This window comes from Bradyrhizobium sp. F1.13.3 (genome assembly GCF_040548265.1).
Taxonomy (GTDB): domain Bacteria; phylum Pseudomonadota; class Alphaproteobacteria; order Rhizobiales; family Xanthobacteraceae; genus Bradyrhizobium.
This window is the reverse complement of the sequence record NZ_JBEPRI010000008.1, coordinates 1-230,686: the sequence shown is the minus strand read 5'-3', so window position 1 is coordinate 230,686 and position 230,686 is coordinate 1. Positions and strand designations below refer to the sequence as shown.

General features: G+C 59.2%; 184 protein-coding genes and 10 pseudogenes (1 of these 194 cut by a window edge). 96 read left to right on the top strand and 98 right to left on the bottom strand.

Annotated features, from left to right (window positions below):
• Together ABIB66_RS22795 and ABIB66_RS22790 are read left to right on the top strand one after the other, a co-directional pair.
• Window positions 1-233: the 3' portion of a sugar kinase gene (locus tag ABIB66_RS22795; protein WP_129276074.1), read on the top strand. The gene continues 727 nt to the left of window position 1, outside the view; the window shows 233 of its 960 coding nt (coding positions 728-960); its start codon lies beyond the left edge, outside the window; the stop codon is at window positions 231-233.
• Complete coding sequence (locus ABIB66_RS22790) at window positions 230-1,267, top strand: tagatose 1,6-diphosphate aldolase (protein WP_129276073.1); 1,038 nt, start codon at window positions 230-232, stop codon at window positions 1,265-1,267. Before ABIB66_RS22795 ends, ABIB66_RS22790 begins: the two co-directional genes overlap by 4 nt.
• Before the next feature lie 234 nt (window positions 1,268-1,501).
• On the opposite strand, the gene ABIB66_RS22785 is transcribed toward ABIB66_RS22790, so the two are convergent.
• From ABIB66_RS22785 to ABIB66_RS22760, 6 genes are all read right to left on the bottom strand, one after another.
• Entirely contained in the window at window positions 1,502-2,215 is a 714-nt protein-coding gene (locus ABIB66_RS22785; protein WP_354255753.1) for a class II aldolase/adducin family protein, read from the bottom strand.
• Window positions 2,212-3,630, bottom strand: a complete 1,419-nt coding sequence (locus ABIB66_RS22780) for a carbohydrate kinase (RefSeq protein WP_354255750.1) — start codon at window positions 3,628-3,630, stop codon at window positions 2,212-2,214. The genes ABIB66_RS22785 and ABIB66_RS22780 overlap by 4 nt, the downstream gene beginning before the upstream one ends.
• A gap of 6 nt (window positions 3,631-3,636) precedes the next feature.
• Window positions 3,637-4,644 (bottom strand): ABC transporter permease, encoded by a 1,008-nt coding sequence (locus tag ABIB66_RS22775; RefSeq protein WP_502917394.1) that lies wholly within the window; start codon window positions 4,642-4,644, stop codon window positions 3,637-3,639.
• Window positions 4,641-5,645 carry an ABC transporter permease gene (locus ABIB66_RS22770; RefSeq protein ID WP_354208826.1) on the bottom strand — a complete coding sequence of 335 codons (1,005 nt, stop codon included), beginning with the start codon at window positions 5,643-5,645 and terminating at the stop codon, window positions 4,641-4,643. Before ABIB66_RS22770 ends, ABIB66_RS22775 begins: the two co-directional genes overlap by 4 nt.
• Complete coding sequence (locus ABIB66_RS22765) at window positions 5,638-7,122, bottom strand: sugar ABC transporter ATP-binding protein (protein WP_354208825.1); 1,485 nt, start codon at window positions 7,120-7,122, stop codon at window positions 5,638-5,640. Before ABIB66_RS22765 ends, ABIB66_RS22770 begins: the two co-directional genes overlap by 8 nt.
• Before the next feature lie 103 nt (window positions 7,123-7,225).
• The gene (locus ABIB66_RS22760) at window positions 7,226-8,227 is read right to left on the bottom strand and encodes an autoinducer 2 ABC transporter substrate-binding protein (protein ID WP_354255747.1); all 1,002 of its coding nucleotides are present in this window, start codon (window positions 8,225-8,227) and stop codon (window positions 7,226-7,228) included.
• 1,636 nt (window positions 8,228-9,863) lie between these two features.
• On the opposite strand from ABIB66_RS22760, the gene ABIB66_RS22755 reads away from it, so the two are divergent.
• Window positions 9,864-11,471 carry a flavin-containing monooxygenase gene (locus ABIB66_RS22755; RefSeq protein ID WP_354208823.1) on the top strand — a complete coding sequence of 536 codons (1,608 nt, stop codon included), beginning with the start codon at window positions 9,864-9,866 and terminating at the stop codon, window positions 11,469-11,471.
• Window positions 11,472-11,881: 410 nt separating this feature from the next.
• On the opposite strand, the gene ABIB66_RS22750 is transcribed toward ABIB66_RS22755, so the two are convergent.
• Both ABIB66_RS22750 and ABIB66_RS22745 read right to left on the bottom strand, forming a co-directional pair.
• A complete protein-coding gene (locus tag ABIB66_RS22750; RefSeq protein WP_354255829.1) occupies window positions 11,882-12,853 on the bottom strand; it encodes an MBL fold metallo-hydrolase in 972 nt (323 codons plus the stop codon).
• A 90-nt stretch (window positions 12,854-12,943) separates the two neighbouring features.
• Entirely contained in the window at window positions 12,944-13,429 is a 486-nt protein-coding gene (locus tag ABIB66_RS22745; protein WP_354208822.1) for a DUF2939 domain-containing protein, read from the bottom strand.
• A gap of 342 nt (window positions 13,430-13,771) precedes the next feature.
• On the opposite strand from ABIB66_RS22745, the gene clpB reads away from it, so the two are divergent.
• From clpB to ABIB66_RS22695, 10 genes are all read left to right on the top strand, one after another.
• Window positions 13,772-16,411 (top strand): ATP-dependent chaperone ClpB, encoded by a 2,640-nt coding sequence (gene clpB / locus ABIB66_RS22740; RefSeq protein ID WP_354255744.1) that lies wholly within the window; start codon window positions 13,772-13,774, stop codon window positions 16,409-16,411.
• Between the two features lie 135 nt (window positions 16,412-16,546).
• Entirely contained in the window at window positions 16,547-16,855 is a 309-nt protein-coding gene (locus ABIB66_RS22735) for a UBP-type zinc finger domain-containing protein (RefSeq protein WP_354208820.1), read from the top strand.
• Window positions 16,856-17,009: 154 nt separating this feature from the next.
• The gene (locus tag ABIB66_RS22730) at window positions 17,010-18,584 is read left to right on the top strand and encodes an aldehyde dehydrogenase family protein (protein ID WP_354255741.1); all 1,575 of its coding nucleotides are present in this window, start codon (window positions 17,010-17,012) and stop codon (window positions 18,582-18,584) included.
• 12 nt (window positions 18,585-18,596) lie between these two features.
• Window positions 18,597-20,345 carry an FAD-dependent oxidoreductase gene (locus tag ABIB66_RS22725; protein ID WP_354208818.1) on the top strand — a complete coding sequence of 583 codons (1,749 nt, stop codon included), beginning with the start codon at window positions 18,597-18,599 and terminating at the stop codon, window positions 20,343-20,345.
• 86 nt (window positions 20,346-20,431) lie between these two features.
• The gene (locus ABIB66_RS22720; RefSeq protein ID WP_354208817.1) at window positions 20,432-20,917 is read left to right on the top strand and encodes a DUF1931 family protein; all 486 of its coding nucleotides are present in this window, start codon (window positions 20,432-20,434) and stop codon (window positions 20,915-20,917) included.
• A gap of 56 nt (window positions 20,918-20,973) precedes the next feature.
• Window positions 20,974-21,819, top strand: a complete 846-nt coding sequence (locus ABIB66_RS22715) for an aldo/keto reductase (protein WP_502917398.1) — start codon at window positions 20,974-20,976, stop codon at window positions 21,817-21,819.
• Window positions 21,820-21,837: 18 nt separating this feature from the next.
• Window positions 21,838-22,299 carry a thioredoxin TrxC gene (gene trxC / locus ABIB66_RS22710; protein ID WP_354255738.1) on the top strand — a complete coding sequence of 154 codons (462 nt, stop codon included), beginning with the start codon at window positions 21,838-21,840 and terminating at the stop codon, window positions 22,297-22,299.
• Between the two features lie 313 nt (window positions 22,300-22,612).
• A complete protein-coding gene (locus ABIB66_RS22705; RefSeq protein ID WP_354208815.1) occupies window positions 22,613-22,804 on the top strand; it encodes a hypothetical protein in 192 nt (63 codons plus the stop codon).
• A 636-nt stretch (window positions 22,805-23,440) separates the two neighbouring features.
• On the top strand, window positions 23,441-23,671 hold the full coding sequence (locus ABIB66_RS22700) for a DUF6894 family protein (RefSeq protein ID WP_354208814.1): 231 nt from the start codon (window positions 23,441-23,443) through the stop codon (window positions 23,669-23,671).
• 111 nt (window positions 23,672-23,782) lie between these two features.
• Window positions 23,783-24,175 (top strand): BLUF domain-containing protein, encoded by a 393-nt coding sequence (locus tag ABIB66_RS22695; RefSeq protein ID WP_354255735.1) that lies wholly within the window; start codon window positions 23,783-23,785, stop codon window positions 24,173-24,175.
• Window positions 24,176-24,941: 766 nt separating this feature from the next.
• On the opposite strand, the gene ABIB66_RS22690 is transcribed toward ABIB66_RS22695, so the two are convergent.
• Both ABIB66_RS22690 and ABIB66_RS22685 read right to left on the bottom strand, forming a co-directional pair.
• Window positions 24,942-25,589: an MEDS domain-containing protein gene (locus tag ABIB66_RS22690; RefSeq protein WP_354208812.1), complete on the bottom strand. Its 648-nt coding sequence runs from the start codon at window positions 25,587-25,589 to the stop codon at window positions 24,942-24,944.
• 17 nt (window positions 25,590-25,606) lie between these two features.
• Complete coding sequence (locus tag ABIB66_RS22685) at window positions 25,607-26,185, bottom strand: GAF domain-containing protein (protein ID WP_354208811.1); 579 nt, start codon at window positions 26,183-26,185, stop codon at window positions 25,607-25,609.
• A gap of 697 nt (window positions 26,186-26,882) precedes the next feature.
• Here ABIB66_RS22685 and ABIB66_RS22680 point away from each other — a divergent pair.
• Together ABIB66_RS22680 and ABIB66_RS22675 are read left to right on the top strand one after the other, a co-directional pair.
• The gene (locus tag ABIB66_RS22680; protein WP_354208810.1) at window positions 26,883-28,163 is read left to right on the top strand and encodes a PAS domain-containing sensor histidine kinase; all 1,281 of its coding nucleotides are present in this window, start codon (window positions 26,883-26,885) and stop codon (window positions 28,161-28,163) included.
• On the top strand, window positions 28,148-28,780 hold the full coding sequence (locus ABIB66_RS22675) for a response regulator transcription factor (RefSeq protein ID WP_354208809.1): 633 nt from the start codon (window positions 28,148-28,150) through the stop codon (window positions 28,778-28,780). Before ABIB66_RS22680 ends, ABIB66_RS22675 begins: the two co-directional genes overlap by 16 nt.
• A 62-nt stretch (window positions 28,781-28,842) precedes the next feature.
• Here ABIB66_RS22675 and ABIB66_RS22670 read toward each other — a convergent pair whose 3' ends face one another.
• The 10 genes from ABIB66_RS22670 to ABIB66_RS22625 all read right to left on the bottom strand — a co-directional run bounded on the left by ABIB66_RS22670 (window position 28,843) and on the right by ABIB66_RS22625 (window position 37,602).
• Window positions 28,843-30,054, bottom strand: a complete 1,212-nt coding sequence (locus ABIB66_RS22670; RefSeq protein ID WP_354255732.1) for an alkene reductase — start codon at window positions 30,052-30,054, stop codon at window positions 28,843-28,845.
• A gap of 324 nt (window positions 30,055-30,378) precedes the next feature.
• Window positions 30,379-31,119: a DUF6894 family protein gene (locus ABIB66_RS22665; RefSeq protein WP_354208807.1), complete on the bottom strand. Its 741-nt coding sequence runs from the start codon at window positions 31,117-31,119 to the stop codon at window positions 30,379-30,381.
• A gap of 72 nt (window positions 31,120-31,191) precedes the next feature.
• Window positions 31,192-31,470 (bottom strand): chaperone modulator CbpM, encoded by a 279-nt coding sequence (locus ABIB66_RS22660; protein WP_354208806.1) that lies wholly within the window; start codon window positions 31,468-31,470, stop codon window positions 31,192-31,194.
• 2 nt (window positions 31,471-31,472) lie between these two features.
• The gene (locus ABIB66_RS22655; protein WP_354208804.1) at window positions 31,473-32,384 is read right to left on the bottom strand and encodes a DnaJ C-terminal domain-containing protein; all 912 of its coding nucleotides are present in this window, start codon (window positions 32,382-32,384) and stop codon (window positions 31,473-31,475) included.
• Window positions 32,385-32,429: 45 nt separating this feature from the next.
• A complete protein-coding gene (locus ABIB66_RS22650) occupies window positions 32,430-32,972 on the bottom strand; it encodes a nucleotide exchange factor GrpE (RefSeq protein ID WP_354208803.1) in 543 nt (180 codons plus the stop codon).
• Window positions 32,973-33,011: 39 nt separating this feature from the next.
• Window positions 33,012-34,925 carry a molecular chaperone DnaK gene (gene dnaK / locus ABIB66_RS22645; protein WP_354255729.1) on the bottom strand — a complete coding sequence of 638 codons (1,914 nt, stop codon included), beginning with the start codon at window positions 34,923-34,925 and terminating at the stop codon, window positions 33,012-33,014.
• A gap of 131 nt (window positions 34,926-35,056) precedes the next feature.
• Complete coding sequence (locus ABIB66_RS22640; protein ID WP_354208802.1) at window positions 35,057-35,536, bottom strand: Hsp20/alpha crystallin family protein; 480 nt, start codon at window positions 35,534-35,536, stop codon at window positions 35,057-35,059.
• 37 nt (window positions 35,537-35,573) lie between these two features.
• Window positions 35,574-36,227, bottom strand: a complete 654-nt coding sequence (locus tag ABIB66_RS22635; protein ID WP_354208801.1) for a BON domain-containing protein — start codon at window positions 36,225-36,227, stop codon at window positions 35,574-35,576.
• A gap of 232 nt (window positions 36,228-36,459) precedes the next feature.
• Window positions 36,460-37,119: a GlsB/YeaQ/YmgE family stress response membrane protein gene (locus tag ABIB66_RS22630; protein WP_354208800.1), complete on the bottom strand. Its 660-nt coding sequence runs from the start codon at window positions 37,117-37,119 to the stop codon at window positions 36,460-36,462.
• A gap of 12 nt (window positions 37,120-37,131) precedes the next feature.
• Window positions 37,132-37,602, bottom strand: a complete 471-nt coding sequence (locus ABIB66_RS22625; RefSeq protein ID WP_354208799.1) for a PRC-barrel domain-containing protein — start codon at window positions 37,600-37,602, stop codon at window positions 37,132-37,134.
• Between the two features lie 609 nt (window positions 37,603-38,211).
• On the opposite strand from ABIB66_RS22625, the gene ABIB66_RS22620 reads away from it, so the two are divergent.
• The 4 genes from ABIB66_RS22620 (at window position 38,212) to ABIB66_RS22605 (ending at window position 42,262) form a co-directional block, all read left to right on the top strand.
• Window positions 38,212-38,907, top strand: coding sequence for a helix-turn-helix domain-containing protein (locus ABIB66_RS22620; RefSeq protein WP_354255726.1), 696 nt, complete (start codon window positions 38,212-38,214; stop codon window positions 38,905-38,907).
• 98 nt (window positions 38,908-39,005) lie between these two features.
• A complete protein-coding gene (locus ABIB66_RS22615; protein ID WP_354208797.1) occupies window positions 39,006-40,628 on the top strand; it encodes an alpha-amylase family protein in 1,623 nt (540 codons plus the stop codon).
• 92 nt (window positions 40,629-40,720) lie between these two features.
• Entirely contained in the window at window positions 40,721-41,746 is a 1,026-nt protein-coding gene (locus ABIB66_RS22610; RefSeq protein ID WP_354208796.1) for a glycosyltransferase family 4 protein, read from the top strand.
• Between the two features lie 285 nt (window positions 41,747-42,031).
• Window positions 42,032-42,262 carry a hypothetical protein gene (locus tag ABIB66_RS22605; RefSeq protein WP_354208795.1) on the top strand — a complete coding sequence of 77 codons (231 nt, stop codon included), beginning with the start codon at window positions 42,032-42,034 and terminating at the stop codon, window positions 42,260-42,262.
• A gap of 100 nt (window positions 42,263-42,362) precedes the next feature.
• On the opposite strand, the pseudogene ABIB66_RS22600 reads toward ABIB66_RS22605, so the two are convergent.
• Window positions 42,363-42,479 (bottom strand): annotated as a pseudogene (locus ABIB66_RS22600) (ribonuclease); the annotation flags it as partial.
• Between the two features lie 325 nt (window positions 42,480-42,804).
• On the opposite strand from ABIB66_RS22600, the gene ABIB66_RS22595 reads away from it, so the two are divergent.
• Entirely contained in the window at window positions 42,805-42,987 is a 183-nt protein-coding gene (locus ABIB66_RS22595) for a hypothetical protein (protein WP_354208794.1), read from the top strand.
• Between the two features lie 79 nt (window positions 42,988-43,066).
• On the opposite strand, the gene ABIB66_RS22590 is transcribed toward ABIB66_RS22595, so the two are convergent.
• Both ABIB66_RS22590 and ABIB66_RS22585 read right to left on the bottom strand, forming a co-directional pair.
• Window positions 43,067-44,077, bottom strand: a complete 1,011-nt coding sequence (locus ABIB66_RS22590; protein ID WP_354255723.1) for a hypothetical protein — start codon at window positions 44,075-44,077, stop codon at window positions 43,067-43,069.
• A 328-nt stretch (window positions 44,078-44,405) separates the two neighbouring features.
• A complete protein-coding gene (locus tag ABIB66_RS22585; RefSeq protein ID WP_354208792.1) occupies window positions 44,406-45,017 on the bottom strand; it encodes an HdeD family acid-resistance protein in 612 nt (203 codons plus the stop codon).
• A 704-nt stretch (window positions 45,018-45,721) separates the two neighbouring features.
• Between ABIB66_RS22585 and ABIB66_RS22580 the strand changes: the two genes are divergently transcribed.
• The 3 genes from ABIB66_RS22580 to ABIB66_RS22570 all read left to right on the top strand — a co-directional run bounded on the left by ABIB66_RS22580 (window position 45,722) and on the right by ABIB66_RS22570 (window position 47,920).
• Window positions 45,722-45,874 (top strand): hypothetical protein, encoded by a 153-nt coding sequence (locus ABIB66_RS22580; RefSeq protein ID WP_354208791.1) that lies wholly within the window; start codon window positions 45,722-45,724, stop codon window positions 45,872-45,874.
• A gap of 195 nt (window positions 45,875-46,069) precedes the next feature.
• Window positions 46,070-47,326: a glutathione-independent formaldehyde dehydrogenase gene (locus tag ABIB66_RS22575; protein ID WP_354255720.1), complete on the top strand. Its 1,257-nt coding sequence runs from the start codon at window positions 46,070-46,072 to the stop codon at window positions 47,324-47,326.
• A gap of 30 nt (window positions 47,327-47,356) precedes the next feature.
• A complete protein-coding gene (locus tag ABIB66_RS22570; protein WP_354208790.1) occupies window positions 47,357-47,920 on the top strand; it encodes a type 1 glutamine amidotransferase domain-containing protein in 564 nt (187 codons plus the stop codon).
• Between the two features lie 245 nt (window positions 47,921-48,165).
• Here ABIB66_RS22570 and ABIB66_RS22565 read toward each other — a convergent pair whose 3' ends face one another.
• Both ABIB66_RS22565 and ABIB66_RS22560 read right to left on the bottom strand, forming a co-directional pair.
• Window positions 48,166-49,950: a methyl-accepting chemotaxis protein gene (locus ABIB66_RS22565; RefSeq protein ID WP_354208789.1), complete on the bottom strand. Its 1,785-nt coding sequence runs from the start codon at window positions 49,948-49,950 to the stop codon at window positions 48,166-48,168.
• Window positions 49,951-50,428: 478 nt separating this feature from the next.
• Window positions 50,429-51,397, bottom strand: coding sequence for an AraC-like ligand-binding domain-containing protein (locus ABIB66_RS22560; protein WP_354208788.1), 969 nt, complete (start codon window positions 51,395-51,397; stop codon window positions 50,429-50,431).
• Between the two features lie 587 nt (window positions 51,398-51,984).
• On the opposite strand from ABIB66_RS22560, the gene ABIB66_RS22555 reads away from it, so the two are divergent.
• The gene (locus tag ABIB66_RS22555) at window positions 51,985-52,584 is read left to right on the top strand and encodes a TetR-like C-terminal domain-containing protein (protein ID WP_354208787.1); all 600 of its coding nucleotides are present in this window, start codon (window positions 51,985-51,987) and stop codon (window positions 52,582-52,584) included.
• Between the two features lie 376 nt (window positions 52,585-52,960).
• Here the strand turns inward: ABIB66_RS22555 and ABIB66_RS22550 are convergent, their stop codons facing one another.
• Entirely contained in the window at window positions 52,961-53,566 is a 606-nt protein-coding gene (locus ABIB66_RS22550) for a response regulator transcription factor (RefSeq protein WP_354208786.1), read from the bottom strand.
• Window positions 53,567-53,810: 244 nt separating this feature from the next.
• Between ABIB66_RS22550 and ABIB66_RS22545 the strand changes: the two genes are divergently transcribed.
• The 4 genes from ABIB66_RS22545 to ABIB66_RS43630 all read left to right on the top strand — a co-directional run bounded on the left by ABIB66_RS22545 (window position 53,811) and on the right by ABIB66_RS43630 (window position 55,960).
• Window positions 53,811-54,086 (top strand): helix-turn-helix transcriptional regulator, encoded by a 276-nt coding sequence (locus ABIB66_RS22545; RefSeq protein ID WP_354208785.1) that lies wholly within the window; start codon window positions 53,811-53,813, stop codon window positions 54,084-54,086.
• 394 nt (window positions 54,087-54,480) lie between these two features.
• On the top strand, window positions 54,481-54,693 hold the full coding sequence (locus ABIB66_RS22540; protein ID WP_354208784.1) for a DUF2934 domain-containing protein: 213 nt from the start codon (window positions 54,481-54,483) through the stop codon (window positions 54,691-54,693).
• A gap of 729 nt (window positions 54,694-55,422) precedes the next feature.
• On the top strand, window positions 55,423-55,737 hold the full coding sequence (locus tag ABIB66_RS22535) for a response regulator (RefSeq protein ID WP_354208783.1): 315 nt from the start codon (window positions 55,423-55,425) through the stop codon (window positions 55,735-55,737).
• 55 nt (window positions 55,738-55,792) lie between these two features.
• Window positions 55,793-55,960, top strand: a complete 168-nt coding sequence (locus tag ABIB66_RS43630; RefSeq protein WP_502917393.1) for a hypothetical protein — start codon at window positions 55,793-55,795, stop codon at window positions 55,958-55,960.
• Window positions 55,961-56,398: 438 nt separating this feature from the next.
• Here the strand turns inward: ABIB66_RS43630 and ABIB66_RS22525 are convergent, their stop codons facing one another.
• Entirely contained in the window at window positions 56,399-56,662 is a 264-nt protein-coding gene (locus tag ABIB66_RS22525) for a hypothetical protein (protein ID WP_354208782.1), read from the bottom strand.
• Between the two features lie 155 nt (window positions 56,663-56,817).
• Here ABIB66_RS22525 and ABIB66_RS22520 point away from each other — a divergent pair, with 155 nt between their 5' ends.
• The 3 genes from ABIB66_RS22520 (at window position 56,818) to ABIB66_RS22510 (ending at window position 58,630) form a co-directional block, all read left to right on the top strand.
• Window positions 56,818-57,039, top strand: coding sequence for a hypothetical protein (locus tag ABIB66_RS22520; protein WP_354208781.1), 222 nt, complete (start codon window positions 56,818-56,820; stop codon window positions 57,037-57,039).
• A gap of 2 nt (window positions 57,040-57,041) precedes the next feature.
• Window positions 57,042-57,266: a hypothetical protein gene (locus ABIB66_RS22515; RefSeq protein WP_354208780.1), complete on the top strand. Its 225-nt coding sequence runs from the start codon at window positions 57,042-57,044 to the stop codon at window positions 57,264-57,266.
• A gap of 1,199 nt (window positions 57,267-58,465) precedes the next feature.
• Window positions 58,466-58,630 carry a hypothetical protein gene (locus ABIB66_RS22510; protein ID WP_354208779.1) on the top strand — a complete coding sequence of 55 codons (165 nt, stop codon included), beginning with the start codon at window positions 58,466-58,468 and terminating at the stop codon, window positions 58,628-58,630.
• Window positions 58,631-59,272: 642 nt separating this feature from the next.
• Here ABIB66_RS22510 and ABIB66_RS22505 read toward each other — a convergent pair.
• Window positions 59,273-59,554 (bottom strand): hypothetical protein, encoded by a 282-nt coding sequence (locus ABIB66_RS22505; RefSeq protein ID WP_354208778.1) that lies wholly within the window; start codon window positions 59,552-59,554, stop codon window positions 59,273-59,275.
• Window positions 59,555-59,818: 264 nt separating this feature from the next.
• Here ABIB66_RS22505 and ABIB66_RS22500 point away from each other — a divergent pair.
• A pseudogene (locus ABIB66_RS22500) lies at window positions 59,819-60,103 on the top strand (hypothetical protein); the annotation flags it as partial.
• A gap of 65 nt (window positions 60,104-60,168) precedes the next feature.
• Here ABIB66_RS22500 and ABIB66_RS22495 read toward each other — a convergent pair.
• From ABIB66_RS22495 to ABIB66_RS22480, 4 genes are all read right to left on the bottom strand, one after another.
• On the bottom strand, window positions 60,169-60,408 hold the full coding sequence (locus ABIB66_RS22495) for a hypothetical protein (protein WP_354255715.1): 240 nt from the start codon (window positions 60,406-60,408) through the stop codon (window positions 60,169-60,171).
• A gap of 581 nt (window positions 60,409-60,989) precedes the next feature.
• Window positions 60,990-61,286 (bottom strand): hypothetical protein, encoded by a 297-nt coding sequence (locus tag ABIB66_RS22490; protein ID WP_354208945.1) that lies wholly within the window; start codon window positions 61,284-61,286, stop codon window positions 60,990-60,992.
• 1 nt (window position 61,287) lies between these two features.
• Window positions 61,288-61,518, bottom strand: coding sequence for a hypothetical protein (locus tag ABIB66_RS22485; RefSeq protein WP_354208777.1), 231 nt, complete (start codon window positions 61,516-61,518; stop codon window positions 61,288-61,290).
• A gap of 388 nt (window positions 61,519-61,906) precedes the next feature.
• Window positions 61,907-62,263 carry a hypothetical protein gene (locus ABIB66_RS22480; protein ID WP_354208776.1) on the bottom strand — a complete coding sequence of 119 codons (357 nt, stop codon included), beginning with the start codon at window positions 62,261-62,263 and terminating at the stop codon, window positions 61,907-61,909.
• 549 nt (window positions 62,264-62,812) lie between these two features.
• Between ABIB66_RS22480 and ABIB66_RS22475 the strand changes: the two genes are divergently transcribed.
• On the top strand, window positions 62,813-63,181 hold the full coding sequence (locus tag ABIB66_RS22475) for a hypothetical protein (protein WP_354208775.1): 369 nt from the start codon (window positions 62,813-62,815) through the stop codon (window positions 63,179-63,181).
• Between the two features lie 287 nt (window positions 63,182-63,468).
• Here the strand turns inward: ABIB66_RS22475 and ABIB66_RS22470 are convergent, their stop codons facing one another.
• The 8 genes from ABIB66_RS22470 to ABIB66_RS22435 all read right to left on the bottom strand — a co-directional run bounded on the left by ABIB66_RS22470 (window position 63,469) and on the right by ABIB66_RS22435 (window position 71,750).
• Complete coding sequence (locus tag ABIB66_RS22470; protein WP_354208774.1) at window positions 63,469-64,611, bottom strand: ABC transporter substrate-binding protein; 1,143 nt, start codon at window positions 64,609-64,611, stop codon at window positions 63,469-63,471.
• 24 nt (window positions 64,612-64,635) lie between these two features.
• Window positions 64,636-65,613: a branched-chain amino acid ABC transporter permease gene (locus ABIB66_RS22465; RefSeq protein WP_354208773.1), complete on the bottom strand. Its 978-nt coding sequence runs from the start codon at window positions 65,611-65,613 to the stop codon at window positions 64,636-64,638.
• Complete coding sequence (locus ABIB66_RS22460) at window positions 65,610-66,464, bottom strand: branched-chain amino acid ABC transporter permease (protein WP_007604765.1); 855 nt, start codon at window positions 66,462-66,464, stop codon at window positions 65,610-65,612. The genes ABIB66_RS22465 and ABIB66_RS22460 overlap by 4 nt, the downstream gene beginning before the upstream one ends.
• The gene (locus ABIB66_RS22455) at window positions 66,461-67,201 is read right to left on the bottom strand and encodes an ABC transporter ATP-binding protein (RefSeq protein WP_007604766.1); all 741 of its coding nucleotides are present in this window, start codon (window positions 67,199-67,201) and stop codon (window positions 66,461-66,463) included. The genes ABIB66_RS22460 and ABIB66_RS22455 overlap by 4 nt, the downstream gene beginning before the upstream one ends.
• The gene (locus tag ABIB66_RS22450; protein WP_354255711.1) at window positions 67,198-67,953 is read right to left on the bottom strand and encodes an ABC transporter ATP-binding protein; all 756 of its coding nucleotides are present in this window, start codon (window positions 67,951-67,953) and stop codon (window positions 67,198-67,200) included. The genes ABIB66_RS22455 and ABIB66_RS22450 overlap by 4 nt, the downstream gene beginning before the upstream one ends.
• Before the next feature lie 555 nt (window positions 67,954-68,508).
• The gene (locus ABIB66_RS22445; protein ID WP_354255707.1) at window positions 68,509-69,123 is read right to left on the bottom strand and encodes a LabA-like NYN domain-containing protein; all 615 of its coding nucleotides are present in this window, start codon (window positions 69,121-69,123) and stop codon (window positions 68,509-68,511) included.
• Window positions 69,124-69,518: 395 nt separating this feature from the next.
• A complete protein-coding gene (locus ABIB66_RS22440) occupies window positions 69,519-70,607 on the bottom strand; it encodes a helix-turn-helix transcriptional regulator (protein WP_354208769.1) in 1,089 nt (362 codons plus the stop codon).
• A gap of 924 nt (window positions 70,608-71,531) precedes the next feature.
• The gene (locus ABIB66_RS22435; protein ID WP_354208767.1) at window positions 71,532-71,750 is read right to left on the bottom strand and encodes a hypothetical protein; all 219 of its coding nucleotides are present in this window, start codon (window positions 71,748-71,750) and stop codon (window positions 71,532-71,534) included.
• Between the two features lie 68 nt (window positions 71,751-71,818).
• Between ABIB66_RS22435 and groEL the strand changes: the two are divergent.
• Window positions 71,819-72,037 (top strand): annotated as a pseudogene (groEL, locus tag ABIB66_RS43625) (chaperonin GroEL); the annotation flags it as partial.
• A gap of 578 nt (window positions 72,038-72,615) precedes the next feature.
• Here the strand turns inward: groEL and ABIB66_RS22430 are convergent.
• The 6 genes from ABIB66_RS22430 to ABIB66_RS22405 form a co-directional block, all read right to left on the bottom strand.
• Window positions 72,616-73,182, bottom strand: coding sequence for a hypothetical protein (locus ABIB66_RS22430; protein ID WP_354208766.1), 567 nt, complete (start codon window positions 73,180-73,182; stop codon window positions 72,616-72,618).
• Between the two features lie 525 nt (window positions 73,183-73,707).
• On the bottom strand, window positions 73,708-74,244 hold the full coding sequence (locus tag ABIB66_RS22425; RefSeq protein ID WP_354208765.1) for a hypothetical protein: 537 nt from the start codon (window positions 74,242-74,244) through the stop codon (window positions 73,708-73,710).
• Window positions 74,245-74,689: 445 nt separating this feature from the next.
• Window positions 74,690-76,192 carry an adenylate/guanylate cyclase domain-containing protein gene (locus ABIB66_RS22420; protein ID WP_354208764.1) on the bottom strand — a complete coding sequence of 501 codons (1,503 nt, stop codon included), beginning with the start codon at window positions 76,190-76,192 and terminating at the stop codon, window positions 74,690-74,692.
• 1,339 nt (window positions 76,193-77,531) lie between these two features.
• Window positions 77,532-79,712, bottom strand: coding sequence for a S8 family serine peptidase (locus ABIB66_RS22415; protein ID WP_354255704.1), 2,181 nt, complete (start codon window positions 79,710-79,712; stop codon window positions 77,532-77,534).
• A gap of 62 nt (window positions 79,713-79,774) precedes the next feature.
• Window positions 79,775-81,736, bottom strand: coding sequence for a diguanylate cyclase domain-containing protein (locus ABIB66_RS22410; RefSeq protein WP_354208762.1), 1,962 nt, complete (start codon window positions 81,734-81,736; stop codon window positions 79,775-79,777).
• 592 nt (window positions 81,737-82,328) lie between these two features.
• Complete coding sequence (locus tag ABIB66_RS22405; protein ID WP_354208761.1) at window positions 82,329-85,646, bottom strand: ATP-binding protein; 3,318 nt, start codon at window positions 85,644-85,646, stop codon at window positions 82,329-82,331.
• A gap of 599 nt (window positions 85,647-86,245) precedes the next feature.
• On the opposite strand from ABIB66_RS22405, the gene ABIB66_RS22400 reads away from it, so the two are divergent.
• The gene (locus tag ABIB66_RS22400) at window positions 86,246-87,841 is read left to right on the top strand and encodes an extracellular catalytic domain type 2 short-chain-length polyhydroxyalkanoate depolymerase (RefSeq protein ID WP_354208760.1); all 1,596 of its coding nucleotides are present in this window, start codon (window positions 86,246-86,248) and stop codon (window positions 87,839-87,841) included.
• A gap of 54 nt (window positions 87,842-87,895) precedes the next feature.
• On the opposite strand, the gene ABIB66_RS22395 is transcribed toward ABIB66_RS22400, so the two are convergent.
• The 3 genes and pseudogenes from ABIB66_RS22395 to ABIB66_RS22385 form a co-directional block, all read right to left on the bottom strand.
• Complete coding sequence (locus ABIB66_RS22395; protein ID WP_354255701.1) at window positions 87,896-94,813, bottom strand: SDR family NAD(P)-dependent oxidoreductase; 6,918 nt, start codon at window positions 94,811-94,813, stop codon at window positions 87,896-87,898.
• Window positions 94,814-94,895: 82 nt separating this feature from the next.
• Window positions 94,896-95,294 (bottom strand): hypothetical protein, encoded by a 399-nt coding sequence (locus ABIB66_RS22390; RefSeq protein ID WP_354208758.1) that lies wholly within the window; start codon window positions 95,292-95,294, stop codon window positions 94,896-94,898.
• Window positions 95,295-96,514: 1,220 nt separating this feature from the next.
• A pseudogene (locus tag ABIB66_RS22385) lies at window positions 96,515-96,652 on the bottom strand (transcriptional regulator); the annotation flags it as partial.
• Between the two features lie 514 nt (window positions 96,653-97,166).
• On the opposite strand from ABIB66_RS22385, the gene ABIB66_RS22380 reads away from it, so the two are divergent.
• Window positions 97,167-98,894: a cache domain-containing protein gene (locus ABIB66_RS22380; protein WP_354255698.1), complete on the top strand. Its 1,728-nt coding sequence runs from the start codon at window positions 97,167-97,169 to the stop codon at window positions 98,892-98,894.
• Window positions 98,895-99,063: 169 nt separating this feature from the next.
• Complete coding sequence (locus ABIB66_RS22375; protein ID WP_354255696.1) at window positions 99,064-100,017, top strand: ABC transporter substrate-binding protein; 954 nt, start codon at window positions 99,064-99,066, stop codon at window positions 100,015-100,017.
• 285 nt (window positions 100,018-100,302) lie between these two features.
• Here the strand turns inward: ABIB66_RS22375 and ABIB66_RS22370 are convergent.
• The 4 genes and pseudogenes from ABIB66_RS22370 to ABIB66_RS22355 all read right to left on the bottom strand — a co-directional run.
• Window positions 100,303-100,646: pseudogene (locus tag ABIB66_RS22370) on the bottom strand (methyltransferase domain-containing protein); the annotation flags it as partial.
• A gap of 1,169 nt (window positions 100,647-101,815) precedes the next feature.
• Window positions 101,816-102,028, bottom strand: coding sequence for a hypothetical protein (locus tag ABIB66_RS22365; RefSeq protein WP_275173764.1), 213 nt, complete (start codon window positions 102,026-102,028; stop codon window positions 101,816-101,818).
• Between the two features lie 3,701 nt (window positions 102,029-105,729).
• A complete protein-coding gene (locus ABIB66_RS22360) occupies window positions 105,730-105,939 on the bottom strand; it encodes a hypothetical protein (protein ID WP_275173765.1) in 210 nt (69 codons plus the stop codon).
• Between the two features lie 214 nt (window positions 105,940-106,153).
• Window positions 106,154-106,507: pseudogene (locus tag ABIB66_RS22355) on the bottom strand (SOS response-associated peptidase); the annotation flags it as partial.
• A 612-nt stretch (window positions 106,508-107,119) separates the two neighbouring features.
• On the opposite strand from ABIB66_RS22355, the gene ABIB66_RS22350 reads away from it, so the two are divergent.
• From ABIB66_RS22350 to ABIB66_RS22340, 3 genes are all read left to right on the top strand, one after another.
• Window positions 107,120-107,335, top strand: a complete 216-nt coding sequence (locus tag ABIB66_RS22350) for a hypothetical protein (RefSeq protein ID WP_354255693.1) — start codon at window positions 107,120-107,122, stop codon at window positions 107,333-107,335.
• Complete coding sequence (locus tag ABIB66_RS22345; RefSeq protein ID WP_354255690.1) at window positions 107,335-107,631, top strand: NUDIX domain-containing protein; 297 nt, start codon at window positions 107,335-107,337, stop codon at window positions 107,629-107,631. Before ABIB66_RS22350 ends, ABIB66_RS22345 begins: the two co-directional genes overlap by 1 nt.
• 124 nt (window positions 107,632-107,755) lie before the next feature.
• Window positions 107,756-108,217 carry an arsenate-mycothiol transferase ArsC gene (locus ABIB66_RS22340; RefSeq protein WP_275173769.1) on the top strand — a complete coding sequence of 154 codons (462 nt, stop codon included), beginning with the start codon at window positions 107,756-107,758 and terminating at the stop codon, window positions 108,215-108,217.
• Between the two features lie 380 nt (window positions 108,218-108,597).
• On the opposite strand, the gene ABIB66_RS22335 is transcribed toward ABIB66_RS22340, so the two are convergent.
• Window positions 108,598-108,756, bottom strand: coding sequence for a hypothetical protein (locus tag ABIB66_RS22335; protein WP_275173770.1), 159 nt, complete (start codon window positions 108,754-108,756; stop codon window positions 108,598-108,600).
• A gap of 181 nt (window positions 108,757-108,937) precedes the next feature.
• On the opposite strand from ABIB66_RS22335, the gene ABIB66_RS43620 reads away from it, so the two are divergent.
• Window positions 108,938-109,468 carry a hypothetical protein gene (locus ABIB66_RS43620; RefSeq protein ID WP_502918334.1) on the top strand — a complete coding sequence of 177 codons (531 nt, stop codon included), beginning with the start codon at window positions 108,938-108,940 and terminating at the stop codon, window positions 109,466-109,468.
• A gap of 191 nt (window positions 109,469-109,659) precedes the next feature.
• Here ABIB66_RS43620 and ABIB66_RS43615 read toward each other — a convergent pair whose 3' ends face one another.
• The 6 genes from ABIB66_RS43615 to ABIB66_RS22310 form a co-directional block, all read right to left on the bottom strand.
• Entirely contained in the window at window positions 109,660-109,947 is a 288-nt protein-coding gene (locus ABIB66_RS43615; RefSeq protein WP_473306187.1) for a DUF7662 domain-containing protein, read from the bottom strand.
• Between the two features lie 135 nt (window positions 109,948-110,082).
• Complete coding sequence (locus ABIB66_RS22330; protein WP_354255686.1) at window positions 110,083-110,379, bottom strand: hypothetical protein; 297 nt, start codon at window positions 110,377-110,379, stop codon at window positions 110,083-110,085.
• A gap of 483 nt (window positions 110,380-110,862) precedes the next feature.
• Window positions 110,863-111,459 (bottom strand): DsrE family protein, encoded by a 597-nt coding sequence (locus tag ABIB66_RS22325; RefSeq protein WP_354255683.1) that lies wholly within the window; start codon window positions 111,457-111,459, stop codon window positions 110,863-110,865.
• A 34-nt stretch (window positions 111,460-111,493) separates the two neighbouring features.
• Window positions 111,494-112,054 carry a hypothetical protein gene (locus ABIB66_RS22320; protein ID WP_354255680.1) on the bottom strand — a complete coding sequence of 187 codons (561 nt, stop codon included), beginning with the start codon at window positions 112,052-112,054 and terminating at the stop codon, window positions 111,494-111,496.
• Complete coding sequence (locus tag ABIB66_RS22315) at window positions 112,051-113,070, bottom strand: TAXI family TRAP transporter solute-binding subunit (protein WP_354255677.1); 1,020 nt, start codon at window positions 113,068-113,070, stop codon at window positions 112,051-112,053. Before ABIB66_RS22315 ends, ABIB66_RS22320 begins: the two co-directional genes overlap by 4 nt.
• 125 nt (window positions 113,071-113,195) lie before the next feature.
• Window positions 113,196-114,701 carry a coiled-coil domain-containing protein gene (locus ABIB66_RS22310; RefSeq protein WP_354255674.1) on the bottom strand — a complete coding sequence of 502 codons (1,506 nt, stop codon included), beginning with the start codon at window positions 114,699-114,701 and terminating at the stop codon, window positions 113,196-113,198.
• A gap of 3,074 nt (window positions 114,702-117,775) precedes the next feature.
• Here ABIB66_RS22310 and ABIB66_RS22300 point away from each other — a divergent pair.
• The 3 genes from ABIB66_RS22300 to ABIB66_RS22290 all read left to right on the top strand — a co-directional run bounded on the left by ABIB66_RS22300 (window position 117,776) and on the right by ABIB66_RS22290 (window position 120,407).
• Window positions 117,776-118,021: a hypothetical protein gene (locus tag ABIB66_RS22300; RefSeq protein ID WP_354255671.1), complete on the top strand. Its 246-nt coding sequence runs from the start codon at window positions 117,776-117,778 to the stop codon at window positions 118,019-118,021.
• A 201-nt stretch (window positions 118,022-118,222) separates the two neighbouring features.
• On the top strand, window positions 118,223-119,341 hold the full coding sequence (locus ABIB66_RS22295) for a serine/threonine protein kinase (protein WP_354255668.1): 1,119 nt from the start codon (window positions 118,223-118,225) through the stop codon (window positions 119,339-119,341).
• Between the two features lie 46 nt (window positions 119,342-119,387).
• Window positions 119,388-120,407 carry a nucleotidyltransferase family protein gene (locus ABIB66_RS22290; RefSeq protein WP_354255665.1) on the top strand — a complete coding sequence of 340 codons (1,020 nt, stop codon included), beginning with the start codon at window positions 119,388-119,390 and terminating at the stop codon, window positions 120,405-120,407.
• Between the two features lie 75 nt (window positions 120,408-120,482).
• Here the strand turns inward: ABIB66_RS22290 and ABIB66_RS22285 are convergent, their stop codons facing one another.
• Entirely contained in the window at window positions 120,483-120,866 is a 384-nt protein-coding gene (locus ABIB66_RS22285; RefSeq protein ID WP_275173779.1) for an H-NS histone family protein, read from the bottom strand.
• A 618-nt stretch (window positions 120,867-121,484) separates the two neighbouring features.
• Here ABIB66_RS22285 and ABIB66_RS22280 point away from each other — a divergent pair.
• Window positions 121,485-121,853, top strand: coding sequence for an H-NS histone family protein (locus tag ABIB66_RS22280; protein ID WP_354255661.1), 369 nt, complete (start codon window positions 121,485-121,487; stop codon window positions 121,851-121,853).
• A 68-nt stretch (window positions 121,854-121,921) separates the two neighbouring features.
• Here ABIB66_RS22280 and ABIB66_RS22275 read toward each other — a convergent pair whose 3' ends face one another.
• The 3 genes from ABIB66_RS22275 to ABIB66_RS22265 all read right to left on the bottom strand — a co-directional run bounded on the left by ABIB66_RS22275 (window position 121,922) and on the right by ABIB66_RS22265 (window position 127,863).
• Window positions 121,922-123,391, bottom strand: coding sequence for an exopolysaccharide biosynthesis polyprenyl glycosylphosphotransferase (locus ABIB66_RS22275; RefSeq protein ID WP_354255657.1), 1,470 nt, complete (start codon window positions 123,389-123,391; stop codon window positions 121,922-121,924).
• Between the two features lie 106 nt (window positions 123,392-123,497).
• Window positions 123,498-125,501 carry a hypothetical protein gene (locus ABIB66_RS22270; protein ID WP_354255654.1) on the bottom strand — a complete coding sequence of 668 codons (2,004 nt, stop codon included), beginning with the start codon at window positions 125,499-125,501 and terminating at the stop codon, window positions 123,498-123,500.
• A 67-nt stretch (window positions 125,502-125,568) separates the two neighbouring features.
• Window positions 125,569-127,863, bottom strand: a complete 2,295-nt coding sequence (locus ABIB66_RS22265) for an AAA family ATPase (protein ID WP_354255651.1) — start codon at window positions 127,861-127,863, stop codon at window positions 125,569-125,571.
• A gap of 378 nt (window positions 127,864-128,241) precedes the next feature.
• Between ABIB66_RS22265 and rfbC the strand changes: the two genes are divergently transcribed.
• The 9 genes from rfbC (at window position 128,242) to ABIB66_RS22220 (ending at window position 143,828) form a co-directional block, all read left to right on the top strand.
• Window positions 128,242-128,799 (top strand): dTDP-4-dehydrorhamnose 3,5-epimerase, encoded by a 558-nt coding sequence (rfbC, locus tag ABIB66_RS22260; RefSeq protein WP_354255648.1) that lies wholly within the window; start codon window positions 128,242-128,244, stop codon window positions 128,797-128,799.
• A 14-nt stretch (window positions 128,800-128,813) separates the two neighbouring features.
• Complete coding sequence (gene rfbB / locus ABIB66_RS22255; RefSeq protein ID WP_354255645.1) at window positions 128,814-129,872, top strand: dTDP-glucose 4,6-dehydratase; 1,059 nt, start codon at window positions 128,814-128,816, stop codon at window positions 129,870-129,872.
• A gap of 7 nt (window positions 129,873-129,879) precedes the next feature.
• Complete coding sequence (gene rfbD / locus ABIB66_RS22250) at window positions 129,880-130,869, top strand: dTDP-4-dehydrorhamnose reductase (RefSeq protein WP_275173785.1); 990 nt, start codon at window positions 129,880-129,882, stop codon at window positions 130,867-130,869.
• Window positions 130,778-131,650: a glucose-1-phosphate thymidylyltransferase RfbA gene (rfbA, locus tag ABIB66_RS22245; RefSeq protein WP_275173786.1), complete on the top strand. Its 873-nt coding sequence runs from the start codon at window positions 130,778-130,780 to the stop codon at window positions 131,648-131,650. The genes rfbD and rfbA overlap by 92 nt, the downstream gene beginning before the upstream one ends.
• 121 nt (window positions 131,651-131,771) lie before the next feature.
• Window positions 131,772-138,683: a DUF4082 domain-containing protein gene (locus ABIB66_RS22240; RefSeq protein ID WP_354255640.1), complete on the top strand. Its 6,912-nt coding sequence runs from the start codon at window positions 131,772-131,774 to the stop codon at window positions 138,681-138,683.
• Between the two features lie 10 nt (window positions 138,684-138,693).
• Window positions 138,694-139,017: a hypothetical protein gene (locus tag ABIB66_RS22235; protein ID WP_275173788.1), complete on the top strand. Its 324-nt coding sequence runs from the start codon at window positions 138,694-138,696 to the stop codon at window positions 139,015-139,017.
• The gene (locus tag ABIB66_RS22230) at window positions 138,995-141,208 is read left to right on the top strand and encodes a peptidase domain-containing ABC transporter (RefSeq protein WP_502918333.1); all 2,214 of its coding nucleotides are present in this window, start codon (window positions 138,995-138,997) and stop codon (window positions 141,206-141,208) included. The genes ABIB66_RS22235 and ABIB66_RS22230 overlap by 23 nt, the downstream gene beginning before the upstream one ends.
• A gap of 107 nt (window positions 141,209-141,315) precedes the next feature.
• Window positions 141,316-142,632 carry an HlyD family type I secretion periplasmic adaptor subunit gene (locus tag ABIB66_RS22225; RefSeq protein ID WP_275173790.1) on the top strand — a complete coding sequence of 439 codons (1,317 nt, stop codon included), beginning with the start codon at window positions 141,316-141,318 and terminating at the stop codon, window positions 142,630-142,632.
• A gap of 17 nt (window positions 142,633-142,649) precedes the next feature.
• Window positions 142,650-143,828 (top strand): hypothetical protein, encoded by a 1,179-nt coding sequence (locus ABIB66_RS22220; protein ID WP_275173791.1) that lies wholly within the window; start codon window positions 142,650-142,652, stop codon window positions 143,826-143,828.
• 16 nt (window positions 143,829-143,844) lie between these two features.
• Here ABIB66_RS22220 and ABIB66_RS22215 read toward each other — a convergent pair whose 3' ends face one another.
• On the bottom strand, window positions 143,845-144,732 hold the full coding sequence (locus ABIB66_RS22215; RefSeq protein ID WP_275173792.1) for a glycosyltransferase family 2 protein: 888 nt from the start codon (window positions 144,730-144,732) through the stop codon (window positions 143,845-143,847).
• 192 nt (window positions 144,733-144,924) lie between these two features.
• Between ABIB66_RS22215 and ABIB66_RS22210 the strand changes: the two genes are divergently transcribed.
• From ABIB66_RS22210 to ABIB66_RS22155, 12 genes are all read left to right on the top strand, one after another.
• The gene (locus ABIB66_RS22210; protein ID WP_354255634.1) at window positions 144,925-145,719 is read left to right on the top strand and encodes a WecB/TagA/CpsF family glycosyltransferase; all 795 of its coding nucleotides are present in this window, start codon (window positions 144,925-144,927) and stop codon (window positions 145,717-145,719) included.
• A 3-nt stretch (window positions 145,720-145,722) separates the two neighbouring features.
• Window positions 145,723-146,847 (top strand): non-hydrolyzing UDP-N-acetylglucosamine 2-epimerase, encoded by a 1,125-nt coding sequence (gene wecB / locus ABIB66_RS22205; RefSeq protein ID WP_275173794.1) that lies wholly within the window; start codon window positions 145,723-145,725, stop codon window positions 146,845-146,847.
• The gene (gene wecC / locus ABIB66_RS22200) at window positions 146,840-148,102 is read left to right on the top strand and encodes a UDP-N-acetyl-D-mannosamine dehydrogenase (RefSeq protein WP_275173795.1); all 1,263 of its coding nucleotides are present in this window, start codon (window positions 146,840-146,842) and stop codon (window positions 148,100-148,102) included. Before wecB ends, wecC begins: the two co-directional genes overlap by 8 nt.
• A gap of 39 nt (window positions 148,103-148,141) precedes the next feature.
• Window positions 148,142-149,206 carry a Gfo/Idh/MocA family protein gene (locus ABIB66_RS22195; RefSeq protein ID WP_275173796.1) on the top strand — a complete coding sequence of 355 codons (1,065 nt, stop codon included), beginning with the start codon at window positions 148,142-148,144 and terminating at the stop codon, window positions 149,204-149,206.
• A 51-nt stretch (window positions 149,207-149,257) separates the two neighbouring features.
• A complete protein-coding gene (locus tag ABIB66_RS22190; RefSeq protein WP_354255629.1) occupies window positions 149,258-150,733 on the top strand; it encodes an oligosaccharide flippase family protein in 1,476 nt (491 codons plus the stop codon).
• A gap of 34 nt (window positions 150,734-150,767) precedes the next feature.
• Window positions 150,768-151,286: an acyltransferase gene (locus ABIB66_RS22185; protein ID WP_275173798.1), complete on the top strand. Its 519-nt coding sequence runs from the start codon at window positions 150,768-150,770 to the stop codon at window positions 151,284-151,286.
• A gap of 98 nt (window positions 151,287-151,384) precedes the next feature.
• Window positions 151,385-152,563: a DegT/DnrJ/EryC1/StrS family aminotransferase gene (locus tag ABIB66_RS22180; RefSeq protein WP_354255625.1), complete on the top strand. Its 1,179-nt coding sequence runs from the start codon at window positions 151,385-151,387 to the stop codon at window positions 152,561-152,563.
• Window positions 152,560-153,561 (top strand): NAD-dependent epimerase/dehydratase family protein, encoded by a 1,002-nt coding sequence (locus ABIB66_RS22175; protein ID WP_354255622.1) that lies wholly within the window; start codon window positions 152,560-152,562, stop codon window positions 153,559-153,561. The genes ABIB66_RS22180 and ABIB66_RS22175 overlap by 4 nt, the downstream gene beginning before the upstream one ends.
• Window positions 153,501-154,697, top strand: coding sequence for a DegT/DnrJ/EryC1/StrS family aminotransferase (locus ABIB66_RS22170; RefSeq protein ID WP_275173801.1), 1,197 nt, complete (start codon window positions 153,501-153,503; stop codon window positions 154,695-154,697). Before ABIB66_RS22175 ends, ABIB66_RS22170 begins: the two co-directional genes overlap by 61 nt.
• Before the next feature lie 97 nt (window positions 154,698-154,794).
• On the top strand, window positions 154,795-156,165 hold the full coding sequence (locus ABIB66_RS22165; RefSeq protein ID WP_354255618.1) for a class I SAM-dependent methyltransferase: 1,371 nt from the start codon (window positions 154,795-154,797) through the stop codon (window positions 156,163-156,165).
• Window positions 156,162-156,893, top strand: coding sequence for a class I SAM-dependent methyltransferase (locus ABIB66_RS22160; RefSeq protein ID WP_354255615.1), 732 nt, complete (start codon window positions 156,162-156,164; stop codon window positions 156,891-156,893). Before ABIB66_RS22165 ends, ABIB66_RS22160 begins: the two co-directional genes overlap by 4 nt.
• Window positions 156,890-157,876, top strand: coding sequence for a glycosyltransferase family 2 protein (locus ABIB66_RS22155; RefSeq protein WP_275173804.1), 987 nt, complete (start codon window positions 156,890-156,892; stop codon window positions 157,874-157,876). Before ABIB66_RS22160 ends, ABIB66_RS22155 begins: the two co-directional genes overlap by 4 nt.
• Window positions 157,877-157,995: 119 nt before the next feature.
• Here ABIB66_RS22155 and ABIB66_RS22150 read toward each other — a convergent pair whose 3' ends face one another.
• From ABIB66_RS22150 to ABIB66_RS22140, 3 genes are all read right to left on the bottom strand, one after another.
• Window positions 157,996-159,372 (bottom strand): O-antigen ligase family protein, encoded by a 1,377-nt coding sequence (locus ABIB66_RS22150; protein WP_275173805.1) that lies wholly within the window; start codon window positions 159,370-159,372, stop codon window positions 157,996-157,998.
• A complete protein-coding gene (locus ABIB66_RS22145; protein ID WP_354255610.1) occupies window positions 159,350-160,468 on the bottom strand; it encodes a glycosyltransferase in 1,119 nt (372 codons plus the stop codon). Before ABIB66_RS22145 ends, ABIB66_RS22150 begins: the two co-directional genes overlap by 23 nt.
• Window positions 160,469-160,960: 492 nt before the next feature.
• The gene (locus tag ABIB66_RS22140) at window positions 160,961-161,992 is read right to left on the bottom strand and encodes a glycosyltransferase (protein ID WP_354255607.1); all 1,032 of its coding nucleotides are present in this window, start codon (window positions 161,990-161,992) and stop codon (window positions 160,961-160,963) included.
• A gap of 206 nt (window positions 161,993-162,198) precedes the next feature.
• On the opposite strand from ABIB66_RS22140, the gene ABIB66_RS22135 reads away from it, so the two are divergent.
• The 6 genes from ABIB66_RS22135 to ABIB66_RS22110 all read left to right on the top strand — a co-directional run bounded on the left by ABIB66_RS22135 (window position 162,199) and on the right by ABIB66_RS22110 (window position 172,317).
• Window positions 162,199-162,870, top strand: a complete 672-nt coding sequence (locus ABIB66_RS22135) for a methyltransferase domain-containing protein (RefSeq protein ID WP_275173838.1) — start codon at window positions 162,199-162,201, stop codon at window positions 162,868-162,870.
• A gap of 106 nt (window positions 162,871-162,976) precedes the next feature.
• The gene (locus ABIB66_RS22130; RefSeq protein WP_275173811.1) at window positions 162,977-164,095 is read left to right on the top strand and encodes a hypothetical protein; all 1,119 of its coding nucleotides are present in this window, start codon (window positions 162,977-162,979) and stop codon (window positions 164,093-164,095) included.
• 638 nt (window positions 164,096-164,733) lie between these two features.
• On the top strand, window positions 164,734-167,505 hold the full coding sequence (locus ABIB66_RS22125; protein WP_354255604.1) for an Ig-like domain-containing protein: 2,772 nt from the start codon (window positions 164,734-164,736) through the stop codon (window positions 167,503-167,505).
• Window positions 167,506-167,829: 324 nt separating this feature from the next.
• On the top strand, window positions 167,830-169,533 hold the full coding sequence (locus ABIB66_RS22120) for a type I secretion system permease/ATPase (RefSeq protein ID WP_275173814.1): 1,704 nt from the start codon (window positions 167,830-167,832) through the stop codon (window positions 169,531-169,533).
• Window positions 169,530-170,843, top strand: a complete 1,314-nt coding sequence (locus ABIB66_RS22115) for an HlyD family type I secretion periplasmic adaptor subunit (protein WP_354255826.1) — start codon at window positions 169,530-169,532, stop codon at window positions 170,841-170,843. The genes ABIB66_RS22120 and ABIB66_RS22115 overlap by 4 nt, the downstream gene beginning before the upstream one ends.
• A gap of 859 nt (window positions 170,844-171,702) precedes the next feature.
• Window positions 171,703-172,317, top strand: coding sequence for a transglutaminase-like cysteine peptidase (locus tag ABIB66_RS22110; protein WP_275173817.1), 615 nt, complete (start codon window positions 171,703-171,705; stop codon window positions 172,315-172,317).
• A gap of 149 nt (window positions 172,318-172,466) precedes the next feature.
• On the opposite strand, the gene ABIB66_RS22105 is transcribed toward ABIB66_RS22110, so the two are convergent.
• From ABIB66_RS22105 to ABIB66_RS22095, 3 genes are all read right to left on the bottom strand, one after another.
• A complete protein-coding gene (locus ABIB66_RS22105; RefSeq protein WP_354255599.1) occupies window positions 172,467-177,104 on the bottom strand; it encodes a DUF4082 domain-containing protein in 4,638 nt (1,545 codons plus the stop codon).
• Window positions 177,105-177,397: 293 nt separating this feature from the next.
• The gene (locus ABIB66_RS22100; RefSeq protein WP_275173821.1) at window positions 177,398-177,640 is read right to left on the bottom strand and encodes an acyl carrier protein; all 243 of its coding nucleotides are present in this window, start codon (window positions 177,638-177,640) and stop codon (window positions 177,398-177,400) included.
• Window positions 177,627-179,456, bottom strand: coding sequence for an HAD-IIIC family phosphatase (locus ABIB66_RS22095; RefSeq protein WP_354255594.1), 1,830 nt, complete (start codon window positions 179,454-179,456; stop codon window positions 177,627-177,629). Before ABIB66_RS22095 ends, ABIB66_RS22100 begins: the two co-directional genes overlap by 14 nt.
• A gap of 180 nt (window positions 179,457-179,636) precedes the next feature.
• Between ABIB66_RS22095 and ABIB66_RS22090 the strand changes: the two genes are divergently transcribed.
• Window positions 179,637-180,260, top strand: a complete 624-nt coding sequence (locus tag ABIB66_RS22090) for a GNAT family N-acetyltransferase (RefSeq protein ID WP_275173825.1) — start codon at window positions 179,637-179,639, stop codon at window positions 180,258-180,260.
• A 282-nt stretch (window positions 180,261-180,542) separates the two neighbouring features.
• Window positions 180,543-180,962, top strand: coding sequence for a VOC family protein (locus tag ABIB66_RS22085; protein ID WP_354255591.1), 420 nt, complete (start codon window positions 180,543-180,545; stop codon window positions 180,960-180,962).
• Here ABIB66_RS22085 and ABIB66_RS22080 read toward each other — a convergent pair.
• A complete protein-coding gene (locus ABIB66_RS22080; protein WP_354255588.1) occupies window positions 180,922-182,022 on the bottom strand; it encodes a hypothetical protein in 1,101 nt (366 codons plus the stop codon). The two genes, ABIB66_RS22085 and ABIB66_RS22080, sit on opposite strands and share 41 nt — an antisense overlap.
• A 332-nt stretch (window positions 182,023-182,354) precedes the next feature.
• Here ABIB66_RS22080 and ABIB66_RS22075 point away from each other — a divergent pair, with 332 nt between their 5' ends.
• Window positions 182,355-182,576: a hypothetical protein gene (locus ABIB66_RS22075; RefSeq protein ID WP_275173830.1), complete on the top strand. Its 222-nt coding sequence runs from the start codon at window positions 182,355-182,357 to the stop codon at window positions 182,574-182,576.
• Between the two features lie 61 nt (window positions 182,577-182,637).
• Here ABIB66_RS22075 and ABIB66_RS22070 read toward each other — a convergent pair whose 3' ends face one another.
• Complete coding sequence (locus ABIB66_RS22070; RefSeq protein WP_275173832.1) at window positions 182,638-182,979, bottom strand: H-NS histone family protein; 342 nt, start codon at window positions 182,977-182,979, stop codon at window positions 182,638-182,640.
• A gap of 597 nt (window positions 182,980-183,576) precedes the next feature.
• The gene (locus tag ABIB66_RS22065; protein WP_354255583.1) at window positions 183,577-183,966 is read right to left on the bottom strand and encodes a hypothetical protein; all 390 of its coding nucleotides are present in this window, start codon (window positions 183,964-183,966) and stop codon (window positions 183,577-183,579) included.
• Here ABIB66_RS22065 and ABIB66_RS22060 point away from each other — a divergent pair.
• Window positions 183,944-184,690: a LuxR C-terminal-related transcriptional regulator gene (locus ABIB66_RS22060; RefSeq protein WP_354255580.1), complete on the top strand. Its 747-nt coding sequence runs from the start codon at window positions 183,944-183,946 to the stop codon at window positions 184,688-184,690. The two genes, ABIB66_RS22065 and ABIB66_RS22060, sit on opposite strands and share 23 nt — an antisense overlap.
• Window positions 184,691-184,702: 12 nt before the next feature.
• Here ABIB66_RS22060 and ABIB66_RS22055 read toward each other — a convergent pair whose 3' ends face one another.
• Window positions 184,703-184,984 (bottom strand): hypothetical protein, encoded by a 282-nt coding sequence (locus ABIB66_RS22055; protein ID WP_502918332.1) that lies wholly within the window; start codon window positions 184,982-184,984, stop codon window positions 184,703-184,705.
• Between the two features lie 319 nt (window positions 184,985-185,303).
• Between ABIB66_RS22055 and ABIB66_RS43610 the strand changes: the two are divergent.
• Window positions 185,304-185,558: pseudogene (locus ABIB66_RS43610) on the top strand (hypothetical protein); the annotation flags it as partial.
• Window positions 185,559-186,368: 810 nt separating this feature from the next.
• Complete coding sequence (locus ABIB66_RS22050) at window positions 186,369-186,848, top strand: phasin family protein (RefSeq protein WP_354255577.1); 480 nt, start codon at window positions 186,369-186,371, stop codon at window positions 186,846-186,848.
• 278 nt (window positions 186,849-187,126) lie between these two features.
• On the opposite strand, the gene ABIB66_RS22045 is transcribed toward ABIB66_RS22050, so the two are convergent.
• From ABIB66_RS22045 to ABIB66_RS43605, 13 genes are all read right to left on the bottom strand, one after another.
• A complete protein-coding gene (locus tag ABIB66_RS22045) occupies window positions 187,127-187,918 on the bottom strand; it encodes a Crp/Fnr family transcriptional regulator (protein WP_354255574.1) in 792 nt (263 codons plus the stop codon).
• A gap of 1,325 nt (window positions 187,919-189,243) precedes the next feature.
• Window positions 189,244-190,959 carry an alpha/beta hydrolase gene (locus tag ABIB66_RS22040; protein WP_354255571.1) on the bottom strand — a complete coding sequence of 572 codons (1,716 nt, stop codon included), beginning with the start codon at window positions 190,957-190,959 and terminating at the stop codon, window positions 189,244-189,246.
• A gap of 129 nt (window positions 190,960-191,088) precedes the next feature.
• A complete protein-coding gene (locus ABIB66_RS22035) occupies window positions 191,089-192,453 on the bottom strand; it encodes a metal-dependent hydrolase family protein (RefSeq protein WP_502918331.1) in 1,365 nt (454 codons plus the stop codon).
• 158 nt (window positions 192,454-192,611) lie between these two features.
• Window positions 192,612-195,764 carry an efflux RND transporter permease subunit gene (locus tag ABIB66_RS22030; protein WP_354255568.1) on the bottom strand — a complete coding sequence of 1,051 codons (3,153 nt, stop codon included), beginning with the start codon at window positions 195,762-195,764 and terminating at the stop codon, window positions 192,612-192,614.
• Window positions 195,761-197,005: an efflux RND transporter periplasmic adaptor subunit gene (locus tag ABIB66_RS22025; protein WP_354208704.1), complete on the bottom strand. Its 1,245-nt coding sequence runs from the start codon at window positions 197,003-197,005 to the stop codon at window positions 195,761-195,763. The genes ABIB66_RS22030 and ABIB66_RS22025 overlap by 4 nt, the downstream gene beginning before the upstream one ends.
• 54 nt (window positions 197,006-197,059) lie before the next feature.
• On the bottom strand, window positions 197,060-197,302 hold the full coding sequence (locus ABIB66_RS22020; protein WP_354255565.1) for an Asp23/Gls24 family envelope stress response protein: 243 nt from the start codon (window positions 197,300-197,302) through the stop codon (window positions 197,060-197,062).
• A 380-nt stretch (window positions 197,303-197,682) separates the two neighbouring features.
• Window positions 197,683-198,240 (bottom strand): HdeD family acid-resistance protein, encoded by a 558-nt coding sequence (locus ABIB66_RS22015; protein ID WP_354255562.1) that lies wholly within the window; start codon window positions 198,238-198,240, stop codon window positions 197,683-197,685.
• A 150-nt stretch (window positions 198,241-198,390) separates the two neighbouring features.
• Window positions 198,391-198,876 (bottom strand): DUF992 domain-containing protein, encoded by a 486-nt coding sequence (locus tag ABIB66_RS22010; RefSeq protein WP_275173349.1) that lies wholly within the window; start codon window positions 198,874-198,876, stop codon window positions 198,391-198,393.
• A complete protein-coding gene (locus ABIB66_RS22005) occupies window positions 198,877-199,476 on the bottom strand; it encodes a hypothetical protein (protein WP_354208701.1) in 600 nt (199 codons plus the stop codon). It abuts the gene before it with no gap.
• Between the two features lie 11 nt (window positions 199,477-199,487).
• Window positions 199,488-200,612: an AI-2E family transporter gene (locus ABIB66_RS22000; RefSeq protein WP_354255559.1), complete on the bottom strand. Its 1,125-nt coding sequence runs from the start codon at window positions 200,610-200,612 to the stop codon at window positions 199,488-199,490.
• 31 nt (window positions 200,613-200,643) lie between these two features.
• Window positions 200,644-200,883, bottom strand: coding sequence for a hypothetical protein (locus ABIB66_RS21995; protein ID WP_354208698.1), 240 nt, complete (start codon window positions 200,881-200,883; stop codon window positions 200,644-200,646).
• 30 nt (window positions 200,884-200,913) lie between these two features.
• Window positions 200,914-202,353, bottom strand: a complete 1,440-nt coding sequence (locus ABIB66_RS21990) for a basic amino acid/polyamine antiporter (protein WP_354208697.1) — start codon at window positions 202,351-202,353, stop codon at window positions 200,914-200,916.
• A 152-nt stretch (window positions 202,354-202,505) separates the two neighbouring features.
• Window positions 202,506-202,730, bottom strand: a complete 225-nt coding sequence (locus ABIB66_RS43605) for a DUF6894 family protein (protein WP_502917396.1) — start codon at window positions 202,728-202,730, stop codon at window positions 202,506-202,508.
• Between the two features lie 250 nt (window positions 202,731-202,980).
• Between ABIB66_RS43605 and ABIB66_RS21985 the strand changes: the two genes are divergently transcribed.
• Window positions 202,981-203,694: a Bax inhibitor-1/YccA family protein gene (locus ABIB66_RS21985; RefSeq protein ID WP_354255555.1), complete on the top strand. Its 714-nt coding sequence runs from the start codon at window positions 202,981-202,983 to the stop codon at window positions 203,692-203,694.
• A gap of 6 nt (window positions 203,695-203,700) precedes the next feature.
• Here the strand turns inward: ABIB66_RS21985 and ABIB66_RS21980 are convergent, their stop codons facing one another.
• The gene (locus tag ABIB66_RS21980) at window positions 203,701-204,204 is read right to left on the bottom strand and encodes a DUF1269 domain-containing protein (protein WP_007601211.1); all 504 of its coding nucleotides are present in this window, start codon (window positions 204,202-204,204) and stop codon (window positions 203,701-203,703) included.
• Window positions 204,205-204,695: 491 nt separating this feature from the next.
• Here ABIB66_RS21980 and ABIB66_RS21975 point away from each other — a divergent pair, with 491 nt between their 5' ends.
• The 6 genes from ABIB66_RS21975 to ABIB66_RS21950 all read left to right on the top strand — a co-directional run bounded on the left by ABIB66_RS21975 (window position 204,696) and on the right by ABIB66_RS21950 (window position 211,777).
• The gene (locus ABIB66_RS21975) at window positions 204,696-206,129 is read left to right on the top strand and encodes a basic amino acid/polyamine antiporter (RefSeq protein WP_354255552.1); all 1,434 of its coding nucleotides are present in this window, start codon (window positions 204,696-204,698) and stop codon (window positions 206,127-206,129) included.
• 25 nt (window positions 206,130-206,154) lie between these two features.
• The gene (gene arcA / locus ABIB66_RS21970) at window positions 206,155-207,417 is read left to right on the top strand and encodes an arginine deiminase (RefSeq protein ID WP_354208694.1); all 1,263 of its coding nucleotides are present in this window, start codon (window positions 206,155-206,157) and stop codon (window positions 207,415-207,417) included.
• A gap of 202 nt (window positions 207,418-207,619) precedes the next feature.
• Entirely contained in the window at window positions 207,620-208,432 is an 813-nt protein-coding gene (locus tag ABIB66_RS21965) for an outer membrane beta-barrel protein (protein ID WP_354208693.1), read from the top strand.
• Between the two features lie 667 nt (window positions 208,433-209,099).
• Window positions 209,100-210,293: a sensor histidine kinase gene (locus ABIB66_RS21960; protein ID WP_354255549.1), complete on the top strand. Its 1,194-nt coding sequence runs from the start codon at window positions 209,100-209,102 to the stop codon at window positions 210,291-210,293.
• Between the two features lie 65 nt (window positions 210,294-210,358).
• Window positions 210,359-210,985: a response regulator gene (locus ABIB66_RS21955; RefSeq protein ID WP_275173333.1), complete on the top strand. Its 627-nt coding sequence runs from the start codon at window positions 210,359-210,361 to the stop codon at window positions 210,983-210,985.
• 156 nt (window positions 210,986-211,141) lie between these two features.
• Entirely contained in the window at window positions 211,142-211,777 is a 636-nt protein-coding gene (locus ABIB66_RS21950) for a response regulator (RefSeq protein ID WP_354208690.1), read from the top strand.
• A gap of 184 nt (window positions 211,778-211,961) precedes the next feature.
• Here the strand turns inward: ABIB66_RS21950 and ABIB66_RS21945 are convergent, their stop codons facing one another.
• Window positions 211,962-212,183: a hypothetical protein gene (locus tag ABIB66_RS21945; protein WP_354208689.1), complete on the bottom strand. Its 222-nt coding sequence runs from the start codon at window positions 212,181-212,183 to the stop codon at window positions 211,962-211,964.
• A gap of 122 nt (window positions 212,184-212,305) precedes the next feature.
• A complete protein-coding gene (locus ABIB66_RS21940) occupies window positions 212,306-212,515 on the bottom strand; it encodes a hypothetical protein (RefSeq protein ID WP_354208688.1) in 210 nt (69 codons plus the stop codon).
• Between the two features lie 195 nt (window positions 212,516-212,710).
• Here ABIB66_RS21940 and ABIB66_RS43600 point away from each other — a divergent pair.
• Window positions 212,711-212,909: pseudogene (locus ABIB66_RS43600) on the top strand (IS66 family transposase); the annotation flags it as partial.
• A 20-nt stretch (window positions 212,910-212,929) separates the two neighbouring features.
• The gene (locus ABIB66_RS21930) at window positions 212,930-213,226 is read left to right on the top strand and encodes a DUF992 domain-containing protein (protein ID WP_354208931.1); all 297 of its coding nucleotides are present in this window, start codon (window positions 212,930-212,932) and stop codon (window positions 213,224-213,226) included.
• Between the two features lie 488 nt (window positions 213,227-213,714).
• Here the strand turns inward: ABIB66_RS21930 and ABIB66_RS21925 are convergent, their stop codons facing one another.
• Window positions 213,715-215,577, bottom strand: a complete 1,863-nt coding sequence (locus ABIB66_RS21925) for a sensor histidine kinase (protein WP_354255543.1) — start codon at window positions 215,575-215,577, stop codon at window positions 213,715-213,717.
• 414 nt (window positions 215,578-215,991) lie between these two features.
• Between ABIB66_RS21925 and ABIB66_RS21915 the strand changes: the two genes are divergently transcribed.
• A complete protein-coding gene (locus ABIB66_RS21915) occupies window positions 215,992-217,047 on the top strand; it encodes a ferritin-like domain-containing protein (protein ID WP_502917389.1) in 1,056 nt (351 codons plus the stop codon).
• 81 nt (window positions 217,048-217,128) lie between these two features.
• On the opposite strand, the pseudogene ABIB66_RS43595 reads toward ABIB66_RS21915, so the two are convergent.
• A pseudogene (locus ABIB66_RS43595) lies at window positions 217,129-217,215 on the bottom strand (integrase); the annotation flags it as partial.
• A gap of 471 nt (window positions 217,216-217,686) precedes the next feature.
• Here ABIB66_RS43595 and ABIB66_RS21910 point away from each other — a divergent pair.
• Genes ABIB66_RS21910 through fabI form a run of 4 tightly spaced genes read left to right on the top strand, consistent with a single transcriptional unit; the run spans window position 217,687 to window position 222,903 of the window.
• Entirely contained in the window at window positions 217,687-219,912 is a 2,226-nt protein-coding gene (locus ABIB66_RS21910; RefSeq protein WP_354208686.1) for a DUF3141 domain-containing protein, read from the top strand.
• A gap of 23 nt (window positions 219,913-219,935) precedes the next feature.
• Complete coding sequence (locus ABIB66_RS21905) at window positions 219,936-220,898, top strand: phosphate acetyltransferase (RefSeq protein WP_354208685.1); 963 nt, start codon at window positions 219,936-219,938, stop codon at window positions 220,896-220,898.
• Window positions 220,899-220,903: 5 nt separating this feature from the next.
• Window positions 220,904-222,118 carry an acetate/propionate family kinase gene (locus ABIB66_RS21900; RefSeq protein WP_354208684.1) on the top strand — a complete coding sequence of 405 codons (1,215 nt, stop codon included), beginning with the start codon at window positions 220,904-220,906 and terminating at the stop codon, window positions 222,116-222,118.
• Window positions 222,115-222,903 (top strand): enoyl-ACP reductase FabI, encoded by a 789-nt coding sequence (fabI, locus tag ABIB66_RS21895; RefSeq protein WP_275173316.1) that lies wholly within the window; start codon window positions 222,115-222,117, stop codon window positions 222,901-222,903. The genes ABIB66_RS21900 and fabI overlap by 4 nt, the downstream gene beginning before the upstream one ends.
• Window positions 222,904-222,921: 18 nt before the next feature.
• On the opposite strand, the gene ABIB66_RS21890 is transcribed toward fabI, so the two are convergent.
• From ABIB66_RS21890 to ABIB66_RS21870, 5 genes are all read right to left on the bottom strand, one after another.
• Window positions 222,922-223,380: a MaoC family dehydratase gene (locus tag ABIB66_RS21890; protein ID WP_354208683.1), complete on the bottom strand. Its 459-nt coding sequence runs from the start codon at window positions 223,378-223,380 to the stop codon at window positions 222,922-222,924.
• An 11-nt stretch (window positions 223,381-223,391) separates the two neighbouring features.
• Window positions 223,392-224,042, bottom strand: coding sequence for a 3-oxoacid CoA-transferase subunit B (locus tag ABIB66_RS21885; RefSeq protein ID WP_354208682.1), 651 nt, complete (start codon window positions 224,040-224,042; stop codon window positions 223,392-223,394).
• A gap of 4 nt (window positions 224,043-224,046) precedes the next feature.
• The gene (locus ABIB66_RS21880) at window positions 224,047-224,694 is read right to left on the bottom strand and encodes a CoA transferase subunit A (protein ID WP_354065449.1); all 648 of its coding nucleotides are present in this window, start codon (window positions 224,692-224,694) and stop codon (window positions 224,047-224,049) included.
• Between the two features lie 90 nt (window positions 224,695-224,784).
• The gene (locus ABIB66_RS21875) at window positions 224,785-225,378 is read right to left on the bottom strand and encodes a hypothetical protein (protein WP_354255540.1); all 594 of its coding nucleotides are present in this window, start codon (window positions 225,376-225,378) and stop codon (window positions 224,785-224,787) included.
• Window positions 225,375-226,307 carry an alpha/beta fold hydrolase gene (locus tag ABIB66_RS21870; protein ID WP_354255820.1) on the bottom strand — a complete coding sequence of 311 codons (933 nt, stop codon included), beginning with the start codon at window positions 226,305-226,307 and terminating at the stop codon, window positions 225,375-225,377. Before ABIB66_RS21870 ends, ABIB66_RS21875 begins: the two co-directional genes overlap by 4 nt.
• A 135-nt stretch (window positions 226,308-226,442) precedes the next feature.
• On the opposite strand from ABIB66_RS21870, the gene ABIB66_RS21865 reads away from it, so the two are divergent.
• The 4 genes and pseudogenes from ABIB66_RS21865 to ABIB66_RS21850 form a co-directional block, all read left to right on the top strand.
• Entirely contained in the window at window positions 226,443-228,950 is a 2,508-nt protein-coding gene (locus ABIB66_RS21865) for an alpha/beta hydrolase (protein WP_354208680.1), read from the top strand.
• A 9-nt stretch (window positions 228,951-228,959) separates the two neighbouring features.
• Window positions 228,960-229,823: an alpha/beta fold hydrolase gene (locus tag ABIB66_RS21860; protein ID WP_354065456.1), complete on the top strand. Its 864-nt coding sequence runs from the start codon at window positions 228,960-228,962 to the stop codon at window positions 229,821-229,823.
• A 17-nt stretch (window positions 229,824-229,840) separates the two neighbouring features.
• On the top strand, window positions 229,841-230,191 hold the full coding sequence (locus ABIB66_RS21855) for a phasin (RefSeq protein ID WP_354208679.1): 351 nt from the start codon (window positions 229,841-229,843) through the stop codon (window positions 230,189-230,191).
• 40 nt (window positions 230,192-230,231) lie between these two features.
• Window positions 230,232-230,441: pseudogene (locus tag ABIB66_RS21850) on the top strand (LuxR C-terminal-related transcriptional regulator); the annotation flags it as partial.
• Between the last annotated feature and the right edge of the window lie 245 nt (window positions 230,442-230,686).

The window sequence follows — 230,686 nt, the reverse complement described above, 5'->3', positions numbered from 1 at the left end:
AGAACGGCCAGCTGCAGCGGCAGGTCGCCTACGCCGTCGAGGTCGTCGACACCACAGGCGCGGGCGATGTTTTTCACGGGGCCTACGCGTTGGCGATCGGCGCCGGCCTGGACGTGCGCGCCGCCGTGGCTTTTTCGGCAGCGACGGCCGCCATGAAATGCCGCCACGCTGGCGGCCGCAACGGAATCCCCGACATCAACGAGTGTCTTGCATTCATGAGGACGAAGCCATGAGAACGATTGGAAAGAACCGCGGCCTGGCGCGGCTTGCTGACGCGGACGGCCATTTTCGAATGGTCGCGCTGGACCAGCGGCCGCCCTTGTTCGATGCCATCGCGAAAGCAAAAGGCATCACGCGGGACCAGGTCGAGTATTCCGACGTCACGGCGGCCAAGCGTCTTCTGGTCGAGAATCTCGCGCCGCACTGCAGCTCGATGCTGTTCGACCCGAACTTTGCCGTGCCCGCCGCGATCGATCTGCTGCCGCCGCGCTGCGGCCTGATCATGACTCTGGAAGAGCACCGCGTCGAGGAGACCGCGGGCGGTCGCAAGTCGCGGGCCATCACCAACTGGAGTGTGGAGAAGATCCGCGCCATGGGCGGTGACGCGGTCAAGGTGCTGGCCTGGTACCGGCCAGACGCCGATGCCGCGGTGAACGAACACCAGAAGAAGTTCGTGCGCGAGATCGGCGAGGACTGCGCCCGCCACGACATTCCCTATGTTCTCGAGCTGCTGGTTTATCCGTTCCTGGGCAGCGTTGATCACACCGCTGATTACGTGGAATCGCCGGGCAAACTTCCCGGTCTGGTCATCGACAGCGTGCGCGAGTTTGCCAAGCCCGAATATGGCGTCGATCTCCTCAAGCTGGAGAGCCCGGTCGCGGCCAACGGCCTGCCGGCCAGTGACGGCAGCGGGGCAGCCAGAGCCGCGCAGATGGAGTTCGATGCAATCGGCGATATCTGCCGCGAGCGCAACATTCCTTGGGTGCTGCTGTCGGGCGGCGCTGCGCCGGCGAAATTCGAACGCGTGCTCGACTACTCTTATGCTGCAGGGGCGAGCGGCTTCCTGGCGGGCCGCACGATCTGGCTCGACGCCGTTCTAAAGAATTTTCCGGATCGCGCCGCGGTGTCTGCAAGTCTGCGCAACGACGGTCTCCACGTGCTCGAACGGCTCAGCCAGCTGACCACGGCCAAGGGCACGGCCTGGAAACCGCGCTATCCTGTGTTCACTGATATCAAGCAGGAGGGCGACTTCGCGCGCGCCTACTGAGCACGCCTATCGAGAAAGCATGTGAGGTCTTGAAAGAGGATGGATAAGAAATGCTCAGACGGTCGGATGCGGACTGATAAGGTTTGGTCGCAAAGCTTATCAGTCTGACGTGATCTTCGCTTCCGCCAGTCGACCGGCAGCCATTATCAGCCGAACGCCGGTCCCCGACCATAGCCTAGCCCGTCCCTCGTACATGGTTGAGTTTCCAAGCAAAGAACTTGGTCGCAGCCACCATCAATGTGCTGCCCGTTTCGACCCCGGTAATGCGCGCGGAACATCGCCGACGTCGTCAAGGTCAGGCGCCTGGCCGTATCCCATGCGTTTCATCTGCTCATGTACCTGCGCCATGTCAGCGTCGCTGAGGCGCGGCGGCTCGCCGATGGCCAAGGCATGGACATACATCTTCGCCAGCGTCTCCACTTCCACGGCGAGCCAAAGAGCCTTTTCGAACGTCTGGGCGGCCACGAGCAAGCCGTGATGGCCAAGCAGGCAGGCGTTGCGATCTTCGAGTGCCTTGAGAGCGTAGTCTGATAGTGCCTGCGTGCCGAAACAAGCATATGGCGCACAACGGACATCGTTGCCACCTGCAACTGCGACCATATAGTGGAAGCAGGGGATGCCGCGCTCGTGAACGGCGAGAGTTGTGCTGAAGGTCGAATGCGTATGGAGCACGACGTTGACGTCCTCGCGTGCTCGCAGAATATCGCGGTGAAAGCGCCATTCGGATGAAGGCCGATGGTTGCCCTGGTAATTCGCGGCAAAATCCATCGCAACAATATCTTCTGGCTGCATCCGATCATAGGGCAGGCTGGTAGGCGTGATCAGCATTCCGCTTGGAATCCGGTGCGAAAGGTTGCCGGATGTGCCTTGATTGAGACCGTTTCGATTCATCTCCCTGCAGGTGTCGACAATGCCTTGGCGGAGATCGGTATGATTACGGTCTGTCATAAAGCGGGCTCCGAGAAAGCGATCCAGGACTGGTAGGCGGCGGAAAGGCCGCGCGGGTCGACCCCATCGCTGCTGAGTGATGTGACGGCTTCAAGTACCACGCTCGAAACCGGCAGAGTACGCGAGAATCGCCGCCACAGCAGCGCGGCGCCAAGCGCCGTTCCGTGCGGGGATTGACTCACCCAGACGCTCTGTGAATGTCGCAAGGTTGCAAGGCAGCGGGCGAACGGCAGGTTTGCCGCAAAGCCACCATCGATGACGATGCATTTTGAGCTCTCAAGCGCATCGAGACAGCGGCTTGCGCTGAATGCTGCGTAGAGCACCGCCAACGCCTGCCATTCGGCGGGCGTTTCGGGGGGCGGTCCGGTGACCCGTCCGCGGCCAGCTGCGCCCGGAAACAATCCATCATCGCTGATGAAGGAGGGGAGCGCCAGGGTTGCCTTCGACAGCAGGGCCGACAATGCGGCAAGGACGGCTGCATCAGAAGCACGATGTTCCCCGCGGATCAGGTCGTATTCGCGACCAGTTGCGATCAATGTCGAAGGTGCATTCTCGCCATCGACATCGATATTGAGCACCATCGCGCGCGCGCGATCGAGTTTGTCCAAGGAGAGGCCGCGCTGAAATCCGATCATCCAGGTGCCGGTCGATAGGATCGAGGCATCGGCCATGCCGGCGGCCTTGTAGCGAAACAAGTTGGCATTGGAATCATGCACGCCGCAGAGGATTTCGGTCGATTGCGCCAGGCCGGTGCGCCTCGCTACGGACTCCGAAACCATCCCTAGCACCGCGCCGGCAGCGACGCTTACGGGCAGCAGATGGCTCCAACCGCGCTTGCGCATAAGAGAGGAAGGCTGATGGAGGACGAGGTCCCAGATATGGCTCTGAGCCGCGAGCTGCGAGATTTCACCGGCCGCACGTCCGCCAAGCCGCAAGGCGAAAAACTGCGCAGTGGTCAAATAGGTGTTCGCGCGGGCGAATTCGAGGGGATACGCGCTTTCCTGCCAAAGCAGCTGCTTTCCGAGCCGCATCGCGCCTCCGATTCCGCAAAACACCTCATCGTAACCGGGCGCGATCCGGGCATAGGCTTCATCGATTTCGGGCGGACAGACGGCATCGTAGTCCATCATCGGCAGCACTGGCGCATCGCCATCGACGAGAACCGCGCCGCATCCATGCGCAGCCACGATCACGGCGCCAATGGTATAGCGTTGAGACACGATGGCAAGGGTAGCGAGAAACCATTCCTCTACCCCGGCAAGATCACAGGCGAGGTAGGGGCCCTGAGTCATCGGCACGTTCGGAATCGTATGTGTTTCGAGGGGCCAACCGTCGTCACTCGCCACCAACAGCTTGAGACTGGTCTTGCCAATGTCGAGAACCGCGATAGTGGTCGAGACGATCGAACTCATCATCACTGGCTACCGCGGCGCTTTGCCGGCGAAATGAGGAACCGCCGCAACGGCAATCAAGATTCCACCCCAGATCGCCAGCGTGAGGAATTGGCTGAGGTTCAACAAGTTGAATCCCGAGGAGATAACCTGAAGGATGACCAGTGCAAGCAATAGTCCGGCAACCTTGCCAAAACCACCAAACGGATCGATGCCGCCGAGGACGGCCGCAAGAATGGTGACGAGCAGATAGCTCTCGCCGTATGCCGCGTTGGCCGAGTTGAAACGCGCCAACATGACCACCGCTGCCACGCCCGCGAGCAGGCTGGAAAACACATAGAGTTTGAGGAGGACAGCGCGGGTATTGATGCCGGAGTAGCGGGTCGCCTTCTCGTTCGAGCCGATCATGTAAACCTTGGCTCCGAACGGTGTCGCGTTCAGCATGAGCGCGACGGGCAAGGCGCAGAACGCAAGTACGATCAGAGCAAAGGGTACCCCGAAAACCGTTCCGTTGCCGATAAACACAATCGGCTCCGGGAATCCGGAGATGACGTTACCGCGCGACAGGCCGATCGCGAGGCCCTTGCAGAGCGTCATCGTGCCGAGCGTGGCCAGGATCGGCGAAACGCCAAGATAGGCGATGACAAAACCATTGAGGAGGCCGACCAATGCAGCCACTGCAAATCCTGCAGCGATCGCAAACACCTGAATGCCGACCCAGGCAAGGCCCTGACTCCCCGGGATGTAGCGCGTCAGCAGGAACGCGATGGTCAGTCCGGACAGATTGGCGGTCGCGATGATGGAAAGGTTGAGGCCACCAGATAGCAACGCCAGCATCATCGCGAGCGAGAGGATGCCAAGTTCGGGCATCTGGAAAGCCATGGATTGCAGCGTGTTGACCGAGAAGAACCGGTCGCCGATCGCGATCGCGAACACGACCCAGAGCGCGAACAACAGCAGGATGAGGGTGGCGACCGTGCCGCTGCCGGCGAGGCCGACGATGCGCCGGCGAAGTGAGAGGGCGGGTACATTGCTCATCGGGATGCGCTCTGGCTTCGCCGCTCGCGCTGCGACCAGGCGGTCGCAGAGACCGAAATGAGAATAACCAAGCCGACGAAGAACGGCGACCAGTAAGACGAAACGCCCAGCAAAATGATTCCATTTTGGAGTACCGCGAGCAGTGTCAAGCCCAGAAACGTGCCGAAGACGCTGCCGACGCCGCCCATCAGGCTGGCGCCGCCGAGCACGACGGCAGCGACCACATCCAGTTCCTTGCCCACCAGCACCGTCGGGGCAACGGACTGCGCGAGTTGTGCCTGAATCAGGGACGCGATTCCGGCCATGACACCCATGTAGCAATAGACCAGTATATTGAGGCCGAAAACGTGGAAGCCGAGCCGCTGTGCGGCGTCGGTATTGCCTCCCATGGCATAGATTTGCCGGCCGATATTGGTTCGGTTAAGCAGGAGCCAGGTGACGAGAAATGCGAGCGCGAGCGCGAGGATCTGCAAGTTGACACCGTACGAGCTATCCTTGCCCCATTCGAACTCGAACCAGAATATTCCGGTCGCAAACCAGTCGGGCAACGAATAGATGTATTTGCCGCCGGTGAAGAAGATCAGAAGTCCATAGAAGATGTTCAGCGTCGCGATCGAAACGATGATCGATGGTATTCGAAGTTTCTGGATGAAAAACGCGTTGAGGGCACCGAGCGCACCGCCAATTCCAATCGCGATGGCGAAGACGCCGATCCAGTTCGCCCCGTAAGCATTGGCAAGCGAAAGTGTGACATATTGCGCCACTGACGCGGTCGCGGTGAATGAGATGTCGATTCCGCCGGCGATCAGCACGACCAGCAGCCCGAGCGCCAGGATGCCGACGAATGCATAGGAGGTCAGCAGATCAAACAGATTCTGCATGGTCAGGAATTGGGCGTTCGCGAAGCCCAAGCTGGCGCAGAGTCCGAGAATGACTATCAGCAGCCAGAACTCATGGCTGCGACGAAACCTGCCGAATGATGCGATGTGCGATTCACGCATTGACGGCCTGCCGAAGCGCATCTTCGGAAGTGGCTGCGGCAGGCACGTCGGTTGTCAAACGACCTTCCCGCATCACCAGCACGCGATGACTATGATAAAGGACCTCGGGAATTTCGTCTGATATCATCAGCACCGCAACGCCGTCGCGGGCCAGCCGACAGATGATTTCATAAATGCCGTCCTTGGCGCTGATGTCGACGCCCACCGTGGGGCTATCGAGGATGAGCACCCGCGGATTGGTCGCCATCCATTTGGCGAGCACGACCCGCTGCTGATTGCCCCCGGAGAGCGTCTTCACCGGGTTGGCCGGATTGGCGACCTTGATCCCGAGTTCAGCAACCCACCGAGCGACATGGGTCTGCCGCGCGCGTGCGGCAATCAAGCCGAACGCGCCCGCCAGACGATCCAGCACCGTAAGCGTGACGTTCGCCGTGACGGACTGATTCAGGATGAGACCAAGCGTAAGCCTATCCTCGGATACGTAGGCGATCCCTCGATCGATCGCCTCTGCATTTGTACGCAGCGCGATCGGCCGTCCGTCAAGTGCGATGGTGCCGCGATCGGGCGGCTTCATGCCGAACAGGGATAGCGCCAATTCGGTTCGCCCTGAGCCGAGCAGGCCGGTGAGACCCACCACTTCCCCTGCGCGCAACTGCAAGCTTACATCCTCATATTCACCCTGCCGGCCCAGGCCCTTTACTTCCAGCACGACCGGGCCAGTGGCAAGCTCAGGCGCCTGTACCTGATACTCGAAGGACTTACCCGTCATCAGGTGGCTGAGTTTCCGCCCGTCGATTACGTCTGCAGCAAAGGTACCGACTTTGGCGCCATCCCGCAGTACCGTTACGCGTTCGGCGATTTCAAGCACCTCGTCGAGACGGTGACTGACGAAAACGACGCAGATGCCAGCACGCTTCAGCTCGCTTACGAGCGCGATCAGGGCGTTCACCTCGTGGCGAGTCAACGATGCCGTCGGCTCATCCATAATCAGGAGTTTGGCATCCGCAGCCAAGGCGCGGCAGATCGCGACCAACTGGCGTCCGGCAATGCTGAGCTCAGACACTTTCGCGTCCGGGCCGAACTCAACGCCGATCTTTGCCATTGTGGCCTTAGCGGTGGCGCGCATTGAGGCCCAGTTCACCGAATGGAGACCGCCAAGATGGTGCGCCATCGCGATATTCTCGACGACGGTGAGGTTGGGGAATAGCGAAAGATCCTGGTAGATGACCTGAATGCCGCAATGCGTGGAGTAGACCGGGTTTAGTTTGGGAAATTCCTTGCCGGAAATTACGATCCGGCCGCCGGGCTCCGCTGTCTCTACGCCCGAAATGATCTTGATCAGGGTCGACTTGCCGGAGCCGTTTTCACCCACCAGGCAGTGCACCTCGCCGACTTCCAGAGTGAGATCGACGCCGCGGAGCGCGTGCACGCCGCCGAAGCGCTTCGATATGCCGGACATCTCCAGGAAAGTCGCCAAAGGTTCGCCTGCAATGGAGTCGTGCGATCACTCGAGTTGTACCGCATTCCCGACCGGAAGGGCCGGGAATGCAGCGCGATGACGCGACTAAACCGGTGCCGGGCTAGAGCCCTCCGGCGATCAGACCGTCGATGGTTTCCTTATTGATGCGCATGATCTTGTCCACCTTGATCTGCTTTCCTGCCACGTCGACGGCTGCCTTGCCAAGGCCGGGTACATCGACGCCATCCGTGATCGGCTTGCCATCGAGCACGAGTTTGGCCACCGCGACCATCGCGTAACCCGCATCGGTAGGATTCCACAGAAAACCTTCGCGGATCGTATCATCCGCGATAAGCGACTTCGCCTGGCTTGGCAGCACGGTGCCGACAACGGCGATCTTCTTGCCGAGACGTTGCTGGCGCACAGCATTTCCGGCTCCGATTGGTCCGTTCGAACCAAAGCCGAGAATACCACGCAGGTTGGGATAGGCCTTGATCACGTCAAGCGTCGTGCGCTGGCTGGTGTCGATCTCGTCGGCGCCAGGGAAGCGGTCGGCGACCAGCTTCATTTTTGGAAAATTCTTCTGCTGGTAGGCAATCGCGGCATCGGCCCATTTGTTGTGAAGTGGCGTCGTAAGAGTCCCGACATAGACCACATAATCACCTTCGCCGCCCATGTCCTTGGCGAGACGTTCCATCTGCACCTCGCCGAAGCGAACGGAGTCGATCAATTCCACATTCCAGTCACGGCCTTCCTGTTCCGGACCCTCATGCGTGATGACCTTGATTCCGGCGGCCTGGGCGCGCTTCAGCACGGGCTCGCAGACTTTTACATCAAGCGGCACCAAGCCGATCACGTTGACCTTCTTGGCAATCAGATCCTCAAGGAGCTTTACTTGCTGTGCCGGATCGACGTTCGCCGGGCCAACCATAGTCGCATTAATGCTGAAATCCTTCGCACCCTTCTGGATTCCCTTTTCAAGTGCGTTGAACCACGGAATTCCCGCGATCTTCACGACCGTGACCATTTCCTTTTGGGCTTGCGCCAAGGCAAAGCCCGGAATACCGGCACCGGCCAACGCGGCCGTGCCGCCGATCAGCTTGAGCGTCTGGCGTCTGTCCATTGTTCCCTCCCAGGAAATTATCTTGGATTCCGCACCCTTGACCGGACAGTCGCTGGGTGGGGCCGTCGACCCTGTTCTTGCTGGAGGCAGAAAGTCATTGCCTGTCCAACCGCAGGGCCTTGAAGCAGATTAGAGACTGGCGCTCCAGAACGTGTCAAGCAAGTGACATGCTCGCCAGCCACCATCGCAGTGCGATACCTGGTCTGGTCTTCAAGCTGCTGAATGAGCTGCAGCGATCGATCAGCATTCCTACAGCCATCACGTCAGCGAAGGAACGCCCACGCCATCCCGCCGGACGAAAGCAAACAGTCCCGGCCCTGGCTTCAGAACCCACCAGGTCGGCCGCGCACAGCGATTCACACTTTTCTCTGATCTCTGAGTGTCATTTTTTCGTCACCGTGTGGGTGCGCCCGCGAAGGCCGGCTACGGCCAGCTTCGCCGTTGCACAATCCCTTGCCGGCCACGACTATCTCACTGTCATTCTTACGCTTTTAGCTTCCCGTAAACGTCATCGTCCGACCGTGCGTTCACATCATTTTTCGCGCTCGGGCGCCTGCCCTCCGCTTGTCAGCATCGCGGGTCGCATGCCATCCTAACCCCGCGCGCGCAGGGGAAGGGCAATTCCCTCCATTGGCTATGCGCCGCGTTAGGGCGACGTCCATGACGCTTGTTCAGATAAGGTCAAGAAAGCACTGCCGCGAAGAAGACTTCAACATGACGCAGCATTTCGAATCCGCTGTTTGCGGATACTCCGATTGAGTTCTGCTGAGAACATCGCGGCTCGCATTGGAGAAGGCCTCGCACCTTTTCGGTCACTTTGCGGTCAGCCAATGAGCTTGCTGACGCGGCAGGGTGCAGCAGACAAAGCTGTCCGAAAGCTGGTCGGTGCCGAATTGGTACCTTACGACGACAAGACAGGCGGACGGTTCACCAATTTATGAGCGACCTCGATCGATTGCTACGTGTGCCGAAAGTTCAGCTATTTCGGCCGCCGACGGTTAATTGGAGTCCCCTGATCTCGAGCTTTGAGCTGCGCGGGATAGGTACCTAGCGGTCCCGCGAGTTGGCTCGGGAGCCTGCCCGGGAGCCTTTCTATCTCTCTTCGGACAAACGCAGCGATGTTTCCCACCAAGAGCTTTGTCCGCTTCATTTTGGTGTCAAATGCGGCTGCAGGCCGGTTACGAGATTGAGCGGCACCCTTACAGTCTCTCCCGCTAATCATCCTGGAATACGCCGCGTCTACTTGCGAGCACACGCCGGGTTGCCGCGCCCACAAGATGACGCATGTCTGCGGCCAAAGTCCTGGTCGCTCCAATTAGACATCGACCGGAATTGACTCTAGCGGCCGCTGCAATTCCTCTCATGGTACGTCGAAACGGCGGGTCCGAGAAATGGGGTCCCCGCAAATCGACGTTGATTGCTTCTGGACCGGTCCGGTCTTTGATCGAGTGCATTGCAGATTTGAAGGCGACGCCCGGCAGTGAGCTGCATTGAGCAGAGAAGGCGAGCTTGAGCGCACTGACCGGGGCGGTTATATTAGTCCAATTCACTTTGACGCAGCGCACTTTCACCCTTACGGCGCTGGCGGTATACCGAGCCTTATGTTTGTGGGGCGGCGTAATGAGCGAGTGCGGCAATGTCGAATGAACCGGTTGAGCTAGACGCGCTGGTTGTTGGTGCGGGCTTTGCGGGCCTCTACCAGCTGTTTCGGCTTCGGGATAACCTTGGCTTGAAAGTCAAGGCCGTAGAAGCGGCCCAGGGTGTTGGGGGTACGTGGTTCTGGAATCGCTACCCTGGAGCTCGGTGCGACTCTGAAAGCCATGTCTATTGGTATACGTTTTCCCTGGATTTGATGCGGCAATGGGAGTGGTCCGAACGCTATCCGGGCCAAGCAGAAATTCTGCGTTATCTGAATTTCGTTGCCGACAAGCTCGACCTGAAACGCGACATTCAATTTGGTACCCGGGTTGCGTCGGCGCATTACGACGAAGCGACGAATCGCTGGCACATCCGTGCAGAAACGGGCGAGACCTTCATCGCGAAGTTTCTCATTACCGCGGTCGGCTGCCTCTCCACTGCCAACGTGCCCGACATTTTGGGACTGAAGACCTTCAAGGGTGAGTGGTACCATACAGGGCAGTGGCCGCACGAAGGCGTCGAGTTTGCGGGCAAGCGAGTGGGGATGATCGGCACCGGATCGACCGCCATCCAGGCGGCGCCGGTGATCGCCGATCAAGCCAAGCATCTGACCGTATTCCAGCGTACCGCGAACTATTCAGTACCAGCACGCAACGTCCCATTGACGGCGGACTTCAAGCAATATGTCAAAAACAGCGCCAGCGAAATACGCGCGACCACGCATCAAACCTACAATGGCATGGGCTTCAAGGTTTCGGAACGCAAAGCGGTCGACACGCCGCCAGAGGAGCGCGAGAGAATTTACGACGAGGCCTGGGAGCGTGGCGGGCTGCAGTTCCGCGCATCCTTTGAGGACATGCTTGTTTCTAAGGAAGCAAACGACACCGCTGCCGACTTCATAAAAAGGAAGATCCGTTCGATTGTGAAGGATCCGCAGACCGCGGCGGTCCTCGCTGACATTGATCATCCGTATGCGGCCAAGCGCCCGCCGATCGATACCGACTATTTTGAGACCTACAATCGGCCGAATGTCACGCTCGTGGACGTCAAAGCTGCGCCAATCCGGCAGATCTCCGAGATTGGAATTCGCACGGATCAGGCCGAGTACCCTCTAGACGTCATAGTTTTTGCGACAGGGTTCGATGCGTTGACGGGACCGCTGCTCAAGATGGATATCCGCGGGCGGGGCGGGATCGCACTCAAGGATGTCTGGGAGGCAGGACCACGCAATTATCTAGGTTTGCAGGTCGCTGGTTTTCCAAACCTCTTCACCATCACGGGGCCCGGCAGTCCATCGGTTCTGTGCAACATGCCCGTAGCCATAGAGCAACATGTCGACTGGATCACTGATTGCATCGCTCATATGCGGACTAACGGGCTGGAGCGGATCGAGGCACGGGCCGACGCCGTCGAGAAATGGGTAAGCGAAGTCAACGAGGCGGCTGCCCGAACACTACTACCGCAGGCAAAGCATTCCTGGTACCTCGGGGCGAATATTCCAGGCAAGCCGCAGGTGTTCATGCCATATGCGGGCGGCTTGGTCCGTTATCGCGAGATCTGTCAGAAGGTCGTCACCCGCGGCTACGAAGGTTTCGCTCTGTCATAGTCGTTTGCAATGAGTTCGGCTCGTCGTCCTCGGCGATGGTCCGGTCGTTAACCTGAATCGTGCCTAGCGGAGCTGCAAGCACCTATCCTTCCGAGGCCACCGCCCCTCACGGCCGAAGCGCGCCCCAGAAAGCCGCCAGCTGCAGGTGGAAAATCCTACAAGATTGACGCCCAAGCCGGTGTTCTCCTAAGTCGGGATGTGCGGAGCACAAGCCTGCGCAGGTTGAGCTCCAGCATGTCTGCGAGGACCATTATCGTGCGTCGTGATTTTGACTAACACGTCCGAGTCTGACTCGAAGGCCACATCGCAGTCCGACACCGTTCTCGTCAGAGACAAGGCGCAAAAATGCCCCGTCAAGTCCGGGGCTAGAGTTTGCTTTGGAGGTCGTCTCTTTTGTCTGCGCTCGGAGTTCAGAGATTCAAGCTCATCGCTTCCGGGTAATAGTGGAAGCCCTCCGATGTCTTGGCGATATGGCCGTAACCTGGCCAAGCAAAATGATAGGACATCACAGGAATCTTATTTGCAGCAATCATATCCAGCAATTTGACCCGGCTTTCAGCTGCCTGCTGCGGATTGGTGTCGTACGAGAACTGCATCCGTGGTTTTTCAAGCAGCAGTATCGGATGGTGAGTAAGATCACCGAGGAAGGCGAACGATTTCCCTGCCGACGAGTCCATGAAGATTGTGTGACCTACGGTGTGGCCAGGAGCTGCCATGGCCTGCACGTCGGGAAGGAATTCCTGACCGTCCTTGAAGAACACAAGGCGATCTCGTACCGGCAGTAAGTTCTTGCGTGCATGAACGACAAAGTCCTTCAATGGACTGCCAAGCTTGCCTTCATCGGTCCAGAAATCGAAATCGCTCTGAGCTATGTAGTACTGTGCGTTGGGGAATAATGGCTTACCGTCCCCGTCCACAATGCCGCCGATATGATCGATGTGCGCGTGTGATAAGACCACGGCGTCGATGTCGGCTGGTTTAATGCCAGCCTCTGCCATACTCTTCTGCTGACGGCCGGTGGTCGGTCCGAAGGCCTTGGACGTTCCCATGCCAGTGTCGAATAGAACTAGCCTGTCACCCATATTCACGATTGGCGAATTCTGCTCCAGCACCACATTTTCCGGTGAGAGGAAATTGTCGCTCAGCATCTTCTTCACTTCTTCATCAGGCACGCCGATGAAGGTCCCTTTCGGAGGACCGAGTGGCAGCGGACCGTCAGAAACGACCGTCACTTCGGCGTCTCCGAGACCGAAGCGATAGAAATAACCTGGCTGCGACCCAAGCTTGGGTGCTCGCGCAAAAGCGTTACTGCCCAGCACGGTCGATGCGCCTAATCCTGCGCCGAGGGCGAGCAAGGAGCGCCGCGATAAGCGTCGGCTCAGCGCGTCGGTAGCCGGTCCACTATGCTGAACAAGACCTTTGGCGGCAACGTGATGCCGGATAGCTTCCAGCTCGCCCCTTCATAATGCAGGCTAACACTCCCGGCGTCCTGATTTGCTCCGAGCCTCACCGCAAACTCGACCGGCTTCACTGGCGTTATGCGTCCCGCGAGAACAAAGATGTTCGAAACGTCGAGTTCGGCAAACGAAGACATCGTCCCAAATGTAATGTTTTCTGCCGCGTTGCGGACGGTGCCGCTCCTCAACAGGACGGACAAATTTTCCGGTGTCATGAGCTTGACCGCGAGATCGTCGGCGATTGTCGCACGCGACTGCGTTAACTGCCATTCGTTCGAACGGCCGCACCGGCCGCTTTTGGCCAATTCGGTCGAGATAGGCGGACACAACCTGATCGACCACCGAATGGCGGATGCGCGGAAGATTCGTTCGGGCCACCACCTGAGCGGCGTCTCCGCTTCGCAACGCTGAAACCAGCTCCAAGACAGAAACGAAGGCTGACCCGGCATAAGTAAGGAGGCAGATCAGGAACGCCGCCACGATGCCAACGAGCCACCTCATCGAGCGGCAATCGTGGTGGAAGGGCATTGTTCCAAGATGCGATCGGCAAGGGCCACTGACGCTTCTTGCGCCGCTGTCAGCCGAGAAGTTCGGCTGCAGGTGAGACGCGCCGTCCGAGCAGTTGGCTGGCGCGGACAGACAGGGCACCGCTCAAGCGCAGCGATATGCAGTAGGTTTCAGCATCGACGACGAAAACCGCTTGGCGAGTTGACGAATGTCAGTGCGAGCTTTCAGAAACGCAAAGAGCATGCCGCGTCCGTGCCTTGCGGACAATCCACTAACGGCGGGCCGTTTCGTTGATCGCACTCCGGGGCGGAGCGGCATTGCCGAGGGAAGACGATGATGAATATTGAACGGTACACCGAGCGCTCGCGCGGTTTCATTCAATCCGCGCAGTCGCTAGCGATGCGCGAAGGTCATCAGCAGTTTTCCACGCTGCAGCTGCTGAAGGTCCTGCTGGACGACGGCGAGGGCCTTGCTGGCGGCCTGATCGACCGCGCCGGCGGCAATTCCCGTGCAGTCCTGAAGGCGACCGAGGACGCTCTGAACCACCTGCCAAAGGTCTCCGGCGGCGGTGCCGGGCAGGTTTATCTTGCCCCCGAACTCGCGCGAGCCTTCGACGCCGCTGAGAACGCAGCCGAGAAGGCAGGCGACAGCTTTGTCACGGTTGAGCGTCTCCTGCTTGGCCTCGCTATGGACAAGAACAGCGAGGCCGGCCAATTACTAGCCATGGGCGGCGTTAGCGCGCAGAAGCTAAATGCTGCGATCGAATCCCTGCGAAAGGGCCGCACCGCGGATTCCGCGACCGCCGAGAACGCGTATGACGCGCTGAAGAAATATGCCCGCGACCTGACCCAGGCGGCGCGCGATGGCAAGCTCGACCCGGTCATCGGCCGCGACGAGGAGATCCGCCGCACGATCCAGGTGCTGTCGCGCCGGACCAAGAACAATCCCGTCCTGATCGGCGAGCCCGGTGTCGGCAAGACCGCCATCGCCGAAGGGCTCGCGCTGCGTATCGTCAATGGTGACGTGCCGGAGAGCCTGCACGACAAGAAGCTGCTCGCGCTCGACCTCGGCGCGCTTATTGCGGGTGCAAAATACCGCGGCGAGTTCGAGGAGCGGCTGAAGGCCGTGCTTCAGGAGGTGACCGCAAGCGGGGGCACCTTCATCCTGTTCATCGACGAGATGCACACGCTGATCGGCGCCGGCAAGGCCGACGGCGCAATGGACGCCTCCAACCTGCTCAAGCCCGCGCTCGCGCGCGGCGAGCTGCACTGCATAGGCGCCACTACGCTCGATGAGTACCAGAAGCACGTCGAGAAGGATGCCGCGCTGGCGCGGCGGTTCCAGCCGATCTTCGTCAGTGAGCCCTCGGTCGAGGATACGATCTCGATCTTGCGCGGGCTGAAGGACAAGTACGAGCAGCACCATGGCGTGCGGATCACCGATTCCGCGCTGGTGGCCGCCACGACCCTGTCCAACCGCTACATCACCAACCGTTTCCTGCCGGACAAGGCCATCGACCTTATGGACGAGGCCGCGGCGCGGCTGAAGATGCAGGTCGATTCCAAGCCGGAGGAGCTGGATTCCCTGGATCGAGAAATTGTCCGCCTGAAGATCGAGCAGGAAGCCCTGAAGAGGGAAAGCGATCCGGGCTCCAAGACTCGGCTGCAGTCGCTGGAGAGGGAGCTCGCCGATCTCGAGGAGAAGTCGGCGGCGCTGACGGCGCGCTGGAGCGCCGAGAAGAGCAAGCTCGTGAACGCCCAGAAACTGAAGGCCGAGCTCGACGGCCTGCGGGTCGAGCTCGCCAACGCCCAGCGGCGCGGCGAATTCCAGAAGGCCGGCGAGCTGGCCTATGGCCGGATCCCGCAACTCGAGAAGCAGCTTGCTGAGATCGAGGCCAAGGAGAACTCCGGCGAGATGGTGGAGGAGGCGGTCACCGCCAACCATGTTGCGCAGGTGGTCTCGCGCTGGACTGGCGTGCCCGTGGATAAGATGCTGGAGGGCGAGAAGGAGAAGCTTCTGAAGATGGAGGAGCAGCTTGGACAGCGCGTGGTCGGTCAGGCCGAAGCGGTGCATGCGGTCGCGACCGCCGTGCGCCGCTCGCGCGCAGGGCTGCAGGACCCTAACCGGCCGATGGGCTCGTTCATGTTCCTGGGGCCGACCGGCGTCGGAAAGACCGAGCTGACCAAGGCGCTCGCCGAGTACCTCTTCAACGATGAGACCGCGATGGTCCGCCTCGATATGTCCGAATACATGGAGAAGCATTCGGTCTCGCGGCTGATCGGCGCACCTCCGGGCTATGTCGGCTATGACGAGGGCGGAGCGCTCACCGAAGCGGTGCGGCGCCGGCCCTACCAGGTGGTGCTGTTCGACGAGATCGAGAAGGCGCATCCCGACGTCTTCAACGTGCTGTTGCAGGTGCTCGACGACGGCCGCCTCACCGACGGCCAGGGCCGAACCGTCGACTTCCGCAATACGCTGATCATCATGACCTCGAACCTCGGTTCGGAGTTCTTGGTGAACCAACCGGAGGGCGAGGACACCTCGGCGGTGCGCGAGCAGGTGATGGGAATGGTGCGGGCGCACTTCAGGCCAGAGTTCTTGAACCGCGTCGATGAGATCATCCTGTTCCACCGCCTGCAGCGCAGTGAGATGGGACGGATCGTCGAGATCCAGTTCGCCAGGCTTCAAAGGCTGCTGGACGATCGCAAGATCACGCTCACGCTCGATGCGGACGCGAGGGATTGGCTCGCCGCCAAGGGCTGGGATCCCGCTTACGGCGCGCGGCCGCTGAAGCGGGTGATTCAAAAGTATCTGCAGGACCCCCTGGCCGAGATGATCCTCGCAGGCGAGGTGAAGGACGGCGACAAGGTCGCGATCTCGGCAGAAGGCAATGTCCTGACATTCAACGGCAAGGCGCCGCAGACGGCGGAAATAGCGCAGTTCAACGCGCCATCTCCGAAACGGAGATTGCACTGAATGGCCTGCCTGGACGCCGGTGCAATGCGCTGCACCTGGGAATATCAGACACAACTGCAGGACCAGGACAACGCTCGGCAACGGAGCAGGAATTGAGATCGGGCAGAACGCAATTGGCGGATTTAGCAGGATAACATGGCACAGCGTTGCAGGCACTTGGCAGGTATTCACGACGTAGTTCCCAGTTCTCTCGGTTGTGAGGAATGCCTGCAACTGGGCGATCCATGGCTGCACCTGCGCGTCTGCCGAACTTGCGGTCATGTCGGTTGCTGTGATCAGTCGCCGAATCGACACGCGACGAAGCATTTTCATGCAACCGGTCACCCGATCATCGAAGCCTATGATCCGCCCGAAGGCTGGGGCTGGTGTTATGTCGATGAACTGATGTTTGACTTGTCGGATCGGCCCACACCGCAACTAGGTCCGATCCCAAGGTTTTATTGATGCCCTGCACGATCAGAGGCTCTAAGGCGTGGGGGAACCCTTCAATGCAGTCGATGAGATGCTTTCCCGCGTTTGCGTTGACGGCTGTCAAGGTGAAGGGTCGCTCGAGACGTCATCGTCAGCTGCGAAAGCCAACCTGCCAAAGGAGATGGACATGGTCGCGCGCAGTGCCAACCGTAGTTCCGACCGAGCCGAAGCCATAGTACGGGATGGCACCAAAGTTCAAACGAGAGATCCGCAACCTTATGACAAGTTTGATCTGCTGCCGATCGCCGGGAATTGGCGTCACGGGCAAGCAGAGCACAGGCTAGTCGATAGGAATCCGTTTACCGGCGATGTCCTCCTCGAAATCAAGCAGGCTGACCGTCGCGATCTCGATGCGGCGTTTGCAGCGGCTGCCAAGGCTCAGGTGGAGTGGGCCGTCTCAGCACCGGCGGCGCGGGCGCAAGTATTTCGCCGCGCGGCTGACGTGATGGAAGCACGCCGTGGCGAAATCGTCGATTGGCTGATCAAGGAATCCGGCAGCACGCGACTGAAGGCGAACCTAGAGTGGGAAGTGACACACACCGTCATGCTGTGGGCGACTTCGGTGCCCCATGCCGTCGAAAGCCGCTACATTCCGTCCGACATTCCGGGCAAGGAAAATCAGGTGCGGCGCAAGCCGGTCGGAGTTGTCGGGGCGATCAGTCCTTGGAACTGGCCGCTCCATCTAAGCAATCGCACAATCGCACCGGCGCTCGCAGTAGGAAATGCCGTTGTGGTGAAACCCGCGAGTGATACGCCGGCAACAGGCGGATTGCTGTTGGCGAAAATCTTCGAGGAGGCCGGCCTGCCGGCGGGGCTTCTGAGCGTCGTTGTCGGCTCTGGCAGCGAAATCGGCGACGCTTTCGTCAGTCATCCCGTTCCACGAGTTATTTCGTTCACCGGCTCGACGCCGGTCGGCCGCGGGATCGCGGAACTCGCGGCGAAGGCGCCGATCATCAAGCGCGTTGATCTGGAGCTCGGCGGCAATGCTCCCTTCGTTGTGCTCGCGGACGCCGATTTAGATCAGGCCGTTGAGGCCGCAGTGTTCGGCAAGTTTCTGCACCAGGGCCAGATCTGCATCGCTATAAACCGCATCATTGTCGAGGAGCCGGTCTATCGCACGTTCGTTGATCGCTTTACGGAGCGGGTGGCGCGATTGAAAACAGGCGATCCCCACGATGGCGATACGATGATTGGTCCGATCATCAACAGCTCACAACTTGATAAGCTGATGGCACGCGTTCGCCGCGCGAGCGACGACGGCTGCAAACAATTGCTTGGAGGCGAGCCGGAGGGACTCGTGTTGCCACCCCATGTCCTCGTGAACGTCACTAACCAGATGGAACTTGCAGCAGAAGAAATATTCGGCCCAGTGGCGCCGATCCTCCGGGTCGGCAGCGCCGAAGAAGCCTTGGCCGTGGCCAATGAAACGAGTTTTGGACTAAGCGGCGCCGTATTCACGCGCGACATGCACCGGGGCGTGCACTTTGCCCAGCGAATGCAGGTCGGTATGGCCCATGTCAATGATCACCCCGTCATCGACTTGCCGACCTGTCCGTTTGGCGGAGAGAAGAATTCCGGCATTGGCCGATTCAATGGATCTTGGGCGATCGAGGCTTTCACGACGGACCAATGGGTGACCGCACAGCACGCGCCGCGCGGCTATCCCTGGAGCGCTTCCGCCGTGCAGGGGCCATGGTCATGAAAGGCGCATAGGATGGACGACCTATCCAACACGGCTGCCGCCGGTCTCCAGACGAGCGGCAACGATATGCTTGAGTCCCGCCACGAGCACATGTTTCCCAAGTTCGCGCCGAACGAGATCGACCGCATGCGCCGCTTCGGCGAGATCAAACACTATGGTGTCAATCAATATCTATTCCGGACGGGTGAGAGGCCGGCGGGCATGTTCGTGATGATTGCCGGTCGGGTATGCATCGAAGCTCGCAACCGACCTGAACGGACCGAGAAGATTTTGGAATTGGGTGCAGGCGAAATCATCGCCGAAGTCGCCCAACTCTCCGGTGGACCCGCCTTGGTCGATGCGCGTGCAACCGAGCCCGTTGAAGCGCTGCTTGTTCTGCCGGCGAGACTTCGCGCTTTGCTGATCGCCGATGTTCAACTCGGCGAGCGCATCATGCGCGCCCTGATTTTGCGACGGGTGTTCCTCATAGAAGCCGGCACCGGCGGCCCTTGTCTCGTCGGGCATGACGGCCATCCCGGCATGGTGCGTCTCCTGGAATTCTTGGCGCGCAACGCCTATCCGCACCAGGTGCTCGATCCCACAAAGGACCCGGATGCACAGGCATTCTTGAAGCACTATCCTTGCAGGTCGGAAGAACTGCCGCTGGTCGTTTGTCCGACTGGGGAAATCCTGAAAAATCCGAGTGAAGCTGACTTGGGGCGTGCCCTGGGAATGGTCCCTCCGGATCTCGAGGGGCGCCGATACGACCTAGTAATTGCCGGTGCTGGCCCAGGAGGACTTGCAGCCGCCGTGTATGCGGCATCTGAAGGTTTGTCGGTCGGCGTCTTCGACGCACGGGCGTTCGGTGGGCAGGCCGGTGCCAGCAGCTGTATCGAAAACTATCTGGGATTCCCGACGGGAATTTCAGGCCAGGCACTGGCTGGGCGTGCCTATGTGCAGGCACAGAAGTTCGGCGTGGAGATGATCATCCCCGAGACGGTCACGAACCTTCGTTGTGAGCACTATCCATTCGCGATCGAACTCTCCGACGGTCGGAGCGTCACCGCGCTGAGCGTTGTGATCGCGAGTGGCGCGCGCTATCGCAGGCCGAATATACGCAACTTGGAGCATTTCGAGGGACGGGGAGTGTGGTACTGGGCCTCCCCGATCGAGGCTCGTCTATGCCGAAACGAGGAGGTGGCGCTGGTCGGCGGAGGCAACTCTGCAGGGCAGGCGGCGGTGTTTCTCAGCCGCTATGCCAAGAAGGTATGGATGCTCGTGAGGGGACCCAGCCTGGCTGCGAGCATGTCGCAATATTTGATCGACCGGATCGCCGCGACAGAGAATATCGAGCTGCTCACCTGCACGGAAATCGTCGGGCTGTCAGGTGGCGAGCAGGGCCAACTCGAACGAGTCCGCTGGCGCGACAGGACCGGCGCGGAAGTTGAGAAAACGATCCGCAACGTCTTCATGTTTATCGGTGCAGCGCCCGCAACAGAGTGGCTGAGCGGTTGTAACGTCAGCCGCGATAGCAAGGGGTTTGTGCGAACCGGCACGAATATCCCTCCTGACGATCTTCTATCGGCTGACGGCTCGAGCGTGCCATCGCTCGAAACCAACGTGGCTGGCGTGTTTGCGGTGGGTGATGTCCGTTTCGGATCCGTCAAGCGCGTAGGCGCGGCGATCGGAGAGGGAGCAACCGTCGTGCAACAGATTCACGGGTTTCTCGAGACGGCGCGAAACAGCCGAAGCGAACAGCCGGTGCAGGCCGCCGCGGAATGATAAGAGCTGCAAGCGGTTGGTGAATGAGATCCTCCGCATATGACGCCTGTCAATGCGACTGGCGGCGAAAATGGTAGAGGTGCCCGATGATCGCGCAACTTCCCCCCGACAAGATGCCGCCGCCGCGCCCAGAGGGCGTGCGCCAGTTCCAGCGGCTGTTTCGCGAGGCGGCTGGTCTCGACTTGGACAAGGCTGACCTCAAGCGCTGCGAGGAGTTCATCGACCACAGAATTCATCGGCTGCTACTGCGCGCCGAGGCTGACGCCAAAGCTGGCGGCGAGGTCGTGATCGAGCCATGGAATATCCCGATTACTGCGGGTCTCCAGGAGTGCATCGAGCAATTCAGGAAAACGGATGAAACGATAGAATTAGCGCCGATTCTCGACCGTCTAGCTCATCGGCCACCGCTGCAGTTCAGCTATAACGACGAGACCGAAGCCATGCTGCCGGACCTTGCCGGGGGACTTGGGGTCGCGCTCGCCCGCGCATTGAAGATCGTCGAGCCCGATTTGAAAAACCCGCAGACCAAGGAGTGGGAACTAGCCTCGCGGCTCTTCGAACTGCTGCTGTAGTTTGTCGCCCGGCCATCCATGAAAACGTGAAAGCCAATGGAGCGCCCCTTATGACTGTGATGGAGACCACCCGGACAATCGTACTTCCCTCAGGTGAGCAGATTCCGAGGCTCGGCCAGGGGACTTGGCACATGGCAGAGAATCCGCTGCATCAATCGAAGGAGGTCAATGCACTGCGTCTCGGCATCGATCTCGGCATGACCCTGATCGACACGGCCGAAATGTATGCCGACGGTGGTGCCGAACGTGTCGTCGGCGAGGCGATCAAGGGACGGCGTGACGAAATCTTTTTGGTGAGCAAGGTGCTACCTCAGAACGCCACGCGGCACGGCACAGTGGAGGCCTGTGAGCGTAGTCTCGCTCGGCTCGGGGTGGATGAGATTGACCTCTATCTGCTGCATTGGCGGGGGTCTGTCCCGCTGGAAGAGACCGTCGATGCCTTCGAATCCCTCGTGGGCGCGGGCAAGATCCGGAACTGGGGCGTCAGCAATTTCGACGTCGGGGATATCCGGGAGCTCGTCGATGTGCCCAATGGGGCAAACGTCGCGACCGATCAGGTTCTCTACAATCTCGCGCGCCGCGGCATCGAGTACGATCTCATGCCTTTGTGCCAGCGCAGCGGCCTGCCGGTCATGGCCTATTCACCGATCGAGCAGGGTCGCGTATTGCATCACATTACCCTCAAGAGGATTGCGGCGCGCCTCGGCGCGACACCTGCACAAGTGGCGCTGGCCTGGGTGCTGCGCCAGGAGGGCGTATGTGTGATACCGCAGTCGGGCAAGCCGGAGCATGTGCGCGAGAACCGTGATGCGCTCGACATTCGGCTCAAACCTCAGGATCTGGCTGAACTCGATGAAGCCTTTCCGCCACCGGATCGCAAGCAACCTCTGGCATCTCATTGATAGAGGAGACATTGAGCCATGAGCGACGAGGTCCGCCACATCGTTTGCCCGCATTGCACCAGCACCAACCGCATTCCGGCCCGGAGGGATGCGCGTCAGGCGAAATGCGGGCACTGTCGACAGCACCTCTTTACTGGACATCCGACGCCGGTTTCCGCCCGTAGCTTTGCCACTCATATCCAGCGCAACGATATTCCGGTTGTGGTCGATTTTTGGGCGGCGTGGTGCGGACCTTGCAAAGCGATGGCGCCGGTTTTTGAGCGCGCCGCAGGCGAGTTCGAACCCGAGCTTCGCTTCCTCAAGGTTGACACCGAGGCGGAAGCGGAGCTGTCGGCTCGTTACAACATTCAAAGCATTCCGACCCTGATGCTATTCCATCGAGGCAAGGTCGTCGCTCAACGGGCTGGCGCCGTGGGCGCTGAGGCGTTGCGCCACTGGTTGCATCAGCATGCGCCTTCGGCCGCGCCTGCACCCTCATGAATTGCAGAACAGGATATCTTGCGCCGGCTGACCGGCCCCGAGAATTGGGCATGGTACCGGTCCGCCAAGGCCCTGCAGCGCTGGAAGCAGTAGGCCCGCCTGCAGTGGCGACCTCTTTCGTTACAACTCACTTGAGGTTTACTGCTGGCCCCAGGGGAAGACCGGTGCCGCTCTTAGTCAATCAGCTTGTCGGTGGACCAGAAGCCGCGATCTCGCGCCCTCAAGGGTTCACTTTGACCCGCAGCTGACGATTGAACGCTAGTTCAGAGGAACGGGCTTCTCGTTCGTGCATTTCAAGCGAAAGGAGCGAAAAATGACTGAGAACGATAATCGGCCCAAAGACAAGGGCGAAAGCGCCAGCCCTAACACTAAGGGTAATGCACCGCAGGAACAGGGCGGTGACCAAAGCCGGAAGGCTCAAGAGTGGGGTGGCGGCAACAAGGCTAGTAAGGGGCCCATCACGAAAAGTGACAAGCAAAACGAGAATTCCAGCGCCAAGAGCTGAAAAATTGGACGGAGCACGCGCCACTACTTAGCCCGGAAAGAAAACCGGGAACATGACGCGTGCGCAGCGGTCATCGCGCGCAAGGTGCCGAAAAGGTAAGGGCCGAGCGCCGGTTGAGCCGATCCTATCACCTGGTCTCAACGCGACTTAGCTAACCTATTCGATACTCGCCAAAGCATCGCTAAGGCAGGAGGCGCAACTAGGATGGCTCAGCAACCCGTACTCACCCGGAACACTTCGAGATAGTTGGCATGCTATCAGCCACAAATGACAGAAAACTTCAACCCCAAGAAGGACCTCCACCCTTTTTGCCCTCGGTGTGGCTCCTCTCTCAACCTGGTGCAGCATATTCTCGACTCAACCAGCGGCCGCTTGGTCCGCTTGTACTTGTGCACATGCGGTGAGCGCGCTTGGCGAGCCGAGCACCCGGCTAGCATTGCAGATTGATCAGACAATGCGCGCCACGTCAGCGGAGATGGTAGTGCGCCCGTGTTCCCCGGTGCACAGGGAGTACGGAAGCCGCTTGGGGCCCCGGCACTTCAGCGTCGGAGTGTTCCAGCTTTCCCCCACAAAGTTCACTTTTGAACCAAGTCGCTCTGCCGTCTGTTGACACATAAATGGAGAAAGGAGGCCCCGATGCCTCGTTACTACTTTCATCAGCATGTGCGCGGAAAAAAGACTGAAGACCAGCGTGGGGAACTATTCCCGACAAACGCAGCAGCATGTCACCGTGCCGCGGAGCGTATGCCGGCCGGCCTGAAAAGAGCTGCGGAGCGTTCGCGCAACACCTATGTGACCACCGAAGTAACCGACGGCAGTCGGATACTGTTCGTGGTGAGAGGAACAGTCATTGTTGAACAGCGGTAAAGTTGCCTCGGCGCTGTGCTGACTGTCGTTTTTGCACTCTTGTTGATTATCGCGAAATAACACTGCCGCAATTGGCGTCTTCTTTCGTGCGGTACGGATAGAAACGTATAGATGTTTGCAACGTGGCTCTATGTCAGTTCCAGTTCGCTCGGTCAGAATGCTGACACCGAGATCGCCAACATTCGAAGTATCGCGGAAGCTCGAAATCCTGGACTTGGGCTGACTGGTGTTTTGCTGTTTTCCGGTCGCCACTTTGCTCAGTTCCTTGAAGGCGCAGAGGCTAACCTCGATATCATGAAGGCTTCGATTTGTAGCGATGATAGGCACACAGGTCTTGTGACGTTGCAGGCAGACCCCTTCGACAAAAGAAGGTATGGGCGTTGGGCATTGGCTTATTCGGGTTGGGCCACCCATATCGACAGGATCCTTGCCGACGCTCTGCGCAAAAACGACGGGCAAAAACTATTGCGCTACATGGACGAGTTTGTAGCAACGCGTCACTGACGCTGCTCCTATCAAAATTGATACGCGCGTCTGAAGCTAATCATCTGAGGCGTTTTCTGATCCGGGAAGGAGATGTCAAACCTCGTGATTGCCACATAGATCGCAACCCCGACCTGCGCCGTTCGTATAACGATACTCTCTTTTTGTCTGCTCTTACCGGTCCGATCGAGAGCCGTGCCATGCACGAGCCAATGGGAAACGGTCTCGATGCGCGCTGTACGGGTTTCCGACGCCGTAGGGCGTCGTTGTCGATAGCAGGCAGCATTCCGCAGGCGGCAGTGGCCAGGGTGGCTGCGCACTCGAAATCGCCGCGATAGAAATGGTCTATGGCTGCGTGTATTTGGCGCATCGAAGCGTATCTGACAGAGGTCTGGATGAATGGCAGGTTGACTATTTTGAACTCCTCGTCTCGGTCGCTATCCAACCGAGCTCACGCGGCGGCCGCAATTCGCTGTTAAGGAGGTTCGAAATATCTCGTCGCTGCATCGGATCGCCGCAAGTGCCGCCTGTTCGGCTGGCATGGTTCTGTCGCTTGCGAAGCAGGCGCAGCATTTTTGCGCATTCTGGACAAGGATATGATTCAAAGCTTCTGCCCATCGGTACTCTCGCCCCTCCAACAATCGATCTTTTCTACAATTTCCGAGATTGCGACCATGATGCTCGTCAATGGATTGGGAAGAAATTGCCGAGAGAGGCATTGCTGGCGGCGCAGGCCCGATAGCGAGGCGAGCGGAAGGGGAGCTTCGCCGCGGCGGAAGTGCATGCGTTATCCACGATACGGCTGGGACGGCGACGTTCGCTCTGTCACCTCGCGAAGGAAATCCTCGGGCTTGGTGAAGAACGTGTTTTCCACGAGAACGCCTCCAATCACCATGACGGGATGCGTGCGCAGAATGTCGATGGCCAGGGCGGTGTTCAGGAGATTGACATCGTAGGTGCAAATGACCACATCATCGAAGTTCGGCAGGACGCTATTGAGCCGTATTTCATATTCGACCCAATCGTTCCCACTTTTCCAATCGTCCACAGCGGTTTCGGCGTGTGCGATCATGCGCGTAAGCGGGAATCCGAGCGCAGCCCCGTTCTCGAGGGATTGCTGGATGAGATTGAGCATGTCTTCCTTGCTGAAACGACCTGTCCGCAAATACGTGTCTTGCGGCAGCGCGATCTCGAGCTGATGCGATTGTCGCGCTGCATCAACGTCGATGCCGGCGCTCCGAAGTCGTGTCACGTGATTGTCGACATGCCGTTCGGGTAGGACGTGGAAAGCGCGCTGTCCGCAATCCAGGCCGTCGCAGATGAACGGCAGAAGCGTCTTGTATTCGTCATTGGCCGAGCTGAAAAAGGCGCAAACATGCCGGTGTTCGCGAAGAATGGAGCCGGCGAACGGGATCGGTGCTGCAGGAGAGCGCATAATCGGCCCTTACTTCCTTAAACGTGCAAGTGCCCGCTGGTTCCGGTGTCACGGTCTGGAAAGAGTGTTGTGGGGCTTTCCTTGAGACACTCGGCAAAGCGGGTAGCCACCCGTTCCATAGGGGTGGGGTCGTAGTCAGCATCCCGCAGAGGCTCGCGAAAATGTACGGTGAGCACGCCCCAGAGCAGGCCGTCGTCAACGATTATGGGCGTCGAATGCGCCGCTGCGACGCCTGCTCGCTGTAGCGCTCCCAGCTCGCTCGTGCCAACAAACAGGTAGCTGGCGGCAATATTTCCCACAATCGTGCGCATGCGCTGCTTCAGCGTTGCAGCACAAGTAGAGTTCGTATCGCGGCGAACGATTTGAAACAAACTAAGAGCTTGATCGGGAAATCCGTAACTGGCAACGACCCTGAGGCAGTCCTCAATGCTATTGTACTGATGTACGGTGCCGAAATCTGCTTGGGCAGCCCCGATAGCGATCCTCAGAATTTCGTGCAGCGCTTCGGCGCAGCATTCTGCGCGGGCCAGTGGATTGATGCCATCTTGAATGTTGTTGCCGGGCCTCGCCTCGGAACCGGGCTCGCGATTTTGCATCGGGACCATCCTTCGCCGCATGACGCCATAAAGCAAACAGGGTTAGGATGAAACTTGGTAGAGGCCACCGTCCATTACGTAGTTTTGCTTAATTGAAATCAGCTTCTTGTAGGCACTGGTCCTGACGTAAGTAGTTGGGAGCTGTGCTGGTGTATCGATGAAGCATCGGGAACCGGCCTATCGGTTCAATCGCCGCGCCGGGAATAGGAGATTCAAGCGCTCGACATTTTCGGTGGCTGTCAGCACACGGGATCGGAGCACTAGTCTAATGCCCTGGGTGGAAGAGCTTTCAGATCCCGGCGAACTCCGGCGCTGCATCAGAGACTTAGTGGCACTATCGACACTGCCTGCCCTTTGGAGGGAGTACTCCGCGAAAGAAATAGCCAACAGTGTAGCTCTCGCGCTCCAATCGATTTTATCTGCCGACTTCGTACATGTCACTATCTCTCTCGGACAGGACGAGGAGCCGATCACGGCAACGCACGGGCCGCGCGGACAAATGCCGCGGGAAGTCACTGAGGCGATTCGGCTCGAGATCACGCCTGAATGGTTTGAAGGTGCTGGGCGGCCTCAAATAATATCCGATCCGCTTGGCCGGGGTAGTGCGCACATCGCATCGGCCGCGATCGGGTTGGGTCAATCGATACTTGTGGCCGGGTCGTCTGATCCAGTGTTTCCGAGAGAGGCCGATCGACTTATGCTCAGCATCGCTGCAAGTAATGTCGCAATAGCGTTGCAGCGTCGGGAGGCAGAGGCGGACGAACGACGTTTTGTAGCACTCGTCGAGCGATCACCTGACTTCGTTGCCTTTTCGGACCTGAATGGCAGGTTGCAGTTCGTCAATTTGGCCGGCCGCCAGCTGGTGGGAATTGAGCCGACAGACGACATTTCAGATTTGCACGTCGTCGACTTCGTTAGCTCCAGCGATGAGCAGCGTCTGCTGAATCAATGTTGGCCGGCCGCTTTGACAGATAGACGCTGGATGGGTGAACTTAACTTATGTAATTTCAAGACGCAGGAAAAAATTCCATTCTTAGTTGATATTTTCAGGATCGACGACCCTCGGGGCCACGGGCCTATGAACGTTGCCACGGTCAGCCGCGATCTGAGAAGGCAAAAACAAGCCGAACGCGAACTGCGACGTTTGAACGAGTCACTCGAACGAAGCGTGGAGCTCCGTACCGCCGAGCTGTTGGCGGAGATCGCAGAACGAGAGCGAGCGGATGAACGCTCGCGTGAACTGCAGTCAGCTCTCTCGCACGCGGGCCGGCTAAGTGTTGCCGGCGAAATGGCTGCCGCTCTGGCGCATGAGCTGAACCAGCCGCTCACGGCGGTTGCGAATTCTGCCAACGCCGCTCTGCGTCTTCTTGCGCGATCCGGGCCGACGCGGGCAGAGCCGTTGCACGAGATACTGGATGATGTTGCCGGGCAGGCATTACGCGCCGGCCAAATACTTCGCCGTCTTCGCGACTTTGTCGCTCGCGGGAAGAGCGAACAGAAGATCGAGGACCTCGAGACGCTAGTTCGGGAAGCGAACGCATTTGCGCGTACCGGCTTCGAAAGTTTGCAGGTTTCGGTAAGTCTGTCTTTCGATCCCCGAGCATCGCATATTCACGCAAATCGAATTCAGATCCAGCAGGTCCTGGTAAATTTGATCCGCAATTCGCTCGAAGAAGTCGCGAGCGTACCGCAAGCCAAAATTGATGTCGTGACACGACAAATCGACAACGAGGAGATCGAGATCTTAGTGGCGGACAATGGGCGCGGCGTGGTGCTGCATGTAATCGGCAATCTGTTTCAACCTTTTGTCTCGACGCGACACGATGGTATGGGGTTAGGCCTCGCCATCTGCCGTTCAATTGTGGAATCGCACGGTGGGAAGCTTTGGTACGAGCCAGATCCCCGTGGCGGCGCCATGTTTCGATTCACTCTCCCATCCGCAGAGCCAGACGGAATAGGACCATGCCGAATGACGTAGTGTACATCGTCGATGACGATGCAGCCGTTCGCCGATCGCTTGAACGCCTGCTTGAGTCGGCTGGCTTTGTTACACGTTCGTTTGAGGCGCCGATCGAGTTTCTGGATGCAGCTCCCAATCTTGCGAGTGGCTGTGTCCTGCTGGATGTAAGCATGGCCGTCATGAGCGGTCTCGAAGTGCAGGCGGCACTCGACAGAATGGGCTGCACGATTCCTGTTGTCGTTATGACGGGCCAAGGTGACGTGCCGACGGCGGTTCGGGCGATGAAGGGCGGTGCGGTGGATTTCCTTGAGAAGCCGTTCGATGATGAAGTGCTGCTCGAAGCGATTGAACGTGCGCTGGCGCGGCCCGGTCGTCCACACCAGGCTCGTGAGGCGTCAGAGGCGTGGAACCGGATTGCGGTCCTTAGCCAACGAGAGCGCCAGGTTCTCAATGCAATTGCAAGCGGACAACCGAACAAGATAATCGCCTTTAGGCTTGGCATCAGTATCAGAACGGTAGAGGTCCATCGGGCGCGAATGTTGCATAGATTGGGAGTGCGTCAGGTTGCAGAAGCTGTGCGGCTATTGGTACTGGCTGGCTCGACGCCGCAGGGCTTGCTTCGACAATCCCGTTAGGGAATGCCTGTCAGAATGCCGCGAGGCCGATCAATATTCTCGCGCGGACCGGCCCTGCTGCATCATCGCCAACGCTGGTCGACACAGGCCTTCGCCTTTTCGCCGCGGTCCTGTTCCAGTGAGGGATAATCCGTGTAACCTTTCTCACCGCCACCATAGTATGTCGTAGGGTCGTCCACGTTCAGCGGTGCATCTGCGCGCAGCCGTTCGGGCAGGTCAGGATTGGCGATAAACTTGCGGCCGAAGGCGATCAAGTCGGCCTGGCTATCGCGTAGCCATTGCTCGGCGGTATCGGCGTTGAAGCCTCCTGCAACGATGAGCGTTCCCTGATATTTGTTCCGGATCAGTCGGGCCATGTTGAGGGCGTACGGTTCCGGCTTTTCGCCATTCTGCATCTGCTCAAGCGCCGGATTGACGATGTGCAGATAGGCCAAACCATAGCCGGAGAGCTGCTCGGCGAGGTGACCGAACGTCAATTCCGGTGTGTCGTCGCTGATGTCGTTCATCTTGCCGAGAGGTGAGAGCCGGACGCCGATCCTGTCCGCCCCGAAAATGGGAATCAGGGCTTCCGTGATTTCAAGCAGAAGCCGCGCCCGATGTTGGACTGATCCGCCATAAGCGTCGCTGCGGCGGTTGGTGCTGCTCTCGATGAACTGATCGATCAGGTAGCCGTTGGCCGCATGAATCTCGATGCCGTCGAAGTCGGCGGCTTCCGCATTTCTCGCCGCTCGCTCGTACTGTTTGATAAGGTATGGCATCTCCTCAAAGGTCAGCGCGCGTGGACGCACAAATGGAACGAGTTCTCCCTCGCTACGCTCGTTTTCGATGAAGGCATTGCCCGCGGGCGTGATCGCCGAGGGTGCTACGGGGAGCATGTTGTCCGGCTGCAGAGCCGGATGTGAAATGCGACCTACGTGCCAAAGTTGGTTGAAGATCAGTCCATCAGCCTTGTGAACAGCCTTCGTGACCTGCCGCCAGGCTTCGACCTGTTCGCGGCTATGGATACCCGGCGTCCAGGCATAGCCCTGACCTTGCATCGAGATCTGGGTGGCCTCGCTTATAATTAGGGCGGCTGACGCGCGCTGCGCATAATAGCAGGCCGCGAGCTGGGACGGCACATTGCCAGGGTGTCGTGCTCTCGAACGGGTCAATGGCGCCATGACCACTCGATGGGGCAGGCTGAACGGCCCAAACCGGCATGGTTGGAAGAGGAGGTTCGTGTCCCCGTTCTGGACCGCGTCGAGCACGCGGCTGTGCGCTGTAGTGCTGACCATATTGCCTCACTGGAGCAGTTAAGTGCCCGAAGATCTGTGGATCTCTGGACCGCAATATAACGACGGATCGCTAGATCGCGCTGACAATCGTCAATGCTCTGACCCTGGAGAATAGAGGTGCGGTCGCGCAGGCGACAGAGGCACCGACGTGGATGAGGCCGGCCTGAGATGGCAACATGGTTTGCCCGCGCCCCGACGATTGGGAAGAATGGCCGGCAACTGTGCAGGAAGGTGTCACAGGTGCGAGATCCAATCTTGCAAGGCTGCCAGCGCGGTCAGCTTTTGGTAAGTGTTTCCCGGTTTTCTTCGAATGCGATGCTCGGCTTATGGTCGAGAGTCAATTGGTACCCGCGTGATCGTTCGTCCCCATTCATCGGTGACAACGACAGAAAAGCCAGACCAGCCGCCATCCTGCGCGAGCTCACGAGCAATGGTCAGTCCACATTCCGCGGCATGGGCGGGCGAGAGGAGAACGCTACCGCATTCGTCGGGATATTTCGCTCCGTTTTCAATATGAAAGAAGAATCGGCCTCCATCCGCGGGTTTCGTCATTTGCGGCTCGCCGAGTTGCTCTCTCCCATTCAGGCGATCGAGATGGCAGCGCGCTGCATACCTCAGGGGTTCTGTGATCGTGGCGATCAGTGGTTCAACATCTTGAGGAAAAGGACGTCCGATCTGCTGGTGAACTCCGATAATGACGGAATGACTTGCAGTGTCCGAGAGGCGCGTCCCCAGGATGTCCCGAACGCCGCAGCTCAGCACAAACTCGTTGTACCACTCGCTTCTCCGCAAGTGTGCCTCTGGAAGACACGTTGAGAGCGTGGTCCAGCGTGCATCGAGCAGTGGCGAGTATGGATCAAGCGCGGCGTAGTGGTCGACGTACCGGGGCTTGAACTCGGCACTGAGACCGCAAAAGACGGCTTCGTCGATCGTGCCCGTCGTTTTGTTCGTGACAATCAGCGCCGCACCAGCCACGCCCGCCTCATCCATCAGTATTTGAAGCGATTTCGGCCAGGCATCCCGTGACATCGCTGCATCGTGAAGAGTTGAGAGAAGTGACTGCATGATCACGTAGCCTTTTAACAGATTTGCGATGCGAACGCGCAAGCTTATGTTAGCCGATCGATCGGAAACGCATCAATTGGAGCGATCGGAGGCTGTGATCCGCATCGCCTGGATGTCTCGCAGCAGGCAGCGCAGCCCATATATTTGATCCAGCAGATACAGGACCAGCGCGATACCTTCGTCATTGACACCCAGGTCGCCCTTGAGATCCTGGATGAGACGCGCACGAGCAAGATCCTGCTCGGAAAACTGATGCCCTGGTCGATGCGTTACCAGCCATTCCGCATTCACCCAGGCTTCAATCGTGGAGGAATCGAGGTGAGATCGATCGGCGAATTCCTGAAGCTGCATTGTCACACTCGCATCGACTGTCTTGGGCTATCAGCAGGCTGCCACCCACTCACAAACCGTTCGAGATCCGGGTCCGTTTTTTTCGGCAGAACCAGTTTCAGCGTGACGTACTGGTCCCCCCTGCCACCATCGGCGCGCGGAACGCCGCGTCCCTTGATTCGAAGAACCCGGCCCGAGCTCGACCATTTTGGCACAGAGACCGCGACAGCGCCGCTCACCGTAGGCACCTTGAGTTTCGCGCCCAGCACGCCTTCTTTCAGTGAGATTGGCAGGTCCAGGTGGATGTCGTCGCCTTTGCGAACGAAGTAGGGGTGTGGCAGGACGCTGATCTCGATCAGGGCGTCGCCTGGCGGACTGTCTCCGGCTCCCCGACGACCCTTCCCCTTCAGCCGCAGAATCTGGCCGTCGCTGGTGCCGGGAGGGATGTTGACCTCGAACGTAGTCCCGTCGGGCAAGACAATGGATTGCTTGCCGCCGTTGACGGCATCGAGAAAGTTGAGTTCAAGATGGTATCGGACGTCAGCCCCGCGTCCGCGCCGGGTGGTGCGGCCGGCACGTCCAAAGATCTCGGAGAGAATATCATCGCTGCCGGCGAAGTCACTGAAATCGGCAAAGCCGGCCCCGCTGGTGTAGCCCGACCCGCCTTCCCGATCGGCGAAATCCCGGTAGTATTGCCTGGGCTGCTGCTCGGCACCGGATGCGTCGATCTCGCCGCGGTCGAAGCGGGCGCGCTTGTCCGGATCGTTCAGCAGATTGTAGGCGGCAGAGAGTTCCTTGAATTTGTCTTCTGCGGTCTTGTTGCCGGGATTGAGATCAGGATGCAGCTTCTTCGCGAGCCGCCGGTAGGCCTTTTGAATGTCAGCCTGTGTCGCGTCTCTCTTGACGCCCAGCGTTGCATATGGGTCTGCAGCCAACACCAACTCCTGTTATGCGTCGGCCGGCCCGAGCGGGCCGCCATTTCATTGTTGCGGGGGTGACGGCGATTGTGATTTAGGCCGTTTGGCTACAATGACCCGGGCCGGTCGCAAGAGACGGTCGTGAAGCATGTAGCCATTCTCCAAAACGTCCGCGACGTTCCCGGGAGACTGATCGGACCGATCGGTTTCCATCACTGCTTCGTGCTTCATCGGGTCGAATGGCCGATTCAGAGCCTCGATTTCTTCGACACCGAAGCGCTTCAGGATCTGTGTCAGGACACGATTGGTTGCGACGACTCCAGCCAGCAGGCCGTCGTCGTCTTTTGCTCCCAGGTCCGGCGAACCAGCGTCGATGGCTCGCCGCAGATTATCCGCCACTTGTAGCAGTTCGCGGGCAAAGTCGGCGATCGCATATTGCCGGGCGTCTTGGACCCGACGCTCGGCGATGCGCCTCGTGTTCTCGGCGTCCGCAAGGGCGCGCATCAGGCGATCGCGCTCGGCGGTGGTCTCCTGGGGCTGGTCGTTTTCCTGGTGCTCACCCGGGGAAAGCTCGCCGAGCCCATCATCCATGGTCTTCGTAGCCATGTCGTGCTCCATCTGTCGCGTTCGGCCGCACTGGAAGGCTCAAGAAGCCTTCCGATCGCCGGGGTCGACTTCTTCGAATTCCGCGTCGACGACGTCCTCGCCGCTGCCAGACGATCCGGCCTGTCCGCCGCCGGCAGCGCCGCCTTGGGACGTCGCGCGATTCAAGGCTTCGCCGATCTTGGATGCCGACTGCTGCAACCGCTGGGTCGCCTGCTGGATCGCTGTCACGTCCTCGGCGCTCATCCTTTTCTTGGCCTCGGCAATCGCCTGCTCAATCTCCCTCCTGACATCGGCAGGTAACTTTCCTTCGGAATCCTTCAGGGCCTTCTCGGTGCTGTAGATCACCGCGTCGGCCTGGTTGCGGGCTTCGATGAGTTCCTTGCGTCGCCTGTCTTCATCGGCGTGGGCTTCGGCCTCCCTGACCATCCTCTGGATGTCTGCTTCGGTCAGGCCGCCGGACGCTTGGATCCTGATACTCTGCTCCTTACCACTAGCTTTGTCCTTGGCCGATACGTTGACTATGCCGTTGGCATCAATATCGAAGGTCACCTCGATCTGCGGCACGCCTCGCGGTGCCGGCGGGATTCCGACCAGGTCGAACTGTCCAAGCAACTTGTTATCCGCTGCCATTTCGCGTTCACCCTGGAAGACCCGGATCGTGACCGCGGTTTGGTTGTCCTCCGCTGTCGAGAACACCTGGCTCTTCTTGGTCGGTATCGTAGTATTGCGGTCGATCAGCTTCGTCATGACGCCGCCAAGGGTCTCGATGCCCAATGACAAGGGTGTCACGTCTAGGAGCAGGACGTCCTTGACGTCGCCTTGAAGAACGCCGGCCTGGATCGCGGCACCGACTGCGACCACTTCATCCGGATTGACGCCCTTGTGAGGTTCGCGACCGAACAGCTTCTGCACGGTCTCTTGAACTTTTGGCATGCGGGTCTGGCCGCCGACCAGCACGACTTCGTCAATGTCCGATGGCTGCAGGCCCGCATCCTTCAACGCCGCCTTGCAGGGATCGATGGTGCGCTGGATCAGATCGTCGACGAGCGCTTCAAGCTTGGCGCGCGATAGCTTGATATTGAGATGTTTCGGTCCGGCTTGATCCGCGGTGATGAAGGGCAGATTGACGTCAGTCTGGGTGGCGCTGGAGAGTTCGATCTTGGCCTTCTCTGCGGCATCCTTGAGCCGTTGCAGGGCAAGGCGATCTTTGCGGAGGTCGATGCCGTTTTCCTTGCGAAACTCGTCCGCCAGATAGTCGATAATCCGCTTGTCGAAATCCTCTCCACCGAGAAAGGTGTCGCCGTTGGTTGCCTTGACCTCGAACACGCCGTCACCAACCTCTAGGATCGAGACATCGAACGTGCCACCACCGAGGTCATAGACCACGATCTTGCCGCTGCCTTTCTTGTCAAGGCCGTAGGCTAGGGCGGCCGCAGTCGGCTCGTTGATGATGCGCAGGACTTCCAGCCCTGCGATCCGGCCGGCGTCCTTGGTTGCCTGGCGCTGCGCGTCGTTGAAATAGGCGGGCACGGTGATGACGGCCTGTGTGACGGCGCCGCCAAGAGTGGTCTCCGCGGTTTCCTTCATCTTGGTGAGGATGAAAGCGCTGATCTGGCTCGGACTGTACTTCTTACCCCGGGCGTCGACCCAGGCGTCGCCATTGTCGCCGGGCACGATGTGGTACGGCACCATGGTCTTGTCCTTCGCCGTGATCGGGTCGTCGTAACGGCGGCCGATCAGGCGCTTGATGGCATAGATCGTGTTCTCGGGGTTGGTGATACTTTGCCGCTTGGCCGGCTGCCCGACCAGGACTTCGCCATCGTCCGTGAAAGCGACCATGGACGGCGTGGTACGCCCACCTTCGGCATTCTCAATGACCCTGGCTTTGCTGCCTTCCATTACGGCAACGCAAGAGTTGGTGGTTCCGAGATCTATGCCGATTGCTTTTGCCATGATCTGATTCCTTCGGATTCGAATGCGGCGGACGGCTGCACCGTCCTGGATGTTTGGGGATGGGAGGCGAGACGCTTCGAACCTGGGCTGTGAGGAGAGAACAGGGCTCTGGCGTCTCGCCACGCCGACGGTCAAGCAGCTTCCTTGACCTCGATCTTCTTCGTTTCGGGCTTTGCGGGCTTTGGAATCGTGATCTTCAGGACGCCGTTGGCCATCGTCGCTTGGACGGAGGACGGGTCGATGCCTGGCGGCAGCTGCAGCACGCGAAGGAACACTCCGTAGCTGCGTTCGCTGTGCTGGACATTCTTGTCATTCTTGCCGCCGTCCGTGCCCTGCTCCACCTTCTTCTCGCCGCGAATGGTAAGCGTGTCATCCTCGAGCGAAATGTCGACGTCCTTGCGCTCGAGCCCCGGCATTTCGGCGGTGACTTCGATCGCTTTGTCTGTTTCCGCGATTTCGATGTTCGGCACGAGCTGCTGTGCGTTGGGGCCTAAGCCCTGTGAAAACTCGCTGAACAGGCGGTCGATTTCCCGGTGCAGACCGAACAGGCCGAAGTCGGGCCGCATCAGCATTCCTGCATCACGAGACGGGACGAGTGAACGTAACCTCATTTTGACTTCTCCTTCTGAGTTTGAGATGCGACCATATCTAGGAGCTTACGACGATGCGATCGTCGACACTGCTCACGCCGGGCGCCGACCAGGCGACGCGCTCGGCTTCCTCGCGTTCGATCCAGGAGCGGACCGTGCCCTTGAGAATCACTTCGCTTCCGTTCGCCTCGACCTCGATCCGATTGGCGTCGACTTCGGCATTTCGTTTGAACGCGTCTTGGATGTTCTGCTTGAGCTCGGAGGGCTCGACGTTCGGCTCGACCATGATCACGTTGAGTACGCCCTTGATACCTTTGACCTTTCGAACCGCATTTTCAGCTAGGGTTCTTTGATCTTGCCGTTCGGCGGAGCCTTCGAGCGTGATCCAGCCGTCTCTGACGATCGCCTTGATCTTGTCGTGACAGATCGGAAGCTCCGACTTGAGCGCGGTGACCGCGTCGCGTGCGATAGCGGGATCGGGGCGCTGATCGATCGATGGCAGCCGAACCTCGATGTCATTGGCTATGGCGCGAACGCCGGCTACGCGCTTGGCCGCGGATTCGGCCTCAAGTCGATCGGGGTAGCTGTGTGTGAAGCCTGCAAGCGCCACAACACCGTCCTTGACCGAGACGGCAACGTCGTCGGCCTCGAGGTCTGGATTCCATTTCAGCTCGTCGCGGACATCGCGTTCGATCTCAGTGTCTGACTTCACGACTGGCTCCTGGCATATACGAATGGCATTATCGGCGCGGCTCGGTCTTCGCTGGTAGGGGCAATTTACGTGTGACGACCAAGCGAGCCATGACGACCGTCAACTTCCGTCTGGAGTTTCTCGCTTGAGCTTGTGCAGCCGAACGGGGCGAAGATCGCGAAAAATGATCTTTGTGGGCGTAGTGAGAACAGCTGGGTCAAATGGCGCGGGCGCGGCATGTCTCGTGGTCTGATCACGGCTGTCCGAGGCGTTCGTCACCCAGCCAGGGATCCGGCCGAAGTGAGTGGAGCGGCAGATCTTCCGGTCGCTTTTCCAGATCGATTTCATGAACGTGCACGGCTTGCCCGCCATGCCGCATCAGAGTCTCCTGGGCCTGAGCTTCCCTCTCAGGCGTGCGAACCCGAACCCAGATAAAGAGGCCGTTCCATTCTGCAACCGGTTCCAAGCCTCTGACTTGCTCGCGGCGCAGCAGTCTGTATATGGGCACGATGACGACGGCGCCCGTGACGATCCCGATAAGAATTGACCACATCGCGACCGCCAGAGCGTCATACCCTTTGAGCATTAGGAAAAGAGCGGAGCCAACCGCTGCGATGCAACCGAGAACGCTGCTGGCGACGGCTTCAGCGCCAAGCAAATCGTCGTCGCCAAAAAGGGGCTGTCTCGGCGTGGTCGGGACGTCGGCTAGATCGGCCGGAGGAATCACGGCGTAGTTCAGCCGTCGTTGCACCTCGTCGGGAGATGCGCTGACGTCGATGTCGGAGCGATCGAATCCCGACAGAAGAAGATCCTGGGCCGCGTCATGGAGCGCACGTCGCGAGTGAAAGACACCTGTCACTTCGCGGGTACGCCTCCGGTCCAGGATCGTCTCGGTTGGTCCTGACATCGCCATAGGATGCGACCGTCAAGAGGATCGGTAATGGAATTCCGATAGCTTCTTGAGCTCTTCCTTGGATGCGCCAGGAAGAGTGACCTTGCTGCCGGTGTCATCGATGACGAAGCTATCAAACGGGACGGCAACCAGATGGGCGCCTACGCCGAGAAAGCCGCCGACCTGCAGAATCGCGAAGTCGAGTTGTTTCTTATCTTTGGCGGCAATGACGTCGTCTATGCTTCCGATCTTCTCATTCTTGTCGTTCATGACCGTGCTGCCGATCACCTTGCTCATGCGATAACCCTGGGCGACGACGCTTACGTCAACCTTGACGAGAGCTACACCAGCTTGGGGCAGGGCGGGATCGATGCTGAGGACGGCCAGTATTCCGGCAAGTGCCGCCAGGCTCGAATATCGCCACCATTTCGCATCGTTCCGCCGGCACGGCTTGGCTGCGCTGATGCTGATTTTCGAAAGGGGATGGGGGATGGTTGCTTCCATGTCTCACTCCTGTGACTGACAGTGGCTTAGCGAGTACGCCCGCTGAACCAGGGGGGCACTGACCATTGTCAATTTGCAGATCGCTTAATCGACGCGTTGGCTCAATCGCGTTTGCGCAGTCGTCATGCCCCATTTGCGGCAGCCTGCACGGGGATCGATGCTGCGTGTTACGCGAGCTCACAGGGGGCCGGGATCTAAGCGACAGTCGGCCGAGCCACGGGACAGCGGTCATTCGTATTCGCCGTATTCGGCCGTGAGGGTGACGAAGACCATTATCCCGAGGAGTTCTACGCGATGTCGGTGAATTTGCCTCTTCCCAACGAGGAGAGCGTGAGTTCTTGATCAAGATTAGCGTGCACTGCGAAATCGAGGCAAATCTCCCCACAGAAGCATGTCTGCCTCGCGCACGAGCGATGAAATGCCCTTGTCGTAGTGCGAGCATTGTCGTCATTGGCTGCCCCTCAAGCTTCCATGCAGTGGGCTTAAGCGCCGTTACGTGTTTTTACGTACGAAGATTTCCCACGTTTACGGGTTGTGTTGCTGAGAGTTGATTGCCTGCGAGCGGATCGTTCTAACTGCAGAAGTGCGCTGAAGAAGAAGGACAGTGAAATGAAGCCGATAAGCCACCCAGCGGACTATTATCGAAGGATGCTCGCCACACAGCCGCACGCGCTGAAGCGGCTCGATGGGTCGGCGGCAATCGTTAAATTGAACCGCGACCAGCAGGTTCCTGAAGAAGACGGCACCGCGGGCCATTGGTACTACGTCATTGCCGGTTCCGTGCGGTGGTCGACGGTCCGCACCGATGGACGCCGGCAGATCCTGGACCTGATGCTGGTGGGAGATTTCTTCTTTGTCGGGAGCAGCCAGAGAGAGGAAGCGATTGAGGCCATTTCGGAAGAGACCGTGCTCGCGGGCTATTCCGGAGCGCGGCTTGAGAATCTCGGCGAGCGCGATCGCCAGTTCGCACGAGAATTGAAGGAGATCACCTTTCAATCGATAGAACGAACCCGACAGCAACTCGTCGTCCTCGGGGGGGTCACGACGGCGGACAAGGTGAGTGCGTTCCTGCTGCTGCTCGAGAAGCGCTATGGAGGGCAGCGGGGAGACATACGGCTTCCGCTCACGCGATATGATCTCGCCGAGTACCTCGCGGTGTCGGTGGAGACCGTGTGTCGTGCTTTTTCAGATCTGCAGCAGCGCGGTATCATTACTCTGATCGGAATTCGAACCGTTCGAATTGTGGATCGCGATGCACTGGAGCGCCAACTCGGTCGAAAGTACCCCAATACGATCGCTGCGTAATTGCGCTTCAACAATCAGGCAGCAGCCGGGCAAAGCATTGCTTTCGGCTGCGTCTGAAGTCGCCTGAGAAGGTCTCTGTAGACAAGGCAGGGCTGCCGATGCTCGACCTCTGGTACAAGAACGCCGCCATCTACAGCTTGAATGTGGCTACCTATAAAGATGGTGACGGAGACGGTGTCGGCGATTTCAAGGGGTTAGTAGCGCAGCTCGACCATATTGCCCAGTTGGGAGTGAATTGCCTGTGGTTGCTTCCATTCTATCCAAGTCCAGGGCTCGATCATGGCTACGATGTGACGGACTACTACAATGTCGCGCCCGCACTTGGAACGCTCGGCGACTTCGTCGAATTCAGTCATCAAGCACGTCTGCGCGGAATGAGATTGATCATCGATCTCCCAATCAACCATACTTCTGAGCAGCATCCGTGGTTCCAGCAGGCTCGCGCTGATCCTCAGTCGATATTTCGCGAGTACTATGTCTGGTCAGACACCGAACCGGAGGACAGCGCGGAAGGCGTCGTATTTCCGGGCGTGCAACTGAGTGTATGGAGCTACGATCTCTGCGCCCGAGCCTGGTATTATCACCGCTTCTACCAACACCAACCCGATCTGAACATTGCATCTTCCGCCGTTCGCGAAGAAATCTTCAAAATCGTTGGCTTTTGGCTTGAACTTGGCGTGTCGGGATTTCGTATTGACGCCGCCCCCTTCGTTGTGGAGGAGATCCGCCCGGACCGTCCGCCAACGCGCCGATACGAGTTCTTTGGAGAGCTCCGTGACTTCTTATCATGGCGCAAAGGTGATGCTGTATTGCTGGCGGAAGCTAATGTTGTGCCTTCCGAACTCGATCATTACTTCGGCAGCGGATCGCGCATCCACCTTCTATTCGCGTTTCTTCTAAATCAGCACCTGTTTCTTGCGCTGGCGCGCGGAAATGCCAAGCCACTGCAGAGGTGTCTGGCCGCGCTACCTCAGTTGCCACCATTCGCTCAATGGGCTCAGTTCTTGCGCAATCACGACGAGCTTGACCTGGGGCGTTTAACACCTGAAGAGCGTGAAGAAGTCTATGCTGCCTTCGCTCCGTCCCGAAAAATGCAACTTTACGGGCGCGGGATTCGTCGTCGTCTCGCCTGCATCCTTGGCAATGATCGCCGACTGATCGAACTCGCATACAGCCTGCTATTCAGTCTCCCTGGCACACCGGTCATCTATTACGGAGATGAACTGGGAATGGGCGACGATCTCGCGCTTCCGGAGCGATGGCCGGTGCGAACTTGCATGCAATGGACCGATGATGAAACGGGCGGCTTCTCTGCTCGCCCCGCAGCCGGATTGCGTTACGACATGGTCCAAGACGCCGAGTACGCGCCGTTCAAAGTCAACGCCGCCGCCCAACAGCGAGATCCGGAGTCTCTTTTTAACTGGCTGCGGCGGCTCGTCGAATTACGCAAGTCTTGCACGGAAGTCGGATGGGGCGACTTGAGTTTGCCGGAAACGAATCATCTCTCCGTTCTGGTTCAGAGGTTCGAGTGGGAAGGTCAATCGGTTCTGACATTGCACAATCTGTCCCCAGCTGAGTGCCAAGCGCAAGTCGATGGTTTCTCGGCGGTGCACAAGCTGACCGATTTGTTCGGCAATCGCGTGTACTCCTCGGAGACCTGCGAGGGCTCGATGATAGAACTGGACGGCTACGGATATCGTTGGTTTCGTATCGTCCAATGAGCATACCCGGCTGACAGAAACGATCCTCAGTCGGGTTTTCACTGAAGTTCGCCGGCCTGCCGCGGCACGCGAGCGCCGTTTGGGAGTGACTGATGAAGATAGCTCAAATTGCTCCGCTGGCCGAAAGCGTCCCGCCGAAGCTCTATGGTGGAACAGAGAGAGTGGTAGCTTGGCTCGTGGATGCACTCGTCGAACTCGGGCAGGACGTCACCCTTTTTGCGAGCGGAGATTCCGGGACCCGAGCTAAGCTTTTTCCGGTATGGCCAAAAGCACTTCGCCTCGGTCGGCCACGCTCAGACCCGAACGCCGCTTTGGCTGCTCAACTGGAAGCAGTATCCGATTGCGCCAATCAGTTCGACGTGATTCACGCTCACATCGACTGGCTACATCTGCCCATCCTCAAGCGAGCAGGCGTGGCGTTCGTCACAACGATGCACGGTCGACTGGACCTGCCGGGATTGCCGGCCGTGACCAGCAAGTTTCCAGAAGCTTGCTTCGTATCTATCTCGGATAATCAGCGTATCCCGCTCCCAAGCGCAAACTGGTGTGGAACGGTTTATCACGGTCTGCCCATCGATCAGTTCCGCGCGTCATTCGCTGCCGGATCGTACTTGGCGTTTCTCGGGCGCTTGACCGCCGAAAAGGGACCCGAAGATGCTATTCGCATCGCGCTCGCCGCCAGGATGCCGCTTCGGATTGCTGCCAAGATCCCTCGCGCCGAAAGCGGGTATTTCAGAGAGAAGATAGAGCCTCAGATTGACGGCAAACAAATCCAGCTCGTCGGCGAGGTAGATGACGATTCAAAACAGCCGTTTCTTGCAGGAGCCGCTGCTTTGCTCTTTCCAATCAAGTGGCCCGAGCCGTTTGGGTTGGTGATGATTGAGGCCATGGCATGCGGAACGCCAGTCATCGCCTACCGGTCCGGTTCGGTGCCCGAGATTATCGAAGAAGGCGTGACAGGCTTCATCGTCCAAAACGAGGACGAAGCAATTGAGGCTGTGACGCGGCTTGAGCAAATCGATCGCGGGCGCGTCCGCGCGCGCTTCGAAGAGCGCTTCACGGCGGAGCGGATGGCACGGGATTACTTGCACCGCTATCGCGCCCTCTTGGCCAGGTAGAGCTTGACATTCTATGTATCGCTTTTGGGTCAACGGCTCTGTGATCTACACCAAGATCGGTCGGATCGGCGCTCCTGAGTATTGCATCCGAGAGTGGTTGAATGAAGCAGGGATCTTTCTTCGTTGGTGGGATACCTTGACCATATATTCATCGGCCACCGGATTCAGCGACGTCTATCTCCAGTCAAGCATTTTGCAAAAGCTATACAACGAGGGCGCGAACGGTTTCTGGCCCTGCTGGGGCATGCCCGGTGGGCCGAAGAAAGTGAATCCAATGGAGGCACAATGCCGCTCAGCGAAACAGCATGCGAGATCCTCGAATTGTTTCGTGAAACACACCGAAAACCCGGTGCCCGAATGACTATCGCAACTCTTGATGCACACTTCGGGACCGATCTCAGCATTGCGGTGGCCGTTTCCGAGTTAAGGCAGCTTGGATACGTCAGCGTTCCGGACGCGCGGACAGTCGAACTGACGGATGTAGGTTTCGCCGCACTGCAACGGGGCGCTGCATGAACTGATTGTCTGGCCTTGTGCGACACATCGTGAACGCATTTCTCGGCATGGCCGCAGCCGGACGGCTGCATGATGAGCAACACCACCCTTTATGATCGCGTGCCGCGCCGGCGGTGTCGGCGACCCGAGCCCCGCGCGCCGATCCTAGTCTAGTTGGGGGGCCCGTGGTCGTGTCGCGGGTGGTCTGGTGTTCCATCTTGGCATCGATCTCGGCGCCAAACTCGGCGAACCGAGTTGATCCGCACCATTCAGGACGCCGCAGAGTAATGATCGACCTGCTGGGAACTATCGTTGATTTTCAGCGAGTATTCATCGGGTCCGTTCTATCGAGAGAGATGGTGGTTTCCGGGGTGATCCCGGGTGCACCGGGAGTACCGAGGCCACTGGGACTCCGGCGCTCGGCGTCGGAGTTTCCCGGCTTATCCCCAAGGTTCACTTTTGCACCAAGCCCCTCTACCGTTCGTTGACTCTTGAACGGAGAAGGAAGGCCTCAATGCCACGTTACTTCTTTCATCAGCATGTGCGCGGCCAAGAGACTGAAGATGCGCGTGGAAAACTATTCCCGACCGATCGGGCAGCATGTCACCGAGCCACGCCAGTGGATGCCGGCCGGCCTAAAAAGAGCTGCGGAGCGTTCCCGCAACACCTATGTCGCCACCGAAGTAACTGACGGCAACCGGACCCTGTTCGTGGTGAGGGGAACAGTCATTGTCGAGCGGTGGTAAGGGCGCATCGGCGACAGCGAACGTTCCCGGCGGCACCGCCGCACCGCGCAGCTAACGGCCGCATAGCGCGGTCAGGCGATCAGGGCAGCAACGGCGCCGCCGTCGTACCAAGATGCACGGCAGCGGCTCGCACGCACGCTCCATGCCTACGGCGCCGATCTGCAAACGACAGCGCATCGATCGACGGTCGCAGCTTGTAGCCTGCGGCGGCCAGCCGCGCGCAGAGCTGCTGCACAGACGCTCCTGTCGTATCGTCAAACAGTGGATCAAGGCCGATCACCTCGTTCAATTCGTCAATCAGCCGCAATCCTTCGCTGCGAAGAAGGACCGCGGGCGCTCGGTTGCTCGCATCATCGATCAGCAGTTCGAAGATGAGCGCGAGGTCCATCATCGCCCCAAGGGTCGCCGGCCATCCGGCGCCCACCGACGCCGACCTGAAGTAGATCAAGGAAGGGTGCGAAGCATGGCTCTGGAGTACGGAGGCGCACCAGTCGCGCCCACCATAGAGAACGCGCCTGATCTCCTCGGGTGAGTCGAGGTCCGCGTAACGTTCCAGCAGTCCTAGCGCAGACGGCGGCTCGCCTGCGGCCGTCGTGAGCTTCAAAATCCCGGAGTCGCGGCGAGATATGCCCTCCTGCACCTCGAGCAAGTAAGTCACCGCCATCGTGAGGACCGACAGGCCCGAGAAGCCGCCAAAAACCAAGGCCCAGCGCGCGGGTCTGTGCGCCTCGATGCCGCTCAAGCCGACGGTACAGAGGGCGCTTCCGACGATGAACAGCGCCTGCTGGAAATCAGGAGACGGAGAGAACCAGTCGCTCAAAGCATGCGCCACCAGTCCGAAGCCCAGCAGTAACAGGCCCATCCAGATGAGAAAGGACCCCATCAGGATCGCGGGTGCGAAACTGGTCGAAACCGCCTTTTCGCCGCGATGTGCCCACTTCCAGATCGGGACCGCCACCACGAGGAGCCTACGCGCAACGCGCAAGGCGCCTCTGCTCTCGCCAGGGACCACTACCGTGTCGAACACGTCGCGCAGAGTAAGGACGACCAGAACGACACCCGCGACAATCTCGATCGTTCGCGCGATCATGACGAGACTCCCTCAGAGGCGAGCGAGCCCCAGGTGAACACGTCAGGTCTCTTTGCGAGTCACGAGCACCGCGGCGCAGATGACCAGCACGGCCATCAGAAAGGTTCCGGCGGACATAGTCCGCCTGCCGTTCTCATATCGGACCAGAGGCATCGGCTCACTTCCGATTGTCGAGCATGAACTCCGCAGTGTTGTCGTCGTTCCGACGCTTTGGACCGTTCCTGGCGAGATCACTCGCCACGAGCGGCGGTACCCTACGGCTGGCTAAGTCCGTTCCTGGCCCCACCTGCGAAGATGCGCTGCCGTCTGACGGCGGTCCGCTCGTCGCTCACGTCACCACGGTGGAGGTGCCTGTCTGCTCGTTCTGGCGGGCGCGCAACTTGAAAGACAGAGCGACCAGCGCGATACCAAAGACCATCGCGTAAGCTCCCATCCACCACGTAAGCACCACTGCCCCGATCAGCGGCATAGCGACCAACAGCGCGCCATAAGCGAGGGACAACAGCCCACCCAAAACCATCCACCAGCGGCCATGATCAAGCTTGAGGCGAAAGCCAGCAGTCATCATCAGCGCGCCTGAGACGATCGCCCAGAATGCGACCATGAAGACGAAGGCAACCACCGTCAGGCCCGGCCAGATAAAGGCGGCAACGCCGACAGCGATATTGAGAAGACCTTCGAATATCAATAGTCCCCATTCATCCTTTCGTCGCATCGCACGAACAGCGGAAATGATTCCTGCTAAGCCGTCGACCAACATGTAGGCCGAGAACAACAACACCAGCGAGAGCATGGTGGGACCCGGGAAGAGAAAAGCGAGCAACCCGAAGACAATTCCGAAGATGCCCCGCAGCAGGAACAGCCACCAATTCTTGGCAAGCATTGCGGAGGCAGAGTCGATGTTAAAGTCAGCATTGCTGTTGAAGGTCGTGCTGGTCATGTCTAGCTCCAAAATAGCCGTCGGTTTCCAGGTCCGGCCATAGTAGCGATCTGCCGCGACCACGTGCCTTGACAGCTATCAAGCTTTGCTCGCTGCGACACTATTCGAATGGCGGAGCCCATACGTAGTATTCCTAATTCGCAATACCGCCTCTTCGCGAGCAGTATGATGAGCGGCGCCGAGCCTATGTGCCGAGACTAAGGAGCGTATAAAGTGCCCAAAGAGCGACCATCAATGGGGTTGAACCGGAGAAGTCCGAAGATGACATTCAACGCGATCTGTTGGGGCCGCGCGGCGTTCCCGGAGCGCCCGACCCCGCCAAGATGACACCGCAGCGCGCCAAGAAGACGCCGCTCTACAATTTGGACCCAGGACACCCTTCGTAGAGGCGGGCGGATTCTTGCACACGTGCCGTGGGCTTGGCAGGTTTTCTATCTTTGACCATAAGCGTTCGCAGATTCTCGTCGGCGACGCCTGATCTCTCATTCGCGTGGAAACAGAAAGGACCGCGCAGTTGTATGCTGGCGGTCCAAGGTCAAGGGAGGACGCCCGGGAAGGGCAGCGATGGTGGGACACATCGCGCTTTGTTTATCGCAAGAAGCAAGGGGCGCGTGCATTGATGATCATCAATTAGATCGTAAAAAAAATAGAGAGTGTGGCGCCATGAGCGCCGGACGTCTGCTGGCAGCGGTCGTCGAGAGGCAGTGGTCCAGACCGTGATCGCGCTGCTTAGAAAGGATTTCATGAGAGAGAAACAAAACGATGCCTTGCATACGCTGGCATTTGCGACAGTTATCCTCGCCCTGCGTGTGGTGTATTGTCTGGAAGACGGCACCGATCGCCGACGAAAGAATTAGCCGAGAGACAATAGGCGCGTCGGCGCTGCGGCCGGACCTCGTTCATGCCTGCGGCTTAGTCGCTCATCGAGATCGGAAGGCAAATAAAACAGCCCGCAAGATTGATGTTTGCCAAGGTGCCGTTCTTCTGGGTCACCTATCTTTGTGAAGAAAGAGTGGCGCCACTTTTTTCAGCGATCATCTGAGGAGCAAGCCATGGCCGCAACCAACCGTGCAGTCACTTTTCTGGGGCCCTACAAACTGGAGGTCCAGGACAGAGGATATCCGAAGCTCGCGGACCCCAAAGGGAGGAAGATCGAACATGCTGTCATTTTGAAGCTGATCACGACGAATATCTGCGGCAGCGATTTGCATATCTATCACGGCCGCTTCGCCGCACCTTCGGGAATGCAATTGGGTCATGAGAATACGGGCGAGGTGGTCGAGGTGGGCTCGCATGTCGAGCGCATCAAGGTTGGCGATATCGTCTCCGTGCCGTTCAACGTTGCCTGTGGCACGTGCCGGAACTGCAAGGAACGCCATACCGATGTTTGTCTCAACGCCAATGAGGAGCTCGGATATTGCGGAGCGTATGGCTTCAATCTCGGGGGATGGCAGGGCGGCCAAGCCGAATACATGATGGTGCCCTGGGCAGACTTCCAGCTCTTGAAATTCCCTGACGGGGAGCAGGCGATCGAGAAGATCAGGGATCTAACGCTGCTATCGGACATCCTGCCCACCGGTTATCACGGTTGTGTCGAGGCACGCGTCGGCACCGGTTCAACGGTTTACATTGCCGGCGCCGGTCCGGTCGGACGTTGCGCAGCGGCCAGCGCGCACTTGCTCGGTGCCTCCTGTATCATCGTCGGCGACCACAACAAGGCGCGGCGCGATCTGGTAAAGAAGGCCGGCTACGAGGTCGTCGATCCCTCGAGCGCCACGCCCATTCCGGATCAGATCGAGAAAGTCCTCGGCAATGGCTCGCGCTGGGTGGATGCCGCTGTAGATTGCGTCGGTCTGGAATGCCACGGCTATGGGCCGGACGGTAGCGGCAAGAACGAGGAGGAGGCCGTCCTCAACACCTTGATGGAGGTGATCAAGCCCGCGGGCGCCATGGGCATTCCCGGCGTCTATACCAATCTCGATCCCGGTGCACCGAACGAACTCAACAAGAAGGGCTTCATGGCGTTGGGGTTTCCCGCGGCTTGGGTCAAATCGCCATCCTTCACCGCCGGTCAGTGCCCGGTCATGCATTACAATCGCGAGCTGATGATGGCTATCCTTTGGGACCGGCTGCCCTACCTCACGGGGCTCCTGAACACCGAAGTGATACCGCTCGAGAGAGCAGTGGAAGCCTATCAGAGCTTCCATGATGGATCGGCCAAGAAATACGTGATCGATCCACACAACACCACCAAGCTTGCGTCGTCGAGCGGGACTGGTGAGCGCATGCATACGCGAGCGTCTGCTTGACTTCTGCAATTTCAACAAGGGAGACGAACCATGGCCGGACCACTTCAAAGCCGGAAGATTGCCATTCTTGTCACCGACGGGTTCGAGTATGTCGAACTGGTCAAGCCGCGGAAAGCGCTTGATGACGCGGGCGCCAAGACCAGTCTCGTTTCGCCGAAGCCGGATCGCGTTCGCGGCTGGAACTTCACCGATTGGGGCGATGAGCTGTCCGTCGACGTGCAGCTCGATCGCGCCAATTCAGCGGATTTCGACGCATTGCTGCTGCCAGGCGGCGTCATCAATCCGGATTACTTGCGGATGCAGCCCAAGGCGGTCGCCTTTGTGAAAAGCTTTTTCGATGCAGGCAAACCCGTGGCTGCAATCTGTCACGGTCCATGGACCATCATCAATGCCGGTGCCGCGCGCGGCCGGCGCATGACATCCTGGCCGTCGCTCGAAATCGACCTTCGAAACGCCGGTGCGCAGTGGGTGGACGAGGAGGCGGTGACCGATCAAGGTCTGGTGACCAGCCGAAAGCCTGACGACATCCCGGCTTTCAACCGCGCAATGATCGATCTGTTCAGTCGGGCTCGACAGCCTGCCGCGGCTGATTGAAGCGGAAGCCCCATCTGGCCAGTCCAATCTACCAGCGCGAGATGCTAGCCGGTTCTAAAGCGTCATTCGGCCTGCAATAATTTGCAAGCCGATCGACACCAAGTCGCGGCGATGTCGGTAGCACTCAACGGGGCGGGCGGCGCTGGGCAGATTCGATTGCTGGCGGGGGAGGAGCACGGCCGGACCGTTTATTGGCGGCCTTGAAGGAGCGAGAACCCTTGGCCGCGGAGACCTGCCCGTTTGATTCAAGCCGCCCGAACCTCCGCAAGGAATTTTGCGACCTCGCTTTGCAACCGAGTGCCTTCGGCAGCCAGCGATTGGGCCGCAGTCAAAACCTGCGAGGAGGCTGCGCCGGTTTCCTGCGCTCCGGAATTGACCCGAACGATACTGCCGGCGACTTGGCGTGTGCCCTCTGATGCCCGCTGCACGTTGCGAGCGATTTCGCCGGTCGCGGCGCCCTGCTCCTCCACCGCGGCGGCAATCGTCGTGGCGATTTCCGACATCTGCGATATGGTACCGCCGATCTGTTTAATCGCGACAACAGACGCCCCGGTGGCGCTCTGGATCGAGGCGATCTGGTCGCCGATCTCGCCGGTGGCCTTGGCGGTCTGCGCGGCAAGCTCCTTTACCTCCTGAGCGACCACCGCAAATCCTCTGCCAGCTTCTCCTGCACGGGCTGCCTCGATAGTCGCATTCAGCGCGAGTAAATTGGTCTGCTCGGCAATCGTGGTGATCAACTTGAGGACATCTCCGATGCGGTTCGCGCCCTCGGAAAGGGCATTGATACGGTCGTCAGTGGCGCGAGCCTGCTCGACCGCGGATGATGCAATCCTGGTGGACTCCTGCATCTGGCGTCCGATCTCGCCGATGGACGCAGTGAGTTCGTCTGTGGCCGAGGCGACCGACTGTACGTTCTCGGAAGCCTTTTCGGATGCCACCGACACCACCCCGGCCTGCTCCTGAGTATGATTGGCCGTCTCCGTGAGTGTCCTCGCAGTGGCCTCCAACTCGGTGGAAGCAGCACTTACAGTACCAACGATGTCTCGCATGGTCTGTTCGAATTGCTTGACAAGAGCATCAAGGTGCTGCGCCCGCCGATCCTTTGCACTCCGCCCAGCCAGTTCCACCTCTTGCAACTCCCGCGCGCGCCTCAATCCGTTGCGGAATTCAGCCATCGAACGTGCGATCTCGCCGATTTCATCGCTGCGGTCCGTCTCCTGCACCTCCACATCGAAGTTTCCGGACCCGATAGCCCTGGTGGTCGTCTGGAAGGTGGATAGGCTGCGGACGACGTAGCGGTAAATGTACCCGCAGAGGCACAAAACCATCGTGACCAGCGTCGCAAGCGCGAGCAGGCAGACCGTGCGCCAGAAGGAGGCGCGTGAAGATGCTTCGTCGATCCGGGACTGGGTCCGCCGGTCCAGCATCACGAAGAAGCGGTCGATCGGTACCATAATCTGCGACTTGAATTCGTGATACTGCTTGGAATGAAGCAGATCGATCGCGCGGCCCCGATCCGGGGCAGAAAGCGGCTTGCCTGCCTTGTCCTTACCTTCGACAAGGTTCATCGCCTCGACCTCCAGGCTGACAAGACCGTCTGAGCGTTTTTGAGCTTCCTCCAGTTCCTTGAATTCGGCGTCGGTGAAGCCTTGCTGCTTCATGAGACCGAGTAGCGGGACCGTCGCGTCGTCGGGGCGCGGTTTGAGGTCTCCACCCGCGACGAAATCCCAGTATATTCGGTGATAAGCTTGCGGTCGCGGCTTCTCGCCATTCCGGATACTGAGTATGTCCATATACTGCTGCTTGTATGACGGGTCCCCGGTAACGGCGTAAGTTCGTCCAAGGCGTGTCAGGTCATCCGAACTTTGGCGGAGCTCATCGGCGAGCAGATAGGACCGATACCGGTTTTGATACGCCTCAGCCTGCTCCCCCGAGGCGCTCCGCGATTCTATCATCGCCCACCCCGTTGCTAGGCCGGCAGCCACAGCAAGGCTGCTCAGAACTGCGAAAGTCATCTTGATCGTTGGCATGGCCGTTCTCCCCGAATAACCTGAACGGAGATTTGGGGTTGCTCAGTTTATGCCTAGTAAAATTTGGCGCACGTAGTTTTACTCGCCAGCAAGTGCTTCGTCCGTTGACACTCGATGCACGGCCTGCGCTTGCGTTCCAAGACGGCGACGCGCTGAGCATTCTATGAAGAAGCTTTTGGGACGGTCGAGACATTCGGGCTTCTGAGGCCGCCAAATACTTGCCGAGTGTCTTCTTTGCGATGCCAAACGAAAGTCTTCTGTCAAACTCCGAGACATGCCCTCGAAGGGCGAAGATCGGGAAACAAAGGATCGTCCTGAGCTGAAAAAATCCGTACGGATCGTGCGGGGGCCACAACTGGTCGCGACGTTCGAGCATCAGGCCGCTGGGCGCTGGCCACTGAGTATGATACGTCGACAGTCTGCTGCTGCATGAGGAACAATGGTTTTCCTCAGCTGACCGGATTACTGGACCGCTAGGTTAGCGATCGGTCGCTTGTGCTTTTCGGTGAGATAGCTGATAGTCGCTGGGCGACATTCCGTAGGCTTTTTTGAAGCATCTGCCGAAATGCGTCAGGTCGGAGAAGCCCCAGCCGAACGCGACCTCGCTCACGCTGCGGCGCGATTGAACCGGGTTTTCGAGCGCCTGTCGACACCTTTCAAGCCGCTCTCTCAGAATGAGGCGCCCTATAGAAGTGTCCTGCGATGCGAGAATGTTGTTAGCGTGTCGGACACTGAGCCCCACGGCATTTGCGACGGACTGAACGTCCAATGCAGGATCGGCCAACCTCACTTTAATCGCTGCGCGGATCTGCAGGATTGCCATGGCCCTCGTTGAGGAAACGCGCAACGTAGTGCTCTCGACGGCTTTAGCGAGGGAAAGAGCAATCAGATCAAGCATGCAATTTGTGATCAACTCGCCGCAAACGGGACGCGTCTCTCCGGCAAGAGCCGGCAGCGCTGCGATGAAAGATGAGGTGAGCCTGTCCTCCGCTGTGCCTTGAATCAGTAGTGCGACCATGCCGCGGATCTTTCCTAAGCGTGCCTCCAACTCACGGCGAGGAATCTTTAGAACCAATGTTTTTGAGCCCTCGGAGAAGTTTGCGGAATAGGGAAGGGCGGGGTCGAGAATGGTCATGTGCCCGGGATGGAGAGTGATCTGCCGCCCTTCTTGTTCAACGTTCACAAAACCGCTCGTCTCTCTGCAGAAGAGCACTTGCTCAGCGTATTTCCGCGAGCAATGCGCCTGCCCGTGTTCCACCGCGAGTGGAGAGTTTTGGAAGGCGACAAGATCCAGCCCTCCCAACGACCCAACCTCGATCTTCGCTTCAAAAGACGTCCGAGAGGCAGGGGAAGACTCGTGCTCGACGATCTCTTTGCACGCCACGCTGTGCCAATAGTCGAAGCGATCACGAGGATGAACGTCTCTCGTCGTGAAGATAGTTCGCAATTCACTCTTCCTTAACGGTACGGCAGTCGAACAGATGTTCCAAATCCGCCGAGCAAAGCCGAGCCTGGACGGGTAGTTTCGTGGACTGCACCAAGAGCCTCGTATTGCAGGCTCTCGCGTGAAAGGAAAGAGATCTCGCGCGAAACCGTGAAAGTACGGAAGGACGAACATCGAAGTCGAGGGGTTCCGATGCACAACCAACCAGCTCAGCGGCAGCTAAAAACCACATCTTCCTTGCCGGCGAAGCAGCAATTACTTGTCAGAGGCGATTCCTTGAGATCGGTGACTATCGGGTTCCCGGCTCAGGCAAAACACGAACCAAAGAGAGTGCATTTCGATCCGCCACTACGTGCTCGACTTGTCGGCGCGGATCAAGGCCGGAGCACTGAATGCGAAGTCACGACGGTTTGGGACGCCGGCGCGCAGTTGCGTGTGAAGGTTCCGCCGCCCGCCCAATTCGTGCTGCAGTTCGCATGGGCTCCAACTGCCGTTGCGCGGTTGTGCAGGCGCACACGCTGCAACGGCGAGGAGGTGTGGGTCGAATACGTCAAGCAGCGCCCTTGCTGTTCCATGAAGGATGACCAGCGATGAACACAGACATCAACGTTGCGCACTTGTTCTCAAGCCCGTGGGAGCGAAAGCTCGCAAACGACATTGTCGCCGAGCTCGAACGCTGCTCAGGTGAGAAGCGGTCCAGCATCGACGAGATGCGCCGGTTCCTGGCTATCAAAGGTTATCGCGATTTGCTCGGCCGATTGCAGGCTGCGTGCGAAGGCAAGCGATCTTTCGAGGCGTTGAGGGCGGCAGCACACGCGATGCGATGGTATGCGCTCGAGCGCCCGGCAATGTCCGCTGCAACGTTTCGGACTCCCGCGACAGATACTGCTGAATGGCGGGAGGCACTGGAGAGCTTGCGGATGTTTATGACTAAAATTCTGTCCGAGTGCGGATTGCGCGGCACGGCCGCAGACGATGCTCTGCGAATCCTCCGCAGCCTGGTTCGCGGATTCGTCCTGCATGAAGTCATGGACTCGTTCTTCGACACACCTTCCTACGACGAGTGTTACGAGAGCGCGATCGAGATGTTCATAGCCGGTCTGCCAATACTTGCCCGCACGAATCTGAAGGTCGCGAACAGCGAGGGTGGAACGGGTAGCAGAGATTGCGCGGTCTCGTCGCAGAAGTAAGGCAGGCCTCAATCTGTTACCACCGGTCCTGCGGCTGGATGCGCGGCTCTGAAGCGGGAACCTCCTTGGAGGCTGGACGCGCCGAAAGCAATGGGCTGCGCCTGCGGCGCAGGGGGCCTCGAGGATGCAAGCGATAGGAACGATCGCAAGAACAAGTGATCTGAAATTTCGACAGAGGAACAGACGACCTTTCGCGGCAAACAAGCACAAACGCAATTTGCGGCGCTGCTTGCGCTGAAATTCGTGACAGATGGCCGTGCTGGTGACTTGCATCGCGTCTTCTAAGAAAGCGCGCGCAAGCACGAAGTTAGTGGTGGGGACGTTTGGCAGATCGGAGAGGGTTTGCGCGGTGACACGCGCGAGACGGCATTCGATCTCACTGCCTTGCGGACATGTCAGCCGGTGAGAGTACGAGGCGCACAAGCTCGGCCGAGTTTTTCGCTCCCAATTTTCGCATGAGACACACGCGGTGGCCCTCCACTGTCCGGGGGCTGAGGCCAAGTCGGCGTGCGATTTCTTTGGTGGAATAGCCGCTTGCGACTTCCACGAGCACATCGCGCTCGCGGGCGGTCAGCGGTGCCCGGCCGGGGAAATGGCATGTGACGACCGGTCCATCGTGCGCTGAATACCGCCGCTCGGCATCGTTTAAGGCCGCGTTCACCCGCGCGATCAAATCTGGTCCGCGAAAGGGTTTCTCGACGAAGTCGCTCGCACCCTGCTTGAGCGCCTGGACTGCCGTCGCGACGTCAGCCTTCCCTGAGATTATTAGCACAGGGGCAGCGCAGCCGTTGCGTCGCAGTTCCTTCAATACCTCTATGCCGGAACTTGCCGGCAATACCTGATCAAGCAGAATGCATCTAGGGGCACGCTGACGCACGAGGGTAAGTAAGGTTTGCACATCCGCGCAACAAATCACTTCGAACCCGGCGCTAGATAGGATAACCGAGATTGTTTGCCGTATACCGGCCTCGTCGTCGAGCACGAGGATGCGCCCGCCTGTCGGTAGGACAGGCGCGGTCATAGGTCTGCGCGTAAGAGCAATAGGGGACTAGCTTTGGCTCGGGGCACTGCGTCGGAGTTCCGTCATTCGCGGTTTCTTCCTTCGGAAATGCAGCTTGTGCAGGCCTTGAACTTCCGCCTAGTGAAAGCACGGTAGGCCTAATGCGAGCGGGTCGCTCGGCCAAACCGGCACTAAATCTCGGCTGTACCGGTCTGGTTGGGACCAGTTGCGCCAGTTCAGCATCGGAGCCGCTCCCCTAAGGGGTATCCCAGACAAGTCGTTCTGGCTTGATACCGAAGCGCTCCTCCGATCGTTCAACCGTCTTTGCTGCAAAACCCTGCTGCGCGAGAACGAGGCCGCTGAGGTTCTGCGTTTGAGCGAACGCACGCTCGAGCGTTGGCGCTCGCGTGGCGAAGGTCCCAAGGCCAAGAAGATCGGCGCGCGCCGCGTTGCCTACCCGCCCCCATCAAGGTTCGGAAGAAGCGGCCGAAGGCGCGGTTGAAGAAGCCTACGGCGGCGGCCCAAATGGCGGCTCGCCGAGAGCGCGCGCTCGGTCTGGCGGTCCTCGCCGTGCAGCGTCTCCGCCGCCCGTCCTATCTCGATTGAGCGGCCTCTTGGCAAGCTTGCAGGGTGCTGTCGAGCAGCTGTCCGATCCCCAATCGGACGCCGCTACTAGGCTTGCTGCTTGGGTTTCCCTTGGCGCCGTCCGGCCATCGTCTGAGGACTTCGCCATGCTCCGCTTGATCTTGCTGGTGCTATTGCCGCAAATGGGCGGCCTTCTGATCATGGTCGGCCGACAGAGCGCGAGCTAGATAGCCGCTGAACGGAACCGCGTTCGCTTGAAATCTTGTTAACCGCCTACCGCCAGGATGCCGCTCCGAAATCGGAGGAGCACCATGTCTGATCTGGAACAAAAGATTCGCGAGCGCGCCTACCAGCTGTGGATTGAAAACGGCTGTGAGCACGGTAAAGCCGAGATGCATTGGCTCGCCGCTCAGCGGGAGGTTCTCGCGGCTGCACTCGGAGGCGTCGCTCGTGTATCCAATGCCGGGACTAGCAAGTTGAAGACCAAGGCGAGCGCTCCACGGAAAAAGCGGCGAGCTGCCTAGCGCGCATCGCGTCTTTTAGCGCGTCCGGTGCCGAACCAAAGAAAACGCGAACTCAGTTGGTCCGATGGTCGGACCTGGCCTTCTTGGGTGGAGCAACATCGCGCTACTGGCGGAGACCGACACATGACCCGAAAGTGGGTACACTCGAGATAGCAGTCGGCAACGAGGGCCCCCAGGCGCCGAAGCGGACAATTCATCGCATAGGCAACCGCTTTTCCGATTGGTCGCCTCACCATGGAGTTTAGCCGAAATCCCTAGGTGCCCGGGGGCACCGATGTATCCGCCCTTTCAGATCGCCATGAACTTAGGTCCCCGGGAAGTAAAACGGGGTCGCCTTCAACTTGTTTGTTTCGGCTAAGCCCTAGGCCGATAAGTCCAGCCACGACCAGCGCGCTGCCGGCTACCATCAACCAATGCGGCAATTCCAACGCGAGCATCGCAGCCTCCACAGAAATGAGCTGCCGGAAGCGAGAGCCAGTTACCTTTTGCGACGTCGATTATCATCCTCAGAATAAACTATGGCAAGTTCGCCCAGCCGCCGCGGAGGGAACGGAATTGTAGCCGCTATTGTTTAGCGGGCGCTCCGGGCTGTTCTGCTGGCGCCGTGGATTCAGGGGCTGGTGCGCTGCCCCTGAGATCTGAGGGCGCTGCACAATCGCCGGCCCAAATTTTCGTTCCCCTGACCATGCCGACGAGTTTGCATCCGAGTGGCGCCTGGCCCTCATTCGAATGATGCTCGTCGAAATGGTCGAGGAGCTTGGGTACCGCGTTGTTGCGGAGGCGGGGCACGTGGACGAGGCACGGCCCCTTGCCGCAACCGGGGAATACGATCTGCCCATTCTCGACATAAATCTCCACGGCTTAAACGTGCAGCCAATCGCCGAAGCAATCGAGGCTCGCGGGCTGCCGTTCTTTTTCCTGAGCGGTTACGGGTCCGGCGGCGTCCCTGATCAATTCAAGGGCAGGCCAGTGCTGCGCAAGCCGTGCGAACTCGAAATGCTAAAGCGGACTATCGATGCGATCTTGTCCGAACAGGGAGCCTAGCCCCATTCGGCGGCGGGGCCGAACAGCTCGGCTCCGATCTCGCCTGGCTCGAACGGTGCGACAACATGCCGTCCGGCCGGCCGCGCAGCCGCCGCGCCAGATTGGTCTTGCGCATGCTCAGCGGCAGCTGCCGCAGATCCTCGCCGCCGAGCGCGAGGACGTCGAATGCGTAGAGCTGCACCTCGTCGTCGTGCTTGCGCGAATGCAGCGCGTTGAAGTCTGAGACGCCGGCTTGTCCAGCGCAGGCCGCCTCGCTATTGCCCGCGAAATAGCCAGAGCCTGCCAGAATTGGTTAATGGATTGTTAATTGGCATTCGGCAGCCTTGCGGTCGCGCTGCCGATTAGCCCCCAGCCACGGTGGCGCGAGCGATGGCCGCGGCAGTGATGCCCGCCGGCCATTTCATGCTGCCTGCGTCGTCTAGGGCGAAGGTGGGACGCGTCCGGCAACCACGGACGCATCGCTGTGCGATTGTTCGTCATGCGCGACGCCCCCAACCCCTAAATGCGCGGCGGCGCCGGGCGCCGCGGTGGGTCGGGAAACCGAGTTGGCTGCTCCGAGCGCGGCGGCGCCGGCAATCGGCTGGTCTCTGGCACGCGACTACCGCGCGTCATCCACGCTGCCAGACGAGCGTAGCTGCGCCTAAGAGCCGGAACGAACCAATCAGATGCGCCCTCGTGATCCATGCCGCAAAACAGTATGCACGAACCATTTAGAAAAGATTGCCGGTTGTTCCCGATCCGTAACTAATCGTAAACCATGCGATGGCAACAAACGGCCATGGAAGCCGAACACCCGCTTGAAACGATAGGTCAAGACATCGGTCAGCTGGAAAGGCGCAGGCCGTCTTTCAATCAGCATCACCGGCAAATGCTTGATGCTCTTCGTAACCGCGATTGGGTGTCTTCTTCGAAACTTACCGATCACCCCGGAACAAAGCTCGTCCTTCTACGAAACGGATGGATGGAGCGACGCTTAACCGACAAAGGTGTCGAATATCGTTTGACCGAAGCCGGCCTGACAGAACTTAGCCGCCCTAGATAGGCGCAAACCGGTGGGAATCGACGAACGTGTCACAGGCCATGGAATTGATCGTCGCTAGCTACGTGAAGGTGCGGGACCGTCGCGCGCTGACGGATTTGCTGGCGCATCGGCGCAAGGTGCTGGCTGAATTGCAGGCGGTATCAGGCATCAACCCCGAAAACGCGGTCAGGGCGAATCAGGACGAACTGGCTGTGATCGAAGCGGGCCTCGAAGAACTTAAACCTCCGCCCGGTTCGGTGCCTGCGAACGTGTGGAGCTAGCGATGCGCGTTAACAAGATCAATTGGGAAAAAATCGGTCGGGTGACGGAGCCGGGTCGCTATAAGTGCTTTTTCGGATATCTCACCGTCACGCCTGACGACCTCGATGTCTGGATACGCTATCCGGACGCGACGTTTACTTTGATCACGCAAACGGCCGATGAGCAGTCAGTTGGCGAAGAATATCGTCTCGGCGCGTTCGACATCGGAAACTCCCGAACAGTGTGACGGCGCGCCGTCGTCTCCTGCGACATGACCTCGATGGGCGAGGTCTCCAGGAGGATCGCGATCGGCGTTACTTCGAGGATGGAATTGATGATGATCTGACATCTTCGTCGGAAGTGCGTCAGGCGCCGACTCCGAAGCACGGCGGTCAGCAGCAAGATCGTTAGCATAGTGGCGCTGACCATTTGAGACGGAGTAATGGGGTGGCTGTTACTCAATATTCTCGAAGGCCGCGTTGCTATCGAGGATGTTGGTCAAGCAGATAGAGCCACGATCGCGAGGCATACAACGAGATGAACTATGGAGATCTTTCGTCGATGAGCGCTTGTTCGCTGACGGAAGCAAACCGAGAGGCGAGCGTGTAGTTGAGGGATTGTTGGCTTAGAAAAATTTCACAGTCGCGGGCAAGTCAGGCCAAGGAGGTTTTGGTCCAACGCCCTTTTGCCGATCCGCAAGCCGCAGCCCGCAAGGTGATTGAGCGGTACTTCGTTCATAGCGCGGCGCGGCTGTGGCGTGAGAGCAACGTCACAATTGTTCCGCTATGCGGAACATGTTTTTGGACTCCAATTGCTGACAGCAAGTCGCCACACTCGAGGCGCGCCGGGGCTGGTAATTTTATTCCGAAACCATTCTTCCCGGATGGCCGCTGCGCCAATGCAGCGGCCTTTGCGCGTGTTCGCGACAACCCAACAAAATCGAAGCTCCCTGCTTCACGCCAGCCGCCGTTGGGGCCGTTTTGTGCGTTGACTAGGGGAGCGCCGGCTCAAAATCTCACGCGAAACCCGAGCCGGAACCTCCATCGCGACTAAACCAAGCTGGAGCCCGAAGAGACGTCGCAGAGGGGTCCCATCTCCCTATCAGCGACATCTGGGAGAGGTTCCGGCGGACGCGGAAACGCGGGTGACGTGCGCGCCGCAGCCCGTGAACACGCTGGCGGCCCTGGCACTCCCGGCGCTCTAATCCCGCAATTGGATCGGCTGCCGGAGCATGGGGGCTGGAAAGAGAGCGGTGCCATGTTCGCATTTGGGGGACAACACCTAGACCTCGGATTCGGGTAGTTGTCCGGAGTCCATTTTCGGAACGGGGTGTTCTACTGTCGTAACATCGGCGAGATTTAAGAACGAATTTCTATTTTTGTCCGGGACGGCCGATGTGAGGTTTCGTTGAGCCTCGAGGGAGCAATGATTTCGGCGGGAGGATCTGTGAGCATCCAAGTCATCATGGCGGCTATGTTGGAGCGCGAGCTAACAGCGCGCGGCGTGCAATCATTGGGACATTCCGATTACATGGAGATCGTGGAAAATCTGATCGTTCGCTTGAAGGAGCTGGACCACGTATTAGCTGCGCGGAATAGCGAGCGAAGCTAGACGACGCTCACCACGCCCTTGCCGGCGTAAGTGACCTCAGAGACTCCGCCTATCTCTTCCGGAAGAATCGGGCCAAATCCGCCAATAGGCCGAAGCTGAACCGAAAGCCCGCTGGCGGTCGCGGTCGGTCGGCTTCCGAGGAAGCATTGCAGCGTGGGCAAGGGTCGCCGGCCGCGCCGCAGCCGCAGGCGTGTGGACCATCCCAAGAGCGGCCGGGGTGGGCTTCGCATACCCAGCCAGTGTCTTCGCAGGCGGCGCAGTTCATTGGTGAACCTTCGGAGCATCTGATCTTGGCCTCGGATGCACCCGCGCGTCGACCAAAACCTCTGCGGCTTGATCTGGGGTTTTTTGGCCGCTTTCGGTGGAGCGCTTTGCGCAAATGCGCCAGTCGCAACTAGCAGCGCGATAAGTCCCAATCGTCGCTTCATGGTACATCCCCTCGACCGTTGAACACGTTTATTTTCCCTTCGCCGTCACCCCAAGCTGTAGCAGCCGGCGGCCGCGACCGACAGCGGCTCGGGCCCATGCTACGCGCTTGAGTGGGCCTCGACGGTCCTCTTCGTGAGTCGGCCGCTGAACGCTGGGGCACCAAGCACAGCGCGGGAGCCGAGACGTCTTCCAACTCGGAGGCCGCGCCTGCCGCTAGCGCAGATACCGCCCTGGCCTGTTCGCGTGCTTCATTTCCTCAAATGCCTTCGTCACGTCTTCTGGCCGATGCTTCGCCTTGAAGTTCTCCCATGCTACCTTGAAGCGGCCTTTGGCTTCATCGAACGTGCCGGCCGCACCCAACGGCGGACCAGGGAGCGTCACGATGCACCAAAGACCGGGGGAGCGTTCGCTGGCGTAGCGGACGCGCCCGACCATCTGCCCGCGCTCATGGACGGTATAGTCGTCTAGGCCGATCTTCCGCACGGTAAGAGGCATTGTGGTTGCCGCTGGTAGCGACGAACTAAACCTCAGCACCTAAAATGTTGACAGCACTTCGCGCCTGCTCTTGCTCCTAGAGTCGGGCCATCTGCCGCCGAACGTCCGGTCCGGCTCCAATGGAACCCTCAAGGGGTATTGGTAACCCCGGGGCAGCGTGACCGAATCGGCTGCCGGCCACGGGCCGGCCTGAGTGCGCGCCTATTTTCTATGCAGGAAAAACTGGCAATGGTCAGCATGTCTGAGTAGGATTGGCCAAGGCATGAGGAGGCCGACGACAATTCCTACCAGCTGCCGATTGATCGCATGCTGCTCAATTCCAAGGATCGCCCCAAGGTTGGCGGAGTGCCGGTGCCGGCCGAGCAGCCATCAAGCGGTACCTGCCGCCAGACTGGCAATTTCGCTGCGAGGAAGGTGACTGATATCACCTGCTCGGCGACCGACAGTGAAGGCCGGCGCTACGAGCTGCTGTTCGTCTCCGACGGCACGCCGGTCAGCGTGCGCCGCATCAGGCAGTCAGCGCCATCGATCCAAGATCCGTTCAACTAAGAGCAGGCGACGCACCGCCAATAACTGAGGAGGCAACCTGCCGCCGAAGTCTGCGGTGCGATCAATCATCGCGGATCTGTGACGTGCGAGTTCAAGGTACGTAATGCCAATACGTGCGTGTCCGCGGAGGCTCCGGAAATCCACGGATCTCGGTCAAGCGCGGTGACTTGGGACGGCTGTCTAGCAATATTTTGATGTCGTTCATGACCGAGCAGCGCGATCATGTAGTCGTTGCGGACAGGCTGAGGCATCGTCGGGGTGATCAGGGCGTTAATAGCCAACGCGAAGGCCAGCAGGTTGACCACGCCTCGCTGGCAATGAAGCGACGGCGATACCCGAAGGAACGCTGGGTCAGCGCACCGCGATCACGGGTTCGCAGGGCCAGCAGGGGGTCATAGTGACAGAAGGTTGTTGGGCAATCACCTACGCCCCGTTGATGGCCGCAATAGGGTTAAGCCAGAGAAGTATTACGGTGTGTGATTGACCGTCTCTGGTCCAGAGACTGCTACGGCAGAACGGAACGCCATCGTTGGCAGGCCCGCAGCAACGGTGCAGGTAGCAACGTGAGAGGGCGCGAGAACGTCCTACCGATCTGCGAAGCCCAATCATCAAAGACGCCGCTGGCTAATTTGTCGGCATAGTGATCGCGGATCACAGCCTCAGCAGTGGCAAGCTGTTCTTTGGTGGGTTTGCCAAAGACAGGCTTCATGTCCTCAAGGAACTGCCGTTCGCACAGGCCGCAGAGGTTCGACCACCGCTTGGCCTTGTTCCGACGTCTGACCGCCTGACAGGTGATGCGCCAAGTTTCTACGGACAGTCGCCTTGTATCCGCGCAAGGAACGTTCAGTTCCCGCTTCTGTCCAACCTCCGTAGGGCAGAAGCATCATCAGCGCGGCTCCAGCTTTTGCCTAAGGCTGGAGCCGTGTGGTTGTTGACTCACTCGTTCCGACATCCAAGCATAGCTGAATAATTGGCATACGCTTGGGCAAGGATGAAGGACTATCAGAAACAGCTTGAGAAGTTGCGGACAGATGCGGCGGAGTGCGCCCTCATCCGCGACTTGGCCAGTGAGACGGCTAAACGCGAGTTTGTTGACCGTCTCGCCGCCCACTTGACCATCCTTGCGGATCAGGTTGCGCAGGAAGCGCCGCAAGGCCACAGGATAAGTCTGACCTACTTTCACGTCACCGTCGCACAGCGCCTAACAGTGGTGAAGGCTGGCTTGGCGGCGGCAGGCCCATTTCTTCCGCTCGCATTGCAGCTAGGTTCCTGTAGGCGATCGCTTGGCCCTCAAGACACGCCTTGAGGTCGGTATCGCTTTCTTCGGCGGCCAGCCGCTCGAATGCAACGGCCCTTTCGATGTAGTGCATTAAAGCATCAATCATCTGCTCGGCCTCCGGCAGTAAGAGTGTCATGGCTAGGACTGCCTGAGGCTGTCCATAGCCGCCACGTTCGCCACCGGCCTCGCGCCCTCGCCAACGGCTCAGCCACGTCATGGTTCTCCATAACAATAAAGCCAACGCAGGCGCGGTTCCTTACGTTGGCTAGCGATTAACCTGGATCAGCGAATTTTCACGGGCGGCAGCAAATGCGACTTGGGTGGGAACGGCTCAGAATACGCCTCGTTGCCGGCCATGGACGACGACGTGTTGTCTTCCTCCCACCTTGACTAACCCGGTCAGCACTGCTGGCCGGGTTTTTCTTGCGCGGGAAGGGGCCGTAGAACGCGAGCGTGGCAGCGATTCATAGGTGAGGTAGGTTAAGGCCGCTTTGAACCAAAACGCGAGCCGTGCCGACCAATCTCTACTGGAGGATTGCAGTTTCCAGTTCCAGCGCAGCGCCACTGAGCATTATTTGGCTCGGTGGCGTTCTCGTTATTGGCTCATTTTCAAATTCCGAGTGGCCTATTTTTCGCGACCGACCCAGCCCGTCCGAGACATTCACAATCACGCCTAGCTTGCGCAGCGCCCGTTCGCTCTCGGCCAGCGTCCTGTAGCTTCGCTCCATGGTTTCGAGATGATGGCGCGTCAAGACATCCGTCACCGTCTCCAGCGCCACCCGGTATCGCTCTGTTAGTTTTAGGCACTCATCCGCCGTCATGAGGCACATAGGAATGGGCGTAGGAGAAAACCGCCGAAATTGCATAGCGGCCTCCTTCATTACCTGCTCCTATCCGCCCGCTGCGAAACTAGCGAGCCGGAAGTCAGCCCGGAATGGCTGACAACGTGGTGGAAGCATATGATGGGCCGCTGCACTCATGTAGCCGAATTCCGTCGCGAGTATGAGGAATGTCGTAGGCAGGCGGACTTCGCAGGCAATCCATCCGCCAAGGCCCAATGGCTCTTGTTCGCCGCCGAATGGCTAAAGCAGGCACAAGCCGCAGACGCTATGGCGCAACCCGAACCGGCTCGGTCTGTCGCTGCGAAGTCAGGCAGGCTCAATGGGCGCTCCGTAGTTCTCCGCCCGGAGAACAAAACCCCGACCCGTAGTTCTCCGACCGTGAACGGAGTGTCTGACGCAAAGCTGAGGGGCCGAGTCATTGGGTCACCTCCTTCCTTGCCTGCATCGCGGTCGCACCAAGGCCAGGTGCCTGCCTCCGCTTACCCAATTCCTTGAACCGGGTGCGCGATAGGCTCGCAACGTCCGTGGGCGGGAACGCTTTCCAATGCCTCGTCGTTCTGAAGAGCGGACACGAACGCAGGCAGAGCTATGAAGTGGATGCTGGTAGTTTTGATCGGCGGCGTCTCGCCCGTCAATACCGATCTGATCTTCGACAAGTTCAGCGGTTGTCTCTCCGCTGAGGAGCAGATGCGGCAGCACTATGCAGACGCGTTCGAGGCTTGGGACCGCATGGCTGCGGCACGGATCGACCGTCGCAGAGACTACAGGAAGGCCCGCGACGTTGAGGCCAAACGCCTGTTAAGCAATGTTGGGACTTGCATCCCGCACGCTGGTGGCGATCAGCAGCCGGTCACTGCTCCGCAGCAGCAGCAGCAACCTCCCGCGACATCATCACAGCAGCCTGCTGCGTCAGTCCCTCAGCCTCAGCCAGCACCGCAGCCCACGCCCCGAACGTAGTGGCAGCGGCTTACAGGTGAGATGGCAGGTTCGCCGCTCAATGGCGAGCGTGTTTAGCAAAGATGTCCGCTGTTGGCGATGCAGCGGGCTTCAGCGATGCCGGACGGCTTCGCCTGTTGGCGAAGCCAGATGCGGACACAGAATTCTCGACTTGCGGAGGCAATCGAGCACGCAGAGAGCAAATTACTACTGCCAATGAGACGGTGAGCGCACCGTATCACGCTGCGGTTGGTCGAGGCGCCCGTCACGGGATGGCGGGCTTAGAAGTGTCCAGTGGGCGTGCGAAGCTATGGCTGCAGCGCCTCGAGCTTGGCGCTCTTGCCGTCGACTACCTTGAACATAACATAGTGCGGCTGCATCTGCCCGTTCGGCAGGAACTGGACGTCGCCGAACACCGTCCCCTTGACTGGCTTGCCGCGGATCGCCTCCGCAACGGTCTTGCGATCAAGCGACTTTGTCGACTCCACCGCCTGCGCCCACACCTGCACGGCAGCGGCGCCCAACGCGGCGCTCTTGTCGGGAGCGGCCCCATAGGCCTTCGTGTAAGCGGCCACGAACGCTTTACTCTCTGGAATGGTCGTGAACGGCGGCAGGTCGGGGAAGAAGATGTCCGCCGATATCACGCCGTTATTCGCATCGCCGGCGACCTTGAATACCGTGGTCAACATGATGCCGACCGCGCCGACGAAGGTCGACTTGATGTCGGCCTGGCGGTACTGCTCGACCATCGCCGGCAGGCCCGAAGAGTTCGAGGAGTTGGTGACGATAACCGCGTCCGGATTAGCGCCTTTTAAATTGGTGAGCTGGACGCGGAAATCAGTATCCTTGAATGCGAATTTCTCAGTCATGACGACCTGGCCGGAGAAACTCAGCTTCTTGAACTCGGCTTCGACCGCGGATTGGAAGCCGTTGCCGTAGACGTCGTTCTGAGTCAGGAAAGCCACCTTCTTCGCTTTCATGGTCTCGACGACATATTTGGCGATCACGGCAGCGTCAAAGCCGTTCGAGCTGTTGATGCGGATCGCGTACGGATTGGTTTCGCCGCTGAGGATCAGCTCCGATTTCGAGACCGCCGTGATGTCGAGAACGTTGCCGCGAGCGAGGATCGGCTGCATCGCGAGCGTTACTGGTGAGTTCCAGCCTTCAATGACCACGTCGGCCTTCTCGGCAATCATTTCGTTGGCGCGGCTGACACCAACTGCGGGTGTGCTCTCGTCGTCCTTGGAGATCATCGCGAGCTTGCGGCCGAGCAGGCCGCCCTTGTCGTTGATCTGCTGCACCATCAACTTGACCGCATTAGTCACGGTCTGTCCGTCTGGGCCGGCGCCGCCGCTCAGCGGGAAGATGGTGCCGACCTTGATGTCCTGCGCCATCGCCGGCATTGATGCGAGACCCGCCAGCAGCGCGAGAGCCAGTTTCGTCTTATGCATGCTGTTCCTCCCAAATATGTGTCTTTAGGACTTCTTGGTAATACGGCGATAGAGGCCTACGAGACCGGTGGGCCAGAAGATCAGGACCAGTGCGAGCACGGATCCCAGCACGATCTTGTTCCAGTCACCGCCGAGCGAGAACAGGTTCTGCTGGGCGATCAGGAGTGCGGTGCCGATCAGGGGCCCCAGCAGGATGCGGCGTCCGACCAGCACGATGGCGGTGAGCATAAGGACCAGAAAGTAGGATTCGAACATGTCCGGGCCGACATAGGCGCGCTGATACGCGTACAGCCAGCCGGCGAGCCCCGTGATCGGCGCGGATATCACGAATACTGCGAGCCTGATCCGGCGTGGATCGACGCCAAGGCTCGAGGCGAGTGCCGGGTTCATCTGCACCATCAGCGCAGTGGTGCCGAGGCGGGAGCGACGAAAGCGTGCGATGAAGGCCAAAGTCAACACAAGCAGAGCGAAGGCGATCGGCCAGAGATCCTCTTGCATCGCGCCGGAGAAATTCGTGAAAATCAAAGGCAACTTTAAGGGCGGAATGCCGACGATGCCATCGGAACCGCCCACCGCGTCCCAGTTGAAGGCGATCTCGTAGGCGACGACGGCGGCCGCGTAGGTCACGAGCGAGAAAACGAATTCGCGGGTCCGCAAGGTGACTGCGCCAAGGAAGGCAGCTGCCGCGAGGCACAGCGCGATCGTCGTCGCAGCTGTGATCCATCCGTTGACGCCGTAGCTGACGGACAGGTTCGCGGCTGCATAGCCGCCGATGGCCCAGAACACGGTGTGCCCGAGGCTGACCTCGCCGAGATAAGACAGAATGATATCGGCACCGTAGCACATTACCGCGAAGATCGCGATCGTGGTCAGCGTCGAATAGGCAACCGAGGTGCCGCCGAGCAGGCGCGGCAGGAAGAAGCCGATCACGACGGAAGCCGCGATTGCGACCAGGCGCAGGAACGGGATCGATAGCGGCCGGGGGGCTTCGATAGTGGTCATCTGGTCGCAAGCCCCGCGGGACGGATCACCAGCAAAGCCAGCAGTAGCGCAAAGGCAGCCGCCGTCGTGTAGGCGGGCGCAACGAATGCGCCGAAGAAAGCCGTAAACAGGCCGAGCCCGATGCCGGCCGCGAGCGCGCCGCCGATCGAACCGATACCGCCTAGCACGACAACGACGAAGGTCATGATAACCTCGTTAAAGCCCATACTGGTCAAGATCGGTGAACGGGGCGCAACCAGCGCCGCGCCCAGCGCCACCGCAGAACATTCGAACATGAAGACGAGCAGATAGACTGTCTTGGCGTTGATCCCGAACAGCTCCGCGAGCTTGGGGTCCTCGGCGACGGCGCGAATGACCGCGCCGAAGCGGGTACGCTGCGTGAATACCCAAACGGCGCCATAGAGCAGAATCGTCACGACAAGCACAAGCACGTCCTGCCAAGTGAACCACAGCGTACCAAGATCCACCTTGGCGCGCGCCAATGTTCCGGGAAGGATTTGCGGATTGCCGCCGAAGATCAGGGCGCTTACGCCCTGGAGTACATAGCCGAGCCCGAGTGTCACGATCATCAGGCTGGTTAGGTTTTGGGTCATCACCAGGCGCATCATCGCGCTTTGCATTAAAAGGCCGGTTGCTCCGAGCACCACAATTGCCACAAGGATGGCGAGCGGATAGGGCAGACCTAACTTGGTGATGGCGTACCAGGTGACGAACGCCCCGAGCATATAGAGCTGACCATGTGCGAAATTCACGAGGCGCGCCACGCCTAGCAAAATGGTCCAGCCGAGGGCGATGCATGCATAGCCGGAACCGAGCACGATGCCGTTGATGATCTGCTGCGCGACGTTCATGGAGGTGCATCCGCGATCGTGCCGAGGTAGGCCTCGATGATGCGGTGATCGGCCGCCATTACCGCGGCCGCACCTTCGCCGACAACCCGGCCGCGTTCCAATAGATAAAGATGGTCGACCACTTTGAGCGCGGCTTTCACATTCTGCTCGACCAGCAGGACCGGCAGCCCGCGATCGACCAGCAGGCGGATGCGGGAGAGCAGGTCGGTGATCAGTCGAGGCGCGAGCCCCGCGGAGGGCTCGTCCAGCATCAGAACGCGCGGTCCAGCGAGCAGTGCGCGTCCCACAGCAAGCATCTGCCGCTCACCGCCGGACAGTGCCGCGCCCTTGTGCGAGCGGCGCTCGGCTAGGCGTGGAAAAAAGTCGAAGACCTCCGGGGTGGTGAAAAGGTGCCTGCCGGTCGCGTCGGCCGGGGGACGCACCAGCTCGAGGTTCTCGTCCACCGTCAGTTCGGCGAAAATGTTCTTGCCTTCCGGTACCAACGTGAGGCCGCGTCCCACCCGCTCGTGGGCCGCGAGCCTCTCAATGTTGCGGCCCTCAAGCTGGACCTGACCTGTTACAACGGCGTGGCCGCGTGACCAGCCGGCCAGCGCGTTGACCAGCGTGGTTTTGCCGGCACCGTTGGCGCCCACGAGGCCGACCATCCGGCCGGCGGGAACGTCGATACTAACGCCTGACACCGCAACATTGCCGGCATAGCGGACGCAGAGATCGTCGCTGCTCAGCACGCCGGTCATTCGTCGCGCCCCAGATAAGCTTCGCGAACCCGGGCATCGCGTTGGATCTGGGTCGGCGTTCCCGTCGCCAGCATCGCGCCCTGGTCGATCATGACTATGTGGTCGGCGATTGACATGATCAGGTCCATGTGATGCTCGATCACCACAAGGGCCAGCCCGCGCTTGCGCAACCCGATCAGGACGTCGGCGAGCTTCTTCATGTCGCCACCGCTAAGGCCGGCGGCAGGCTCGTCCAGCAGCAGCACTTTTGCTCCGGTGCCATAGGCAAGCGCCACCGAAAGCAGCCGCTGCACGCCGTAGGGAATGTCGCCCGGAAGCTGGCCATGGTACTGCCGTGGGATGCCGAAGAAGTCGAGTAGTTGTGCGGCGGCGGTCTCGGCGGAACGGCGGGTCGTGGCCTCGCGCCACGGTGCGAAAAGCGAAGTCATCAAATTGATCGAGAAGTCGCGGAAGATCGCCGAAACGGCATTCTGCAGGACCGTTAACTCGCCGAAGAACGAGTTCTGCTGGAAGGTTCGGCGCAGGCCGCGGCTGGCGAGATCAAATGTTTGGAGCGCGGAGACTTCGCTGCTATCGAGGAAGGCACGGCCTCGATACGTCACGGCGTTGGTAACGGCTGCAAAGCAGGTGCTCTTGCCGGCGCCGTTAGGGCCAATGATGCCGAGGATCTCGCTGCTATGAACCGACCAGCTCATGTCGCGCAGCGCGACCAGCGCGCCGTACTGGACGGTTAAACCTTCGACGCGCAGCACCTCGCCGGCACTCGTGCGGGTTTCCCCGGAATTTGCCACCCGGCTGTCCATCCCTCGTTCTTCTGATCGCAGCGGTGGCGACCGGTCTTATTGGCGGGCAGCTAACGGAGCAATCGATGGGGATCAAATCGCAGGAGAAGCTGCCTTGCATAGGGATCGTATCGCTGACAGACAGCGAAAACTTGTGCTGACTGGTTGCCTTCGACACCCTGGGGTCTAGCTACTGCGAGGCCCGCAACCTTCACGAAAAAAACTTGGTTCGTCGGCAAGCTTCTGCAAAACGGTCGCTCGGGCAAAGGTTCGAGGGACGGTACGGCAAAAGGACGCCGAGCGCGCGCGTCGCGAGGCCGAGAATAAAGAAGCTGCGGCACCGCATGTACATCGCGCTTGCAAGACTAACGAAGCCATGATGCGCGCCAGGTCACGCGAAGAGTTCTACGATCTTCGCCGAAACGACGCGATTGCATCGAGACGGGACGTCGATTGTGATGCCCCAATAACAATCCAGCTATGGGTCCTGGTTTAGCCGCAAGTAGGCCATTGAGGAAGGCTGTCTCACTCGAGAGGGTCATTTCCTTTCGGCTCTTGCAAGAACTTCGGCATGTGGTTACGCGGTTCACGATCACGCGGGGCGGGGCGTTCGGACGGGTCGCGACCGAGCTTGGACTGCAGCTCGACGAGGTCGGTGAAGACGTCGGCTTGGCGGCGCAGCTCGTCGGCGATCATCGGCGGTTGGCTCGCGATCGTGGAAATCACGGTGACCCGCACGCCGCGGCGCTGAACGGCCTCGACCAGGGACCGGAAGTCGCCGTCGCCCGAGAACAGCACCATCTGGTCGATGTGCTCGGCGAGCTCCATCGCGTTCACGGCGAGCTCGATGTCCATGTTGCCCTTGACCTTGCGGCGGCCGGAGGCGTCGATGAACTCCTTGGTCGCCTTGGTGACGACGGTGTAGCCGTTGTAGTCGAGCCAGTCGATCAGCGGCCGGATCGAGGAGTACTCCTGATCCTCGATGATCGCGGTGTAGTAGAACGCCCTAAGCAGCGTGCCGCGGCTCTGAAACTCCTTCAGCAGGCGCTTGTAATCGATGTCGAAGCCCAGAGTTTTCGCCGTCGCGTAGAGATTGGCTCCATCGATGAAGAGCGCGATCTTGTTAATAGTGGAGGCCATTTTTACTTTCGCGGAGGTACTTCATCAGGAAATGAGAGATGGAATGCTTCGCTGAAGACTGAAGATGAAAGGCGGACACTTATTGTAGCATAGTTGCCATGGACGATGCGCGCTAGGCGGTTGTAAAGGGGATTCTCGATTGCGCCCTTGTGACTTCAGGTTGCAGGCGGTCAGATTTGCGCTTTTGCCGCACCGTTTCAGGACTGGTTTTGCCGACGTCGTCGGGCAGTACTACAGGGCGCGTGGCCGCACTTAGCATCGTCTTGGATAAGTCCGGAATCGCGCAAATGGCGGAAGTGAGCGTTGCCGGCCTGCGGCACCATGGCGCTCGAAGATTGACGTCAATCGTTCAATCGTTCTTAAGTGTGATAGATGGCGTCGCTAAGCTGGAGTCATCACTTCTCCGGAACGAGGTTCGACAGCATCATCACCAACTGAGCCTGGCGGTTTGTCCCCGTCTTCATAAAAACAGACTTCAATTGATTGCGCAGGGTCTGCTTAGAAAGCCCTCGCTCTGCCGCAAAACTTTCCAAATCCTTGCCGCTCGCAAGAGCCCATGCAAGTCGGGATTCTGCGGCCGTCAGCTCAAAGGCCTCGCGCAGAGTCATCATACCTGCTGACTGCGTTAGGTCGGTGTCGGAGATAACTAGTATTGCGTGGAAGAGGGAAAGGGGAGAGTCGGTTAGACCAGTAAGCCGCATCGGGTAGATGACAAGTCGGCCGCCTGAAACCTTTTGCAGAACTATGGGCGCGATAGTGAAGGCTTCAACGCTCCAGAACAGAGCTCTGATCGCGTTGTGCAGGAGCTCATTTGATTTCGGATCTTGGCAGCGAATGCGTCCTGCCGAAATCTGCAGATCCAATCCGATTAGTCGCTCCGCCGCCGGATTGACGCGAACGACGTGGCCCGACCGGTCAAGCAGAAGTGCCGCGCGCTTTGAGAAATCGAAGGCACTTAGTGCTGATTCCCCTTTTGCCAGGCCGAGCGCTGCGCAAGTCTGAACGACCGAATCCAAACTGTTGGACAGCTCGGAAAGAGCTCGCAACTCTCTCGCGGAATAAGAACCTTGTTCTGGCGTCCTTTGTAGGCTCAAATTCCAAACTAGATCTCCCCGGCCGATCCGGACGCCTGCCCAACCGCTAAGATTACAGTTCCGAAGGAACTCTTGATAAAAAGGCGAACGCTTGCGTGCGTCTAATGGCATGCAGTCGTCGTCTGTCGCCACTCCATTGGCCAAGAAGGCGGCCTTCCCCCGGTAGCGCTCGTCGCGGCCTTGCCATCCGTCACTGACGTAAACATTTGCGCTGCGATCCATGGAAGGAGTAGCAGCAACGATAGGCAATGCTCCGACAACTGGTAACAGGACCGCGCCATACGACCCTGTGCATTCCGCCGCCGTCTGCAATGCCTCTGTCCAGAGAGAGGGATCGATCGCGGCGGCGGCCAACACGCGGCTAAGTCGCTGCAGATCAAAGGGTTCCATCCACCATTCCGACGTCGTCGAATGTGCCGCAGCACCTCTAAAGGCATAGCCCAATTGGGCCATGCTGCCTCAGGATATTCGCCTTATCAAGGGGTTGGGGTAGCCCCGCGAGACCCACTTCGGCAAGGCGAGAGCATGACCATCATGGAAGTTGGCCACGGTCCTACAGGGGCTCGTAGCGACCGCCCTCTTGGGCAATGCGGGCCGGTCCGCTGTTCACGAGTTTCGCTGTGCACGAGCCCGTATTCATGAACAGCTACGAACGCAACTTCTGTCGGAATAGAACCAGTGATCTGCCAACCTTTGACATCGATGTTCAACGCAGGGGACGACGTTGGGGCTGGTTCATTCGGACAAGCTCGGGCGAATGCTTAGTAGAAGGCCGAGAGCGCAGTCGGGCCGAGGCGAGATATAGGGCGGCACGAGCGCTGTTTCAGCTATTGGCTTCCTCGCCCTATCAGAAAGCAGTCAAAGAAGCTTTACGCGCCGGCAGACCTAGTTAGTTCACTTTCCACGTTAACGCGATAAGAGAAAGTACCCCCATTGCTTCAACGGTCGACCTGATACGAGTTGCCCAGCGGAATGCACTCAGGGATCACTGGTGTGATCGGGATTTAGTTTAGAGCAGGGCATCTTCAAGCGATGCGACTAAGGACGTTTGCGACTTGAGATCGACGCGCGGCCGCCGAGTGCGTTATCTAACGTGCATTTTCTCGACTATCGCGTAGAGCAGCACGAAGATCGGTAAGAAGACGAAGAACCAAACCACTGACTGATCGGTTTCCGCGAATTCGCGGTTCGGGTTGCTGTCGGTCGCGTGAGGCGTTGTCGAAAGCACTCGAGCGGGCCGACCTCGTCTTGCGAGGCGGCCTAGCAGTCGGCCGACTGTCTCTTCCGGAGGAGGCTGCCGGTTCATCTTGATGCTCAGAGCGTGAACATCGACGGGAATTCTCGTACCCGCTCGATATCGACGTGACCGCTTCCGTTCAGCCATTCGTGCCGGCAATAGGCGAGGGATGCAGGATCGATGGTAAGCCCATCTCTCGCGATGGTGCGTCGCGTGCCCATGCGGCCGGCCCACTCCTTGCTGCGGGTAGTTGGATCGACGCGACCGACGACGTAAACGGCTGTGTCGTTCGTCAAAGCAATCTCCAAAGGTGCTTAAATGAACTGGCGACAATATGGAAAGCTTATCGGCAGACCGATTTTAAGCAACGAGGATCGTTGCTGCAGGTGCGAAGGCTATCGCTCCGGGCGGCGGTGTCGCCCTGTTGCGTGATTCCAAGCGACTCAAGTGCCTGCGCAAGAACGACGATCAAAACAGGGGCGTTGAGATCGTGCGCAAACTCTCGTCCTGCCCGCCCGACAGATAGCGATCAAATTCCGGGGAAGATGGGTCAGTGATCGCCGGCAAAGTTTCGGAAAACAAAATTTGAGCCTACGGGTTCGACAGGTGAGTACGTCAGAGTGGCGAGGCCGAGAAGTTGGGCGGCGACATGACAAGGACGCTGCTCATCACCTTTCATAAATCCGCAACATCACAATCGGCCATTTTGGCTCGAGTCGCTGAGGACATGCGTTGACCATGGCCGTGATGCGGAGAGTTTCGTTGGAGACAACCCAGCAGATTCTTGTCAAAATCCTCAGCCGTTACAGACGTCGTCGGCTAAGCTCTTGCCCGGGGCTCTAATTTGGGAGGCGCCAATCCCGGTAAGGTGGCATCCGTGGGACGCGGTGCCTTTGGCTTCCGCAATGTGCTTGGCGCGCCTTCGTGGTAGGTCGATCGGCCTCCGGCCGATTTCTTCCATAACAAGGATTTGCGAATCCCCGTTCTTGCTCGCGCAGCAGCTCGGATCTTCTTCAAACGAAGCTGAATGCTTGCGCGCGACGCGGACCTATCGGGAGGTAGGCCCAATTTCCGCTGAGGTGGATTTCCTCGGCAAGGAAGACCGCCCAGCGTGCGCAAAGGGGCCAACACCTCGCAATGACCTTTGTTCTGTCGGGCGGTTCAGCCTTGACCCGGGCCACGTCCCAGCCGCCGCGGCAGAATGTACTCGACATCAAGGCTGATGCCGTCTCCGCTCAGGGGGGTCGCTGTATAGACCGCAGAGACAGCCAATTCGAAGAAGCTCCCGATCGTGAGATAGCCGATTGTGAGCGCCGACTCTCCGCTTGGCGGACCGCCGAGCAGCAATTCCGCGATGTGGCAGCAATCGTCCATCGTCGCCGCCAGCGGTGGAAGGGTGATGAGCTCGCCGGTGTGTTGAGAGATTTTAGCTGGATCGGCGAATTTGGGCTCGCGTCCAATAACGGCGCCCGCGTTGATCAAGGGTACGAAAAATTTCGCGACCTGCGCCGGCTGACCGGTGATATTTTGAATGTTGACCTCGGTCGCGTACACGCCGGGCCGGGCGCCTGCGGTACAGCAGCAGTTCGTCTCGGTTTGTCTGCCGCAAACGACCTTTACGCTGTGCACGAGGAACTCGGCTTGCGGCGATACGGTGGTGGCGGCGAGCAATTCGCTGAATGGATGCGGAAGACGGTCACTTGCAGAGCCCGTTGGATTTTTGGCCATTTCGATCTCCACGATGTTTGCGGAAGGCGACCTACACGCCAAACTTACGCCAGACTCGACGCAATCTTGTGAGAGATGGCTCACACACTTGGAAGAAACCGCGACAAGCCAAAGTTCCTCGCAAGCAGTGCAACGGATCGTCAGGCGACGATCACTCGATTATCCTCTGAAGTGCGATAAGAGAGGAAGACGAGCACCAGGGCTCCGGCGAAGGTGATGCCAAGGAAAACATTATGCATGGCGCCGCATCTCGCTTTCATCGTTCCCCAGCCACTTAGTTGACCGGGCCGGGATCATCAAAGGCCCTCATCAGCCGTCGTTAATCGTTGCGCTTCAGTTCGACGATGAACCCTCCGACAGATCGCCAGGACCGGAGCGCTCGCAGGCTGGACAAGGCAGCCTCGTGCTGGTGCAGTATCTCCCTCGAGGAGCACTTGCTCCCCTTCAGGTGCCTCATCTGTCGGGTTCCGAATTTCTGTAGGTACAATCGCGGTCAGCCCCCAACGACGATGTTGGGCAGTAGCATCATCGCCGTTTTTCGAGCCGAGACTTCGAAGCGTTGGTTGTCACGCTTTCGAGGCTCGCCACCAGTTTTTCCTGGGCTTGCCCTAACCCTTCCTTCAAGCTGTCCAACAGAGACAATTCAGCGACTGCAGGTGAGGTTGTTGCTTTGTCGTTCCTTGAGGATTTGATATTCGTATTTGATTGATGAACAGCAAGCTTTTTCGAACGCTCTCGGTTTGAGAGAGTCGGCTTTGTCGGTACGTCCCCAACCGGCGTCGCAGTTGCTATCTTGGGAGGAGGCACGACAGCTGCAACAGCTGTTTGTGGCCATCGTTCAGCAAACTCCAGTACGCTCGGCGGCGAGACGATCGTCGGAAAACTCGTGTCGATAACGACCCGCTCGGGCACCCGTTCGGCCGAGGCTATCCTTATGGCGGGCCTTTCGGTCGAGCCACCGGTAGGTTCCATCACTTGCTGCTGCGGCAAACACCACCCCAATCCGACCAGCCAAAGGACAAGGGCGCTGCCGACAAACCCGAAATATTTAATCAACGGCATGGGTCGTCTCCCATTCGAGACGATCTTGAAGCCGGAATTCTTAGTAGATCGGTAAAGGTAGATTAAAAACGGTAACGTGGTTATCGGAGATGTTGCGACGCAGAAGCGACGCCATTTGCCGAGAGAGAGGGAGGGAGAGAGAGCCGAGCCTTCAACGCTTGAGACGATTAACTCTCTCCAAGACGCAGAGGTCGGCTTCACCTGCGCGCACATGCAAAGTATGGCTTCGATGTCGTACAAATGCGAACGTTGCGCTGCTTGCGTGTGCACCCTGGCTCGAACCTAGTCACTCCAGGTTGGATCTCCGAACAATGGCGCTGCTTGGGAATGCAGACACAGCGATGCCTGCTGGCCTCGTTCGCCCGGAATATACGCGCAGTGGCGCGAAATTGGCGCTTAAACCGCAGCCGACAATCGGTCTGCTTTGCCGGACGCGCGCGGTCCTCTATCTCTGCGCCGGATGAATTTTGATACGATGTATTTCCATTTTTTGGCCGATGCCCTTCAAATTTTGGTAGTCGCGCGATGCCGAGCATCCTTTGACGATGTCACTCACTCCAGGAGCCTCCATCACCGTTTCTGTCAGGCAGATTTCGTTGACGCCGGCTAGACCTTGCACACGGGCGGCAATATTCACGTCCTGTCCGAAGTAGTCGATCCGGTCATTGAGCCTTACGGCTATGGCCCTGCCTCTGTGCACGCCGATTTTGAGGCCGAGCGGCTGCGAAGCAGTCCGATTGAAACGCGACAGCTCTTCGATCATCTCGACGGATGCAAGAACCGCGTCCTGGGGACGCCCGAAGGCAGCCATGACTGCATCACCGATCGTCTTCACGATAGTGCCAGATCGAATCTTGATGATCTTATTCAAGATGTCGAAGTGCTGACGAACGAGAAAATAAGCGTTCACGTCGCCGATGTTTTCGTACAACGGCGTCGAATCCTTTAGATCAGTAAACAGATAGGTGACGTCGGAGACGGCCAGGCTTTCGCGCTCGTCCACCAGCTGGGTCTTGTACAGTTCGCCGAAGCAGGGCGTCAGCAACAATCGCTTACCGGAAAGAAAAGGTTCATACTCGACCAGATGGGGCTGGAACTGGAAAGGGTATTGGAGAAACCAGAAGCGGCCACGATCCTTGGTGCGGTTCTCAATGTGGATGATGTGTTTGCCTGGGCTAAGATCGGCCGTCTGTCGAAACGCAAAGCGTCCGTCGCCAAGAATCATATCTCTCGGTTTAGTGGGTCGATCCGTAACGAACCGGCCCGATTCGAGTTGGACAAGCGTTTCCTGGCGTTCCGCCGGTTCACCGTTCGCGAAGAAAACCAGAAGAAGTTTATGGCTAAGATCGAGCACCTCGAAACGACCGGCAGTTACGGCGAGTTCAAATATCAACCGCTGACCCGCCTCGATATCGGCGAATCCCCGCGAGAGTGCCGCAACGAGTTGCTCGTGTGTCATTCCGTGCGGGGGCTTGAAGTCCTTGGAGAAGTTGTAACGGAGATAGTAGTCCTGGACGGACAGCATGTCCGGATGACGATATAGGATGTCGCGAATCGAACTCGAGACGGTAAAGGTGACTTGGATGTAGTCGTCAAGCGCCGCCTCATTGAGGGCATTGCAGAATTCGCATTGGAAACGTGGATGAACCTGGTCTAGCTCACGAAAAGTGCCGGCGACCTGCGGGCAGTAGGCGCAGATGAGCAGCCACTGCATCTCGAATAGCCCAACCTTAGCGGCGTGCACGAACAGCTCGATTCCTTCGGCGTCACTTAGGCCGTTGGCAGTCGCGTACTGGATAGGATTGACTCGAAAGAGATCATAGTCGCCGGAGGCGCGAATAAAACCTTCGAGATGCGAGAGGGTCTGCGGCGCCCAGCTCGCTATCGACCCGAGCTCTATGAGGCGCTGATTCAGGAGGCCTTCGTTGACTGGGGATGACCCGTTCATATCAGTATGCTACCTCGCTCCCCGGCAATACTGGTTAGTCGGCCGACTAGCCACGCGACAATCGACGCGGTCCCTTTGTGTCCAGCTGGTTTTAGTCGAACCGAGCCGGATAAGAAAAGTCAGCTCTATTGGCCTGTATCAGTCGGCAATGCGACGCCTTGGTCGAATAGGCAATGTCTGGTCTCGTCCATCATGTCCATGAGAGCCAGCAGGGGGGCGCCAAAGAACTTAGTCGCTCCGCCGCTTTCGCTCGCTCCGCCGTCGAGCGAACGGGAGCCGGCGCCTCCGGCCACCCAAAGAATGCCTGGCCGACAACCGCGGCGGCCAGAGTGTCGTCGTCACCAGCGCCGGCCAAGAATCCAAGGCCTTCGGCGAAGACCAATGGCGGGCCGTCATCGCGGACCGACGCTCTCCGGCCGGCAGCGTCGGTCAAGTGAAACGTCAGGTTATGCGGCGAGAACCATGAAGTCCCGCGCAGCAAGACCTTCCTAGCCAAATTAGGGGGCAGACAACATCGCGGCACAGCGCCTGGTTGAGCAAGAAGATGAGGCATTCAAGCGCAGCTTACGATCTGCCGCGGTTGCATGTAAGTGGTCGGCAATGACGGCAGGCGCTGTTGACCCATGGCAAGCGCTTGTTGATTCTCGCATGGGCCTATTGTCGGATGAAGACTATGGCATGTGGAGGTCGCGGAGGAACGTAAAAGCGTGCCTCACAGGCGAGGCACTCGAAGTGCTCCGCAATGTCAACCCGCCAATCCAGATAACATCTTTTTTGACCAGCAATCCGGGCATTCTCTCTGGTTCAATGCGTCAAGAGCATCTGCGTCAGTCATTTCGAGGTCGTGGAAACTGGCTGCATCAGAGCATCAGACACCGAAAGAGCGACTGATGTGTTTCGCCATCACGATAGCAACATCCGTATAGCGGCCGTTCGACCAGAACTGATCGCAAATCAGCAAAAGGAATAGCGCATTAATCGAAATCAGAATTCCCTTGCACATAGCGGACTTGTCCCTTGATGAGACTGCCAACCGAGCAGGTATGAACTGAGAGAGACGATATGCTTTCTAAAGTCGCGGCTGCGACGATCTGCAATGGTTGTAGGCTGGCAAGAAGCCGTTACTAATCCGTTAACCGACCGATCCGACCAATCTCTGCCGAAGGTCGGCCTCCGGTCCGAAGCTGCTGATCCCGGAGGTTCGCTATTGCGTGCCTATCGTCTCGAACCCTCGCGCGTTCTCAACAGCGATACATTCGCGATTCGGCCGACCGTGAACTCTGAACTAGGGTGTCTCAGGCGACTTTGGTCAAACTAGGATACGGTCCGCCCGGGGTGCTCAAGGTGTAACGGTCACGCTTTTGAAGACAGTGCCGCCGTTGTTGGAGCGGCCGCTGAAGCGGACGGTCTGCGGACCTCGCGAGGTGGCACTGAATTTCCAGATGGCGGAGCGCGTATCGGCCTCCGTTACAGTTCCAAGTGTGAGGCTGGCCGCGTTTGGAAAATCCATTGCCACCCCATCCTCGCGCGTGGTCGAGACCCCGAGCAGGCTTACACCGCTAGACGCTGCCGCCGCCGACACCTGAACCCCATAAGCCTCGTAACTCGGGTTGAAAATGGTTGTCTTGATTGTGAAGGTCGAGCCGATCGCGGGAGACGTTGTGCTCGGCGTAGCCGTCATCGAAATCGCAGGCGTTGGATCCCCGCGAATGATTTTAGCTGCGATTGCCACCGGCAAGCCAAATGAGGGAGCTCTCCAGTTGATTGCTTTGAGCCGGAGAACGCCAGGAGGCGGATTGTCGATGATGAGATATTCGACGTTGTCGATATTAGACTGCGAGGCCCAGCCACCACATTGTCCAACTGCGTCCGGCGTGCAACTGGCGCCGGGATCGGCCCACAGGTCAACATCGTATGTCACCGCCTGTGACGCTCCTGCGCTCGATTCGGGCTCGTCCCAAGTAAGCACAGCGACGACCCGCTTGGTACCCCGAGGCACGTCGATGTCGAAGAAGCCCCAAGACTTGTCGGTGATTGTCATCCACGCCCAATGGCCGCTCCAGCCGTTGGGGTCGACGCGCGCCCAATGCGATTGATAATCGGAGACGCGTCCGAGCCCAAAATCACTGCGTCCGCCACCGGTGTTGTTTGCCGGACTGACCTCGTCCGAATGCAGCGAAGCGGAAGCCATGAGATGGGCACGCAGCAAGTGCGGTCGATCTCTGAAATCAGGATAGTGCTCCAGCAACGTAGCCGCGATGCCACTGACATGTGGCGTTGCCATGCTGCATCCGCTCTTATCCGTATAACCATCCGTCGTTCCCGCCTGCGCGGAGGTCACGACAGCGCCCGTTGCAACGAGGTCCGGCTTCATCCGATTATCGCCGGTCGGGCCGCGGCTGCTGCTGCCGGACAATTCGCCAACTAAGCTTGATCCCGCGTCCTGCACGTTTCCGACTGTGAGCGCATTCTTGGCCACACCGGGTGACCAGATCGATTGCGCGCCCGGACCGTTATTGCCGGAGCACACGATGTAGGCCTGACGTGTTTCCCAGACGCGGGCGTCGAGCTTGCGCGATTCGGAATCGGTTCCAGTCTGTCCCGATCCGCTCGCCCCACCGCTCAGATTGATGACAGAGGGGCGTGGCGCGTCGCAGCTGGTTGCGTCCGCCATGTAGTCGATCGCGTCCCGCAGCCAAGAGTTTTGTCCGGTGTTGGTCGATTTCCAGATCTTTCCAACCCGGATGCGCTCACGCGAACCGACCGCAGTTGCGACGCCGCGGAACCGCGCTTTCGCAGTGCCAGTTCCGGAGATGGTTGCGAGGACGTGAGTGCCGTGGCCATTCTGATCATTCCAAACGCCCGCGGCGTCGCTCGTGAAATTAATCCCGCAACCGTTCTTGTTGAGGTCTTGGTGCATGGTTGCGGCCGCACTTCCCAACATGGCGCCGGTGTCGAGTAAGCCCAATACAGTTCCCGCACCCAGGAAGCCGGACGCACGGATGTAATCGACTCCATTCGTAGCCATGCTCTGATCGTGTCCACCGCCGCTCCGGCGCTCGATTTCGATGAACAGGATGAAATCCAAACCGGAAAGAATGCGGATCTGTTCGGGTGTTGCGAGAGCCTCATAGCTCCGCAACACCGGGTCGTAGCGACCGACCTCCGCACCCGTAGCTTGGACCCGTTCGGCGAACGAAGTTTTGGGATCAGTTTCGAACAGGCTGATAATAATTGGAAATCGAACCACCTCGGAGCCGAGACGCTCGATGGCAGATTGTGAATGCTGACCGAAAAGTGACCCCCATCGGCGCGTTCGGAACCCCTTTAAGTCACTGATTGTGTTGAATCTGATTGATCGGACCCCACGCCGATCAAGGTCGAGACCCCCCGCCGAAACACAGAAGAACTCCTTCACGGCAAGCCTTCCACCGAGCCATCGATGAGGAGGTTTGGCTCCCACATCAGATATATCTTTCAAGGTGCAAGCGCGCTGCCATGTTCCGTCGATCGCCATCATGCTCGCCGGAATAGCCCGGTCGAACGCAACTCGCCGTGTCCCTCGCTAGACCGGTGCTCTCATCACGCACCCTCCAGATCAGGCAGTGAGGGCACCAGCGACGGCATCTCCAGGCGCGAGGATACGAGCGAGGAGCTTGATACCGAGCAGTCCCGGCCCTGTTCCTTCGCGCGGTACAAAGCTATGTCGGCGTCACGGGTGAGCGCCAACTCATCCGTGGTCGCATCCCGCTTTTCGGCGACGCCCACGCTTATCGTTACGTACTTTCGCGGCGAGCGCGGATGGTAGATCTGCAAACGAGCGACCAGCATCCGAATCGCGTCGGCCACCTTCACCGCCCTTTCCTCGTTCACGCCGGGCAGGACCACGGCGAACTCCTCGCCGCCGTACCGCGCCGACAATCCTCCCGTATTTGCGGTGGCGCTTCCGATCACCTCGGCAATGCGCTGGAGGCAACCGTCCCCGGCCTGGTGGCCCAGCGCGTCGTTGAAGCCCTTGAACTGGTCAATGTCCATCAGGAGAACCGATAGCATGTCATGTTTGGCGTAGGCCTCCCGCAAGAAGGCATCGAAGCTGCGCCGATTCGCGAGCCGCGTCAGACCGTCTGTCGTCGCGAGCTGCGCCAGTCTAAGGTTGGCTGATGACAGCTCGTCCTCGAGGCGCTTCTGCTTCGTGATGTCGCGAAGAGTTCCGACGATCTCCAGCTCGCCGCCGATGGACTGCTCGGCCAGCTTGAAGTGCGCCTCCAACCAGGCGATCGCCCCATCTCCCCGTCGAATACGGAACCGGACAGAGCTGGAGGCGTTCGCGTGCTTCAATTCTCGGCTCGCAGCCATGACCTTATCGCGATCGTCGTCATGGACCACGTCGAGACACGACCTACCGAGGAAATCATTCTCGGTCATCCCGAGCACAGCCACCACAGAAGGTGACACGTAGCGGAGGTATCCCCTTCGGTCCATCACGATCACGATGTCGGCGATGTTGTCCGCCAACAAACGCAGACGCGCCTCCCGCTCCCGCAGCGACCGTTCGAGTCCAGTCCTGAAGGTGAATTGGCTCCTCAACAGCGCCGCCATGGCGACGATGATTGCGACCAGCAGGACCGCTACGACCGCATCCGAGATTAGATCGGTCCGCCAGTTTGCCAATACCTCATTCTCTGATCGCGCCACCGTGACGACCACCGCGTATTCGGGGTCCAGCTCGTATGCGATGTATTTGGTGAGCCCATCGAACGGGGAGGTGATCTTATAGGACCCGCTCGGGCTTTCGATCAAGCGCTTCTGGAACAGTGAGGTGTCGGCGATCTTTCGACCACTTTCCACCACGGGCCAGCGAGCGAACATCGTTCCGTCGGCGGACAGGAGGCTGATGCCGCCTTGAGCGCCGACACCAAAGGACGAATAGAAGTTGCTGAAGTAGTTGCAGTCGATCGCGGCGACCACAACACCTGCGAAGTCCCCGGTTGGAGTGCTGATCCGCTTCGACAAGATGATGGATGGTTGCCCGCTAGTCCTGGAGACTATCGGCCCGCTCACGAGCATCTTGGGGCTGGGATCGTCTCGATGGTGCGCGAAGTACGCTCGATCGGAGTTGTTGTAGTCTGGTAGGCGCTCGAAGGACGAGTATCGCCAATTGCCCTCCGCATTCAAAACGCCGATCTCCCGGATCTGCGGCAGAGAGCTGGTCGTGCCGACTAGGTGGGCATTGAACCGCTCAGGCAGCGGGCTCTGGTACTTCAGCAAGTCTGCCAACCCGGTCATAGCCACATCAGGGGCCTTGAGGGTAGTGGTTGCGTGCCGAGCTAGCGAACGGGCCAGATTGCCTAAATCCTCCTGAGCCCGGGCCAGGGTGGCTTGACGGGCCACTGAGGCCTTCCACGAGACGAGGCCAAGGACGCACGCCATCATGACGGCCAGGAAGGCGCCGACGACCAGTTGAGGCTTGCGATGTATCGCCTGATTTAGTGATGCCACGACGGAGTCACCTGCTAAGGGTGCATTCAAGATGACGATCATCATTTTTAGCTTCAAAGCCGCTAACAAGCGGGGGCTGCGTTGAGGCAAATGCAGGCGTTTGGCTAACAGCCCATTGAGAACCCGAGCGGAATCCGGCAGTGACTGTGGCAATAAGCACCGCGGGCTCCGCCGGCCGCCCGGGTACGCCACCGCAAGCCAGCCGCGTAGATCGGCCACGCGGGGAGCGGCCAGAGCCTGTTCTTGTCTTGCTCTCTCCCTGAGGTGCCGCTGGAATGAAAACTACATTGCGAACCAATTTTTGGCCGATGATGGGTGCAGATCCCTATAGATCGAGCCGGCAATGCCCTCCCGTGATCTTCTCCTGACACCGTGTGGGAGGCCGTGGACGCGAGCACAGAGCGGTGGTACAAAGAGAGATGGAGGAGAGTCGCTAAGTCTTTGAAATTGCTTCGGTTACATGAGGGCGGGCCGAGTCCGCACCTGGGCGCCATCGCTCTTCTAAGAGCCTGATATCCAAACTGAGAGGAACACAATCAATCATGTCCCGCAGAGTGGAGTGATTGATGTGGGTCCAGGGCGTACACCTTGTGCGTGCCGGCGCTCCCACCTCACCCCGGCTGGCCCAAGAAGCAGCCTATGCTTTCGATGCTGCTGGCGCTGGAATATCGCACCTCTCCCTTGCCTTGATCATATCCGCGGTATCAAAACCCTCGCGGAAGGACAGGTAGAGCTCGGTCAACTGTTGACGGTACGATTCGATATGCGGTGACCTGTCCAGAGCGCAGGCATTGGAGAGGAGCCTTAGTTGGAACGATCGGGAACGCTGCTCGCGCGCGATCGCGAGGCCTTTTAAGATAAACTGCTCCGCACGGGCTACATCATTGTCCGATCGCAGGTAGGCGTCGCCGAACAAGCGGTATATCTCGCTCGCGTAGAATCGGTCGGAGTTGCTCTCGGATTCGAGCCTGAGCTCCGCTTGGCTCAAGAAGTCCAGCGCTTGACCATAGCGCCCATTCTTGATGCAGGCGTCGGCGAGCAATCCCAGGGCATAGGTCTCATACAGCAGCGCACCCCCGCCGCGCTGCTTTTCCAACCCATTCTGCATGTCAACGATTCCTCTTTCAAATTCACCGAGGTTCGCAAGTGCCCATCCGCGCAGGATGAGACTCATGGCTAGATAATGTACGAATTCATGCGCCTCGCTTACTGCGACCGCCGAGTCGGCCTGTCTGGCGACAGCCGCCGCATCACCACGGAACTGATGCACGCGCAGACTGACGGTTCGTGCCATAGCTTCGCTGAATGGATGATGCGAGGTATCGACAAGAGCGCCAGCGTCCTCGCACATCCGCAAAGCTCGATCAGGATAGCCGAGCTGCCACAGTGCCATGGCGTTGTACAGACGGACATGAACGCATGGGTCCTGCCCCGACAGATGAAGATAGAGTGCGGTTTTGCTATCCTCGCACAAGCTCATGCTACACTCTAAAGCGTCATGAGCAGCCGAAAAATTCCCTTGGGCAAACAATGTAAAGCCCAAGGCTTGGTGCGCGATGACTTTGTAAGCCGGGTCGCTCATGCTTGCTGCGGTTCTCAGCAGATGTTCGGAAAGCGCACGCGCCTCACCAAGGAACGAGCGGACGAAATTCCACGAGAAGAGCCCAAAAAGGGCGGGCACGGTGTGCTCGTCGAAGCCGCCTTCCTCGCATAACTGAAAGGCACGCATGTAGGCTTGCTTTGCACCTTCATTGCTCCAGCCCTTGATTGCCCTGAGCGAATTGCCGAGCGACGTTTGTAGTAGGAGCTCTGACTTGGTGCGAAGTTTCGAATCGTCGATGCTAGATAGTAGTTTCAGCCCCTGATTCAGGTGGCCGACGGCTTCATTATGCGCCGAACGGTCTGCCGATTGTTTGCCTGCCTCGTACCAGTAATGCAGCGCCTTCTCGTAAATGCGCGCCTGAGTATAGTGATATGCGACAACCTCAGGCTGGGCCTTCGCCCTTTCAGAGAACTTTTCTTCGAGCAATTGCCCGACTTTTCGATGGTAGGTTTCGCGCTCCGCCTTTGTAAGCAACTCGTACGCCGCGTCCCGGATCAAGGCGTGCTTGAATTCGAAAAACGCCGACCGCAGCAAGGGACCTTTCTGGTAAAGAAGCTCTGCATCAACTAGGTGGAGTAGTTCCCGGGCCAGCACATCTGCGTCGAGAGACGTTGCCGACAGAAGCAGTTCGAAATCAAACGTGCGGCCTAGGATGGCTGCGAGCTGCAACACCCTGCGCCCCTTGACCCTGTCGACGCGGGACGTCAGCGGATCGCGCAGCGTCAGGGGGATCGCCGAGTCGAGCGCCGTCATAAGATCGATCGAGTCGGCCGTGCTCTTCGAGACATTTTCGTCGAGCACCATCTTGGTTAGCTCCTCGACGTACAGCGGCATGCCATTCGCTTTGGCGGCAATTTTGGTGCTGATCTGACGCGGTAAAATCTTGTCTCCTGCAATCGCTTGGATTAGGTCTCCGACCTCGTTGGATCGCAGTCGAGGCAAAGCTATCTGGGTGAGATAATGCTTTTCTTGTAGCTGGGGCGTGAGGCTGGACCTTGTCGTGAATAGTAGGAGAACGGGCTCGTTTCCGACAAGTGGAATGAGCCGGTCGATGAGGCTCAACGTGGTGGCATCAAACCAGTGACAATCCTCAAAAACCAGCAGCGTGGGTCCTCGGTTGGCGTACTGCAGGACAATCTCGATCAGGCCGTTGAATGTCTGTTGCAGCAGGCGCTCCGGTGAGACGTAGTGCGGCAGTTGCCTCGGGATCGCGAGGAGTCTGCTGACGAGAGGCAACATCTCCGTGGCGTTGGTGAATGGTTCGAGTAAGGCCTGCAGCTTCGCAAGCTTCTTGTCATCGTTGTCGGCGGGAAGAATTCTTGCGGCGAGCTGAAAATTCTCGATCACCGGATACAGCATGGTGTTACGATGGAACGGCGATCCATTGAAACGCAAGCTCGCCGCGGCCTGCGTTCCGAACAACGCTTCAAATTGCTGAACGAGCTTTGTTTTCCCAATCCCTGGTTCGCCACTGACGATGACGGCTTGGCCACTTCCCTCCTTCACGTGCTCCCAGAGCTCCGACAGCAGGTCGAGCTGCTTTTTGCGTCCGATCAACGGCCGGTCCACTCGTAAGTCGGCGGCGAGCTCATGCCGATCTAAGCGATCGAAAACGCGAAATAACCGCAGCGGACCGACGTTCTTCAATTCCCGTGTGCCGAGATCTTCGTAGTCAAACGCGCCGGGTGGCAGCAGGTGCTTTGTTATCTCGGTGATGACGACGGCGTTCGGGATGCCGGCAGCCTGCACTCTAGCGGCGACGTTTGGCGCATCCCCGACAACGAACTCGTCAACGACTACTTGGCCGGTATTGACACCTACGCGCAGCTGGAGCTCGAAGCCGTATTGTTGCTTGAGCTCAACATTAAACCGTAAGATCGCCTCAACGATTTGAAGTCCCGTCAGCACCGCTCGATAGACGTCGTCTTCGTGCGCCTCTGGGTAACTGAAGTACGCCATGAACCCATCGCCCATATATTGGGCGTAATACCCTTCATAGCGATGAATGATCTCTTTCGAGATGCGATGAAAATTCGCGAGGCCGTAGCGTAGGTCTTCGGGATCCATTCTACGAGCCAGAGCGGTGGAGTCCACGAGATCGCAGCACAAGAGGGACATTTGACGTCGGTTAGTGGGCTTGCGGCGGGTGCTAGCAGGGGGCCTATCGGTGTTCGAAACGCCCGCGCCCTTCCTGGCCGGCCTTGACACCGCGGCGCCGCAGCTGTCACAGAATCTTGCTGAAGGAGAAATTGCGGCTTCGCATTTGGCGCACGTTGTTGCGCGGAGCTTACCGCAGCTAGCGCAAAATCTGGCGCCCTTCCGATTCTCGGTTCCGCAGGACGAACAGCGCATATCGGCCGACCTGTTCTCAATGCCGCCCGGGAGCCCCAATGACAGCGGCGGCGTCTGTTACAAAGTCAACGCCAGCCGCGCTTTTTTGGAACACGCCCCTTTCGACGGGCTCAAGGCGGCAGGGTAGCGAGGCTCTGCGTCTGCATTGAAGTATGGCCTCACCTGTTGCGTCCAGTCCATGCGTACGTTTGCGTTCAGAGGTATAATGCAACCGTAGGTATTAAATGTTGAAGGAGTCTGTTCACTCGACAAGCGGCATGTCGGTATTCCGATTAGTACAAATGACCCAAGCAGTTTCGGCACCCATGGTGCGATCAGGGATAGACCCCGGTTCTCTCCCTGGCTGCCGGCGTTGCTGGGTAAGTCGAGCGCGGTCTCACCGACGATTTCGTACGACGACCAGCACGCGATATAGAATGTTGGCGACCGCTCCGGAAGGGGATACTGTGCGCGGGGTCAAGACAGATCATTTGGCGGAGACGACTCCACTTGTTTGCTTGAATACCGGTCGCCGGGAAGCCCAGCGTCGACTCGTCACTAGGAAACCTAGCTTTTCAGTCCGGGGGTCCTCAATGAGATTATCTCGATCACACCTGGTCGTGACGTCCTTTCTGGTACTCGTTGCCGTCGCGGTCTGTTTGTTCTTTCCGCTCGACCGGCCCTTCGCCCAAATCGTCAAGACGCCGCCGCTTGCGGCCTACGGCACCGACCTGCAGCAGACGTCGGTTTCGGGCGTGTCGGCGGGGGCGGGCATGGCGCTGCAGATCCATGTCGCGCATTCGTCGATCATGCGCGGCGTCGGCATCATCGCAGGTGTCGCCTATAATTGCGCCGACTCGCGGCTGCCGTCGGTGTTTGCACGGGTTGCGCGCGGGCTGAAGTGCATAGACGGCGGTCCACTGTTTGGTGGGGCCGACGGCGCCACCTTTGCGGGTGACCGCACAGCCGACGCCGCGCAGGTCTCCGGTGCCATCGATGACCCTGCGGTGAATCTTCCGCGCCAGAAAATCTGGTTGTTCTCTGGCTATAACGACGGCGAGGTGCGGCGCGCCGCGATGGATTCCGTCGCGGAGTATTATGCGAAATACGTCCCGACCGCCAACATCTTCTACAAGACGAACAACAGGGCTCCGCACGCAATCGTCACCGACAACTATGGAGAGCCGTGCCTCGCGCTTAATCCCGGCTTCATCAACAACTGCCAATACGACGCGGCCGGACGGCTACTCGAGCATATTTACGGCCACTTGAACCCGCGCAGTACCGCGCAGACCGGCGCGCTCCTGGCATTCGACCAAAGTGAATTCACCGGAGCAAAGACTTCGGGCGAGATCTCACTGGCGGATACGGGCTACGTCTATGTTCCGACCGCATGCCAGCCATCGACCCAGCCATCGACAAAGGCATCGATTTGCCGCGTGCATGTCGTGTTTCACGGCTGCCTGCAATATGCCGGACTAGTTGGCGATGCGGTCACCCGGCACGCCGGCTACAACGAATGGGCGGACACGAACCAGATCATCGTGCTGTACCCGCAGACGATCAAGATGGACATTCTCAATCCGAAAGGATGTCCCGACTGGTGGGGCCTCAGCGATCAGCTTCCGCTGAACGCGGATTTCGCGCGCAAGACTGGTTATCAGATCAAGGCATTCCGGGCGATGCTCGATCGCCTTGCGCAGAATTTCTCGCCGCCATCGGGATCGGACACCTTCGGGATGCCGCAGGACTTCGCGGTGCCGGACAGTACGGAGAAGTCGATCGCACTGGTCTGGAGGCCCAACAGCGCCGCTACCGGTTTCAATATCTATCGATCATCCAGCAGCACTGGCCCTTTCACCAAAGTGAACAGCACACCGGTGCAAGGCGCGAGCTTCGCGGATCAGTCGCTCTCGGAGAGCACGACCTATTATTACCAGGTCAAGGCAGTTGGTCAGACTGCAAACGAGAGCCTCCCGTCCATTACCTTGCCGGGGGCGACAACGGCTCGGCCGGCCGCATGTGATCCGTACTTCAGCACCAACATGGTGCACGCGGCCTCGGGGCGGGCCTACTACCTTCCATTCGACGCCCTCGGGCTCCGCCGGGGCTTCCACGCGCTGGGTACCAACGATGAACTCGGTGAAGACGGAAACACGTTGAACCAGCTCACCGGAGAAGGGCAGTTCAGGTACCGCAAGGGCTATTGTCCTTGAGGCCGACGCGACCGCGACATCGCGGCCGGTGATTCTGCGTTTCGGCCGATCCGGTCAGTGCGCCGCCGGAGCTGCGAGCTCCTTCTCGATGGTCTGCAGAATGTACGTTTCGTCGTCGCCCATCAGGAAGTGCGAGCCTTTACGCACATGGTTGACGAACGTGGAACGCGTCAGGACACCCCAGCCAGCGGAGTCCTCTTTCGACACCCAGGGATCCGCTTCGCCGACGAAACTGCTGATGGGGAATGAAAGCGGCTCGCTAGGCCGGTAATGGTAATTGTAGGCCATTCCGAACTCGGCGCGGATCGTGGGCAGCAACACCTTTCTCAGCTTGGGTATCTCCAACATCCTGTTGGCGGGTGGCGTGTCGAATTGCCGGATAATGTAGGCGAAAACGTCGTCCGGTTGAGCATAGGGAGGGACGCTGACGTCGAATTCGTGGTGCAGCATCATTCCATAGGCCAGGTTGTCTTCGAAAACGCCCCGGCGCCGCAGCAAATGGGGCGGTCGTACGCCGCAGGCGAATGCGTGCTTGATCCAATGCGCAAGTTGCGGCGGCAGCGCGCAAAGCGTGGCGAACATCGTCAGTCCACCCAGACAGTGGCCGAAGAACGCCGAAGGCCGGTCGAGCGATTCCAGCAGCTCCGGCATCAACTGTCGGACAAAGGTGTCGAGGTCGCCCACCGCTGTTTCGTTGATCCGGGTGCCACGTCCAGGAGCCTCGACGGCCACCAGCTCAATGTGGTCGCTCAGCGACCGCGCGAGGGTCCGGAACGACGCGAGCCCGCCGCCCGCGTAGGGGAAGCAAAACAGTCGCGCCTTGGCGTTCGGATTCGGTTGCGGCGCGATCAACCACTTGCCAGGCTGGGACGCGGTCCTGGTGCCGGACAAGCCCGCGGCCCCAAGATCGCCATCCGTGCCATTGGGGCGATCGGCTGCTGCTCCTACAATCGTCCCGACAGGCGCGCTACCCGGGTCGAAACCATTGGCATTGATATTCAAAGCGACGGAAGCGCGGGGATGGGGGGCAGACCAGAGTGGTGTCGGTTCGCTGCGATGGCCAGCCTCTCGCTCTGATTGGGTGACGGAGATCGGGAGGGCATGTGCAGGAGCGTTGCCGACGAGCGAAGCCGGCATTCTTTCATGATCGGTTCCGGCTGCCTCCTTCGAGGCGGCAGCAGCTAAAGCTTCATTCAGATGTTGGGTCAACTCGTTGATGGTTGGTCCCCGAATCAGTTCCGGGATCGACATCGGGATGCCGAATTCCCGCTCCAGGCTGACCGAAAGCTTCACCGCGCCCAATGAATCGAGGCCGACTTCATTCAACGGACGATCCGGATCCAGAGGTTGGTCGAACCCGAGCTCCGCCATGATTTGCCGCTGTAGGATGCTCTGTACGGCGGGCCCCACATGCATTCCATTTCGAGGCGGAACGGCGATGGTTGTCGGGGCGATCGAAGCATCGGGAGGAAAGCGGTGCAGCGCCTGTTCCGCCGGGGGTCTTTCGGCTTGAGGTCGAATTTCGGAAGCCGGTATGGACTTCAACGGAAGCCAGAAGATCGGCATACCGCCGGCCGATGCGAAAGGGGGCGCGGCCACCGCAGGCTCACTTCGCTCCGGGCGCGGGCTGTTCTCCCAATCGGAAAAGACGCTGGCAATGAGCTGGTTGATCGTCGGCCCTCTGATCAGCTCTACGATCGGAACGGGAATGCCGAACTTCCGCTCGAGGCTGTTCGACAGGCTGACCGACATCAGCGAGTCGAGCCCGATTTCGTTGAGTGGCAGATCAGGATCTATATCCTCGACGAAACCGAGCTCTTCCTTGATCTGTTCGTGCAGCCGTCTCGACAGTTGCCCGCGTGACCTGCCGTTCACGTTGCGACCCGCGGTCGACGCGAGCGTGACGGAACCAAGCCTCCGAGGCTCGACGGCGGTGTTTACGAGATCGCTCAGGAAGCGGGGCATTCCAACTTTGCCGACGAAGGTCGGCCAGTCCACATCCACCACCGCGACCTGATCCACGTCCCGACGCATCATCAGATCGAACAGGCGAATCCCGCGTTCGGGAGAAACGAATTGCATCCCCCATGAGGACAACATGGCCTCGCCGCGGGCGCCTGAAAGGGTAGCCAATCCCCCCTCCGACCAGGCGCACCAGTTGATCACCATCGCCGGCAAGCCGGTTGCGCGGCGGTGCATCGCCAGCGAGTCGAGGAACGTACTGCTGGCGGTGTAGTTGGCCTGGCCGGCAGAGCCGAGCAAACTCAGCAACGACGAGTTTAGGATGAAGAAGTCGAGTTCGAGCGATTTGGTGTGTTCATGCAGCAGAAAACTTCCATACACTCTGGGCTCGAACAGGGCCGCGAAGCGGTCCCAATCGAGCTGAGCCAGGATTCCGTCATCCAGCAGCCCAGCCGAATGCACGACACCGCGCAGCGGTGGATACTTCTTGATCGTCTGGAGCAACCGCTTCACATCCTCCTCACGGCTAATGTCAGCTGCCACGACCTGGATATCGGCTGCTTTCAACTCGGCATCGTTGAATAACTCCCTTACGACCTCGGGACTCGCGTGTCGGCCGGTCAAGACCAGGTGCTTCGCGCCTTTGGCGATCAGCCATCTCGCAACGTTGTGCCCAAGCATTCCGAGGCCGCCAGTCACGAGATAGGTGGCGTGCGTGCGGATCAATGGTGGCCGCGCCGGCAATTCGGCCAAGGATTGCTCGACCAGTCTTGGAACGTAGCGCTGCCCATGCGCAGACAGCACGATCTGGGTCTCGCCATCCGGATCAAGTAGCTCGGCCGCCAACAGATCGGCGCCGAAGCCTTGATCGCTCGGTTGCATATCGATCAGTCCGCCCCAGAGCCCGGGGTGCTCGATGGCAATCGTTCGTCCCAGACCCCAAAGCGGCGCCTGGACTGGGTCGACTGGCCATTGGCTTGCCGGGCCCTGCGTGTTCGTGGTCACGAACCAAAGGCGGCCCACCGGACGCGCGGGACGCATTTCTACCATCGCATGCAGGATGGCGAGCGCGCCGCGGCACGTCATCTCGCTCGCGCTCTTCAGTCTTCCGAAGGTCAGATTGTCGATCGACGGCGCATCAAGCCCCCACAGGTAGACCACGCCGTCGCACGGCAGCGCCTCGGTCTCGGCGAGTTGGGCGAGCAGGCGGCGAAAATCCTGCGGGTCACGCTCGTTGGCGCTCCAGGCACGCGGCCCCTGCTGGAGAAATTCGTCGCTCCGGTGGACGAGGTGGGCATGATGGCCCAGCGCTTCCAGCCTGCTGGCGAGCGATGCACCGGCACCATTTGCATCAGCGAGAATGATCCAGCTTGCCGCGCGGTCCGTCCTGCCGCCGACCAAAGCCGGTAGGGCGGTCTCGCGCCACACAATCCGATAAAACATTTTTTGGTTGGCATCAGCCGGCACGATGGCCTCGAGCGGCAGCCTGCGCAGTGCGAGGCCTTCAAACTCGGCCACCAGCCCCCCCGCCGGATCGTAGACTTCGACATCCACCACCTGCGTCCCATCCTTTTCGATGCTGCGCCGCCTGGTGTGCACCCACGCAGTTTCGATCCCGTCCTGGTAGCAGCGATAGCCGGCGAGCGAGATCGGCAGGTAGGACCAACCATCGCGTTGCGGCTCTGCTACCTCGAGCACGAGCGGATAGGCTTGCAGGCATGCGTCGAGGAACGTCGGATGCAAGGCGTAGCGCGCGTCGGCGAGACCCTGCGGCAGTCGGACGCGCGTCAGCGTTTCGTCGCGACCCACATGCACTTCGCAGACCCCGCGAAAGGCCGGCCCATGTTCGACCCCGAGCTTCAACAGGTGATCGTAGAGAGTTTCAACGTCGCCTCGCGCGCAGCGCGCCTGGACTTGCTGCACGGAAAACGCCGACGCGCCCGGCGTATCGACCTTGCGCAACATGCCGGTCATGTGAGTCTGCCATGCCGCCGGGTCGTGGGCGGCCGCACTTAAGAGCCTGAAGCTCGCCCGTTCGGGTCCGAGCGGCTTGAGCAGAATCCGGACAGTCCGCTCTTCGTCATCGGCGAACATCATCGCCTGATGATGGATGACCTCGTCGAGGCTGATCCGCGACGTGCCGAAGTGCATCCGGCCCGCAGCCGTCGCTGCTTCGATCTCGACTGTCGTCGGCAGAACCACGGTCCCGAGAACCCGGTGGTCGGACAGATACTCGATGTGCGGCACGCCGTAGCGTGCCTCGTAGCCGATCTCCCTGGTGCTGCAATGGACGCGCGCGCCCACGAGCGGATGCGGCCGCTCCACGGGCGGAGCAGATGCACGGATCTCCATGTCATCGATCCAGTAACGCTGGCGCTGGAACGGATAGGTCGGCAGCGGTATGCGTCGCCACGCGCAGCCGGCATGCACCCCGGCCCAATCGATCCTCAGGCCTGCCAAGTACAGCGCGGCCAGCATTTCGGTGATCGCGGAGACGTCAGGCTTTTGACGATGAAGCGTCGCAATCCAGACGACGGCCTTCCCCTTGTCGCCGAGGCAAGCTTGCGCGAGGGGCAGCAGCACTGGGTGCGGACCGAGTTCGAGAAACGTACGGCAATCCAGCTTGGCCAGCGCGAGCATCCCGTCGCCGAACCGGACCGGTTCGCGCAGGTGCCGGCGCCAATAGATCTTGTCAGGCGCCGCGGTCATCAGCTCTCCAGTGACATTGGAGATCACCGGCAGCCGCGGCGCGTTGTGGGTTAGCTCGCCTGCGACCACTTCGAATTCGTCGAGGATAGGATCGGTCCGCTGCGAATGGAAACCGTTGGAGATGTGCAGTTCTCGATATTTGATATCCTCCCGGTCGAGCGCCACCAGCAGCAGCTTCAATGCAGTCCGGTCGCCGGACACGACCGTGTTGAGCGGACCGTTCATCGCCGCCACCGTGACGTCGGGCGCGACCTGATCAATCAGGGCACGAACCACGGATTGCTCGGCCCAGATCGCCGCCATGGCTCCGCCACCTGGGACCCGGTGCATCAGCACGCCGCGGGCAATCACCAGCCGTATTGCGTCTTCCAGTCCAAACACGTCGGCGGCGCAGGCCGCAGCTATCTCGCCCAGGCTGTGGCCGATCACGGCGTCCGGCGTGATGCCCCAGGACTTCAACAGTTCGGTCAGGGCGTACTCCACCGCAAACAGCGCAGGCTGGGTGTAGTCGGTCCTGTTGACGAGGGTGCCGTCGCCGCCGCGCGCGAAGATGACGTCGAGCAAGCCCTTTTCTAGAAACGGACGCGCAAGCGCGTCGCAACGATCCATGGCATTGCGGAACACCGACGAGGTCCGGTACAACTGCGCCGCCATGCCGGCCTGCTGGGACCCTTGGCCGGAGAACATGAACGCGACCGGCGCATGGCTGGTCCGTCGCAGCAGCACCGCATCCTCACTGGCCTTTTGCAGCCAAGTGGTAAGCTGCGTCTTCAGTTCGCTTACCGACAGGACACGTGCGGCGAAGCGAAAGGCGAACTGGCTTCTGCTGACATTCGTGGTGTAGCAGAGGTCGCCCATCGGCGCGTCGGGATGCTCGTTGAGCCAGTCCAGCAACTGGCGGACACGGGCGACCAGGGCCTCCGCGCTCTTGGCAGAAAGGGTCACGAGGTGCGGATGGGCGTCGGCGGTTCGGACGTCGCTCTGCGACGGCGACGGCGCCTCTTCCAGGATCGCGAACGCGTTGGTACCGCCGATCCCGAGGCTGTTCACTCCGGCCCGCCGCGGCGAGTCGCCAGGCGGAAATTCGCGCAGGGTTGTGTTTACAAAGAAGGGCGATGCGGCAAAATCGATGCGCGGATTCGGCGCCTGATAATTGATGCTCGGCGGAATCTGCCGGTGATGCAGCGTCAGCGCCGTCTTGATCAGGGCCGCAATGCCCGACGCCTGCTCGGGATGCCCGATGTTGCCCTTCACCGACCCTATCGAACAGAATTGCTTACGTGCAGTGTCCTTGCGAAACGCCGTGTTCAGCGCTTCGATTTCGAGCGGATCGCCCACGGTCGTCCCGGTCGAATGGCATTCGACATAGCCAAGACTGTCGGCGCTGACGCCAGCGAGTTCCAGCGCGTCGGCCGCCGCGCGTGACTGCTGACCTGTACTCGGTGCGGTGAAACTGATTTTAGCCGACCCATCGTTGTTGATTGCGGTCCCTTTGATGACGGCAATGACCGTGTCGCGATCAGCGATCGCTTTGTCCAGCGGCTTCAGCAGAACCGCGCCGACGCCACTTCCGAAAATCGTCCCCTGCCCGGCCGCGTCGAACGGACGGCAATGTCCGTCCAGGGAATAGAGGTTGCGCTTCTCCGCGAGGTATCCTTGGACCTGAGGGACACGGACCGAAGAGGCTCCGGCCAGCATCATGTCGCACTCGTCGAACCGCAGGTTCTGGCAGGCCTGATGCACCGCCACCAGGGAAGAGGAGCATGCAGATTGCAGCGTGAAGCTCGGGCCTTTGAGGTTCAGCTTGAACGAAACGCGTGTGCTGAGGAAATCCCGTTCGTTGTTGATGTGCGCGGGGCTTGCGGTCTGGCCGGGAAAGTCCGGGTGGCCCATCTTTGCGACAAGATAGGTCGAGACGATCCCACCGGCGCTGGCGATGACGCCGACCTTGCCGGGATAGTCGGTCGGGTCATAGCCGGCGTTTTCGAAGACCTCCCAGCAGACCTCCAGGAACAAGCGCTGCTGCGGGTCCATCAGCGTTGCATCCTTGGGCGAGTAGCCGAAGAACCCGGCATCGAACGTCTCGACCTCGAGCAGGATCGGCGCAGCCTTTACGTAGTTGGGGTTCGCAACTAGCGACGGGTCCACCCCCGCCGCGATCAGTTCCTGGTCGGAGAAGGTCCGGACGGACTCGACCCCGGCACACAGGTTCTTCCAGAACTCGTCCGCCGACGCAGCGCCGGGCATTCGGCACGACAGGCCGATGATCGCGATGTCGACGTTCCGCCGTGAACCGGTCATCTCGACACCTCACTCGTTACGCCATCAGAATGTCAGCTCACGAATTTACCGCTCCAGACTGTGCGCCGGCCTAACGGCCGCTCTATTCCTGAGAGGCCTTGGGGGTCCTTGGTTTGTCGAGCACAGCTATGAGGGAGTTCAGCAGCTGCTGCTGGGCTTCAATTAGCATGACCGAGCCGGAAATCACCTTCGGGACAGCCGCATCGAGCGCGGTCTTCATCTCCTCTTCGATATCGGCGTCCAGCGAGTTTCTCCGTGCTCCGGTCGGGTCCAGAATCATCAGCAAAGCCTGCAACTCGCATTGTGCCAGCGTCTGCACCGGCTTGAGGGCGCTTGCCTTGTCAATGCCGGCGAGTGCAATCCCGAGCATGTTTCTCTGGAAGGCGAGCACAGGCACCACCAGTAGGCCGATGCTTCGCAACATATCGCGTTTGCCGTGGCCCTGTGGTTGACCGGGGTCAGGGTCGTTGTCCGTGGGCATGCGAGTGCCTCCTGTGCAATGAATTTTTTCCTCGCCATCGTGCTGCCGGGCCACGACTCTAAACCAGCCGGCAGGGGCGGCCCGCCGTCTCGCCGGCGGGGCTTCAATCAATCGGCTGGGCTACTGTGCTTTCCACAGAACCGAAATGTACGACCCGGCGTAGAAGCTGCGCCAAGACGCTGGGCAGTGCAAGGATGGCCACAAAACTCAAGTGGAGGATAGCATCTTCTTCCCTCGAGTAAACCGGACGGTCGGGGGGCCTCTGTCGGCGGCGCAGTGAGGTGCAGAGCCGGCCGGGGTAGGTCACAGCTAAGGCGCCTAGCCGACGCTCAATTCAATTGGCTCAATGCGGCGAAACCAGACGCTTCCCCCATCTAGCCGAGAGTCGTGGCAGTTGCGCGCAACTGGCTCGACATGAGCACATTTGGGTGGTACAAGTCACAACGCGATCTTCGAGGTAAGTGTTTGAAATTGCTTGCGCTTTACGGACTGATATCCAGTCCGCCCCTGGGCACCTGTCTCACTCAAACTACTAGCCCCTCGTGCGGCAGCGTGCGAATTCTGGTTCTATGCAGCGCTGTCATATGACCTCTCGAACCTCATGGCGAACGTAATGGGCGGCGCGCCAAACGCCGCCCGGATCAACGGCGTTGTAATTGAACTCTGACCACCAATTGATTGACCACCGAAACCGCGTGAACAAACAGCTATAAAGATGGTCAATCGCGAGCGAACTTCATTGTTATTGTCGGTCTTTTCGCTTCCTACTTACGTTAGGAACGTAGGGGTCGCGGGTTGCGCATGCGATTTACAATGCAGGTGTAACCTATTGATCTATATAGGCCTATCGAATGGTTCTTTTACAGCTAAGTACCTGTTTGTGTTCGTAGAACATGAGACTCTTAATCAGCGGGTCCCAGGTTCGAGCCCTGGTGCGCCCACCAAAGGAAAATACTTATTTTCCAAGACCTTCGCGGAGTGGTCGCCGAGAGCAAAATGGGTCTCGTGCGACGTTTTCCAAATCGACCGCATCGCCAGCGCGGCACGACTTCTCCTCCGTTTTATATCCCTACCCGTTCCATAAAGCGTGCAGTCCAAACGGTACAGGCCGATTGGCCGCTCTAGTAGAATAGGATGTTAGAGCGAGCACACGGACGATCTGTGCGGGCCGTCCGTACGGAGTAATCGTCCTGCGAGCTGTGTGTGTTTACTCGGTCATCAGGGCCGGGCTCGGCAGCGCCGTGATCGACCTTCTCCATCGCAAAGCGCGAGGTGACGCTTTTGAGCGGTACGGCGTTGATCAGTTTCTTGTAGAACACGTCGTAGCACTGCATGTCGGGGATCACGACGCGCAGCATTGGGGCGTTGGAGTGCCAATTGGCAATTCCGGTTCTTGATCGGTAGTTCCCGTTGTTGGATTGGTATTTGCATTCGGGGCAGCGGCGACGGGCTCGCTGGCGGCGCCCGAGTTCGCCATACTCGCTGCTCCCGCGCCCGAAGGAGATGTTGCGGCCGAACCTGCCGTACCCGTATCGTCGTTGAAGTCCGTTTCGGGTCACAAGCGGCGAGCCTAGACGAGCCTTCTCATGTCCGACTATGCCGGTTGCGATGGTCTGGCGATCCTCCGGTGCTAAAGGCCGGAATGCAACAGTCGTGTTTTGTCTCTTTGGTGCGGATGATCGACTGGGAAGGCATGGCGCACGCTGTGCGCCTGTTCGATACGCGGACGCCGCCCAATCGGCTGTCACGGTCAGTGCGTTAGGAGGGACCCCGGTGTTGCGAAATCCAAAGCTTAAATGAACTTCGCTGGGGAGAGAGCGACATGTTATTCTGATCGATAGTCTCTATTTTGATTGTACAGGAGACCGGATCATGATTCCTCAAGATCGGTTTCGCAGCCTCTTTCCTAAATATTTGCTCGCGCTTTTCGTGGCTGTCGCAATCCCGCTAGCCTTCAACGGCGTTATCGAAGGATGGTTCGGCTATCGCGATCAGCGCGCGAGGCTTGACCAGTGGCTTGGTCTCCAATCAGCATCTGCGGCTGCCGAAATACACGATTTCATCCAAGGTGTCACAACTCAGCTTGGATGGCTGGTTCAGCTTCCGTGGACTGAGGAGCCCGACGAACGGCGGCGAACCGACGCGTTGCGCCTCCTTCGCCAGGCGCCCGCCATCACCAGTCTTACGCTCCTCGACGGCAATGGTCTGGAACGTCTCTACATCTCTCGGATCGGCCTCAATCGAATTGAGAGCCGCGCGGATCGATCAGCCGATCCCGCCTTGGCTGGTGCCCGGGTAGCTCAGGTCTGGTTTAGCGAGGTCAGCTACAATCGAGGCTCCGAACCGTACCTGACGGTGTCGATTGTCGGCAATCGACCGGCTGTCGGCGCTGTCGTCGCCGATGTCAACCTCAAGCTGATTTGGGACGTGATCTCCGCGATCAAATTTGGAAAAACCGGCTACGCCTTCGTTCTGGACCGATCGGGCCGCCTAGTCGCCCATCCCGACATCAGCCTCGTTCTGCGCGGGGCGGAAGAAGCAACCTCCGAACCTTTCCGCGCTATACGGGACGCTATAGGTCCGGGGCGGGGTTTCGCAACGAGCCGGGATGCACAGGGGCACTATGTTGCTGCCAGCGCGGCTCCCGTACAGGGTCCCGATTGGACCGTCGTGGTCGAGCAGCCCCTATCTGAAGCTTACGCGCCGCTCTATGCCGCCCTATGGCGGACCGTCATGCTTCTGGCAATGAGCAGCATACTCGCAGGCATTCTGGCCTATGTACTGGCGGACCGGATGACGGTGCCGATTAAATTGCTCGAGGAGGGCACGCAGAAGATTGGTGCCGGGTCCTTTGACCACCGCATCTCAATCCACACCCGGGATGAGTTCCAGCGCCTTGCAAACAGTTTTAACAGAATGGCTTCCGAGTTGGAGCAGGCACAACAGCACCAGGAGCGCATAGCCAAGCTCAAGCGTTTCCTTGCCCCCCAGGTCGCCGATCTCGTCGATAGAGCTGGCGACGACAGTGTGCTGGACGGTCGCCGTACGGAAGTCGTCGTTGTGTTCTGCGATCTGAGAGGTTTCACCGCGTTTTCAGCAGGAGCTGCGCCTGAAGAGGTCATGAGCGTACTGTCGGAGTACTATGAAACCCTCGGCAGGGTCATTGCGAAATTTGAAGCAACGCTGATTAACTTCTCTGGAGACGGGCTGATGGTTTTGGTGAACGCACCAGTCCCCATCGAAGAGCCTGCCTTGAGAGCAATCGATCTCGCCGTCGACATGCAGAAGAACGTGCAAGCCCTGATCGCCGGCTGGCAATCGCAAGGCTACCACGTTGGTTTCGGAGTCGGCCTTGCTAGCGGGCCCGCGACAGTCGGCCGGATCGGCTACAAGGACAGGCTCGACTACACTGCCATTGGCAGTGTTGTGAATCTCGCTGCCCGACTGTGCGCATCTGCCGCAGATAAGGAAGTTCTGATCGACGCCGAAGTCGCAGCAGCCGCCAAGGGCAAACGGCCCCTTGAGGAGCTTGGGGACCGCAAAATCAAAGGATTCGACGAAGCTATTCCGATCTTCGGGATATCCTTCAGCTGTCTCTAAGCAGAGCCTGACCGCCGGATGCCTGCACAATCTCGTCGAGGACTGTCTGGGCATTCAGGGCTATGCTGTGGCAATCGGCCGACGGCAGCGGATCGTAGCCATGAGGTGCGCCAACTCCAGAGCGGTAACGCTACGAAGACGTGCCAAGCGGCGTGATGTCCTGCTTCTGATGGCAGGTGTTGCGACGTGGACAACTAAATCGTTTGCGCAGAAACCCTCCTTGCCCGTCATTGGCTATCTTTGTCCAGAATCGCCCGAGCTCTTTGCCACTCGACTTCAGGCTTTTCAGCAGGGGCTTGGAGAAGCCGGCTTTGTCGAGGGCCGCAATGTAAAAATCGACTATCGATGGGCCCGCGGTGAGTATTCCCGATTGCGTGCGTTGGCAGCCGAACTGGTCGCCCGCAATGTGGATATCATCGTAGCACCTGGGGGCGCTCCCGTGGCGCTTGCCGCGAAAGCCGTGAGTTCAACCAAGACAATCGTTTTTGAGATGGGCGGCGACCCCGTCCAGCTACAGGTGGTCGATAGCTTGTCGCGGCCGGGAGGAAACATCACGGGAGTTTCGAGCCTGAGTGTCGACGTTTCGCCAAAGCGGCTTGAACTTATGTGCGATCTGGTGCCCACGGCGACGAAACTGACGGTTGTCGCCAACCCGACAAGTCCGACCGCACAGTCACAATTGCAGAAGCTTCACGCAGCTGCGGGCACCTTGGGCGTTCGATTAGATATTTTGGACGTAAGTAAGGAAGATGAGTTTGAAACGGTGTTTGATACCGTGGCTAAGGACAGGGCAAGTGGACTTGTATTTACCTCCGATCCCTACTTTGCCTTTCGCAGTTCGCGGTTGGCTTATCTCGCGACAAAGTATCGTGTGTCCGCGATCACACAGACCCGAGACTTTCCCGTTGCTGGAGGTTTGATGAGCTATGGAGGAGATTTCATGCAATCGCATCGGCGCGCGGGGCTCTATGCTGGAAGGGTACTGTTGGGCGAGAAACCTTCTGATCTTCCAGTCCAACTCGTTACGAAGGTGGAACTCGTTATCAACTTGAAGGCGGCCAAACTGCTAGGTCACGCGTTCTCCTCTGCATTCGTTGCCGGCGCAGATGAGGTGATCGAGTAAACTACGCGGTCCGGCTGTCGTCGGCTCTAGCTCATAGGCTATTTTGGACGGCTATCTGTTCGTGTCACCTTCAGGAAGTAGACCTTGCGCCGCTCTGAGCTACAGTCAGCATGAGCCAACGTGGCGATCTGCCGATTCACACAAGCTTCTGAAACAAAGACCGTCCGACGACGGCCTTTATTCCGACAAGTTGTTTCAGCCAGGCGATGCGTAGACCGTCTACTTGCCGTCGACGGGCCATCGCCCGGGATTTCGGCTGATTGGAGACTTAGCGCGATCAGCTGCCTAAGGCCGCGCTTTCAAGAATTTGTTGAAAGGGGTCTCCGTAGCTCGACGCACGCTGGAGAACCCGCCATTGTGGATGACTTCGCGCAATTTTGCTTCACCCGCCTGTGCACCAAGAGTTGCGCTAACTTCTTGAGATCGTGAAGTAGGCAGGCAGATCATGGTCGAGCCAGCGTAGTAGAGACGCCCGACCGGGTTCATATTCTGCTCCAGAGTATCGTCTGCCATCGTCTCAACAATCATCCAGGTCCCATCGATTTCAGCGATTGACGAATGTGAGCGGCGGCGCCGGCCGGGTCTCCCATGTCATGCAGACAATCGAAGCAGGTTACGAGATCGAAGTCTTAAGACGACTTGTGTCGGTGCTGTCGCCGTCATGGCGTATCAAGACCGATCGACTGCAGTAGGTTTCCGTCCACTCAGCGGGCGGGGCGGACGCTTTGGCAAGATGATCCCGCAACACGATGGAGTGGTCACAGGCGACCGTACTGCATCCTTGGCGCGCCGCTCTGCAATTTTGATTTTGGATCGAAGGTCTTCGAGTTCTGAGAACTTAGAAGCGATTTCGTTCAATCGCTGGGCAAATCGGAATTTGCGAAAAATCTGCAAATGCGCCTCCCATCACGCCATTCTGAAAAATTCACTAAGAGCGGCGAGGCGGATTAAAGCAAGTGATCTGTAAAGCTATCGGTCCTGCCACCGCTCGCGCTGCTATCAGTTCCGAAAATGGAACTGCAATTTGTCGCGCGCCATTGGGCCCCTCGATTTTAGCAACATGCGCAGAGCTTCAATGTGAAGCCTTCCCTTCGCATCGCTTGTAGAATCGCTCTACGCTGGCTCAGCCAAACCCTACGGGGAAAGCAGGGAACTACGAAAGGCACGTGGCAATTGCGAGAATGACGTCGGCGCCGAAGTCTCCCGAATACATGGAAACCAGAAATCCCGCGCCGAGAGCAGCTACAATCACTTTGAGCGTCATCATTTGACATCCCCTCTTAAGTCGCGAAAACAAACGTAGGCTCGGTCTGTTTCCGGGGTGCTTCGGGGCTTCAGCAAACGGTTTCGTTCACCGAGGTGTTATCAACCGGGGCCTAAGAGGATTCTCGGGTGACTATGCCCCGGGGGTGATCGAGCGTAGCCAAACGGAACGCAAAGAGGCCCCCGCCGAAGACAATCAGCGCGCTCCAAGCGCTGATGTTATTCGGGCGCCGATAATGCAAGGCCGACAAGCGACGACAACGAGGCGCCTGGGTACTTGGCGTCGTACGAAGGGCGCGCCTCGCAACTCTCAAAAATTGGGAAGACGCCACTAGCTTGCTAGCGAACGTGGTTATTCCAGTGCGGGTGGAAGAGCAAAGGAACAAGGCACGCGAAGCGAGAGTTTGTGATCGTTTGCATGCACGGGAAGCAAAGCCGAGCGTGCGCTCCAGACGGTGCACGCTGGCGGGCCGGCACCCGCTTTGATCACGTGTATCAAATTGGGTACACGCTCAGGCGGCGATTTTCGGCGCTTTCACCGCTCCAATTCCTTGATGGCGTCCTTTAGCAGTTCGAGAAGCCGAATTTCACATGCCCCCATGACAAACTGATCGGCGTCGTCAGGCACGACGATCTGCCCCTGCACGTGTCCATCGTGGGATTGGATGATGAAGTCTCGGGCCTTGCACGCTTCGTTGCGGACGTTCGTCATCGCCTCAAGCAAGCCCCATTCGATTTTGACAGCCATTGCTAACCCTCGCTCTTGGGGGCACGCGCGTGAGCTACCGCGAGTCATGGGAGTTGAGAAGCGGCAAAGCCGGCAGATCGATCGGCTCGCCCGGAGGTCGATCAACTCTGTTCGCTTTCTTCCGCTGACGAGGACACCGATATAGCCGGCACCCACCAGTAGGGCCCCTGCGATCATCAGCTAGTGGGGGAATGAAGGACATGATCCTGCCCTTGAATACAGGCGCTATGACGAAACCTATCAACCATTTCGTGATTGTACAAATCAAATATGTTATTTATTTAATTGGTATATTGAAATGTTTATTGTGAAATATTAAATGCGCGGGGTGCACTTCAGCAAAGGACCTTCCGACCAGCACCCCTATGATCGCGGGCTGGGTGCGCCCCCTGCGCCGCGTCCTCCGCCAAGTCGGCCGATCGACGCCGGGCCCGAGGCCGCGAACGACAACACGGGCGCCTGGCCTCTGCTATCGTTTCCTGATGGCTGGTACGCCACCTGCTGAGTTGGACGCAGCGTCTGCCTCTATGCTCGGCAACCGGCAAAGCGGGCACCTGGCCGGACCGGGCTGAGCCTGCTCGGCGTGGCCCGCATGTCTTCGAGGCATTGCTGAACCACCTGCCCCGCCAAGTTGGTGCGCGCACCTACGACACCAACGCCTACTTCAAGGCAGCTCAACCGAACCAGCGAAGGTTAAACAGCGTCCCATTGGAGGGGTCCTAAGGCGCGCGATTGCAACCCAAGATTCCTAGCAGTCGTCGTCCCAGCATGACATAATGATTCTTATTTGCGTTTCGGAGGGAAAGCCCGATGCGCTTGGCATTGCCTTATCTCGGAATTTGTCTCTGCGCGTCACTCGCGGCGTGGTTCTCCTTCACGCTGATCTATTGACCGAGCAGACCATCGCCAGTTGATAGCAGCCCCATGTAGGTACCGCTCTCGTGCAGTTCCAGCCAGCCCGACGGCGCACCTGATGCCGGCGGGTGGCCTGACTTGCCCGCGACTGTCATGCCAGTTCGGGACGATATGCATAGATCCTGCAGCGCTGCATGCCGGGCAGACCAGGCGCACGCCGACGCGCGACCACGGCTGATCCTGAGGGAGCGTATCGAACCGCACGTCCACCCTGCGATCGCAGCGGCCGTTCAGGCATCGGATGTTGCAAGTCATATGGCCGTCGGCGAGCCATTCCGCAGGGCTGTGGGGCGGAGAATGGCCCGCCCATTTCGTGTATCGGCGAGTGCCGTGCCGCCATCCGAGCGGCGTTCCAAGTAGCGCGCAAATTATCGATTCCTAGTAGCCCGGACCGCGCTCAAGCTACCGCTTGTCGTAAGTTGGGAAAAGTTGCTTGAAGCTCTGACGGTTTACGCTGGCAGGTGCTCGCCTGAGCCGGCAAACAAAATAAGGCCAGCGCCGGGCAAACGATACTTTGGCCCGGCGGCGATGGGTTCGATCCAGCCCCGAGAGGAATCAACAGAATCCAGGATACTGATACTAGGACAGAAGCGCGCGAAGTTTCAGTGCACCTCTCCCTTCATTGCAATTCGAGGTCCGCCGGTTCACGCTGGCGGGCCCTGTGCTACACCACGAGGGTGCCGCGCCGATCGTGCGAACGTTGCGTCATCGACCGCAGGGCTACACCAGAGCGGCTCCTGCGACAAAAGGCCCGGCTGCTGGCGGGCCTGACATGCTGCGCTTCCTGCAATTGCGGCCCGCCGATGCGGGTGAACCTCTCACTCGGGAAGAATTGGCATTGCGAGGCGGCTTGCCGCTGCTGAAATCCGGTCTCACCTCAGAACTCGGTTGTAGCATCCGTCGCAAACGAAGCGCGGCTCGATATCCGACAAGCGAACATCGTCTGGCCAGCGATCGGCGCTGAGAGCAACGTTATGACGCCACGCAGGCTCATCTCGCGCATCTGGCCGAAGGTGATATTGATCGGCCGGCCGTCGGCGTGTGGCGGCGGACGGAGCGGGACATGCCGCTATCAAAGCGGCATCCTAGTTACTCGCAAATTATCGAATCTTAGTTGGTCGAGGCGCCCCCGCTAGCTACTGCGCGTTGTGGGTTGGAAATGGGCACGTGTGAACTAGCTCACAGGCGACGAGCGCGCGGGCTGCTACAAAGGCGTCATTGCTTGACCAATTCATTTGAGAACACCCCAGTGCTCCCTCCAAGGCACTGGGGTTTTTCATTGGATCAGGCATAAAGCCGACCGCCACCGATCCGCACCCGCACGGGACTGACCACCTATTGATCGTCAGGGCCTGCGGGAGTCTGATCGGCCGCATGGGGCAGCATCAGCACGATATAGACGAACTCGCGCGCATGGAGCGCATCTGCCTGGCGTTGGCGGAGCAGACAAGGGTGTCGGGCGAGGGCCGGTGCACTGCGCGAATTGGCTGAAAAGTGCGTCCTCAAGGTTGCGAAGAGGACCGTGATCAGGATCGTAGATTGCTCCCGGCGCAGGCGGAAAAGACGAGCCATTCGGGCGGTTGACAGGACACCCCTTCCGCCCCACTGGTTGGTCCACGCAAAACGTAGGACGGATCTCGCACGGCACGCAAAGTCCAAGCCGCTGGCGGTCGAAGCGGCGGCAGCTCCACGATTTGAACGTACGGTGGGGCAGGGGAGTGGACGAACGTTTCTTTGGTTGGCTCCAATCGGACGGCGATTGCTGAAGCTAGCTCAAACTTGCCCATGATGGACTGGACCGAGAGTTCAAATTTTCCAATTGGTAGAGGGCGGCGTGTGCACGACGTGTGCACCGAGAGATCAAGAAAAATCTAACAACGGCAAGCTTGAGCGGTTGCTCCGAAGCGCGTCGTAAAGGGGGACGCGAGGGGATGTGGTCGAATCGACGTGAAAAGCCGCGTACTGCAATCCAAAAGCTACACTCGCTCATGGGAAACGGAGAATGGACAAGCTCTTCGTATTGATGTCGGAAAGGGGCTCGCTTGGTTCGGTACAAGAACAAAGTATCGAAATGTCGGGGATTCGAGTCCCTCTCCCGCTACCACGTATCCCCCACTATTGCGGTGGGCCTCAGAAAGACCTCCCCGCCTTTTAGTGTGGCGAGCTTGCCTTTCACTTCGACCTCGAAGCCTCTCCAAGCCCCCTTTGGAGGGACGGTGACGCTGTGAGGTTCACTACCTTCAGGGCAGTCGAGCTGCACAGTCTCCACGCTCGTTCGCTAACGCAGGTTAAATCGGGTTCCGGTCACTCCTCGGGGGTCTGCTGCCCCGCGTCTGGCCGTCGCTGCGATTGAGTGCTCGGCGGCGATTGCAATGCAGGTACAGCCGAGGCGCGTCGCTCCGCCTCTTGGACTCTATGCCGGAGATCTTCCAGATCTGACAGTTGGGAAAAGAGGTCGTTCAACCGTTGGACAAGAAGGATCGAGCGATAACCTTGCATCAACGCCCTCCTGAGGCCTGCAGTTATCCCGACAGCAAAAGGACCCCAGCTCCAGGGCGGTGAAGCTGGGGCTGTTAAGCTGCCTTGGCGAAGGCAGCCGCCCCTTTGGGGGAGGGGCACGGGAAAACTTGGCAATCGGCAAGTCGTTCCTAGCCAAAAAAATGAGCCCCAGCTCCGGTTCAATGGGAAGAGCTGGGGCCCGGCTGGATTGAATTACCCACTTGGGGATGGCATTGGAAAAAATTGGTAATCGACGAGCCGTTCCAACTGCCACGCCGTCAAAAATGTTAGCGGCCTCTGTCGTCCTTGCCGTTGGGGCTGCCATCGCCGCCGCCGTTACCCCAGCCATTGTTGCCGTGGACCGCGCTCGCACCCGATTTAGCAATCGCATCGGACGTGAGGGAAGTGGAGAGCAGTAGCGTCATGGATGGAGGTGTCACGGCAGCGAACTTTCCGCAGGTCTTCAGAAATTCGCGGCGGTCGTCCTGGTCAGGCATGGGTTCTCTCCGGGGCTGGCAGAAGATTAAATACCTTAAATTCAATTAAATCAATATCCTATGTTAATAGGCTCGTCACGAAGTACGACCATAAGATTCGGCACCAGGTGTTCGCTCTTCGCTACTCCCATCATGGAGCCGAGCCCATCAGCCCCGCCGCGAGGTAAAAGGATATATCTAGCCGCGCCTGGCGAGTAGCCAGTCGCGCTGTTTCCTCCGCGTTCGGCTCCGTGGAAAGTAACACATAGAGCTCGTTCGTGGTCTCGCCTCCCACCCTTGACCTCCCTGCCCGACGTCCAATTGGTCCAGATGTCGGCAAAGCACAGGGAGGGGCGGGTCTCGTCTCCGGCTACGGCGTTGTTGAACTCGCTGAACGACCTGAACGGCACCACACATCGGTGCTCCGGAGCCGGCCATCGCGTCCAAAGTTTGCTTTTCACGTTGCCCATGTTGGTGATCCAGAATCCGGCTCCATCCAGAGCAATTCCTTGATGTCGACCGCTTGCCCGTGGCCTCCAGCTTCCGCGGCTCGCTTCATGGTCGCCTCCACGAGCTCGTGCGCCGAGGAGTGGTCAATCGATAGGCAGTCTCGACCGATCGAAAGCGCGACTGGAAAACTATAAATTAGATTGAATTTCCAAATTGAATTGGTTTAATATAGAAAATTAAATCGAGGTCGTATTTTCGAGGTTTTGAGATCATGCCTCATTCTCCGTCCATCGTGCCCCATCCATATTCACGTGATGTCTATCTTGTGCTTGAGGATTTCGGAGGTGGGCTCGGACGTGCCTGGAGCGAAACCTCCGAAGACGACGTTGGTCGAGCGACGCTGATGCGCCAAATAATGGAAGGCCAATACAAGCATCCTGCTCGGATCGTAGTCTTCAACACGGTAGAGGGCTGGTCCCGTGATGTAACTGTAGAGATTGCAGATGAACTGCGCCGCTGTTTTGTCGAGTTCGATGACATTGCCCCAGCCGCGTTGGAATTCATCGAGAGAGTTGGAAGGAGTTGATTGTGGTGGCCGCCCGTACCTTAGTTTGCGCTAATCTCACCAGCTTATCAGACATGAGGATGCTGCGGTAGCACGAACGAACAAGCTACCTCGGCGAGGCGTGAGACGAGCCTGGTGGGGTATAAGGCCAGCCCGTTATTATGTTTGATTGTGTTTGGAGCTGCCATGTCGGTGGGTTGGGATCGCGCTGTTGAATGGGACGGAAAGGTCCTCACGGGTTGGGTGGTCGTAAATGGCGTGGCCACCAAAGTGACTGCGGACCGAGCGACGATCCATGCCCGTGCTGCAGGGTTTAGCGATGCGCTTAGCTGGGAGATTAAGCGCTTTCGGACGGAAATCTTTGAAAAGCTGATGCCGTTCTTCGTTCGTCAGAACAGTTGATGGCAAGCTATGACCTTGCGTGTTCGGGTTTTTCCGCAGTGATGTACAACGTCGGACGCCTTCCTCATCTGCGAGATGACAAGCGTGGTACAGCGCAGCCAGGAAAGAGTTCATTTTTCGGTGGCCGAAGGGAACAGGGCGACACGCCCCTCCAATCCGTCGCTCGCAAAATCGCAGAAGAAATCGGCATAACGATCCCGCCAGAACATTTCCAGTATTTAGTGCGGTTGACATACCTCACTCGGAGAATATCGCAGTGTTTGAAAAGGCGTGTATTTCCTTTGCGCGCGGCATAAACGGATCCGCGCCGGATATCGCGGAAAGTGAGCCGTTGATCGTTGAGGCCGAGGAGGTGGGCGGCATTCGAGACAACTCACGTCTCTTGCGGCCGTCGTGCTCCACCGTTTCCTGGCCTCCCGAATGACTGATGGCTGCAAGCGGGTTCTTTTTCTTTGTACAGGCAACTATTACCGCAGCCGGTTTGCGGAGGAACTATTCAATCACCTTGCTGAACAAGAGGAATTGCCTTGGCGAGCATTCTCCAGAGGCGCAGCCGAAAGGGGGGCGCCGGAGAACACGGGATCCATCTCCCGCTTTGCGCTCGAGGCGTTGCAAGCACTGGGAATTAGCCCGAGCAGGGCCGATGAACTTCCGCAGCCGTGCACCTTAGCTGACTGCCGGCAAGCAGATATCGTCATAGGATTGAAAGAGGCGGAGCATCGATCGATGGTCGAACGCCGCTTTCCGGCCGTCGCGGATCGGGTCCTATATTGGCAAGTGGACGATCTCGACGTCGCCGAGCCCGGCGATGCCCTGCCACACCTGGAGCTAATGGTCGCGAACCTGATCGCTATGTTGCGAACGGACGACCCGCGGTCCTAAAGGCCTGCTGGCGAGCCCGAGGCAGGAACGGTAGGAGGCGCGGGGCAGCCTCCGCTCGATGGCGAGTCGTCAAGGTCCACGTTCATAGTCGCCAGGATGTAGCCGAAGGGTGACGCAAGGCATTCAGTTCCTCGACCTCGCTCTCCATCCGTGTTCCCCATGCGGAATCGTTGCGGTGATCTCGACGTCGTTGCCCGCCGACACGCGCCAGGCTGCCACCCCGAAGCACAAGGTCAGGGTCAGGGCGAGGGCAAGCAGAAGCATAGAGACGAAATGGCTCACGCGCGTGTACCCGCAAATCTGAAACCAGTTGAGAGCGTGCACAGAGGCCCGATTCGGAAAATGCAGACGATCTGACGCATCGGCCGTTTTCCCCATCCTTACACGGGGCCAAAAGCGCTCACGATCCCGATCGTGATCGGCACGAGCGCGACCACCACCCACAAAGCGGGCGAGTTGGAGGACAGGCCAACGACCAGTATCAAAACACCGATACCCACGAGGGCCGCTGAGATTGCGTAGGCGACTGCCTTTTCCATCTGTCGATCCACGACAACAAGGGATCGGTCGCACCAGCAGGACTCGAGGCAAATCGAAACGTTCCTTTCTCGATTTAATTCGGTTTCAAATTCTATTTAATTCTGTTTTTGCGACTTAATTTCGCCAAATTAAAAGGCGCTTTCTGCGCACTGGGGCAGGGCTACTAACCCGGAGTCCTGCATGTTCAATCGAGTAGTCGTAGCTTTAGTGCTCGTTTTTGCGACATCCATTTCTTCTGAAGCGCGCCCCTTGCGCGCCGCTTCGCCACCAGAATGCAACGTGATTATGCCGTGCGACTTTTCATCTTCGCTGGTGCAGGCGCAGAGATACACGAGACCGGCACCGGGCCTGCAGCGAAGTGCCGTTGCTAGCCTACGGATGTCTGTGGCCAGCTCAGGGGCCTTAACTAGTGAGATCGTCAGCGGTCGTCCGGCCGGTTGCCCTCGCTCGTTCTGCGGATGTGGTGCGGCGATACGAGTGTTTGGTCGGGTAGTACCGGAACTGAACCTCGCAGCCAATTGGCTGCGCTTTCCCCGCACCTCGCCAGCACCGGGAATGGTTGCCGCGCGACGTGGACACGTCTTCGTCCTTGAACAGCACATCGCCGGTGACATCTGGAAGGCGTACGATGCCAACTCAGGTGGGCACGCAACGCGAATTCACCCGCGCTCCCTGCGAGGGTACACCATCGTCAACCCTCATGCGGCCTAGGGCCATCGCGCAGCGTTCCCATTAGATTTTTCTCGCCACGTTCCGGAGCATTCGGCTCGCGGCTTCCGCCCAAAAAAAGGGCCGCAGCGGTTTTCGCTGCGGCCCTGAAGTGGCAACTTGATTCTGCGCCGGCTTGTTCTCGCAGTTTGTCCCGAACACCGAGGTTGATAGGTCCGCCATCATGGAAAGCTTCAATGCAGCCAAGGCGTTCCATGACGATCATTGGTGTTCACTTCAGAACGATAGAATTCGACGATGCGGTGCTTCATTGAGACCCGGACACGATAACCAGCGGATATCCACGCTCTCGCTTGAGGACCTGCTCTCTTCAGTGTGCTCCACCACGCAGTGAAGGTGTAGGCCGATCTCGGCAGAGGCTTCCCCAAGATCGCTTCAATTTCTGAAAAGGTCAGGCGGAGACTTTGACCGTTCTCCGTTCGGAGCCTTTCATGCAATGGCTGGTAAATCGACCTCGGCATGCGAGCACTATGTCGACAAAATGGGCCGGCTGCCCGGCATTAGAATAGCAGTCTGGTGCATATAGAGCGCGGAGGCAAAAGGCATTATCATTCTGGTCTGCAAGACCTCGCGGAGCCTGACGCAGCGATGTCTCTTCAGTGTTCCCTTAGCTCTAGGTCTCTCAGCAGCACGTGGAGAAAGTCGCTGGCGTGGTCATAGCGTTTACGACCATTCACGATCTTGCGGGTGCGCGGCTCCAGTGTGTTGGCGATGGCTTCCGCGCCGGGTAGATCAGCCTGGTGCGACCACTGCTGTAGCAGCCGATCCGGAATGTCTTGAGCGGATCCAAACAGCTTCAACACACAATATTCGCCATCGTGCTTGCGATCAGCTTTCACAGAAAAAGCGAATAACCCTCGAAAGGTATTACGGGAAACGGCAGGTTTTGCCATTAACATCCCCCAACGTAAAATCGACTCGCTTTAAGTCTAGAAATCTGACGCGTTAACAAAATAAAATCCAGTGGAATTTAATCGCTTGCGTTCGAAAAAGAGGTCATCAGAACTGACGTAAATCGAAGCACCGTGTGTCACAGCTCGCGCCGTCCTGCGTCTCCCGATACCCTACGCTGCTACGGGACAGTCGACCTTAGCAGGCGGCCGGTAGGACGGGCCGGCCAAGGGCTGCCCCGCAAATTGCTACCAGACCTCGCAAGTGACTGAGACGAACCGATGTTCGCTCAACCCTCTCCCGAAGTCGCTCTCGTGCGCATGATCAGACAGTCGGTCTGGCGCTGCCCGGTGAATAGCGCGCGATAGATCTGTCCCCGATCGAGGCCAGTTCAATTTGCATCGGCTGCGGCGACCCACTCGATCGGAGTGGCGCGACCGCAGGCCGGCACCTAGCCGCTCGATAGGCATTGTCTGGTCGCCATTTTATGGTTTGACGTAGGTCCATCCCTGCTCCTGCAACTGCATCACCCTAACGACGCCCGACCTCACCACTTGGGCTTGGGCAACGATCGGAATGTCTTTGTTTTCGGCCTTTTGCATTTTCTCTTGCGTGTTTCCACAGGCTTTGAATGATACTTCCGGCGTGCTCAGAGCCATTTCCTCAATTCGCGCTTTCACCGGCGACGTGTCATCGCGGAGCATATGGAGGCCGGGGCCGAAGGTAATCACCTCAACTTTCACTCCTTCACCAACCTCCTTGTAGTATTGCGCGACGTTGAGTGCGTTGTTCAATGCAAGATTCATTGACGCGGAGTCGCTTGTGTTGACCTGAAGGATTAAGCGGTGCTCTTTCTTGGCAACAGACGATGGCGCGATGCGCGCCAGCTCAAATTGTTTTGGCGTCGCGGCCCGCGCCGATGAATTCGCGTGCGTTCTTGCCACGCCATGTGTTGAGGCTGCAGGCAAACTAGGCTGTGCCGGGAGCAGGCGAGTCTCCTGTGCCGCGGAACAAGACAGCCCGACCAGGAGCGAGATGATTGTCGCGATCATCGCTGTGATAATCTTCGGAAATTTGGGCATTATGTTGTTTCTCCAAGCAAGCTGAGGTTCATGATCAATTGTTGGGCTTCGCGATCGCGCGTGGCCATTTGCATGTTGCCGCCAATTTTGCACGCACGCTCTCGATACCATCGAGAGCGAACACTGCACCGGCGCCGGTCCCCGTTCGGCGTGACACATGCACGGAAAGTGCGCTGTGGCCGGGGATCGATTGCAACAGGCGAACGACATCGCTTTCAAGCGCGACACCGCGCGCTGACGTGATTGTCGAGACCTGAAAAGGTGGATCATCATTGATGCGCAGGGAAAGGGTGTAATCCTGGCGGCGGCCCGAAAGGCCGGCTCCAGCAAGCAACACTTCGGTCAGGCCGCCGCGACAGCGTATTGACAGGCTCATTGCTGCGTCGGAACTGCCCCCTTGAGATGGTAGTGTAGCCTTGATGATCGATGAATAATCAACTGGCGAGGTGGTCTCGCTGACGATCCACGCCCCGGCTCCATTTGCGGACCGATCAGAGACGCGAACCGGCGCCATAGGGTCTTCGGCGCCTCGGGGCCGAGCGAGGTCATTTGCGATCGCGAGCGTCACGACGAGAGCGATCAGGGTGAACGTCATTGTGTCGCCTGGCTCGAACGCGGCAGACGATCGAGCCAGGCCTGCGCCGCGGGAAAACGCGTCAGGCCAGGGACCGTCGCCGCCAAGTTGATCGACTTCCATTTCGGATCGAAACCGGGCTCCTGCAGCTTGTTGATCCGCGAGAACAGGCGGTCGACAAAGCGCGCCACACGATGAAAGCGATTGGATTTGGTCGGCCAATTGAAAGCGACCAGCACGGTCGGAACGGCAATAGTTGTCACGCGTTCCCCCTGCCTGATCAAGTTCGGGTAATCTGCTGCGTCCAGCCAAGATGGCAGATAATAATCTTCAAACTTGCTCTCGTAGGGGACCGGCAAGAACTTGAAGCCGGCATCCCAGCGACCACGTGTGAATGCATCCACCGGCTTTGATGTTATGAAAACGACGGCGGCTAGCTCACCCCTGCGCATTTGTTCCATCGCAACCTGATGTGGGATGAATGCCTTATCGACCTCGATCCCCAGCCGGCTGAAGATCAGCGGTCCCGAATAAGCTGCGGCGGTACCTTGGGTGTTGAAATTGACCTTCTTTCCGACTAGATCACTCAAGTTCTGAATTTCGGGCCTGACGAATACGTGCAGTTCAGATGGAAACAGGTTGAGCACATAGGTGATCCGTCGCTGGATGTCCGGCACTTGGCTCTTGTACTCGTCAAGTGCGTCGGAATTGATGATTGCTGCATCAATGCCCCGCAAATACAGCAGCGAATTGACGTTTTCGGTTGCGCCACGGGTCACGATGGGCAACACGTGGAGGTCCGTTCCATCATCGGCCACTCGCGCCATTTCCGCGGCAAGCCGAATGGGAGCTCCTTCCAGCAGACCTCCGGCAATTCCAACAGTCCAATCGTTCATGGCCGCAATTTCCGCCCTTGCATGATCCGCACGCGCCCGCGGAGTCTGCTGGGCCATTGCTAGGCAACAGCCCATGATCAGAAGCGGAGCGGCTATCACGATGAGGAGAAACCAAGAGCGTATTCCAACCAGCTGCTTCATCGACTCCGGCTCCCCTAGGAACGTCTATTCTGTTTTGTCCGCTGCGCTCTTCACTTCGACACGTAAGTTTAAGTTCGATCTGACTAGTTGATACAGCGCACGACCATTTGTCTGCACCGATGCTGCTAACGACCAAGTGCGTCGAACCGCTCCCTTGCTTCCTTGACCCCTCCGGCTGCTGCTCTGGCGTAAAGCTCTCGCGCCTTGGACGTGTCGCCGCGCGTTCCGCTCGCGCCCCATTTTGCAAGCAGGCTCGGATCATACGTTTCGGCGAGCGCGAAACTTGCCGGTGCGCTCCCTAATTCAGCAGCACGCTCCAGGACAACTCGTGCCGCGCCAATGTCGCCTTGTCGAAGCAATCCGGTTGCGCGAGCGATCAATCGCACGAGCTCGGCGGCGTTTTCGTTCCCGAGAACCGGGGATGGCGCCTTTGGCTCAGCTGGTATCATCACGAGTTCTCGCGGAGTTTGCTCGGGCGCGGGCTGCGGCGACCCCGGCAGCAGTGTCCTGAGCAGCTCCCCTGTCGGCGAAGTGTTGGCTCCGCCTTCATCCGCCGCCCCCTCGGGTAGCCGCGGTCCGACATTCGGGCGTGCTGCGGCAAGTTCTTGCTCACCTCCGCTAGGTCGATCGCTTTCTCGCTGAAGCTGCTCTTTCAACTGTTCGGCTCGATCATCGTCTGCTGCGGCTTGCGCTTCATACGCGAAGAGCCTGGAACGCGCCCACGAGAGCTCTTGCGCCTGTGCATCTGCTTTTTCCTGCTCTTCCTTCAATGCGAGCTTCAGTTTAGCCGAGGTATCCTCGGTCGCTCGCTTGGTCTGCGCCGCTTCTTCTGTCGCCTTTGCGATCTGCCAGGCACGGCTGTCGAGCTCGATTCGCATCGTCGCGAGCGTCTCCTCCAGCTGTTTGGTGCGATCGTGCTCCTGTCTGAGGCTTGCCTGTGCCTCGGCCAATGCTCTCTCCGCAACCTCTTTCGCATTGATTGCCGCGACTTGCCTGGCTAGCTCTGCCGACTGGGTCTCCAGGCCATGGTGGGCGGCTGACAGATCCCGCTCCAACTTGTTTGCCCGATCTCGCTCCCGCTCGGCAGTGTGTTGCAGCTGTCGCGGGTCACTCTGTGCCGGGTGTTTGAGTTCGCAACCCTCGGTGCCAATTTCGCTACTTAGCCGCGCCTGCAATTCGAGATCGTGACGCGTAGTGGCAAGTTCCCGCTCCAGACGCTGCGTGCGCGAGCGCTCCTCCCGGAGCGATTTGTGCAGTTTCTCGGTTTCATTCTCGGCGGCTTCCGCGATGCTGTTCCATTGCTCGCGTGCATGTTGCAACAGTCCCAGCACGGCATCCTGCTCTTGTCTGCACGTTCGAAGGTCACCGGCAAGGGCCTGTACCCTTTCCTGTTCCGAGGTCTGCGTTTGCCATGACCCCCCGGTGTTGCTGAGCGTGGCTTGTGCGAGCTTCAGAATCTTCGTGTCGGCGGATTGTTTCAGCTGCGCCGGACGCCGCTCCCCAGTCGCGCCGCGTAGGTGCGTCGTCATGGTATGGGTGTCGATCGCCGGCCGGTTTGGTTGCCGCGCGAGAACGGGTGTCGTCAATACCGACAATATCGTCAGGATAGTCGATGCAACCCACACCGACATTGTTGCGCACCTGCGCACATAGCTAAGAACGTCATCCGGAGCAAACCAGACCTCTCCGCGCCGCAGGGGCGATCTAAGGCCCGATCCTACCTGCATCGGCGCTTGCGCTCCCATCCGCGGCATTAATGGGCGGCCCGTTTTATAACGGCAATTCGGATATAAGCAAAAATAAACCATATAATCAGTTTAATCAACGTTTTATATGTCAACCTAATTTTTACAGACGCGACTCGTGACTTTCGCCCCAGAAGGAGATGGTCCAATGATCCACCGAATCCGTTCGCTCATTGCTGCGATTATCACCAGCGTTGTTATGCTGGCCCTGCCCGAAAGAGGCGGCGCAATGGCGGGCTCCGCAGGATCCGGCACTGGGACAGGCACGAGCAGCGCCAGTACTCGCGGCTCAGCGCCGTCCGGCATGGGCACAAATGCGAGCAGCGCCAACCTTGGTCGCTCGGCGCCTCCAGGAATGGGGACGCAAGACGTCGGCACTGGTGCAAACCTGAACCGCAACATCCAAACCAACAGCCCGGACGTTCAACCCGCCACGTCAAGGTCGCGCGCTGCAGCGCAGGCCAAAAGAAATGCCGGCGCTGGCCACGCTCCAAATGGTCTGCCGATCGGAGCTATTGGCACCGGCACAAGCAACGAGGAGCAAATGGTCGTTGGACCGTCACTTAGCCCAAACAGACCGGCAGCGAGGGTCGATGGAAACACCGCTGGAACATTTGGGAGGGGCTCCAGCCTTTCGGACCAGGTGAGCGGGCCACGCGCCGCACCAGCTGGAGAAAAAGTGCTGGACGCCCAAGCGGTAATCCAACGGCGAACGACAGTTTCGCATAAGCGCATTCCCGGCCCAGAAAATGGAACCCGGTAGTCCGAGCGGCCGGGCGGCGAGCGCGCTCCGGCATCAACCTGCTCAGGTCTCCGCGCCGCCGGGCCGCTCGTTCGAAATGAGCGTGTGACCGGTCGATCTGGACTGGGAGCCGCCGGCAGAGTCTGGTTCTCCACGAGACGCCCTGAAGAGGACTTGCCTGGCTTCCGGCCGAGGGCTTGGGCGAGGGCATTCACGCGGTGATGCGCGCGCTCGATTCGGCGGCATTCGGATCATCTCGGATCGGTGGAGGCGGGGAGCCAGCCGTGCATTGTTCGAAATGCTCGCGAAGGACGCCATTAGCCAAGTGCTCCCAGAATTCGGCCTCCGCGAGAAGCTTCCAGCTTCGATCAGGATAATGCGCGGAAGTCTGTCGGCACAGCGACGCCATCGCGCGCAAGCGGCGTACGGTCTCCATCCACTCCTCCCAATTCTTTTCCTCCACCTTATTTTCTGTTTTGTGTCGGATTAATTATGATTATATCGAAGAACTAAATTCGCCTCCATGGCGTTACTGCCGATGCGATTTCCACTTTCACTTTGCTTTCAAATCGTCTTTCAGATGAAGCGCGGCTTCATAAAACTAATATACAGATAAGAGCCCCACGGGCAGCCAATCGACTGGCTTGGAGCTATGTCAGGAGGTGATTGGGGGATTCAGCGGCGATCTCTGAAACGATCGTCTTCGAGCTCGCTGAAAATTACGCCCGCTGCTCGCTCTTATTGAAACCTCGTGCGGCAATTAGTCCCAAACCGGCGCCTCCGCATTCGGGATGCCGACCCTAGCCTCGCTCTTTCTCCGAGGCTTCGCCTTTCCGCCCTTCGCACTTGCTCTCGAAGCATCTGTAATTGAGCAAGCAAGCTGACGAGCTCCATCGCCTTTCGACGCAGAACAGCCAAGCGGCTGCAAACTCGATTACTCACTAAAATACCCCCAACCAGGTCCTTGCGGGATCAGCGACCGAAAGCCTGAGCTTGTGACGACCTGCCGGTGTGATGCTTAACGCGCGGTTCATGAGGGCGTCAGTTCGCTTTACGACGATCGGCCAAAATATTTTCGCATCCCTCCAGAGCAGTGACAAGAAGCAGGTGCCTCAAAAGAAGATCTGTATGAGTGCTGCTCCGTGATCGAGCGCATCTAATCCCTGTCAAGCCCGGTTCTGAGCCGGTGCGACAACCATGTTGCTCCAGATCAACTGCGAACGCCAAATGAGGCGGTCGGCCCGAATTCGTGTAATGCGGTCAGTTCGGCTACGTCGGTATCGAAGCCCGCTACGCATCAGCACAGCGGCGTTCCATCGAATATCTCCCTGGCCCGCACCACCGGCTCCTCGACCCAGGCCTCGCGAGCGAACCAGTTGTGATTGGCGCGACAGACCGGACAATGAGTATTGCCGTAAAACACAACGCTCCGCAGGAAAGCCTCACGGTCCGACCTAATACCAGTAGGAATTGCGCGACCAGTTTGGGGACATTTGACCATGATCATACCCACGTGAGCCTCCCTGGAAAATTACTCGTTGTCGAAGGAACCGGCCGGCTGGAGGGCGTCGTCGTCTCAGTGCGGGTTACTTGGGGGGCATCGCACACTGCTTGTTCGAGCAAAGGGCGGCTTGCTCGTGACGGCGTTTTTCCAACCGGCCGGATCGCTGCTTGAGCGATCCTTGGGCGCCGCCGAGTCTTTGGCTCGGGAGGGTGGGCGTTGATTATGCGGCCCTCGAGAGCTCCTGGGGCGCCGCTGGAATGGGCCAATCTGAGCGAGTGGGAGTTTTGTGCGGACTATGCCGCCTGCGACGAAGACGATTAGGCTGCCTAATGTTAGGCTGCCTAATGATGGGCAAATTGGCTAACTCGATCACCTGCTTTCACCCCACTCTCGTCAGCGAAATATTTCTCGTAGATTAACCCTGCAGATTAAACCTTCCGCCGTCAGTCCGGTTTGCGACTCTCGTTAAGCATTGTTTTTTGCTGTCCTGCAGGCTTGCCGGCAGTGACGCCAAGATCATCGCGGCGAGCCTCTACGACGCTGTTCCCGTTGCTTGGCGTTCCGGCACGGAACACGCTTCTTGGTACTTGAATGATCGCATCCGGTTCAAACATGAAATAAAGTTTGATTATATGGCGAAGATATAAATCCCCTTGTTAATTGCCGTCAATCCCGTAAGTTATTTTTTATTAAGCTTTTTGGTCGGAGGATACGATGCGGAAATCGATCCAGAAGAAGCACAACTCCACCTCGGTTGCGCAGCAGTTGGCCCAAATGCGTGAGAAACTAGCGAGCATAGACGAAAAAGAGCGCGTCTTAAGCGAGCGGAGTGCCCATCGGGAAGTTTACCGGTATCTGCTGAACTCTCACCGGTTGATTGCGCCGGTGAGCTTTCCTGGAGAACAAGTGTTGAATATTTCTGCGTCTGGGGTGAGCGAGGGTGGTCAGCTGGCGGCGTGACTGGGGCCGTAGCGTCAGTTCGAACGAATCCGAATCAGGTGATGTGCACGCGCGCCGGATGTGCATTCGCGCCGCTGCAGTACGGCGATCAAGCTGAATTTCCTCGGCTACTGTAGCTCGTTTGAATGCGCCGCGGATGATACACCGCAGGATGTTGTCGACACAGCGGCGAGACGGATATCGCTGATACTGAGCATAGCCATGCTGGAAAAAACATCGGCAGAGATGGTGTTCAGACCGGCCGCGGGTGCAGTCTTCGCGCTGCTGGACGGTCGATCAGTGCTTTTCACCGAGACAGGGCAGAAGATCTATGAGCTGGATCAGGTGGGGGCATTCATTTGGTGCAAGTTGGCACAAGGCGCTTCTTTGGAAGAGGTCCATCAGGAGCTTGGCGAGCTAGGCATCGGCGAGCGCGCAGCGCGCGAGTTCACGAGGCAGACGATGACCGTCTGGATCGATCGAGGGTTGCTCGAGCTCGACTGGCGAATGTCGGCCAATTGCGCCTTCTCAACGATTCTTGGTCAGCGCAGGATCAGTATCCGGGCCTCAAATTGGGACCTCCTGCAACAGTTGATTTCGCTGTTTTGTGTTCCGGACGACAGCGGCGGGGAGGCGAAGGATATTGCGATCGAGACAACGGTGCTGGACGATCAGGTATTCTTCCGCGGGAATGACGCGAGCATCCACAAATGTGAAGCCGCAGCTCTGGCACCTACAATCAAAGCTTACATCACCGAGCGACTTATCAGAAGCAATCAGTGGGCTTTTGCGCTCCACGCCGCTTCTCTTGCGAAGTGCGGCATGGGTTTGCTGCTGTGCGGCCAACCGGGAGCCGGCAAGTCAACTCTCGCACTGGAGCTGGTGGACGCTGGATTTCAGTATGCTGGCGATGATGTTGCGCTGATTGCGGTTGACGGAGCGATCTGCGGCATCCCATTTGCTCTCACCGTCAAGAAGGGGTCGTGGGAGTTGCTGTCGCGACTGTACAGCAATTGGAACGGCATGACGCATTGCCGGTCGGATGGCGCCGAGGTGCGGTATTTGCCGATTTCGGATGCGCGCAATGGATGCCTTTCCGCCAAATGGATCATTTTTCTGAACCGGGTTGCAAGCGGCCCAGTCGAGCTGACCTCGTTGGATCAGCTTGATTCGATCAAGCGGCTCATTGAGGGCGCATTTGCCGCGGACGGGAAGTTGTCGCAGGCCGGCTTTTTCGCTTTGAAGCGGATTGTTGCGGGCGCGCAATCGTTTCAACTTACCTATTCCGAATCGGCGATGGCTCGGCGGCTGCTGATGGATTTGTGCAATGGCCAGGCATAGTGCGGCACTGACGAGCCTTTGCAATTGCTTGCGGGGGTTGCCGCCCGTGGAAGTGGAGTGGACCTCCCTGATTGGGCTCGCAAACCAGACGTTAACGACGCCTGCTCTCATTGACTTTGTCGATCAATTTGCATCGGTGTTGCCAGAGGACGTCTGCGCGTACGTCCGCCTGATCCATCGCCGAAACGTGCTGCGCAACGAGCGGTTGGCCGGTCAATTGGAAGAGGCTCTCATAGCGATGAACGGCCGGGGAGTTACGCCGGTGTTGCTCAAGGGGGCGGCAATGTTAGTCACCGCGCCTGTCGAACGGCGAGGAGTTCGTCTGATGTCCGATCTGGACATCATGGTCATGCCGGACGAAGCTGAAAGAGCGATCGCCTCTCTGGGCGCAATTGGCTATGAAGTTCATGATCGAGCGCGGCCCGAAAGTGCGAGGTGGTATGTCGAGCTAACTCGACCGCGGGATGTCGGAACCATCGATCTGCAGCGAGCCGCTCCAGGACCCGCGCACCTCTATGCTGGCCCGGGACATGCCCTGAACCATTGCGTTCCCGCACTGTTGGGGCGGGGAAGCGCGTACGTCCCGACGCCCACTTATCAAGCGCTCATGTTGATCATCCATGATCAGTTTCAAGACCACGGTTATTGGCTTGGCGAACTCGATCTGCGGCATCTTGTTGAGTTGCGCGACCTGAACAATTCCGTCGAGGGCCTGGACTGGGATGAACTTGCCGCTCACGTCTCGGGCGAATTGATGAAGAACGCCGTCGAAACCCAGCTGCTCGCTCTCGCTGCGCTGCTTGGGGTCGAGATCCCGCGCTCAATGCGCTCCCGATTGATTCCTCGTCTGCAGTTCATGCGACAATTGATGCAAGCGCGGTTTCCGGCCACACGTGTGCCGTTCCTCGCAATGACGGTCCTGGACCTCAGAAATTACCGGAGGGAGGCGACCTCTGGCTACACGCAAACCGGCATGCGCCGGCCTGGCTTGTGGTCCGTGCCAAGAACGGACACCTTACAGTTTCTGTTGAGGGCAGCCACCGCAGTTCGTGTGGGAAAGGTTTAAAGCTAGCAACGCTCGCACGAGCGCCTTGGCAGGGTCAAACAGTTTCAGCAACCAGCATTCTGCAGTTGCGCGGAGCTAATGACTTTGACCACCAGCATTCCGATCGGACGATTCATCGTTCTCGCGAATCCTGAACTCTTCGAGCGTGTGCCCCAATTGGAGCGCGGCAACTAGCCAGCGAGGCTGTTTTCCACGTCCCGACCAAGTCTCTGTGGGGTGGAGTGGATTGAAATATTTCGGCACGACCTTCGGGTATTTGCGGCGCGGTGGCTGGTCCGTTTCATCCTTGGCCGCCCCGCTTTTAGCTTGACCGAATTGATCCGGTTGGTTGAGTTGCGCAAGACGTTTCTCGAGCTCCTGCTTCTCGACTTTAATCTTTTCGGCAAGTATCTTCGTCAGCTCTTCGTGGAGCATCCAAAGTTCCTCGAAATCCATGGCTTCGAGATCTTGCCGACGCATAGCATTCTCGTCACCGTTCGACTGACGCCTGATCCATCCGTCAGCGTGGACCAAAGTCAGTGGTTAAATTGACGCGATAATGAATAAATAATATATAATTAAATAATTATAGCGAGGGTTATTTTGCTAAAATGGAAGGCAATCAACGATTTGCTGCAGCGCGGGAAAAGAGGACTCAATCGTGCTCGTCCTGGGCGTCTTAAGATATAACCGGGAGCGTCCCTCCCCGGTTGCACCGTCGGACATTCGAGACCCGAAGGCCCAAGTCAAGCTCAGGCGACCAGCGCTAAGGGACATTGAAAGGTAAACCCGCAAGCCAACCGTATTCGTGGAGAATACTGCGTTGCAGCTTGCCGGTATGGCCACTTTGATGTGGTTCTCGCCACGTCGGCGGTCGCTTGAATGGTTCCATGCCCGCTCGCGGGGTGAATTTCGCCCCATCCGCGTTTTAACTGTGCGTATAGCTCATCTTTTCGGCTTGATTAGCTGGTGCAACGCAGTTATCTGGAGCGCGAATTTAAGCTTGGTTCCGTATATTTCTTTGGGTAATCGAGTTCACCGTCTTGATTAATGCCGATCTAGGGCAATAATAAGTTGGGCGCAACTACGGGTGCAAATATGCCGGCTAAGAAACTCGAATTAGAATTGATGTCCCTTGACGATCTCTGGTCGCTCCATGAGGAAATTAGTGGGATCTTATCGGATCGGATCAAGGCAGAAAAGCACGAACTAGAGAAGCGCTTGGCGGTTCTCGGGGGCGGGATGGCTGTTTTGGCGGACGCGAGCGGGTCGGGCGTGTCTCCGAACGGCAAAGTGAGACGCAAGTATCCGCGGGTGCTGCCGAAATACCGGAACCCCCAGACGTCGGAGACTTGGTCGGGTCGCGGCAAGCGGCCGCGGTGGTTGGTTGCTGCCGTGAAGTCTGGCCGTAGGATTGAGGACTTTCGAATAGGGGATGCGAGTTCGAAGCTTCGTCAGCGCGCGTGACCTAATCTGCACTGATCGATGGGATGGTTGCGGTCAAATGGCCGGCGCAGCGCCGTGATCCTGTGCGCCTAATAGGCGTTGCGTCCCCGCAGCACTTCGATGGGAGTTCGCAGCAGGATTACAAGATCAAGCCGAAGGCTCCAGTTGTCGATGTACCAGAGATCGTATTGTACTCTTGTTTCGACCGTGATGGCTGTGGGGGTCGGACCGCGGCAGCCATGGACTTGGGCCCATCCGGTCAATCCTGGCCTGGCCCTGCGGCGAAGGGCGTAGTTCCGCACGAGCTTGTCAAATTCTCCGTCGTGAGCCAAGGCATGAGGACGCGGACCCACCAGCGACATGCTGCCGTCGAGAACATTCAACAGCTGTGGCAGTTCATCGAAGCTTGTTCGACGCAGCCATTTGCCGACGCGGGTGACGCGTCGGTCGATGGGATGGGCCTGACGGATCGCGGGCCCGTCCTCAAGCACATGCATTGTCCGGAATTTACGGATCAGGAAGATCCGACCATTAAAACCACAGCGTTGTTGTCGAAAGAATATGGGGCCGGGCGAATCCAGCTTGATCGCAAATGCGGCCATCACAAGCAGCGGGGCAAACATCGTTAAGGCGAGCCCCGCGACGAAAAGATCAATCATTCGCTTGGTCGCACAGTCCAGCGGCGTAAGAGGACCACGCTGGAGTTCAACACAAACGGTACTTCCAAGACTCCGCGTGGGATGTCGAAGCAGTTCGGATGTCGTACCGACCGGCACGAACACGACTGGTAGCGGCAAGACCCGCAAGTCGGCAACGAAGGCCCGAAGTTCGGGCCACCGTTCCGGGTCCGCTTCCACCACCACCTGGTCGAACTCGGAACTGCGAATGTAGTCAATCACGCGAGCAGTAAGCCGCCTTCGGCAGGCAGGACCGAAGCCGATTGGGGGCAGGCTGAACCGGCCTCGGACAGAATAACCATGCATCGCCAGCGTTTCAGACAGTCCGGCGTCTTTCGATGGCGGCTGGTCACTGATCACAACAATGTTTGTGGTGGCGAATTTTCTGCCGCTCAAGCCTCTTCCCAGAAGCGCTCTCACTCCCCACCGCTCGGCCAGAAGCAAGCCCAGGCCCAGGACAGCGAAAAGTGAGCCTGCTTGGTGAGAAGAGCCGGGACCAATTGCAAAGCCGCACCCGGCCCATATGAAGAGCAACAATGACGCCCATGCGATCCAGACGGCGCGCATCTGACTTCGGAGGACAAGAAGCTCAGCTGGCCGATAAAGGCCGTGGGTCTTCAACAGACAAACAAGACATGCTGCGCTTACTAGCGCCAAGCCAAGTGCGTCGCTTAAGTCGCCTGCAGCCCACCCATTCTGAGTTTGGCACAGCCACGTCGAAACGACGCTCGCAAAAACAATGGTCGCAACATCCGCACAGAGCGCCACGTATTCGATCGAGTCGTAACGGAGGGGCCATTTGTGTTGGCGGGATACTATCGGCCCGGGACTGACACGATCCGTAACCTCCCGATCGGGGAAATGTCGGTTCACGAAATTCATTGTCTGGACACCAGCTAGTTAATATTTAATATATTATTAATTGACGAATTTATCAAGAAAAAATCTTGGTTTTAGACGATTAAATATTCGCGCTGCTCCGAGGATCCTATCTAGATCCCTGCCGCGAGTTCCGCGCGCGCATCTTGTCGAGATAGGTCGGGTCGAGTTCCGAAATCAGGTTCTCGAGATAGATCTTCCCCTCGGCCGAGGCTGATCGGTACGCGGCCACAAGCGCTGGTCTGATAGCAGGTCGACGCGTAACGACGAGGCTGACGTCCCGCTTGATCAAGTCTCGAAATTCAAGCTCCCGTATCACGGCATCTGTAGCGAGTGCGACGGATAGCCTTAGCGGAAGCAGATCCAGATCATTCGGCGCAGTATAGTATGACATCTTGAGCATGGCTGCCGTCTGGATCGAATTCTGTTTCGACGCCGCCGCGAGCATGAGCCAAATGTCGCCGCGGAGCGGCGACGAGCGTAGCGCGCGGGCAAACGCATTCGACGCTGCCGGAAGTTCCGTTTTTTGCTCGTCCGCGGCGAGAGCCGGATCTTTGCCGGATCGTGATTCCCCTCGGATCCAAAAGTCTTCATGCGCTGCCGCAACCGAAACTGGTTTCGAGATCTCGTTCGGCCATCCTGCTGCGGCCGAAATAGCTGCCGCTAACGAAGACTGACCTCCCAGATACCACCCAGGGAGGATCATCCATATCGTCGGTATGATCAGCGCTATTCCAAGCACCGCCAGGGCAACGCGCGGCCAAAGGGTGAGAAACGCTGGCGCGAGCCTTGGACGAGATGCCGGAACTGGACCGGCCATCCGGTCCGAAGCATCTTTCGATTCCAAGGACATGGCCTCACGGCCCGCACCGGAGACGCTTTGACCGAACGCCAGTCCAAAAAGCGCAGCGACCAAAAGCGATGCGCCCAAACTCAGAATTCCATGGTCGGCAAAGGCTAGTATCGTCAGTGCAATCGAAGCGCCGGCGCCCAAGGCTGGGTACACGTAGTCGTAAGCTCGTGAAAGAGAACGCCTGATCAGAATACAAGCGGCGAGCATCGCTATAGCTACAACGCCGCAAAGGAACGCCCAGCCCATGTCTATAACCATTGCGGCGGCAGCCGTTGGCCTTTCTCGCGGGGCGCCAATTCCCATGTCCCGATAAAGCGGCAAAAGGACCGTCGAAGCGCCGGCACCGGATCCCGCCGGCCTGACGTCCTGGAGCATCCGTTCCGTCGCGATCTGGCTGCTCGTTGACAAGGCGATCGTCACATCGGTGTTCGTCCTAAACGGAATGACCGTTACGCTGGCAACAAAGAGTATTGCGGCGGTTGCGAAAACGCCGGCGGTACCCCACAAGCCCAAGAACCACCTGCGAATTGCGAACACCGAGAGCAAGATTCCTGATCCGAGGAGGGCGGCGATGACGGCGGTGGAGTTGGTCCGAACGAGCAGCGCGGCCAAGCAGACAATCATTGCGATGGTCGCGGTGGACAGAACAAGGAGCGGAACTGGCGCAATTGCTCCTGGCCGACTGTGTCGCGCTATCTGATCGGCCGCGCGTATTGCCGTCGCGCAGGAGAACAAGACGCCGAGCACTGCGACGGCTGAGCCATCGGCCCCGCCGATACCGTCAGTCTTGCCGAACCATATGGCCGTGGCAATCGTGGCTATCGACAGTAGAATATGTAGGACTTGCGCTGCACGATATCGGTCAAGCGTGATGACCCCAGTGACGAGGGCCGCGGCGAGAACAGCGCAATACTGCGCGAGCGAGAGCATAGTCGCCCCCTTGTCGACTGTGATCGTTTCGGCGAGGGGTTTGCCTAGGGCCGCCGAAGCGGTTGCCCAGATGGGATTGCCGAGCGTGTCCATAGGCATCGGCACCGCCTGTAGCGCCATCCAGAGGGCCGGAGCCGCGAGCACAACGACGGCACCAGGCCGGAGCACCTTGGCGAGCCCGAGGGAGGCGAGGGATGGAAAGATCGCTACAACCAGCGCGGCTGTTGCTAGTATGAATGATGCCAATCCCAAGCTTTGCAGGCTTTCCGGCATTGCGAGCGCCGCGATGATCGCCACAAACTCGGCTAACATGACAAGCCGGAAAATCATGTAAACACCATGGTGTGGTGCGGCCACTCCGCTGGCCGAAGAACGTGCAGGCGGCTACGAGACGGCCTCAAGAGCCAGAAAGGCCATAACGGATGTAGTGGCTGTCATGATAGTAGTAGCTCCGATGTCCGTCATATCGAGCCATTGCCTTGGTATCCGTTTTGCTGAGAACTGCCCCTATCAGCGATTCGTGAACGTTGGGTGCGGTGTGCAGAGCGTGCTGCACGACATCGATTTTGGTCCGGCCCCATTCAACGACCAAAATGTAGCAGTCAATTAGAGACGAAGTGGCTCGGACATCGACCAAGGGGGTCAGGGGAGGAAGGTCGACGATGACGTAGTCATAGTCTTTTCGCAAACGGTCGAACAGCTTGCTTATATCGTCGGCGCACAGAAACTCGCTGGTGTGAAGCAGGGGTCCCCGCCGCACGCAGGGAAGAAACGCAAGGTTGGTCGTGGGATCTCGCCAAATTGTGTCAGCCAGGGATCGGCTGCCGTTTGCAACTTCGATGATTCCGCTGGTAGCCTTGGGTGCAAAGATCGATGAAAGCGACGGATTTCTGAGGTCGCAATCGACGATGATGGCCTTCTTGCCGGTGTGCCCGATCAATTGCGCGAGTGAGGCTGCAATCGTCGTTTTCCCCTCATTCGGTAGGGCCGAGGTAATGCCGATGACCTGAGAGGAGATTTTCGCCGGGTTGTGATCGATGGCCAGCTTGATGGAACGAATTGCCTCGGTATATCGAGATAGGGGCATCCCGACCACGGTCCGATGAATTGCCGTCAGAGACGAAACTATGCGTTGCTGAACATCATCATCGGTTGGCTGCGAGCGAACCGGCAGCTTCGGAGATTTGCGGGCTGGCAATAATGGGACCAAAGAAAGGCAAGGCAATTCCAACACGGTTTCCAGTTGTGAAGAGGTACGAAACACGCGGTCCATGAGGTCTCTGAGGAGCGCCAGCCCGAGGCCCAGAGCGAGACCGCCGAAAATGCCGAGCGCCAGTACCAACCTGGTCTTCGGCTTGCTCTTGCTCGCCGGCGGCGAAGCGGGAAAAAGTACCCGCGTTTCTGAGATAGAAAATGTCTCCTGCTGTGCGGAGCCCATGTAGCGCTGCAGGAAGGTCTCGTACAAGCTACGCAAGCCCTTTGCCCGGCTTTCCAGATCCTTGATGGTCAGCTCAGCAGAATTGACCGAACGAGACTGCGAAACGGCCTTGGACAGCTGCTTTTCGATTTCTTCCTGCCGTTGTTTGGCGAGTTCGAATTCGCTTCGGCTGACTTCGGCAAGTCTCCTGACTTCGTCGAAAATGGAGACGCGAAACTCCCGCGCGCGGTTCCGGACACTGACGACTGCCAAGTGGTCGCGGCCAACCCTGGCCGTCAACTCGGCCTCGCGTCTCGTGAGTTCTAGATATTGCTGGCGCAGCCCCGTAATGATCTGACTGCTCAGCGCGTCGGTCCCGATGGCATCCAGATTAACAATGGAGGACGGCTTTGTCGGATCGGAAGCAATCAGAGTTTCATAGCGAGCCAGCTTGGCCGTGGCCTCGGAGGTCTGGGCGCGTGCCGCAGCCAATCGATTGTTGATTTCGGTGATCTGCTGCTCGTCGATCGGCTTTCCGTCCAGGGAAACGATATTGTTCTGGGTCTTGTAGACGTCGACGGCACGCTGCGCAGTGAGGGCTTGGTCACCGAGATCGCTCAGCCGCTCCTGCAACCAGCTTGTTGCTCTGCGATTGGCCTCGAATTTCGCGCTGAGTTGGTCGGCAACATACGTATTGGCTACCGCATTGACGATCTCGGCGGCTCGGGCTGCGCTGCTTGAACTGTAGTTGATCTCGATGACGTTGCTGTACCCGACACGTCCCGCCGAAAGCCGACTGAGAAATGCGTCTACCATCGTGTCCGATGGCTCGCCTGGCGAATCGGATGGTCCATCCTTCTTCTTCGATCCAGCCGAGCCCCACGATCGAATTCGCTGCAAGAGGGACTGTAGAGACAGCCCTGACGCGGTAAAGTCCGGATCGTGCATCAGTTTCAGCTGGTCGATGACCGCAACCGCAGTGGCCCTTGATCTCAGGAGCTGAAGCTGGGTCTCGATTTGACTGAGATCGAAAGCCGGCTCGGCAAGGAGCGATTGCTGCTGAACAAATAGAGGCCTGGCGTTGGCCAACAGGATCTGAACCTGCGCGGTATAGGTTGGAGACACCAACCGGAGATAGAGCAGGCTGGCCGCGGTGACGAGTCCAGCGGTCACAAGGATCATCAGATATTGGCGTCGTAGCAGCCCAATACCGAAATTGATGACGTCGCTGATACCTCCGCCGTCCGCCTGGGTGGGTTGAGCCAGCACGTTCACTGGCGACCGTAGTCTATCCGTGTGTTGAAGATTGTTCTGGAGCATCACGTACCTGTCCGACGGTGGGGTCACACGTTAGGCGTTCGCCCGCAGATCAACGTTTAAAGAGGACGTGCGGGTCGGTGAGGGAGATTATCTAGCTTATAAAAATTGACTTGCCAAATTAAATAAGTCATCTATTAATTAAAATAAGGAAAATATCAGGAAAGGGTCGCATCTTCGGGCCGTTACGGCAAAGTTTGCGGTCCGGTCGGCATTTTGCATCGATAATAACACAAACCTTAAACTCGGGTTGGCATGCGGACGATTAATCCCATCGAGCGATTATGGTCCGCCGCATGGAACCCGACCCAATTGAGGGCCGGCGGGAGGTACCCGATGCTGGAACTGCGATCCTTGGCGATCCCTGATGTCAAAGTCATTCGAACGGAACGGTTTTCGGACGGCCGCGGCTACTTCTGTGAGACTTTCCAGCGATCAGCTTTTGCGGAAAAGGGAATCCTTCACGACTTCGTTCAGGATAATCAGTCCAGCTCAGCTCGGATCGGCACGGTGCGCGGCCTGCATTTCCAGCGCCCGCCCTTCGCCCAGGCGAAGCTCATACGGGTGTTGAGCGGGGCCATTCTCGATGTTGCCGTTGATCTCCGACGTTCATCGCCCAACTTCGGCAAGCATATCGCAATCCAGTTGGATGGTGAAAGCGGTGAGCAGGTGTTTATTCCGAAGGGGTTCGCGCACGGCTTCTGTACGCTGCAGCCCAAGACCGTCGTCTTGTACAAGGTCGACCAGGTCTACGCCCCGAGCCATGACGGCGGCATCTATTGGGCCGATCCAGCATTGGCGATCAAGTGGCCCGTGACAACCTCCGAGGCTCAAGTATCGCCAAAGGATCAAACACTTCCTGCGCTCAACCAGCTTGGTTGCGTTTTCGAGTAATGGAGACGACCGTAATGCGTATCTTGGTGACCGGCGGAGCGGGCTTTATCGGTTCTGCAGTGTGTCGCCATTTGTTGCTGCAGACTGGTGCCGCAGTGATCAACGTCGACAAGTTGACATACGCAGCCAACCTGGATTCGCTGGCGAGCGTCGAGAGACTAGAGTCTTATTCGTTCCTGCAGTCCGACATCTGCGATCGCGAAGTTATGGATCTCGCATTTGCCGACTACGAGCCGGACGCGATCATACATCTGGCCGCCGAAAGCCACGTCGACCGTTCGATCACCCGGCCCGATGCCTTCATCAACACCAATATAGTCGGCACCTACACGCTGCTGGAGGCCGCTAGGACTTACTACGAACGTCTGCCCTCTTCGAAGCGGAAGCAATTCCGCTTCATCCACGTATCGACAGACGAAGTTTACGGTTCGCTGGGGCCGGACGACTTGTTTCGCGAGGACACGCCCTACAGACCGAGTTCGCCGTATTCGGCCAGCAAGGCCGCCTCCGACCACCTCGCACTGGCGTGGTTTCGAACCTACGGTCTACCGGTCATCGTATCGAATTGTTCGAACAACTACGGCCCGTACCAATTCCCGGAAAAGCTGATCCCGCTGACGATCCTCAATGCGATCGACCGGAAGCCTCTGCCAGTCTATGGTAACGGCAAGAATATTCGCGACTGGCTTCACGTCGATGATCATGCCGCCGGCTTGATAAGACTGCTGCATGAAGGGAAACCGGGCGAAAAGTACAATTTCGGAGGAGACGGCCAGCGATCCAACCTGGAGGTCGTCACCCGGATTTGCGACGCGCTGGATCAATTATCCCCGGGCGCAGGAGCGAGACGATCTCTTATTGCGTTCGTGCCGGATCGTCCGGGGCACGATGCGCGCTATGCGATCGACGCGTCGAAGGCACATCGCGAACTTGGCTGGGAACCGACGAGAACCTTTGAACAGGGCCTGGCCGAAACCGTCGGATGGTATTTCAAAAATCGTGCGTGGTGGGAGCGTGCGCGCTGCGGTGTCTATGACGGCTCGCGTCTCGGTCTCCTGGCCGCCCAACATTGAGGTGAAGATGTCAGAGCGTCCCATCCTCATTGCCGGACGGAATGGCCAGTTGGCAAGGTGTCTTCGCGATCTCGCTGCGGTGCGCGGTCTGCCCGCGGTGGCTCTCGGGCGCCGAGAGCTCGATCTGGAGAACCGCGAGGGAATCGACAAGCTCATCGCGTCGATCGCGCCGTCTGCAATCATCAATACGGCGGCTTATACCGCGGTGGATCAGGCCGAATCTGAAGCAGCGAAAGTGTTCAGCATCAACCGCGATGGCGCGGCGGCGCTAGCAGATGTTGCGTGGCAGATGAATATTCCACTCATTCATCTCTCGACCGACTATGTATTCGACGGTGCGAAACCGGATGCGTACGACGAAAGTGACGTTCCCGCGCCGGTGAATGTTTACGGCGCATCGAAGCTTGCCGGCGAAGCTGCCGTATTGGCCGCGCACCCACTTGCGACCGTAATCAGGTGCTCGTGGATTTACAGTCCCTATGGCAGCAACTTCGTTCGGACGATGCTGCGGTTATGTGAGACGCAGGCAACCGTGAGGGTTGTTCAGGACCAACTTGGAAATCCCACCTATGCATTCGACCTCGCGGAGGCCGTCCTTCGGATCGTAGACCGATCCGTAACGGACGATCGGAGGGCCACGGCCGGCATCTTCCACCTCGCCGGGCGAGGCGAGACGAGCTGGTACGACTTTGCGCAGGCGATCTTCTGCGCACGCGCCCGCCGTGGAGCGCGAATTCCGGCGCTCGAGGCCATCACGACAGAAGAGTATCCGACCGCCGCGCGTCGGCCTCGAAACTCGCGCCTGGACTCATGCAAGGCCGAACGTGTGTTCGGGATTCGATTGGCGTCCTGGCGCCATTCACTCGAAGCTTGTCTCGACCAGCTGGTCGGAGAAGGAGAAACCGATGCTGAAGGGAATCGTGCTGGCTGGGGGCAGCGGAACGCGCCTCTATCCGATCACGCGCGTGGTCAGCAAGCAGTTGCTCCCGATCTATGACAAGCCCATGATCTACTATCCCCTGTCGACGCTGATGTTGGCAGGGATTCGTGAGATTCTGATTATTACCACGCCTTCAGACCGGTATCAGTTCGAGCGGTTGCTGGGCGACGGGAGCCAGTGGGGAATTCGGCTCAGCTACGCTGAGCAGACCCGTCCCGCCGGTCTCGCGGACGCCTTCATTGTTGGTGCCGATTTCATCGGAAACGATCGTGTGGCGATGGTGCTTGGAGATAATATCTTCTTCGGCGATGGCCTGAGCGAACTGCTGGCCAGGGCGGCAGGACGTGAGGAGGGTGCCACGGTTTTTGCCTATCACGTGCGGGACCCCGAACGATACGGCGTCGTCGCGTTTGATGAGGAGGATTGCCCGGTATCGATAGAGGAGAAACCTAAACGCCCAGCGTCGAATTGGGCAATCACGGGGCTGTATTTTTTTGACAATTGCGTTGTCCGCTACGCGCGTCGCGTCGAGCCGTCGTCGCGCGGAGAGCTCGAGATTACCGATGTTCAGATGCGCTACCTTTCGGCCAACGCGCTGCACGTTGAGCGCATGGGGCGGGGGTTTGCCTGGCTGGATACCGGCACGGTCGAGTCACTCATCGATGCAGGGACGTTCGTGCAGACCCTGGAAAAGCGGCAGGGAATGAAGATCGCCTGTCTCGAGGAGGTCGCCTTCAGACTCGGCTTCATCAATCGTGGTCAACTTCTCGCGCTGGCCCAGCCGCTCGGGAAGAGCGGCTACGGCGAATATCTGAGCGAAATCACGCGGCTGCCGTAATTCGCTTTGCAAGAGGGTTACCCAGCGCCGACATCTGGAATCATGTTAAATAGGTGCGCATTGAATTGACGGCCGGTTTAAAATAGCATTAAAATATATATGGTTGGGTTATTTAATTGGTATGGCCATGCTGGTTCAAAAGGCGAGCGACTTCGGCCGGGGAGCTCGGGCCGTTTTTCCGGGGGAGGAGATTCCCGCCCTTTCGCAGGAATGGACGTTCTGGAATGCATTCGCCGGCTTCGAACCGCCCAACCTCTGGGCTCGGCCGCTTGCCGATCCGTTAGCAAGCTGGTCATCCACACTGCCGCCTCTCGTTGATGAGGCCCCGTTCCTTCAACCGTCGTCTCGGGCCGGCTCGGGCGATCCGTCAGACCTGCGCGGCGTTCTGCCCGGTCTCTTCTCCACATCTTTCCAGTCGCGATTGTCTGCCCTGCTGTCTTCGACATCTTTGACGAGCGGCCATCAGGGCGTGGGCCCGACGTTCGCGGCTGTGGCAAACGAAGGGACGCCGCCGAGATCATCATCGGTTTCGAGCTCAGGCACCACCCGCTGGGCCCATCCGAGCGACGGAATCTGGAATGTCGCTACGAGCTGGAGCGCCGGCGTCCCGGGCATCATTGACTCGGCGTTGCTCGATGCAGCCGGAACGTATATCGTCACCAGCACGGCCAGCGTCGATATTGGGAGCCTGGTCCTCGATACAGGTGCGACGCTTTCGTTCGGTGCCGGGACGCCCTTCATCGTCGAAGGCGATGTCCTGAACAATGGGAAAGTCGAAGCCGGGGCGTTTCTTGGCGACCGCATTGCGACAGGGGACTTCAAGGGCGACGTCAGCGGTACGGGATCTTTCGAAATTTCAGACAAGGCGGTCCTGAGGATCGGAGGTTCGATTTCCGGCCAGTTCTTGAATGGATCGTTCTCCGGCATAACCGTATCGTTCGACGCGGGAGTTGGCACGCTTGTCCTCGATCAGTCGGCCAAGTTCCACGGGTTAATCGCAGGTTCGTCGGCCGGGGCGCCGCTTTCGCCAGGCAACCTCATCGACTTGAAGGATCTCCCTTTCACGTCGTCGATGTCGGCGACCGTCCATTACGACAATAGCTCGAACATTAGCACAGTCGATTTCAGCAATGGTGCGGCCAATGTCACCTTGCTGTTTTCGGGGATGGACCTGAATTGGAATTTCAAAAGCGATGGGCAGGGAGGCACCATTGTCTCCGATCCACCCACGAATCCCATCGTGCTGGAAAACCAGAAGCCAGGCACGCCGAGAAGTGTCTGGGAGATCCAGCCGGGCGACAATTCGACTCTGACCCAGGGATTTGCGACAGCAATCAGCACCAATGTCGGCGGAACTGTCCAGTTCAAGATCAACAACCTGACCGGCAACCCCAACTATCACGTCGATGTTTACCGGTTGGGGTATTATGGCGGCAATGGCGCCAGGCTGGTTACGAGCCTGCAGCATCAGGCGGGCGCCGCGGTCGTCCAACCCGCTGCACTAAGTGACCCGTCGACCGGTCTCGTCGATGCCGGCAACTGGAGCGTAACCGATTCCTGGAGCGTGCCAACCGATGCTGCCTCGGGCGTCTACATCGCCAACGTCATAAACGGCGCCGATATTTTCCAGATCCCGTTCATCATAAGGAACGACGCTTCGCACAGCGACGTCGTCCTGCAGACAAGTGATGAGGACTGGCAGGCCTACAACGGCTGGGGAGGCGCCAATCTTTATTTCGGAAACGGCCCGGGCATCAACGGATCGGCCTACGCCGTCAGCTACAATCGCCCCCTCGTGACGCGTGACGGCACCGGTACGTTCTCCGAGGGGGGAGACTCTCCGTTCGCGGCTGAGATTGCGGCCATCTATTGGCTTGAACAGAACGGTTACGATGTTTCTTACATTTCCGGAATCGATGCTGCGACAAACGGCTCGTTATTGCTCAATCACAAAGTCTTCATGGACGCGGGGCATGACGAGTATTGGACCGAAGCGCAGCGTGCCAACGTAGAGGCGGCAGCGCATGCCGGCGTGAACCTTGCGTTTCTCACGGGCAACGAGATCTTCTGGAAGACAAGGCTGGCACCCAGCATCGATGGCAGCGGAACAGCCAACCGCACGCTCATCAGCTACAAGGATACGCACGCAAATGCGTTGATTGATCCGACGGGACAGGCGACCGGCAACTACTCTGACCCGCGGTTCGGTTCGACGCCTCTTCCCTCGAATCAGTTGACCGGCACATTGTTCGCCGTCAACGCATTTCGATACGATACGATCACGATACCGTACTCAATGACCCAATTGCGCTTCTGGCGCAATTCGGCCGTCGCGCAAACAGCACCCGGACAGACCGCCTCGCTCGTACCTGGTCTATTGGGCGTTGAATGGGACGTCGCGCCGGACAATGGATTCCGTCCAGGCGGGTTGGTCAGTGTCTCATCTTCGACAGTCAATGTGGACGGAAAGTATCTGCTTGATTACGGCAATACGTTCGGAGCAGGCACGGCGACCCACAATCTCGTGCTGCATCGGGATCCCGTCAGTGGCGCACTAATATTCTCGGCCGGATCAATCAACTGGCCGTGGGCGCTTGCTACTGACCACGACGGACCTGCGACTCCGGTGGACCCTAATGTCCAGCAGGCGATGGTTAACCTTTTCGCCGACATGGGGGTTCAGCCGGGGACGCTGCAAGAGAACTTGACGGCTGCGATCCAGTCGACCGACCGTACGGCGCCGAGCTCCGCTATCACCAATCTCTCGGCTACCAGCGTTGTCGAGGGGCAATCGATCACGGTGACGGGGACGGCCACCGACGTAGGTGGAAGGATTGCCGGCGTCGAAATCTCCACGAATGGTGGAACAACCTGGCATCCAGCCAACAGCAATGTCGGCGCGGCGAACGTGGCGTGGTCGTACACGTTCGTCACAGGCGCTCAGGGAACATATTCTCTCAAATCCAGGGCGGTCGACGACAGTCTGAACCTGCAAACACCCGGTGCGGGCACTAGCTACACGGTCACACGATCTTCCAACACGACACTATTCAGTTCAACCGATACGCCTGCGGTGATCTCGAACAGCGATTCCGGCGCGGTTGAGCTTGGCGTCAAATTCGTTCCCGCCGTGTCGGGCAAGATCACCGGCATTCGCTTCTACAGGGGGCCTGAGAATACCGGTACCCATATCGGTAATCTCTGGACCACAAACGGCACGCTGCTTGCGAGCGCCACCTTTAGCGGCGAAACCGCGAGCGGCTGGCAGCAGGTTGATTTTGCGACGCCGGTCAGTGTGCAGGCCGGCGTCACGTATGTTGCGTCGTATCACACGAACACCGGCCACTATTCCTCAACCGACTTCTACTTCATCGACTATGATGGTCTTACGAAAGGTGCGCTCACCGCGCCCGGTAGCAGCCTCAACGGCGTCTATGCCTATGGCAGTAGCCCGATCTTCCCCAGCAATGCTTCCTCCATCGACGCCGCGAATTACTGGGTGGACGTCGTTTTCACTGATTCAGGCCTGACGTCGCCGCAAGCTCACGACGATGGTGGCTTCACCGTTAGCCAAAACGGTGTGCTGAACATTTCGTCGTCAACGCTGCTCGCGAACGACACCAACCCGTCTGGCCTGGCTTTCTCGCTTACCAGCGTCGGTAGCCCTTCCAATGGAAGCGTGAGCTACAATTCGCAGAACCAGACCGTGACCTTTACTCCCACCGCTGGCTATGCCGGGGCGGCGAGTTTCACCTACACGATCACGGACACGAGCGGTCAAAGCGGGTCCGGCCAAGTGTCGCTCAAGGTTAACTATCCTGTCTCCGCGCAGAGCCTGTTCGGTACCAGCGATGCGCCAAGCGTCCCCAATTCCGGCGATACCAGCCCCATCGAAGTTGGCGTCAAGTTTACCGCATCCGTGAGCGGGACAATAACCGGCCTGCGCTTCTACAAGGGATCGTTAAATAACGGCCCCCATATTGCGGATCTCTGGAGCTCGACCGGAGCCCTGCTTGCAACTGCTACATTCACGAACGAGACAGCCAGCGGCTGGCAGCAGGTCAATTTCTCCAATCCCGTGGCCATCACGGCAGGCACAACCTACGTCGCGTCCTATCACACCAACGGTAATTATTCCGGTACCCAGAACTATTTCACGACATCGCTTGCCAACGGCCAGTTGACGGCTCCGGCTGGCGCCAACGGAGTCTATAGCTACGGATCTGGAAGCGCGTTCCCGACGAGTACCTTCAAATCCTCCAACTACTGGATCGATGTCGTCTTCAACGGCTCCTCCGCCACCAGTGTGCCACAAGCTAACGCCGACAGCGGCTTCACGGTTAGCCAAAATGGTGTGCTGAACCTTCCGGCATCAGCGCTGCTCGCGAACGACACCAACGCGTCCGGGTTGGCTTTCTCGCTTACCAGCGTCAGTAGCCCTTCCAATGGAAGCGTAAGCTACAATTTGCAGAACCAGACCGTGACCTTTACCCCCACCAATGGCTATGCCGGGGCGGCGAGTTTCACCTACACGATCACGGACACGAGCGGCCAAAGCGGGTCCGGCCAGGTGTCGCTCAAGGTCAACTATCCTGTCTCCGCGCAGAGCCTGTTCGGCACCAGCGATGCGCCAAACGTCGCCAATTCCGGCGATACCAGCCCCGTCGAAGTCGGCGTCAAGTTTACCGCATCCGTGAACGGGACAATAACCGGCCTGCGCTTCTACAAGGGATCGTTGAATACCGGCCCCCATATTGCGGATCTCTGGAGCTCGACCGGAACCCTGCTTGCAACTGCTACATTCACGAACGAGACGGCCAGCGGCTGGCAGCAGGTCAATTTCTCCAATCCCGTGGCCATCACGGCAGACACCACCTACGTCGCGTCCTATTACACCAACGGCAATTATTCCGGTACCCAGAACTATTTCGCGACATCGCTTGCCAACGGCCAGTTGACGGCTCCGGCTAGCGGCAATGGTGTCTATATCTACGGATCCGGAAGCGCGTTCCCGACGAATACCTTCAGATCCTCCAATTACTGGGTCGACGTCGTCTTCAACGGCTCCTCCTCGGCCACAAATACGCCGCCAACCGCGGCCGCGGATGCCGCTGATGCGACCGAGAAGGGTGGCGTAAACAACGGCACGGGCGGCATAGCTGCCATCGGCAATGTTCTGGCCAACGATATCGATCCCGATGCCGGTGACACCAAGACTGTCACTGCAGTCAGCTTCGGCTCGACCAACGTCACACCCGGTTCAGCTCTCGCGGGCGCGCACGGCACCTTGATGCTCAACCCGTCGGGTGCCTTCACTTACGCGCTGAACGAGAACGATGTAGCTGTGCAGGCCCTGCGGCTGCCGACCAATACGTTGACAGATGTCTTTAGCTATACGATGCGGGACTCTGTGGGCGTCCCGTCGTCGGCCACGCTCACTGTCACCATTCATGGCGCCAACGACGCACCGGTGCTGGCGATTCAGACCGCCAGCCAGGCTGCGACCGTTGGCTCGGCGTTCTCGCTGACGCTGCCCGCCGGCACCTTCACGGACATCGATTCCGGCGACTCGCTCACCTACACCGCGGGCGGCTCAACCCTTCCCGCCTGGCTCGCGTTCAATGCGTCGACCCGCACCTTTAGCGGCACGCCGACGTCTGCGGACCTTGGTACGCTCACCGTTACGGTCTCTGCTGCTGATCTTGGTAACCTCACTGGCAGTGAGACATTCGATATCGCAGTGTCGCCAGTTCCTTCAACGGTGAGCCTGTTCTCGATCTCAGATACCCCGGCGATACGGTCGAATTCGGATACCTCCCAAGTCAACCTCGGGATGAAATTCACGTCGTCTGTGGCAGGCACGATCAGCGGTATCAAGTACTTCAAGAGTGCAAATGACCTCGGTACTCATACGGGCTCGTTGTGGAGCAGCACCGGCACGCTACTGGCGAGCGCAACTTTCACCAACGAGAGCGGCAGCGGTTGGCAGACCCTCACGTTCAGCAGTCCCGTGTCTATCGCGGCTGGCACCACCTACGTCGCGAGCTTTCACAGCAACGGCCACTATGCCTCCACCACCAGCTACTTCAACGCTGCTCGCACCAACGGTCCGCTCACGGCTCCGGCGAGCATCAATGGCGTCTACACCTACGGAACAACCAATCTGTTCCCGACCAGCAGCTATAACTCAAGCAACTACTGGGTGGATGTCGTGTTCAACAGCTCGAGCGGCGGCGCCAACCAGTTACCAGTCGCTGCGAACGACAGTGGCCTCTATGCCACGCAGAGCGTCCCCTTCGCGATCCCGGCCTCGGTACTGCTTGCCAACGACACCGATCCCGATGGCGGTACGCTCACGATCACGGGCGCGAGCGGCGGTGTGAATGGCGTCGCCAACTTCAACGCCCAAAGCAACAGCGTGATCTTCACTCCGACGACCGGTTACACGGGAACGGCGTCCTTCAACTATAGCATCTCCGACGGCCATGGTGGCACCGCCAGTACATCCGTCTCTCTCAATGTGACCGCTCCGTCTTCGACGACTGTGCGCCTGTTCAGCGCAAGTGATGAGCCCAGCATTGTGGCGGCGAATGATCCACAGTCAGTGGAACTTGGCGTCAAATTTCAGACGTCTGCGCCAGGCGATGTTGTCGGCATTCGTTTTTACAAGGGGCCATCCAACACGGGCACCCACGTTGCGGATCTTTGGAGCAGCACCGGAAATTTGCTGGCAACTGCGACCTTTACCAGCGAAACGGCCGACGGCTGGCAGCAGGTCAATTTTGCCACGCCCGTGACGATCATGCCGGGAACGACCTACGTCGCCTCCTATCACACCGCCGGGAATTATGCATCCGATCCGGGCCTCCTCGCCAACGCAATTACCAACGGCCCTCTGACGGCCCCATCCTCGGCATCGATCAACGGCAACGGTGTCTTTGCGTACGGGACGGATAGTCTGTTTCCGACCAACACTTACAACGCAACGAGCTACGGCGTTGACGTGGTTTTCAGGCAGCAGCTCGCAGCATAGGAGACACCAGATGCACGCCGAACTATATACAGACGGAATCGAAGAAATTACCGTCAGCGGAACTATCGTCCGCATCGATCTGGTCAGTCTTTCACCGACGGAGCGTGACGCCAACAATGTCCCGAAACGCGTGTTTTCTCAGCGGCTGATCTTTTCGGTCGAATCCTTCGCCAATTCGGTCGATGTGATGCAGAAGGCGCTTCAGGGGTTGGTCGACGCGGGCGTAGTCCGGCGAGGTCAGCCAGCTGAGTCGCACAACGGTGCGTCGGTCGTACGCGATGCGCTCGCGCCCAGCACGCCACGGTCCCATAATGTCTCTTCGAACTTCCGGTGAAATCGACGCCGCTGGTGGCGCGAAAGGCCTGGTTGTGGACCCGCCTGGATTGGCGACGCAGACGGCATTGGAGTGCCTGTCCAAGATTGCCGGTCATCACGGCGTCGACCTGGCGGTCGAGCGTCTAAAGCACGCCTATGCCGTAGCCGCTCCGCTCTCGTTGAACCTTCTGTTGCGCATGGCCAAGGATGCAGGTCTGCGCGCGAGAAGCACGAAAATGGAGTGGGGTGCGCTGATCCGTCTCGGAGAAGCCTATCCGGCGCTGACGCGGCTCGCCAATGGCAACTGGATCGTTGTCCTGGGTGCAGGATTGGGAGCTGAGGGCACTGAGGTCGTCAGCGTCTTCGACCCGCTCGCCGACCGCAAGGACGAGGTCTTGGTTGTTGACCGAGACCGATTCTGTGCCCAATGGGCCGGGGACATCATCCTGATCAAGCGCGAGCAGTTGACACGGGAGGCTCCCAGGACTTTCGGCCTCCGGTGGTTCGTGCCGGAATTGCTTCTTCAATGGCGACTGTTCAGGGACGTCGCGATTGCGGCCATCCTGCTCTATGCGCTGGGACTCGTCATCCCGATCTTTTTCCAGCTCGTCATCGACAAAGTTCTGGTTCACGAGAGCTTCACCACGCTCTACGTACTCGCGGCAGGGGCGGCCGCAGCACTCGTCTTTGACACGATATTCGGCTTTCTGCGGCGCTACTTGCTGCTTTATGCGACTAATAAGGTCGACATTCGAGTTGCTACAAAGACGTTCGGTCATCTCCTCGGGCTGCCGGTCACCTTCTTCGAGCACATGGCAGCGGGGGTCTTGGTCAAGCACATGCAGCAGGCGGCGCGAATCCGTGAGTTTCTGACCGGTCGACTATTCTTAACCACCCTGGACGCGCTTTCGCTATTCGTCTTCCTGCCGGTACTTGCGCTCTACAGCGTGAAGTTGACGCTCATGGTTCTGGCCTTCACTGCCGCGAGCGGCGCTGTTGTCGGCCTGCTCATGGGTCCTTTCAGGCGACGTCTCTACGATCTTTACCAGGCGGAAGGTGCGCGGCAGGCTCTCCTCGTCGAAACAGTTCACGGTATGCGCACGGTGAAGTCGCTGGGGATGGAGCCCGTGCAGGGCAGGATCTGGGATAGCCGCTGTGCACAGTCGATTACCATGCGATTCGGTGTCGAGAAGATTTCCGCCGGTGCCCAAGCGCTCACCGGATTTCTCGAGAAGATCATGACGATTGGGATCATCGCTGTCGGAGCCCTCGATGTCTTCGCTGGAGAAATGACAATCGGCGCGCTGGTCGCCTTTAACATGTTGGCCGGCAGGGTCTCCGGACCACTGGTCCAACTCGTGACCATGGTGCACGAATACCAGGAAGTTGCTCTTGCCGTGAAAATGCTCGGCGAGGTGATGAATCAGAAGCCTGAGCGTGACGGCAAGAAAGATGGGCTGCGCCCCGATATCGCCGGCAAAATCGAGTTCGAGAATGTTTCCTTTCGCTACGGAGCTGAGGGAGAGCCGGCGCTCGATGATGTCTCCTTCACCGTCGAGCCAGGTTCGATCTTCGGGATCGTGGGCCGAAGCGGCTCCGGCAAGACGACGCTCACAAGGCTGATTTCGGGCATGTATCCGGTGCAGCAGGGGCTGCTCCGTATCGACGGTTACGATTCGAGGGAGCTCGACCTGGCACACCTGCGCCGAAACCTCGGAATCGTCTTGCAGGATAATTTCCTGTTTCGAGGGACGGTTCGCGACAATATCGCCTGCGTGAAACGGGACGCGACATTTGCCGAAGTCGTCGCTGCGGCGCAGCTCGCAGGCGCCGATGAGTTCATCGAGCGGTTGCCCCGTGGCTTCGATACCATGCTTGAGGAAGATGCCTCGAACCTGTCCGGCGGGCAGAAGCAGCGGCTCTCGATTGCGAGGGCTCTGATCGTCAATCCACGGATCATGATTTTCGATGAAGCGACGAGTGCCCTCGATTCCGAAAGCGAAATGATCATCAAGCGCAATCTCCGCCGTTTGGCGGCGGGACGTACCGTCATCATTGTCTCGCATCGGCTGTCCATGCTGACTGAAGCAAGCCAGATCCTGGTGATGGACCGCGGCCGAATCGTTGACGTGGATCGCCACGACCACCTCCTGTCGAAATGCACCATCTACAGGCATTTGTGGAACCAGCAGATGAAACAGATTGCATGATGGAGCCAAGGCAAACACGGACGGACGCGAACAGGAACGATCTGGTCCCGGCCAGGACGGTCGAGCGACGGCGGAAGCTATTCAGGCCAGTGCCAAGACAGGCGCCTGTGATCGCCGAGTTCCAGTCCGATGCAACCGAAGTCGAGCACCAAGCGCCGCCGCGGCTCGCGCGCCTTACCCTCTACGGCGTGCTTGGGCTAATTGCCTTCGCGGTCACCTGGGCATCCGTTTCGCAAGTGGAGACGATCGTCACGGCGCAGGGGAAATTGACCACGACACGTCCAAACCTGGTCGTACAGCCGTTGGAAACGTCGGTCATACGCGAGATCCACGTCAAGGCCGGTGATCGCGTCAACCGCGGCGACGTTCTGGCTACGCTCGATCCGACCTTCTCGCAGGCTGATTTCGATCAATTGCGCGGGAAGGTGGCTGGTTTCGATGCGTCGATCGATCGCCTTGGCGCCGAATTGAATGGAACGGAGTATGCCGCCAAGGAGCTCACAAATGCGGACCAAATCCTGCAGGGCAAGTTGTTCTTGCAGAGGAGAGCCGCCTATGAGGCGCAGATCCAGAACTACGACGCACAGATCGCTTCCGCTCGAGCCAATCTGAAGACAGCGCAGGACGAAGAGGCGGTTCTCCTTCAGCGACTCGATACGATGCGTTCTATTGAAGCCATGCGCACCACGCTGATGGACAAAGAGGTCGGTTCGAGGCTGAATTTTCTACTGTCTCGCGATGCACGGCTCGAAGTTGAGAGCAATCTGGCGCGCGTTCGTGGCAGTATCGCCGATACGACCCATCGGCTGGACAAGGCCCGCGCTGACCAGAAGGTCTTCGTCGAGGAGTTTCGTCGCGCCACTTATCAGGAAGTGGCGGAGACGCTACCGAAGCGCAATGGTGCAGCAGAGGAATTGAAGAAAGCCGAGCTTCGTCGACAGTTGGTCGTCCTGCAGGCGCCGGCAGATGCCGTGGTGCTGGATATCGCAAACCGGACAGTCGGCTCGGTGGTTCGCGAAGCGGAAACGCTGTTTGTCCTGGTTCCGCGTGACGTGCCTCTTCAGGCGGAGGTCAACGTCGAGGGTCGGGATATCGGTCAGGTGGCGCTTGGACAAGCGGTCCGGATCAAGTTCGAAGCGTTTCCTTTCCAGAAATATGGAACTGCAACAGGGGAAGTCCGCATCATCAGTCAGGACACGTTCTCGCCGGACCCGAAGGCCGAAGGTGCGCGCCGCGCGTCAGCTCCCTATTACCGCGTACTGGTCGATTTGTCGGACACGCACCTTCGGCTGCCGGCTGAGCGCATTCAACTGATTCCAGGTATGGCGGTGACGGCCGAACTGAAAGCTGGCAAGCGCACCGTGATCTCCTATTTCCTCTATCCATTGCTGCGCGGATTGGATGAAAGCATTCGTGAATACTAACCCAGCTTGGAATGGCGATGACCATGATCATTAGTCCGAATTTTGGGGCGAAGCTCCTAGTGCCCACAGCGGCGGGCAAGCTCTCGCAAAATTCACCGCTCGTGAACTATGCGCTCAACGGGCTGGAACGTTGTTGGCTACCTGAACATCGTCGGTGGTCCCACATTTACCATCTTGATGGACGTTCTTCGCCCAATGAGTCGGTACCCAACAGCGACGTATTCTATACTCTCAACGTTTTACTCGGGATGTCGCGCGTCGCTGGAATTCCAAGTGGTATTGATCTGCCGGAAATATTCCATCGCAATGTTCTGTTACTCACGAGGCTCCCGGTGCGCAAGTACGCCTTCGGTATGGCGCTATGGAGCGCCGCCGAGCTCGGCGTCGAAATACCGGAGCCGGTCAAACACCAGCTAAGAGCCATTCTTGCCGATGAGTCCCGGTGGAGGGCTTTCCGTGCGCAGGATCTTGGCATGCTGCTCACGGGGATCGTGGCTCAGGCGAGGGCGGGCGAGAACGAATGGTGGCGCTACGCCATGCCGCTATATCGGTTTTTGAAGGAACGCTTGCACAGCGAATCGGGATTGTTTTTCGATGCACCGTTCGGCTTTCGGCGCCGTTTCTCGTCATTTGCAACGCAGACCTATCTCTCGATCGCCTGTTATCAATATGGTGAATTCGCTGGCGATGCTTCCGCGCTTGTCATGGCCGATACTTGTGTGCGCAATCTGATAGCGCTTCAAGGTCCACAGGGCGAATGGCCTTGGTTTTTCGACGCGCTGAACGGTCGCGTCCTTGATTTTTACGAAGTCTATTCTGTCCATCAGTATGGAATGGCTCCGGCACTGCTGGAATGGGCAGAGAGCTTTGGCCTGAGGGGATCGCGGGACGCCCTGGTCAAGGGATTCAACTGGGTACTCGGCCAGAACCAACTGGGCCGAGCCATGCTCGTGCCTGAACTCAACCTGACCCTCCGCTCGCAGGTTCGCAAAGGTGAATTGACAACGAGGGCGCCCCGGGTATTGCGCGCGCTCAAGAACGCCTGGCTCGGAAAAGGGCCGCGGCTGATCGAAGACACTAACGTGGAAGTTCGGCTTGAGTGCCGCAGTTACGAGCTGGGTTGGATCCTGTGGTCATTCGGCCGGCGTACCGACCTGCAGGAGCTGACCCACAATTGTGCCTTTGGCGGCGCCTGACAGAATTGGCGTTTCGCTAACGGTTCCAGGCGACTGCTCGGCGCCCTCGTAGGTGCGAGAGCATCGTCATGGCGCGGTGCGCTCGGACAGCACACAATACGGCAATAGCTTTGAGGCGGACGCCGCTACCGTGTAGGCGGTCGCTGGTGAGCACAGTCACGGCGTTTGGCGCGAGTGACGCGAGGACGAGCAAAGCTTGCGCGATCCAGCGCAATTGCCAAATGGGTTTACCTTCCGCCATGTTGCGATAGTGCGCGATGTGTCGGTCCCATTTGGCGTAGAGCTCCTGGAGAGAGCCCCGGGCCGGATGGAAGACGATCATCTCAGGGGTGTATCGAAATCGAAGTCCGGCCCGCAGCGCACGCTCCCCCCACTCCATATCTTCGGCGACTTCAATGCCAGCGAAAGGGCCGACGCGATCGAAGTCGCGGCGAAACACCGCCATATTGCCAGTGCCGGAATAACCGTGGCGCTCGATATAGAGCTTGAAACGATAAGCGAAGACGCTTTCGTAAGCCGCAATGGCGTCAAGCTTCGCATTTTCCGGCCGCCAAATGCGAACGTCGCCCCCGAGAACGGTGCCAGCCGGTGACAAGCGAGACCATTTCACCACGCTGCTCAGCCAATCCTGATGGGCCCTACAATCGGCGTCGATGAAGGCAAGGATCTCGCCGTTGGCAGCAGCGACGCCTGCATTTCGCGCCGGGCCAGGTCCTGGATGCGGTTCGTGCTGCAGCCGCACACCAGGATGAGCCGCAACGACGTCCATTGGGGGCGTTGCCGAGCCGTTGTCCACCACGATGATCTCAAATGCGTCACGCGTCAGGGTCTGTGCGTCCAGGCTGTGCAAACAGGCTTCCAGAGCACCAGGCTGGTTGAGGTGGGGAATAATGACCGAAATCATCAGTTAATTCCTCTATTTAATTCATGTTAGATTTTCTGCCCGCCAGTTTGCGCGGCGGCCTCGTATTTTGCGAGGGTGCGGCGAGGTCCGCTCGATTTAAACCTTGCAATTAAATGTTGCTTGCGTATTATCTCAATAATAATCTTAAATGCAAACTTAAACCGGGTGGAATTTTCTAGGAGATAGGTTCCAATGCGCGCCTCATTTCTGGGATGCCCCATCGACCTGTTGACAATGGCGGAAACCGTCGATCTGGCGCGCGGGGCCATGCACAGCCGGCGACGGCTGCAACATGTGGCGCTGAACGTCGCCAAATTCGTCAATATGCGATCCGATCCCGTGCTCGCGGCCGATGTGGCCAACAGCGATGTTGTCGGCATCGACGGCATGGGGATTGTTTGGGGCGCTCGAGCACTGGGGCTTCCGGCGACGTCGCGGGTCGCGGGTGTGGATCTCCTCGCCGAGTTGCTCGCGGTATGTGCGCATGAAGGCTTCAAGCCCTATTTCCTGGGAGCCACTCCCGCCGTACTGCAGCAGGCGATGCAAGGCGCGCGCGAGAGGCATCCTTCACTTGTCTTTGCGGGCTGGCACGACGGCTACTTCAAACGCGAGCAGGAGAGTGATGTCGTCCGGGACATCCAATCCAGCGGGGCCGATTGTCTCTTCATCGGCATGCCGACCCCCCGGAAAGAGCGCTTTCTCGCCGCTCACCGCGATGATCTCGGCGCACCTTTTATCATGGGCGTCGGTGGTGCATTCGATATTCTAGCAGGCACCGTTCGGCGCGCGCCGGTCCAGATACAGAGGCTCGGCCTCGAATGGCTGTACCGCATCTATCAGGAGCCTGGGCGGATGTGGTGGCGATACGCCACGACGAACACGCTGTTTGCGGGCGTCCTGGCGCAAGCCCTCATCAGGCAGGCATTTCGGCACCCGCTTGGTGCGCCCGGCGCCGCTCCGCCTGGTCCGAGCCGGATCGGAGGGTGAGGCGTGCGCAAGCATTTTTTCATTCTTCTCGGAACCCGGCCGGAAGCAATCAAGCTCTTTCCGGTCATCAACCGGCTCAAGGCCGAGAAGCGCAAGGACATCTCCGTAACGATCTGTGCGACTGCACAGCATCGGCACTTGCTTGATCAAGTCCTCAAGTTGGCCAAAGTGGTCCCGGATTTTGATCTGAACGTCATGACGACCAATCAGACTCTCGATCATCTGACCGCTCGGCTGCTCGGACAAATCGGCGAACTCCTCGAAAAGTTGAAGCCCACCAGGGTTATTGTCCAAGGCGACACGGCGACTGCCATGACGGGTGCACTGGCATCTTATTATCACCGTATACCGGTCTCGCACATCGAGGCCGGGCTGCGCAGCGGTGACATCTTCGCGCCGTGGCCCGAGGAGGTGAACCGCAAGATCGTCGGCTCGATCGCCGATCAACATTTTGCCCCGACAGAGCGCGCGGCGCGCGCGTTACGCGCTGAAAATGTCCCGGATGACCGCATTCACGTTACCGGAAACACGGTGGTGGACGCTCTCATCCTCGCGAAAGCTATGGTCGAATCCGATCCAGGGCTCTCGTGCCGATGGGACGGCATCAAGAAGCGTCACGGCAATCGGCGCATCATCCTGGTGACCTGCCATCGCAGGGAGAATTTCGGCGGCGGCGTCGTTAATATCGCGAACGCGTTGGAGACCATCCTGCGCAGGGAGGACGTCGCCGTGGTGCTCCCCGTGCATCCGAATCCGAATGTCCGCGACATGTTTGCGTCTCGGTTCTCGGACCATCCGCGGGTCGTCCTTATTTCCCCTCAGGAATATACGGATTTTGTGAGCCTGCTCTCGATGTCTTATTTGGTCCTGACAGATTCAGGCGGCGTACAGGAAGAGGCACCCACTTTCGGTAAACCGGTCCTGGTGATGCGCGAGACAACCGAGCGTCCCGAGGGAGTAGAAGCGGGAACGGCGCGCCTGGTCGGTGCGAACTACGACAGGATCGTGGCCGAGACATTCCGCCTCCTCGACGACGACGAGACTTATGCTGCCATGGCGCGTTCGCACAATCCGTTCGGTGACGGGCACGCGAGCGAGCGGATCGTGAAAGTGCTTCTCGATGCCTGAATTCCAAAAGATCAATGTGGTTGGACTTGGTTATATCGGTCTGCCGACCGCGGCGCTGATTGCGAGCCGAGGGCTGCAGGTGGTCGGTATCGATACCAATGAACGCATCGTCGACACCGTTGCATCCGGCAGAATTCACATCGCCGAGCCCGATCTGGATGGCCTTGTTTCCAAGGTCGTGTCGAGTGGTGCGCTCACGACCGCCAGAAAGCCGCAGCCGGCGGACGTGTTCATCATCGCAGTACCGACGCCAATCGATCACGAGAACCGTCCAGACTTGTCAATGGTGAATGCCGCAGTCGACTCGATCGTAGATCTTCTCGCGCCGAGCAATCTTGTCATTCTGGAATCGACATCGCCGATTGGGACAACAGAAGCCATCGCAAAGCGGATCGTCGAACGCAGGCCAGAGTTGCACATAGGCGTCAACGGCAAGGAAGAGGGAGCGATTTACGTCGCATACTGTCCCGAACGCGTGCTTCCGGGACGGATCTTGACCGAGCTTATCAACAATGACAGGTGCATCGGCGGGATTACGCCAACCTGCACGCGGCGGGCTCAGCGCTTCTACAAAATGTTCGTTCGCGGCGCTTGCGTCGGTACTACGGCGCGCGCGGCAGAGCTGGTCAAGCTGACCGAAAACGCCTTCCGCGACACCAACATTGCATTTGCCAACGAACTCTCGCTGATTTGCGACAGGTTCGACATCAACGTCTGGGAGGTGATCGATATCGCCAACCGCCACCCTCGCGTAAACGTATTGCGACCGGGACCTGGAGTGGGCGGGCACTGTATTGCGGTCGACCCCTGGTTCATCATCGACTCAGCGCCAGACCTCGCGCGTGTGATGCGAACAAGCCGAGAAGTGAACAACGCCAAAACGCAGAAGATCATCGAGCGCACAGAGGCACTGATCGACGATCATCCCTATGCGAACGTGGCTTGTTGTGGACTGACCTTCAAGGCCAATGTCGACGACGTGCGTGAAAGCCCGGCCATGGAGATAGCCACGCATCTCGCGGCAAAATACGGTGAACGGATCAAGGTTGTTGAGCCGAATCTGCGCCGTCTGCCTCCTCAGTTGGCCGATCATCGTGTCGCATTCGTGAATATTGAGGAAGCCCTGCGCAGTTGCGAGATCGCGATTCTTCTCGTCGACCATGACGAATTCAAAATGGTGCCGTTAGCAGAGCGCCGGCACCTCGACGTGATCGACACGCGAGGCATCTGGCAGGATATGCCGGCGCGGACATAACGTATTGCGGCGTAATCCCCCGAATGGATCGAGGTCAGTATGCGAGATAGCCAGGTGGGAATCGGGGTCGTGGGATACGGCTATTGGGGCCCTAATCTCGTTCGCAACTTCTCGATCAATCCGGACGCCCGCGTCGTCAGCGTCAGCGACCTTGATCCAGGCAGGCTCGGCGCCATAAGGCAGGTTTACCCGGGGGTATCAACCACACCTCGATATGACGATCTGCTGAAGGACACCTCGATTGATGCGATCGCTATCGCTACGCCGGTGCACACACATTACGAGCTGGCAATTGCGGCCTTGAGGGCTGGCAAGCACGTGTTGGTCGAGAAGCCCCTGGCGCCAAGCACGGACCTCGTGTCCCGCTTGATCGACGAAGCGGACCGGCGCGGATTGACGCTGATGGTCGATCACACCTTTCTCTACACGCCAGCGGTTCAGAAGATCCGCGAGCTCTTGGTGAAGGGAGAGCTCGGAGACATCTACTATTACGATAGCATACGCTCGAGCCTCGGGCTGTTTCAAAAAGACGTAAATGTGATCTGGGATTTGGCGGTGCACGACATCTCGATCATCAACCATATCCTCGATGAGGAGCCGGTCGCGGTCTCGGCAACGGGCTCGTGCCATGTTGCCGGTTCGCCGGAAAACATGGCCCACATCACATTGTTCTTTCCCAACGCATGCGTGGCCCACGTCAGCGTCAACTGGCTCTCGCCTGTCAAGGTACGCCAGACGTTCATTGGTGGCAGCAAGAAGATGATCGTCTACGACGATCTCGAGCCGACCGAAAAGGTGAAGGTCTATGACAAGGGAATTACCCTTGATAGGCCTCCCGAGAGTGCACATCAATTTCGGATCGGATATCGCGCCGGCGATATGTGGGCTCCGCACATCTCGCCTAAAGAGGCGCTGCAAACGGAGGTCGAGCACTTTATCGACTGCGTGCGCACCGGCGGACAGCCGATTTCCAGCGGCATGTCTGGGCTGCGAGTGATCGAGGTGCTTGAGGCGGCGTCGCGATCGATTGCCGAACAGGGCAAGCCGGTCGCGATCAGGCAGTTGCCGGGCAGGCGACCGGAGCGGGCTCGGGCCACGGCTTAATTGGCGGTTTGGTGAGGGCTGTTCGCGCGCGAGCCCCGCGACGGAGTCGCAATGAATTCAGTGCAACGTTCAGTCTTGTTTTCTGCGGTCGATCGCTATGCGGGTCTCGTGCTGTTCCTCGTCTCGACCGCGGTGCTTTCGCGTCTACTGACGCCGAGCGAGTTCGGGGTCTTCGCGGTTGTCAATGCGCTTACGGCCGTGATCACAGCCGCTTTTCAGGAATTTGGGGGGGCGAATTACCTGATTCAAAAACGTGAGCTATCGCGCGGGACGATTCGCACAGCGTTCACTATCACCTTAGGCATCTCACTGGCGATTGCGCTGATCCTATTTGCCACGGCCGACGTTGTATCGCGACTCGTTGCGCAGGACAGTGTAAGGCGAGGTATCGAGGTTTCTGCGTTGAATCTTCTCGTTCTACCGGTCTCCGGAACGTTGATCGCCTTGTTTCGTCGTGACATGCAGTTCGGGACGCTCGCGGTCTGCAATCTTGCAAGCAATATGGCGGTGGCGCTGGTTTCGATCGGACTGGCAGTACTGAAATTCAGCTACATGGCTCCGATCTGGGGTGGTGTGGCGGGGAGCATGGTTCTCACGGCCATGCTGCTGAGCTCGTATCGGGATTTCAGTGTGTTACGTCCTTCGCTGTCCGAATACCGAGACGTCCTCGAATTCGGTCTCTATTCCAGCGGCGTCAGCGTCATCAATGTCTTTTACAACCTGGCGCCCCAGCTCTTTCTTGCGAAGGTTCTCGATTTTACCGCTGTAGGTCTCTACAGCCGGGCGATCAACCTGACCCAGGTGTTCGACAGGCTTGTCACGCAGGTGCTGAACCCGACCATCATGCCCGCGATTGTGACGAGGCGTGCAGCCGGGGCAGATCTAAAAGGCGTGTATCTAGATGCGGTCCAACTGCTTTCCGCCGTGCAGTGGCCGTTCCTCACGTTCGTGGCCATTATGGCAAGGCCGATCGTTTTGATCTGGCTGGGTGAAGCCTGGCTGGACGTAGTGCCGTTAGTGCGCATTCTTTGCCTGGCAAATCTGGCGGTGTTCGCCGCGTGTCTGACGTATCCTGTTTTCCTGGCAGTCGGACGCGTGCGCGACGCGCTTGTTTCGTCCTGCATCTCGATACCACCTTCACTCCTTGCCCTTCTTGGTGCGTCCTTTTTTGGCGTGGAGGCAGTCGCAGCGTGCGCCTTGCTGACGTTGCCATTCCAAGCAGCAGTGGCGATATACTATCTCAGTTCGCATCTGGCGCTGCGGCCGGGCGAATTTGGCCGTGCCCTGCTGAAGAGCGGTGTCGTCACGATGGCGACTGTAGCGGGCGCGGCCACCTGTGCGGCGTTGATCGGGACGGGAACTCTTAATCTCATTGTAGGGCTTATATCAGCGTTGGTGGTCGCCGCCTTCTGCTGGTTGTGGGGACTGATCGTGACAAGGCATCCTCTGCTGCAGCACCTTCGTCAAGCGGCAGCAGGTCTTGCCGAGATGGCGCCCAGGCGGCTCCCGTCACGCCCTGTACTGTAAAGGCTTGATTGACTGTAGTGACAGGAAAACTGACATGGCAATAAAGGACACCCAGCTTGGCCGCGATGTCCGCATTCTGCATCCGGACCTGGTCAACCTGTATGGTTGCGCCGTTGGCGACGAGAGCAGGATCGGAACCTTTGTCGAGATCCAGGCCGGGGCAAAGATAGGTGCGCGCTGCAAGATATCGTCGCACAGCTTCATCTGCGAGGGTGTCACGATCGAGGACGAAGTGTTCGTCGGGCATGGCGTGATGTTCACGAACGACAAATTTCCGAAGGCAACAACCGCGGATGGTCGTCCTCAGCAAGCGTCGGACTGGACACTGCAGCGCACTCACGTCGGCAGGGGAGCTTCAATCGGCTCGAACGCCACCATTCTGTGCGGTGTGACGATCGGCGCGGGTGCTTCCGTGGGCGCAGGGGCAGTGGTGACGAAGGACGTTCCGCCCGGCGTCATCGTCGCCGGAGTGCCCGCTCGGGTTCTGTCCGGAGATGAAAGCACCGTTCTGGGCAATCGAGATTCGTCAGTCGCGCATCATAAACCATTTTAAATCGAAAGATATATCCCGTCGAATTTAATGCTTGATTAAATACGATAATGCGAGTTAATTTGTTTGTATAATTTTGCTCCAATCCAAGGTCTTGAATCTTGATCCCCTTCCTGGATTTGAAAGCCCAATATAGCCAGATCAAGCCGGAAATCGACGCCGCGGTAGCGAGGGTCGTCAGCAGCGGGCACTTTGTGCTCGGGCCGGAGGTGACGGCCTTCGAGTGGCGCTTTGCGGATTATTGCGGGACCGCCCATTGCCGCGCGGTGAACACCGGCACTTCGGCGCTTCACCTTGCCTTGCTTGCAGCAGGCGTCGGCCCCGGTGATGAAGTCATTACAGTATCCATGACGTTCGTCGCGACAACCGCGGCCATTCTCTACAGCGGCGCCAAGCCGGTGTTTGTCGACGTCGACCCGGTAACGTGGACGATGGATCCCGGCTTGATCGAGGCTGCGATAACGCCGCGGACCAAAGCGATCCTGCCGGTTCACCTCCACGGGCTGATGGCCGACATGGATCCGATAATGGCGATCGCCCGCCGTCACGGTCTGGTCGTCATTGAGGACGCCGCGCAGGCGCACGGCGCGGAATACCGGGGACGCCGCGCAGGCTCGATTGGCGATCTGGGATGCTTCAGCTTTTATCCCGGCAAGAATCTTGGAGCGTTTGGCGAGGGTGGGGCGGTCGTAACCGATCGGCCTGACTTCGCGCGACACGTGTCACTGCTGCGGGACTGGGGGCAGGAGGCGAAATACGACCACGTCATCCCCGGATACAACTATCGCATGGACGAAATTCAGAGTGCGATACTGAAGGTCAAGATGGACTACATCGAACGCTGGACGGAAGCGCGTCGGTCGCTCGCTGAGCGATACCATGCACTGCTATCCGATCTCCCATTCGCGCGTCCCCAGCCGCCCCGCCACGCCCGTCACGTGTATCACGTCTATGCGGTCAGACTGCAGCGGCGCGACGACGCGCTGACGCTATTGCGTGATGCCGGCATTGGTGCCGGGATCCACTATCCCGTTCCGGTGCATCTGCAAAGAGCCTATGCCGAACTCGGTTATCGTGCCGGTGATCTCCCCGTCACTGAGATGCTTGCGAACGAGTTCCTCTCTCTTCCCATTTATCCGGAGATGCTGCCGGAACAGGCGATCGAAGTTGTCGCTACATTGAGGAACGGGGCGGTCCTGTGGCCCAGCGAAGCCGTCAGCGACCGGGCGGAGCATCCACAAAGCGTCATGACATGGTCCCACAACAGGAGAGCGTCTTGATTGATCTCAAGGGAAAGCGCGTTCTGGTCACCGGCGGGGCGGGATTCATCGGCTCCCACCTCGTTGATCAGCTCTGCGACGAGGGCTGTATCGAGATTGTTGCCATAGACAACATGATCCGAGGCCGGCCGGAAAATCTCCGGCGCGCGCTCGGGCGCGGGCCGGTGAGATTGGTTCACGGCGACATACGCGATCGCAAGCTGATGGAAGCGCTAGTCAAGGCGGCCGATATCGTCTTTCACCAGGCCGCACTCCGCATCACTCATTGTGCAGCCGAACCACGCCTGGCCAAGGAAGTCATGGTGGATGCCACCTATGACCTGCTGGAGCTGTGCATCAAGCACGATATCGAGAAGATCATCGCAGCGTCTTCGGCATCTGTATACGGCATGGCCGAGGAGTTTCCGACGACCGAGCGGCAGAATTCGTACAACAACCGAACGCTCTATGGGGCCGCCAAGGCGTTTAACGAAGGGCTCCTGCGGGCCTTCAACGATGTAAGCGGCCTCGACTATGTGGCATTCCGATATTTCAACGTTTACGGCAGCCGGATGGATATCCACGGACGGTACACCGAGGTCTTGATCCGCTGGATGGAGCGCCTGGAAGCCGGATTACCTCCCATTATCTTTGGTGACGGCCGTCAGACCATGGATTTCGTCCACGTCCGCGACATCGCGCGTGCCAACATCCTTGGAGCCAGGGCAAAGGTTACTGATGAGGTCTTCAACGTCGGGAGCGGCACTGAAACCAGCCTGACCGAGCTGGCGACGGTGCTTGCGTCCGTGATGGGACACCGCGGCTTGACACCCGAATTCGCGCCGGAGCGCTCGGTCAATCCGGTGCCGCGACGGCTGGCATCGACGGGCAAGGCAGAGCGTTTGCTGGGTTTCCGCACCACGGTCTCGCTTGAGCAGGGGCTCGCCGATCTCGTGAAATGGTGGCGATCCGAACGCGATCTCGCTTCGGACCGCCAGCGACAAGCGGCGGCATCGTGATTCCGATCGCGCTGCCGCTGCTTGCGGACGAAGAAGCTGACGCTGCGCGCGCGGTCGTGCTGTCGGGCTGGGTATCGCAAGGTCCGCAGGTGGCGGCGTTCGAGCGCGAGTTCGCTGCACTTGTTGGCGCACCGCACGCTTGTGCCGTCTCCAATTGTACGACCGCCCTGCAGCTCGCCTTGGCAGCGTTGGATGTCGGCGCCGGGGACGAGGTGATCACGGTCAGCCACTCCTTCATTGCGACCGCGAACGTCATCCGACACCAGGGCGCCACTCCGGTTTTTGTCGATATCGATCCCGAGACATACAATTTGGATTGCGCTCGGCTGGCCGAGGCGATCACCGAGCGCACGCGCGCGATCATCGCGGTCCATCAGATGGGCATGCCTTGCGATATGGCAGCGCTCATGGCTATAGCGCGCCGCCACGGGATCGCCGTGATCGAGGACGCGGCCTGTGCCGCCGGATCGCAGATCCGGATAGACGGGGAATGGGAGCCGATCGGCAAGCCGCGTGGAGACATTGCGTGCTTTTCCTTTCATCCGCGAAAGGTGATCACGACGGGTGAGGGGGGAATGCTCACCACCGCGAATGCCGAGCTTGATCGCAAATTCAAGCTCCTGCGCCAGCACGGCATGAGCGTTCCCGACACGGTGCGGCACAATTCGTCGTCCGTGATCTTCGAGGAATACGTCGTTGTGGGCTACAACTACCGAATGACGGACATGCAGGCCGCGATTGGGCGCAAACAGCTCGAGCGGCTCCCGGAACTGATTGCACGCCGGCGAGCCGTCGCCGCCAATTATGCCGAACAGCTCGGCAATCTGGAAGAGTTGCGGTTACCGACTGAACCGGCGTGGGCCAGATGCAACTGGCAGAGCTATTGCGTACGTCTTCCAGACCGCCTCGACCAGCGCATCGTCATGCAAAACCTCCTCGACAAGGGAATCGCGAGCCGCCGCGGGATAGTGTGCTCGCACCGTGAGCAGCCTTACGCCGAGTCGAGGCAACGGCACGACCTTCGTCAATCTGAACTTGCGCAGGACAGGTCGATCCTGCTGCCCCTCTACGCGCAGATGACGGATGCGGACCTGCTGAGCGTTGTCGCGGCGCTGAAAGCCGAGATAGCCAAATGATGAGTGCGGCACGTCTATGAGAATCTTGGTCGCAATCGCCAGCTACGGCCATGCAAATGACCGGTACTTGGATCGGGTGATCAATGAATACCGATCCATGAAGTTCGATGTCGACCTGGTAGTTCTCTCAAATATCGAAAAGGCCGTTGCGCCCGCTGTCGAGTGTCTTGTCGGACTTCCAACCAAAGACCCTTGGTCTCTCCCGTTTCTGCATAAGAAGCTGTTCCTAGAGCGGCTCAATTTGTACGATCTGTTCATCTACTCGGAAGACGACATTCTAATTACCGAAGAGAATATCCGCGCGTTTCTGGACGTTGAGTCTGACCTGAACGAAGACGAGATCGCCGGATTCTTGCGAGTTGAATATGGTCCGAACGGAGAGCGCAACTTTCCCGAGGTGCATGGTCATTTCCGCTGGGATTGTGAATCGGTCAGAGTTAGGGGGGGCTATACGCTCGCCCATTTCACGAACGAACACTCAGCCTGCTACGTACTAACCCGGCAACAGCTGGCGAAAGCGATTGCTTCGGGCGGCTTCCTGGTAGAACCGCACGAGGGAGAGTACGATCTTCTTTGCAGCGCTGCCACTGACCCGTATACCCAATGCGGGTTCAGAAAATTTATTGCCATCTCGCACATAGAGCAATTCTGGGTGCATCATTTGCCGAACAAGTATATCGGCCATTTTGGTGTCGACCAACACGAACTAGGCTCTCAAATATCGGCGTTGTTGCAGATCGCCTCTCAGGAGGAAAGACGTTGTTCGCTGCTGAATACCGAGACCAGCTTGTGGCACAAGATGTACTCGAAGGATTACTATGAACCGATCAGAAACGAAGTCTTGAGCTTGATCCCCAGGAGCGCCGAACGCATCCTGTCGGTCGGGTCAGCTTCCGGCGCTAATGAACTTTGGCTGCTCGAGACCGGAAAAAGGGTGGTAGCGGTACCGCTTGATGACGTCATAAGCAGCGAATCGGCCGCACGTGGGCTTCAGGTGGTGTCAGGAGATTTTGATACCGCTCGGGCAAAGATTGGCCCAATGAGATTTGACTGCATCTTGTTTCTCAACATTTTGCAGTTCGTTCATCATCCTAAGCATTTGCTGAGATTGTTTGCCGATGCTCTCTCGCCAGGAGGGGCAGTCCTCATTACGGCACCGAACTGGCCGTATGTCCGTTATCGGTGGCGGCGGAAGGGCGGCAGCGGGCCGCCCCATGGGCGGCTTAGCTTCGAAACGACGAGAATTCACAATACGTCGACCTCGGTAATTCAACGTTGGTGTGCCGAGTCGGGGCTCTCGATGGAGAGGACATCGAAAGTCGCTTCAGCCCGAGCCTACGGATCCAGGCAAAATCGTTTGTCCTCTCTTTTTGCCGCGGATGTGGTCGCTCTGGCAAAGAGAGTGGATGATCCGAATGAACGCAGAGGTTCGAAGAGAAACGGTGGAAACGCGGGCGAGCTGCTATGACAAATCGAAGAGACGGTAGCGCTTGTGACTCGGAACGTACCGAATACTACAGGCATTCACGCGAGGAAATTAGATCGCTCTTGCCAGATGGAGCATCGAGGATCTTGGAGGTCGGGCCGGGCGGCGGTTACACGCTGCGTTGGCTGAGATCGATCTATCCGAACGTCACGACCGTGGGGGTCGAGGTCAACCGCGAGCTGAAGGAAGAGTTGGAGGAAAACGCGGATATCGCCGTTATCGGCAATATCGATGACTGTTCATCCGACCTGGGCCAGTTCGACCTCGTCTTACTCCTTGATGTACTAGAGCACCTGCCGGATCCCGGGAGGACACTTCGATCGATCAGCGGGCTTCTAACGGAGGGCGGCCGCATCATCGTTTCGGTGCCGAACGTCGCACATTTGAGTGTAGCGCTGCCGTTGCTCTTCCGACGGAAATTTACATATCGGAATTCCGGGATTCTTGACCGTACGCATTTGAGGTTCTTTGTCGAAGGAACGGCCGTCGAACTTCTGAACGATGCTGATCTGATTGTCACAGATGGTTTGGTTGCGGGCATCGAAGGACCAAAATCGAAGCTGATTGACTGTCTCTCACTCGGGGTCCTTCGTCACCACCTGGTCAAGCAATATATCATGGCCGGGCAACGACGCGGCGATACCTCGGCACAACCCAAGATCGGTTGGAGGATGGCAGACAGCGTGTGCGCAACGGAGGGATGCCGGTGAGCTCCATAGATGTCATCATCCCCTGCTATCGGTATGGGCATTTTCTGAGAGATTGCGTCCAAACTGTTCTGACGCAATCCGGGGTGACGGTGCGCGTGTTGATTATCGACGACGCATCACCAGACAACACGGCTGAAGTTGCGCAAGAGTTGGCTCGCGAAGACTCACGGGTCAACGTTCTCAAACACGCATCTAATCGGGGGCACATCGCAACGTTCAACGAAGGGATTGCCTGGGCGGCGGCCGACTACATGGTGCTGCTTTCTGCGGATGATTGTCTGTTGCCTGGTGCCCTCGCGAGATCAGCCCGCCTGATGGATGATCACCCTTCTGTCGGTCTCGCTTTTGGTCGAGCGATCGTACAACAGGATGATCGAAGGGAAGACGTCGCTGCTCCCCCAGGCTTGGGGCCGGGAACACGGATATTATCTGGAATTGAGTTCGTCCGTCTCAGCCGTGCCAAGAACATCGTGCTCGCGCCTACCGTAATGGTTCGGACGAGCCTACAGAAAAAGGTGGGCGGATATTCGGCGCAACTGACGCACAGCGGGGACATGGAGATGTGGCTGCGATTTGCCGCGCACGCCGAGGTTGGATTTATTGACCAGAACCAGGCTGTTTATCGACGGCATACAGCCAATATGTCCACGACATACTCGCCGGAGCAGGATCTCGCTCAAAGGAAGGCGGCAATTGAAGGATTTCTGAGCAGTTGCGCTCCAGTGCTCGCAAACGTTGATGATCTTCGGACCTGGTTCGTCCACGAACTGGCGCTTGACGCAGTAAAGAGTGCGAGCCGTGCCTTCAACGTAGGAGCAATGGGACTTTCCGACCGGCTTTGTGACGCTGCATTGAAAATCGACCCAAAGGTCGAAGGAACGCCGTCTTGGCTGGCTCTGGCTTGCAAACGGCGTTTAGGCCGTCGTGCGTGGCGGCTTCTGCAGCCGGCGGCCGATCGGTTACGGCAGATGATCGTGCGGTAGTAAAGCCTGCTTGGCCCTTGTGCCGGCGGACGCGCTGCGAGCGCAGTTCTCTCCCATTTGACGGAAGCTTGCGGGCATGGCCTGTCACGAGGAGCCATCGCGCCCCAATTCAGGCGCGCTTATGGTCGCGCGTGAACTAGGGAAATGTCAGCGGTCATCAACGGCATCGCTTCGTCCGCGAGCATCCGGTATTCGGTCATAGATGCCTCGCGAAGGGACGCGCGAATCCCCAGACAAAGACCCCAGAATATCCAAAGAAAGTGCCAGTAATGAACGGTCAGGCCGGTGAGCATCGTCAGTACGAGCGCCGTTGTAAATCCCCAATGTAGGGGATCGCTAGCGACCTTGCTGGCGTTTCGCCTGGCCGGCAGGATAGTTGCGATGTTGGTGAGGGCCACTAGCACAATCATGGGAATGCCGAAGCGTAACGCCAGTTGCAGCCACACGCAATCGACGGTGTAGTCCAATATTTCGTTGTGCAATGGGTTAAAGGCAAATCCGGTCCATGGTTCTTGGTCAATTTTCATTAGAGCCAGATCCCAGATCATCAACCGGAAGTAACCTGACACTGGATCGAGTGTCAGATGGGAGATGATCCAGCCGATCGGATGATTGGCGACGAAGAAGATCGCCAGTATGCCCGCTCCAACGGCAAACCAGAACACGCTCCAGCGCCATGAATAATTCCTCATGAAGCATTCGTATGTGAAGGCCACTATGCCAATGATGAACGACAGCAAAGGTGCAGAGGACATTGATAGTATGCATCCAAGAAGGCACACGCCCACCCACAATGTTCGCTTTGCACGGTTCTGTTCGTAAGACATCAGCAATGCGCCGGACAGAGTGCAAAACGTGCCGAACAGGATGGGGTGGTCAAAAGTGGATGCAGTCCTCAGCAGGTCCGCGCGAAAATCAGGCTGTAGCAGGGGGGCACTCTGGAAAATGCCGGCCAGAGTTGTGTGCACCATCAGTCTTCCGGTGATGCTGTCTGCGAGTGCCAGGAGCACGACGACGATCACGAATTTCTTCAGCACTTGAATGAATGTCGAAACGGCGGATCCGAAAAACAGCCCTCGGGCCACAAAGTATCCTCCGACGTACTCCAGGCACACCGCCACCGCGGATGACACGCTGCCGTCCCCTCCGACATGAGCCGCAGCCCCGACCATCCAGATGCCGGTTAAGGCCGCCAGATAGTCACTTGCTATGAAATGGCGATCAGCCTTTGTAAGTCGGAAAAGGGCCGGTATGAGCAGTATCAAGACGGCGATCCTGCCGACCGTGAGTTTGGCGCCAGACGCATCCACGGCAACCAGACCTCCAGGAAGCAGGATTGCTAGGAGGGCAATGTAACAAGCGATGGCGCCTGCAGTTCGGGGCTTCGGCCGCAGTTGTTCGCGATTGACGAGTGCCGAATGGGATAGCGTTGACTTCATTGCTCTCGCGTCCACGGTTCTGGATAAGCTGCCATCAGGATGCAACGGCTTGTTCAAGAACTTGCGCGTATCGCTCGATACACGCCTCTGTGTTGAAGCGGACCTTCGCCTCACTTGCGAGAGTCGCGCGAGAGGCCGTCCAATGCTCTCGATTTTCGATGATCGAAGTCATCGCTGAGACAAGGGCGGCTCTGTTGCGCTGAGGCCGAAATCTCTCACGCGCAACTCTATCCCATGTGACGGTCTCGGGATCTTCCAGGGGGTTGGGCACGAGGTGGCCATGCCTTCCTTCCAGGCCAATTTGCTCGCGGGCCCCCCCGACATCGCTCATCACAACGGGGAGGCCTGTGCAAAGAGCCTCCATTGGGGCGAGGGGCCATCCCTCAAAGAAGGAGTTGAGAACGAAGCAATCGGCCGCTGAGAGCAATGGGGACGGGTTGGACAGATTGTCGCGAAGATGGATTCGATGGCGCTCGGGGATATTCCTTTGAAGGAGCTGGAGCTGCTTCATGTAGACGGGATCATCCGCGCGACCGGCCAGGACAAGATGCGCATGCGGGAACAATTTTGCGACCTCTGCAAAGGCGACCAGCAAGCCGTAGGCGTTCTTCTGCATGACGTGACGGGCCAGCGACACGAATAGAAACTCATCTTGAAGACCCAGCCACTTCCTTGCCGCGGCTCGGTCAGTCATCTGCCGGTGGGTAGAATTGAAACCGTTGGGTATCGTGTAAATCGCATCGGCGTTGAACGCCGGGTTGCCACGCAAGTATTGCCGTCGTACCAGGTCGCTTACGGCAATCAGAAAACGAATATTGCGACTTCTCGTTCCCTCTGCTCGCCAGTTGGTCCCTATCGGGGTCGGAGCGGCGTGCAGCGTCTCGACCACCGATATTCCCAGCTCGTGGGCCGCCTGGAGCAGCCAGTCTGGAGGCGCATGAGCGCTGATAACGTCAGGCCGTTGTCTCCTGAGCCACCCGGGGCTTTCAGATGGGGATTTATGGATGACCTCAATCCCCTCTTCTTGTAGCGCGCGCATGAGGCGCCCTCCGGTCGCAGCCGGCTCTGTTATCATGACCGTGGATCTGATACCCCTGTCGGGCAGCCGCCGAGCAAGAAATGCCACGAACTCATCAATACCGCCGGCGTCCAAGACGCTCGTCGAAATCAAGCAAGATAGGCGTCGGTCAGGTCGGCTTGGCCGATCAACACTTGGGGGGGGGCGCGTGGCGGCCTGGTTCAAGTCAGCTGCGTGACGGGCGTTGTTCGAAATCATTCCCTCGCGGACGATCAGCGGCGAATTCCAACCTTCGACAGGTGCAGGACCCCCCTGAAGACGCGAGAGCATGCTGAGTCCTACTTGCCTCAGGACGCGAGGAATGGGCCAGGAGCGGCGCTGTGCCCAGAGAGCGGTCGTGACCACGGGGGAAAAGCGGGATGCCGAAAATTGCCTCACAATTGGCTCCTGGACCGGGAAAATCCTGCCCGCTATTTAAAATAGCGTTCGCCGATTTATAGCAAGTATTAAATATTTAATAAATCGACTTTTGGCCGTGCTGCTGGCTGATGAATAAACATGAACAACAGACCTATCGTGACAAAGCTCGCCGGCTGATGCAGAAGCACCTTCAGGGCAAGCGCCCCGTCAATCGAAGGAGATTTCAGGCCGACCTGTTCTGCCGTTTATTCCATGCCACAAGCCGGCGATCGTTAGCCTGGCAGCCGCTGGAGCACCAAGCAGAAGGTATCTCAGTGCGTACAACATCCAAATCGCGGAGTGGAAGACCCACCGCCACCCGGCCCGACGCCGAGAATAGAGGATACCGTTCCGGGCGGACAGGTAAACCGACAAATGGGACTGGTCTCTTGGATCGACAGCCGATCCTATGGTCGTGCCTCCCACGTGACGTATCAGCGCCCCCTCAGCGACCCCGATCCGGTGGCTGGCCCGCCGCCGGCCCCAGTCAAGGTCCTCCATATAGAGGAAGTAGTCGTCCATCATTAACCCTACATCAGCGATGAAGTCCCTCGTCACAAGCATACAAGCGCCGCTAATCGCATCGATCCCGCCAACAATTTCCGGTGTAAGGCGACGCCCCGCAGGCGAGTTTCGGCCGACAGCTATCACTCGCCCCGTCAGAGCGGACCATCGAAGCCCATAATTGGCGACCTTGTTCGGGGAATCGTCGAATACCAGAACCCCACCAACCATTCCGTATCCTTCGGCGGCTTTGGCCACCAACTGTGATAGGCACGTCTCAACGACCTCGGTGTCCGGATTGAGAACGAGCACAGCGTGCCATTCGGGCTGACCGAGCAATTTCTCGAGCCATGCGTTAACTCCGCCGGCGTAGCCGAGATTGTCAATTGCGAGCGCCACCCTGACCAAATTGGAGCGAGATCGAAATCGACATTTCGCCACGCTGGCCAGTCGTCCTCCCGGTCGGTCCAGTTGATGCGAGCAATCTTCGATTTGCTGCAATGTGCCGTGTTCGTGTGCAATGACCTCCATCAAAGACGCATAAGCTTCCGGTCCGCCATTCTCACAGATGAAAACATCAAAATTCTCGAAGTCGGACCGGGCAAGTGACTTCAAGCAGCGATCCACGTCGCCAGGGTTTCCGTATGATACGATGAGGACCGCTATCCTTGTGGCGTCCGGCCCGGTATTTGACATCGCTCCCTCGCTCGGATGATGACGGCCGTCGCAAACCTCGACTTGGCCCGTCATGGGTCGAATTGCGGCCCCTGCGCCGCCGGCCACGTTAAATAACTTAATAAATTATACCTTTTTGGCAATCAATATAATGTTGAATTGATTAAAGTGGCGATTTATAATCACTTGGAGATTTGCGCGTCATACGGAACTGGCGATTGATTGAAGTGTCACAGGCCATTGAACATAGCGGGTACGAGAAGGCTGCGTCGAGCAGCTTCCGTCTGGCGCGATTTTCGATCTTTCTCGAGCTGGTGAGCTCGATCCCGAGGACCGAGCGTCCGCTGCGTATCCTCGATATTGGCGGGGTCGAAGCCTATTGGTCGGACAAGGGGCACCTGATGGCCCGACCGACGGAGATAACGCTACTCAATCTGGATGGGGGCGGGCCGCCGAAGGCGGGCTTCACATTTTGCCAGGGCAACGCCTGCCATATGCCGGAATTCGCGAACGACAGCTTTGACGTGATCCATTCGAATTCAGTCATTGAGCACGTCGGTCAATGGCCGAGCATGATGGCCATGGCAAACGAGATCCGGCGCATCGCTCCCAATTATTTTGTGCAAACGCCGTACTACTGGTTTCCGATCGAGCCGCACGCGAGAACGCCCTTTCTGCATTGGCTTCCCGAGTCGCTGAAGTTCCGGCTTGTGATGGCTCGGAAGTGTGGTCCTTACTGGTCCAAAGCTGCGACCGTCGACGAGGCGATGAAGACGATACAAAGCTCGTCCCTGCTGGACAGGCGTATGTTCAGTGCATTGTTTCCCGACGCGTCGATCATCCCCGAGAAAATCCTTGGCGTAACCAAATCTCTGATGGCTGTACGAAAGCGCTCTTGACTTGTGAGGGAGCGCAAAAGAGCGGTCATCCTCATCCTGGAGAGGTACCCGATCGCTTGGCGCAAGAGAGCTTGAACAGCGCCGCGGGGTCTGATGGTCGTTTAGAATGAAATCCTTGCTCTGTTTGGTGGCGGCGCTGGTGATGGTCGCATCTTCCGATGAAGATGACGTCCGCATCGCGCAAGAGAGGAGCGGCAAGGGCGAGTGCACGGCCAACCGCTGCGATGTGAGTGAGCAAAGGGCTTCATCTGCAGCACCTCAGCATCCGGAATTGCTAAAACGCTATGCCGTACGGCCGGACTGGAGTGTCGCCGGCGTCGATTATGCGGTCGGGGCGGCATCGACATCGCTCAAGGATCCGGCGACGATCTCGATGGCGGGCGTTTCGATAGATACGTCGAGCCGCACGGTCGCGATCAGCGGAAACAACATCACGCTTGATGGGTATGATTTTTCGCTTCACGGCGGATATCAGGTGAGCGTCGCAGGCGCGAATGCGACGATCTCGAACAGCAATTTTGCGATTGGCACCAACCAGGGATCATATCTGGTCTACGGGACCTCGGGGGCGTCCAATCTGATCCTCGCGCATAATAGCTTTGATGGCAGCGCCATCGGTAACGCGACATCGTTCATCGGATTCGCGGGCTCGGGCCTGGTCACCATGGAGTACAACTGGTTCAGGAAGTTTCCGCAGCACGTCGTCGAATTCACGCAGGCAAACGGCAGTCCGAGCTTCTCGGTTATCTACAAATATAATCTGATCGAGCAGGGGGCGATTAAAGACGGCGCCCATCTGAATTTCCTGCAGTTCGGCGGCGGTGCCGCGAGCTCGGTGGATGTCGAGTTCAATACCACCTATCAGACCCCGCAGACGTCGGGAGGTGAGGGCTTCCAGTTCTACAGCAATACGCAGGGCGGAGTGATCCAGGATGCCGTCATGGCATACAACACGATGATCGCGGTTGGTGGATCCGCGGGGTCAGCGATGTCGTATATGGTTCATGCCAATTCCTATAACGACAACAGTTCTGCTCACAGTGGCAGCGTGCACGACAACTTCTTTGATCTGCAGGCGGCGTGGGGGGCATTCTACTCCGCTCCGAGCGGCTGGTCGTTCTCCAATAATATGGATATGCGCACCGGTCAGGTGATCAATTCGAACAATGCGAGATCAGCAGCTAAATTAAATAAGGCATCGCAACCGCGGCCAGCTTCTCGCTGATGGTTCGTTCGTGTCTCGAACATGACTGCCGGATCCGGTCCGCCTCAAAGTCGCGGCATGGGGCGCACTGCGTCCCGCGAGACGAACTCAACGGGCGCTTTTCCGGCTCTTGTTGGGCGCCCTCGATCCCGGTCGAGCCGGTGCAATGGATCGGCGCCCAATGGTACGCCTCCCTCCTGATGTAGGTTCTCTTCTATTGGCTGCGACATTGTGCGCCAGACGCGAACTGGTCCGGCTGCCATCATTTCGCTTGGCATAACTAAATTCAGATTCTTTCGCGCGCAGCTTTCGTCAATTTCCGACCCGCTGTGAATTCGTAAAACTAACTTCTTGTCCTTGAACGCGAATGATCGAGATGCTCGATGTGGATAGATAATCAAATAAATACCTACTCCAGTATGTTTATATTTTCCGGTGGATAAGTATGAAAGCGGAGTCACTACTTTAGACCGCTGAATTACCTTTGCTGAGTCGTGTTGTTGTCCAAAAAAAGCCTTTGGTGGTGAGCCATACGGATGCCGCCTAGCATCCAGGCTTGGCTCTACGTGACCTGAAATCGCTGCGTGACTTCAAATGGGGTTATTTGATCGCGCAGTGCGTGGCAGGTCAGATTAAACTCGAAGAGGGGACTCTCCTTAATGGCAACTTCGCAACTTCCGAACCTGCTTGACGGCTATTCAACCCGGCCGAGCTGGAATGTGGCCGGCGTCGATTATGCGGTCGGGGCGACATCGACATCGCTCAAGGATCCGGCGACGATCTCGATGGCGGGCGTTTCGATAGATACGTCGAGCCGCACGATCACGATCAGCGGAAACAATATCACGCTTGATGGGTATGATTTCTCGCTTCACGGCGGATATCAGGTGACCGTCGCAGGATCGAATGCGACGATCTCGAACAGCAATTTTGCGATTGGCGCCAACCAGGGATCATATCTGGTCTACGGGACCTCGGGGGCGTCCAATCTGACCCTCGCGCATAATACCTTTGACGGCAGCGCCATCGGTAACGCCACATCGTTCATCGGCTTCGCCGGTTCGGGCCAGGTCAAGATGGAGTACAACTGGTTCAAGGAGTTTCCGCAGCACGTCGTCGAATTCACGCAGGCAAACGGCAGCCCGAGCTTCTCGGTCGTCTACAAATATAATCTGGTCGAGCAGGGGGCGATCCAAGACGGCGCCCATCTGAACTTCCTGCAGTTCGGCGGCGGCACCGCGAGCTCGGTGGATGTCGAGTTCAATACCACCTATCAGACCCCGCAGGCGTCGGGAGGCGAAGGCTTCCAGTTCTACAGCAATACGCAGGGCGGAGTGATCCAGAATGCCACCATGGCATACAACACGATGATCGCGGCCGGCGGAGACGCCGGGTCAGCGATGTCGTATATGGTTCATGCCAATTCCTACAACGACGACAGTTCTGCCCACAGTGGCAGCGTGCATGACAACTTCTTTGATCTGCAGGCGGCGTGGGGGGCATTCTACTCCGCTCCGAGCGGCTGGTCGTTCTCCAACAATATGGATATGCGCACCGGTCAGGTGGTCAATTCGAATAATACCGAATCGGTGCCGAAATCTGCACCAGTGGTGGTGCCGGCAGGAGCCGATGGCTCGTCGGGCAGCACGTCGTCTGGTTCCGGTTCGACCGGTTCTACTCTGCCGGCCGCTCCCGTCATCGCGTCGTTCTCGACCGACAGCGGCGCCGCCGGCGACAAGATCACCAACGACAATACCGTCGAGCTCAAGGGGTCGGCTGCCGCCGGCAGCACGGTCAAGGTCTACGATGGTACGACCCAGATCGGTTCGGCCACTGCGGACTCGAGCGGCGCCTGGGACTACATCACAAAGGTTCTGACTGACGCCAAGCATACGCTCACCGCAACGGCGACCAACTCGTCGGGTCAGACCAGCGCGGCGTCGTCTGCGTTGGCAATCACCGTCGACACTAAAGCGCCGACTGCGCCGACCATGGCCAGCCATACGGTGAACAGTGCCAATCAGGTGGTGTTGTCGGGCTCGGCGGAAGCGAGCAGTGTCGTCAAGGTATTCGACGGCACGACCCAGATCGGGACCGTCACGGCCGACAGCAATGGCGCTTGGGGCTACACCAGCGCTGCCCTAGCAGCCGGTTCGCACAGCCTCACCGCCAAGGCAACGGACGCGGCAGGCAACACCGGCGCGGCGTCCACCGCGTTCGCGGCGAGCATCAGCAGTTCGGCACCGACCTCGCCGACGTCACCGTCGTCGCCGACCGCGCCCACGTCGCCGACTGCCGGTACGGTCGTCGAGTCGGCTGGCTCGACAACTCTCGTTGAGAGCAGCGGCAAATTTTACCTCAACGGCAGCACCGGATCGGGCCCCACGCTGAAGGATAACGGTGTGGCGTTTGTGAGCGGGTCAGATGGCACCTGGACTCCAATTGGTGCGGAGAAGACGGCGACGGGCTATGAGGTTGCCTGGAAGGAGACCAGCACCGGTCAGTACACGGCGTGGAACACCGACAACAACGGCAACTACGTTTCGCATGTCGACACCCTGACCGGGTCAACGTGGGGCGGCTCCGTGTCGGGTACGGACTCCGGCCTGAAATCGTTGGAGACCACCTTCCATCAGGATCTGAACGGTGACGGTCAGATCGGTACTTCCACTGCCACCGCACCGACGTCGCCAGCGCCGACCACTGGCACGGTCGTCGAGTCGGCTGGTGTGACAAGTCTCGTTGAGAGTGGCGGCAAATTCTACCTCAACGGCAGCAGCGGAACGGGCCCTTCGCTTAAGGATGGCGGTGCCGATTTCGTGAGCGGGTCAGATGGCACCTGGACTCCCATTGGTGCGGAGAAGACGGCGACGGGCTATCAGGTTGCCTGGAAGGAGGCGAGCACCGGTGAATACACGGCGTGGAACACCGACAACAACGGCAACTACGTCTCCCATGTCAGCACCCTGACCGGCTCCACGTCCGGCGGCTCGGTGTCGGGTACGGACTCTGGGCTTAAGTCGCTTGAGACAAGCTTCCATCAGGATCTCAACGGTGATGGGCAGGTCGGTACTTCGAGCCTGGCTACGTCGTCCACGAGCACCACGCAGACCATTGCTACTTCGAGCTCAACAACCAGCAACACACAGACGAGCACTTCAGGCAATGACGTGTTCGTTGGGACCAGCAAGGCTGACACTTTCTCGTTTGCCGCGAATTTCGGCAACGATGTTGTCAAGGGCTTCGTTGCCAGCGGACCTGCTCACGACGCGATCGAGTTCAGTAAGAGCGTGTTCGACAGTTTTGCCAGTGTTCTCTCCCACGCGACCCAATCAGGTGGCGACGTCGTCATCGCGACGGGGGACGACACGCTCACGCTGAAGAACATGAAGGTCGGTTCGTTGACCAGCCAGGACTTCCACTTCGCGTAAGGTATGGGCATCCACACCGAGTAGTACTCAACAACTGCCTTGGGGATCTCTTGGGGGATCTTCCGACAAAGGCATGGTTCAAGGGCGGCTACCATGATTGACTTTGGACGGCGGGGGGGATTCCCCCCGCCCGCGAATCTTTATCGAATTCCACTTCTACATATATCAGGGCTATGGGCGGTCGGACGGCGGTGGGCGGAAGACGCCGAACTGCGGACGCCGCAACTGATCGGCTGGGCAAAGCGCTCGGTCGAAGCCCTGCGGCGACGGATATTCGCTGGTCGACCCCGGCCGGCGGAGGACTATGACGAGTCGCAGTCAGAGATGTCGGCTTTCCTGCGGTCTTGCCGCCGGATTTTCTGGGCTCTCGCGGCCTTCAGCGGGATGAGCAATCTCCTCATGCTCACCGGGTCGTTTTTCATGCTGCAAGTCTATGATCGGGTGCTCCCCGGGCGCAGCATACCGACGCTGATCGCCTTGATGGTTCTGGCGACGGTGCTTTACCTGTTTCAGGGTGGGCTGGACCTCGTCAGGAACAGGATCAGCGCCCGGGTCGGCCGGTATTTCGATGAAAGGCTCGGTGTTCGGATATTCGACGCGCTTGTTCGCCTGCCTCTCAAGACCAGGGCCGATGGCGATGGCTTGCAGCCGGTGCGGGACCTTGATCAGGTCCGCAGCTTCCTGTCGAGCGGAGGGCCGACGGCGCTCTTTGATCTGCCTTGGATGCCGATCTATCTCGGCGTCTGCTTCCTCTTTCACTTCTGGATTGGCGTCACTGCGCTGGCCGGCGCGCTGGTGCTGGTCGGCATTACGCTGCTCACGGAAACACGCACCCGAGGGCCGGCAAAGGCGTCCTCGCGCCTGGCCGTTTCGCGAACTGCCCTTGCGCTCGAGGGGCGGCGCAATGCCGAGGTTCTGCAGGCCATGGGCATGCGGCAACAAGCGGCTTTCCGTTGGCGGGATGTCAACGCGAAGTACCTCGCGGCCCATGAGCGGGCCAGCGATGTCGCAAACGGACTCGGTGGCGCATCCAAGATCTTCCGGGCGATCTTGCAATCGCTGGTTCTCGCCGTTGGTGCCGTCCTCGTCATCAACCAGGAATCGAGCGCCGGCATCATCATCGCCGGATCGATTCTCACCGCGCGTGCACTGGCGCCCGTCGAAATGGCCATTGCGAACTGGAAAGGATTTGTCGCCGCGCGGCAATCGGGGCAACGGCTCGATCACTTGCTGAAGCTTCTGCCTAACGAGGAGGAGCGCTTGGCATTGCCGGCGCCTGTTGAAACCCTCACCGCGGAGCACCTCTATATTGGCGCCCCGAACTCCGACAGGCCGACCCTCAGCGAAGTGTCGTTCCAGCTGCGGAGCGGGCAAGCGGTTGGAATCATCGGTCCGAGCGGGTCCGGCAAATCGACGCTGGCACGCGCGCTGGTGGGAGTGTGGCCGTGCATTAGAGGCAGGATCCGGCTCGACAACGCTTCGCTCGATCACTGGTCTTCAGACGCGCTCGGCAAGCACATCGGCTATCTGCCTCAGGACGTCGAATTGTTCGACGGCAGCATCGCAATGAACATTGCGCGGTTCGACCCGGAGGCAACGGCCGCTGCTGTTCTGGAAGCCTCACATGCCGCGGGCGCGCACGACCTCATTCTCTCCCTTCCGGACGGCTACAGCACGAAGATTGGCGAGGGAGGGCTGGCGCTGTCGGCGGGACAGCGGCAGCGTATCGGGCTCGCGCGCGCCTTTTACGGCAAGCCCTTCCTGGTCGTGCTTGACGAGCCGTCTTCCAATCTCGATGCCGAGGGCGAGGAGGCCTTGACCGAGGCGATCCTGAACGTGCGCCGCCGGGGAGGGATTGTCGCCGTTGTCGCGCATCGTCCGAAGGCGCTGGAAGGTGTGGACCATGTCTTGTGCCTCGGGGAAGGCAGGGTTCAGTCTTTCGGCAAGAGGGAGGAGGTTCTCAAGAGAGTGTTGCGCAATCCAGTACCGCTCAAGGTCGTCGCGGAAACTCAAGGAGGCGGTCGATGAACGACCAGGTGACACCGGCGCTGCAATCAATCCAGCGTTACATGATCGTCGGTATGATCATGTTCGGTTTTGTAACCTTTGGGGTCGGCGGTTGGGCGACAACGACCCAATTGTCGGGCGCGGTGATCGCCCAAGGCGTGGTCGTGGTGGATTCGAGCGTCAAGAAGGTTCAGCACTCCACTGGTGGGATCGTGGGAGAGTTGCGCGTGCGGGAGGGCGCGCGGGTTAATGCAGGGGATATTTTGATCCGCCTCGACGAGACGCAGACGCTCGCGAATGCCACCATCGTCACGAACAGCCTCGATGAGCTGTTCGCGCGGCAGGCTCGTCTGGAGGCCGAGCGCGATGGCGCCGAGCAGGCTGTCTTTCCCAAGGTGCTGCTCGACCGGGCCAAGGAGAGCAACTCGGAGGCGAGCCGTGCGATTACTGCGGAGCGAAAGCTGTTCGAGCTGCGTCGTCAGGCGCGGAGCGGCCAAAAAGCGCAGTTGCAGGAGAAAAGCGCGCAGCTGGAAAACGAGATCAAAGGCCTCACGGGGCAGACCGAGGCCAAGCAGAAGGAAGTCGAATTTATCCGGCAGGAGCTGGAGGGCGTGCGCAGTCTCTGGCAAAAAAATCTGGTGCCGATCACGCGGCTCAATTCCCTCGAGCGGGATTCCGCTCGCCTCGAAGGCGAGCGCAGCCAGCTGGCAGGAATGATTGCGCAGTCGAAGGGCAAGATTGCCGAAATCGGACTCCAGATCATTCAGATCGACCAGGACCTGCGGACGGAAGTGGGCAAGGATCTGATCGAAACGCGATCGAAGCTCTCCGAGCTGAGCGAGCGCAAGACCGCGGCGGTCGATCAATTGAATCGGATCGATATCAGGGCACCGCAAACCGGTCGCGTCCACGAGCTGAGCGTCCACACGGTCGGAGGTGTGATCTCTCCCGGCGAGCAGATCATGCTGATCGTGCCCGATGCGGACTCGCTTGCGGTCGAGGTCAAGATCGCACCGCGCGATATCGACCAGGTCTATATGGGGCAGACCGCGACAATGCGCTTCGCGGCGTTCAACCAGAAGACCACGCCCGAAATCGACGGAGAGGTCAGCATGGTCTCGGCAGACATCACGCAGGACCAGCGCGCCGGCACCAGTTACTACACGGGTCGCGTTCTGCTGAAGCCGGAAGAGCTGGCGAAACTCGGGTCGGCCAAGCTGTTGCCCGGCATGCCGGTGGAGGTCTTCATCAAGACGGCCGGTCGGACCGCGTTGTCTTACCTGCTCAAACCGCTGCACGATCAGGCGGGGCGCGCATTCAAGGAGCGCTGAGTCTTCGCGGAAGATAGCAGCGTTCGACTGCGCGCATTCCAGGAGGGCGCCCTATCCGTGGGCGCCGGCGTTGCGGCCAGCCTCTGAAGGCACGGCTGGGCGGCCGGGCGCATCGGCAGCGGGCGGGCTCGGCCGACGAGTGCGCGTCACAAGCCGGATCGGAGTCTGCAGTCTGCTTTGCAGAGTCGACACCAGCGTTCTGAAGATGTCGGGTCGCCGCAAGAGATTTGGTGGGGCGAACGTGGTGAGATCGACCCACCTCCTGATCAACCGCGGTCGCGCTGCTTTCGACGGATCGACCGTGGCAGATGCCTGGGCGAGATTGCGGATCGCTCGAACGACCGTCGGTTCAGTACGTCCATTCGCTTGGCGTACAGGGTCATCGCCGCTACGAAGACAAGTATCGTAGCTTCAGCTCCCAGGATGACGAGTAGCTCACCTGGCATATGGAATCTGCCTTCCCGAGGAAGCACCGTTTGACGATTTGGCCTCGGTGAATAATTAAATCAACAGTTATGATTATATGGGCGGTTGAATTCTTGCCCTGGCTGGATCGGCGAACCACGTCTGTTCCGTGCCGCGCCGCGCTTGCCGCGCCTTTCCATCGAGAACGATTGTAGCCGCAAGGCTTCCCGTTCCATTCATCCTTGCATTTGTCCTTGCAGGCGCCGCCGGTGTCACTGCAGCCCGTTTGAGCGACTTTCAACGCGAATTTGATTATTAATTTATTCTTGCCGATTTAATTAAGTGGAATTATATTAAATAAATAATACGAAATAATTATTTTCGCGCGATCGGGACGCGCGCCGCGTCGGCGGTGGATCCGACCTCAGTTTGGCGTACGCAGGGGGATCGGCAGATGCAGCGAACCTCGGGCCCAGTCATCGCGGCAGCCGTAGCTGTCATGATCGGAGGCGTTCAGTGGGCGCATGCGGCATTGTTGACCGTGCCGACGGCGCCGCGAGCGGCTCTTGCGCACATCGAGTTGGGACGCCCGACGCTTCCGCCCCTCACGTACACGGTGTTTTGCCTGCGCTATGAGGCTGAATGTCGCCCGCGGCGCTCCTTCCGCGGTGGGCCGGCCCGGTTGACGAAGGAACGGTGGGCAGAGCTGAAAGCAATCAATCGCGCCGTGAACCGCGCCATTGCTCCGCAGCCCAATGAACTCGGCCTTGCCGGTGAGGAGTGGATCGTTAACCCCGATCGCGGTGATTGCAACGACTACGCAGTGAGCAAGCGTCATGAACTGCTGCAACGCGGCTGGCCCGCACGGGCCCTGCTATTGAGCGAAGTGGTCACCAGTTCTGGAGACCATCACCTTGTGCTGGTGGTGCGCGCCAGGACTGGCGACCTGGTCCTCGACAATCTGACGCCCGAGATCAAGCCGTGGTCGCGGGTGCCGTATGGCTGGGTCCGCATGCAGATGCCGAGCGACAGCCGACTGTGGGCGACGACTGGCCGACCGGGAGCATGAGCTCCTGCCACGCGGCCGGAATCCCCATCGACGTATAAGTATAGATAACTCTCAAGAGTGGCAGCTTCTCGACATCTCACCTCAGCCGGGGCCGCACCGACGTTCGCCCGCAGATCGCGGGCGATGGTCGAGAGCCGGCGCGCCCGCCGTTATGACGCCGCGATCCCCAGCGTGTTCCCGGCGGCGGCCGTGGGGTCCACCCAACGTCGGATGGTGCCATCATATATATCGGCACCGTAGAGCCAACCGTCGGGCCCCTTCTGCAGGTCCACAATGCCTGGTACGTTGTCCACCAACTGGACGCCTGCGACCTGCCGGCTCGCATTCAATGTCGCAGCGTAGATCGTTCCATTGTAGACGTCGTCGAAGAACATCGTGTTCTGATTGTAGAAATCCCCCGCAGTGATCACGTGGGCGTTGTCCGGAGCCCCGTGGCTCAGAGGCAAGATCGGGAACACGGCAGGCGGGTCCGACGTATTGTTACGGTTGCCATTATTGTAGAAGGTGATCGCCTGGGCGAGGTCCTGGTAGCTGGCGGTTTTGTTCGGACCTTCAAAATAGGGCCATCCGAAATTCGAGCCGGCGGGCCCCGTATCGATCTCTTCCCAGTTGTTCCAGCCCACATCTCCAACTACAGGCAAATTCGTGACGGGATCGAAGCTGAAGCGGTACGCGTTGCGGGCGCCGTAGTAAAACACTTTCGACTGATTGCTGTTTGGATCGCCGGCCTGATAATACGGATTGCCGGGCGCTCCCTCGCCTGTGATGGGATCGATCCGCAAGAGCTTGCCCGAGAGATTGTGGATGTCTTGGACCCGCACTGCGCGGGGATCGACGAAGTTGTACGATGTGCCATCCCCGACCGTGAGGTAGAGATAGCCGTCGGGGCCGAAATGAACGGCACCGATAGAATGCGAATCGCTGTCGGTCGCAATGTAATCACGGATGTTCTGGTTCTGGATTCCGGGCCGATCGGGATCGTTGTCCTGAGATCCAACCTCGATCTGACTCGCGGGAGCTGTGATTGTGGTGCCGTTGACAATCCCGGAAGGAACGATGCTGGGATCGCCGCCGCTGTTCGCGTCGGGACGGCTGGTATAGGCCCAGATGCTGTTCTTGCCGACCAACACCACTTCACTGGACGGATCGGCGATCATTGTGGTGGGGTCGACGGTGACCCTCACCAGCCGATCAGGTCGGTTGCCGCCCTGATCGGCGGCCGCGAGACCGCTCTGGCCCGCCGTCTCGGGCGGATCGTAGGTGTAGAGCAGGTAGACATAGTGGTTGCTTGCGAAATTCGGGTTCACCGCGATCCCCAGCAGCCCGCGATCACCGAAATCATTGACCTCGCTCGAAAGGTCGATGAGCGGAGTCGATCGCAATGTGCCGTTGTCCACCACGCGCACTACGCCGTCCTTCTGCGCGACCAGCATGTAGCGGCCGTCGGGAGTCCAGTCCATCGCCGATGGTTGGTTCAGCCCCGTCACCGCTGTCTCGCCCACCAGATTGCCGAGAGCGGGGTTGTCATTATCCAGGATCTTCACTGTCGTTGTTGCCTGAGTGCCGAGAGTGGCGCCCGTCGGGTTGCTCAAGGTGACGGTGAAGGTTTCGTCGTTCTCCGGCGTCGTATCGTTGATGATCGGCACCGAGATGGTTTGGCTCACCTGGCCAGCAGCAAAGGTCACCGTGCCGGACGTGGTCGTGTAATCGGATCCTGCGAGTGCGCTGCCGTTGCTCGTCGTGAAGCCGACCGTGGCTGCTTGATTGACGTTCCCGCTGCGCAGCAGCGTCATCGTCGCCATGGGGGTACTCTCCGCGACACTCACCACGACGTCCGCCATTGCGATCGAGGCGGGTGAGTCGTCGTCGACGATGGTTACGAGCACCGTGCGTGGGGCTCCGAGGGATCCGGAGCCGGGATTTTGAATCCCGACGGCGAACGTTTCGTTGCCCTCGGTAAGCTGATCGTTGACGATGGAGACGGTGAAGCTCTTGGTGCTCTCCCCCGGTGCGAACACGATCTGGCCGGTGTTCGCTCGACCATTGAAGGTGGGCTGGATGAAGTCCGATCCAGCCGTCGCAGTTCCGGCGGTGCCGATTTCGTTCGTCGTGTACTCAACGGTGTTTTGAGACTGGAGGTCGCCGGAGCGTACGACGGTGATGGTGGCCGTGCCGGCCGCTTCACTGACATAGATCGTAGAACTGTTAAGGAGTGCGATGACGTTGGATGGAGCGAAGACGACGTCGCGGAAATAGTTTGTATTCTGGTAGACGGCGGTCGGGAAGACGCCCGCGGTGTAGTCGAAGACGCCGGCGCCGGCCGGAGCGTTCAGGCCACCATTGTTGATGCCGAACGCGAAGTTTTGGGGGGTGGAGACGTAGTAGCTGTTGATATTGACCGAGACCACGTAGGTCGTACCGGCCGTGATGGTGAGCGGCGTGGCGAGCGCCTGCTGCTGCCAGCCGGAGGCGCCTTCGTTGGTGAAGATGACCGTCGCCAGCTCTTGGCCCGTTGCCGACCAGATGTGGCCGATATGGGTGCCGGTCTCGTTCGAGGCCTTGTAGTACCGGATCGCCTGGATCACGCCGGAAGCGTCGCTGGTGAAGCGCATCCCCAGCTCATAATCCGCCCCTATCCCGTCGGTGGCATTGGTGATGGATGGGGTCTGGGTGGTGAACAGGGTGGTGGTGGCACTCGCAGCGGCAACCGTCGCCGTGGCACTGCTGGTTGCGTTCTCGCCGGTGCCGAGTTGGTCGGTGTAGGTGGCATTGACCCGGATCCGCTTGCCGACCAGGCTGCTATCGAGGGTGAGGCTCGAGGTGGTGGCGGACAGATTCGTCCAGGTGGTGCCGTCGGGGCTGCTCTGCCAGCGATAGGTGATGCTGGCCGGGACGCCGTCGGGATCGGCGACGCTGGCCGTCAGCGTCTGGTTCTGGGTCGCCGTGCCGTTGATCGTGACGACGCCGACGTCGTTGACATTGGCCACTTTCGTGGCGGTCGCGGCGCTCACCGGGGTCTCGTTGCTGCCCAGGGAGTCCGTGTAGACGGCGCTGACACGTATGAAGCCGCCGACCTGGGCCTGCCCGAGGGTCAGCGTGCTCGCCGTCGCGCCCGTGATGTTGCTCCACGTGGTGCCGTCCGTGCTTCGCTGCCATTGATAGGTGATGCTGCCCGGCAGGCCATCGGCATCGCTCACCGTCGCGGTCAAGGTCTGGTTCTGCGTCGGCGTGCCGCTGATGCTCACCGTGCCCGGGTGATTGGTGGGTTGGGTCCCGCTCGCAGCGAACACGACGTCGCGGAAGTAGTTCGCATTCTGATAGATGGCGCTCGGGAAGACGCCTTTGGTGTAGTCGAAGACGCCGGCGCCGACCGGCGCGTTCAGGCCGCCATTACTGATGCCGGAGGCGAAGCCTTGCGTGGTGGAGACGTAGTAGCTGTTGATATTGACCGAGACCACGTAGGTCGTACCGGCCGTGATGGTGAGCGGCGTGGCGAGTGCCTGCTGCTGCCAGCCGGAGGCGCCTTCGTTGGTGAACGTGACGGTTGCCAGCTCCTGGCCCGTCGCCGACCAGATGTGGCCGATATGGGTGCCGGTCTCGTTCGAGGCCTTGTAGTACCGGATCGCCTGGATCGCGCCGGAGGCGTTGGCGGTGAAGCGCATCCCCAGCTCGTAGTCCGCCCCGATCCCGTCGGTGGCATTGGTGTTGGCCGGCGTCTGGGTGGTGAACAGGGTGGTGGCACTCGCAGCGGCAACCGTCGCCGTGGCACTGCTGGTTGCGTTCTCGCCGGTGCCGAGCTGGTCGGTGTAGGTGGCATTGACCCGGATCCGCTTGCCGACCAGGCTGCTATCGAGGGTGAGGCTCGAGGTGGTGGCGGACAGATTCGTCCAGGTGGTGCCGTCGGGGCTGCTCTGCCAGCGATAGGTGATGCTGGCCGGGACGCCGTCGGGATCGGCGACGCTGGCCGTCAGCGTCTGGTTCTGGGTCGCCGTGCCGTTGATCGTGACGACGCCGACGTCGTTGACATTGGCCACTTTCGTGGCGGTCGCGGCGCTCACCGGGGTCTCGCTGCTGCCCAGGGAGTCCGTGTAGACGGCGCTGACACGTATGAAGCCGCCGACCTGGGCCTGCCCGAGAGTCAGCGTGCTCGCCGTCGCGCCCGTGATGTTGCTCCACGTGGTGCCGTCCGTGCTTCGCTGCCATTGATAGGTGATGCTGCCCGGCAGGCCATCGGCATCGCTCACCGTCGCGGTCAAGGTCTGGTTCTGCGTCGGCGTGCCGTTGATGCTCACCGTGCCCGGGTGATTGGTGGGTTGGGTCCCGCTCGCAGCGAACACGACGTCGCGGAAGTAGTTCGCATTCTGATAGGTGGCGCTCGGGAAGACGCCTTTGGTGTAGTCGAAGACGCCGGCGCCGACCGGCGCGTTCAGGCCGCCATTACTGATGCCGGAGGCGAAGCCTTGCGTGGTGGAGACGTAGTAGCTGTTGATATTGACCGAGACCACGTAGGTCGTACCGGCCGTGATGGTGAGCGGCGTGGCGAGTGCCTGCTGCTGCCAGCCGGAGGCGCCTTCGTTGGTGAACGTGACGGTTGCCAGCTCCTGGCCCGTCGCCGACCAGATGTGGCCGATATGGGTGCCGGTCTCGTTCGAGGCCTTGTAGTACCGGATCGCCTGGATCACGCCGGACGCGTCGGCGGCGAAGCGCATCCCGAGCTCATAGTCCGCCCCCACCCCGTCGGTGGCGTTGGCGATGGACGGTGTCTGGGTGGTGAACAAACTTGCCATTTTGTTCTCCGCGCAAGTCGATTCCTGCACTCGGTGATTTAACTGAACGCGAAGTTAAGTGTTTTAAATATTATATTTATTATTCCGCTTGTGAAGCAACCCGCGTGTGCACGGATGTCAACTTCTCTTGAAGGGTGTGTTCGCTGTCGGCCTCCGCCGCATGAACGACGGCCTGGCGGGGCTTCGCGGGGAGAGTTTTGCGATGTGGTGCCGCGTACGCGAAAGATCGGGACGCGGGATGCCAAAACCGGGTGGCGCCGCGTATTCCCGCCTTCGCCTTCGACATCTAGCTTTTATGCCTCCATCCGTTTCGCGATCAGATCGGCGAATTCACCCAGAGTCCGCGCCGCCTCGACCTCGCCAACGCGGAATCGTACGCGAAACTTCTGCTCGACGGCGATGACGAGCGAGATCTGCATGAGCGAGTCCCACTCCTCGACGTCCGCCGCCGAGAGCTCGGGCTTGGCCGCGACCTTCTCGAGGAAGATGCCGTCGAATACCTCCTGCAATTTCGCCAGTACTTCAGCCTGCTTCATAAGCCCTCCGGGTTACGCGTATCTTTGTCGAACGCACCTGATACTTCCCCACCTCGAGCTCGAACTCTTTTCGGGCGGCGGAGTCTTCCGTACGCACGAAGCCAAACGCCTTGTAGATTCCGGCGACGATCCCGTTCTTGGCCGTCGGAAGATAAATGCCGCGCACTCTTGCGCAGCCGGCGACCTCTGCAAGCCGAAAAATCTCATTCATGATCTCGTCCTCGACCTGGCGCTTGAGCACGCGGCAGCTCATGAGCCAGGTGTCGAGCACGAGGACGCCGTCCTCGACCTTAGCAATGACCACGCAGATGAGCCCGGAATCACCGAACCGGTCTTCGAGCCGCATCGTGAAGCACCGGTAGTCCGGTCTGCTCATCAGCCCCTGGATATCGGTTTCGGATCGGCGAACCGTTGTCAGGTTGAACTGGTTGCTGCGCGCGATCAGCTGCGCAATGCGGGGCAGGTCGAGCGCGTCGAACTCCTTGATCGTGCCTCGCATCTCGAGCGAGGCGAGGTAGGCTGGCATGTCGGTCACGCTCGCCGCGAGCTCCGTACGTCGCCGTTCCTGGTTGTACTGCGCAGTCCGTCCGAGATCCTCCGCCGTGACGGTCCGCGGCTCGAAATGGCGTCCCGCCTGGAGGCGGCCGATGAATTCGGCGGGATCCGGCCCGAGGAGCACGCCTTGGACCTGAGGCTGAAACTGTCGCACAATCTCGATCTCCGCCGGGTTGTCATCGGCGAAGACAAAGCTGTCCACGCCAACGCGGAGTTCATCCGCGATCCGCTGCAGGTTGTCGGACTTCGGGTCCCAATTGGCTTTGAAGGCGGCGAAGTGCTCCAGCCGGAGAACCATCTCGGGATGCTTTTCGAATACCTCGATCGCGCGCGCATGGTCGTTCTTGCTGCACACCGCAAGGAGGACGCCGCGTTCGGAAAGCGAAAGGAGATACTTCTGGAAAGCCTTGAAAGCTTCGCCGCGGGGAGACGAGTCCCCAAGTTCGATTCCCTCGATACCGTCCTCCGCGATCACGCCGCCCCATAGCGTCTGATCGAGATCCAGCGCCAGCACCTTCTTAGGGCTTTGCTTACGGGAGGCGATCAGGTGGCCTAGCTCTTGCGCGACGTCCACTAGAAAATCAGGTGAGCCGGGCTGCTTCGATTCGTACCATGCTCGCGCATCCTCCGCGGCCGTGATCCCTCGGCGTGCCGAGAGGAACTCGACGTCGCAGATTTGCACCTCAGCTGGAGCCCGGAGCCCGAGCTCAAGGTTCACCGCCTTGCGGAAACTCCAATCGGCGCCAAGCGTGCGTGAACGAAACGAGCCGAGATCGAGGCCGCCGGGCAGCGCAAAATTTGCCAGTATCACTGCCGCACCTGAGCGTTCGATGAAAGTCTGCGCGAGGTTGAGGAGCTGCTCCGCGGCGCCGACCACAGCTTCGCGCTGATGTTGCACGGCGTCGAGGAGCGCGCCCGAAAAGCGGCAGTGGTTCGCGTTCGGCAGAATGAAGGCGAGGTCCGCCTTGAAGGCGTACAGCGGACTCGAGCCGTCGAGGACTTCTGAGACGAAATTATCGTACTCGCCAAGGAAGCGTTCGCACTCGATTCCACGAATGGCCAGGAGGTGTTCAACCAATTCGTGCAACGGATACAGATTGTAGCCGCCGATTAAGGCGAGGCGGAGTCTTGGCTGGACACTTTCAGTCGTATGTAGCTTCGCCTTCTTTCGAAGTGTCGACAGATAGAACATTTCGGAAAAGCTCGTGGCTTGCCGTGAGCGGGCGGCGAGATGCCCCCAGAACGCGGCATCGCCGGACACCGCTAAGGACTTGAGCTCGGCATCATTTACATGCCGGACCGGCAAGACAGGGACAGCAGCGAGAATGGCGAGCCTCCACCCAGGAAAGAAGCATCATTTTATCATCAGGAACATTAAATAATGCTAGTGCTCAGGTCAATTTAAATATATTCAATGTGTGAATTAGGGCGAAATAAATAAATGACGACGCATATGGAATTGGAGCCGCCGAGCTCGGGCACGCTTTCCGCCAAAGCTGAGAATCTCAAGCGGCCTCCCGAGGGAAACAACCTGGTCCTCCGAGAGGTCCGGCTGGAAGACTCCGCGCAAATCATCGCTTGGCGGAACGATCCCGTTCTCGGCAAATTCATGACTCGAGAAAAGCTGACCTTGACCCAGCAGGAAGAGTTTTTCCGAAACTACCAGGCTAGGGCGGACGACTACTATTTCATTGCGGAGTTCAAGCGCTCGAGAAAACCGGCTGCCAGCATCGCCCTTGCGAACCTGGATTTCGCGGCAAAACGCGGCGAGGTGGCGCGGTTGATCGTCGATCCGGGTGCGCGCCTCTTTCTGGCCGAGATCTTCGATCTCCTTTTCGCGTTCGCATTCGTGCAGTTAGGGCTTTCGGTCGTCGTGGCCAACGTGCAAAGCAAGAACGAGTCCGCGAAGAGCTTCCATACTCGACTTGGCTTCCAAATCGAAAAGATTTCGCCGAAGGCTTGGTGGAACGGCGACGACGTGATTACGTTTCGGATGTCGCGCGAAGATTATCCGCAGTTAAAGCAGGCCTGGTCGGCGCTGCTTCTTGATGCGCGGGAAGGTTAACTGCCTCTAGCAACGGGCCAGAGCAGCGGAAGCAGCGCATCGAGCTTCTGGAGGCGTCGGATTTCACGCTGGAAATTGGGCTCGGGGACCCATCGCCCGTGCGTAAATCACGGACCCTTTGCTCCCTCCCATCTGCGGGGCGCCCGACCGAAATTCGTATTATTTACTCGCTCGCGAAGACCTCTACAGTCCCGATATTCTAACCTTACCAAGGCGTCTTTTTTCCCCGCCCCGCAGGACGCACCCGTCTCCTTGCGCTCGCAAGGGAAGGAGGAATAGCAGATGGATTTGCATTTTCATCATTTGGGAATGGCGTGCCGAAACATCGCGGCGGAGTTGCCGGAACTCGCGATAGTGGGCTACAATCCTGAAGGCCCTATAATCGAGGACCCGATCCAGCAGGTTAGGATCCAGTTCGTGTCAGGCGGCGGTCCGCGCCTCGAACTCATTGAGCCCGCCGACGCACAATCGCCGGTGCAAGGCATCCTGAAGCGCGGCGGCAAATTCTATCATCTTGCATACGAAGTGGGTCGGTTCGACGACGCAATCGCTTACTTCAGGGAGCGGCAGTATCTTCCCGTATCGTCACCCGCGCCCGCGGTCGCGTTCGACATGCGTCGTATAGTGTTTCTCGCCTCCGCGACGCGCACACTCATCGAACTCATCGAGGCAAGGACGGGGTGTGAATCGGCGAAAGCTTGATCAGGGGCTCAGTAACGATTTGCGCGAATCCGTCAGTCGAAATAGGTCTACTGCGCCGAACGCACTCGGCAGCGCGCAGGCCGCCTGCCTGCAGTCTCACGATCGGTTCAGGGCCAATCTCCGACAGGAGAATGCCCATGTGCCCCAATGCGGGAGGCGCTGTTGGCCAAACGGCCAATCCATTTGCTGACAATACGGTTCGATCCATATCGCCCCAAAATTGCACGATAACCCCGCCGGCGGGCGCGCAAGCAGCGAGGTGCGTTGCTTCCGGCGAACCGATACGAGGCTGAGCCGCCGGTCGCAGCGCGACGATGATTGCGTCCCACTCGTCGCGATACACAGCTTGAACGCTGTCAAAGGTTTCCACGCTCGCTCCAGAGTTCGCGAGACCGGCGCGGAGCGAGCCAACAAAGTCATTGTCACACAGCACACCAATGCGATTCTTGTAAACGGGTAAACCGCAATCGTGAAGTTGCTTTACGCTCAGTGGACCGAGAAACGAGAAGACATCGACTGCCGGGTGGCGTTCGTTCACGCCGACAATCGGAATTCCGCGCCGCAAGCACGCTTGCATGTCGAGGTCGCTGGCGCGAAATTCCCAAGCCTCAAACATCAGGGCGATAACGGCCTCCTTTGATAACTTATCGATTAGCGCACCGGTAAGAGGCCGAAGATGGCCGCTGTTGGTTATAATATCCGTTTGATTCAGAATACCCGGGGTGATCTGCTCCAAAACGTCGATGCGATCGGCCACACCGACCGAATCTGCAAGCTCCAGAGTCTGTCGCCTGGCATCGCCCGGTGTGCCGTGCCGCGTAGGTTTCGTGAAGGCATAGACGTGCCTGGCTCCAGCCATCGCTGCCAGCACGGCCGTCACGGCATATGCGCCGGTCGCGGCCTCAGTGAGAACCGTTAATTCCGACAGGTCTAAGAGCGTTTCCGTCAGCGCTCGGCTCATCAAGGCTCCCAGACGCGGCAGCGAGAATCCTGGTCGCAAAGCCGTGTCGAAGCCAGACCGCAATTGCCCGAATGCTGCTCCGGTCCCGGTTCCGGTCATGAACTGACTTTCGTTTTTACACTTGGCGAGAGTAATGCTTTGTGCGCTGCATACGTAGTCGAGCTACCCTGAGCTCGTTGTGCGCCGAAAGGATTTTATTGGCGAAGGTTGCTTCCGAGCTAATTAATGTATTTATAACTATATTATTGCCGATTAATGTCAATGACGACCGCTGGGCCCGAGACGGTGCGGCAATGTAGCCTCATAGCTAGTAATGGCCGGTGAGCATTATGCCGTGACTGCGCGTCGGCATTTGAAATTCTGAATCAAAAAGTTAACTTATGTCCATTCTGCCCTATTTTCACCTCAGCGACGATTGGAGGAGGGCACTGATGACCCACCTCGACGCCGACGGCGAAGGCCGTCGTGCGTTCTTGAAAAGCTGCGGAAAATTTGCTGCCGTTACCCCTCCAGCCATGACGCTGTTGCTGTCTACCTCTCTGACTTCAGCCGCCATAGCCAGTTCAGGCGGCCATATTGTGCATGGCAACAGTGGCTACGGCAACGGCGGCGGTGACGGCAGTCCTAACAATAAAGAGGATCGCGATCGCTAGATTTCGTGGTCCATGGACGGCCGCGCCGTCGCGGTGTGTACGGCGTCGGGCCGGGCCGTGCTCAACCGGTCCGGCGGCGCTTGTGGATGGACGAGCGGTTAATCAACAAATCGTTCAGCTTCTTGCCGGCTCGGAGCTGCGCCTTCAGCCAGCGGGGTTGCTTGCCACGACCGGACCAGGTCTCGGACGGGTTTTTCGGATTTTGATACTTCGGCAGCACTGGCGGGTAGGGGCGGCGCGCGCGTTCCTCGTTGGGGGTCCCGGAAGTTCCCTCGATCCTGCGAAGCCGCTCTTCGAGCTTGGCTTTTTCCGCAATCATTCTCCGACTAAGAACAGCCGTCACCTCATCGTAAAGCCGCCACAGCTCGGCTGTGGCCGTGGATGCCCACTCGTCGTTCCCCATGGAAGCCGTCCCCACTACTTCCGATTTGAAATAGGAGGGGGGCTTATCAGGTCAAAGCCCCGTCGGGCAAGCCTGATCGGCCCGCGCACAGGACTCTAGTGTGCAGTGCGGTGCTTCTGGCGCTACCAGCCGGGCCTGTGCCTTCGACCGGCCGGTCGCCTCCCGGCCGGTCTCCGCCGGCGGACCCTTCGCATCGGGCCGAGCAGGCGCTGCTCGGCCATCGACACGCGACTACGTAAATTCTGCAATTCGGTGAATTGAACGATCAGAGATTCATGCGTTTGCCGCAAAACAGCCGAAGAATACATATGACCACCTACTCGTTACCAGCGATGACCCGTGACCCCAGATTGAAGTTTGCCGGGTTGGCGAAAATGTCGCCCGAACTTTGCTGACCAGGTTTTCATCGGTGCTACTGCCGAAGCAGAACCGTTGTCGTTCGAGACGTCTGATTAATGGTTGAAAAACTTCCATTCCTCATATTGTTGGATGAATAGTATTACTTTTTGGCCTCCTCTTCGTGTTATGGGTCGAGGCTTTTCAGCTGCCTCGCTCCGGTCAAGTTTGTCGAATGTTAGATTTGAATCATGAATGTGACTATATATCGTTCGTAATAAGTGGTCGGCGATGAGCTTGATCGCGGTTAACCAATCCTGACAAGGCAGCCACATACTGGACCGCCAGATCTGCGGGAGAGTTTTGCAGATCGTAGCCAGCTGAGAAGGCGCTGTTTTGTAGATGAATTCGCTGCTTCGGATTTTCCATGGAGGACCGGAATCCTACGGTGCTGCACGCATTCTCAAAGCGAGTTACAGTGGTGTGGCCATCATGCGTTGCCGATGCGCCGTGACGAATTGACAGTGCGGCGTTTTGGCAGACGGATTGGTTGTGCTTCCCGCGTGTCTTGAGGTGAATGCAGGAATAAAAACTGCCGCGCGGGGTATCAGGAATAGGCAGGGGAAGCATGCGCCGCATCAGAGTCGTCATCGCGGATCGGCACCCGATCGTGTTGCAGGGGATCAGCAGCGTCCTTGCGGCGCAGCGCGATTTTGCGATCGTGGCCGCCTGCGGCGATACTGCAAGCTGCATTGGGGCCATCCGACTTCTGGTGCCCGACATTGCACTGGTCGATATTGCAATGCCCAGTATCAGTCGACCGGACATTCTGGCTATCGCAAACACCGCTGGCCAAGGTACCCGGGTCATTTTCTTCGCTGAAAAGGCCGGCGATCAACGGTTGCAGACGCTGGCCGCGGGCCGCGCCTGCCTCGTCCTCACGAGAGATGCTGAGCCGGAGATGCTGGTCGCGACCCTAAGGAGGGTTGCGGAACGCCAGGGACCAGCATCGCGGTCGCCGTGCACAGGTGGCGAGGTCCGTGGGGAGTCTCACACCGGTGAGGAAAAGGCTCCGACGCAGCTGACCGACCGGGAGCGGCAGATCATGAGACTTGTATCGGAGGGGCTGTCGAACAAGGAGATTGGGCGTTTCCTGAACATTACCGATGGTACGATCAAAGTCCACCTTCACCACATCTTCCAGAAGCTCGATATCAGCAATCGAACAGTTCTCGCGGCATTTGCAATTTCGCAAAACGGGCAACATGCGGCCGCACGTGAACTCGCCCCTTCCGGCCTACTACAGCAGGATTCGGCGGTTCGAAACGACGAGGACGTCAAGCGCGGCAATGTCCTTCCGGAACGTACGCGTTAGCTGGACATCGCATCATGCTGGGCGGTGAGCATCGGTTGCGGCGCGCAGATGCTCGGCCATGTTGCGGCAGGCTCCTTCGGCCTCAGCCAATGTTCGGAAGGGCGACCCGCTGATCTTGATCGCGCCATTGTTCTCGTAGAGTGGTCGCCAACTCGCCAAGTACCCGGAGCGTCCGTGAAAGCCTGGACCGGTAGGGCTCTCCAGGCTGATCACAAACGAGAAGCCATCGCCGCTCGCGCTCCAGATCTCCATGTTCTCGATGGGCCGGTGAAATTGCAGTGGCATGGCCATCATCCGTCGTGCGCTGCCCTTAACCAAGTTAAATCAGATATATGCATATTAATGTTATTTGAGACTCCAGATTGGGGCTCCGGCGCCGGGGGTAGCAAGCCCAAGGCCATGGAAATGCTGGCAATCTGCCGGTGGCGCACGCTTCGCAATCTCCACCTTTCAAACAAAAGTTTTGGTTGAAAGTCTATTTAATATATAATACGAACGAATGAAAGCGATTTAAATCGAGGGGCGCATCGTGACCCAAGGTGGCAATGAAGATGACGACCGGCGGGCGTTCCTGAAAACTTGCGGAAGATTCGCGGCCGTGACACCGCCCGTCATGACGCTGCTGCTGTCGACATCGCTGACTTCGACGGCCATTGCGCGTTCAGGCGGACAGAACGGAGCAACGCATGGCGACGACAGGGGCCAGTCGTTCTTCGACAACGATCGCCCATCCTCTGCAGTGTCGGGGTCCTCTGGCAGCGGGGCACCTGGAGGCGGTGGCGGACCTGGGGGGCGGCGTGGTGGGGCATCTGTTGCTGGAGGGCCATCCGGTGGTGGCGGCGGATCCGGCGGAGCGGCCGGTGGCAAAGGACCTTTCGCGACGGGAGGGAACTCCGGAAATCCAACCGCATATGGAGGGGTCGATTGTGCAGATGAAGACGACGAGCGGAGCCACAATCCCGAGTGCGAGCGAGCCGCCACTCGACTTTCGAGCGCAACCCGCTCCGAGCATTAAAAACAGCTCGACCTGCTGTTATCGCATGCTGAGCAGCCTGGCCCAATGGAGCGTGCCGCGCGCCTGGGCACATGAGTACTCTCTTAACGCGCCGCCGCATCGTTATCGGCGACGCAGCACGCCGAATGCTAGTCGCGTTTTCCTGTGATTGCATATTTTTTTGCCCACCGTCGAAGCCGGCGGAATTTTCGCGGACATATTGCAAGGAGACCTCACATGAAAATCTGCGCTCGAGTGGACAACCCCGCTGCTGTTCTTCGCCAGCGTCTCGAAGCGCTTGCCTCCCAACTCGCAGAACTTGAGAGTCTCAGGGACCGGGTGGATCGAGAAGAGAACCATCAGCGCGAGCTGCGCCGGTCGCGCTATCTCGGACGGCGCGCGAGCTCAGAGTGCACCCGAGCGGCCGCTGCAACGTCGCAGATTTAAAGCTTATGCCTGCTCCGCCTGGTCGCAACCCATCAAATTATTTCAGCGAGAGTCCGAAAGCGAACCGATGGTTCGAATTTAATCGATGATATTCGGCTTCGGCAGGGGGCGAGCGGTTCATCCGCAGCAGCCTCCCGTCACGCCGAGAACAGGGGCGCTGGTTTCCTGGCGCAGTACGTGCCGGGAGCGGGGAGTCTTCAATCCATTAACTAGTTTCGCTTGAAAGGATGAAAGCTCGTGAATGATGCCGATGTGAAAGTCGAAACGCAGGCCGATGCGGTGAATGAGAACACGAATGGTGCAAACCCAAGGTTCGATTTGCCGTTTTTGAATTTCCAGGAACTCCTCCGTGGCTTCGTCGAGGGCGCCGCACAGACCAAGAAAAATATCGCGAGCATGAAGGCGACTTCCGAGGAGATCAGCGACATTCTCCGTGAAGCCTGCTCTATGAACGCCAGAGGGGCCGTCGATTACGGCGCCAAGGTCATCGAGATTTCGAAAGACAATATCAGCGCCACCCTGGAGTTCTTATCCCGGCTCGCTGAGACCAGATCGCTGCTGGATATCGTGCATCTTTCGACCGCCCGAAGCCGCGAGGCTTTCGAAGTCGTTTCCGCACAGAATCGGGAGCTTTGGGATCTCGCGCAAAAAGTTGCGATCGAGACGACCGAGCCCATCAAGGCCAACTTCAACAGAGTGCTGCACAAGACCGTCTGAACCGAGGCTACCGGCCGCGCGGATCGGCTGGAGGGCGTCTCCGCGACGAGGGACGCTCGGTCCAGTCGATGGCGGACCAGCGTGCCCAGAGTCCGCAACTAGTTGCAGGAAATCAAGATGGGTGTGGTGATGATCAAGTGCCCGGAAACGGGCGACGCTATTTCGACGGGTATCGAAATTGATCGCGAAAGGTTTCGCTGCAGCGCGGTATTCTTTTCGCGCACCTATTGCCGGGTCTGCGCGGCTACACACGAGTGGTTCGCGCGAGAGGCCTGGGTCTACGAGCCTGCCCTGGATAGTCGGTTGCCGGGCGGCTGGCACGCGTCTCGCGCCGGCGCGGCGTGAAGAAGTCCTGCTCCGCCACGCGAAATTATCCGATCGATCCTGCGGCTCATCACCTTGTAGCACTCGCACGCCACGGCTTCGAGCCGCGGCCGGTCAATCTCGAGCTGACCGCGGCGGTTGGATTTCAACGCTCTTGACGCGCGCAACGCCCTCACAACATGCGTGACGGTGGTGCGCCGGACGCCCAGTAGCTCCGACATAGTTTCCTGCGTCAAAGGGAGGGGGGTGCTGCCATTCGCCCGGTCGTGAATTTGAAGCAGCCAGCAGGCCATCCGGGCTTCGACGGAATGTAGTGCATTGCAAGCCGCGACGTGCTGAACCTGTGTCAGCAGCGATCTCGTGAAAATCTGCACCATGGATGCGATCGCGGGGCTGCGACCCAGAGCTGACAAAAATTGCGCCGCCGGAATCTGCAGCACGGGCCCTGGTACGCGAACCACCACCGTCACGGGTGAGTGGGATGTGCCAAGCGCCGACGTCAGGCCGATCGCACCTTCATGACCGATCACCGCTACGGCGACACTCTGACCGTTCGGCAACTCCACGATAAACGTAACCGCACCGCCACAGGGGAAGAGAAGGTGGTCGATCCGATCACCCGATCGGATCGGTACGGCGTCGCGTTCGAGCACGATTTTCCGCAGGTGAGGCGCAAGCAAAGCGAAATCTGCCGGCGGCAACGCTGCTAACAATCGATTACCAACTCTGGTCGCGTGGTCCATCATGGGATTCGTCCCCCACGGATGTCCGGCGCTAGGCCTCGTGCCGGCTGGTGCCCAGCTGTTTGCAAAACTCAACAGGAGTTCAACCGGTTACGCCAGATATGGTTCCCATTGTGGAGGTGTGCCTGTCCGACGGCACTGCAAAGCACAATCAGCCGGCTAACTGGAGTTCGGCAGGCTCGCGGACATCTCAGCTGATCCCTGCCAAGCCTATCGTTTGTTCGTCTTCCGGGAATAGGAAAGTGTCATGGAAGGACTTATGCGATGGATGCCAATTTCGATATGCTCAGGGGCGACCGCCTAATCATTGGTCGTTCCTAATTCGTGGCTGACTCTTAATCAGCGGTTCTGTCGGAACGTGAATTTTACGTCGACGCACCGGCCTGCGTGGACCGCGTAAGAACGGCGGCTACTGCCGGGCCATCAAGGCGCGAGGTCGGGAGTTAAGCTGCCCTGCGGTAAGAGAACAGCGCCTCCATGGTAGTGTGTTTAGCCATGTAGCGGTCTCCCGGCTCGAACCTCGACGCATGTCAATGCGACTGATCCGCCGTCGACGGTAAAACCGCTGAGGCGATTGCGATTCCAGCCGAACCAAACCGGCTCTAAAAAGATCGTCAAGGGATATTGACCGCCTCCAATCGGCCTCTGTAGGTGGGCGTGGAATGTGGTGTGCGACGAATGTCCATCTACGGCCGGATAAGCGCAACAGTGCGACCGATAAGCCATTGATTGTATTTGACCGGTGGCTGACTCTTAATCAGCGGGTCCCAGGTTCGAGCCCTGGTGCGCCCACCAAATCAATGCCTTAGCCAGCAAGGCCGTTTGAGCATCTGATTTTTCAAACGGTCTTCTTTAGCCCACGGCCAACAGCACCCGATAAAGAGGGGCGTCATTCGGACGCCTCAGCAGCTGCTGACTCCTGATTGACTGTCGGCGGATGGCACGACACGAGTGGCGCGGCGGCTTGTCCAGTGATGGATTGGAGCGAGAGTTCAGTGTTTTCAATTTGTTAATTGGTGTCGTGTGCACGGCGTGTGCACCGGGACATCAAACAAGATCTCACTAAAGGCAGCGGAGCCAGGCGCAAGAGAAGCGGATGTGTGCGCCACTGCAGAACGGCTGGCAGGCGATGCAGATCGAAGGTGTGGTTGACCAGAAAACCCAACCCGCCTGCACGACAGCTTGAACGATCAGCGAAGAATTCCTCGCACTCGCCGATATCGTTGACAAAGCTGAGGTCAACTTGATCTTGTCGAAGTGAAAAACGGTACAGATGGCCGAGTGACCAATTCTCGGTGCCGAAGCATTGAGCGCAACGCAAGCGGCCATTATCCTCCCCTGTCGGAGTAGGGATTATCGCCGCTGGCGCCGGCAGAGACGTTCGCAGCCTTTCCGAGATGAATCTTAAGTCTTCCAAGTGCCTCGCCCGACCAATTTCGGAGATTGGCCAGGGCAACCCATGCATCGACATAGTGTTCTGGCGCGTAGACATGGCCATAACCGAGTGGCGTGCCCGTTGCGACCGCCATATCAACGGCGATCTGCAGCATAGTCACGACCGGATACCATCGCAGTTCGGCTGAAACGTCCGGACCCCGCGGTGCATTGATCCAGGTCGGGCGCTGGTAGGCATAGTGATAGTCAAAGAACACGATCGGGTCACTTGCATATTGAAGGAAGACGACGCGCATCGGCCCCCACGGCGTACTGGGGGCGACCGTCGGCCCGTTCTGGTTCATAAACCGCACGAAGCGGCCGTCACGAAATTCCGGCAGCCAGGCAGGAGAGGCGGCATTGCGGTTCGCGGTGATCGAGCGCCAGATCCGACTCGTAAAAGGTGAGCCGCTCCAGAGAGCCCCAGCGATCGGATCGCCGATCGTCTCGAACAACTCAGCGGAGTCTTGCGAGTTCATGGCGCCGAGGCTAAGGCCATGCAGATATAATCTTGGCCGGCGTTCCTTCGGCAGCGTCGTCCAGTGCCCATAAATCACGGCAAACAGGGCACGTGCGGCTTCCGCGCCGTATTCCGGTTGAAACAGCAGGGACAAGGGACTGTTGAGATAGGAATACTGCACGGCAACGCTGGCAACGTCGCCATCGGCGAGATACTCGATCGTATCCATTGCAGCCGGGTCGATCCAGCCGGTTCCCGTCGGAGTAACGACGATGAGCACGGACCGCTCAAAGCCTCCCTGGCGCTTGAGCTCGCCAAGCGCCAATTCCGCGCGCCCACGCGCGGTGTCTGCGCCGCGCAATCCCACGTAGACGCGGAGCGGATTCCGGGCGGGACGGCCGGTGAATGCGGCGATCTGCGCGGCGGTCGGTCCGGAAGCCACGAACTCCCGTCCGGCACGGCCGAGCTCATTCCATTTCACCAGCGACGCTGCACTCCCCGTTCTGGTGGCTTCGCCCGGCTGAGGTCGCTCCGGTTCAAATAGGGCGTCAAATTCCCGGAACGAAGAATCCAACGCGCTAAAGGCGGCGCGGATAAGCAGATTGGTGGCGGTCGACCAGATCAGCAGGACGGCCACGAGAAGGCCGACGAAGTTCGCGATCTTCCTAGGAACGAACCGCCGGATCCGGCCGGAGACAAAACTGGTTACCAGCTTGAACGATTTCGCCAGCCAAAACAGTGCGAAAAACGTGATGAGCGCGATCACGGAGACTTTGGCGGGATGGGCGGTTTCAACCAGCTCCATGTTCATGGCGCTACGGATCGAATTCTGCCATTCCACCGCCCGCCAGAGAAACAAGATGACCGTGACGAAGCAGCCGACCGCAACCGCCACGTTGGCCGCCGATCGGATTCGTGGCGATGGCTCGGGAAGTTCGAGATAGCGCCATAGCCAGCGCCAGAGCACGCCCAGCTCGTAACCGATCGCAAAGCAGGTGCCGGCAAGGACTCCCTGGATTAAATAGCTTCTTGGGACGAGCGTCGGCGTAAGCGCGGCTGCGAAGAACAATGCTCCCAACGCCAATCCAACACCTGAGAGAGATGCCACGTACCGCCAGACAATCTGCGCGGGACTCTTGACGATGTTCATTTGGCCCCTCTCTCCGATGCGGGCTTGTGATCGGGAAGCCCACAGCGGCAATTGAACCTGCGGACGTGAATTGCGGGTGCGAGCAAAGCCGGCAGCGCGCGCGAAACATCCCGCCCAGTCAGGAGAGGGTCATTTCGGACCAACGTCCTTATAGATGATGCCATCCTTCATGATGACCAAGATTTTATTCTCCGGATCCGCGATGAGGCGAATGTCGTCCAGGGGATTGCCGTCCACGAGAAGGAGATCCGCCAACGCGCCTTCTTCGACCACTCCGAGCTTGCCGGGATAGGGGTTGCGCGCGCCGGAGAGCGCCAGCAACTCTCCGTTTGCCGAAGTCGCCATTGCCAATGCTTCCGCCGGAGTGAACCAACGTGTGAGATCCACGATACCCTGACCCTGATGCTCAGCCAACGCCTTGGAGAAGAGAATATCAGTCCCGAAGGCCGTCTTGATCTTGTATTTTTTGACAAACCCGTACGTGGTGTCGGTGCCCGCAACCACTTGGCGCATCTGCGCTTGTTGCGCGGCAGGAAGCATGGCTGCGCCGCCAAGGTCCACGAAGGGCTGTGTGCTCAGCCAGATCTTCTCCTCCGCAAGGAGACGTGCGGTCGGCTCATCCATCAAATGACCATGCTCGATCACCTTGACGCCTGCAGCAACGGAGCGTCGAATCGCGTTTGGCGTATAGGCGTGCGTCGCCACATAGGTTCCCCAATCGGTAGCTGCTTCGACGGCGGCCCTCAGCTCAGCCTCACTGAAGGTGGTCACATCGAGTGGACTGAAAGGCGAGGCAACGCCGCCGCCTGCCGTCAGCTTGATCTGCGATGCGCCCTGCATGAGCTGTTCGCGCGTGCGCTTGCGAACCTCGTCGGGACTATCCGCGATCATGCTTCCACCAAGCTGCTCGACGCGGCTCGTTCCGCCGAGACTTTGCGGCAGCTCCCAGAGCTCACGGAAGTCGCCGTGGCCGCCGGTGACTGTAATGACGGCCCCCGACGGATAGATGCGAGGGCCTGCAACGACCCCCTCATCGATGGCGCGCTTCAGCGCGAAAGCTGGGCCGCCCATGTCCCTGACGGTGGTGAACCCGCGCATCAGCGTAGCAGTGGCTTCCGCGCCCGCGAGCAGCATCGTGTAACCCAAGTCGCTTGAAAGCATTTGAGCAGGGGCTGGACGAACCATCGTCGCATGCCAATGCATGTCGCTGAGCCCGGGCATCAGCACGCGTCCGCCGCCTGCCACAGTGCGGGTGTCCGGGGAACGATCGACCGGAATGGGAGCGATCGCAATACGCTCGATTGTGTTGCCTCGGATGAGGACATTCGACGGAGCGGAGAGGGTCTGGTTCTTGCCGTCGAAAATGCGCACGTTCTCAAAAACCGTCACGGCAGCGCGCTCCTGCGCCAGCCCAGGACCGAGAGCGGCGCATGACGCAAGAATGGCCGCCATGCGCGCGGCTTTTTGCATCCGCACAACGACTTTGGAGAGCATGTCGTTACCTCCTGCTTTGCGGGCCTAACGGTCACTCTGGCCTCGAAGTTCAGCCCTATTGAGCGCTTTGCGGACAGCGGCTGGGGCGAAATATCCGACCGCGACGAGGACCACGGCCGAGAAGGGCGATCAGCCAGCCTTCGATTGCTTGCCATTGCCTAGACCGTCTCATCGATCGGTGATGTCGGCCCACGGGTTGCTTTGGAATTCCCCTTTGCCCGCTCGCGCAGGCGCTGAAACGTCACGTAGAGCATCGGCACCAGGAAGATCCCAACAGAGCTCGCCGCAAGCATGCCTGCGAACACGGCTGTGCCGACGGCCCTGCGGCTGAGCTCGGCGGCGCCGGTCGCAATCACAAGCGGCAGGAGACCAAGGATGAAGGCAACGGAAGTCATCATCACTGCGCGGAAACGCATATGTGCGCCCTGGATCGCGGCTTGCTCGAGCGCCACGCCCGCCTCACGCTGCTCCTTCGCAAACTCGACGATCAGGATGCCGTTTTTGGCGGCGAGTGCGACCAGCACCACGAGCCCGATCTGACCGTACAGATCGAGATTGAGGCCAGCGACCTTGATGCCGACATAGGAGCCGAGCACGCCGACCAAGACCGACAACAGGACCGGAATCGGGACAATCGTGCTCTCATAGAGCGCGACCAGGAACAGATACGCGAACAGCACGGCAAGCGCGAGCACGATGCCTGTCTGGCCGGCGGCCTGTTGCTCCTGATAGGCGGTGCCGGTCCAGTCGAAACCGTAGCCCGCAGGCAGTACGGCATGAGAGACGTCGGCCATCGCTGTGAGGGCGGTACCTGAGGAGACACCGGGCGCCGGGCTACCGTTTACCGTCACCGACCGATAATTGTTGTAGCGGGTGATCACCTGAGGCCCGGTCACGATCTTGATCCCGGCAACCGATCTGATCGGCACCATTTGGCCGGTGGCATTACGCAGATAGATCCGCCAGATGTCCGAAATGTCGGCGCGATCGAGCGCCTCGCCCTGAACGTTGACCTGCCAGGTGCGGCCAAACCGATTGAAGTTGTTGACGTAGATGCCGCCGAGCGTCGCTTGTAGGGCCGTGAAGATGTCGCTGATCGTCACTCCGAGCGCCTGGGACTTGCGGCGGTCGATATCGAGATAGATCGACGGATTGGTCGCAGTGAAGGTCGAAAAGACGCGCGAGAGCCGTGGGTCGGCGTTGGCGGCGCCGATCAGCGCACCCGTGACACTGGAGATTTCGGCCGGGTTCTGTCCTTCCAACGCCTGGAGCTGGTATTCGAAGCCACCGCCGGTGGAGAGCCCGATGATCGGCGGCAGATTGAACGGCAGGACATTGGCTTGGCGGATCTGCGCGCCAGCGGCGAAGGTTTGGCCGATCAGCGCTCGCGCAGAATCCGTTGCTGCCTTGCGATCGGCAAACGGCTTCAGGCGCGTTACCACCAGCGCGCTATTCGGTTCGGATGCGCCGTCGAGCAGGGAAAAGCCGATGATGGCAAGGACGTGATCGACGGCGGGCATCTGCTTCAAGATATGTTCGAGCTGTTGGGTGACCTCGCTGGTTCGTGCCACCGACGCACCGTCCGGCAGTTGTACCGAGGTGAAGAAGGCTCCCTGATCTTCCTCGGGCAGGAAACCCGTCGGCGTGATCAGCGACATGCCGAAGATGCCGGCGGCGAATAGGGCAATCAGCAGGAGCGAGAGCCCCGCCTTCCGCACCAATCGGCGCACGCCGCTGCTGTAGCCGTCCCGCAACCAGTCGATGCCGCCAAGCACACGGCCGATTAGGCCACGCCGCGGCCCGGTGTGGCGCAGGAACAGCGCGCACAGCGCCGGCGACAGCGTCAGTGCATTCAGTGCCGAAATCATCATCGCGGCGCTGATTGTCACTGCAAACTGGCGAAACAGCGTGCCGGAAATGCCGGGAATGAAAGCGATCGGCACGAAGACGGAGAGCAGTACCAGCGTGATCGCGATAATCGGCGCCATGATCTGTGTCATAGCCTTCTTGCTTGCCTCGGCGGGAGAAAGCGAGGGCTCGTCCTCCATAACCCGCTCGACGTTCTCGACGACGACGATAGCGTCGTCCACCACGATGCCGATGGCGAGCACCATGGCGAGCAGGGACACCGTGTTGGCCGAATATCCGAGCACCAGCAGCACGGCGAAGGTGCCGATCAGGCTCACCGGAACGGCAACGGCCGGGATCACGGTGGCCCGGAGATTGCCGAGGAACAGGTACACCACGATCACGACCAGCAGGAAGGCCTCGCCTAGCGTCTGCAACACTTCCGCGATGGTGGCACGCACGAAGCTCGTTGAGTCGTATTGGACGAGGTAGCTCAGCCCGGTGGGAAAATGCTGCGACAGCCGCTGCATCGTCGCTGTCACCGCCTGTGCGGTGGTCACCGCATTGGCACCCGGCGACAGATAAATCGCCATCGGCACGGCCGCACGTCCATCGATCCGCGCTTCACTGTCGAGATTTTGGGCGCCCATTTCGACACGTGCAACGTCCCCCACGAGCAGCGATGAACCGTCCGGATTGGCGCGCAGCACGATTTGGGTGAATTGATCGACTGTGGCGAGCCTGCCCAGGGTCTGCACATTGAACTGGAACTGCTGGTCGTCGCTGATCGGGCGCGCGCCGATGCGGCCGACCGGGGCCTGGACGCTTTGCGTACGGATCGCGCCAATGACGTCCGACGGCGTGAGATTGAGGCTGGTGAGCCGCTGCGTGTCAAACCAGATCCGCATCGAGTAGTTCATCTTCGCGAACAGGTTCGCCTGGCCGACCCCCGGCGTGCTGGCGATCGCATCAAGCACGTTGATGATTGCATAGTTGGTGATGAAGAGCGGGTCCTGTTGGCCATTTCCGCTGTAGAGTACGAGGAACTGCAGGATCGACGAGGAGCGCTTGTGCACCGTCACGCCCTGCTGCTGTACTTCGGTGGGCAATTGCGAAAGAGCACTCTGCACGCGGTTGTTGACGTTGACGGTATTGATGTCGGGGTTGGTACCAAGCGCGAACGAAACCGTCAGTGTGTAGCTGCCGTCATTGCCGCTAGTCGATTTCATGTAGAGTGCGCGGTCGCTTCCAATGATCTGCGCCTCCAGCGGCTGGGCGACACTGCTCTCTACAACCTCGGCGGACGCGCCAGGGAAGATGCCGGCGACCGTGACCTGTGGCGGCACGATGTCTGGAAATTGCGCCACCGGGATTTGCGCCAGCGCCAGTGCGCCGGCAATCGTGATGATGAATGCGATCACCATCGAAAGCCGCGGACGATCGATGAAGACGGCGGACATCATGGTTTGTTATCCGCCGGACGAGCCTTGCCGGAGGGGCCGTGATCCGTTTGCGGAGCCGTGCCATCTGCGGCGGCTTTCATGCTCGACAGGATCAGCGCGCTGGCTGGTCCTGGCGACACGGTCTGGCCGGGACGAACCCGCTGCAGGCCTTCGACAATCACCTTATCGCCCGCCGCAAGTCCGGCGATCACCGCCGCGATAGTCGGGGTCGATTGACCGAGCTGGATGCGACGCTGTTCGGCTTCGTTGTCGGCGCCGACGGCGAGAACATAGTTGCCCTGCTGATCGGAGAGCACGGCCGAGCGAGGGATCACCAGCACCTCGACCGGCTGAACGCCCTCAAGCACAACGGTCACGAACTCGCCATCGGTCAACTCGTGAACAGAGACACCGGCCGCCGAGGGCGCCCGCAGGATCGGATTGGCGATCTCGCCACGCACGGTGATCGTATCAGTGCTCTGGGCGATGGTATTGTCGACGAAGTTCAGCTTGCCGGTTTTTCCGTACATTCGCTCGTTCGGCAGTCGCAGCCTGATGACCACGGCTTCCAGACCGCCTTGCGGCGCGTATCGTTCGCGCAGCTCCAGTCCCTGACGCACCGGCACGGGAAAGGTGACATACATCGGGTCTTGGCTGACGATGCTGGTCAGTACCCCCGAGCTTGGACTGACGACGTTGCCCACCGTCACCGCCGTTCGTCCGATCTTGCCGGCGATCGGCGCGTTGATCACTGTGTAATCGAGATTGATCTGAGAGGCCTGGACCCCTGCTTGCGCGGCTCGCACCTGGGCTTCGAGGCTGCGCTGGTTCGCGATTGCTGCGTCGTAGGTGGACTGTTGCCCGGCAGGGCCTCCGAGCAAGGTCCGCGCGCGTTCGGTTGTCAGCTTGGCATTCTCGAGTGTGGCCTCAAGCTGGGACACCTGCGCCTGTTTCGATGCGAGATCCGATTCGAAGGGGCCGCGCTCAAGCCGATAGAGCTCATCGCCTTTGCTGATCTCGGCGCCTTCCTCGAACAGGCGCCGTTCCAGAAATGCAGTGACGCGAGCAACGAGGTTGACCCGATTGATCGCCTCGATCCGCCCGAGAAATTCACTGCTCTCGGTGATCGGCCGCCTGGCCGCTTCCACGATGCCGACCGCGGGTGGCGCGGCCGAAGTCGACTGGGTTTGGGCCGATCCGCCGGCGATGATCATCAGGAGAGTTGCCCCCGGCAGGCTGATCGAGACGCCAGCAAAGTTCATTGTCCGCTCCTTGCAACGGATATGGAGCCGGGTCAGTGCTTCACCGGCGCCTCGCTACTCCCGCCGCATGCGATTGCTGTGCGCGGGTTCGTCGTAGCCCTTGCGGCGGCTGTAGAACATCAGCGCGATCAGGCCGCAGCCGGTGACCAGCATCAGGATTGCAGCGCCTCCCAGGATGACGTTGCGGTAAAGCGGCATAGACGGCGTTGCCTGCCATACCGCCACGCAATACCAGGTTGCCGCAACGAGAAGAGCTGCCAGAAAGGTCCCAACGACCCATCTATTCGTGATGCGCAAGGCTGCCTCCTTCGTCTGATTGGGACTGGTGCCGGCTTCGCGGCGCATCTGTCGACCGCGGATTGCGCGAGGACGCGTTGTTAGCGCCACCGCCATCCGCAACGGCGACGACCGCGATGCCACCAGCACACCCAGCGACGCCGGCGCCGCGGCGATCGCGGCGGACCCCAGCCTGGGCGAGGGGGTGGTCCCCATTGTGCTTGCGTCAGGTGATTCGATCGCTCGCTGGTCTGGCCGAGATCGTGAGCAATAGGCATTGCGTCCGCGGCCTCAATGAAACGAACGCCGATGGCGCCGATCGCCACGGCAGCGACGGCATTCTGAGCAAGGCCAAGGAAAGCCCGACGGCTCGGTGTGTCCATCATGTTTCTTCTCCTTTGTTAGGCGGTTCGCCGCGCCGCCTGAAGAGCGTAAAGCAGCCAGGCGAGGCCGTGCGAAATCAGATCGACGCCAAGCAGAAATCCGAGGGCCCAGACGCTGATGGTCGGAAAGCCGAATAAGATCAGCACGCCGGCGAGCAGCCCAAAAATGCCCGAGATCAGCATCATCCATCCGTTTTGCCGCCAATGGGCGAAGCTCAGCACGCATCGAATGACGCCTGAGGCGAACAGCACCGCGCCGAGGAGGTAGGTGAGGATCAAGGCACCCGAGGCGGGCTGGGTAAGCAGCACAAGGCCGAACGCGGCGTAGAGTGCGCCGAGCAGGATCTGCCACAGGAACCCACCCCATCCCTTGGTCCAGAATGCATGGATGATCTCGAACGCGCCGGCCGCGATGGCCGTCAGTCCGATGAACTTCACGCTGATGATGGTTGCGAACGCCACGTCGCTGAGAGCTGCGAAACCGGCGGCGATCATCACGATTCCGAGAAGGGCACAGACCCACAGCGGAAGGGCGCCCAAAGCCTCGATGTCGGAGCGGTCGTCATAGACTGTCATCCCATCCTCCTGGTCTGCGTGATGATCGGCACGCTTGGGATGCTAGCGTCGAACCCGCGCTGTCGACATCCGACGAAACCCTGAGCGATGGGGCGGGAATGTTCTCGTGGGCCCGAGCGGAGCGATTGTGTGCTCGATCGCCTTTGCAAGCTATCGCTGGCCGCGCGGACCCAGCGTCAGGTTAGTGACGCCAGCCGCTAGGTTGATCCCGATCGATCGCTCGATCGACAGGGGTTGCAACATCACGCTCCGTCGCGAGCCACCGATCAGGACGTTCGCGCCGAGCCCGGGGCCGAACGCAAAGCTGCCGCTCGCGCCGACATAGTTGCCGCGCAAGGTGGCGGATCCGATCCGCGAGTTTTTGGCGAGCACGGCCCAGGACAAGGTGCCTGCGCTGGTCACGCCGATATCAAGGCCGACACGCCGGATTCGTCCCTCATAGATGAACTGCCTCGGCGGATTTCTCGCAAAGAATGTGCAGCGCAACGACTGCACCGATCCGAGCACAAGCCCGACGCGCGGGTTGCTGAAGCACAGGAGCCGGCCGACCCTGAACGTTTCGGCGCGCGCCGGCAGGGCTGCGCCGCATAGCAACGCGGACGCGCCGAAGACTGCCATAAACCGGATCATTCGCATTCAGGCCTCCACTTGACTGTTGGTATCGGAGAGCGCGCTCCTCGGTCGGCTGTCCTGGCGGAGCCAGAATGTGATGCCGAGTCCGATCAGCAGCACTGCGCCCAGCAGGAAGAAAAAGACGGACTGCTTCAGCCAGGATATCGCCGGGACGGCAATGCCCATGGCAAGGCCGAGGAAAGAGATCTGCAGCGATAGAAGGCTGACGCCAGCGAGGAACGTGCCGAGCGCAAGCAAAGTCAGCAGGACAAGGCCGGTCGCCGGGGTCGGAAGCAATTGCTGAACGCCCGAGATCAGAATGATGTTCATCGTGACCAGCACGGCGACCCAATGCAGCGCCTGGGTCCAGATCAAGCGGAGCCGGGCCTCCTTGCCTTGGGTTTCCGGCCATTTGGTGACGACGCACACGATGCAGATGGCAAGCGCCAGGAATTCCCAGTAGCCGACGAGAGGTTGGTGGGAAACGTTGGTATAGGCGACGCCCGCGATGGCAAGCACCAGCGCCACGACATAAGGAAGCTGCTGCCACAGGAATTGAGCCATTGTCGATTGAGGCGAGGGAGGATCGGTACCCTCCTGCCGTGGCGCACCGCTCTGGTTCATAGGCTCCTCACTCACGATTCACCGCTGTTGAACGTCTGCTTGAACTCGTCGCCGAGGTAGTCCTCGACATAGAATCGGATGATTGCGACACGGCCGATCGCCACCAGGGGCATGGCGAGCGCGATGCCCAGGACGCCGAACAGCGCACCGAGCAGGACGATGGCGACCAACGTCCAGGCAGGAGGGATCTCGACGGCCTGACGCTGGATCAGCGGACCGATCACATAGCCTTCGACCGACTGGATGATCGAGTAAATGAGGACGGCCCAGATCAGCAGGGAACTGCCGAGCGGCATTGCGACCAGCGCGATCGGTATTGCGGCCACGATTGGTCCGACATAGGGAATGAAATTCGACAGGCCCGCCTGCAGTCCGAGCACGAAGGGTCCGGGCAATCCGATGAGATAGAGTGCGGCCCAGACCAACACCGTCATGAGTATGACGCGGATGAACTGCCCGACGAGCCACAGTCGCATGACATTACCCATCTCGTCCATGATCGCTCTCGTCCGTCGGCGCTGGGAGGGCTTCACCAGCATGATCAGGCTTTCACGGTGGCTGGTTGGGTCGAAACCAAAGAGGATCCCGAGGAACAGGACCACCAGGACACTGGTCAGAAGGCTCGACGCTCCGCCAAGCAGGAACTGAGCATGGTTGAGAAACCGGCCTTGATCCGAGAACAGCCACTGCGCAAAGTCGCGGCCCCATTCCGGACCGAGCAGATCCACGCCGTATGACAGAAGATGCTGCTGCAGGATGTCGAGTTGGTTGTCCATGACCTTCAGCAAGAGACGCGTCTGCTCCGGCAGCTTTCCCGCGCCCCAGATCAGTCCAAATCCCGACAGAGCGGAGAACAGCAACAGAACCAGCGTCAGCCGTGCGGCGCGATTGAGCGGGAGGACGGCCGCCAGGGCTCTTGCGCAAGCATCCAGAAACGCGGCGAACAACACGCCTGCAAAGATCAGCAGGAGACTGGAGACCGTCTGCCACACCAGAAACAGCAAGACGCAGGCGGCCACCAGGCCGAGCCCGGTTGCGAGAATGCCGCGCCGTGTGCCGTTCTCCGGCACGACGGCGGCCTCATCGCGTGGAGCGATCTCGCAGAGTCTCTCCGGTGCTGTCCTGGACTCGTTCATGGTATCGGTTCAATCGCCGTCGCCTTGACACCTAGGTCCGGATGCGCCGGCTGCCAAAGTGCGGATGCTTTCCGCCGCGATGACGCCAGTAGCGGTGCTTCGTCGGGTTCGTATTGGTGTTGGGAGCTGCCTTCTCCGGTGGCGACGCGCCGGCGCCGCTTTGGGCAGACACGCCGGTCTCAGTCGACTGGGCCAGCGACACGGTTGGAAAGGCGCAGACTGCCATCGATCCGCACATGATCAAGGCGCCACAGATGGCTCGTGTGCTCATATTCGCCTCCATGCAACTAGGGACAAAGGTTCAAATCGATATGGCTCCGGTTGCGAGTGCGTAAACGCCGGCGCACGCGGCAATCGTGATCGCTGCAAAAAGCATAGCTTCGAATGGCCTGAAGATTGCTTCCTTGCGCTCGCGTTTCGCAAGCAGGAACAGCAGAGTGCCGGGTGCATACAGGATGGACGACAGCAAGAGAAATTTCGGTCCGCCGGCGTAGATCATGCCAGCTGCATAGATCGTTGCTATAGCCGATCGGATCCAGTCGGTGGTGCGAGCGCGCTCGCCCGCGCGGTAGGCCTCGCCCGACCAAGCAAGCTTTAAGCCGTACGCCGCGACAAAGAAATACGGGATTAGCGTCATCGCGCTCGTCATCTTCAACGCGAGTGTGAACGCGTACTCCGCAAACCAGGCGACCAGCAGAAAGATCTGGATGACGCAATTTGTGAGCCAGAGCGCGCCGGCAGGGACCTTGTGCGCATTCACCCTGGCAAGAAAGGAAGGCATGGTGCGGTGGATCGCCGCGGAATGCAGGATCTCGGCCGCCAGCAGTGACCAAGATAGGTAGTTGCCGAGAACCGAGATCAGGAGCGCCAGGCTGATGAATACGCCGCCCCAGCGGCCGACAATTGCTTCCATGACGCCAGCCATGGATGGCGTCGGAAGATCGGCCAGTTCAGCCCTCGGCAACACGCCGTAGGACAAGAGCGTCACGAGAACGAGCAGGCCCAGCACCGTCAGAAACCCGGCGAGGGTTGCGAACCCGACGTCGGCACGACGCCGAGCGTAGCGGGAGTAGACGCTCGCGCCTTCAATGCCGACGAAAACGAACACGGTCAGCAGCATCGTGCCGCGAACCTGAGAAGACACACTCGACGCATCCGACTGCTCCGCTCCGTGGAAATTGACGCCGAACAGATCGCCATTAAAAGCAATGACGGCAGTGCCAATGAACAGCAAAATCGGGATGATCTTTGTGTAGGTCGCAATCGTATTGAGCGTGGCTGCGCTCTTGATGCCGCGCAGCAGCAAAATGTGCACTCCCCACAGCAGGACAGACGCCGAAGCGATCGCCACCGGAGTTGTCCCGTCGCCGAACATGGGAAAAAACTGCCCGAGCGTTGCCTTGATCAAGACGAGACAGGCGACGTCCGCAAGACAGCAACCGATCCAGTACCCGACGGCTGAAGCAAAGCCGATGTAGTCGCCAAATCCGGCTCTGGCATAGGCATAGATCCCGGCATCGAGGTCGGGCTTGCGGTGTGACAACGTCTGGAACACGAAAGCCAGCATCAGCATGCCGCTGCCCGCGATAGCCCAGGCAATCATTGCTCCAAGCGCACCCGTGGCTCGTCCGAACGCCGCAGGTAGTGCGAAAATGCCGGACCCCACCATCGAGCCGATCACGAGCGCGATGAGAGCATTCCGCGAGAGCTTCTGGTCGGCCGCATTCGGCGGGGGAGCCATGACGGGATGGCCTTCCAATCCGGGATGCGACGGGCATTGATGCCCGCCGCATTGGAGAGGACCTTAGACGTGGCTTTCCCCTTCGCACATCCGGGATTCTCTGTAGGGAGCGAGGGCAGGAAATTGACGTACTATAAGGTTGGGCATCGCCCTCAAGGTTTTGGGGGAGGGGCAGTCGCGATTTGACCGGGACTGGATGATGGCCCGGAAGCGGTCGCCAAAAGCACGACGCTGAAACGGCAGAACTCGCCCGCCTTCGCGAGTTCAGCTGCTATGCATCGGGCATGCAGGGACGCTGCATCCTGATTGGCGAGCTCGTATCCGGTCCCATCGGGCGAGAGACCGTATTTGTCGACGATATGAAAGTAGAAGCGCATATCGGCCGGATTAGGCCGGATCGCGGCCATTTTCCAAGTGACAAACACGTAAATGCGTCTCCGACCAAAGGAGGACACTTTCGGCGGTTTCGATTACCGGTTCGTAATCACCGTGCTCAGGTGCGCAGTACCGAAAAAGCTGTGCGATAGGGTGATTGTCCTTGCCAGCTCTCGGGTGATTGTCCGATGCCGTCTACTGATACCCAGAGATAGCATGACCTGATTAGCGAGCTCTGGCAGGAGACATGCAATGTCGAACTATGATCCGAACGTGACGATGGTGGGAGCGGGCGGCGGCGATGGAATCGCGGTCGCTGCTGGACTGCGTAGCTACATGCTGCGCATCTACAACCATATGGCTGCCGGCGTCGGCCTAACGGCTGTTGTCGCGTGGCTCACCTATCAGCTCACCAGTCCTGCATTGCTGCAGAGCCCATTGATGTGGGTCTTCATACTCGCGCCGCTGGGTTTGGTTTTCTTCATCGGCTCGCGGATCAATACGCTGTCGGTGTCGATCGCGCGTCTGCTGTTCTTCATCTATGCGGCGCTGGTCGGCGTGTCGCTCTCGACGCTGCTCCACATCTACACCAGCGCCTCGATTGCGCGCGTCTTCTTCATCACCGCGGCGACGTTCGGGGCGCTCAGCGTCTTTGGCTACACCACAAGACGCGACTTATCCGGTCTCGGCACCTTCCTGTTCATGGGCCTTATCGGGATCATCATCGCCACCCTGGTGAATCTGTTCCTGCAATCCAGCGGGCTTGATTGGCTGATCTCCATTGTGGGCGTCGGCGTGTTTGCCGGGCTGACGGCCTACGACACGCAACGGATCAAGGCGATGCATGACAGCCGGGACGACGAAACGACCAGAGGCCGCAAGTCGGTAATTTCAGCGCTGTCGTTGTATCTCAACTTTATCAACCTGTTCATGATGCTGCTGCGTCTGGCCGGCAACCGCCGCTAAGTGGCTTCAGGCCGCCGGCCGCTCCGCGGCGCTTGCGAGCGCGTCGCGCAGAGCCTGTTCTTTGGCATCGTCGAGGGACGTCTTCAGCACGGTCCCTCCGGCGTCCTTGATCTCCTTCAAGACCTTGTCCGCAGTCATATTCTTGATCAGCACGAACAAGGCGGCGTTGCCCGTGTGAAGTGATACTGATAATTCCTTCATGAAGGAGTCGTCGATGCCGAAATCGGACAGTGCGCCGCCAAGTGCGCCGGAAGCTGCGCCGACGGCGACACCGAGGATCGGATTGAGGAAGATCATGCCGATCAGAAGTCCCCAGAAACCGCCGGTCACCGCGCCCATCGACGTCGTGTTGACGAGCTGATTGAGCTTGATGCCGCCTGAATCCGTCTTCACGGCGATCACTGCGTCGCTGATGGTGATCAGATATTCCTTCTGCAGCTTGAGCAGCCGCTGACGCACTTCCTCGGCCTTCGCCTCGGATGGATACACGATCGCTACTAGATCGGACATGCAAACCTCCTGCTGGATCAAGCTCCGCCGCGGCCAACACGATGCGCCACCCGGTGCAACCGTGCCACTGGCGGAACGCGCTTTCGAACACTAGCTTTCGATCGGTCGGCTTGGGATCGGAGAAAACCCTGAGGCGTGGGGATGAATGTTCCTGATCGTTGTTGCTGGAGGGGCGCCTGAGGCTGACCTTATCCCGGCCGAAAAGTATTCTGGGGCCCGATGGCCGTCGCAATCATGGGCGGTCTGCTGGTTGCAACCGTTTTGACGCTGGTCTTGCTGCCGACATTGTATGTGAGCTGGTTCGGAGAGAAGGGGCGGGTAGGGACTTCCGCTCAATCGGTCGGCTAAGCCGCTGGTCTCCGGCGAGGGGAATCCTGTCCCGGGATTAGGAGTTCACCTGATATTCCAGGCTCCGCCCGAGGTGCATGGTGAAGTGCCGGCAAGTCGATCGGCCAGGATGTTGCGCACCCGCACTATCGCGAGGTCTTCACATGACTGGGACGCCGTCAGTCCAGAAGCTCTCCCTGTTCGCGTTGACCGCGATGGTGGTCGGATCGATGGTTGGCTCGGGCATCTTCTCGCTCCCGAGAACATTCGGCATCGCCACTGGTCCGTTCGGAGCGGTCCTCGCCTGGTGTATGGCCGGAGGCGGCATGTACACGCTCGCGCGGGTGTTCCAAACGCTGGCTGAACGAAGGCCAGAGCTCGATGCTGGTGTCTATGCCTATGCGAAAGAGGGATTTGGTGATTATCCTGGTTTCCTATCGGCGTTCGGATACTGGATCGGCAGCTGCATCGGCAACGTATCCTATTGGGTCCTTATCAAGTCGACCTTGGGCGCCTTCTTTCCTGTCTTTGGAGACGGCAATACGGTCACCGCTATCATCGTCGCCTCGATAGGAATCTGGCTGTTTCACTTCATGATTCTTCGCGGCGTGCAGCAGGCCGCGGCGATCAACACCATCGTCACGATTGCGAAGATCGTGCCGATCCTGGTCTTCATTGCTATCCTGATCTTTGCGTTCAAAGCCGATCTTTTCCGCGCCAATTTCTGGGGCGGCGAGGGGATGCCGGACAAGAGTCTGTTCGACCAGATTCGCGCGACCATGCTGGTGACGGTGTTTGTCTTTCTCGGCATTGAGGGCGCCAGCGTCTATTCACGCTATGCCAAGGAACGGGCAGATGTCGGCGCGGCGACCATTTTAGGGTTTGCGGTCGTTACGACCCTGATGGTGCTCGTGACCATGCTGCCATACGCCGCGCTGCCCCGCGCCGAGATCGCCGACATGCGACAGCCGTCCATGGCAACGGTATTGGAGGCGGTGGTCGGGCATTGGGGCGCGATCTTCGTCAGCATCGGGCTCCTGGTTTCGGTATTGGGGGCCTATCTTGCATGGTCGCTAATCTGCGCTGAGGTGCTCTCCGCCGCCGGACGAACGAAGGATATGCCGGCTTTGTTCGGCACCGAAAACGCGAACAAGGTGCCGGCTGCGGCGCTCTGGCTCACCAATGTGATCGTTCAGCTCTTCGTCATCAGCACCTATTGGTCGCAGGATGCATTTGCGCTTATGCTCAATCTCACGAGCGTGATGTCACTCATTCCGTTCTTCCTCGTCGCAGCGTACGGGCTCCTGCTCGTCCGTCGCGGCGAGACCTATGAGAAAAGCGGCCGTGATCGCAAGCGCGACATGATCTTTGCCGGCGTCGCCTTGGTCTATACGCTGTTCCTGATCTATGCCGCCGGGATGAAGTTCCTGCTGCTGTCCTTGATCCTCTACGCGCCAGGCACTGCACTCTATTTCTGGGCGCGCCTGGAACAGAACGCGCGGGTCTTTACAGCCATCGAGTGGGGCCTCTTCATTGCAGCCGCCCTCGGCGCTGCTGTTGGAATACACGGATTGGCCACCGGCTACATCACCATCTAGGCAGGCAACTCCCGGGAGAACTCCCATGGCAAAGCAGACATCGGACACCTCGGCTCCCTTCGGCGTCCATTCAGAGGTCGGCCAGCTGAGGAAGGTGATGGTCTGCTCGCCAGGGCGGGCCCATCAGCGCCTTACGCCCTCCAATTGCGATACTCTGCTGTTCGATGACGTGCTGTGGGTGGACAATGCCAAGCGCGACCATTTCGACTTTGTTCAGAAAATGCGTGACCGCGGGATCGAAGTCGTCGAGATGCACAATCTGCTCGCCGAGACGGTCGCGATTCCCGAGGCCAGGAAGTGGATCCTGGACAACCAAGTTGTTGCCGATCAGGTCGGTCTCGGTCTGATCGACGAGCTGCGCGGCTATTTGGAAAGTCTCAATCCGCGCGAGTTGGCGGAAACGCTGATCGGCGGAGTATCGACTCACGACTTTCCGGATGCCCATGGCGGCGAGATGCTCAAGCTGGTGCGCGAAGCAGCCGGGATGACCGAGTATTTGCTACCGCCGCTTCCCAACACCTTGTACACGCGGGACACCACATGCTGGATCTATGGCGGCGTCACGCTGAATTCGCTCTACTGGCCAGCGCGACACGAAGAGCCGATCCTCGCCACAGCCATCTACAAGTTCCATCCGGATTTCGCCGGCAAGGTCAACGTCTGGTGGGGCGATCCGACGCGCGATCACGGCCTCGCGACGCTGGAAGGCGGCGACGTGATGCCGATCGGCAAGGGCAACGTTCTGATCGGATTGAGTGAGCGCACCTCGCGGCAGTCGATCAGCCAGGTTGCCGCAGCCTTGTTCAAGAGAAAAGCGGCCGAACGTGTGATTGTGGCGGCCATGCCGAAGCTGCGCGCGGCGATGCATCTCGATACTGTCTTCACGTTCGCAGATCGGGATTGCGTCCTGCTCTATCCGGATATCGTCAACAACATCGCGGCCTTTTCTTACCGGCCCGCCGACAATTCCGCGGGCCTCGATCTACGCAGGGATGAAAAGCCGTTCGTGGATGTCGTGGCGGAAGCGCTCGGCCTGAAGAAGTTGCGCGTGATTGAAACCGGCGGCAACGCGTATATGCGCGAGCGGACCCAGTGGGATAGCGGTGCGAACCTGGTCTGCGCCTCTCCGGGCGTGGTCTTCGCCTATGACCGCAACACATACACCAACACCTTGCTGCGCAAGGAGGGGATCGAGGTGATCACCATAGTCGGTGCAGAACTGGGACGCGGCCGGGGAGGCGGTCATTGCATGACCTGTCCGATCACCAGGGACGCGGTGGATTATTAGCCGACCTTGCGGGTGCTCCGGCTCTGAAGGCAGGGCGTCGAAGCCGCTGGCATTTGGCTGTTGCTGGGTAGTCTCCGGAGAGCTTCCGCAGACGGCACCAGCCGCCTCAATCACAGATTTAGTTACTGATCATTAACACGCCACAATCACCGCCCACGCTGCCGTGATTCCTGGTGTACGCGGAAGCCATCGGGGGGACACCATGCGCGCGCTGACGGTTCTTTGTCTGGTCGTTGGGTTGTTTGGAGCCGCTAGGGCGGCGGATGTTGATCTCACCGAACTGAGGGCGAGCGGTCCTGTGCCGTATTATTCCGCTCCGTCATGGAGCGTCGTTGGCTCCGTCGCGCCAACCTTCACTGACAATGCCTTGTTCAGCCGGAGCAATCGCAGGTCGGATCTCTATTATGAGCCCGACGTCAGCCTCAGGCTGGATGGGAACCTTACAAACGACCTCTCGTACCGGCTCTATGCTCGCGCCCAATACGAGGCCTTTGCGACCGAGAAGGACGGCAACGCCGCAGTGGCACGAATAGGAGCGCGCTTGACCGAGAATTGGGACGGCTGGCGCTTCTCCGCTATTTATGAGAACCGGTACGATTTCGACGGTGTCTATCGCGATCTTGCTTTCACGTCCCACGACGTGATGGGATCGGTAGCGCGCGACTTCCGCGTGAACAATGTCACGCTGTCGCCACTGTTGCTCCTGACCTACCGGTTTTCCGATCTTGCAGAAACCCGCCGCTGGCGCTTTGACGCGGTGCTGGGTATCGAAGTCAAGCTGGACCCGAAATGGTCGATTGTGAGCACGCCATTGTTCGAAGCCTTTTGGTTCACGGACGGGCTTAACAGGGGCCGACAGGATCAGATCTACTCAGCGGACGTCGGGCTGAGGTATAGTTTCGCCAGCAACATGTCGATCACCACCAGTGTCTTGTACGAGGCGCGAGCATCGAACGTTCCGGAGCGGCGGTACAGGGATCTCAGGGTTGGTCCCCGACTTGATTTCGCGTTTTGAAGGGCTGGGAAGATGACGAGATGCGGGTGTGTATTGGTGGGAATCATCGTTGGCCTAACGGCCGCCTCCGTGGCTTCCGCGGATCCCCGCGATTCTGCTGACCGGAGCCAGCGCCTGGATACCGATGCACTGAGGGATGATGTCGGCGTTAACCGCCTCCAGGTGCCGTCTCATCCGCTGGTGCTTTCGCCGCCTCAACAACCCGCTCCGAGCGCGAAGGCGGGAAAGAAAGAGAAATCCAGCGCGAGCGGAGTTGGAGCCCGGTAGCGCACGGACGCAGGTGCGGTCGGATTGCCGTGGCGGTACCCGAGAACGACTTCACGAGTCGGAAGCCGCTGATTGCGCATCGGGGAGCTGTTGTCGCCACAAGCAGTTCGTGAAGGCTTTCTGCGATACTTTAGCATCTGTTGCACTTCATTTGAATCCAGTGCTGCCTAGTCTGGAACGAGTTTCATATTCGATCACCTCCAGGTTCCACCTCATGAATTCGCGATTTTAATCTATGACAATTACTACCTCTGGTACAGTCGACCAGACGGTGTATAATCCGGCGGGCCCGCAAGGGCGTCCGTACTCTGATTAACTGGACGCCTCGCGCGCGCAGGACGGCGCGTCTCGATGTTGAGCTGCAATGTCGGATGTTGCCGCAGCAAAGTGAGTGCGTACCGTGAAGCTCCGTAGCTTTCTCGACCGCGAATCAGTTCGAACCAGCAGTACAGGGTGGTTGCCGCTCGGGTTTGAAGAAGCCAGCGACCGCCTGTACTGGATGTATTCACCGGATTTTCTTTTCGTCGTGCGCCCTTTGCCTGGCGGACGCTTCGTCTATGAGGGGATCAATCCGGCCTTCGAGTCGCGTCTTGGCATTTCGGCCGACGACGTCCGGGACATGGACGTGTCCAAGTGCATGAGCAGGGACGACGCCAGATCTACCCGCGAAGCTCTCCGCGCCTGTCTCGCAGAAGGAGTGGAAGTGAAGATTCGCCACCGTCTCGCATTTGCGGGCCCGCTGCAAAATATGGAAACGACGATTGTTCCCGTCGTGGATCCGGCCGGCAGTGGCGCGAACCGGCTGATCGGGAGCCATCGTCGCGTGCACAATAGCGCACCCGACGCCGCGACCCACGGATCGGACGACGCGCATGTCGACCTTGATTTGGCGTCCATCCACGAGGGAATCCAGCAACGGATTGCTTCCGATCTCCACGATTCAACTTGTCAGCATTTGATTGCCGCGAGCCTCGGCCTGATGCGGATCCGGCGAAGCATCAGCGATACGGTCGACGCCGAACGGCTTTGCGATGACATCGATGCGTCAATCGACGAGGCCCTCAGAGAAATTCGTGCCTTCTCGTATCTGCTGCACCCCCGAACTCTGACGGTCGACAAGCTTAAAGCCGCGATAGAAAACTACGCCGATGGATTTGCGGTTCGGACCTCATTGCGGGTCACGAGCAGGATCGTGCCCGAGGTCGATCGTCTCCCGTACGAGAAGCAGCGGACATTGCTGCGGATCGTCCAGGAAGCGCTCACGAACATATTTCGCCATGCGCAAGCGACAGAAGTGAGCATCGTCATCGACGCGGTCGATAACCAATTTCGATTGACGGTCAGCGACAACGGGCGGGGGTTTGGCGCAGACTACGGCAAGCAACGAGCAAGGGCGACTTCAATCGGCGTCGGGATTCCGGCGATGAGGGCAAGGCTCGAGCAGATTGGAGGGACGCTGGACATCAGATCCGATCCGGCATCACGGCGCCCCGGCACCATCTTGCGCGCGGTACTTCCGCGTGAGCTCGCGACGAATGCGGATAGCCGGCGAAGGGCAACGACCTCCGTGAGGGTCCGCGCAGCGGCCCACTGAGAGAAGAAGAAGAAGGGTTACCGGTGGCGGGTGGCTACTGCGTAACGACATTGGAGTGCTCTGCCATGAAACGCATTCTTATCGCGGATGATCACGAAGCGGTGCGATCGGGCTTGCGAGCGGTGCTCGAACAGCGGGCCGATTGGGAGGTCGTTGCCGAGGCGAACGACGGCAGCAAGGCATTGACGGCGGCAATCGAAAGCCGGCCGCATGTGGCCATCATCGACTTCTCCATGCCGCGGATGACCGGCGTGGAGGTCGCACGGCGGATCAGGGATTATCCGTTGCAGACGGAGGTGTTGATCTTCACGGTCCACAAGTCGGGTCTGCTGGCGCAGCAGGCGTTTGAGGCAGGCGCCCGCGCGTTTCTCGCGAAGTCGGATGCCAACAGATTGCTGTTGGCGGCCGTCGACGCACTTCTGGCGCACAAGCGGTTCTGCAGCGAAAGCTGTCGAGACGAGCTCGATCACGGCGGCGAGGGCGTAGATGGGCGCCGGAGGCTTACGCCACGCGAGCAGCTTGTGGTCAAACTGGTGGCGGAGGGTTACAGCAACAAAGGCATTAGCGCGATCCTGAACCTCAGCGTCAAGACGACTGAAGCTCATCGAGCGGCCGCGATGCGCAAGCTGGAGGTGAACTCAGCCGCAGGTTTGGTTCGGTACGCTGTTCGTTCGCATCTGGTCGAGGCATGACTGCGTATGATGTTCTTGAGGACCGCCACGTCGGTACATTCGCGGTGGCAGGCTCAGGGTTTTGCAGGATGGCGCTTAGAACCATGAGCGGCATGATCGTCTGACCTTGCCGCACTGAGCGTCTCCAGGGGTGCGGCCGGAATCGAGAACGGCGCCATGAAACGCATCTTGATTGCGGATGATCATGCGGTCGTACGTTCGGGACTTCGCGCGATTGTTGAAACGCAATCCAACTGGATTGTCACCGGCGAAGCGACGAACGGTGAACAAGCAGTCAGTTTGGCTGTCGAGACGAGATCGGACGCCGTGATCGTCGATTACTCGATGCCGCTCATGAACGGTTTGGAGGTCAGCCGCCGGCTGAAGGCACTCGATCTGCATACGGAAGTGCTGATCTTGACGATGCATGAGGACGAGGAACTGCTGACTGAAGCAATTCTGGCGGGCGTCCGCGGCTTTTTGTTCAAGTCGGATGCTAAGAAGCATCTGATTTCCGCAATCGAAGCGTTGCTCGACGGCAGACCCTACTTCACCAGTGCTCTGGTGGAGAAGCTGCTCCACGACTATCAGCTCAACAAGCAGGGCAGGTCAGACACCCTACTAACGTCGCGCGAGCAGAGCGTGGTCCAGTTGATTGCGGAAGGGCACACCAACAGATCCATGAGTGACCTGTTGCAGTTGAGCGTAAAGACCGTCGAGACCCATCGTGCATCGGCCATGCGCAAGCTAGGGATGTCCTCCACGGCCGAACTAGTCCGCTATGCCATTCGGAAGAAACTCGTAGCGCCCTAAGGGATTCCGCCGTTGTCCGGAATGCCCGAGTTCGGTGGGTGGCTGTCCGCCTGGGCTGCTTTGTGCTGTTCCGTTCGCAGGCAAATCCAATGTGAAGCGGCTGTTCACAGGCGTCGAACCGTCTCACTGGGCTGGGAACCAAAATCACCAGCGCGATCAGGGATGCCTAACCTCATGGGATGGATCATGGTTTGCGCAGCCTTCGATAGAAAAAATCGATCGCCATTAGCGTGGCAACAGCAATTGCAATGGTGATTGCGCCGATTATCGCTAAGGTGCGGATTTCCTGCCTAGTCAGCCCAAAATGGTAATGAGCGGTATATCCGAGCATCGCAGCAGCCATGGGGGCTGTAAAAAATGTGAGTGCGATCATGATCGCGGACGCGTCCACTTGGCGTTGATCCATCCTTTTCCTCCCCTTCGAGAGATCCACCGGTCGCTCTGCTCCCGGACCGTTATATCGACGCGATACGCGTCGCGGCGATCATGGCGGATCGCGGGGCGCCACACCGGGTACAAGATGACCGACTAACTGGCGTTACGACGGATGATTTTGAGCGCGAGAAGCGCCATGCCCAAGAGAAGCGCTACAATACCCGCTCCAGTTATTCCGGTCGAGAATCCCGTGGTACGATATTCAAGACCAACGGCAATGCCGATGATGCCGAGAAGGATCAGCATGACGCCCCCGAGCTTCTTCACTAGAAGTAGCGGGCCGTTAGCAGTGTTGGCAGCCATGATAGACTTCCTGCGTCGGTACCTGTCCGTGTTACGTTAACGCACCACGTGTGCCGCGAAATCGGTATTTACCCTTGTCCGTGCTGTAGGCTTGCCGTGGTCAGATCAACTCGATAGCGTGCACCTGCCCTGAAATGCCATCCTCGGGAGCGCGGTGCGCCCGTTTGGAGTGGGACATGCCGGAAGGCTCGCTATCCGCGCCGGTTCAAGGTCATCGAGACCGTGCGCGGGAAGTTCAATTTCCACGACAAGATCACCCAGCCGCCGGCGCCGTTCCATATCATGCCGCGCAGCAAGCGCCAGACGGCGCGCTTGAGAGCGAGATCATCGACCCCCATTGTCGACGCTCGCTGACCAGGTGGGCCACGGAATCTTCGCCGTCGTGTCCCTCTTTCAGTCGGCGTCCTCGCCCGGATCGCAGATCTGCTGTATCGCTATAGGGGCAGGATAACTCGCCTTGGCTTGGATGTAGGCGTCACCGGCGCGGGAAGATTATTCTGGAGAGTCTTTGCGCCGACGAGCCATATCGGTCCAGGCGCGTTGCAGGGGACCTTCGTAGGGGCAGGCGGAAACGCGTCGCTCGGTATCGGACTCGGCGTTAATGTGCCTATAGGAGGATCCAACCGCACGATCTCGCTGCAACCGCTGTCGGTCGAGGGCGTATTCGGCATCAATCTGGCGTTGGGCGTAGCGGGCCTAAGGCTCTACTAGGCTTCACTTTCGTTCTTCCACCTGGCTCGCTCGAAGAGAGAATAGTCTGCTGCACCGAGTCCCCCGGACCGACTGCCGTGCCGATGCCCATTACGGCCATCGGCCGCGCTTGCAACGTGCATAGGCGTTGTCAAAGAGCGTGGACCGTTGAGCGGCGCGGGACCTATGGGCGGCCAACGTACTAACGCCAGCGCGACGGCCCCCGATTCTGAAATTTGACCTTGCGTGCATCGAGTAGCGCAGAGAGTAGTCCTCGGCGTAGGCACGGCAATTTGCCGATGATTGGGCGGAGACTGCTGTGATCACCGACTCGGATCCAAGCATCCCTAAAGCAGCCGCGACGGCCAACTTTTGTAACCTTGCCAATAAATCCTCGCGTTTCATTTCACGCCAGTCCAATGGTTATCGAATTCGGCAACTGGAGCCTTGCGCATCTAAGTGCCGTCCGCAAGGGGGGCCTTTGTGTTGAATCCGACCGTCCTGCCCCATCAAACCAGAGGAAGTCTGATCGTGAACGTTGCACCGCCGTGATCTCGATTTTTTGCGGCTATCAGCCCTTGGTGCGCTTCAACGATAGTGTGGGCGATGGACAGGCCCATGCCCATGCCTTCCGCTTTGCTGGTAAAGAAGGGTTCGAAGACTTCCTTTAATTGGTCTTTTGGAATGCCCGATCCGCGATCCGACACGGACAGCTCGGCAGAGCCCTCGGCGCGCGAGGTCTGGATGCTGATGATGCGGCTTTCGCTAGGAGTGTCCTTCATCGCCTCGATCGCGTTCACGACAAGGTTCAGAATGACTTGCTGAAGTTGGATGCGGTCGCCCAGGATCGGAAGCGCCTCCGGCATGATCTGTCCAATCAGCTCCACTTTTCGTCCAACGGCCAGCATCGAAAGAAATTCGATGGTCTCACGAACAAGATCATTGAGATCCAGTTTTTTCAGCTCGAAAGGTGCCTTCTTAAGGAGGCTCCTCATCCTCCGGATGACTTCGCTGGCGCGCCGGTCATCCCGCAAGATATCGTCAACAATCTCGGCCAGCCCCGAAATGTCAGGGTTCTGAGATTTTAAGATTAACTGCGCGGTCTCGGCATTAGTCAGAATGGACCCGAGCGGCTGGTTGATTTCGTGCGCGATTGTTGCGGTCAGTTCGCCAGCCGTCGAGAAGCGATTAACATGGGCCAGTTCGGCCATGCGTTGCCGGGACTGCACTTCCGCCAAATGACGTCGATGATGCTCGCGAAGCAGGGTCGATATAAGCCCGCCTTGCAGAAGTATAACTCCGGTGATCAACGAGATCTGCCACCAATACCGGTCCCACACCGACGGCTCGCGGAAGTAGATGGTGCTGCCAGGCGGCAGACGGCTCTCGGAAATTCCCCAGCGCTGCATTTGTCGCCAGTCGAACATAGGCGCTGCCGGGACGACGAATGTAGGCTTGATGTCGCCGGCCCTTTCACCGTCAAGAATGCGGAGGGCGACCTCCGCGGCCTTCTTGCCCTGCCCGGCAATGACCTGCATTGGACCGCCGACGATGCCCTTACCGAAAAAGATCGAATCGTGGAAAAAGATCGGTGCGTTGGCGGCGTCAAAAAGCCGTGAGAACGCGCTATTGCCTTCATAGGCCACTCCCGCCGCATCGATAGTCAAGCCAAGCCAAAAAATGGCGCTGTGTGGCGGGAGGTTGGCCGCGTCTTTGAGCATATCCTCAAAGGAAAGCTCATCGTACCACCGAAACTGCACGCGGTCGGCAAACAGCGCGGTGGATTTGGCCAATTCGTTCCGCCAAAATGTTTCGCCCGGCGAAGCTCCCACAACAATGGCGATGGTCTTTGTTTGGGGCAGGACGCGCACGACGTTATCAAAAAAAGCGACGTCGTTGTTGGCAACCGCCACCACCGTGTCGTATTCGGTCAGCTTGTCGAGGTCCACCCGGCGACGCTCTACCAACGTGAAGAGCATAGGGGTTGTCGGAAAAAGGTCCGTCCGGTGCGCCTGCACGAAATTCGCGGCGGGCGAGCCGATAGCGATGATAAGGTCGGGCTGCTGATCATGGTTGAGCGCACGAAGGTAGTCGACAAATGCTGCGTCTGATTTGTCGCTGGCCGTCCGGGCATTCAGAAGCGAATGGTCCTGAAAGGTCACGAAAGGACGTTGGCTTATTCCGGCGCGAAGGGCCTCGGAATAGTCGGCCCACGGCTGGAAGCGAAGACCGTATGAATGCAGCATCAGAATGCGTTTCGGCGTTGGACCAGCCGCTCGACTTTGACACGGGGTCGCCAGCAACCATGCAATGGCCAGCGCAGCGGTGAAGGTCCGCGCAAAAAAAGGTCGCCATGGTACCGCCAAACGCATAGTGCTCCGTTCTCCGATTGAATAGGAACCGTAACGGCTCGACCAGACGATTGACAGACGAAAGAGGGCTACCGGAAAGTCGGATCTGGAAAAGCACTGGGGCGTCCCAAGCTGGAGCACGTCTCCAGAAGCGGAAGCTGGCGGGCAGCGAGTCCTCGTCTTGTCTGCGATTAACCAGCGATTCTCAGGTGCCGATCGGCCAGTGCGGGCCGAAGGTGCGCAGGCGTGGTTGTCCGCACTGTGAGCATGGACCGTATTAGCTGGAGCTAGCTCAAACTTGCCCATGATGGATTGGACCGATCCATACGCCAGCGCAGAACCGTCGAAACTTCAACGCGCAGAGATCCAGATTGATTCCTGTTCAATTCGAGCAGCCGGTACGGCTGCACCTTGTTTTCTATCGGAAGGGGCCCGTTGAGTCTCACGTCGGCTGCCACCTCTTCCGAGCCATGCCTGCAACGAACGTTCTTGAATCATCGATGCGCCCAACGCAGAAAATACAGCCCTGCTGATCGCCTGCTGCTGGCTTCGCAGATGATGTGCTTGCACAGATACATCTGTCTGCCGAACCGGATTGCGCGGACGAGGCAAAGGATCATCTGTCGCGACATCGGAATATCGAAGGCCTTCTTCTTGCCTCCCTTTGGTTTCGGCTGCAACATCCTCAATGCAATCGGCGGGGTGCCGCAAATTGCGAACGCATCATTCGTCTCAAGCTATCCGGACCATCTGCCGATGGGAATCGAGTCGAGCTTGGTGGTGCACCTCAAGCGCTATTCCAGGAATCTGGTCGAGCAGACCTTCATGGTGATCGAAGAGCCGGAGACTCCCCTGAAGATTCCGGTCAAAGCCGTACTATTTGGGTTCCCGCCGCAGATCAGGACGATTGGACAGTTCTATGCAGCGATCCGCGCCGAGATCGTGCGGCAAGGTAATTCCATCTTCACGGGAAACCCCGGCAGGCAGGTGGCCGGGCCACTCGCAGCGGTAGCCGTCACCGACGTCGATAGTGCCGTGGTGGCAATCAACACGATCGTGGAGCAAGGGGAGGGCACGCCGACCTCGCCGGCCAGCGCAACCGGCGTTGCCCATTATTACAGATTCGAGGAACTGGCGAAGGGGATGAAGATCATGCCGGATCCGGCATCTCCACTCAAATTCAGCTTTGATCCCGCGCAAACCATCGCCATTGATGATGCGAGAGACGTCATCCAGATGGTCGATGACCCCCCGCTTCAGCAGTTCGATGGGAAAGTCGTCGGATTGGCGGATGCTTGCGACGCAGCCTATTCCAAGCTGCTGCGCGCATTGCAAGGCGTCTTTGATGGCGCTCCCGGGCAAATCGAGGACGCCATCGGTCTGATGCGCGACGAACTTGAACAGGCGATCAAGGACGTCCTCGGCGCGCCGATCGAGTCAGGTCCACACCAGGGACTGCACGGAGGCCCGCGCTTCAAGTATGTCGCCTGAGGGGCGATTGTCGGCCAGCCCGCAGGACACGTTTCCGGCGATTCTGAGCAGAACGAGAAGACGGCAGCGACATGAATCACGCACGCTGGCGCCCGCGATCGCAAGGCGAACCACGGCCGTGCCGCGCAGATCGTGAAACGTCAGGCCGTCGATACCGGCGCGCTCGCAAGTGAACCGCCCCGGGCTGCCCGACTTCGGACACTAGCGCGACGTGATTTCTAAAGTCGACATCCATGAAGAAGGCGCGTTCCTTGTCGCTGGTCTGATCCAGCGCGTCGAGGACAGCGGCCGCGTCGGCCGGCCGCAGCGCTCGGATTCGGGCCGTGCTGCCGTCCCGCAAGCGCTCCATCACGCTGTATTTAGCGATGTCCGACATGCGAGGTCTCGGTTCGGAAGCCGGAAAACACATCGGCCTGAGGCTCGTCTATGAACGGAGCGGTCGGGTGCCGGTTTGATCTGTATCAAGGGCACCGCAAAAGGCGGGCGGCCTGAATCTCGGCAGTCAACTCGACACATTCGGGCGGGATGACGGACGTGACACGACTACGCCGGCGTACCGGCCGTCAAGCATTGACCTATATCAAAGGCCTGCGGCTGCGGCAGGCTTTGGATGCGTTCACACGACACTAAGGTCGGAGCATGCAGATGGAAGTACCTGGATTGCCCGGTGGTCCGATGTCCGGCCTCGTCGCCTCGGCGGTTGAATACATGGTCGATGCTGGGCAACGGAGCATACTCTTCCTCGATGTGATGCGCCGGCGCGGCGACCAATATCGGGAGCACGTCGCCCAAACCGCGCCACACGTTCTGCAATATGCGGCCGAACTGATCATCGATGGCCGCAAGCTGGACGAACCCGTCAATTACGCGCTTGTCCGCATCGTCCCGCCAGCCGGCGTCGAGATCGATTTCACGCGGCGGCCGTTCATCGTGATTGATCCACGCGCCGGGCACGGTCCAGGCATCGGCGGGTTCAAGGCCGACAGCGAGATCGGCGTCGCGATGAAGGCGGGGCATCCCTGCTACTTCATCGGCTTCCTGCCGGAGCCGGTGCCGGGCCAGACGATCGAGCGTATCGCGCGTGCCGAGGCATTGTTCATCGAAAAAGTGATCAGTCGTCACCCGGAAGCTGACGGGAAACCCTGCGTCATCGGCAATTGTCAGGCCGGCTGGGCGGTCATGATCCTGGCTTCGGTGCGGCCCGAACTGTTCGGGCCGCTGATCATCGCCGGTGCGCCTCTCGCGTACTGGGCGGGCGTGCATGGCAAAAATCCGATGCGATATTCGGGCGGCCTGCTGGGCGGAAGCTGGCTAACTGCACTCGTTAGCGATCTCGGCGGCGGGAAGTTCGATGGTGCCTGGCTGGTCCAGAATTTCGAAGGCCAGAACCCCTCGAACACGCTCTGGACCAAGCAGTACAATGTCTATTCGAAGGTCGATACCGAAGCCGATCGCTACCTCGAGTTCGAGCGCTGGTGGGGTGGGCACGTCAATCTCAACGCCGAGGAGATCCAGTTCATTGTCGACGAACTCTTCGTCGGCAACAACTTGGCCGCCGGCAATATCACCATGTCCGACGGGCAGAAGGTAGATCTGCGCAACATCAGTTCGCCGATCGTGGTGTTCTGCTCCAAGGGCGACAACATCACTCCGCCACAGCAGGCGCTGGGTTGGATCCTCGAATGCTATGCCGATGTGGATGACATCAGGGCCTATGGGCAGACGATCGTCTATACAGTTCACGAGAACGTCGGCCATCTCGGCATCTTCGTTTCAGGTGGCGTCGCCAAGAAGGAGCATGCTGAATTTTCCAGCAACATCGATCTGATCGATGTACTCCCGCCCGGCCTTTACGAAGCGACGTTCGAAGCCAAGGACGAAGAAACCACTAGTTCCGATCTCGTTGTGGGCCAGTGGGTGATGCGCTGTGAGGCCCGGACGCTAGACGATATTCGGGCCATGGGTGGCAATTCGCCTGAGGACGAGCGGCGCTTTGCCGCGGCAAAACGCGTCTCGGAGCTCAATCTTGCCGCCTACCGCAAGTTCGTGCAGCCCTGGATCAAGGGCATGGTGGCGCCGCAGACGGCGGAGATGATGCGCAATCTGCATCCGCTACGGACGCAGTATGAGGCGTTCAGCAGCCAAAATCCGTGGATGAAAGCAGTGAAGTCGGCAGCGGAAGGGCTAGAAGAGAGCCGCAAGCCGGTTTCGAACGACAATCCGTTCCTGGCATTTCAGGAGCAGGTCTCCAAGCAGATCGTTCATGCGCTGGACAGCTGGCGCGATTCGCAGGAAGCGATGAGCGAGGCGATCTTCCTCAACGTCTACGGCTCGCCGGCGCTACAGGCGGCGGTCGGCATAGATCCGAAAGCTGAACCGTCGCACCGGCGCGAGATGACGGCCGAACACCGTGCCATGCTCGACAAACGGATCGCCGAGCTCCGATCCAGGATTGGCGAAGGGGGGCTTCGCGAGGCGGCCATCCGTGCCCTGCTTTATATCGGCTCGGCGAGAGGAATGGTGGATGAACGCAGCATCGAGGCGTTGCGTCAGGCTCGTCGCGACGACAGCGGAGCGCGATTAACGCTTGCCGAGTTTAAGATGCTGGTTCGCGAGCAGTTCTTCATGCTGCTGCTCGATCGCGAGGCGGCGCTGGCCGTTATCCCGAAGTTGCTTCCCGACGATGTCAATCAACGTCGCGCGGCTTTCACGACGATGAGCGAGGTGCTGTCGGCCAGCGAGGACATCACAGGCGAGCGCGCCAGCCGCCTGCAGCGTGTCGCACAGCTGTTCGGTCTCGACGCCGAAACGTCGGGGAGGGCCTCGAACGTTGCCCCTTTCGACCCCAAGGCGAAGGCATCGTAACACTGTCTGGAAGGAACCGGCTCATGTCGGCCGACACGTCGCAGGCACAGTCCCCGAGCAAATACGACCGCTTGATCGCGGCCGCGCAGGCCGTGCCGCCGGCCCCAACCATCGTTGTGCATCCGTGCGATGAAAGCTCATTGCGCGGCGCTGTCGATAGTGCACAGGCCGGCATTATCCGGCCACTCCTGGTCGGACCTGAAAGGAAGATCCGGGATACGGCCGCCAGGCATGGTCTCGACATCGCGGCCTTCGAGCTTGTTGACGCAGCACATAGCGACGAAGCCGCTGCAAAGGCGGTAGAGCTGATCCACGCCGGCCGAGGTGAGCTGTTGATGAAGGGCAGCTTGCATACGGACGAGTTGATGCGCGCGGTCACCGCGAAGGCCGGAGGCCTGCGCACCGACCGCCGTATCAGCCATGTCTTCGTGATGGACGTGCCGGCCTATGCCGAGACCATCTTCGTGACGGACGCGGCCATCAACATCTTCCCTGATCTGGACGCCAAACGCGACATCATCCAGAACGCGATTGATCTGTATGTGGAAGCTGGGTTCGGCAAATCGCCGCGCGTGGCAATCCTGTCAGCGGTTGAAACCGTCACCTCGAAAATTCCGTCTACGATCGAGGCGGCAGCACTCTGCAAGATGGCGGACCGCGGGCAGATCACCGGAGGGATCCTCGACGGACCTCTGGCTTTCGACAACGCGATCGACGTGGAGGCGGCGCGGATCAAGGGGATCAGGTCCGAGGTCGCCGGTCGCGCGCAGATCCTCGTCGTTCCCGACCTGGAGGCCGGCAACATGCTGGCAAAGAATCTCGCCTATTTCGCCAAGGCGGACGGCGCGGGCATCGTGCTCGGAGCCCGGGTCCCGGTCGTCCTGACGTCACGCGCGGATTCGGCGCGCGCGCGGATGGCCTCGTGCGCGGTCGCAGCGCTGTATGCCCATGCCCGGCGCCGGCGTGCTCCAACGATTGCCGCGTGAACGCCATGGACACCATCCTTGTGGTCAATGCCGGCTCCTCCAGCGTCAAGTTCCAGGTCTACTCGATCGAGGGTGACGGAATATTGCGGCGACAGCTGAAAGGGCAGATGGATGGGATCGGCAGCCGCCCGCGTCTGCGTGCGAGTGGCTCCACCGGCGATCCGCTTGCGGATCGCGCCTATCCGATCGAGGCGGTGCCCGATGTTCCGGCCGCGATGGACATCGCCGGCGCCTGGTTGCGGGACGAGATGCGCATTCACCCGATCGCGGTCGGTCATCGCGTCGTTCACGGCGGCCCGGACTACGACCGGCCGATTCTAGTCGACCATGGTGTGGTGACCCGGCTGGAGCGGTTCATCTCGCTCGCGCCGTTGCATCAACCGCATAATCTGGCCCCGATCCGATCGATCCTGGCCAATTTCCCGGAGCTTCCGCAGGTCGCCTGTTTCGATACGGCATTTCATCGTACGCACAGCGCGGTCGCCGATCACTATGCGATCCCGCATCAGCTCTATGCTGAGGGCGTGCGCCGCTACGGCTTTCACGGTCTCTCCTACGAATACATTGCGAAGACCTTGCCAAAGGTCGCGCCGAAAATCGCGAATGGTCGGGTGATCGTCGCTCACCTCGGAAGCGGCGCCTCGATGTGCGCTCTCAGCGCGGGACAAAGCGTCGAAAGCACCATGGGCTTCACCGCTCTCGATGGGCTTCCGATGGGAACCCGCCCTGGTCAGGTCGACCCCGGGGTCGTGCTCTATCTCATTTCCGAGAAGGGGATGTCAGCCTCCAACGTCCAGAACTTCCTTTACCGCGATTGCGGCTTGAAAGGGTTATCCGGCGTCAGCAACGATATGCGGGAGCTGGAGAGCAGTGAGGATCCGAGAGCTAGACTGGCGATTGAATATTTCAGCTATCGCATCGGCCTCAATGCCGGGATGCTTGCCGCGGCGCTGCAGGGGCTGGACGCGTTTGTCTTTACAGCCGGTATCGGCGAAAATTCCGCAACAATTCGCGCGCATGTCGTTCGCCAGCTCGCGTGGCTCGGCGTCACCCTCAGCGCCGCCGAGAATTTGCGCGACGCACAGCTGATCTCGGGCTCCGACAGTCGCATCCCAGTCTATGTGGTTCCGACCGACGAGGAGCTGATGATCGCGCAGCACACACTGGCGCTGCTGATGAAGAGAACAACGAACAATCAAAGGCAGGAGAGGGCATCATGATTCCAGTGTTTCCAGATTCCAAGATTGCCCTGAAGGGGAAAAAAGGCCTCGTCGTAGGCATCGCCAACGACCAGTCGATCGCATGGGGGTGCGCCAAGGCCTTTCGCGCCCTCGGCGCGGATGTCGCCGTCACCTACCTGAACGAGCGCGCGAAGAAGCACGTCGAGCCTCTTGCGCAGGCACTTGAGGCGTCTATTTTCATGCCCCTCGACGTCATGACGGAGGGCCAGACTGAAGACGTGTTTGCCCGGATCGAGAGGGACTGGGGCCAACTCGATTTCCTGCTGCATTCGATCGCCTTCTCACCGAAGGAAGCCTTGCACGGACGTGTGGTGGACGTCGGCCGCGACGGTTTCCTGAAGACGATGGAGGTCTCTTGCTGGTCCTTCATGCGCATGGCTCATCTTGCCGAGCCGCTGATGAAAAACGGCGGCACCATGTTTACCATGACCTATTATGGCAGCCAGATGGTGGTCGAGAACTACAATGTCATGGGCGTAGCCAAGGCAGCGCTCGAGGCCTCGGTGCGCTACATCGCCGCCGAGCTGGGTCCGAGGGGAATCCGCGTGCACGCGATCTCGCCCGGACCGCTGGCCACGCGAGCGGCATCAGGCATTCCCGACTTCGACGAACTGATGGACAAGGCGCAATCCAAGGCGCCGGCGCGCAGTCTCGTCAGCATTGACGACGTCGGCAACGCCACGGCATTTCTCGCACTCGACGGCGCCAAGCTCATTACGGGAAGCGTTCTCTATATTGATGGCGGTTATCACATCATCGATTGATGAGGACGGGAACGCGACTCAACGATAGTGCAGGGCGATCAACTCGGCGACGCAGGCCGGTCGTTTGCCGCCTTCGATCTCGATGACCAGATGATAGTTCACGCGCAGCCCATCGGGAGGCACGTCCTCCGTCTCAGCAACGCTGACGCGGCCGCGCAGCTTCGATCCCGCCGGGACCGGCGAAAGGTACCTGATCCTGTCGGCGCCGTAGTTCAGGGTGTTGCGGAGGCCTTTCAACCCCATCACAGAGCGGATGAACATCGGCGCCAGCGCCAGGGACAACATGCCGTGGGCGATGGTGGTGCCCCCGGGCATTTCTGCCCTCGCGCGCTCCTGATCGACGTGGATCCACTGTTCATCGCAGGTCGCTTCCGCAAACTTGTTGATCCGGTCCTGCGTCACCTCGATCCAGTCGCTGGCGCCGATCTCGGTGCCGACCGCGGATCTTATCTCATTGAAATCGCCGAATATCCGCATGTCCTTCACCTTCAGATCATCATCTCCGGAACATGGTCGCCGACGAGGAGGTCGGCTTCCGTCGCAGCCATCACTTCGCCGATCGTGACGCCCGGCGCGGTCTCAAGAAGCGTCGCCCTGCCGTCGGCAAAGCCGATCACAGCCAAGTCGGTGACGACCAGATTCACCGGCCGCGCCGAGGTCAGCGGCAAGCTGCACTTCGCAACAATCTTCGACTTGCCCTTTGCTGCGTGCTGCATGGCGACGATGACCCGCTTGGCGCCGCTGACGAGATCCATGGCGCCGCCCATGCCAGGAACCATCTTGCCCGGGATCATCCAGTTGGCCAGATGGCCATGGGCATCGACTTGAAGGCCGCCAAGCACCGTGACGTCGACATGGCCGCCACGGATCAGTCCGAAAGACATCGCGCTGTCGAAGGTGGAGGCCCCGGGCAGCGCACTGATCGGGCGCCCCCCTGCGTCCGTTAGCGTTGGATGCGCCAGGCCTTGCTCGGGGATGGGCCCCGTTCCGATCAGACCGTTTTCTGACTGGAAGAACACTTTCAAGTCCGTTGGCACGTAGTTTGCGACCAGCGTCGGGATACCGATGCCGAGATTGACGAGGTCGCCGCTCCGAAGTTCCTTGGCGACGCGCCGGGCGATGATGGTCTGCGGATCCATGCCGTCACCCGTTTGTAATGAGGTAGTCGACCAGCGGCGCCGGCGTCACGACGTGGTCGGGCGCGATCACGCCGACAGGCACGATGTTCTCAGCCGTGACGATCACGGTGTCGGCGGCCATCGCCATGACTGGATTGAAGTTGCGCGAGGTCAGCGCGTACGCCAAGTTGCCGAGGTAGTCGGCAAGGAAGGCGTGCACCAGCGCAAACTGTGCACGCAAGGCTGTCTCAAGCAGAAAAGGCTTTCCGTCGACTTCGATCTCGCGCTTGCCCTGCGCAACCAGCGTGCCGACGCCGGTTGGCGTCAAAACTCCACCCAGCCCGCATCCACCCGCACGAATGCGCTCGACGAAGGTTCCCTGGGGTACCAGATCGACGACGATCTGGTTCGCCAACATTTGCTGCTGTGCTTTCGGATTGAGGCCGATATGCGTTGCGGTCAACCGCGCGACCAGCGCAGCGTCGAACAGCTTGCCGACGCCCTTGCCGGGGATCGCCGCGTCATTGCAGATCAGCGACAGGCCGCTCTTCTTCTGCCGAACCACCTCGTCGAGCAGGCGCTCTGGTGTTCCGACACCCATGAACCCGCCGACCATGACACTCGCGCCGGCCGGGATCATTGCGACGGCTTCTTCGAGGGAAATGGCCTTCATGAGGGAGAGCTCCGGTCGGCGCGTGCAGGACGGTCAATGAATGCTGGAGGGCGGAAGTCGCGGTGCCTTGATCTGCGTCAAGGCTCCGCATCATTCGCGGACGATTCCCAGGCTCGCGAGCGTGTCGTGCCAGAGCTTGCGCAGTTCGGTGTGTCGGCATTCCAGGACTGTACTGACGGTGTCGCGGAAGGGTAATAGGTCGGGACCTTTCAGGAACAGGATTTGTGCCTGCAACAGACGCCCGCTCTCGAACTCGATGCGGCGCAACGCGATCACGAAGGGGTCATTCGCGTTTGCCTCGACCGGTAGCAACGCCGCTGGCCGGATTGCGGCGTGGACGGCATGCGCGAGCGTGGCAAGATGGACTGCTTGCCAGAGAGAGCGATCGGCAATGCCTTCGTTCGGCGTCGGAAGCCAGGCGGCCTCCCAAGACACGGCCATGTAACCCAGGGCGAGATCCGGCACCCATGCGGTTGCCCGCATCAAAAGCGAGACGATCTCGCTTTCGCGGTAGAACTGAGCGTTCAATTCTGTCTGCCAGCCGGCCTCGAACTTAGCCGGCAGGGCGAGGGCGAACTGTCTTGCGAGAGCGCCATGGGCCGAGATCAGGAAAGCGGCGATGCGGGTCTGCTGGCGGGGCGGCACGCGGCCTTCGGAGTCGAGTGGTCCGAGAAGTCCGCTCATGCCAGCGTCTTCTGGACGGGAATGGCGCGCAGATGGTCGTAGCCGGCGGGAAATGGACTGAGCTCACCGCCAGGATCTTCCGGTGCAATCCAGACCGCCTTGTTACCCTGCCAGCGCCCGGCCAGCACGTCATCGGCGAAGCGCGCGAGCAGGTCGGCTGTGAGTGCACCCTTTTCCAACGTGAAAGCGTGATACGCGCCCGGGATGATCACGAGTGCGCTGTTGGGGATCTCGACTCGCAGGGTCTCGTGGAGGGCGCGCGGCGTCAGGAAGTCGAACTCCCCGTTTAGGATCATGGTTGGGACGGCGATGGAGGCGAGTTGCGGCGTCAGCGGCTGGAAGTCGAGGAACGACTCCATCAGGTTCTGCAACGCGTAAAGGTCATTGACCAGCCAGCCCTGCCGCTTGACCCCGTCGAGCTTGTCCAACAGCGGCTTCAACCATTCATCGGACAGATTCATCGGCAGCAGCAGATCCTGGAGATAGTTGGTTCCACCGAGAATTAGACCGGTGCGCAGTGCGTTGCCGATCAGGAGAAGTTGAGGCGAAAGCTCGGCAAAGCAACTCATGGGCACCAGACCCGAGAGGCGCGCCCCATGCTCGATCGCGTAGCGCAGCGCGATCAGGCCGCCGAAGCTAATTCCACTGAGGAAGACCGGTCCTTCACCGAGCATCTCGATCAAGCGATGCAGCGCAAGGACGTGGTCGTCCTGATTCTGATTGATGAAAAGCGTGGGCTTGTCGGAGGCGCCCTGGCCGAGCAGATCGAATGTCGCCACGCGAAAGCCCCGTGCGATGAGCGCGTCGCGATAAGCGGTCCACAGTTCGGAATATTGAGTCAGTCCATTGACCAGCACGTAGGCCGGCGCCGTCGCAGGACCGTCGAGCTCATACCGAATCCGGTAGGAGCCGTGGGTGAGGAAAGGCATCGCGGCGACCCGGCATGTCATTTGTTCTCAAAATTCTCGCGCGGGCAGTTCGAATTCCCTTGCGCTAGATCAAAGGTCGCGCCGCGTCCGCTCCTAGCTTTCGGCAAAAATCAAAGCCTGCCGGAGGAATTCGCCATGATCGGGAGACATGTCATGCGGCGATATCTCATCAGCCTGCTGTTGCTGTTGATCGGGACATCGCTCGCGGTCGCGCAGCCCTTCACGCGCCGCTCATCGCAGATGCAGCATGACGGGCTGAAGAAGACCTATGAGATCGCGAATTTCCGACTTGGCGGCAAGTACGATCTCGCCGATCCCTCGAAGTGGGAGAATGGCGGGGAGGGCGGTGTCACCCTGGAATCGCTTGGCGCCGGGAAACTGCACACGGCCTATATCGCGGTCGGTACGCCGCGCCGCAACGCCGCCGGTGAGATCACCAATGCCGTTGTCATCAACTCATACTATTCCGGCGACTCCACTGACATGTACGAGCAGTGGGTCAAAGGAGCAGCCTTGTCAGGCACCGTGCCAATTATCGGCCCGGGCCGGCCGATCGATACGGATCGCTACTATGTCATCATGGTCGATCCGCTTGGGACCTGGGGCGCCAGTAAACCTTCGGACGGTCTCGGCGTAAAATTTCCGCAGTACAGCTACTATGACATGGTCCAGGCCAACTACCGGATGCTGCGTGACGGGCTGAAGGTCGCGCGCGTTGCGCTGGTGTCCGGCGTTTCCATGGGCGGCACGCAGACCTATGTCTGGGGCGTGATGCATCCCGAATATATCGGCGCAATGATGCCGATCGGCGGCACCACGCAATCGGATGGCGAAGATCCGGTCGGCAACTGGACATTCCAGATGATGACGGCAGCGATCGAATCCGATCCGGTGTGGCAGGACACGAAGGGTGATTATTACAAGCTAGCCAAAGAGAAGCATCCGATGCCGGGCGTGGCGTTCGGCTGGTCGATCCTCGGCATGACCGGCTATGATTTTGCCTTCCGTACGACCCAGAATTGGGGCGCCGTCCAGCCCGAAATCTTCTATTGGGACCCCCCGAACGAAAAGGCGGCGTTGAACGTCGTCAACCGTGCCAAGCTTTACGATGCGGTCGACCTTGTCTGGCGCAACCGTGTCGGCGAAACGCACAACATCAACCCTTATCTCGGCCGCATCCAGGCGCGGACGCTGGTGATGCACATCACCAATGACCTGTGGCTGAACTTCAAGTTGGCTCAGAAGGCAGTCGATCGCGTGCCTGGTGCAGACCTTATTGCTCAGGAAAGCCCGGTCGCCCATTATGGTGTGTTTCCGATCATCAACCAGCGCAAGAATGACCCGAAGTTCGTTGCGTTCATGGATGATGTGGCGAGCCTCGACCGCGCGCAGAAATTCATTGACAAGAATTATCGGGTGCCCGGCGTCGCAGAGAACATCGACCCCAAAAAGTCGTTCTGGAAGGAGTTCGTGACTTACCCCTATCCGGTCAAATACGCCAATGCCAAAGACAAGGGCGGTAATTCCTGGCAGATCGGCTACATGGATGAATATGCCGGCACGGACAAGGATCCGAAGGTCCTCGTCGTCATCCATGGCAAAGGCGCTTTCGGCGGTCACTACGGCAACATCATGCAGTATGCGCTGCGCAGCGGTCTTCGCGTGATCGTGCCCGATCTGCCGCATTACGGCATGTCCGGGCCCGGCAATCTCGACAAGAGTCCGGCGCGCACGATGCAGGACATGCGCGAGGTCATCTACGACCTCGTCGTCAACCAGCTCGGCGTCAGGAAGGCTTACTACCTCGGCCATTCGCTCGGCGGTCAGTTCGTGATGGGTTATGCCCTGACCTGGCCGGATGCAGTGCAGGGCCTGGCGCTGGAGGCGCCGTCCGGTCTTGAGGAATATCCCCGCGAGATCACCATTTCAAAGGGCAAGAAGGCGCCACTGTTCGACCCGGCCTTCGATCATGACTTCGGCAAGTGGAGGGCGACCTGGGACCAGACGGGGATCCTTGCCGCGGAGAAGGCGCGTGACGAGCAGAATATTCGTGACTTCTTCTACTTCAAGAAGCGTGACCCGGAGACCGGCGCGGTGTCGGCTGCCAAAAGCGGCTATTTCTTCAGCGACAGCGAATATGCCCGCCTCCACACCGAGCAGCGCGTCGGGCTGACCAAAGGCAATCCGAAGGAGCTGGAGCAGTGGTGCAACATCTTTATCTACGACATCTACACGATCGGCGCGGAGCTCCAGCAGGATGATCCGAAGAACCTGTACGAGCGGCTCACGCAGATCAAGGCGCCGATCTTCCTCGCATTCGGCGACAAGGAGCCGTTCATCCCGACGCCGGCATTCAACGGGCTGACAGACCTCGGACGCGACGCCATCACGCCGTTCATGACGCGCATGACCAATGCGGGCAATCGGCCGATCCTCAAGATCTATCCGGAGAGCGGGCATTTCATTCACACAGACAATCCGGTCGAATACTCGTCCGATGTCGTAGATTTCGTGACGCGGGGAAGCGTCGACACGTCATCGCCGCTCGGGACCGACCGCATGCTCAAGGGGGCGGTGGTCTCGGCCTTGCCGGTGGCTCCGACACCGCCCGGGGCCGCGCCTACCGCTGGCCTAAACAAGTAGGGCCGGTTGATGCCGAGAGTGCAGGCAGGCGAAGTCCAGCTGGGCTGGCGAGAGTGGGGACGAGGCGACGTCACCGTCGTCTTCATCCACGGCAATCTCGCCAGCAAGGACTGGATCGAGCTCGCTGCCCCGCTGTTTCCTTCTGGTCTTCGCGTCATCGGCATCGACTGGCGTGGTTGCGGCGACAGCGACCGGCCGAAGCCTACGGTTGACTACACCAACTACACGATGCTGCAGCACGCAAAGGACATGCTGGCTGCGCTCGACACCCTGGATATCAACTATTGCCATCTTGCAACGCATTCGACCGGCGGCATCATTGCGGCCCGTATGCTGCTGATGCAACCGCGCCGTTTCGGACGGGTGTTCGCGCTTGATCCGGTCACGCCGCTCGGGATGGCCTTCAATACCGATCAGATCGGACTGTTCCGAGCCATGATGGCGAGCAAAGAGTTGACCCGTTCGGTGATGGCGACCGCGGCCTCATCCCTGTTTATCCCAGAAAGCATGGCGCCGAATAAGGTCCCGCAATTCCGTCCAGGGGGCGCGGACATCCAGGCGCTGTTCGAGCGGATCATCGAACAAAGCTTCGGCGTCTCCGAAGGCATCTGGATCGGGACACCCGTCAATCTCACGCGCGAGCGGGAGAGCCGGGAATTGGAGAGCCGCATGCCGGAGATCGGGCATTCGCATCTGGTATTGTGGGGCGAACGGGACGGCTGGATCCCCCCCGCCGATCTTCATGCGATGGCCGCGGCAATGCCAGACTGTCGCCTCGTCGTGGTGCCCGGTATCGGACATTCGATGAATCTTGAAATGCCCGCGCTCTACGCCGGCTATTTTGGTGCGTGGTTCGGGGGACTTGCTGCGTAACAAGGAGGAATGACACCATGGCCGATAGCAATCCATCCGCAGCGGGTATCCGCACCATGCTCGCCGATACGCTTCTTCGCTTGCGCAAGGCCAACGCCGATTATTTCGAGCAGCTGGAAATGGGCTTAAGTGCCTCGAAGCTGCCGATTGCAAGCGGCGCTAAGGAGTTCTGCGGCTACATGCAGCGCAACGTCACCGCGACGTTCGACCTCGGCGACAAGCTCATGCAGGCCAAGGACATGAAGGACGCCCTTGAGATCCAGTCTGATTTCTTCCAGGCCCAAATGCGATTGCTCACCGAACAAACCAGAAGCATGGGCGAGTCTGCCATGAAGGCGGCGACCGAAGCGTTTGCACCGAAGAATTGAGCGACGCTCGTCGCGGACGGCGCTGCAGCAGATGCAGGCGATGCTGGCGACACTGACTGCACGTGAACGTCAAGTATTCGAGGTTGTCGTGCGCGGGCGACTCAACAGGCCGATCGCGTCTGAATTGGGAGCGATGGAGCGGACAATCAAGGCACATCGTCATCGAGTGACGGAGAAGATGAACGTGCGGTCTCTGGCACAGCTGGTCACCATAGCTCAGCGGCTCGGATTGCTTGCTTCACGAATGTGACCAGTTTGACGCGATCGACCACGAAAAAGCCCCGGCGTGCCGGGGCTTTTGGTTTGCCAAGGTGGGTGCCATCAATATCTGGCCGCGACCGGTGCGCCGTATCCACCGAAGCGGTAGTTCAACCGAAGCGTGACCATGTCCACATCCTGACTGATCCCACCGCCGGTGAGGACAAACCCTCCAGGAGTAACCACGCCTGCGAAGCCGGCGTTGTCACGCCCCATCCAGAGATGGTCGTATTCGAT

What these genes read in the sequence shown, in the direction of transcription:
- ABIB66_RS22790 (WP_129276073.1), top strand. Translation starts at nt 230, where the DNA reads ATGAGAACGATTGGAAAGAACCGCGGCCTGGCGCGGCTTGCTGACGCG.
- ABIB66_RS22785 (WP_354255753.1), bottom strand. Translation starts at nt 2,215, where the DNA reads ATGACAGACCGTAATCATACCGATCTCCGCCAAGGCATTGTCGACACC.
- ABIB66_RS22780 (WP_354255750.1), bottom strand. Translation starts at nt 3,630, where the DNA reads ATGATGAGTTCGATCGTCTCGACCACTATCGCGGTTCTCGACATTGGC.
- ABIB66_RS22775 (WP_502917394.1), bottom strand. Translation starts at nt 4,644, where the DNA reads ATGAGCAATGTACCCGCCCTCTCACTTCGCCGGCGCATCGTCGGCCTC.
- ABIB66_RS22770 (WP_354208826.1), bottom strand. Translation starts at nt 5,645, where the DNA reads ATGCGTGAATCGCACATCGCATCATTCGGCAGGTTTCGTCGCAGCCAT.
- ABIB66_RS22760 (WP_354255747.1), bottom strand. Translation starts at nt 8,227, where the DNA reads ATGGACAGACGCCAGACGCTCAAGCTGATCGGCGGCACGGCCGCGTTG.
- ABIB66_RS22755 (WP_354208823.1), top strand. Translation starts at nt 9,864, where the DNA reads ATGTCGAATGAACCGGTTGAGCTAGACGCGCTGGTTGTTGGTGCGGGC.
- ABIB66_RS22745 (WP_354208822.1), bottom strand. Translation starts at nt 13,429, where the DNA reads ATGAGGTGGCTCGTTGGCATCGTGGCGGCGTTCCTGATCTGCCTCCTT.
- clpB (WP_354255744.1), top strand. Translation starts at nt 13,772, where the DNA reads ATGAATATTGAACGGTACACCGAGCGCTCGCGCGGTTTCATTCAATCC.
- ABIB66_RS22735 (WP_354208820.1), top strand. Translation starts at nt 16,547, where the DNA reads ATGGCACAGCGTTGCAGGCACTTGGCAGGTATTCACGACGTAGTTCCC.
- ABIB66_RS22730 (WP_354255741.1), top strand. Translation starts at nt 17,010, where the DNA reads ATGGTCGCGCGCAGTGCCAACCGTAGTTCCGACCGAGCCGAAGCCATA.
- ABIB66_RS22725 (WP_354208818.1), top strand. Translation starts at nt 18,597, where the DNA reads ATGGACGACCTATCCAACACGGCTGCCGCCGGTCTCCAGACGAGCGGC.
- ABIB66_RS22720 (WP_354208817.1), top strand. Translation starts at nt 20,432, where the DNA reads ATGATCGCGCAACTTCCCCCCGACAAGATGCCGCCGCCGCGCCCAGAG.
- trxC (WP_354255738.1), top strand. Translation starts at nt 21,838, where the DNA reads ATGAGCGACGAGGTCCGCCACATCGTTTGCCCGCATTGCACCAGCACC.
- ABIB66_RS22705 (WP_354208815.1), top strand. Translation starts at nt 22,613, where the DNA reads ATGACTGAGAACGATAATCGGCCCAAAGACAAGGGCGAAAGCGCCAGC.
- ABIB66_RS22700 (WP_354208814.1), top strand. Translation starts at nt 23,441, where the DNA reads ATGCCTCGTTACTACTTTCATCAGCATGTGCGCGGAAAAAAGACTGAA.
- ABIB66_RS22695 (WP_354255735.1), top strand. Translation starts at nt 23,783, where the DNA reads ATGTTTGCAACGTGGCTCTATGTCAGTTCCAGTTCGCTCGGTCAGAAT.
- ABIB66_RS22690 (WP_354208812.1), bottom strand. Translation starts at nt 25,589, where the DNA reads ATGCGCTCTCCTGCAGCACCGATCCCGTTCGCCGGCTCCATTCTTCGC.
- ABIB66_RS22685 (WP_354208811.1), bottom strand. Translation starts at nt 26,185, where the DNA reads ATGCAAAATCGCGAGCCCGGTTCCGAGGCGAGGCCCGGCAACAACATT.
- ABIB66_RS22680 (WP_354208810.1), top strand. Translation starts at nt 26,883, where the DNA reads ATGCTCAGCATCGCTGCAAGTAATGTCGCAATAGCGTTGCAGCGTCGG.
- ABIB66_RS22675 (WP_354208809.1), top strand. Translation starts at nt 28,148, where the DNA reads ATGCCGAATGACGTAGTGTACATCGTCGATGACGATGCAGCCGTTCGC.
- ABIB66_RS22670 (WP_354255732.1), bottom strand. Translation starts at nt 30,054, where the DNA reads ATGGTCAGCACTACAGCGCACAGCCGCGTGCTCGACGCGGTCCAGAAC.
- ABIB66_RS22665 (WP_354208807.1), bottom strand. Translation starts at nt 31,119, where the DNA reads ATGCAGTCACTTCTCTCAACTCTTCACGATGCAGCGATGTCACGGGAT.
- ABIB66_RS22660 (WP_354208806.1), bottom strand. Translation starts at nt 31,470, where the DNA reads ATGCAGCTTCAGGAATTCGCCGATCGATCTCACCTCGATTCCTCCACG.
- ABIB66_RS22650 (WP_354208803.1), bottom strand. Translation starts at nt 32,972, where the DNA reads ATGGCTACGAAGACCATGGATGATGGGCTCGGCGAGCTTTCCCCGGGT.
- dnaK (WP_354255729.1), bottom strand. Translation starts at nt 34,925, where the DNA reads ATGGCAAAAGCAATCGGCATAGATCTCGGAACCACCAACTCTTGCGTT.
- ABIB66_RS22640 (WP_354208802.1), bottom strand. Translation starts at nt 35,536, where the DNA reads ATGAGGTTACGTTCACTCGTCCCGTCTCGTGATGCAGGAATGCTGATG.
- ABIB66_RS22630 (WP_354208800.1), bottom strand. Translation starts at nt 37,119, where the DNA reads ATGGCGATGTCAGGACCAACCGAGACGATCCTGGACCGGAGGCGTACC.
- ABIB66_RS22625 (WP_354208799.1), bottom strand. Translation starts at nt 37,602, where the DNA reads ATGGAAGCAACCATCCCCCATCCCCTTTCGAAAATCAGCATCAGCGCA.
- ABIB66_RS22620 (WP_354255726.1), top strand. Translation starts at nt 38,212, where the DNA reads ATGAAGCCGATAAGCCACCCAGCGGACTATTATCGAAGGATGCTCGCC.
- ABIB66_RS22615 (WP_354208797.1), top strand. Translation starts at nt 39,006, where the DNA reads ATGCTCGACCTCTGGTACAAGAACGCCGCCATCTACAGCTTGAATGTG.
- ABIB66_RS22610 (WP_354208796.1), top strand. Translation starts at nt 40,721, where the DNA reads ATGAAGATAGCTCAAATTGCTCCGCTGGCCGAAAGCGTCCCGCCGAAG.
- ABIB66_RS22605 (WP_354208795.1), top strand. Translation starts at nt 42,032, where the DNA reads ATGCCGCTCAGCGAAACAGCATGCGAGATCCTCGAATTGTTTCGTGAA.
- ABIB66_RS22595 (WP_354208794.1), top strand. Translation starts at nt 42,805, where the DNA reads ATGCGCGTGGAAAACTATTCCCGACCGATCGGGCAGCATGTCACCGAG.
- ABIB66_RS22590 (WP_354255723.1), bottom strand. Translation starts at nt 44,077, where the DNA reads ATGATCGCGCGAACGATCGAGATTGTCGCGGGTGTCGTTCTGGTCGTC.
- ABIB66_RS22585 (WP_354208792.1), bottom strand. Translation starts at nt 45,017, where the DNA reads ATGACCAGCACGACCTTCAACAGCAATGCTGACTTTAACATCGACTCT.
- ABIB66_RS22575 (WP_354255720.1), top strand. Translation starts at nt 46,070, where the DNA reads ATGGCCGCAACCAACCGTGCAGTCACTTTTCTGGGGCCCTACAAACTG.
- ABIB66_RS22570 (WP_354208790.1), top strand. Translation starts at nt 47,357, where the DNA reads ATGGCCGGACCACTTCAAAGCCGGAAGATTGCCATTCTTGTCACCGAC.
- ABIB66_RS22565 (WP_354208789.1), bottom strand. Translation starts at nt 49,950, where the DNA reads ATGCCAACGATCAAGATGACTTTCGCAGTTCTGAGCAGCCTTGCTGTG.
- ABIB66_RS22555 (WP_354208787.1), top strand. Translation starts at nt 51,985, where the DNA reads ATGAACACAGACATCAACGTTGCGCACTTGTTCTCAAGCCCGTGGGAG.
- ABIB66_RS22540 (WP_354208784.1), top strand. Translation starts at nt 54,481, where the DNA reads ATGTCTGATCTGGAACAAAAGATTCGCGAGCGCGCCTACCAGCTGTGG.
- ABIB66_RS22535 (WP_354208783.1), top strand. Translation starts at nt 55,423, where the DNA reads ATGATGCTCGTCGAAATGGTCGAGGAGCTTGGGTACCGCGTTGTTGCG.
- ABIB66_RS22520 (WP_354208781.1), top strand. Translation starts at nt 56,818, where the DNA reads ATGGAATTGATCGTCGCTAGCTACGTGAAGGTGCGGGACCGTCGCGCG.
- ABIB66_RS22515 (WP_354208780.1), top strand. Translation starts at nt 57,042, where the DNA reads ATGCGCGTTAACAAGATCAATTGGGAAAAAATCGGTCGGGTGACGGAG.
- ABIB66_RS22505 (WP_354208778.1), bottom strand. Translation starts at nt 59,554, where the DNA reads ATGCCTCTTACCGTGCGGAAGATCGGCCTAGACGACTATACCGTCCAT.
- ABIB66_RS22485 (WP_354208777.1), bottom strand. Translation starts at nt 61,518, where the DNA reads ATGACACTCTTACTGCCGGAGGCCGAGCAGATGATTGATGCTTTAATG.
- ABIB66_RS22480 (WP_354208776.1), bottom strand. Translation starts at nt 62,263, where the DNA reads ATGAAGGAGGCCGCTATGCAATTTCGGCGGTTTTCTCCTACGCCCATT.
- ABIB66_RS22475 (WP_354208775.1), top strand. Translation starts at nt 62,813, where the DNA reads ATGAAGTGGATGCTGGTAGTTTTGATCGGCGGCGTCTCGCCCGTCAAT.
- ABIB66_RS22470 (WP_354208774.1), bottom strand. Translation starts at nt 64,611, where the DNA reads ATGCATAAGACGAAACTGGCTCTCGCGCTGCTGGCGGGTCTCGCATCA.
- ABIB66_RS22465 (WP_354208773.1), bottom strand. Translation starts at nt 65,613, where the DNA reads ATGACCACTATCGAAGCCCCCCGGCCGCTATCGATCCCGTTCCTGCGC.
- ABIB66_RS22460 (WP_007604765.1), bottom strand. Translation starts at nt 66,464, where the DNA reads ATGAACGTCGCGCAGCAGATCATCAACGGCATCGTGCTCGGTTCCGGC.
- ABIB66_RS22455 (WP_007604766.1), bottom strand. Translation starts at nt 67,201, where the DNA reads ATGACCGGCGTGCTGAGCAGCGACGATCTCTGCGTCCGCTATGCCGGC.
- ABIB66_RS22445 (WP_354255707.1), bottom strand. Translation starts at nt 69,123, where the DNA reads ATGGCCTCCACTATTAACAAGATCGCGCTCTTCATCGATGGAGCCAAT.
- ABIB66_RS22440 (WP_354208769.1), bottom strand. Translation starts at nt 70,607, where the DNA reads ATGGAACCCTTTGATCTGCAGCGACTTAGCCGCGTGTTGGCCGCCGCC.
- ABIB66_RS22430 (WP_354208766.1), bottom strand. Translation starts at nt 73,182, where the DNA reads ATGGCCAAAAATCCAACGGGCTCTGCAAGTGACCGTCTTCCGCATCCA.
- ABIB66_RS22425 (WP_354208765.1), bottom strand. Translation starts at nt 74,244, where the DNA reads ATGCCGTTGATTAAATATTTCGGGTTTGTCGGCAGCGCCCTTGTCCTT.
- ABIB66_RS22420 (WP_354208764.1), bottom strand. Translation starts at nt 76,192, where the DNA reads ATGAACGGGTCATCCCCAGTCAACGAAGGCCTCCTGAATCAGCGCCTC.
- ABIB66_RS22415 (WP_354255704.1), bottom strand. Translation starts at nt 79,712, where the DNA reads ATGATGGCGATCGACGGAACATGGCAGCGCGCTTGCACCTTGAAAGAT.
- ABIB66_RS22410 (WP_354208762.1), bottom strand. Translation starts at nt 81,736, where the DNA reads ATGATGATCGTCATCTTGAATGCACCCTTAGCAGGTGACTCCGTCGTG.
- ABIB66_RS22405 (WP_354208761.1), bottom strand. Translation starts at nt 85,646, where the DNA reads ATGCGCTGTTCGTCCTGCGGAACCGAGAATCGGAAGGGCGCCAGATTT.
- ABIB66_RS22395 (WP_354255701.1), bottom strand. Translation starts at nt 94,813, where the DNA reads ATGACCGGTTCACGGCGGAACGTCGACATCGCGATCATCGGCCTGTCG.
- ABIB66_RS22390 (WP_354208758.1), bottom strand. Translation starts at nt 95,294, where the DNA reads ATGCCCACGGACAACGACCCTGACCCCGGTCAACCACAGGGCCACGGC.
- ABIB66_RS22380 (WP_354255698.1), top strand. Translation starts at nt 97,167, where the DNA reads ATGATTCCTCAAGATCGGTTTCGCAGCCTCTTTCCTAAATATTTGCTC.
- ABIB66_RS22375 (WP_354255696.1), top strand. Translation starts at nt 99,064, where the DNA reads ATGGCAGGTGTTGCGACGTGGACAACTAAATCGTTTGCGCAGAAACCC.
- ABIB66_RS22365 (WP_275173764.1), bottom strand. Translation starts at nt 102,028, where the DNA reads ATGGCTGTCAAAATCGAATGGGGCTTGCTTGAGGCGATGACGAACGTC.
- ABIB66_RS22360 (WP_275173765.1), bottom strand. Translation starts at nt 105,939, where the DNA reads ATGCCTGACCAGGACGACCGCCGCGAATTTCTGAAGACCTGCGGAAAG.
- ABIB66_RS22350 (WP_354255693.1), top strand. Translation starts at nt 107,120, where the DNA reads ATGTCGGTGGGTTGGGATCGCGCTGTTGAATGGGACGGAAAGGTCCTC.
- ABIB66_RS22345 (WP_354255690.1), top strand. Translation starts at nt 107,335, where the DNA reads ATGGCAAGCTATGACCTTGCGTGTTCGGGTTTTTCCGCAGTGATGTAC.
- ABIB66_RS22340 (WP_275173769.1), top strand. Translation starts at nt 107,756, where the DNA reads ATGACTGATGGCTGCAAGCGGGTTCTTTTTCTTTGTACAGGCAACTAT.
- ABIB66_RS22335 (WP_275173770.1), bottom strand. Translation starts at nt 108,756, where the DNA reads ATGGAAAAGGCAGTCGCCTACGCAATCTCAGCGGCCCTCGTGGGTATC.
- ABIB66_RS43620 (WP_502918334.1), top strand. Translation starts at nt 108,938, where the DNA reads ATGTTCAATCGAGTAGTCGTAGCTTTAGTGCTCGTTTTTGCGACATCC.
- ABIB66_RS43615 (WP_473306187.1), bottom strand. Translation starts at nt 109,947, where the DNA reads ATGCCGAGGTCGATTTACCAGCCATTGCATGAAAGGCTCCGAACGGAG.
- ABIB66_RS22330 (WP_354255686.1), bottom strand. Translation starts at nt 110,379, where the DNA reads ATGGCAAAACCTGCCGTTTCCCGTAATACCTTTCGAGGGTTATTCGCT.
- ABIB66_RS22325 (WP_354255683.1), bottom strand. Translation starts at nt 111,459, where the DNA reads ATGCCCAAATTTCCGAAGATTATCACAGCGATGATCGCGACAATCATC.
- ABIB66_RS22320 (WP_354255680.1), bottom strand. Translation starts at nt 112,054, where the DNA reads ATGACGTTCACCCTGATCGCTCTCGTCGTGACGCTCGCGATCGCAAAT.
- ABIB66_RS22315 (WP_354255677.1), bottom strand. Translation starts at nt 113,070, where the DNA reads ATGAAGCAGCTGGTTGGAATACGCTCTTGGTTTCTCCTCATCGTGATA.
- ABIB66_RS22310 (WP_354255674.1), bottom strand. Translation starts at nt 114,701, where the DNA reads ATGTCGGTGTGGGTTGCATCGACTATCCTGACGATATTGTCGGTATTG.
- ABIB66_RS22300 (WP_354255671.1), top strand. Translation starts at nt 117,776, where the DNA reads ATGCGGAAATCGATCCAGAAGAAGCACAACTCCACCTCGGTTGCGCAG.
- ABIB66_RS22295 (WP_354255668.1), top strand. Translation starts at nt 118,223, where the DNA reads ATGCTGGAAAAAACATCGGCAGAGATGGTGTTCAGACCGGCCGCGGGT.
- ABIB66_RS22285 (WP_275173779.1), bottom strand. Translation starts at nt 120,866, where the DNA reads ATGCGTCGGCAAGATCTCGAAGCCATGGATTTCGAGGAACTTTGGATG.
- ABIB66_RS22280 (WP_354255661.1), top strand. Translation starts at nt 121,485, where the DNA reads ATGCCGGCTAAGAAACTCGAATTAGAATTGATGTCCCTTGACGATCTC.
- ABIB66_RS22275 (WP_354255657.1), bottom strand. Translation starts at nt 123,391, where the DNA reads ATGAATTTCGTGAACCGACATTTCCCCGATCGGGAGGTTACGGATCGT.
- ABIB66_RS22270 (WP_354255654.1), bottom strand. Translation starts at nt 125,501, where the DNA reads ATGATTTTCCGGCTTGTCATGTTAGCCGAGTTTGTGGCGATCATCGCG.
- rfbC (WP_354255648.1), top strand. Translation starts at nt 128,242, where the DNA reads ATGCTGGAACTGCGATCCTTGGCGATCCCTGATGTCAAAGTCATTCGA.
- rfbB (WP_354255645.1), top strand. Translation starts at nt 128,814, where the DNA reads ATGCGTATCTTGGTGACCGGCGGAGCGGGCTTTATCGGTTCTGCAGTG.
- rfbD (WP_275173785.1), top strand. Translation starts at nt 129,880, where the DNA reads ATGTCAGAGCGTCCCATCCTCATTGCCGGACGGAATGGCCAGTTGGCA.
- rfbA (WP_275173786.1), top strand. Translation starts at nt 130,778, where the DNA reads ATGCTGAAGGGAATCGTGCTGGCTGGGGGCAGCGGAACGCGCCTCTAT.
- ABIB66_RS22240 (WP_354255640.1), top strand. Translation starts at nt 131,772, where the DNA reads ATGGCCATGCTGGTTCAAAAGGCGAGCGACTTCGGCCGGGGAGCTCGG.
- ABIB66_RS22235 (WP_275173788.1), top strand. Translation starts at nt 138,694, where the DNA reads ATGCACGCCGAACTATATACAGACGGAATCGAAGAAATTACCGTCAGC.
- ABIB66_RS22230 (WP_502918333.1), top strand. Translation starts at nt 138,995, where the DNA reads ATGTCTCTTCGAACTTCCGGTGAAATCGACGCCGCTGGTGGCGCGAAA.
- ABIB66_RS22220 (WP_275173791.1), top strand. Translation starts at nt 142,650, where the DNA reads ATGACCATGATCATTAGTCCGAATTTTGGGGCGAAGCTCCTAGTGCCC.
- ABIB66_RS22215 (WP_275173792.1), bottom strand. Translation starts at nt 144,732, where the DNA reads ATGATTTCGGTCATTATTCCCCACCTCAACCAGCCTGGTGCTCTGGAA.
- ABIB66_RS22210 (WP_354255634.1), top strand. Translation starts at nt 144,925, where the DNA reads ATGCGCGCCTCATTTCTGGGATGCCCCATCGACCTGTTGACAATGGCG.
- wecC (WP_275173795.1), top strand. Translation starts at nt 146,840, where the DNA reads ATGCCTGAATTCCAAAAGATCAATGTGGTTGGACTTGGTTATATCGGT.
- ABIB66_RS22195 (WP_275173796.1), top strand. Translation starts at nt 148,142, where the DNA reads ATGCGAGATAGCCAGGTGGGAATCGGGGTCGTGGGATACGGCTATTGG.
- ABIB66_RS22190 (WP_354255629.1), top strand. Translation starts at nt 149,258, where the DNA reads ATGAATTCAGTGCAACGTTCAGTCTTGTTTTCTGCGGTCGATCGCTAT.
- ABIB66_RS22185 (WP_275173798.1), top strand. Translation starts at nt 150,768, where the DNA reads ATGGCAATAAAGGACACCCAGCTTGGCCGCGATGTCCGCATTCTGCAT.
- ABIB66_RS22170 (WP_275173801.1), top strand. Translation starts at nt 153,501, where the DNA reads ATGGTGGCGATCCGAACGCGATCTCGCTTCGGACCGCCAGCGACAAGC.
- ABIB66_RS22165 (WP_354255618.1), top strand. Translation starts at nt 154,795, where the DNA reads ATGAAGTTCGATGTCGACCTGGTAGTTCTCTCAAATATCGAAAAGGCC.
- ABIB66_RS22160 (WP_354255615.1), top strand. Translation starts at nt 156,162, where the DNA reads ATGACAAATCGAAGAGACGGTAGCGCTTGTGACTCGGAACGTACCGAA.
- ABIB66_RS22140 (WP_354255607.1), bottom strand. Translation starts at nt 161,992, where the DNA reads ATGTCAAATACCGGGCCGGACGCCACAAGGATAGCGGTCCTCATCGTA.
- ABIB66_RS22130 (WP_275173811.1), top strand. Translation starts at nt 162,977, where the DNA reads ATGAAATCCTTGCTCTGTTTGGTGGCGGCGCTGGTGATGGTCGCATCT.
- ABIB66_RS22125 (WP_354255604.1), top strand. Translation starts at nt 164,734, where the DNA reads ATGGCAACTTCGCAACTTCCGAACCTGCTTGACGGCTATTCAACCCGG.
- ABIB66_RS22120 (WP_275173814.1), top strand. Translation starts at nt 167,830, where the DNA reads ATGTCGGCTTTCCTGCGGTCTTGCCGCCGGATTTTCTGGGCTCTCGCG.
- ABIB66_RS22115 (WP_354255826.1), top strand. Translation starts at nt 169,530, where the DNA reads ATGAACGACCAGGTGACACCGGCGCTGCAATCAATCCAGCGTTACATG.
- ABIB66_RS22110 (WP_275173817.1), top strand. Translation starts at nt 171,703, where the DNA reads ATGCAGCGAACCTCGGGCCCAGTCATCGCGGCAGCCGTAGCTGTCATG.
- ABIB66_RS22105 (WP_354255599.1), bottom strand. Translation starts at nt 177,104, where the DNA reads ATGGCAAGTTTGTTCACCACCCAGACACCGTCCATCGCCAACGCCACC.
- ABIB66_RS22100 (WP_275173821.1), bottom strand. Translation starts at nt 177,640, where the DNA reads ATGAAGCAGGCTGAAGTACTGGCGAAATTGCAGGAGGTATTCGACGGC.
- ABIB66_RS22090 (WP_275173825.1), top strand. Translation starts at nt 179,637, where the DNA reads ATGACGACGCATATGGAATTGGAGCCGCCGAGCTCGGGCACGCTTTCC.
- ABIB66_RS22085 (WP_354255591.1), top strand. Translation starts at nt 180,543, where the DNA reads ATGGATTTGCATTTTCATCATTTGGGAATGGCGTGCCGAAACATCGCG.
- ABIB66_RS22080 (WP_354255588.1), bottom strand. Translation starts at nt 182,022, where the DNA reads ATGACCGGAACCGGGACCGGAGCAGCATTCGGGCAATTGCGGTCTGGC.
- ABIB66_RS22075 (WP_275173830.1), top strand. Translation starts at nt 182,355, where the DNA reads ATGACCCACCTCGACGCCGACGGCGAAGGCCGTCGTGCGTTCTTGAAA.
- ABIB66_RS22070 (WP_275173832.1), bottom strand. Translation starts at nt 182,979, where the DNA reads ATGGGGAACGACGAGTGGGCATCCACGGCCACAGCCGAGCTGTGGCGG.
- ABIB66_RS22060 (WP_354255580.1), top strand. Translation starts at nt 183,944, where the DNA reads ATGCGCCGCATCAGAGTCGTCATCGCGGATCGGCACCCGATCGTGTTG.
- ABIB66_RS22065 (WP_354255583.1), bottom strand. Translation starts at nt 183,966, where the DNA reads ATGACGACTCTGATGCGGCGCATGCTTCCCCTGCCTATTCCTGATACC.
- ABIB66_RS22055 (WP_502918332.1), bottom strand. Translation starts at nt 184,984, where the DNA reads ATGATGGCCATGCCACTGCAATTTCACCGGCCCATCGAGAACATGGAG.
- ABIB66_RS22045 (WP_354255574.1), bottom strand. Translation starts at nt 187,918, where the DNA reads ATGATGGACCACGCGACCAGAGTTGGTAATCGATTGTTAGCAGCGTTG.
- ABIB66_RS22040 (WP_354255571.1), bottom strand. Translation starts at nt 190,959, where the DNA reads ATGAACATCGTCAAGAGTCCCGCGCAGATTGTCTGGCGGTACGTGGCA.
- ABIB66_RS22035 (WP_502918331.1), bottom strand. Translation starts at nt 192,453, where the DNA reads ATGCTCTCCAAAGTCGTTGTGCGGATGCAAAAAGCCGCGCGCATGGCG.
- ABIB66_RS22030 (WP_354255568.1), bottom strand. Translation starts at nt 195,764, where the DNA reads ATGATGTCCGCCGTCTTCATCGATCGTCCGCGGCTTTCGATGGTGATC.
- ABIB66_RS22025 (WP_354208704.1), bottom strand. Translation starts at nt 197,005, where the DNA reads ATGAACTTTGCTGGCGTCTCGATCAGCCTGCCGGGGGCAACTCTCCTG.
- ABIB66_RS22015 (WP_354255562.1), bottom strand. Translation starts at nt 198,240, where the DNA reads ATGACAGTCTATGACGACCGCTCCGACATCGAGGCTTTGGGCGCCCTT.
- ABIB66_RS22010 (WP_275173349.1), bottom strand. Translation starts at nt 198,876, where the DNA reads ATGCGAATGATCCGGTTTATGGCAGTCTTCGGCGCGTCCGCGTTGCTA.
- ABIB66_RS22005 (WP_354208701.1), bottom strand. Translation starts at nt 199,476, where the DNA reads ATGAACCAGAGCGGTGCGCCACGGCAGGAGGGTACCGATCCTCCCTCG.
- ABIB66_RS22000 (WP_354255559.1), bottom strand. Translation starts at nt 200,612, where the DNA reads ATGAACGAGTCCAGGACAGCACCGGAGAGACTCTGCGAGATCGCTCCA.
- ABIB66_RS21995 (WP_354208698.1), bottom strand. Translation starts at nt 200,883, where the DNA reads ATGAGCACACGAGCCATCTGTGGCGCCTTGATCATGTGCGGATCGATG.
- ABIB66_RS21990 (WP_354208697.1), bottom strand. Translation starts at nt 202,353, where the DNA reads ATGGCTCCCCCGCCGAATGCGGCCGACCAGAAGCTCTCGCGGAATGCT.
- ABIB66_RS43605 (WP_502917396.1), bottom strand. Translation starts at nt 202,730, where the DNA reads ATGCGCTTCTACTTTCATATCGTCGACAAATACGGTCTCTCGCCCGAT.
- ABIB66_RS21985 (WP_354255555.1), top strand. Translation starts at nt 202,981, where the DNA reads ATGTCGAACTATGATCCGAACGTGACGATGGTGGGAGCGGGCGGCGGC.
- ABIB66_RS21980 (WP_007601211.1), bottom strand. Translation starts at nt 204,204, where the DNA reads ATGTCCGATCTAGTAGCGATCGTGTATCCATCCGAGGCGAAGGCCGAG.
- ABIB66_RS21975 (WP_354255552.1), top strand. Translation starts at nt 204,696, where the DNA reads ATGACTGGGACGCCGTCAGTCCAGAAGCTCTCCCTGTTCGCGTTGACC.
- arcA (WP_354208694.1), top strand. Translation starts at nt 206,155, where the DNA reads ATGGCAAAGCAGACATCGGACACCTCGGCTCCCTTCGGCGTCCATTCA.
- ABIB66_RS21965 (WP_354208693.1), top strand. Translation starts at nt 207,620, where the DNA reads ATGCGCGCGCTGACGGTTCTTTGTCTGGTCGTTGGGTTGTTTGGAGCC.
- ABIB66_RS21955 (WP_275173333.1), top strand. Translation starts at nt 210,359, where the DNA reads ATGAAACGCATTCTTATCGCGGATGATCACGAAGCGGTGCGATCGGGC.
- ABIB66_RS21950 (WP_354208690.1), top strand. Translation starts at nt 211,142, where the DNA reads ATGAAACGCATCTTGATTGCGGATGATCATGCGGTCGTACGTTCGGGA.
- ABIB66_RS21945 (WP_354208689.1), bottom strand. Translation starts at nt 212,183, where the DNA reads ATGGATCAACGCCAAGTGGACGCGTCCGCGATCATGATCGCACTCACA.
- ABIB66_RS21940 (WP_354208688.1), bottom strand. Translation starts at nt 212,515, where the DNA reads ATGGCTGCCAACACTGCTAACGGCCCGCTACTTCTAGTGAAGAAGCTC.
- ABIB66_RS21925 (WP_354255543.1), bottom strand. Translation starts at nt 215,577, where the DNA reads ATGCGTTTGGCGGTACCATGGCGACCTTTTTTTGCGCGGACCTTCACC.
- ABIB66_RS21910 (WP_354208686.1), top strand. Translation starts at nt 217,687, where the DNA reads ATGCAGATGGAAGTACCTGGATTGCCCGGTGGTCCGATGTCCGGCCTC.
- ABIB66_RS21905 (WP_354208685.1), top strand. Translation starts at nt 219,936, where the DNA reads ATGTCGGCCGACACGTCGCAGGCACAGTCCCCGAGCAAATACGACCGC.
- ABIB66_RS21900 (WP_354208684.1), top strand. Translation starts at nt 220,904, where the DNA reads ATGGACACCATCCTTGTGGTCAATGCCGGCTCCTCCAGCGTCAAGTTC.
- fabI (WP_275173316.1), top strand. Translation starts at nt 222,115, where the DNA reads ATGATTCCAGTGTTTCCAGATTCCAAGATTGCCCTGAAGGGGAAAAAA.
- ABIB66_RS21890 (WP_354208683.1), bottom strand. Translation starts at nt 223,380, where the DNA reads ATGCGGATATTCGGCGATTTCAATGAGATAAGATCCGCGGTCGGCACC.
- ABIB66_RS21885 (WP_354208682.1), bottom strand. Translation starts at nt 224,042, where the DNA reads ATGGATCCGCAGACCATCATCGCCCGGCGCGTCGCCAAGGAACTTCGG.
- ABIB66_RS21880 (WP_354065449.1), bottom strand. Translation starts at nt 224,694, where the DNA reads ATGAAGGCCATTTCCCTCGAAGAAGCCGTCGCAATGATCCCGGCCGGC.
- ABIB66_RS21875 (WP_354255540.1), bottom strand. Translation starts at nt 225,378, where the DNA reads ATGAGCGGACTTCTCGGACCACTCGACTCCGAAGGCCGCGTGCCGCCC.
- ABIB66_RS21870 (WP_354255820.1), bottom strand. Translation starts at nt 226,307, where the DNA reads ATGCCTTTCCTCACCCACGGCTCCTACCGGATTCGGTATGAGCTCGAC.
- ABIB66_RS21865 (WP_354208680.1), top strand. Translation starts at nt 226,443, where the DNA reads ATGATCGGGAGACATGTCATGCGGCGATATCTCATCAGCCTGCTGTTG.
- ABIB66_RS21860 (WP_354065456.1), top strand. Translation starts at nt 228,960, where the DNA reads ATGCCGAGAGTGCAGGCAGGCGAAGTCCAGCTGGGCTGGCGAGAGTGG.
- ABIB66_RS21855 (WP_354208679.1), top strand. Translation starts at nt 229,841, where the DNA reads ATGGCCGATAGCAATCCATCCGCAGCGGGTATCCGCACCATGCTCGCC.